199 protein-coding genes, 2 tRNA genes, 1 pseudogene and 1 riboswitch (1 of these 203 cut by a window edge) are annotated in these 230,686 nt (G+C 51.4%); of the genes and pseudogenes, 123 read left to right on the top strand and 79 right to left on the bottom strand.

The window, feature by feature from the left end:
* Nucleotides 1-580: the 5' portion of a TetR family transcriptional regulator gene (locus LHL18_RS16785; protein ID WP_134058254.1), read on the bottom strand. Its footprint begins 38 nt before the window's first position; the window shows 580 of its 618 coding nt (coding positions 1-580); it begins with the start codon at nucleotides 578-580; its stop codon lies beyond the left edge, outside the window.
* A 141-nt stretch (nucleotides 581-721) separates the two neighbouring features.
* Nucleotides 722-3,421: an Ig-like domain-containing protein gene (locus LHL18_RS16780; protein WP_226767932.1), complete on the bottom strand. Its 2,700-nt coding sequence runs from the start codon at nucleotides 3,419-3,421 to the stop codon at nucleotides 722-724.
* 429 nt (nucleotides 3,422-3,850) lie between these two features.
* Here LHL18_RS16780 and LHL18_RS16775 point away from each other — a divergent pair, with 429 nt between their 5' ends.
* Together LHL18_RS16775 and LHL18_RS16770 are read left to right on the top strand one after the other, a co-directional pair.
* Nucleotides 3,851-4,357: a hypothetical protein gene (locus LHL18_RS16775; protein ID WP_226767931.1), complete on the top strand. Its 507-nt coding sequence runs from the start codon at nucleotides 3,851-3,853 to the stop codon at nucleotides 4,355-4,357.
* 185 nt (nucleotides 4,358-4,542) lie between these two features.
* Nucleotides 4,543-5,058 (top strand): hypothetical protein, encoded by a 516-nt coding sequence (locus LHL18_RS16770; protein WP_226767930.1) that lies wholly within the window; start codon nucleotides 4,543-4,545, stop codon nucleotides 5,056-5,058.
* A gap of 198 nt (nucleotides 5,059-5,256) precedes the next feature.
* Here the strand turns inward: LHL18_RS16770 and LHL18_RS16765 are convergent, their stop codons facing one another.
* The 4 genes from LHL18_RS16765 to flgA form a co-directional block, all read right to left on the bottom strand.
* The gene (locus LHL18_RS16765) at nucleotides 5,257-6,537 is read right to left on the bottom strand and encodes a GGDEF domain-containing protein (protein ID WP_226767929.1); all 1,281 of its coding nucleotides are present in this window, start codon (nucleotides 6,535-6,537) and stop codon (nucleotides 5,257-5,259) included.
* 32 nt (nucleotides 6,538-6,569) lie between these two features.
* Nucleotides 6,570-7,001, bottom strand: a complete 432-nt coding sequence (gene flgN / locus LHL18_RS16760) for a flagellar export chaperone FlgN (protein ID WP_134058252.1) — start codon at nucleotides 6,999-7,001, stop codon at nucleotides 6,570-6,572.
* Nucleotides 6,998-7,291, bottom strand: a complete 294-nt coding sequence (gene flgM / locus LHL18_RS16755) for a flagellar biosynthesis anti-sigma factor FlgM (RefSeq protein WP_226767928.1) — start codon at nucleotides 7,289-7,291, stop codon at nucleotides 6,998-7,000. Before flgM ends, flgN begins: the two co-directional genes overlap by 4 nt.
* Nucleotides 7,292-7,354: 63 nt before the next feature.
* The gene (flgA, locus tag LHL18_RS16750) at nucleotides 7,355-8,125 is read right to left on the bottom strand and encodes a flagellar basal body P-ring formation chaperone FlgA (RefSeq protein WP_226767927.1); all 771 of its coding nucleotides are present in this window, start codon (nucleotides 8,123-8,125) and stop codon (nucleotides 7,355-7,357) included.
* 73 nt (nucleotides 8,126-8,198) lie between these two features.
* Here flgA and flgB point away from each other — a divergent pair, with 73 nt between their 5' ends.
* The 39 genes from flgB (at nucleotide 8,199) to LHL18_RS16555 (ending at nucleotide 42,008) form a co-directional block, all read left to right on the top strand.
* The gene (gene flgB / locus LHL18_RS16745) at nucleotides 8,199-8,582 is read left to right on the top strand and encodes a flagellar basal body rod protein FlgB (protein ID WP_273021456.1); all 384 of its coding nucleotides are present in this window, start codon (nucleotides 8,199-8,201) and stop codon (nucleotides 8,580-8,582) included.
* A gap of 2 nt (nucleotides 8,583-8,584) precedes the next feature.
* Nucleotides 8,585-9,004, top strand: a complete 420-nt coding sequence (flgC, locus tag LHL18_RS16740; RefSeq protein WP_226767926.1) for a flagellar basal body rod protein FlgC — start codon at nucleotides 8,585-8,587, stop codon at nucleotides 9,002-9,004.
* A 12-nt stretch (nucleotides 9,005-9,016) separates the two neighbouring features.
* Complete coding sequence (locus LHL18_RS19815; RefSeq protein ID WP_226767925.1) at nucleotides 9,017-9,685, top strand: flagellar hook assembly protein FlgD; 669 nt, start codon at nucleotides 9,017-9,019, stop codon at nucleotides 9,683-9,685.
* 10 nt (nucleotides 9,686-9,695) lie between these two features.
* A complete protein-coding gene (gene flgE, locus LHL18_RS16730; protein ID WP_134058244.1) occupies nucleotides 9,696-10,892 on the top strand; it encodes a flagellar hook protein FlgE in 1,197 nt (398 codons plus the stop codon).
* Between the two features lie 11 nt (nucleotides 10,893-10,903).
* The gene (locus tag LHL18_RS16725) at nucleotides 10,904-11,638 is read left to right on the top strand and encodes a flagellar basal body rod protein FlgF (protein ID WP_226767924.1); all 735 of its coding nucleotides are present in this window, start codon (nucleotides 10,904-10,906) and stop codon (nucleotides 11,636-11,638) included.
* Between the two features lie 13 nt (nucleotides 11,639-11,651).
* Nucleotides 11,652-12,437, top strand: coding sequence for a flagellar basal-body rod protein FlgG (gene flgG / locus LHL18_RS16720; RefSeq protein ID WP_134058240.1), 786 nt, complete (start codon nucleotides 11,652-11,654; stop codon nucleotides 12,435-12,437).
* 3 nt (nucleotides 12,438-12,440) lie between these two features.
* Nucleotides 12,441-13,103 (top strand): flagellar basal body L-ring protein FlgH, encoded by a 663-nt coding sequence (flgH, locus tag LHL18_RS16715; RefSeq protein ID WP_226767923.1) that lies wholly within the window; start codon nucleotides 12,441-12,443, stop codon nucleotides 13,101-13,103.
* Between the two features lie 10 nt (nucleotides 13,104-13,113).
* Nucleotides 13,114-14,208 carry a flagellar basal body P-ring protein FlgI gene (locus tag LHL18_RS16710; protein WP_226767922.1) on the top strand — a complete coding sequence of 365 codons (1,095 nt, stop codon included), beginning with the start codon at nucleotides 13,114-13,116 and terminating at the stop codon, nucleotides 14,206-14,208.
* Nucleotides 14,209-14,679 (top strand): rod-binding protein, encoded by a 471-nt coding sequence (locus LHL18_RS16705; RefSeq protein ID WP_226767921.1) that lies wholly within the window; start codon nucleotides 14,209-14,211, stop codon nucleotides 14,677-14,679. It abuts the gene before it with no gap.
* On the top strand, nucleotides 14,676-16,010 hold the full coding sequence (flgK, locus tag LHL18_RS16700; protein ID WP_226767920.1) for a flagellar hook-associated protein FlgK: 1,335 nt from the start codon (nucleotides 14,676-14,678) through the stop codon (nucleotides 16,008-16,010). Before LHL18_RS16705 ends, flgK begins: the two co-directional genes overlap by 4 nt.
* Nucleotides 16,011-16,020: 10 nt before the next feature.
* A complete protein-coding gene (flgL, locus tag LHL18_RS16695) occupies nucleotides 16,021-16,917 on the top strand; it encodes a flagellar hook-associated protein FlgL (protein ID WP_134058230.1) in 897 nt (298 codons plus the stop codon).
* 39 nt (nucleotides 16,918-16,956) lie between these two features.
* Entirely contained in the window at nucleotides 16,957-17,982 is a 1,026-nt protein-coding gene (locus tag LHL18_RS16690; protein ID WP_226767919.1) for a hypothetical protein, read from the top strand.
* A gap of 6 nt (nucleotides 17,983-17,988) precedes the next feature.
* On the top strand, nucleotides 17,989-19,323 hold the full coding sequence (locus LHL18_RS19810; RefSeq protein ID WP_226767918.1) for a motility associated factor glycosyltransferase family protein: 1,335 nt from the start codon (nucleotides 17,989-17,991) through the stop codon (nucleotides 19,321-19,323).
* Nucleotides 19,320-19,595 (top strand): hypothetical protein, encoded by a 276-nt coding sequence (locus LHL18_RS16680; protein WP_134058224.1) that lies wholly within the window; start codon nucleotides 19,320-19,322, stop codon nucleotides 19,593-19,595. The genes LHL18_RS19810 and LHL18_RS16680 overlap by 4 nt, the downstream gene beginning before the upstream one ends.
* 101 nt (nucleotides 19,596-19,696) lie before the next feature.
* The gene (locus tag LHL18_RS16675) at nucleotides 19,697-20,563 is read left to right on the top strand and encodes a flagellin N-terminal helical domain-containing protein (protein ID WP_226767917.1); all 867 of its coding nucleotides are present in this window, start codon (nucleotides 19,697-19,699) and stop codon (nucleotides 20,561-20,563) included.
* 89 nt (nucleotides 20,564-20,652) lie between these two features.
* On the top strand, nucleotides 20,653-21,948 hold the full coding sequence (gene fliD / locus LHL18_RS16670) for a flagellar filament capping protein FliD (RefSeq protein WP_226767916.1): 1,296 nt from the start codon (nucleotides 20,653-20,655) through the stop codon (nucleotides 21,946-21,948).
* A gap of 16 nt (nucleotides 21,949-21,964) precedes the next feature.
* Nucleotides 21,965-22,357, top strand: a complete 393-nt coding sequence (fliS, locus tag LHL18_RS16665; RefSeq protein ID WP_134058217.1) for a flagellar export chaperone FliS — start codon at nucleotides 21,965-21,967, stop codon at nucleotides 22,355-22,357.
* A 270-nt stretch (nucleotides 22,358-22,627) separates the two neighbouring features.
* Entirely contained in the window at nucleotides 22,628-22,954 is a 327-nt protein-coding gene (locus tag LHL18_RS16660) for a hypothetical protein (protein WP_226767915.1), read from the top strand.
* A complete protein-coding gene (locus LHL18_RS16655) occupies nucleotides 22,951-24,150 on the top strand; it encodes a flagellar hook-length control protein FliK (protein WP_226767914.1) in 1,200 nt (399 codons plus the stop codon). The genes LHL18_RS16660 and LHL18_RS16655 overlap by 4 nt, the downstream gene beginning before the upstream one ends.
* A gap of 14 nt (nucleotides 24,151-24,164) precedes the next feature.
* On the top strand, nucleotides 24,165-24,593 hold the full coding sequence (locus LHL18_RS16650) for a flagellar basal body-associated FliL family protein (RefSeq protein WP_134058210.1): 429 nt from the start codon (nucleotides 24,165-24,167) through the stop codon (nucleotides 24,591-24,593).
* A 9-nt stretch (nucleotides 24,594-24,602) separates the two neighbouring features.
* A complete protein-coding gene (locus tag LHL18_RS16645; RefSeq protein WP_134058208.1) occupies nucleotides 24,603-25,322 on the top strand; it encodes a FliA/WhiG family RNA polymerase sigma factor in 720 nt (239 codons plus the stop codon).
* Nucleotides 25,323-25,341: 19 nt separating this feature from the next.
* Nucleotides 25,342-26,199 carry a flagellar motor stator protein MotA gene (motA, locus tag LHL18_RS16640; RefSeq protein ID WP_134058206.1) on the top strand — a complete coding sequence of 286 codons (858 nt, stop codon included), beginning with the start codon at nucleotides 25,342-25,344 and terminating at the stop codon, nucleotides 26,197-26,199.
* Nucleotides 26,199-27,203 carry a flagellar motor protein MotB gene (locus LHL18_RS16635; RefSeq protein WP_226767913.1) on the top strand — a complete coding sequence of 335 codons (1,005 nt, stop codon included), beginning with the start codon at nucleotides 26,199-26,201 and terminating at the stop codon, nucleotides 27,201-27,203. Before motA ends, LHL18_RS16635 begins: the two co-directional genes overlap by 1 nt.
* Complete coding sequence (locus tag LHL18_RS16630) at nucleotides 27,190-27,609, top strand: PilZ domain-containing protein (protein ID WP_134058202.1); 420 nt, start codon at nucleotides 27,190-27,192, stop codon at nucleotides 27,607-27,609. Before LHL18_RS16635 ends, LHL18_RS16630 begins: the two co-directional genes overlap by 14 nt.
* The gene (locus LHL18_RS16625) at nucleotides 27,602-28,486 is read left to right on the top strand and encodes a FliM/FliN family flagellar motor switch protein (RefSeq protein ID WP_226767912.1); all 885 of its coding nucleotides are present in this window, start codon (nucleotides 27,602-27,604) and stop codon (nucleotides 28,484-28,486) included. The genes LHL18_RS16630 and LHL18_RS16625 overlap by 8 nt, the downstream gene beginning before the upstream one ends.
* Complete coding sequence (locus LHL18_RS16620) at nucleotides 28,483-28,842, top strand: FliM/FliN family flagellar motor switch protein (protein ID WP_226767911.1); 360 nt, start codon at nucleotides 28,483-28,485, stop codon at nucleotides 28,840-28,842. Before LHL18_RS16625 ends, LHL18_RS16620 begins: the two co-directional genes overlap by 4 nt.
* Nucleotides 28,835-29,596, top strand: coding sequence for a flagellar type III secretion system pore protein FliP (gene fliP, locus LHL18_RS16615; RefSeq protein ID WP_226767910.1), 762 nt, complete (start codon nucleotides 28,835-28,837; stop codon nucleotides 29,594-29,596). Before LHL18_RS16620 ends, fliP begins: the two co-directional genes overlap by 8 nt.
* Complete coding sequence (locus tag LHL18_RS16610) at nucleotides 29,593-29,862, top strand: flagellar biosynthetic protein FliQ (RefSeq protein WP_134058196.1); 270 nt, start codon at nucleotides 29,593-29,595, stop codon at nucleotides 29,860-29,862. The genes fliP and LHL18_RS16610 overlap by 4 nt, the downstream gene beginning before the upstream one ends.
* The gene (gene fliR, locus LHL18_RS16605; RefSeq protein ID WP_134058194.1) at nucleotides 29,859-30,638 is read left to right on the top strand and encodes a flagellar biosynthetic protein FliR; all 780 of its coding nucleotides are present in this window, start codon (nucleotides 29,859-29,861) and stop codon (nucleotides 30,636-30,638) included. Before LHL18_RS16610 ends, fliR begins: the two co-directional genes overlap by 4 nt.
* Before the next feature lie 3 nt (nucleotides 30,639-30,641).
* The gene (gene flhB, locus LHL18_RS16600) at nucleotides 30,642-31,793 is read left to right on the top strand and encodes a flagellar biosynthesis protein FlhB (protein ID WP_226767909.1); all 1,152 of its coding nucleotides are present in this window, start codon (nucleotides 30,642-30,644) and stop codon (nucleotides 31,791-31,793) included.
* A gap of 3 nt (nucleotides 31,794-31,796) precedes the next feature.
* On the top strand, nucleotides 31,797-33,869 hold the full coding sequence (flhA, locus tag LHL18_RS16595) for a flagellar biosynthesis protein FlhA (protein WP_226767908.1): 2,073 nt from the start codon (nucleotides 31,797-31,799) through the stop codon (nucleotides 33,867-33,869).
* A 301-nt stretch (nucleotides 33,870-34,170) separates the two neighbouring features.
* Nucleotides 34,171-34,260: riboswitch (cyclic di-GMP riboswitch) on the top strand.
* A gap of 145 nt (nucleotides 34,261-34,405) precedes the next feature.
* Nucleotides 34,406-35,251: an OmpA family protein gene (locus LHL18_RS16590; protein ID WP_226767907.1), complete on the top strand. Its 846-nt coding sequence runs from the start codon at nucleotides 34,406-34,408 to the stop codon at nucleotides 35,249-35,251.
* A 17-nt stretch (nucleotides 35,252-35,268) separates the two neighbouring features.
* Nucleotides 35,269-36,582 (top strand): sigma-54-dependent transcriptional regulator, encoded by a 1,314-nt coding sequence (locus LHL18_RS16585; protein ID WP_226767906.1) that lies wholly within the window; start codon nucleotides 35,269-35,271, stop codon nucleotides 36,580-36,582.
* A gap of 7 nt (nucleotides 36,583-36,589) precedes the next feature.
* Nucleotides 36,590-36,910, top strand: a complete 321-nt coding sequence (locus LHL18_RS16580) for a flagellar hook-basal body complex protein FliE (RefSeq protein WP_166670472.1) — start codon at nucleotides 36,590-36,592, stop codon at nucleotides 36,908-36,910.
* A 10-nt stretch (nucleotides 36,911-36,920) separates the two neighbouring features.
* On the top strand, nucleotides 36,921-38,642 hold the full coding sequence (gene fliF, locus LHL18_RS16575) for a flagellar basal-body MS-ring/collar protein FliF (RefSeq protein ID WP_226767905.1): 1,722 nt from the start codon (nucleotides 36,921-36,923) through the stop codon (nucleotides 38,640-38,642).
* A complete protein-coding gene (locus tag LHL18_RS16570) occupies nucleotides 38,623-39,642 on the top strand; it encodes a FliG C-terminal domain-containing protein (RefSeq protein ID WP_226767904.1) in 1,020 nt (339 codons plus the stop codon). Before fliF ends, LHL18_RS16570 begins: the two co-directional genes overlap by 20 nt.
* A 3-nt stretch (nucleotides 39,643-39,645) precedes the next feature.
* Nucleotides 39,646-40,284: a FliH/SctL family protein gene (locus LHL18_RS16565; RefSeq protein ID WP_226767903.1), complete on the top strand. Its 639-nt coding sequence runs from the start codon at nucleotides 39,646-39,648 to the stop codon at nucleotides 40,282-40,284.
* Entirely contained in the window at nucleotides 40,271-41,587 is a 1,317-nt protein-coding gene (locus LHL18_RS16560) for a FliI/YscN family ATPase (RefSeq protein ID WP_226767902.1), read from the top strand. Before LHL18_RS16565 ends, LHL18_RS16560 begins: the two co-directional genes overlap by 14 nt.
* A 1-nt stretch (nucleotide 41,588) precedes the next feature.
* Nucleotides 41,589-42,008, top strand: a complete 420-nt coding sequence (locus LHL18_RS16555; RefSeq protein WP_134058176.1) for a hypothetical protein — start codon at nucleotides 41,589-41,591, stop codon at nucleotides 42,006-42,008.
* A gap of 4 nt (nucleotides 42,009-42,012) precedes the next feature.
* On the opposite strand, the gene LHL18_RS16550 is transcribed toward LHL18_RS16555, so the two are convergent.
* Entirely contained in the window at nucleotides 42,013-42,690 is a 678-nt protein-coding gene (locus LHL18_RS16550) for a M15 family metallopeptidase (RefSeq protein WP_226767901.1), read from the bottom strand.
* Nucleotides 42,687-44,078 (bottom strand): Na+/H+ antiporter NhaC family protein, encoded by a 1,392-nt coding sequence (locus tag LHL18_RS16545; RefSeq protein WP_134058172.1) that lies wholly within the window; start codon nucleotides 44,076-44,078, stop codon nucleotides 42,687-42,689. Before LHL18_RS16545 ends, LHL18_RS16550 begins: the two co-directional genes overlap by 4 nt.
* Before the next feature lie 226 nt (nucleotides 44,079-44,304).
* Between LHL18_RS16545 and LHL18_RS16540 the strand changes: the two genes are divergently transcribed.
* Nucleotides 44,305-45,729, top strand: coding sequence for a M14 family zinc carboxypeptidase (locus LHL18_RS16540; protein WP_226767900.1), 1,425 nt, complete (start codon nucleotides 44,305-44,307; stop codon nucleotides 45,727-45,729).
* A 34-nt stretch (nucleotides 45,730-45,763) separates the two neighbouring features.
* Here LHL18_RS16540 and LHL18_RS16535 read toward each other — a convergent pair whose 3' ends face one another.
* Nucleotides 45,764-46,702, bottom strand: a complete 939-nt coding sequence (locus LHL18_RS16535; RefSeq protein WP_226767899.1) for an alpha/beta hydrolase — start codon at nucleotides 46,700-46,702, stop codon at nucleotides 45,764-45,766.
* A 124-nt stretch (nucleotides 46,703-46,826) separates the two neighbouring features.
* On the opposite strand from LHL18_RS16535, the gene LHL18_RS16530 reads away from it, so the two are divergent.
* The 6 genes from LHL18_RS16530 to LHL18_RS16505 all read left to right on the top strand — a co-directional run bounded on the left by LHL18_RS16530 (nucleotide 46,827) and on the right by LHL18_RS16505 (nucleotide 56,289).
* Entirely contained in the window at nucleotides 46,827-47,144 is a 318-nt protein-coding gene (locus tag LHL18_RS16530; RefSeq protein ID WP_226767898.1) for a hypothetical protein, read from the top strand.
* Between the two features lie 113 nt (nucleotides 47,145-47,257).
* Nucleotides 47,258-47,746 carry an RNA polymerase sigma factor gene (locus tag LHL18_RS16525; RefSeq protein ID WP_226767897.1) on the top strand — a complete coding sequence of 163 codons (489 nt, stop codon included), beginning with the start codon at nucleotides 47,258-47,260 and terminating at the stop codon, nucleotides 47,744-47,746.
* Between the two features lie 44 nt (nucleotides 47,747-47,790).
* Complete coding sequence (locus tag LHL18_RS16520) at nucleotides 47,791-48,783, top strand: FecR family protein (protein ID WP_166670471.1); 993 nt, start codon at nucleotides 47,791-47,793, stop codon at nucleotides 48,781-48,783.
* Between the two features lie 4 nt (nucleotides 48,784-48,787).
* Complete coding sequence (locus LHL18_RS16515; protein ID WP_226767896.1) at nucleotides 48,788-51,814, top strand: TonB-dependent receptor; 3,027 nt, start codon at nucleotides 48,788-48,790, stop codon at nucleotides 51,812-51,814.
* Nucleotides 51,815-51,999: 185 nt separating this feature from the next.
* Nucleotides 52,000-54,702, top strand: a complete 2,703-nt coding sequence (locus tag LHL18_RS16510) for a TonB-dependent receptor (protein ID WP_226767895.1) — start codon at nucleotides 52,000-52,002, stop codon at nucleotides 54,700-54,702.
* Nucleotides 54,703-54,804: 102 nt separating this feature from the next.
* On the top strand, nucleotides 54,805-56,289 hold the full coding sequence (locus tag LHL18_RS16505) for a phosphoesterase (protein WP_226767894.1): 1,485 nt from the start codon (nucleotides 54,805-54,807) through the stop codon (nucleotides 56,287-56,289).
* Between the two features lie 55 nt (nucleotides 56,290-56,344).
* Here the strand turns inward: LHL18_RS16505 and LHL18_RS16500 are convergent, their stop codons facing one another.
* On the bottom strand, nucleotides 56,345-56,890 hold the full coding sequence (locus LHL18_RS16500) for an NADPH-dependent FMN reductase (RefSeq protein WP_134058152.1): 546 nt from the start codon (nucleotides 56,888-56,890) through the stop codon (nucleotides 56,345-56,347).
* A 168-nt stretch (nucleotides 56,891-57,058) separates the two neighbouring features.
* On the opposite strand from LHL18_RS16500, the gene LHL18_RS16495 reads away from it, so the two are divergent.
* Both LHL18_RS16495 and LHL18_RS16490 read left to right on the top strand, forming a co-directional pair.
* The gene (locus tag LHL18_RS16495; RefSeq protein ID WP_226767893.1) at nucleotides 57,059-57,748 is read left to right on the top strand and encodes a pirin family protein; all 690 of its coding nucleotides are present in this window, start codon (nucleotides 57,059-57,061) and stop codon (nucleotides 57,746-57,748) included.
* An 88-nt stretch (nucleotides 57,749-57,836) separates the two neighbouring features.
* Nucleotides 57,837-58,637, top strand: a complete 801-nt coding sequence (locus LHL18_RS16490; protein WP_226767892.1) for a substrate-binding periplasmic protein — start codon at nucleotides 57,837-57,839, stop codon at nucleotides 58,635-58,637.
* 15 nt (nucleotides 58,638-58,652) lie between these two features.
* Here the strand turns inward: LHL18_RS16490 and LHL18_RS16485 are convergent, their stop codons facing one another.
* The 4 genes from LHL18_RS16485 to LHL18_RS16470 are packed head-to-tail and all read right to left on the bottom strand — an operon-like array spanning nucleotide 58,653 to nucleotide 63,228.
* Complete coding sequence (locus LHL18_RS16485; protein ID WP_226767891.1) at nucleotides 58,653-59,837, bottom strand: exo-beta-N-acetylmuramidase NamZ family protein; 1,185 nt, start codon at nucleotides 59,835-59,837, stop codon at nucleotides 58,653-58,655.
* On the bottom strand, nucleotides 59,834-60,769 hold the full coding sequence (murQ, locus tag LHL18_RS16480) for an N-acetylmuramic acid 6-phosphate etherase (protein WP_134058144.1): 936 nt from the start codon (nucleotides 60,767-60,769) through the stop codon (nucleotides 59,834-59,836). The genes LHL18_RS16485 and murQ overlap by 4 nt, the downstream gene beginning before the upstream one ends.
* Nucleotides 60,759-61,658 (bottom strand): BadF/BadG/BcrA/BcrD ATPase family protein, encoded by a 900-nt coding sequence (locus LHL18_RS16475; RefSeq protein ID WP_226767890.1) that lies wholly within the window; start codon nucleotides 61,656-61,658, stop codon nucleotides 60,759-60,761. The genes murQ and LHL18_RS16475 overlap by 11 nt, the downstream gene beginning before the upstream one ends.
* Before the next feature lie 4 nt (nucleotides 61,659-61,662).
* A complete protein-coding gene (locus LHL18_RS16470; RefSeq protein WP_226767889.1) occupies nucleotides 61,663-63,228 on the bottom strand; it encodes a sodium:solute symporter in 1,566 nt (521 codons plus the stop codon).
* A gap of 171 nt (nucleotides 63,229-63,399) precedes the next feature.
* On the opposite strand from LHL18_RS16470, the gene LHL18_RS16465 reads away from it, so the two are divergent.
* The 12 genes from LHL18_RS16465 to LHL18_RS16410 all read left to right on the top strand — a co-directional run bounded on the left by LHL18_RS16465 (nucleotide 63,400) and on the right by LHL18_RS16410 (nucleotide 80,552).
* Entirely contained in the window at nucleotides 63,400-65,280 is a 1,881-nt protein-coding gene (locus tag LHL18_RS16465; RefSeq protein WP_226767888.1) for a glycoside hydrolase family 3 N-terminal domain-containing protein, read from the top strand.
* Entirely contained in the window at nucleotides 65,280-66,473 is a 1,194-nt protein-coding gene (locus LHL18_RS16460) for an acyltransferase family protein (RefSeq protein ID WP_226767887.1), read from the top strand. The genes LHL18_RS16465 and LHL18_RS16460 overlap by 1 nt, the downstream gene beginning before the upstream one ends.
* A gap of 101 nt (nucleotides 66,474-66,574) precedes the next feature.
* Nucleotides 66,575-67,588: a LacI family DNA-binding transcriptional regulator gene (locus LHL18_RS16455; protein WP_226767886.1), complete on the top strand. Its 1,014-nt coding sequence runs from the start codon at nucleotides 66,575-66,577 to the stop codon at nucleotides 67,586-67,588.
* A 150-nt stretch (nucleotides 67,589-67,738) separates the two neighbouring features.
* On the top strand, nucleotides 67,739-68,485 hold the full coding sequence (locus tag LHL18_RS16450) for a 3-keto-disaccharide hydrolase (protein ID WP_226767885.1): 747 nt from the start codon (nucleotides 67,739-67,741) through the stop codon (nucleotides 68,483-68,485).
* A gap of 12 nt (nucleotides 68,486-68,497) precedes the next feature.
* A complete protein-coding gene (locus LHL18_RS16445; RefSeq protein WP_226767884.1) occupies nucleotides 68,498-69,400 on the top strand; it encodes a sugar phosphate isomerase/epimerase family protein in 903 nt (300 codons plus the stop codon).
* Nucleotides 69,401-69,540: 140 nt separating this feature from the next.
* A complete protein-coding gene (locus LHL18_RS16440) occupies nucleotides 69,541-71,337 on the top strand; it encodes a GMC oxidoreductase (RefSeq protein ID WP_226767883.1) in 1,797 nt (598 codons plus the stop codon).
* A 1-nt stretch (nucleotide 71,338) separates the two neighbouring features.
* Nucleotides 71,339-71,998 (top strand): gluconate 2-dehydrogenase subunit 3 family protein, encoded by a 660-nt coding sequence (locus tag LHL18_RS16435; RefSeq protein WP_134058126.1) that lies wholly within the window; start codon nucleotides 71,339-71,341, stop codon nucleotides 71,996-71,998.
* Nucleotides 71,999-72,132: 134 nt separating this feature from the next.
* On the top strand, nucleotides 72,133-75,099 hold the full coding sequence (locus LHL18_RS16430) for a TonB-dependent receptor (protein ID WP_226767882.1): 2,967 nt from the start codon (nucleotides 72,133-72,135) through the stop codon (nucleotides 75,097-75,099).
* Between the two features lie 29 nt (nucleotides 75,100-75,128).
* A complete protein-coding gene (locus LHL18_RS16425; RefSeq protein WP_226767881.1) occupies nucleotides 75,129-77,858 on the top strand; it encodes a discoidin domain-containing protein in 2,730 nt (909 codons plus the stop codon).
* 70 nt (nucleotides 77,859-77,928) lie between these two features.
* Nucleotides 77,929-78,834, top strand: a complete 906-nt coding sequence (locus LHL18_RS16420) for a BadF/BadG/BcrA/BcrD ATPase family protein (protein ID WP_226767880.1) — start codon at nucleotides 77,929-77,931, stop codon at nucleotides 78,832-78,834.
* Nucleotides 78,821-79,573 carry a copper homeostasis protein CutC gene (locus LHL18_RS16415; RefSeq protein ID WP_166670470.1) on the top strand — a complete coding sequence of 251 codons (753 nt, stop codon included), beginning with the start codon at nucleotides 78,821-78,823 and terminating at the stop codon, nucleotides 79,571-79,573. Before LHL18_RS16420 ends, LHL18_RS16415 begins: the two co-directional genes overlap by 14 nt.
* Nucleotides 79,566-80,552 (top strand): isoaspartyl peptidase/L-asparaginase family protein, encoded by a 987-nt coding sequence (locus LHL18_RS16410; protein ID WP_226767879.1) that lies wholly within the window; start codon nucleotides 79,566-79,568, stop codon nucleotides 80,550-80,552. Before LHL18_RS16415 ends, LHL18_RS16410 begins: the two co-directional genes overlap by 8 nt.
* A 29-nt stretch (nucleotides 80,553-80,581) precedes the next feature.
* Here LHL18_RS16410 and pdxR read toward each other — a convergent pair whose 3' ends face one another.
* Complete coding sequence (gene pdxR, locus LHL18_RS16405) at nucleotides 80,582-81,997, bottom strand: MocR-like pyridoxine biosynthesis transcription factor PdxR (RefSeq protein ID WP_226767878.1); 1,416 nt, start codon at nucleotides 81,995-81,997, stop codon at nucleotides 80,582-80,584.
* Nucleotides 81,998-82,085: 88 nt separating this feature from the next.
* Between pdxR and LHL18_RS16400 the strand changes: the two genes are divergently transcribed.
* Entirely contained in the window at nucleotides 82,086-82,484 is a 399-nt protein-coding gene (locus tag LHL18_RS16400; protein WP_226767877.1) for a GNAT family N-acetyltransferase, read from the top strand.
* An 11-nt stretch (nucleotides 82,485-82,495) separates the two neighbouring features.
* On the top strand, nucleotides 82,496-83,083 hold the full coding sequence (locus LHL18_RS16395) for an FMN-binding negative transcriptional regulator (RefSeq protein ID WP_226767876.1): 588 nt from the start codon (nucleotides 82,496-82,498) through the stop codon (nucleotides 83,081-83,083).
* Between the two features lie 19 nt (nucleotides 83,084-83,102).
* On the opposite strand, the gene LHL18_RS16390 is transcribed toward LHL18_RS16395, so the two are convergent.
* The 9 genes from LHL18_RS16390 to LHL18_RS16350 all read right to left on the bottom strand — a co-directional run bounded on the left by LHL18_RS16390 (nucleotide 83,103) and on the right by LHL18_RS16350 (nucleotide 90,265).
* Nucleotides 83,103-83,522, bottom strand: coding sequence for a hypothetical protein (locus tag LHL18_RS16390; RefSeq protein WP_226767875.1), 420 nt, complete (start codon nucleotides 83,520-83,522; stop codon nucleotides 83,103-83,105).
* Between the two features lie 48 nt (nucleotides 83,523-83,570).
* Nucleotides 83,571-84,005: a DUF1416 domain-containing protein gene (locus LHL18_RS16385; RefSeq protein WP_226767874.1), complete on the bottom strand. Its 435-nt coding sequence runs from the start codon at nucleotides 84,003-84,005 to the stop codon at nucleotides 83,571-83,573.
* A 171-nt stretch (nucleotides 84,006-84,176) separates the two neighbouring features.
* The gene (locus LHL18_RS16380; RefSeq protein ID WP_226767873.1) at nucleotides 84,177-85,358 is read right to left on the bottom strand and encodes a lipase family protein; all 1,182 of its coding nucleotides are present in this window, start codon (nucleotides 85,356-85,358) and stop codon (nucleotides 84,177-84,179) included.
* Nucleotides 85,355-85,918: a DUF4198 domain-containing protein gene (locus LHL18_RS16375; RefSeq protein WP_226767872.1), complete on the bottom strand. Its 564-nt coding sequence runs from the start codon at nucleotides 85,916-85,918 to the stop codon at nucleotides 85,355-85,357. Before LHL18_RS16375 ends, LHL18_RS16380 begins: the two co-directional genes overlap by 4 nt.
* A 130-nt stretch (nucleotides 85,919-86,048) precedes the next feature.
* Nucleotides 86,049-86,915 (bottom strand): D-amino acid aminotransferase, encoded by an 867-nt coding sequence (locus LHL18_RS16370; RefSeq protein ID WP_134058105.1) that lies wholly within the window; start codon nucleotides 86,913-86,915, stop codon nucleotides 86,049-86,051.
* Between the two features lie 148 nt (nucleotides 86,916-87,063).
* A complete protein-coding gene (locus LHL18_RS16365) occupies nucleotides 87,064-87,912 on the bottom strand; it encodes a DUF4392 domain-containing protein (protein ID WP_226767871.1) in 849 nt (282 codons plus the stop codon).
* A complete protein-coding gene (locus tag LHL18_RS16360; RefSeq protein ID WP_226767870.1) occupies nucleotides 87,913-88,854 on the bottom strand; it encodes a 5-oxoprolinase subunit C family protein in 942 nt (313 codons plus the stop codon).
* Complete coding sequence (gene pxpB / locus LHL18_RS16355) at nucleotides 88,851-89,543, bottom strand: 5-oxoprolinase subunit PxpB (RefSeq protein WP_226767869.1); 693 nt, start codon at nucleotides 89,541-89,543, stop codon at nucleotides 88,851-88,853. The genes LHL18_RS16360 and pxpB overlap by 4 nt, the downstream gene beginning before the upstream one ends.
* On the bottom strand, nucleotides 89,540-90,265 hold the full coding sequence (locus tag LHL18_RS16350; protein WP_226767868.1) for a 5-oxoprolinase subunit PxpA: 726 nt from the start codon (nucleotides 90,263-90,265) through the stop codon (nucleotides 89,540-89,542). The genes pxpB and LHL18_RS16350 overlap by 4 nt, the downstream gene beginning before the upstream one ends.
* A 220-nt stretch (nucleotides 90,266-90,485) precedes the next feature.
* Between LHL18_RS16350 and LHL18_RS16345 the strand changes: the two genes are divergently transcribed.
* Both LHL18_RS16345 and LHL18_RS16340 read left to right on the top strand, forming a co-directional pair.
* On the top strand, nucleotides 90,486-92,345 hold the full coding sequence (locus tag LHL18_RS16345; protein ID WP_226767867.1) for a beta-propeller domain-containing protein: 1,860 nt from the start codon (nucleotides 90,486-90,488) through the stop codon (nucleotides 92,343-92,345).
* A 117-nt stretch (nucleotides 92,346-92,462) separates the two neighbouring features.
* Nucleotides 92,463-92,882 carry a GFA family protein gene (locus tag LHL18_RS16340; protein WP_226767866.1) on the top strand — a complete coding sequence of 140 codons (420 nt, stop codon included), beginning with the start codon at nucleotides 92,463-92,465 and terminating at the stop codon, nucleotides 92,880-92,882.
* Between the two features lie 3 nt (nucleotides 92,883-92,885).
* Here LHL18_RS16340 and LHL18_RS16335 read toward each other — a convergent pair whose 3' ends face one another.
* Nucleotides 92,886-93,788, bottom strand: a complete 903-nt coding sequence (locus tag LHL18_RS16335; RefSeq protein ID WP_226767865.1) for a LysR family transcriptional regulator — start codon at nucleotides 93,786-93,788, stop codon at nucleotides 92,886-92,888.
* A gap of 168 nt (nucleotides 93,789-93,956) precedes the next feature.
* On the opposite strand from LHL18_RS16335, the gene bla reads away from it, so the two are divergent.
* A complete protein-coding gene (gene bla / locus LHL18_RS16330; RefSeq protein WP_226767864.1) occupies nucleotides 93,957-94,865 on the top strand; it encodes a subclass B3 metallo-beta-lactamase in 909 nt (302 codons plus the stop codon).
* A gap of 52 nt (nucleotides 94,866-94,917) precedes the next feature.
* Nucleotides 94,918-95,277 carry a hypothetical protein gene (locus tag LHL18_RS16325; RefSeq protein ID WP_134058087.1) on the top strand — a complete coding sequence of 120 codons (360 nt, stop codon included), beginning with the start codon at nucleotides 94,918-94,920 and terminating at the stop codon, nucleotides 95,275-95,277.
* A gap of 45 nt (nucleotides 95,278-95,322) precedes the next feature.
* On the opposite strand, the gene LHL18_RS16320 is transcribed toward LHL18_RS16325, so the two are convergent.
* The 5 genes from LHL18_RS16320 to LHL18_RS16300 all read right to left on the bottom strand — a co-directional run bounded on the left by LHL18_RS16320 (nucleotide 95,323) and on the right by LHL18_RS16300 (nucleotide 103,142).
* Nucleotides 95,323-96,108, bottom strand: coding sequence for a putative hydro-lyase (locus LHL18_RS16320; RefSeq protein WP_134058085.1), 786 nt, complete (start codon nucleotides 96,106-96,108; stop codon nucleotides 95,323-95,325).
* 125 nt (nucleotides 96,109-96,233) lie between these two features.
* A complete protein-coding gene (gene tal, locus LHL18_RS16315; protein WP_226767863.1) occupies nucleotides 96,234-97,163 on the bottom strand; it encodes a transaldolase in 930 nt (309 codons plus the stop codon).
* 3 nt (nucleotides 97,164-97,166) lie between these two features.
* A complete protein-coding gene (locus LHL18_RS16310) occupies nucleotides 97,167-100,049 on the bottom strand; it encodes a glycosyl hydrolase 115 family protein (RefSeq protein WP_226767862.1) in 2,883 nt (960 codons plus the stop codon).
* Entirely contained in the window at nucleotides 100,046-101,782 is a 1,737-nt protein-coding gene (locus LHL18_RS16305) for a glycoside hydrolase family 43 protein (RefSeq protein ID WP_226767861.1), read from the bottom strand. Before LHL18_RS16305 ends, LHL18_RS16310 begins: the two co-directional genes overlap by 4 nt.
* Before the next feature lie 163 nt (nucleotides 101,783-101,945).
* Complete coding sequence (locus LHL18_RS16300) at nucleotides 101,946-103,142, bottom strand: XylR family transcriptional regulator (protein ID WP_134058075.1); 1,197 nt, start codon at nucleotides 103,140-103,142, stop codon at nucleotides 101,946-101,948.
* Between the two features lie 229 nt (nucleotides 103,143-103,371).
* Here LHL18_RS16300 and xylB point away from each other — a divergent pair, with 229 nt between their 5' ends.
* Nucleotides 103,372-104,826: a xylulokinase gene (xylB, locus tag LHL18_RS16295; RefSeq protein ID WP_226767860.1), complete on the top strand. Its 1,455-nt coding sequence runs from the start codon at nucleotides 103,372-103,374 to the stop codon at nucleotides 104,824-104,826.
* Between the two features lie 108 nt (nucleotides 104,827-104,934).
* Entirely contained in the window at nucleotides 104,935-106,254 is a 1,320-nt protein-coding gene (xylA, locus tag LHL18_RS16290; protein WP_226767859.1) for a xylose isomerase, read from the top strand.
* Nucleotides 106,255-106,333: 79 nt separating this feature from the next.
* On the opposite strand, the gene LHL18_RS19875 is transcribed toward xylA, so the two are convergent.
* The 3 genes from LHL18_RS19875 to LHL18_RS16280 are packed head-to-tail and all read right to left on the bottom strand — an operon-like array spanning nucleotide 106,334 to nucleotide 107,438.
* Nucleotides 106,334-106,462 (bottom strand): SDR family oxidoreductase, encoded by a 129-nt coding sequence (locus tag LHL18_RS19875; RefSeq protein WP_404817947.1) that lies wholly within the window; start codon nucleotides 106,460-106,462, stop codon nucleotides 106,334-106,336.
* Nucleotides 106,417-107,115 (bottom strand): SDR family oxidoreductase, encoded by a 699-nt coding sequence (locus tag LHL18_RS16285; protein WP_264190252.1) that lies wholly within the window; start codon nucleotides 107,113-107,115, stop codon nucleotides 106,417-106,419. Before LHL18_RS16285 ends, LHL18_RS19875 begins: the two co-directional genes overlap by 46 nt.
* A complete protein-coding gene (locus tag LHL18_RS16280; RefSeq protein ID WP_226767858.1) occupies nucleotides 107,112-107,438 on the bottom strand; it encodes a nuclear transport factor 2 family protein in 327 nt (108 codons plus the stop codon). The genes LHL18_RS16285 and LHL18_RS16280 overlap by 4 nt, the downstream gene beginning before the upstream one ends.
* 98 nt (nucleotides 107,439-107,536) lie before the next feature.
* On the opposite strand from LHL18_RS16280, the gene LHL18_RS16275 reads away from it, so the two are divergent.
* Nucleotides 107,537-108,448 (top strand): LysR family transcriptional regulator, encoded by a 912-nt coding sequence (locus tag LHL18_RS16275; protein ID WP_226767857.1) that lies wholly within the window; start codon nucleotides 107,537-107,539, stop codon nucleotides 108,446-108,448.
* Nucleotides 108,449-108,605: 157 nt separating this feature from the next.
* Here LHL18_RS16275 and LHL18_RS16270 read toward each other — a convergent pair whose 3' ends face one another.
* The 3 genes and pseudogenes from LHL18_RS16270 to LHL18_RS16260 all read right to left on the bottom strand — a co-directional run bounded on the left by LHL18_RS16270 (nucleotide 108,606) and on the right by LHL18_RS16260 (nucleotide 111,758).
* Nucleotides 108,606-109,106 carry a Pycsar system effector family protein gene (locus LHL18_RS16270; RefSeq protein WP_226767856.1) on the bottom strand — a complete coding sequence of 167 codons (501 nt, stop codon included), beginning with the start codon at nucleotides 109,104-109,106 and terminating at the stop codon, nucleotides 108,606-108,608.
* Between the two features lie 176 nt (nucleotides 109,107-109,282).
* Nucleotides 109,283-110,218: pseudogene (locus tag LHL18_RS16265) on the bottom strand (aldose epimerase family protein); the annotation flags it as partial.
* 103 nt (nucleotides 110,219-110,321) lie between these two features.
* Nucleotides 110,322-111,758, bottom strand: coding sequence for a sugar porter family MFS transporter (locus LHL18_RS16260; protein WP_226767854.1), 1,437 nt, complete (start codon nucleotides 111,756-111,758; stop codon nucleotides 110,322-110,324).
* Nucleotides 111,759-111,928: 170 nt separating this feature from the next.
* On the opposite strand from LHL18_RS16260, the gene LHL18_RS16255 reads away from it, so the two are divergent.
* Genes LHL18_RS16255 through LHL18_RS16235 form a run of 5 tightly spaced genes read left to right on the top strand, consistent with a single transcriptional unit; the run spans nucleotide 111,929 to nucleotide 120,875 of the window.
* Entirely contained in the window at nucleotides 111,929-113,257 is a 1,329-nt protein-coding gene (locus LHL18_RS16255; RefSeq protein ID WP_226767853.1) for a glycosyl hydrolase family 8, read from the top strand.
* Nucleotides 113,258-113,286: 29 nt separating this feature from the next.
* Nucleotides 113,287-114,774: an MFS transporter gene (locus LHL18_RS16250; RefSeq protein ID WP_226767852.1), complete on the top strand. Its 1,488-nt coding sequence runs from the start codon at nucleotides 113,287-113,289 to the stop codon at nucleotides 114,772-114,774.
* 4 nt (nucleotides 114,775-114,778) lie between these two features.
* On the top strand, nucleotides 114,779-115,798 hold the full coding sequence (locus tag LHL18_RS16245; protein ID WP_226767851.1) for a glycoside hydrolase family 43 protein: 1,020 nt from the start codon (nucleotides 114,779-114,781) through the stop codon (nucleotides 115,796-115,798).
* 14 nt (nucleotides 115,799-115,812) lie between these two features.
* Complete coding sequence (locus LHL18_RS16240) at nucleotides 115,813-118,281, top strand: glycoside hydrolase family 3 N-terminal domain-containing protein (RefSeq protein WP_226767850.1); 2,469 nt, start codon at nucleotides 115,813-115,815, stop codon at nucleotides 118,279-118,281.
* Nucleotides 118,282-118,313: 32 nt separating this feature from the next.
* On the top strand, nucleotides 118,314-120,875 hold the full coding sequence (locus tag LHL18_RS16235) for a glycoside hydrolase family 3 protein (RefSeq protein ID WP_226767849.1): 2,562 nt from the start codon (nucleotides 118,314-118,316) through the stop codon (nucleotides 120,873-120,875).
* Between the two features lie 172 nt (nucleotides 120,876-121,047).
* Here the strand turns inward: LHL18_RS16235 and manD are convergent, their stop codons facing one another.
* On the bottom strand, nucleotides 121,048-122,256 hold the full coding sequence (gene manD / locus LHL18_RS16230; RefSeq protein ID WP_226767848.1) for a D-mannonate dehydratase ManD: 1,209 nt from the start codon (nucleotides 122,254-122,256) through the stop codon (nucleotides 121,048-121,050).
* Between the two features lie 174 nt (nucleotides 122,257-122,430).
* On the opposite strand from manD, the gene LHL18_RS16225 reads away from it, so the two are divergent.
* The 5 genes from LHL18_RS16225 to LHL18_RS16205 all read left to right on the top strand — a co-directional run bounded on the left by LHL18_RS16225 (nucleotide 122,431) and on the right by LHL18_RS16205 (nucleotide 128,080).
* A complete protein-coding gene (locus tag LHL18_RS16225) occupies nucleotides 122,431-124,320 on the top strand; it encodes a sialate O-acetylesterase (protein ID WP_226767847.1) in 1,890 nt (629 codons plus the stop codon).
* Nucleotides 124,321-124,977: 657 nt separating this feature from the next.
* Nucleotides 124,978-125,358, top strand: coding sequence for a hypothetical protein (locus tag LHL18_RS16220; RefSeq protein WP_226767846.1), 381 nt, complete (start codon nucleotides 124,978-124,980; stop codon nucleotides 125,356-125,358).
* A 941-nt stretch (nucleotides 125,359-126,299) separates the two neighbouring features.
* Nucleotides 126,300-126,821: a YcxB family protein gene (locus LHL18_RS16215; protein WP_226767845.1), complete on the top strand. Its 522-nt coding sequence runs from the start codon at nucleotides 126,300-126,302 to the stop codon at nucleotides 126,819-126,821.
* A 490-nt stretch (nucleotides 126,822-127,311) separates the two neighbouring features.
* The gene (locus tag LHL18_RS16210; protein ID WP_226767844.1) at nucleotides 127,312-127,617 is read left to right on the top strand and encodes a hypothetical protein; all 306 of its coding nucleotides are present in this window, start codon (nucleotides 127,312-127,314) and stop codon (nucleotides 127,615-127,617) included.
* A gap of 172 nt (nucleotides 127,618-127,789) precedes the next feature.
* Complete coding sequence (locus tag LHL18_RS16205; protein WP_226767843.1) at nucleotides 127,790-128,080, top strand: helix-hairpin-helix domain-containing protein; 291 nt, start codon at nucleotides 127,790-127,792, stop codon at nucleotides 128,078-128,080.
* Nucleotides 128,081-128,137: 57 nt separating this feature from the next.
* Here the strand turns inward: LHL18_RS16205 and LHL18_RS16200 are convergent, their stop codons facing one another.
* A complete protein-coding gene (locus LHL18_RS16200; RefSeq protein WP_226767842.1) occupies nucleotides 128,138-129,055 on the bottom strand; it encodes a peptidylprolyl isomerase in 918 nt (305 codons plus the stop codon).
* Nucleotides 129,056-129,195: 140 nt separating this feature from the next.
* Here LHL18_RS16200 and LHL18_RS16195 point away from each other — a divergent pair, with 140 nt between their 5' ends.
* The 4 genes from LHL18_RS16195 (at nucleotide 129,196) to LHL18_RS16180 (ending at nucleotide 131,599) form a co-directional block, all read left to right on the top strand.
* Entirely contained in the window at nucleotides 129,196-130,239 is a 1,044-nt protein-coding gene (locus LHL18_RS16195; RefSeq protein WP_226767841.1) for a hypothetical protein, read from the top strand.
* Between the two features lie 11 nt (nucleotides 130,240-130,250).
* The gene (locus LHL18_RS16190) at nucleotides 130,251-130,580 is read left to right on the top strand and encodes a hypothetical protein (RefSeq protein WP_226767840.1); all 330 of its coding nucleotides are present in this window, start codon (nucleotides 130,251-130,253) and stop codon (nucleotides 130,578-130,580) included.
* A 70-nt stretch (nucleotides 130,581-130,650) separates the two neighbouring features.
* The gene (locus tag LHL18_RS16185; protein WP_226767839.1) at nucleotides 130,651-131,082 is read left to right on the top strand and encodes a GNAT family N-acetyltransferase; all 432 of its coding nucleotides are present in this window, start codon (nucleotides 130,651-130,653) and stop codon (nucleotides 131,080-131,082) included.
* 13 nt (nucleotides 131,083-131,095) lie between these two features.
* Entirely contained in the window at nucleotides 131,096-131,599 is a 504-nt protein-coding gene (locus LHL18_RS16180) for a DUF6265 family protein (RefSeq protein ID WP_226767838.1), read from the top strand.
* Between the two features lie 14 nt (nucleotides 131,600-131,613).
* On the opposite strand, the gene LHL18_RS16175 is transcribed toward LHL18_RS16180, so the two are convergent.
* On the bottom strand, nucleotides 131,614-133,884 hold the full coding sequence (locus tag LHL18_RS16175) for a GGDEF domain-containing protein (RefSeq protein ID WP_226767837.1): 2,271 nt from the start codon (nucleotides 133,882-133,884) through the stop codon (nucleotides 131,614-131,616).
* A gap of 153 nt (nucleotides 133,885-134,037) precedes the next feature.
* Nucleotides 134,038-135,891 (bottom strand): acetyl-CoA hydrolase/transferase C-terminal domain-containing protein, encoded by a 1,854-nt coding sequence (locus LHL18_RS16170; protein ID WP_226767836.1) that lies wholly within the window; start codon nucleotides 135,889-135,891, stop codon nucleotides 134,038-134,040.
* A 226-nt stretch (nucleotides 135,892-136,117) separates the two neighbouring features.
* Between LHL18_RS16170 and mtgA the strand changes: the two genes are divergently transcribed.
* The 3 genes from mtgA to LHL18_RS16155 all read left to right on the top strand — a co-directional run bounded on the left by mtgA (nucleotide 136,118) and on the right by LHL18_RS16155 (nucleotide 138,181).
* Complete coding sequence (gene mtgA / locus LHL18_RS16165) at nucleotides 136,118-136,807, top strand: monofunctional biosynthetic peptidoglycan transglycosylase (protein ID WP_226767835.1); 690 nt, start codon at nucleotides 136,118-136,120, stop codon at nucleotides 136,805-136,807.
* Between the two features lie 92 nt (nucleotides 136,808-136,899).
* Entirely contained in the window at nucleotides 136,900-137,745 is an 846-nt protein-coding gene (locus LHL18_RS16160; protein WP_226767834.1) for a DNA ligase, read from the top strand.
* Nucleotides 137,746-137,866: 121 nt separating this feature from the next.
* Entirely contained in the window at nucleotides 137,867-138,181 is a 315-nt protein-coding gene (locus LHL18_RS16155; RefSeq protein WP_226767833.1) for a DMT family transporter, read from the top strand.
* 1 nt (nucleotide 138,182) lies between these two features.
* On the opposite strand, the gene LHL18_RS16150 is transcribed toward LHL18_RS16155, so the two are convergent.
* The 4 genes from LHL18_RS16150 to LHL18_RS16135 form a co-directional block, all read right to left on the bottom strand.
* Entirely contained in the window at nucleotides 138,183-140,297 is a 2,115-nt protein-coding gene (locus LHL18_RS16150; RefSeq protein WP_226767832.1) for a GGDEF domain-containing protein, read from the bottom strand.
* Nucleotides 140,298-141,026, bottom strand: a complete 729-nt coding sequence (locus tag LHL18_RS16145) for a substrate-binding periplasmic protein (protein WP_226767831.1) — start codon at nucleotides 141,024-141,026, stop codon at nucleotides 140,298-140,300.
* Nucleotides 141,027-141,152: 126 nt separating this feature from the next.
* Entirely contained in the window at nucleotides 141,153-142,079 is a 927-nt protein-coding gene (locus LHL18_RS16140; protein ID WP_226767830.1) for a DMT family transporter, read from the bottom strand.
* Between the two features lie 85 nt (nucleotides 142,080-142,164).
* Nucleotides 142,165-142,929 carry an SDR family NAD(P)-dependent oxidoreductase gene (locus tag LHL18_RS16135; RefSeq protein WP_226767829.1) on the bottom strand — a complete coding sequence of 255 codons (765 nt, stop codon included), beginning with the start codon at nucleotides 142,927-142,929 and terminating at the stop codon, nucleotides 142,165-142,167.
* Nucleotides 142,930-143,039: 110 nt separating this feature from the next.
* On the opposite strand from LHL18_RS16135, the gene LHL18_RS16130 reads away from it, so the two are divergent.
* Complete coding sequence (locus tag LHL18_RS16130) at nucleotides 143,040-143,951, top strand: LysR family transcriptional regulator (RefSeq protein ID WP_226767828.1); 912 nt, start codon at nucleotides 143,040-143,042, stop codon at nucleotides 143,949-143,951.
* 11 nt (nucleotides 143,952-143,962) lie between these two features.
* Here LHL18_RS16130 and LHL18_RS16125 read toward each other — a convergent pair whose 3' ends face one another.
* On the bottom strand, nucleotides 143,963-144,862 hold the full coding sequence (locus tag LHL18_RS16125) for an AraC family transcriptional regulator (protein ID WP_226767827.1): 900 nt from the start codon (nucleotides 144,860-144,862) through the stop codon (nucleotides 143,963-143,965).
* 122 nt (nucleotides 144,863-144,984) lie between these two features.
* Nucleotides 144,985-145,596 carry a TetR/AcrR family transcriptional regulator gene (locus LHL18_RS16120; protein WP_134058014.1) on the bottom strand — a complete coding sequence of 204 codons (612 nt, stop codon included), beginning with the start codon at nucleotides 145,594-145,596 and terminating at the stop codon, nucleotides 144,985-144,987.
* Between the two features lie 491 nt (nucleotides 145,597-146,087).
* Between LHL18_RS16120 and LHL18_RS16115 the strand changes: the two genes are divergently transcribed.
* From LHL18_RS16115 to LHL18_RS16105, 3 genes are read left to right on the top strand one after another with little or no spacing between them, the layout of a single operon-like run.
* Complete coding sequence (locus LHL18_RS16115) at nucleotides 146,088-147,302, top strand: efflux RND transporter periplasmic adaptor subunit (protein WP_226767826.1); 1,215 nt, start codon at nucleotides 146,088-146,090, stop codon at nucleotides 147,300-147,302.
* Between the two features lie 10 nt (nucleotides 147,303-147,312).
* Entirely contained in the window at nucleotides 147,313-150,504 is a 3,192-nt protein-coding gene (locus LHL18_RS16110; protein WP_226767825.1) for an efflux RND transporter permease subunit, read from the top strand.
* On the top strand, nucleotides 150,497-151,879 hold the full coding sequence (locus tag LHL18_RS16105; RefSeq protein WP_226767824.1) for an efflux transporter outer membrane subunit: 1,383 nt from the start codon (nucleotides 150,497-150,499) through the stop codon (nucleotides 151,877-151,879). The genes LHL18_RS16110 and LHL18_RS16105 overlap by 8 nt, the downstream gene beginning before the upstream one ends.
* Before the next feature lie 161 nt (nucleotides 151,880-152,040).
* On the opposite strand, the gene LHL18_RS16100 is transcribed toward LHL18_RS16105, so the two are convergent.
* The 4 genes from LHL18_RS16100 to LHL18_RS16085 all read right to left on the bottom strand — a co-directional run bounded on the left by LHL18_RS16100 (nucleotide 152,041) and on the right by LHL18_RS16085 (nucleotide 155,820).
* Nucleotides 152,041-153,534, bottom strand: a complete 1,494-nt coding sequence (locus LHL18_RS16100) for an ATP-dependent nuclease (RefSeq protein ID WP_226767823.1) — start codon at nucleotides 153,532-153,534, stop codon at nucleotides 152,041-152,043.
* A 443-nt stretch (nucleotides 153,535-153,977) separates the two neighbouring features.
* Nucleotides 153,978-154,433 carry an RDD family protein gene (locus LHL18_RS16095; RefSeq protein ID WP_226767822.1) on the bottom strand — a complete coding sequence of 152 codons (456 nt, stop codon included), beginning with the start codon at nucleotides 154,431-154,433 and terminating at the stop codon, nucleotides 153,978-153,980.
* 245 nt (nucleotides 154,434-154,678) lie between these two features.
* Nucleotides 154,679-155,524 carry an acyl-CoA thioester hydrolase/BAAT C-terminal domain-containing protein gene (locus tag LHL18_RS16090; protein WP_226767821.1) on the bottom strand — a complete coding sequence of 282 codons (846 nt, stop codon included), beginning with the start codon at nucleotides 155,522-155,524 and terminating at the stop codon, nucleotides 154,679-154,681.
* Between the two features lie 35 nt (nucleotides 155,525-155,559).
* Nucleotides 155,560-155,820, bottom strand: coding sequence for a hypothetical protein (locus LHL18_RS16085; protein ID WP_226767820.1), 261 nt, complete (start codon nucleotides 155,818-155,820; stop codon nucleotides 155,560-155,562).
* A 277-nt stretch (nucleotides 155,821-156,097) separates the two neighbouring features.
* On the opposite strand from LHL18_RS16085, the gene LHL18_RS16080 reads away from it, so the two are divergent.
* Entirely contained in the window at nucleotides 156,098-156,721 is a 624-nt protein-coding gene (locus LHL18_RS16080) for a LysE family translocator (RefSeq protein ID WP_226767985.1), read from the top strand.
* Nucleotides 156,722-156,725: 4 nt separating this feature from the next.
* On the opposite strand, the gene LHL18_RS16075 is transcribed toward LHL18_RS16080, so the two are convergent.
* The 3 genes from LHL18_RS16075 to LHL18_RS16065 form a co-directional block, all read right to left on the bottom strand.
* Nucleotides 156,726-158,270: an ATP-binding cassette domain-containing protein gene (locus LHL18_RS16075; RefSeq protein WP_226767819.1), complete on the bottom strand. Its 1,545-nt coding sequence runs from the start codon at nucleotides 158,268-158,270 to the stop codon at nucleotides 156,726-156,728.
* Nucleotides 158,271-158,496: 226 nt separating this feature from the next.
* Nucleotides 158,497-159,132 (bottom strand): NAD(P)H-dependent oxidoreductase, encoded by a 636-nt coding sequence (locus LHL18_RS16070; RefSeq protein WP_226767818.1) that lies wholly within the window; start codon nucleotides 159,130-159,132, stop codon nucleotides 158,497-158,499.
* Nucleotides 159,133-159,319: 187 nt separating this feature from the next.
* Entirely contained in the window at nucleotides 159,320-160,396 is a 1,077-nt protein-coding gene (locus tag LHL18_RS16065; protein WP_226767817.1) for a DUF2891 domain-containing protein, read from the bottom strand.
* A gap of 208 nt (nucleotides 160,397-160,604) precedes the next feature.
* Here LHL18_RS16065 and LHL18_RS16060 point away from each other — a divergent pair, with 208 nt between their 5' ends.
* The 3 genes from LHL18_RS16060 to LHL18_RS16050 all read left to right on the top strand — a co-directional run bounded on the left by LHL18_RS16060 (nucleotide 160,605) and on the right by LHL18_RS16050 (nucleotide 167,374).
* Nucleotides 160,605-162,836: a S46 family peptidase gene (locus tag LHL18_RS16060; protein WP_226767816.1), complete on the top strand. Its 2,232-nt coding sequence runs from the start codon at nucleotides 160,605-160,607 to the stop codon at nucleotides 162,834-162,836.
* A gap of 377 nt (nucleotides 162,837-163,213) precedes the next feature.
* A complete protein-coding gene (locus LHL18_RS16055) occupies nucleotides 163,214-163,435 on the top strand; it encodes a hypothetical protein (protein ID WP_226767815.1) in 222 nt (73 codons plus the stop codon).
* A gap of 36 nt (nucleotides 163,436-163,471) precedes the next feature.
* Complete coding sequence (locus LHL18_RS16050; protein ID WP_226767814.1) at nucleotides 163,472-167,374, top strand: di-heme oxidoredictase family protein; 3,903 nt, start codon at nucleotides 163,472-163,474, stop codon at nucleotides 167,372-167,374.
* A 35-nt stretch (nucleotides 167,375-167,409) separates the two neighbouring features.
* Here the strand turns inward: LHL18_RS16050 and LHL18_RS16045 are convergent, their stop codons facing one another.
* Complete coding sequence (locus LHL18_RS16045; protein WP_404817946.1) at nucleotides 167,410-167,865, bottom strand: SRPBCC family protein; 456 nt, start codon at nucleotides 167,863-167,865, stop codon at nucleotides 167,410-167,412.
* 105 nt (nucleotides 167,866-167,970) lie between these two features.
* Nucleotides 167,971-168,393: an Rrf2 family transcriptional regulator gene (locus tag LHL18_RS16040; protein WP_226767812.1), complete on the bottom strand. Its 423-nt coding sequence runs from the start codon at nucleotides 168,391-168,393 to the stop codon at nucleotides 167,971-167,973.
* Between the two features lie 145 nt (nucleotides 168,394-168,538).
* On the opposite strand from LHL18_RS16040, the gene LHL18_RS16035 reads away from it, so the two are divergent.
* Nucleotides 168,539-169,438, top strand: a complete 900-nt coding sequence (locus LHL18_RS16035) for an NAD(P)/FAD-dependent oxidoreductase (RefSeq protein ID WP_226767811.1) — start codon at nucleotides 168,539-168,541, stop codon at nucleotides 169,436-169,438.
* A 28-nt stretch (nucleotides 169,439-169,466) separates the two neighbouring features.
* A complete protein-coding gene (locus LHL18_RS16030; protein WP_226767810.1) occupies nucleotides 169,467-170,165 on the top strand; it encodes a class I SAM-dependent methyltransferase in 699 nt (232 codons plus the stop codon).
* 26 nt (nucleotides 170,166-170,191) lie between these two features.
* Here the strand turns inward: LHL18_RS16030 and LHL18_RS16025 are convergent, their stop codons facing one another.
* Nucleotides 170,192-170,788, bottom strand: coding sequence for a TetR/AcrR family transcriptional regulator (locus LHL18_RS16025; RefSeq protein ID WP_226767809.1), 597 nt, complete (start codon nucleotides 170,786-170,788; stop codon nucleotides 170,192-170,194).
* 206 nt (nucleotides 170,789-170,994) lie between these two features.
* Between LHL18_RS16025 and LHL18_RS16020 the strand changes: the two genes are divergently transcribed.
* The 3 genes from LHL18_RS16020 to LHL18_RS16010 all read left to right on the top strand — a co-directional run bounded on the left by LHL18_RS16020 (nucleotide 170,995) and on the right by LHL18_RS16010 (nucleotide 177,155).
* On the top strand, nucleotides 170,995-172,077 hold the full coding sequence (locus LHL18_RS16020) for an MBL fold metallo-hydrolase (RefSeq protein WP_226767808.1): 1,083 nt from the start codon (nucleotides 170,995-170,997) through the stop codon (nucleotides 172,075-172,077).
* 161 nt (nucleotides 172,078-172,238) lie between these two features.
* Nucleotides 172,239-175,037 carry a TonB-dependent receptor gene (locus tag LHL18_RS16015; RefSeq protein ID WP_226767807.1) on the top strand — a complete coding sequence of 933 codons (2,799 nt, stop codon included), beginning with the start codon at nucleotides 172,239-172,241 and terminating at the stop codon, nucleotides 175,035-175,037.
* Between the two features lie 39 nt (nucleotides 175,038-175,076).
* Nucleotides 175,077-177,155: a metallophosphoesterase gene (locus tag LHL18_RS16010; RefSeq protein ID WP_226767806.1), complete on the top strand. Its 2,079-nt coding sequence runs from the start codon at nucleotides 175,077-175,079 to the stop codon at nucleotides 177,153-177,155.
* A 22-nt stretch (nucleotides 177,156-177,177) separates the two neighbouring features.
* Here the strand turns inward: LHL18_RS16010 and LHL18_RS16005 are convergent, their stop codons facing one another.
* The 5 genes from LHL18_RS16005 to rpsU form a co-directional block, all read right to left on the bottom strand.
* Nucleotides 177,178-177,837 carry a peptidoglycan recognition protein family protein gene (locus LHL18_RS16005; RefSeq protein WP_226767805.1) on the bottom strand — a complete coding sequence of 220 codons (660 nt, stop codon included), beginning with the start codon at nucleotides 177,835-177,837 and terminating at the stop codon, nucleotides 177,178-177,180.
* Between the two features lie 132 nt (nucleotides 177,838-177,969).
* Nucleotides 177,970-178,046: transfer RNA gene (locus LHL18_RS16000), tRNA-Ile, on the bottom strand.
* Between the two features lie 151 nt (nucleotides 178,047-178,197).
* Nucleotides 178,198-180,042, bottom strand: a complete 1,845-nt coding sequence (gene rpoD / locus LHL18_RS15995; RefSeq protein ID WP_134059124.1) for an RNA polymerase sigma factor RpoD — start codon at nucleotides 180,040-180,042, stop codon at nucleotides 178,198-178,200.
* An 85-nt stretch (nucleotides 180,043-180,127) separates the two neighbouring features.
* Nucleotides 180,128-181,882 (bottom strand): DNA primase, encoded by a 1,755-nt coding sequence (gene dnaG, locus LHL18_RS15990; RefSeq protein WP_226767804.1) that lies wholly within the window; start codon nucleotides 181,880-181,882, stop codon nucleotides 180,128-180,130.
* 153 nt (nucleotides 181,883-182,035) lie between these two features.
* Nucleotides 182,036-182,251, bottom strand: a complete 216-nt coding sequence (gene rpsU, locus LHL18_RS15985) for a 30S ribosomal protein S21 (protein ID WP_027671378.1) — start codon at nucleotides 182,249-182,251, stop codon at nucleotides 182,036-182,038.
* A gap of 180 nt (nucleotides 182,252-182,431) precedes the next feature.
* On the opposite strand from rpsU, the gene tsaD reads away from it, so the two are divergent.
* Nucleotides 182,432-183,445, top strand: coding sequence for a tRNA (adenosine(37)-N6)-threonylcarbamoyltransferase complex transferase subunit TsaD (gene tsaD, locus LHL18_RS15980; protein ID WP_226767803.1), 1,014 nt, complete (start codon nucleotides 182,432-182,434; stop codon nucleotides 183,443-183,445).
* A 176-nt stretch (nucleotides 183,446-183,621) separates the two neighbouring features.
* Here the strand turns inward: tsaD and plsY are convergent, their stop codons facing one another.
* On the bottom strand, nucleotides 183,622-184,227 hold the full coding sequence (gene plsY / locus LHL18_RS15975) for a glycerol-3-phosphate 1-O-acyltransferase PlsY (protein WP_134059133.1): 606 nt from the start codon (nucleotides 184,225-184,227) through the stop codon (nucleotides 183,622-183,624).
* A 138-nt stretch (nucleotides 184,228-184,365) separates the two neighbouring features.
* On the opposite strand from plsY, the gene folB reads away from it, so the two are divergent.
* Genes folB through LHL18_RS15960 form a run of 3 tightly spaced genes read left to right on the top strand, consistent with a single transcriptional unit; the run spans nucleotide 184,366 to nucleotide 186,013 of the window.
* The gene (gene folB / locus LHL18_RS15970; protein WP_226767802.1) at nucleotides 184,366-184,719 is read left to right on the top strand and encodes a dihydroneopterin aldolase; all 354 of its coding nucleotides are present in this window, start codon (nucleotides 184,366-184,368) and stop codon (nucleotides 184,717-184,719) included.
* Nucleotides 184,719-185,213: a 2-amino-4-hydroxy-6-hydroxymethyldihydropteridine diphosphokinase gene (gene folK, locus LHL18_RS15965; protein WP_226767801.1), complete on the top strand. Its 495-nt coding sequence runs from the start codon at nucleotides 184,719-184,721 to the stop codon at nucleotides 185,211-185,213. The genes folB and folK overlap by 1 nt, the downstream gene beginning before the upstream one ends.
* Nucleotides 185,210-186,013: an undecaprenyl-diphosphate phosphatase gene (locus LHL18_RS15960; RefSeq protein ID WP_226767800.1), complete on the top strand. Its 804-nt coding sequence runs from the start codon at nucleotides 185,210-185,212 to the stop codon at nucleotides 186,011-186,013. The genes folK and LHL18_RS15960 overlap by 4 nt, the downstream gene beginning before the upstream one ends.
* Here the strand turns inward: LHL18_RS15960 and LHL18_RS15955 are convergent.
* Entirely contained in the window at nucleotides 186,010-187,245 is a 1,236-nt protein-coding gene (locus LHL18_RS15955) for a multifunctional CCA addition/repair protein (protein WP_226767799.1), read from the bottom strand. The two genes, LHL18_RS15960 and LHL18_RS15955, sit on opposite strands and share 4 nt — an antisense overlap.
* 97 nt (nucleotides 187,246-187,342) lie before the next feature.
* Between LHL18_RS15955 and LHL18_RS15950 the strand changes: the two genes are divergently transcribed.
* Complete coding sequence (locus LHL18_RS15950; RefSeq protein ID WP_319004179.1) at nucleotides 187,343-188,269, top strand: ExeA family protein; 927 nt, start codon at nucleotides 187,343-187,345, stop codon at nucleotides 188,267-188,269.
* Nucleotides 188,270-188,309: 40 nt separating this feature from the next.
* Nucleotides 188,310-189,110: a general secretion pathway protein GspB gene (locus LHL18_RS15945; RefSeq protein ID WP_226767798.1), complete on the top strand. Its 801-nt coding sequence runs from the start codon at nucleotides 188,310-188,312 to the stop codon at nucleotides 189,108-189,110.
* On the opposite strand, the gene LHL18_RS15940 is transcribed toward LHL18_RS15945, so the two are convergent.
* From LHL18_RS15940 to putA, 3 genes are all read right to left on the bottom strand, one after another.
* Nucleotides 189,107-190,324, bottom strand: coding sequence for an HD-GYP domain-containing protein (locus LHL18_RS15940; protein ID WP_226767797.1), 1,218 nt, complete (start codon nucleotides 190,322-190,324; stop codon nucleotides 189,107-189,109). The genes LHL18_RS15945 and LHL18_RS15940 overlap by 4 nt on opposite strands.
* 89 nt (nucleotides 190,325-190,413) lie before the next feature.
* On the bottom strand, nucleotides 190,414-191,541 hold the full coding sequence (locus tag LHL18_RS15935) for an HD-GYP domain-containing protein (RefSeq protein WP_226767796.1): 1,128 nt from the start codon (nucleotides 191,539-191,541) through the stop codon (nucleotides 190,414-190,416).
* Between the two features lie 165 nt (nucleotides 191,542-191,706).
* Entirely contained in the window at nucleotides 191,707-195,483 is a 3,777-nt protein-coding gene (gene putA / locus LHL18_RS15930) for a bifunctional proline dehydrogenase/L-glutamate gamma-semialdehyde dehydrogenase PutA (RefSeq protein ID WP_226767795.1), read from the bottom strand.
* 132 nt (nucleotides 195,484-195,615) lie between these two features.
* Between putA and LHL18_RS15925 the strand changes: the two genes are divergently transcribed.
* Nucleotides 195,616-196,122, top strand: coding sequence for an Lrp/AsnC ligand binding domain-containing protein (locus LHL18_RS15925; protein ID WP_134059162.1), 507 nt, complete (start codon nucleotides 195,616-195,618; stop codon nucleotides 196,120-196,122).
* 24 nt (nucleotides 196,123-196,146) lie between these two features.
* Here the strand turns inward: LHL18_RS15925 and LHL18_RS15920 are convergent, their stop codons facing one another.
* Nucleotides 196,147-196,752: a TIGR04211 family SH3 domain-containing protein gene (locus LHL18_RS15920; protein ID WP_226767794.1), complete on the bottom strand. Its 606-nt coding sequence runs from the start codon at nucleotides 196,750-196,752 to the stop codon at nucleotides 196,147-196,149.
* 133 nt (nucleotides 196,753-196,885) lie between these two features.
* Here LHL18_RS15920 and LHL18_RS15915 point away from each other — a divergent pair, with 133 nt between their 5' ends.
* Both LHL18_RS15915 and glnE read left to right on the top strand, forming a co-directional pair.
* Nucleotides 196,886-197,788: a CYTH domain-containing protein gene (locus LHL18_RS15915; RefSeq protein ID WP_226767793.1), complete on the top strand. Its 903-nt coding sequence runs from the start codon at nucleotides 196,886-196,888 to the stop codon at nucleotides 197,786-197,788.
* A 13-nt stretch (nucleotides 197,789-197,801) separates the two neighbouring features.
* Complete coding sequence (gene glnE, locus LHL18_RS15910) at nucleotides 197,802-200,621, top strand: bifunctional [glutamate--ammonia ligase]-adenylyl-L-tyrosine phosphorylase/[glutamate--ammonia-ligase] adenylyltransferase (protein ID WP_226767792.1); 2,820 nt, start codon at nucleotides 197,802-197,804, stop codon at nucleotides 200,619-200,621.
* Between the two features lie 6 nt (nucleotides 200,622-200,627).
* On the opposite strand, the gene LHL18_RS15905 is transcribed toward glnE, so the two are convergent.
* The 3 genes from LHL18_RS15905 to tolC form a co-directional block, all read right to left on the bottom strand.
* Nucleotides 200,628-201,215 (bottom strand): TcpQ domain-containing protein, encoded by a 588-nt coding sequence (locus LHL18_RS15905; protein ID WP_226767791.1) that lies wholly within the window; start codon nucleotides 201,213-201,215, stop codon nucleotides 200,628-200,630.
* A 13-nt stretch (nucleotides 201,216-201,228) separates the two neighbouring features.
* Nucleotides 201,229-202,152: an LpxL/LpxP family Kdo(2)-lipid IV(A) lauroyl/palmitoleoyl acyltransferase gene (lpxL, locus tag LHL18_RS15900; RefSeq protein ID WP_226767790.1), complete on the bottom strand. Its 924-nt coding sequence runs from the start codon at nucleotides 202,150-202,152 to the stop codon at nucleotides 201,229-201,231.
* A 108-nt stretch (nucleotides 202,153-202,260) separates the two neighbouring features.
* Entirely contained in the window at nucleotides 202,261-203,622 is a 1,362-nt protein-coding gene (gene tolC / locus LHL18_RS15895; protein WP_226767789.1) for an outer membrane channel protein TolC, read from the bottom strand.
* 119 nt (nucleotides 203,623-203,741) lie between these two features.
* On the opposite strand from tolC, the gene nudF reads away from it, so the two are divergent.
* From nudF to rraB, 9 genes are all read left to right on the top strand, one after another.
* On the top strand, nucleotides 203,742-204,377 hold the full coding sequence (gene nudF / locus LHL18_RS15890) for an ADP-ribose diphosphatase (RefSeq protein WP_226767788.1): 636 nt from the start codon (nucleotides 203,742-203,744) through the stop codon (nucleotides 204,375-204,377).
* A gap of 1 nt (nucleotide 204,378) precedes the next feature.
* Nucleotides 204,379-204,819 carry a DUF1249 domain-containing protein gene (locus LHL18_RS15885; RefSeq protein WP_206109693.1) on the top strand — a complete coding sequence of 147 codons (441 nt, stop codon included), beginning with the start codon at nucleotides 204,379-204,381 and terminating at the stop codon, nucleotides 204,817-204,819.
* Nucleotides 204,819-205,574: a metallophosphoesterase family protein gene (locus LHL18_RS15880; RefSeq protein WP_226767787.1), complete on the top strand. Its 756-nt coding sequence runs from the start codon at nucleotides 204,819-204,821 to the stop codon at nucleotides 205,572-205,574. The genes LHL18_RS15885 and LHL18_RS15880 overlap by 1 nt, the downstream gene beginning before the upstream one ends.
* 20 nt (nucleotides 205,575-205,594) lie before the next feature.
* Entirely contained in the window at nucleotides 205,595-206,167 is a 573-nt protein-coding gene (locus tag LHL18_RS15875) for a YqiA/YcfP family alpha/beta fold hydrolase (protein ID WP_226767786.1), read from the top strand.
* A 35-nt stretch (nucleotides 206,168-206,202) separates the two neighbouring features.
* Nucleotides 206,203-208,098 carry a DNA topoisomerase IV subunit B gene (gene parE / locus LHL18_RS15870; protein WP_226767785.1) on the top strand — a complete coding sequence of 632 codons (1,896 nt, stop codon included), beginning with the start codon at nucleotides 206,203-206,205 and terminating at the stop codon, nucleotides 208,096-208,098.
* A gap of 29 nt (nucleotides 208,099-208,127) precedes the next feature.
* Nucleotides 208,128-209,534: a tetratricopeptide repeat protein gene (locus LHL18_RS15865; RefSeq protein ID WP_226767784.1), complete on the top strand. Its 1,407-nt coding sequence runs from the start codon at nucleotides 208,128-208,130 to the stop codon at nucleotides 209,532-209,534.
* 3 nt (nucleotides 209,535-209,537) lie between these two features.
* Nucleotides 209,538-211,826, top strand: a complete 2,289-nt coding sequence (gene parC, locus LHL18_RS15860) for a DNA topoisomerase IV subunit A (RefSeq protein WP_226767783.1) — start codon at nucleotides 209,538-209,540, stop codon at nucleotides 211,824-211,826.
* Nucleotides 211,827-211,909: 83 nt separating this feature from the next.
* Complete coding sequence (locus LHL18_RS15855) at nucleotides 211,910-212,659, top strand: 1-acylglycerol-3-phosphate O-acyltransferase (protein WP_134059202.1); 750 nt, start codon at nucleotides 211,910-211,912, stop codon at nucleotides 212,657-212,659.
* A gap of 4 nt (nucleotides 212,660-212,663) precedes the next feature.
* Nucleotides 212,664-213,029, top strand: coding sequence for a ribonuclease E inhibitor RraB (rraB, locus tag LHL18_RS15850; protein WP_134059205.1), 366 nt, complete (start codon nucleotides 212,664-212,666; stop codon nucleotides 213,027-213,029).
* Between the two features lie 65 nt (nucleotides 213,030-213,094).
* On the opposite strand, the gene LHL18_RS15845 is transcribed toward rraB, so the two are convergent.
* From LHL18_RS15845 to pepA, 8 genes are all read right to left on the bottom strand, one after another.
* A complete protein-coding gene (locus LHL18_RS15845; protein WP_226767782.1) occupies nucleotides 213,095-214,126 on the bottom strand; it encodes an efflux RND transporter periplasmic adaptor subunit in 1,032 nt (343 codons plus the stop codon).
* Nucleotides 214,119-217,217, bottom strand: coding sequence for an efflux RND transporter permease subunit (locus LHL18_RS15840; protein WP_226767781.1), 3,099 nt, complete (start codon nucleotides 217,215-217,217; stop codon nucleotides 214,119-214,121). Before LHL18_RS15840 ends, LHL18_RS15845 begins: the two co-directional genes overlap by 8 nt.
* A 145-nt stretch (nucleotides 217,218-217,362) precedes the next feature.
* Complete coding sequence (locus LHL18_RS15835) at nucleotides 217,363-219,123, bottom strand: TIGR03545 family protein (protein ID WP_226767780.1); 1,761 nt, start codon at nucleotides 219,121-219,123, stop codon at nucleotides 217,363-217,365.
* Between the two features lie 10 nt (nucleotides 219,124-219,133).
* Nucleotides 219,134-219,625, bottom strand: a complete 492-nt coding sequence (locus LHL18_RS15830; RefSeq protein ID WP_134059214.1) for a TIGR03546 family protein — start codon at nucleotides 219,623-219,625, stop codon at nucleotides 219,134-219,136.
* Between the two features lie 157 nt (nucleotides 219,626-219,782).
* Nucleotides 219,783-221,255 (bottom strand): Na+/H+ antiporter NhaC family protein, encoded by a 1,473-nt coding sequence (locus LHL18_RS15825; RefSeq protein WP_226767779.1) that lies wholly within the window; start codon nucleotides 221,253-221,255, stop codon nucleotides 219,783-219,785.
* A gap of 325 nt (nucleotides 221,256-221,580) precedes the next feature.
* On the bottom strand, nucleotides 221,581-224,436 hold the full coding sequence (locus tag LHL18_RS15820; RefSeq protein WP_226767778.1) for a valine--tRNA ligase: 2,856 nt from the start codon (nucleotides 224,434-224,436) through the stop codon (nucleotides 221,581-221,583).
* A gap of 15 nt (nucleotides 224,437-224,451) precedes the next feature.
* On the bottom strand, nucleotides 224,452-224,895 hold the full coding sequence (locus tag LHL18_RS15815; protein ID WP_134059224.1) for a DNA polymerase III subunit chi: 444 nt from the start codon (nucleotides 224,893-224,895) through the stop codon (nucleotides 224,452-224,454).
* The gene (pepA, locus tag LHL18_RS15810; protein WP_134059227.1) at nucleotides 224,895-226,403 is read right to left on the bottom strand and encodes a leucyl aminopeptidase; all 1,509 of its coding nucleotides are present in this window, start codon (nucleotides 226,401-226,403) and stop codon (nucleotides 224,895-224,897) included. Before pepA ends, LHL18_RS15815 begins: the two co-directional genes overlap by 1 nt.
* Nucleotides 226,404-226,586: 183 nt before the next feature.
* Here pepA and lptF point away from each other — a divergent pair, with 183 nt between their 5' ends.
* Nucleotides 226,587-227,696, top strand: a complete 1,110-nt coding sequence (lptF, locus tag LHL18_RS15805) for an LPS export ABC transporter permease LptF (protein ID WP_226767777.1) — start codon at nucleotides 226,587-226,589, stop codon at nucleotides 227,694-227,696.
* 1 nt (nucleotide 227,697) lies between these two features.
* Nucleotides 227,698-228,765: an LPS export ABC transporter permease LptG gene (gene lptG, locus LHL18_RS15800; protein WP_226767776.1), complete on the top strand. Its 1,068-nt coding sequence runs from the start codon at nucleotides 227,698-227,700 to the stop codon at nucleotides 228,763-228,765.
* A 137-nt stretch (nucleotides 228,766-228,902) separates the two neighbouring features.
* Here lptG and LHL18_RS15795 read toward each other — a convergent pair whose 3' ends face one another.
* The gene (locus LHL18_RS15795; RefSeq protein ID WP_226767775.1) at nucleotides 228,903-229,400 is read right to left on the bottom strand and encodes an RDD family protein; all 498 of its coding nucleotides are present in this window, start codon (nucleotides 229,398-229,400) and stop codon (nucleotides 228,903-228,905) included.
* A gap of 280 nt (nucleotides 229,401-229,680) precedes the next feature.
* Here LHL18_RS15795 and LHL18_RS15790 point away from each other — a divergent pair, with 280 nt between their 5' ends.
* The gene (locus LHL18_RS15790) at nucleotides 229,681-230,076 is read left to right on the top strand and encodes a VOC family protein (protein WP_226767774.1); all 396 of its coding nucleotides are present in this window, start codon (nucleotides 229,681-229,683) and stop codon (nucleotides 230,074-230,076) included.
* A 353-nt stretch (nucleotides 230,077-230,429) separates the two neighbouring features.
* Nucleotides 230,430-230,516 (top strand) — tRNA-Leu (locus LHL18_RS15785).
* Nucleotides 230,517-230,686 lie beyond the last annotated feature (170 nt).

Here is a 230,686-nt window from a genome sequence, read left to right as displayed (position 1 = left end):
AAGCGCCAGCGTGTTTATGCAAATCACACTGTTGTGGTTTCAGTAAAAAGTTACTGATAATGCCGCCTATATACATATGCAGTGAAAAAGCGGCCAGCCGCGGCGATATACCCTCACGCAGCAATCCCATCTGTTCTGCCCGTTCCAGTGCCCGCTGCAGTACCGCGACTGTTTGCTCATCCAGCTCATCCTGTTTGGTAACAGCCGGGTTTAGCTCGTCGATATACTCGCAGCGGTGAAATACTATCGTCAGTACACGCAGGTGCTGTTCACTACTGGCAATCAGCTGCAAGCCATTGGTAAACAATTCAAGAATTTGGCCAAAAGGGTCGTCAGACGGGTTGTTGTCAACTTCGTTCAGCAGGTGGTGAAATGGCAGCCGCACCCGCTCCAGCATAGCGTTAAATAGATCGGCTTTATTCTGAAAGTGCCAGTAAATGGCACCCCGCGTGACATTGGCGGCCAGCGCAATTTTTTCCAGCGTAGTGCGGGAGACGCCATGCTGAAAAAACAATACTTCAGCGGCATCTAAAATAGCTGCTCTGGTACTTTCGGCTTCGGCTTTGGTGCGACGCGCCATCTTGCTGATTTACACCTGTTATCTGTTTAATATGGCGTCGATTTTAACATAAGCTGACAGTTTCAGCCTAACCATAATCAAATAAGCTGGCGCTGGCATAAGTTCGCGGCTTCAGGTTTGCTAAAGCCGCGGAATTTTGGTTTAACTACGTCTTTTGTTGCTACGGTTTAATGCGATTAACGCCAGTAAACTCAGCAGCAGCCAATGCATGCTACCGCCTGAGCTCTCCTCTGGTTTGGCAGCAACAGCCAGTGTAATGACATGATCAGCTGATGCACCAGCAGCATCACTTACCGTGACACTTACTCGCAGCTCGCCGTTTGTATTCAGTTTGCCGGTAAGTAAACCGTTATTTGATACCGTTAATCCAAGCAGCGCAGACGATAGCCTGAATTGCAGTGCCTGACCTTCCGGATCGGCGAAATACTGAGCCAGCTCTATATGCATAGCTTCGCCCTGAACCACATTGAGTGTTGGCACCTGAGCTTTAACAACGGGCGCCAGGTTCATTGTATATTCGAACGTGAACTTAGCTACCAGATCAGATGGGTCTGCAGCTGTAATGTCGATATAGCCCGAATCAGTTACGCCTTGTCCATTAAATTTCAGTTGATTGTCGCTTAAACTGAAATCAGCAGTAGCGGTCAAAAGGTTGAATGATAATGCAGAGTCTTCTTCATCTGCTATTACAGAGCTTAGCTCCAGTTGAAATGGAACGCCTTGATTTAGTTTAAGTTTTAGCTTGGCTGCACTAGTTGCATAAGGTGCACTATTGTGGGCCAGACGTACGAGTTTTTTGTTCTGCCCGTCATATACGCCAATAGTGCGACCCAACGCAAGTAATGCCGGGCTGGCCAGTTGGAACTGTTGTTGTAATTGTTGATTATTAAGCTCGAGCTGCTCTGACCATAAGCCTGTAACACTGTCCTGCTCCAAAACCCGGAGGTCTTGCCAGCCTTGCACGGCTGCAAATCGTTCACCGACCGGCGCCCAACGAGCAATGTTACCCGACAGATACTGGGTGGACAGCAGAGTTAATGAGCCATTATCTGCCATCCGGTAGTTTAGTAGATAATTGTCACTGCGCAGCGTGAGTAAATCATCGCGGATATAGTAGCCTGACAGCTGAGGAAAGTCATAACTGCGGTATTGTTCTTGTTGTTGTAGCCGATTTTGACTGACGATAAATTTACTCATTACACTATTGTATTGGTCAACAGCATAAATAAATTCGCCTGCGGCCACCAGCATTTGAATCTGTGCAATACCAGACACACCTGAGGCACCATTCACCGCAGCATCTGCAAAACTAAAATGGTAATCTGCGCCAAGTGTCAACAGATTGAGCGTGTCATTATTGGCAATTACCAAAGCTGAGCCAACGCTGACGATATTATTATCAGCGGTATACAAGCTATTGCCATTACGGTCATACAAAGTGCCTGAGCTAAATTGCAGCAATTTGTCATTCGCTTCATCCAGTTGTATGACTGAGTAACGATCGCCCTGGAATAACGCATAGAGGTTATTGCTGATATGCAGTAGCTTGCGGGGGTAATAGTAGTTTTGCTCGCCCAGTAGTTGTTCTGGTGTGCTGATTTGTGTCAGCTGCGGCATACCTTGCTGCTCCAGCTTATATAGCCTGTAGTGCGTGCTGCTGCGGTGTAATAGATATTTGTCATTTAAGATCATTACATTACTGGCGTCAGCAAAATCAAAATAAATCTCTTGCTCGCCCGGCGTTACGGTAATATTTACCGTCAGCGAATTTGCAAAGAGTTGCAGCAAACCGCTTTGGCCAAGCACAGTAAGCTTGGCACCATTTGCCAGGCTTAAAGCATAATCTTTAACACTACTGCTGAAGCTATCCAGATTCATACTGGCAAATTGGGTTTGCTGTTGGCTGTTAAACAGAGATACCTGATTGCTGGCCAGAACTAGCACATATTGGTTGTCGATGAAGTGCACTTGCGAGTAATAGCTGTTCAGGTAATTACCGTTCGCGACTTCCGTAAGTTGCCCGGCTACAGTATCCAATTGCAAAATGTAATCTTGCTCCCGGCTACCATACATAACCCTCTGACCATCGGGGCTAAGTGCTACATAACGGACGTATTGAGAACCAGAACCGTTCACAGCCATACTGTGGTCAGTGATAAACTGCCACTGGCCGTTATTGTCAAGCTTATACACCATCAGATTTTTTTTATCGTTTTGCCAGCTTGACTGCGCCGCCAGTAAAATGCCGTTTGCAAATGCAATGTAGTCTGGATAAGTAGAGAGCTGCATGGAGCTAAGTACTGCCATAGCCCCGGTGGTTTCATTGATTGTAAACGTTGTAACAATATTGCCATTACGTGATACGGCAGTTCCGTTATTGATTACCAGCTGCTGACCGTAGCCGACTGTCAGTTCACTGCGGGTTTCAAGAGACGGATTAAATTCTTGATCCAGCACAACAGTGAAAACTTTGTCATTCACCTGGTACAAAAACCAGTTATCTGTGCCAGAGACGTACATTTTAGCAACGGAATCGTATTGCTGCAGACCCAGCTCGCTATTTTTAATTTCCCGCACCAGCTGATAGAAATCACCAACCTGGCTATAAATCGCTATGCCGTGTTGACTGCTGACGACTGTAACTTTGTCGCCATGGGCGACGTGGTTGGCATAAGCCAAAGCACCCTCATCGACCTGACCATCTTTGTGCAATGTTATTGCAGAGGTTATATATTCTTGTGTCTGTTGAATATGGTTATCGTTATAGAGCGGGCTCAGCGTTTGCTCCGCATGCACAGATAACATCGTCAGCAATAAACTTGCTAAAAAAGCGTTACGCATTAGGAATGATTCCACGTAGAAAGATTTATATTTGGATAGTCAGAGTAGAAAGCCACTACCATCATTGGTAAGGGGGTAGACAGTCCGTTGTATTTTTAACTGTTTTGAATACAAAACGGCGAGAGTTTATCAATAGGATAATTTTAAGTAAACAGGCTGCTTGGCCGCCAGTCTTTATTCTGGCTGTACTGGAAGATTGTCTTGCTGCAATGTTAGCTACCGGAATATAGCCAAGGGAAACGACCAATAAGGCCAGGGCGGTGATAGAAAGTCGACTGCGTTTCGCTTGAATGACTCTATTGGTTATACGCTAAAAGCGCTGGGGGATTATTTTGATTTACATTATTCGCGGGTTAGCAGGATAGTGGAAAAAAGGAAGACCTGACCCTTAGCGCTTTTATATGAACAGGCAACAATGGGGAAGATAAGATGAGAATATTAATTTTTGCGTTGTTTTTTATTCAGACAAATCTCTTTGCAGATGATGCCAAGATTGCAGTTCCACCAATCTCGATACAGTTGCAATCTGACTGTGGCGCTAAGATATGTAATTTGACTTTATGCATTAATAATAATAAAGATGAATATATAACAATAACTTCTCCATTTTTAGATGAAGGTCACCTTGTTGTTAATGGTGTGTATCTTTACCCTCTCGATGACTATATTGAAATTGGAAGCGACATTTATTCTCCTCGCTTGAGAAGAGAAAAAGTTACGGAATCTTTTAAAGAGGATTACCTTAAGCGTATAGAAAGCTCGACAGAATTGTCATTTGGTTTTGGAGAGAAAAAATTCTTCACGTTAGAGATAGAAAAATATTATATATTGGACTCTAACCGATATTATATCGGGAACTATATTTTGAAAGACTCATATATAATAGGAAATGATGGTAATAGTTTTTTTCCGTTAGCTCTAATGTTATCGTCATAAAAAGGTAATTAGCTGGATATCGATCAGAGATCATCAATTAGGATCAGAGATATTAATTTTCAGCGTTTAGCGGGCTAGTTATTTTCAGGTGTTTCAAAGCAATTTAAGGGCCACTCAGGACCTGACCCTTAGCGCTTTCGCACAAATGCATACCTTTATGAACTCAGCGTTATGGGAGGTCTTTAATGAAAAGTTTAATTGCTATATTGACTTTAGTTCCATGTTTGACTTTTTCAAAAGATGTTCCACTTATACAGCCTCCAATATCGACATACCTAAGTTCAAATTGCACTGCTGAGGCTTGCAATGTGAAATTGTGCATGGCAAATCTTCAGAATAATAATCTGACAATAAGCTCTTCATTCCTTCATGAGGATCAGATGTTAGTTAATGGAATGAATTTTTATTTATTGGAAGACTACATTAAGGTTGGTAGTGACATTTATTCTTCTTGGCTAAAAAGAGGCGAAGTTACAGACTTTTTTAAAGAAATCTATTTAAATAAGACTGAAGGATTGGCTAAAATTTCATTTAAACCAAAAGAAGAAAAGTGCTTTAATTTTAATTTGGATAAATCTTACGAATTAAAGAGTGGGAAATATTATATTGGTCATTACTTCCTTTATGACGGCTATGTGTTGGAAGGTGAGGAAGTTAGTTTCTTTTCCGTTAGTTCCAATATTATTGTAATTCAAAAATAAAAGAAAGAAATCAATGGAAATCAGATCAACGGGTCAGAGACATTGATTTTCCGTGTTTAGCGGGCTAGTTTTTATCAGGTATTTGAAGGCTGAAACATGATAGCCCGCTTGCCCTGTTTTTACTTAGCTAGTGGCGCTTAGCATGTGATTCAGAGCTTGAAGTCTGATTAATCTGAAGATTAACTTTCGCTTTACTCCCTACTTTGCAAACGCCACCTGATTACGGCCGGCTTTTTTCGCGCTGTACAGCGCTTCGTCGGCGCGTTTTAGCAGTTGTTCGGTGCTTTCGCCGCTTCGGCGGATAGCACAGCCCAGGCTAATCGTCACGTGCACGGTTTTGCTGCCCGCATTACTGCCGCGTTGCTGTTTGCCGCTTTTACTGTCTTTCGGCCTGTCCTGCTGGCGGATCACCAGTGGGTAATCGGCTACCCGTGCGCGCACTTGTTCCAGCTTTTCTGCCAAGGTCTCGGTTTTATTGTGGCTGAACACCAGCGTAAACTCTTCACCGCCATAACGGTAGGCGGTTAAGCCGCGTTCGCTGGCCAGCACTGAGCCAAGCAGCTTTAGCACCTGATCACCAACATCATGGCCGTAGGTGTCGTTAAACTTTTTAAAGTGATCAACATCGAGCATGGTAATCGCACTACGCCGGCCCAGCCGGCTCAAATGGCTGAGTAGCGCACGGCGTTGGGGCAGTTGGGTCAGCTCATCAATGTAGGCCAGTTGCAGCATCTGGCTGCTCAGGCTTAGCAGCAGGATTAAACAGGCGGCGAGCGTCATCCAGCCCGACATATCGGGCTCTTGGATAAACAGGTAGAACGCCATTACGGCCAGCCAGGCACCAAACTGGCCCCAGCGCTGGCTATTGGCCGCGTAGAAGTTCAGCAGGCCCAGCCAGCAGCTGGCGACAACGGCTATCCACCATAACTGGCCCCAACCTAATAAAAAGCGCTCAGACACCGGCTGAAAAAACGCCGCCGGTAATGGCAGGGCGGCCTGCCAGCTAGCCAGCGGTAACCAGAGCATCGTCAGTGGCGCCAGTAGCACCACCGCCAGCAGCGCCAGGCCACGTTTGGTCAGCAATTGCGGTTTATGCTGCAACTGTAGCAGCAGGGCGATAATGGTAAAACACAGCGGCAAAAAAATACTCAGCGCTAAAGTGCGCTCGTCGCTTAACGGGCGTTGCAGTGCCTGCTGCACCACCAGATAATGGCTGCCAAGCAAGCACAAACTGTACAGCCAGTGCCATTGGCGCATCAGGCTGGCCAGTGCCGCCGTCAGCGCTATGGCCGCGTAAACTAATGCAGGAAATAACGCACTGACAGCCGTCAGCTGCGCCGGAAACTGCCAGTACAACAGTAAAATAAGCGGTAAGGGTAATAAAACGAACAGATGCACCTGAACCTCAACGTTGACTGCCTGGCTTACTGCGGTGGTGCGCAGCTGAATATTGGCTGGTAACCTGACTGAGCATGCCATTGCCAGGCTGCAGTGGCAAGCCCGTTATAGGGTTACAATGGCATAGCAGGGTAGCTGGTACGGCTTTGCAGGCCGGTCAGTTTCTGCATCAGCTGGCGCTGGCTGGCCAGTAATTTACCGCTTTTCTCATTTTTGGCCTGACATAAGCGCGATTTTAACGTCAGCTCCTGCAGCAGTTGGCGGGTACCGTGCTGCAGCGGTGCCGGTAAACGGCTGACTAACTGGCGTAAACCGGCAGCGGTGTTAGGCAGGCCAAACTGCTGCAGCAAGCTATCACGCGCACTATGGTTATGTTGCACCGCTGTCATCAGTTCTAACGCTTGTTGGTTCAGCTGTTGCAGTGGCTCACTGCTGCGCCGGCTCATCAGCTCATATTGCTGATCCAGTAACTGGCTAAGGGTATCCAGCCGTTGCACGTCCTGTTGCAAACTGCTGATAAAATGCTTCAGCAGCTCGGCACTCATTTTTTATGCATATCCACAATAGCGTTGACCAGGGCGTCTTCATCCAGTACCAGCTCACCACGGGCAATGGCCTGTTGCAGCTGACGCACTTTATTCATATCGACACCGTCGTGGCTGGCCATATTGGCAAAGCTCTGCTCCAGCGCGCGGCTGGCACCACTGACATTACTGGCCGGGGTGTCGGCTCCGGCTGGGCTGACTGTTGCTTTCGCCGTGCCCGGGTTTTGCTGCTCTTGTGTCAGCCGGTTTACCGGGTTCACCTGCAAGCTGTGTTTAGGCTCAATTTTCATACTGGGGTTCCTGCAATTCTGCTCTGTTAATAATAAGCGGCGTGCCGGCGGTAAAACTTAAATTTATTTCTGTGCAGATTCGACGTTATTTTCTGCAGTAACGATAGCATCCAGCACCTTGCCGGAGCTGATATTCTGCACGCTGATTCGCTCGCCCAGTACACCGTCGCTCAGGGCAATGGCACTGGTGCTGACAGCAAAGCCATCGCCACGGTAATGCAGCGTCACCTGAGCACCTTTTTGCACCAGATAGGCCGCTTGCAGTAAATGGCGGCTCACCACATCACCGGCGCTGATACGGCGCTTTACTGTCATGCCCAGTAAAGGCGCGGCAGAGAACTCCAGCCCGTGGCGCAGGGTACTGACTTCCTGCGGTTGTATGCTCAACATATCGGCGCTGAGTACTTCGCCGCGTTCCAGCGTTCGGGTTGCCACCACCAGCGGCAGCCACAGTTTAACCTGTGCCACAGCGCGGCTTTGCCAGCGCTTGGGGGCCGTGCAGGCCAGGCTGTAACTGAGCCGGCCCAGCGGCGGCTCGCTTTGCTGTGGCCTGCTAATGTCAAGTTTGCTGCAGTCTCGTTCAGCCAGTGAGCCGGGCAGGCTGAGCTGAATATCCTGTTGCTGCGCTTTTACCCCTAACTGTTGCAGATACTGCGCAAGTTCTGCCTCAACCTGTTGTTGCAACGCGGTTTCAACCGGCATTGCCTGCAGCGGGCTACTACGCAGGCACAGCACAGCCAGCAGCATAAACGCCAGGAAAGCGCCACGCTTCCGCTGCGGAAGTATTGCTTCCGCTTTTGGCGGTAATATGGCTAAGAAAGCAAAATAATTCATTGATAAATATCACTTTTAAAATGTGGCACAGAGCTTGTAAAACCCAATGACAGCAATGGCAACCTGTTTCTAAGTGAGTAATCTGCACATGTTTGATAAAGCGCTTGGCGTCCATCCATTTTCACTTCAGCTGCGCATGGACAGAGCCGAAATTATTGCAGGCAATCTGGCCAATGTCGATACACCGGGTTTTAAGGCACGGGATATCAACTATAAGCAAATCATGCAGGACGTGGCTTACAGCATAGAGCACGGTCAGAACCGGCCACTGACAGCAGCCGAAGACGGTCATCAGTTGCTGTACCGCACACCTTATCAGGCTTCGGCTGATGGCAACACGGCTGAACTGAACGTTGAGCAGGCAAATTTCGCTGCCAACACTATGGATTTTCAAACCAGCCTTACATTTTTAAATATGAAAATCAGCGGCTTGCAAAAAGCGATTAAAGGGGAATAAGGATGTCTTTTAACAGCATTTACGATGTCAGTGGCAGCGCGATGCGCGCCCAGGTGATGCGGCTTGACACTATCGCCTCTAACCTTGCCAACGCTGATACCGCGGCCAGCACAGAAGCCGGCGCTTATAGGGCGTTAAAGCCGGTGTTTGCTGCGTTGTACAAACAAACGACGGAGCAGCAAAGCCTGGCGGCTGAAGTGCAGATGATGGGCATCACCAGCTCCAGCCGGCCGGTAGAGCAGCGCTACGAGCCTAACAACCCACTGGCCAATGCTGACGGCTACGTATTTTATTCTAACGTCAACGTGCTGGAAGAAATGGCTGACATGATGTCTGCATCGCGCAGCTATCAAACGTCTGTTGAAGTGATGGGCCGGGTGTCCAGTATGCAGCAAAGTGTGCTGCGTCTTGGCCAGCAGTAAAGGAGTAGCAGCGTGAGTGCAATCAGTGGCTTAGGTGCCAGCAATAACAGCGCCTCCAACAACACTATCGCCGGTAATGGCAATAATGCTGAAGGCTTATCAACCATGTTTCTTGAGTTGCTGGTGGCGCAGATCAGCCATCAGAACCCGCTGGATCCGATGGATGGCACTCAGTATGTCAGCCAGCTGGCGGAGTTTGCCAATGTCGAAAGCCTGCAAAGCCTGAAAATCGATTCGGGCAAAAATCTGGAACTGCAGGCCAGCCAGCAAGCGTTGCAGGCCACCGGGCTAATCGGCCAGCAGGTGGATGTTGCCGCCGACAGCATAGTGCTGGAGCAGCGCGGCGAGATTAAAGGCGCTATTAACCTGGGTGTCGACGCCGATGCTGTTGAGCTACGGCTGTATAACGCCGAAGGCAAGCTGATGCAGCAACAAAGCCTGGGCTACAGCGGCGTGGGTACGCTGCGCTTTGCGTTTGATGAGCAGGTTGCCGGCGGTTACTACGTACAGGCTGATGCCATTATCGCTGGTAAGCCGCAGCCACTGACCACCCTGCTTAGCGGTGAAGTGGAACGGGTGTCGCTGGGTAGCAATAAAGACGACATTATTTTACAGATCAATGGTTTAGGTAATCATTCGCTGCTGGATACCAACCAGCTGGCGCTGGGTGGAAACAGCTAAGGATTTTACTATGTCTATGTTCAATATCGGCTTAAGCGGCCTGAAAACGACACAGAAAGCACTGGAAGTAACCAGTCACAATATTGCTAACTCTGGTACCGCTGGTTTTAAAAGTGGCAGCGCTGAGTTTGCCGCTGTCTATAACGGTGGTCAGCGTGGTGGCGTAGATGTCAGTGACATCAAAGAAAATTTCAGCCGCGAAGGCGGTGTTGTCAGCACCGGTTCGGCGCTGGATTTAGCCATTACCGGCAAAGGCTTTTTTGTCGTGTCAGAAAATGGCCGTATGGCCTACACCCAGGCTGGCCGCTTTGATCTGGACAAAGATCAGAACATTATTAACAGCAGCGGCAACCGCCTGCAGGGTTACGGCATTGATGCGCAGGGTAACCTGGTGCCTGGTGTGTTAACCGACCTGAAAATTGAAGCGGCCAATATACCGGCAGAGGCATCAACGGAGGTGGCTTTTTCGCTGAACTTAAGCTCGGCCAGTGATGTGTTGCCGGCCGCTGGTTTCGACCCGGCCGTGGGCAGCAGCTACAACTATTCACAGTCGAGTGAGATTTTTGACTCGCTGGGTAACAGCCATACGCTAACACAGTATTTTATTCATACCGGGCCCAATACCTGGGAAACCCGCTACTTTGTTGACGGTGCTGATTTAGCGACGCCGTCGACGCTGACATTTGACCCCAGTGGACAGCTGTTAACCCCGGCCACACCGTCAACGGTGGCGCTAAGCTACACCCCGACCACCGGCGCCGCCGTGATGAACTTTGGCGTTAACCTGACCAACAGCACGCAGTTTGGCAGTGGCTTTAATATTTATGAAAACGACGCTGACGGTTTCACCGCCGGTGAGTTTGCCGGTGTTGCTATTGCTGAAACCGGTGAAGTGTTTGCCACCTTTACCAATGGCGAAACCAAGCTGCAGGGCCAGGTGGTGCTGGCTAACTTTGCCAATGTAAATGGCCTGGAAACCGGTAATAAAACCGTATGGTACGCCACCAATGAATCGGGTGCTGCGCTGTACGGCACACCGGATGCCGGCAGCTTCGGCGCACTGCTGTCCGGTGCCTATGTCGGCTCTAACGTTGATATCAGCGAGCAGCTGGTTGATTTGATGGCGTTCCAGCAAAACTATCAGGCCAACGCCAAAACCATCAGCAGCGCTGATGAAATGATGCAAATTCTGTTTAGTGCCACCTAAGGGACTGCATTATGGAACGCTTAATTTATACCGCCGTTTCGGGCGCTGAGCTAAACCAGACGGCACTGCGTGTCAGTGCTAACAATCTGGCCAACGTCAATACGCCTGGCTTTAAAGCCGATATTGAACAGGCGCAGGCAATGATGGTGGCTGGCGATGGCTTTCGCAGCCGTTATCAGGCACAGCTACTGCCGGTATTCACCAGCCTGAGCAATGGCCCGGTACAACAGACTGGCCGTGATCTGGACGTAGTATTAAGCGATGGCGGCTTTTTGGCTGTAACCGACGCCGACGGCAATGAAGCCTACACCCGGGCTGGTAATCTGCAGGTTGAAGCCGATGGCCGCCTGACATTAAACGGTTACACCGTGCAGGGCGAGCAGGGCGATATCGTGCTGCCGGAATTTGGTGCCATCGACATTGGCGCCGACGGCACCATTAACCTGCTGCCGGTGGGCGGCGGCGTCATTGAACAGGAAGGGCGGCTGAAACTGGTCAGTGCCGGTGATAACACGCTGGTGAAAGGGCTGGACGGTTTATTGCGGCCACAGCAGCAAGATGAACTGGCAGCCGATCTGGCAATTACGCTGCGTACCGGCGCACTGGAAGGTTCTAACGTTAACGCGGTGGAAGAAATGGTCAGCACCATGAACATCAGCCGCCAGTTCGAAATGAATATCCGCATGATGAAAACCGCCGATGAGCTTGCCGTGTCGGGTAACAAATTAATTAGCGGCAACAGCTAATAGGAGCAGCGCAATGAATTCAGCTTTATGGGTAAGTAAAACCGGTTTAGCGGCGCAGGACATGCGCATGACCACTATTTCAAACAACCTGGCGAACGTCAGCACCGCCGGCTTTAAAAAAGACCGCGTGGTGTTTGAAGATTTGTTTTACCAGATCCAGCGCCAGCCAGGCGGTCAGGCTGATGAGCTGAATCAGGTGCCATCTGGTATTCAGGTCGGTACCGGTGTGCGGATAAATGGTACACAGAAAATCTTTACTGAAGGCAACTACGAAACCAGTAACAACCCGCTGGATGTCGCCATTACCGGCCAGGGCTTTTTTCAGATGGAAAGCCCGGACGGTGAAATTCTGTATAGCCGCAGTGGCCAGTTTCAGCCCAATGCTGAATCACTGATGGTAAACGCCAATGGTTTGCCACTGCTGCAAAATATCGCCATCCCGGAAAACGCCACCAAAGTCACCATCGGCAGTGACGGCACTGTCACTGCTGTGCTGGCGAATGAAATTGAGCCGGTAGAACTGGGCCAGATTTTAACAGTGAACTTTGTTAACCCGGCTGGCCTTGAAGCGCTGGGCGGTAACCTGTTCCGCGCCACGGCGGCTTCTGGCGAGCCGATTGAAGGCGTACCGGGTGAAGAGGCATTTGGTGCGCTGCAACAGGGCGTGATTGAAGGTTCTAACGTTAGCGTGGTCGACGAAATGGTTAGCATGATTGCGGTGCAGCGTGCTTATGAAATGAACGCCAAAGTGGTGTCGGCAGCTGATGAAATGCTGCGCTTTATTAACCAGAGCCTGTAACTGATGAAAAACTTATCTGTGCTGTTGTTACTAAGCCTGCTGGCAGGTTGTGCCAGCCCGTCTGAACCTGTGCATCAGGCTGACTGGGAGCAAGTGGTGGCAGCGCGCAGCAGTAACGAGGCCGAGCCTGGCCTAACAGAGGGTAGCCTGTACAGCGACCGTTATATGTTTACGCTGTACGAAGACAAACGCGCCTATCGCGTCGGTGACATTCTGACGGTCGAGCTGAACGAGCGCACCCAGTCGAGTAAAAGCGCCGATGCCAGTGTTGATAAAAATACCGGTATCAATGTCGGTGTGCCGCTGGTGGGTAACCTGAATACGTCTGAGCTGGCGATGGAGCTGAATTCGCGTTCACGCTTTGACGGTGAAAGCACCGCCAGTCAGCAGAATTTCCTGCGAGGCTCCATTACTGTGCGTGTTACCGATGTACTGCCAAACGGCGCACTGGCTATCCGCGGTGAAAAATGGATCAAGCTAAACCAGGGCGATGAGTATATCCGGCTGCAGGGCCTGGTGCGGCCGGAAGATATTGATGTCACCAACCGTGTGTCGTCACAGCGTATTGCCGATGCCCGTATCAGTTATTCCGGTAAAGGCGAAATGGCCCGCGCCAGCCAGGCTGGCTGGTTTACCCGCTTATTTAATTTACTGAACCCGTTTTAACCGAGGTGTTATGAAAGCGCTTATTGCCGGTTTGTTATCAAGCTTACTTGTTCTGCCCGTTGCAGCCAGGCCGCTGCTGGATCTGGTGGATATTCAGGGCGTACGCGATAACCAGCTGGTTGGTTATGGTCTGGTGGTGGGCTTGCCCGGCTCCGGCGATAAAACGCAGATTAAATTTGCCGCCCAGTCACTGAACAATATGCTGAAACAGTTTGGTGTGCAGCTGGATGAAAGCAGTTTACCTAAATCAAAAAACGTCGCCGCGGTTGCTGTAACGGCTACGTTGCCGGCCAACGCCAGCCCGGGTCAAACACTGGATGTGACCATTATGTCACTGGGTGATGCCAAAAGCCTGCACGGTGGCAGCCTGATGCTGACACCGCTGCGCGGGGTAGACGGTAAAGTGTATGCATTGGCGCAGGGTAACCTGGTGGTCGGCGGTTTAAATGCAACCGGTCAGAGCGGTTCATCGGTCACGGTAAACGTGCCGACAGCCGGTATTATTCCGTCGGGCGCCATTGTCGAGCGTTCTGTCGCTCAGCTGTATCAACCGGACAGTGAAATTACGCTGAATTTACGCCAGCCGGATTATCAGACCGCGCGCAATCTTGTCACCGCCATTAACGAGGTGTTTGGCCCGGATGTGGCGCGTGCAGAGCATAAAGGCAAGCTGAAAGTCAGTGCACCGGCCGATGCCAACAGCCGCATTACCTTTATGTCGATGTTGCAGGATATCGATGTGCAGGAGGGGCGGCAGCGGCCAAGAGTCGTGTTTAACAGCCGCACCGGCACCGTGGTAATGAACGATGTAGTACGGGTAAAACGTGCTGCCGTCAGTCACGGCAGTTTAACGATCACCATCAGCGAACAGCAGGGCGTCAGCCAGCCTGGCCCGTTTAGCAATGGTACCACCACGCCGGTGCAGAACAGTGCTGTTAACGTGGAAGAACGTGCTGCCAATATGATGCTGTGGCCTGAAGGCAGCTCGCTGGAAGAAATTGTTAAAGCCATAAACGCGCTGGGGGCAACGCCGGCGGAACTGATGTCTATTCTGATTGCGCTGGATAACGCCGGCGCACTGGATGCTGAACTGCTGGTGATTTAAATGAATATAACCCCTTTATCTGCATCTTCTCTATCTGGTCTGGCGATAGACCCCCGTGCAGTCGCTGGTATTGACGCCAGTCAGGACGCCGCCAGCCGGTTAAACCAGGCGGCTGAACAGTTTGAAGCCATCTTTTTGCAGTTGGTGTTAAAAAATATGCATGCCGGTACAGATGCCATTGCCGGTGAACATGGCATGTTTGCCAGCAATGAAGCGCAGACCTTCCGTGATATGCACGACGCGCAGCTGGCGCAGTCGCTGGCGTCGAACCAGCAGCTTGGCTTGTCAGAAGCCATAGTAAAGCAGCTTGGCGCAGGCCTTTCGCAAAGCGAAAATAAATTTAAGCAACTTGTCGATGCTGTCGCTATGCCTGATAAGGGGGCGTTGACTCTGGTGACGCCACAATACAGCAATAATGCGTTCAGCCAGCCATTATGGCAGGCAGATCCTAGTGGGAATTCCGGTTTATGAGCATGCTTTTAAACGGCGTATCAGGCCTTAATGCGGCTAACAGCGCACTGGGTGCCGTCAGCCAGAACGTCGCTAATGCGGCGGTAAAAGGCTACAGCCGGCAGACGGTGTATCTGGAAACTGCGGCCGGTGGCCTGAACGGCGTTAAAGTAACTAAAATCGACCGTATTGTTAACAGCTTTTTGAACGATGATATCTGGCGTACCAGCGCAGACACCGGTTATTACGAAGGTTTTCAGAACTATATTGGTTATCTGGAGCAAATTCTGGGTACCGAATCACTGAATCTGAATGATGCGGTCGCCGGTATCCGCGCGTCATTCAATGCCGCTATGTCTGCACCGGATTCTGCCGCTTACCGCCAGCAGGCATTATCGTCGGCGCAGTCGCTGGTACAGGATATTGCGCAGATCAACGGTGCCTTATCTGACCAGCAGGCCAAGCTGGGCAAAGAGCTAAGCGATCTGGCAGATAACAGCAGTTCTTTGCTACAGCAAATTGCTGAAATGAATAACAAAATCAGCAAAGCGATGGCGCTTGGTCAGCCGGTGGCCGAACTGTCTGATGCGCGTGAGAATCTGGTGACCGAGTTATCCGGCTATCTTGGCGTAGACATTACCGATGTCGGTGACGGTAATCTGAATATCAGCAGTAAAAATGGTGCACCCTTAGTGGTGGGCAGCAAAGCCGCTGCTGTCAGCGTGACCGGCACCAGTGTTGATGTCAGTTTTAACAGCCAGAATTTCGCGCTGAACGAATTTGTTGGCGGGCGCATCGGCGGTTTGCTGAATGTCGATGCCACTGTATTGCAGCCGAGTAAATTACAGCTGGAAACTATCGTTAGCAGCGTTGCTGACTCGGTCAACACGGCATTGTCGGAAGGCTTTGATTTAAATGGCTTACCCGGTGAGCCACTGTTTGTTTACAACCCGGCCGATGTATTGGGCACCTTTGGTGTTAACGCTGCGCTGGAACCTGATGATCTGGCCTTTACCGGCCGGGTGGATGATGGTTTTGGTAACTGGATCCCCTCGGGTGGCCGTGGCGACAACGGCAATATCGCCAATCTGGTGTCAGCACTAAATGGCTCTATGACCGGTTATGACACCCTGATCGGCGATCTGGCGATTCAGAGTAAACAGGTGCAAAGCAGCGTGAAAACGGCGCAGTTGTTAAAAGACAACGCGCTGGCGGCGCGCGACAGCGTCAGCGGCGTTAATCTGGATGAAGAGGCCGCCAACCTGATGTTTTACCAGCAGTTATATGATGCCAACGCCAGAGTGATCAGCACAGCCGATCAACTGTTTAAAACCCTGATTAATATTTTCTGAGGTCGCTGAAATGCGTGTAAGCAGCAATCAATATCATCTGACAACGATCCGCAATATTCAGCAGTCAACGGCTGAATACAGCAAGCTGTCTACCCAACTGGCGACCAATCAGCGCATTCAGAAACCCTCAGACGACCCGCTTGGCTCGGTAATGTTGCTGACGCTGAACAGTGAGCTGACCAAGCTGGACCAGTACAAAAGCAATATGAATGCGGTGCATTTTAATCTGGGGCAGCAGGAAACCCAGCTTAGCAGTATCATTAATACGCTGTACTCTATTCAGGAAATTGTCACCACGGCAGCAGACGGCTCTGCCGGGCAGGCAGAGCTCGAAGCATACAGCCAGGAACTGTCAGTACTGTTTCCGGCCATTGTCGATTTGCTCAATGCCAAAGATGGCAACGACAACTATTACTTCTCCGGCAGCTTAACCGATGTTAAACCCTTTGAGCGCGACGGTGCAGGAGTTTATCAATACTTAGGCGATGACAGGGTGCGCGATGTTGCCGTGTCAGATAATTCCAGCGTGCCAGCCAATATCACCGGCGATAAACTTGACCCCGGCGTCACTTTTTTAAATGAAATGCAAACCTACCTGGATCTGATAGCGACAGCACCTGCTGCCGGAGTAGGGAATGAATCACGTGATCTGTTGGGCCATATCAGTAACTTTTTTGCCAGCGTCAGCGGTGAGATTACCCGTATTGGTGGCACGTTAGCGTCGCTGGACGAAATGGCACTGGGCAATGACGACATAGCGCTGTTTACCGAAAATCTGCGTGACGATATTAAAGAAGTGGACTACCCGGAAGCCTATGTGCAGATGAATCAGGCAATGGCATCGTATGAATCATCACTGAAGGTGTATTCCAGCGTGTCACAGCTGACTTTGTTTTCCTATGTCTGATGCTGATATCTGAGCGTATTTGCCGGTAAGGGGACGATAATGCAGCTGTCAAATGCGGTAGAGAAGGTAAATAACAGTGCGCTGACCCCACTTAGTGCAACGGACAAAGCTGCTGTGGTAAAAGCTGTGCAGCAGGACGATGCCGGGCAAAAAGTCCCACAGTCACGCCAGTCGCGGCAAATTCAGGTATTAAGTAAATGGGCGCTGGCAGCTGATGTGTCTAAACAGCTGAGCCAGACTGATCAAACTGAGCGTAGCATCCGGCTGGCCTATCAGGAACTGGAAAACCTGCGCCGGCAACTGAATTCGCCTGCCGCCGCCAGATTATCCGCCGATCAGCAACAACAGGCGCAGCAAAAATTGCAGCAGCTGGAGCAAAAACTGGCGCGCAGTGATTCTGGCCTGAACGCGCAGCTGATGCCGGCAGGCACAGCCCCGGCGCCGGTAAGCGCCAGCTTAACGAACAACATTGATCTGTTGTCTGAACGACGCCAGAGCGAGCAGGTAAATATTCTGCTTGGCCGCAGTGGCGGCGCGGTCAGTATCAGCCTGCCTGCCGGGCAAAGTGTCAGTGAAAACCTGCAAAGTGTGCAGCAAGCCTTTGCACCGCAGCAAATCAGTGTCAGCGCTGATAATCAGCAGCAGCTATATTTCTCAACCGAAGCCCGTAATGCCCGTAAGTTGCAGGAGCCCTGGCTGTTAACCGGCCAGGGTGTGCGGGTGGCGGCCGGCAACCCGGTTAGTGTGGCATTGCAACCTGCCGACAGTGCGCTGACACAACTGAGCAAAGCGGCTGGCAAAGCGGACAACGTGCAGGCGTATCAGCAACAGATCCAGTTAGTACAGCAGCAGTTAAAAGATGCACTGGGCAAAGTGCAGGCGCAGCGTGCCGCGTTGCAGGCTCAGTTAGCGGCGATATCGCAGCAACAAAGCGATGCAACAGAGCTAAATGCGTTAAGCCAGCAACTGCGGCTTAACATGCAAAGTGGCAGTAAAAGCGCGGTATCGGTAGTGATGTCACAGGCCAATATCACCCGTAGTCTGGTTGAATTTGGTTTGGGATAAGTCTGCGTGTCTGATTCGTGTTTTTCCGATAACCTCACTGTCATCAGCCGGCGCTGGCCGGCGCTAACATCGGTAATACTGCAGGCGGCTGACGAGCAACACCGGCCGCAGGTGCAACTGGCACAAGGGCGCGACAGCACCTTGCTGATTAACGGTGTTCAGCTTACAAGCCGGCACGACCGGCAAAAAGAAGCCCGCGAACTTACCGCCAAACTTCCTGCTGATAGCCGCAAAATTACCCTGTACGGCACTGGCCTTGGCGATGTACAACAATTGCTTTTGGCATCAGCTCAGTTGCAGCAGCTTAACGTCTGCATTATGAACGAATATGTGTTTGCGCTGGTGCTGCAACTGCTTGACCAACGTCACTGGCTTAACGATGACAGAGTAGAGCTGCTGTTGGCCGCTGCACAGCAGGATATTGAATTACCTTTCGTGGTTTCGCCGTCAGAGCTGGTACTGGTCAGTGATACTCAGCGTGAAATCGCAAATCAACTGAGTGCAGAGCGCGATGCGGAATATGTCGCCGCCCAGGTAATGCGCGCGGCAGAGCCTTATATGCACCGGCTGGCAGAGAATAAACACTACTGGCAAAACGACAAAGCGGTGCAGCAGTTGTTTAACTCTGTTCAGCCACAGCAACAGGTATTTGTCATAGCGTCAGGCCCGTCACTGGAGCAGCAGTGCCACTATCTTTACCAGCGTCAGCAACAACGCAATGCACCACTGTTAATTGCGGTCGATACTGCGGTAAAAGCGCTGTTGGAACATAATGTTGTACCAGATATCGTTATTACGATGGACCATAAAATCGGCCCCTGGCATCTGCCTTGTGCCAAGCTGCCGCCAACGACGGCTCTGGTGTATTTTCCGTTAACGCACTCGCAGTTGCTGACAGACTGCACTGGCCCGCGTTATGTGGCGATGAGCCAGAGTAAGCTGTTTGACAGCGTCCGCGCGGAGCTGGGTGCGGCTTCGTTATTCATCCATGGCAGCGTGCTGCACCCCGCAGTGGATTTGGCAGTTAAAATGGGCGCGACGCAATTGGTGCTGTTCGGTGCTGATTTTGCTTTCAGCGCTAACAAAACCCATGCCGGCTGGCAAGACAAAATGCTGGGGCCGGGCTATGCCAGCGCCACAGACTGGGTAGAAAACGTGCAGGGTGAAAAAGTACCGACGCTACGTAATTTACTAACATACCGCTTGGGCCTGGAGCGCTTTATCCGTGCACATGCGTCAGTGCAGTTTTTTAATGCATCTAAGGCCGGGGCGGTGATCGCAGGCACTAAGCCATTTGATGAGGCTGGGCCCGGTAACGTTGTGGAGCAAGCTGAAAAATGAGCACAGAAATAACTACGCTGGCTGAGTATCAATGCCAGGCCACTGAACTTGCACTGCAGTTTCGTTGTGGCAGCCATACCCAGGCAGCTGTTGAACTCGCGGCTATGGTAGCGCAGCTGGTACAGGCATTTTCATCACAGCCCGCCCACTATGCCACTGAACTGCAAAATATTCTGCAGGCGGTGCTGAATTGTCAGGCACAACGTGACTGGCTTGGGCTGGCGGATTATCTGGAATACGAGCTGCAAGACTTGCTGCACCTGTGCAGTTAACGCTTTTTATTCAGTTGACGTAAATTTCCGAAAATTTTTTTTAGTTTTGAAACTGCAGCGCCGCTTTATATCTGTGAGCATCAATCACAGGAGATTCCACGATGGCTTTATCAATTCAATCAAATATGGCGTCAAAATCTATCCAGAACCAGCTGGGTCGTACTAACAACCATTTGTCAGTAGCGCTGGAGCGTTTAGGTTCAGGTTTACGTATTAACTCTGCTAAAGATGACGCTGCCGGTTTGCAAATTGCTAACCGCTTAAATGCGCAGGTACGTGGTCAGGATGCCGCAATTTATAATGCTAATAACGCTATGTCTATGCTGCAAACAGCAGAAGGCGCGTTTGAAGAGATGACCAACATTGCATACCGTATGAAAGAGCTGGCAACGCAGGCAGCTAACGGTACCAACAACTCTTCAGAATATACTGCAATGAACTCAGAGTTCACAGCACTGCGTGATGAAATGACTAACATCATCAGCAACACTTCATACGGTTCAGGCACTAAGTTACTTGACGGTACAGACGGTAAACTGAACGCGTCTGTAGATTTTCAGATTGGTTCTTCTGCGGCTGAAGTGCTGAGCGTAGATATCTCTACCGAGCTGGGTGACCTGGATACTGCTATGACTGCGACAGAGTTCGCAGCTGGTTTTGACAGCGGTGTGCCTGCAGATGACCAGGCAGATGCCAAAACTGTTATGGGCCAGGTTGACAGCGTGATCAATGCGATTGGTGCGGCCCGTGCGTCACTGGGTGCCAGCATGAACCGCCTGGATCACACCATCAATAACGTAACCAACATGAAAGAAAACACCGAAGCGGCCGCTGGCCAGCTGATGGATGCTGATTTCGCCAGAGAAACGTCAAACATGACTAAACAGCAGTTACTGATGAACTCTGGTATTTCTGTACTGAGCGCATCTAACAGCACCACTCAGATGATTGGTTCTTTACTGCGTTAAGTTAAACGGCAGAGTGTTGCTCTGTCTGACACTCTGTCAGCGTTGCGCTGGCAGGGTGTTTCTTCTTAGTTTCTATCAGGGTATAGGTTATGGCATCGTCATTTTTAAGCATAGATCCGCAATATCTGGCCAGTCAGTACACCCAAATTGAGCGCGCCAGCAAAGATCAGCTATTGGCAGGTAGATCCAAACAATTTACCGCCCAGTTAGATGCAATTAAAAAACTGCAAACGTCATTAAGCGGTTTCCTTACCCAGATTAAAGATTTTCGCAGCGCCGATAAAAGCATACTGGCCAATACCGCGACCAGTAGCAGCGAATCGACGCTGAGTATTAAAGCCGGCGGCAATGCCGTGGCCGGTAACTACGAAATTTTTGTTGAACAGCTGGCGCAAAACCATCAGCTGGCGCTGTCATTTGACCCGACAGCAACACTGGCGACAGATGGTGAATTGAGTATTGACCTGGCTGGCAGCAGCTTTTCTGTCGATTTAGCCGGTTTGCCGGCGAATGCCAAACTCAGCGATCTTGCCGCTGCAATTAACAACCATGCCGACAACGACGGCGTTAGCGCCACACTGGTACGTAGCGGTACAGAGACCTTTCTGGTCATTTCCAGCGATGAAAGCGGCGCCGCCAATCAGTTGAACCTGAGCTTCACGCCCGGAGCCGACCCAGCAGGTGCCGATATCACGGCAGCACTGGCCGGGCAAAAAGAGTTAAAAGCCGCGCAAGACGCCATAGTACGGCTGGGTAGCGACACCGCTATCAGTGTGACCAGCAGCAGTAATACGCTGACCGATGTGATTGAAGGTGTGACGCTGGACTTATTAAAAGCGCAAACTGCAGGTGACAGCCCGGTATCGGTCAAAGTAGGCCAGGATGATGAGGCGATAAAGAAAAACCTGCAAAGTTTTATTGATGGTTATAACAACATTGTCGGCAGCATCAGCAAAGACACTAACCTGAAAAACGACAGCATGGCGCGCAGTGTACAAAACCAGTTTCGTGCCATTTTTCAGGGCACCTTTGAAGGCAGCACCCTGTACAGTGTCGGCATTGAGTTCGACCGTAACGGTAAACTGAATATTGATACCGAACGGTTTGACGCTGCGCTGCAGAAAGATCCGGCCAAGCTTGAAACCATGTTAAGTGGCGACAATGGCATGCTGGCGAAACTTGAAACCACAATAGAGCCGTACAGTAAAAGCTTTGGTTTGCTCGGTGACAAACAAAAAACCATTCAGGCCAGCCTGGATTTAATCACCGAAAAGCAAAAGCGGCACGATTATTCCATGGAGTTAACCTATAAGCGTTACCTGAGTCAGTTTACGCAGATGCAAGTAACGATAGCGCAGCTGGAAAGCTCGATGGGACAATTTTAATTAGCAGGACACACCTATGTTAGATTTTGCCAATGGCTATCAGGCCTACCAGAACACCTCGGTTGAAGGTAAAGCCGCCGGAGCCGATATTCATAAGCTGGTGCTGATGTTATTCGATGGTTTTCTCGATGAGCTGGCCCGCGTAGAGGGCCATATTCAGGCCAAACGCTTTGATAAAAAGGCGGCCGGCACTGAGCGGATGCTAAAGATCCTCGGTGGGCTGGAAGCCTCGCTGGATCAGCAAAACGGCGGCGAAGTGGCTGCCAATATGCAGCGGCTTTACCAGCACTGCGGCCAGGCGGTGTTAGCGGCCAGCCTGAAAAACGATTTAAGCCAGCTTGATACAGTGCGCGTTATTATGACCAATCTGCAGGAAGGCTGGCAGGGGCTGGCGCAAAACGCCGCTTGAGTTTAGCAGTACCTTTTCTTCCACTGTTACATGTGTACCTGATGTAACCTTTCACCGCTGCTCTGGCAGCGGTTTTTTTCACTCTGCACCAGCTGTTGTTATTTTACCCCGGGTTGCGGCAATGCCGTTGTGTCCTTACTTCCGTCAGGCGGAAGTAACGCTTCCGCTTTGATGGCTTTCTTGCTTTTATTTCTATGTAAATCAGTAAGATAAAATATGGCCTGACAGTTGCTATCTCAGTTCGGATAAGCCGTTTTCCCGAGGTTGTGTGTGTCGCTGAGCCATTTAAACAGTACTGATATCGCCAGAGCGCTTACGCAGTTACAGCATGAGTTGTTGCTGGCTGCGCGTGCACATGACTGGCAACGTCTGCGGGCGATGGATCGTCAGCTGCTGGCGCTGGTACAGCGTATAACGCAGGCCGGTGCTAAAGCCCAATTCAGTGCTCAGCTGAGTGCGCTGCAGCAGAATTATCAGCATGTGTTGCAACTGGCAAAGCACGAACTGCAGCGTACCGAGCTGCAGATGGCACAGTTTAATAAAAACCGACCAGGCGTGGTGGCCTACCAGCAAACAACAGAAGGGAAGACACCATGATACCTGTACTGCGTCAGCTGGCAAATCAGACCGCCGATACGGCGGAAACCGTCGTCGGCACTAATCTGGCTGATGACGGTGTAACAGCACTACCTTATCAGCAGCTGCTGGCACAGCTGGCGCAACAAAGCGCGGAAAATCTGCAGCCGGGCGAGGCAGATATATCTGACGACGACACTGTGCCGCCAGAGCCGGCAACCGATAGCAGCGCGTTAGCCGAGCTGCCGCAACTGGTCATGCCGCTGCCGGCAGACAACAACCTGCCGTCACCGCTGACAGAGCCTGCGGTTACGCTGGCATCATGGTCGCTGATTAGCCAGCAATATACCCCTACTGCTACCGCGGCAGAGCATGCCGATACGCTGGAGAACAAGGCGACGCAAACTGGCAGTATTGTTCAGCTTGCAACAGCCGCCAGTATCTTACTGCCAACAGTTGCTGCAGCTAATACTGCGCCAACGCCTGGTTCAGTACTATCGCCTTCGGTAGCCATTAACACTGCGTCGCGCCTGGAGCCTGTGCCCGCCACTTCGGCCACCGTTCTGCCGGTATTACCTTTAGCAGATGGCGACAGCATTGAGCTGCCGCAACAGCCAGCGCAACAGAGCGTAAACGCTGCTGCCACATTGCAGCAATTTATTCGCCAGGCGCTGTCTTCACGCCAGGCCAGCGATACCACACCGGTCGGCGCTGTCACCACCAATGGCGTTACAAACAGCAGTGACACAATGTTTAGCTGGAAAGCTGAACTACCAGGCCAGAGCAGCAGTGCGCATAACAGTCAGTGGAGCCAGAAGCTGGTGCATCTGCTGGCTGACAAAATTAACTTGCAGCTGGGCCAACAAATTCAGCGTGCGCAAATCCGGCTTGACCCGCCTCAGCTTGGCGTCATTGAGCTCAGCGTCAGTCTGGATGGTGAGCGTACCAGTGTGCAGCTGTATGCCGCCAATACACAGTTACGTGAAGCGATGCAGCAAAACCTGGACCAGCTGCGCCAGCAACTGGCACAACGGCTGGGTAATGAGCAAATGCTGAATATCGACGTGCGCCAGCAATCACAGCAGCAATCTGGTCAGCATAACAGCGCGCAGCAACAGATTGTTGCAGCACATTTTAATGAGGTACCAGATGATGCGGCAGAGTCTGCAGCAGCGCCTGGCGAAAACGCGACAAACTGGCTGAACCGGCTGGTATAGGAGAGCAGTAACAGATGAAAGCATTAGTGTTAGTGATTGCAGCCGTGTTGCTGCTGGCTGCCGGCGGCGGTGCCGCTTACTTCTGGCTGGATGCACAGCAAAGTAAAAGCAGCGTAGTGCAGAATAAACCGCTGTTTTATCCGCTGGAACGCTTTGTGATCAGTGTCGATTCGGCGCAGCATTCACGGTATCTGGTACTGGAGCTGACACTTACCAGCCACAGTGCTGATGTGATGGCAGCACTGCCGGATGCGTCACCGCTGCTGCGCAATGCACTGGTAGAGCACTTTAGCAATATCAGCCACGCCGATGTGAAAACCGGCTTTAAAGACATTCCGGCAATTCAGACACAGCTGCTGGATAAATTTAACCAAACCCTGAACCAGAATGCGTTTAGTTACCAGATTGAACAGGTGCTGGTAACCAACGTGTTTATTCAGTAAGGCCAATTTATGCTGGCAACCACTCAATGGCCTGAGCCGGAGCAAACGGGCAACTTCAGTTTCAGCCCGGCACAGGAAAGCGTGTTGTTAAACCGTTACAGCTACATCGTTAAACGTGCCGCCGGCCATTTACGCAGCCTGGTTGGCAGCATGGTTGATAAAGACGATTTACAGCAGATAGGTCTGATGGGGCTGCTAAGCGCCTTACGCCGCTATGGCCGCGATGTGGATGAGCAATTTGAATCTTATGCGTTTAAACGGGTACGCGGTGCCATGCTGGATGAGTTTCGCCGCATCGACTGGCGGCCACGGCAGTTGCGCCAGCAATCACACCAGCTACGAGATAAAAGCCGCGAGCTGACGCGTCAGCTCGGGCGCATACCAACCGATGATGAGTTGTGCGAAGCCATGGGTATAGATGGCGCCACCTTGCTGGAGTTGCAGTACGTTGGTCAGGCTGAAGCGATGGAAAGCCTGGACTTATTGCTGGAGCAACAGGCTGATGCCCAGCTTGGCAGCACCAATTTAAACCAGCTGGAGCTTAAGTTATCGCTGAAAAAAGCCATGTCGTCATTACCGGAGCGCAACAAGTTATTGCTGCAGCTGTATTACGCCCATGAGCTGAATATGAAGGAAATTGCACTGGTGCTGCAGTTAACAGAATCGCGGGTATGTCAGCTGCATAAACAATCAGTGGAGATGCTCAGCAAAAAGCTGGCGCAGTGGTAAAGGTACAGGAAGCAAAGCAATGCAGAAAATAGTAGGTTTTATCATCGTTCTGGGTACTGTGGTTGGCGGCTTTATGTTTGCCGGCGGCAACGTGGCCACTTTATGGCAGCCGGCAGAATTTCTGATCATCTTCGGCGCCGGCTTTGGCGCGCTGATTGTTGGTAACTCCAATTACGTGCTGAAAGAAATGTGGTTTCAGGTGAAGTCACAGTTTGGTAAGCACAAAGACAGCGGCGCTTTGTACCGCGAATTGTTGCTGTTGATGTACACGTTGTTGGATCTGGCAAAAACCAAAGGCCTGCGTGAACTGGATGAGCATGTGGAAAACCCGCAAACCAGCTCGGTATTTCTGGCTTATCCGCTGGTGCTGGAAAACGAGGCACTGGTGGTATTTGTTTGCGATAACCTGCGCCTGATGAGTATGGGCAAACTCAGTGCCCACGATTTCGATACGCTGCTGGAGCAGGAAATTTATACCATAGAGCAGCAAAAACTAAAGCCATCCTCAGCGATGTACTCGGTGGCAGAAGCCATGCCTGGCTTCGGTATTCTGGCCGCTGTTGGCGGCATTATCATTACCATGCAGCATCTGGATGGCCCGCTGAGCAATATCGGTTACCACGTTGCAGCGGCACTGGTAGGGACTTTTATCGGTATTTTTGGCTGTTATTGCCTGATGGCGCCGCTGAGCTCTGCGATGGAGCAATATGTGAAAAAGCAACTGGCGCTGCTCGATTGTGTGCGGGCTATTTTGGTGGCGCATGCCAAAGGCCATGTCGCGATTGTGGCGACCGATTCCGGCCGGCGCATGATCAATGAAGAGCAGAAACCATCGTTTACCACGATGGAGCAGTGGATCAACGATAAGGCCGCCTGATGAACAGCTCGCTCGTAATCATTAAACGCAGCGCGCGCCACAGCGCTGCCAAAGCCAAGGCCGGTGGCGCCTGGAAAGTCGCCTTTGCCGACTTTACGCTGGCGATGATGGCATTTTTTATGGTGCTGTGGATTTTAGAAGTATCTAACGTCAAAGAGCGTGCTGAAATTGCTAACTATATGCGCACACATTCTATTTTTGATGGTAGCCCGGACCCGTTTAAACCCGGTAACAGCCCGTTTCCGGTCGATTTGGGCGGTACACCGTCAATTGTAGATAAAAACTCTGCTAATGCCTTGCCACCGGACAACCCGCTGCCGGGGATGTCGGAATACCTGCAGGTGCCATCCGGTGACGAAAAACCGCTGGCGGGCATGGGCGACAAGCTTAACTCGCTGATCGACGGCCAGTTTGATACCCCGGCCCAGCTCAGCCTGCTGTTACAGGCGTTTGAACAACTGGCCGCGCAGCAGCTGGCACAGGAACACATTCAGGTCGATATAGTGCCGTCCGGGCTGCGAGTTATTATCCGTGACAGTAAACAGCAACAGATGTTTGTTCGCGGGCAAATCCGTATGACGCCATTTTTTGAAGACTTGCTGTTAAGCCTGGGGCAGGTATTTAAAAAGGTGCAGAACAAACTGATTATCTCGGGCCACACCGACAACACGGCTTTCAGTGGCAGCCAGTACAGTAACTGGGAGTTATCGGGTGACAGAGCACTGCAGGCGCGTCAGGTGCTGGCCGCCGGTGGCATGCCGGTCGAGCGGGTCGCGCAGGTCGCGGCGTTTTCAGCAAACCGGCCTTTGAATGAAGAAGATAAAGGCAGCAGCGAAAACCGCCGTATTGAGCTGTTGATCCTGACCTCGGCAGCCGAAGCTGAGCTCGACCAGCTATTTTCTCCTGGCAGCAAAGACAATGCTGTGCAACAGGCAGCCGCCGCGGCAAGTTATAACCAGCCGGTTGGCCGAAGCGGAGTGAAGGTTACCGATGCCAGCAACTAAGCCCGATATTGCAAGACGTTATCTGCGCTGGTACTTCAGCACCGCCAATCAGCCGCACGAAACTCAGACCAAAGGTATTGCCGTCAAACTGAAGCAACCGGGCCTGTTTGGCTCGCAGTTGTGCCAGGCGGTGGTGAAAGATATCAGCCTCGGTGGTGCGGGTTTGCTGGCGCCGCTTAGCAAAGCTGTACCGGATATGCTGGTGGTGGAGTATGACAGTGAAACCCGCATTAAAGCCGAAGTGATTTACCGCCGTGCCGTCAGCGACAAGCTCGAGTTTTTGGGCATCAGCTGGCTGGATACCAAACGTGAACAGCGGCTGCGTTTACTGCGGCGTTTAAGCAAAAAAGCGTACCGTGTATCGCGTGATGCCGGGGCAAACCAAGAAGTAACAGCAGATGAATAAGCACAAAAAAACCGGCGTTATTATCGCCGCCGATGCCGCTGGCCGTTATCAGCCGTTCGCGCTGACGCTGGATCAGCGCCGTTTTAGCCAGGCCAGCATGGCCGCTAAACAGCATTTGCCTGAACTGGCTCAGGCCGTAGAGACTGAACTGAGCCGGCTGTTGACTGATGTGGAATTCAGTATAGAGCTGAGTTTATGTCAGGGCACAGGCCTGGATAGCTGGCTGGCAGAGCCTGGCCGTCTGTTACTGCAATGTCCGGTGCTGGTACCAACCGACAGTTACTGTTACATGGCGCTGGATTATACCGGTGTGCACCATCTGGCCGACCTGTCGCTTGGCGGCCAGCTCAGCAAAGTGGTGGCGCTGGAGGAGAAACCTGAGCTTAGTGCCTCTGAGCTGCGCATCTGCAGCCGTATCGCGCAGCGGCAGTTGCAGGCAATACAGCACTTTTTATTTAAAGAGCAATCGGCGCTGCCAGCTACTGCGGTCAAGCAGCAACTGGAACCCGCCCGCTTTCAGTATCTGCCGCTGAAGGTTCGTCTGTTGCTGGATGCTGAGGCCATCAGCTGGTTTGTCTGGCTACCGCTGGCGTTTTTCAGTGCCGCTTCAGAAGAAAGCCCGGTCAGCGTCAGCGCTGTTGATATGTCGCCGTGGCCACAGGTGCCGGTGCAGTGCAGGGTAGAAATGGCACGAAAGAAAGTTAGCTTACAGCAACTGCAGCAGGGCCTGAAAGGCGAGATCTTACCGATAGAGCTGCACAGCGACATGAGTTTTATGCTGAATAACCGCACCCTATTTTCAGGCAAGGTAGCAGAAGATGCGAACGGCCTGGTATTTCAGATCACCGATATAGCAACCAAAGAGACACTAGCATGAGCGAAAACCCGAACAATGGTAATGGCCTGGATGCGGCATTAGCCGGATTAGACATGATGGATATGGACGACATCTTTGAGCAGGGTACTGACAACGCAGTAAAAACGGATGGCTTGTCGATGTTTCGCGATGTACCGCTGACGGTAACCCTTGAGGTTGCCAGTGCTGAGGTGACGCTGGGCGAACTGAGCCGTGCCAGTGTTGGCGACGTGTTGCCGCTGGACAAAGCCGTTGGCGAAGCGCTGGACGTTAAAGTAAATGGAGTTTTGTTTGCCAAGGCTGAAGTGGTGATGGTAGATGGCAAGTATGGCTTGAAGTTTGTCAACCGTAACATGGCTGCGGAGCATCATGCATAAGCCCATACTGCGGCAGCTGATGCTGGCCGTACTGCCTTTGCTGCTGATGCTGCTGCCAGCTCTGGTGCAGGCACAGGATATGACAGTGTTGTCGGTGCGCGACGCTGACGGCGGTCAGGATTACAGCGTTAAGCTGCAAATTCTGCTGCTGATGACTGCGCTTAGCCTGATCCCGGGCATGCTGATGGTGCTGACGTCTTTTACCCGTATCGTCATCGTACTGGCGATACTGCGACAGGCGCTGGGTTTGCAGCAAAGCCCGCCAAACCGCGTGCTGATTGGTATAGCGCTGATGCTGACATTGCTGATTATGCGCCCGGTGTGGCAGGACATTTATCAGAATGCGTTTAAGCCTTATCAGGCTGAAGAAATGACACTGGAGCAGGCGTTAGTGCGGGCTGAGCAGCCGCTGCGGCAGTTTATGCTGGCGCAAACCCGCGAAAATGAGCTGCATCAGGTATTACTGATTGCCAAAGAACCCACCACGATGGCTGCTGCAGATGTGCCGCTGGATGTGCTTATTCCGGCGTTTGTGCTCAGTGAACTGACGACAGCGTTTCAGATTGGCTTTATGTTGTTTTTACCCTTTTTGATTATCGATATGGTTGTCGCCAGCGTGCTGATGTCGATGGGTATGATGATGCTATCGCCGCTGATCATCAGTTTGCCGTTTAAACTGATGATTTTTGTGCTGGCCGATGGCTGGTCTATGGTCGCCGGTACTCTGGCCGCAACGTTTGGAGCCTCGCCATGAGCCCGGATCAAAGCACAGAACTGGTTGCCCAGGCTATTTATACCATTATCAAAATTCTGCTGGTGATGGTGGTACCCAGTTTGATCCTGGGGCTGATTATCGCAGTGTTTCAGGCTGCGACGTCGATTCAGGAACAGACGCTGACATTTTTACCGCGCATGGTTCTGACCCTGCTGATGCTGGTGTTTGCCGGTAACTGGATACTGCAAACACTGATCGACTGGTTTCGTAACCTGATGCTGATCATTCCCGGAGTGTTTGGGTGAATTCGCTGATTTCACTCAGCAGTGCTGAACTGATGAGCTGGATAGGCGCTGTCTGGTGGCCGTTTGTGCGCCTGTCAGCACTGCTGTGGGCGATGCCGGCGTTTGATAACCCTGGTGTGACGCCGCGTGCCAGAATATTGCTGGCGGTATTTATTAGCTTTTTACTCAGCCCGATCCTGCCTGCTATGCCAGCAGTCGATCCGTTTTCGCTGGATGCAGCGGTAATGACGTTTGAGCAGATTGGCTTTGGCATCATGATGGGGCTGGCTGTACGTATGCTGTTCGAAGTGCTGATGATGGCGGGCATGATGCTATCGATGCAAATGGGCTTGTCGATGGCGACGATGATGGACCCGGCCACCGGTGACTCTGCACCGCTGCTTGGCCATTTATTCTGGATCATGGGCGCTTTGTTGTTTTTTGCGCTGGGCGGCCATTTGCTGGTAATGGCAGCGCTGGTCGACAGCTTTACGCTGTGGCCGGTAGGCAGTGGCCTGTATCAGTTAAACATCACAGTGCTGTTGCAAATGTTTGGCTGGATGTTTGGTGCTGCCTTGCTGGTTGCCCTGCCGGGTATTATTTCCATGTTACTGGTTAACCTGACATTTGGCATCGCCACCCGCTCGGCACCCTCGCTGAACATTTTCGTATTGGGCTTTCCGATGAATATGGTGCTCGGCTTTGTTTGTGTCTACCTGACTGTCGTGCAAACCGGCCAGCGTTTCTCCGGCATGATAAACGACATGCTGAATAACCTTTACCTGTTGATGAGATAAGCGATGGCAGAGCAAAGCAGTTCACAGGAAAAAACCGAACAACCCACGGCGAAACGATTAGAAAAAGGCCACAAAGAAGGCCAGATCGCCCGCTCAAAAGAGCTGAATACCGCTGTACTGCTGATTTTAGGCATTGCCGGTTTGTTGTGGTTTGCCCAGTTGTTTCTGACGTTATTTATGCAGTTGATGCAGCGCAGCCTGCAACTGAATAAAGCCATGCTGGCAGACGAGAAGCTGATGCCGGTTGCTGTAGGGCAGGCGTTCGGCGATATGCTCGGTACGCTGTTGCCTTTTCTGTTTTTACTGTTTATCGCTATGGTGATTACCGGCGTGTTACCGGGCGGTTTTATCTACTCAGCCAAATTATTCAGCCCAAGGTTTCAGCAGCTTAATCCGTTAAAAGGCCTGGCGCGGATGTTCAGTCTGAATGCACTGGTAGAGCTGGGTAAATCCATCCTGAAAATTACGCTACTGGCCGGCTGTCTTTACTTGTTCTTAAGCCAGCTGTGGCAGCGTTTGCTGATGTTGCAGCGGCTGGACCTGAATGTTGCCTTACAGGAAGGCATGGGGCTGTTGGCATTGTGCCTTATGCTCACCGCCTGCGCCTTGTTATTGATTGCGGCCATTGATGTGCCTTATCAGGCGCACAAAATTGCCAAAGAACTGAAAATGACCAAACAGGAAGTGAAAGAAGAACGTAAATCCGCTGATGGCAGCCCAGAGATAAAAAGCCGGATCCGCCAAATCCAGTTTCAGATGGCAAACCGCCGTATTGAAGAGCGGGTGCCAAAAGCCGACGTGATCGTGATGAACCCAACGCATTATGCGGTCGCGATTCGCTACAGCGAAAAAGATGCCCGCGCGCCCTATGTGGTGGCCAAAGGTATTGACGAAATAGCGCTGCGTATTAAGGGCGTGGCGCAGCGCCATCAGATAGAAGTGCTGGAAGTGCCTGTGCTGGCCAGGGCAATTTATTACTCGACCCGAGTCGATCAGGAAGTACCAAAAGGCTTATACACTGCGGTGGCCTATGTGCTGACCTATGTTATGCAGCTAAAAGCCTACAAGCATGGCCGCGGCCAGCAACCGGCGCCTTTGCCGGCGCTTGAGATCCCGAAATCTTTGTTAGATAAAGCTAAAGTCCGAGGTAGTTAAACAGTGAACTGGCGCATACTGACCCAACCTTACACCGCTATTCCGGTATTGCTGCTGGCCATTCTGGCCATGGTAGTGTTACCGCTGCCAGCCTGGATGCTGGATGCCCTGTTCACCTTTAATATCGTGCTGTCGGTTATCGTGCTGCTGGTCGCGGTATCTAGTAAGAAACCGCTCGATTTCTCGGTATTCCCGACCGTACTGCTGGTGGCCACACTGATGCGGCTGACACTGAATATTGCTTCAACCCGGGTGGTGTTACTACACGGCCATGAGGGCTCTGACGTTGCCGGCCGTGTAATACAGGCCTTCGGTGAAGTGGTGATCGGCGGCAATTACGTCGTCGGTATGGTGGTGTTTGTTATTCTGATGGTGATTAACTTTGTGGTTATCACTAAAGGTGGTGAACGGATTTCAGAAGTAGCAGCCCGCTTTACGCTTGACGCCTTGCCCGGCAAACAAATGGCAATAGATGCCGACTTAAACGCCGGTTTAATCGGGCCGGAGCAGGCAAAAGATCGCCGGTCAGAAGTAGCAAGAGAGGCCGATTTTTACGGCTCCATGGACGGTGCGTCCAAGTTTGTGCGTGGTGATGCCATTGCTGGCCTGATCATTCTGGTGATTAACCTGCTGGGTGGTATCAGCATCGGGGTATTCCAGCATGGCCTGAGCATGGCGGAAGCCTTTCAGCGCTTTGCTCTGCTGACGATAGGTGATGGCTTAGTCGCGCAAATCCCGTCATTACTGCTGGCGGTTGCGGCGGCCATTATCGTTACCCGGATGAACGATGAAGGCGAAATGTCTGATGAGGTTGGTAAGCAGCTGCTGGCCTCACCACGGGTGTTGCTGACTACCGGCGGCATCATGCTGATCCTCGGTGCCGTGCCTGGCATGCCGGCCATGGCCTTTATTGGTTTTGGCCTGCCACTGATTTATGTCGCCTGGCGCTTACAACAACGAGTGGATAAAGGCGAACTTATTCAGGCCGAGCGGCTGACTGAAACGATCGCGAAAACGCCAAAAACACTGGGCTGGGATGATATTCCACATGTGGATCGGCTGTCGATTGAATTGGGGTTCAGGCTGGTTTACCTGGCAGACAAAGAAAAAGGCGAAGAACTGGTGCAAACGCTACGCGGTATTCGTAAAACCCTGTCAGAGCAAAGCGGCTTTTTACTGCCAGAGGTAAGGGTGCGCGATAATCTGCAGCTGAACCCGCAGGAATACCGCATCAAACTTGCCGGCGTGCCGGTAGCGTCGGGGCGGCTTAATCCACAACAATTGCTGGCGCTGAATACCGGTGAAATTTACGGCCAGCTGGACGGTGAAATTACCCGCGACCCGGCTTATGGCCTGGAAGCGGTGTGGATAGATACCAATAGTCGTGCCAAAGCACTGAACCTGGGCTATTCGGTTGTTGATCTCGCCACAGTGATTGCGACCCATGCCGGTAAACTGATTAAAGAGCATTTGTCTGAGCTGTTTGTCTATGAAGATGTAAAACAGCTGAATAAACGGCTGGCGAATGTGGCGCCGGTGCTGGCCGAAGCGCTGGATAAAGCGCTTAGCGCCACGGTGCAGCTGAAAGTGTATCGCTTGCTACTGCGTGAGCAGGTTAGCCTTGGCGACATTTTAACCATTGCCAGCACACTGCTCGATAGCAGCGAAGTGACCAAGGATCCGCTGTTGTTAACCTCGGACGTACGCTGTGCCTTGCAGCGGGCGCTGGTACGGCAAATCAGTGGCGACAAAGATGAACTGGCGGCCTTTACGCTGGATGAAAAGCTGGAGCAAACGCTGCAAAGCGCGCTGAATCAGGCGATGCAGACCGGAAAAGTGACACTGGATAGCTTCCCGGTGGCACCCAACCTGCTGAGCCAATTCCAGCGCAATATGCCACTGATTTGCAGCCAGATGCAGCAGCAGGGGCATACACCGGCGCTGGTGGTGATCCCACAGTTGAGGCCATTGCTGGCACGTTACGCCCGCACTTTTACCCAGAACTCACTGGCCGTGTTGTCGTATAACGAAATTCCGGAAAATCTGCGGGTAAATGTTATCGGCGCGCTGGGCTAAAACACCGGCTGTCATCATAGCGCCATAATATGCACAGATAATGCAAGCTGGCTTGCTGTGTCCGTTTAGATAGTTTTGCAGTTTTTCTTACTGTTTAGTCAGTTTATAAACGCAGCAGGTCAGAGCAGTGTTGGAATTATGTTAGCGGCTGGCGAAAAAATATGCAGGTGCAAATGTATGATCTTAAACATCATATTAGATATTGTTAAAAAATACTCTTGCTAAGCTACCGTAATTTCGATATCGTTTGCGTTATTCAGTTTCAGTTCATAAATCTGGTCGGATTTGTGAGCTTGTTAAGACAATTAAAAGGCAAACTGCACCGAAAGGGCAGGACGCAAAGCTTCCGGTCTACGGCGTGTAAAAACGCTACGACAGCGGGGTCGCATTAGCTTAGCGCCATTCACTGGCGTTAGCCGTTTCACTATGGCTAAACCGTCAGTGTCCTGTGCTGTTCTATGCCGTTTGCTTTTTATTTTGCTGCGCCAGGCTGTTTGCCCGGCGTGAGGGTAATGACAAAATAAAAGGTGTATAGGGTGTCTGTATTGTCTTTCAGTTTGTGGTTAAGCGCCAGCCTGCCAGGGGCACTGGTGACGGCAGCACTGCTGACGCAACCGGCAGAGCAGGCCAAATGGCAGCTTAACAGCGATCCTTTTTATTGCCAGTTACAGCAGCAGGTCAGAGGTTTGGGGCAGGTTAGTTTCGCGTTGGAGCCTGGTCAGCCGCTGCGGCTTAACCTGGCGCTGGCACAGCCTCATTCAGCATTGCAGCAGGTCAGCGTAATGGCCCGTCCGGCCGACTGGCAAAGCTCACAACCTGTAGCGGCACAGCAGTACGTTGCCGAGTTATATCAGGACAGTGAAGTCAGTTTTCTGCAAGCGGCTTTACCGTTGTTGCATCAGCTGCAGCAAGGCGCCTGGTTACAGTTTGATTTGGGTGATGCGCAGCAGCAGTTAGTGCTGACCAGTGTGCGCGCCGCCGATGCTGTAGACAAATTTCAGGGCTGCGTTGCGCAAATGTCACCACTGTCCTGGCAGCAGGCCCGCGACACCGAAATCTATTTTGCCTCCGGTAAACGTCAGGTTGACCGCCAGCAATTACCCGGCTTACAGAAGCTGGCGCGCTATCTGCAGCTGGATAACAGCATCAAAAAAATCCTGATCGACGGCCATACCGATGACGTGGGAACACCTTTAGCAAACCGTGTGTTGTCGCAGGAGCGCGCCGATGAGGTGGCATCCAGGCTGATAGAGCTGGGGGTAAAAGCCAGCATGCTGGAAATCAGAGCCCACGGTAACCGCTATCCGCTGTTACCGGCGCAGGGCAAAGCTGAACAATCTAACCGCCGGGTGTCTATCCGGTTAATCCGAACCACTTCCTGAGCAGGATCTGACGCCCGATGAAATCACCTTATGTGTTATGGATAGAGCAGCAAGCACCCTGTAATGAGGTGCATCAGTGCATCTGCGCTGAAGGATACCAGTTGCTGCATGCTGCTGATGTGACGCAGGTTGTCAGCCTGTGTCAGGATTACAAGCCAGCACTGGTCTTTATTGACAGTGCCATGGTGCAAATGGCGTTACCAGACCTGGTCGCTCTGGTACACCGTAAGCTGCCGGCTGCACAGATTATCAGCATGGTTGATTCAAACCAAAGTGCGCTGGCCTCTGAAACCTTACAAAGCGGCGCAATTGATTATTTACTTAAACCTTTTTTCGCCTCTCAGGTAAAAACCTCAGTACGTAACGCTACCGCCATGAGCGCGGGGTTAAAAGATCTGGTGGCGGTGTCACACGCCAGCCGGCAGATTTTGCAATTGGCCAACCGCGCTGCGCAAACTGAAGCCAGCGTGCTGATCCTGGGTGAATCAGGTACCGGTAAAGAGCGGCTGGCGCGTTTTATTCATCAGGCATCAGACCGTGCTGACCAGCCTTTCGTAGCGGTAAATTGCGCCGCTATTCCCGAGCATATGCTGGAGGCGATGCTGTTTGGTCACAACAAAGGCGCCTTTACCGGCGCAGTGAATCAGCAAATCGGTAAATTCGAAGCCGCCAATGGCGGCAGCATCTTACTGGATGAGATTTCTGAGTTACCGCTGCCCTTGCAAGCGAAGTTGCTGCGTGTGTTGCAGGAGCGTGAGGTAGAGCGTCTGGGCAGCAATAGCCGCATTAAGCTGGATATCCGTGTCATTGCCGCCAGCAATAAGAACCTGCGCAGTCAGGTCGAGCAAGGCTTGTTCCGCGAGGATTTATTTTACCGCCTGGACGTGTTACCACTGAGCTGGCCGGCGCTGCGCGAGAGACGGGATGATATTTTGCCACTGGCAGAATTCTTTATTACCAAATACGGCAACGGTAAGTACCGCTTAAGCCGGGACGCTGCCGACGTAATGCTGCAGTACAACTGGCCAGGCAATGTGCGCGAGCTGGAAAACGTGATGCAGCGGGCGCTGGTGATGGCCCGGGGTATCGAGCTGCAGGTGGCGGATCTGAATTTACCCCGTTGTCATCCGCAGGCAGCGGCCATTTGTGCCAGCCTGCTCAAGCAAAGCAAACAGAATGCTGAATTTGATTACATTCTGGATTTGCTGCAGAAATTTAACGGCCACCGCACCCGTACTGCAGAAGCTCTGGGTGTCAGTACCCGTGCACTACGTTACAAACTGGCGGCCATGCGTGAGCATGGTGTCGACATTGACGCATTAGCTTCTTAAGGATTTTATGATGATTTCACCAATAGACAGCCAGAGCCAGATGCTGGAAATGATGACCAGGCTACAACAAACTGCCAGCAGTGAGCGCATCGCGCCCGCCAGCAATAGTGTCGGTATCAGCGAAGACTTTTCTGCCGTGATCCGCAACATCAACCAGCAGCAGAACATTGCCGCGGACATGATGACGGCAGTTGATACCGGCCGCAGTGACGATGTGATTGGCGCCATGGTGGCCAGCCAGAAAGCGGGTTTGAGTTTTTCGATGCTGCTGCAGGTGCGTAACAAGGTAATGAGCGGTATTGACGATGTAATGCGGATGTCACTGTAAGGACAAGGCAATGAAAGGCGAAGTGGTAAAGAAAATGCCTGCGGCAGCGATTGAAGGTAACTTTCGCGAGAAAGTGATTAATCTGTCCAGCCGGTTCAGCTGGTTGCCCGGCGGTGATCGCAGTATGGCGTCTATTGCCTTGTTGGCAACACTGGTGGCAGCAACCATAGTGCTGATTTTATGGACCTCGGCGAAAAACTATGTGCCGCTGTATGGTAACCAGGAACACTATGATAAAGCCGGTATTCTGGAGATCCTTGATAAAGAGCAGGTCGCGTTCCGTATCGATACCGACACCGGCAATATCATGGTACCGCAAGACCGTCTGGCCGACGCCCGTATTACCTTAGCGGCCCGTGGTATAAAGGCAGCAATGCCGGAAGGCTTGTCGACAATAGGTGACAAGGTAACCATGGGTACCAGCCAGTTTATGGAGTCGATGCAGTATCAGCATGCATTGGAAGGGGAACTGGCCCGCACCATTATTACCATGGACGGTGTGCGTAACAGCCGTGTGCATCTGGCCGTGCCAAAGCGCAGCGTATTTATTGGCCGGCAGGAAGAGAAATCAGCAGCGTCGGTGATGGTTGATCTGACCCCGGGTTATGAGCTTAAAGCCACCCAGGTTGAAGCCATTGTCAGCCTTATTGCCGGCAGTGTACCGGGGCTGGACCCGCGTAAAGTATCAGTGGTCGACCAAAGCGGTAAGCTGCTGACCGGCGATTTGTACGATGAAGCGCCAATCGGCAAAGAAACAGATAAGAAACTCGCCTTTATTCAAAAGCTTGAGCGCAACATTGAGCAGCGTGCCGCCATTATGCTGCTGCCAATTCTTGGCGAAGGTAACTACCGGATTCAGGTGTCATCTGATGTTGACTTCAGTGTGGTAGAAGAAACCCGTGAAGCGATAGATCCGGCTTCGGTAGTACGTTCTGAATCCGTCAAAACAGACACTATGCAGGACCAGCTGGCGATGGGCATCCCGGGCTCGCTGGCTAACCAGCCACCATTACCGGCAGATCAACAAGGGGCGGATGACAACCAGCGTACGTCCGAGCGCAATGAAAGCAGCCGTCAGTTTGATAATGGCCGCGCCGTGACACACACCAAATTTGAAGTTGGCCGGTTAAAGTCGATGAGCGTATCGGTGTTGGTGAACGAGGCAGCAGCGGGCGATACCGGCTGGAGCCAGGCACAGTTGCAACAGCTGGGTGAAATGGTCAAAACCGCTACCGGTTTTCAGGCCGAGCGTGGTGACCAGTTTAATATCACCAGCTTTGGTTTTGTTGCCCCGGCAGAAAGGGCGGGCGTACAAAGTGGCTTGCCGTGGTGGCAACTGCCGGAAGTAAAAGAATATGCCCGTTATGTGTTTGGCAGCTTAATTGCGCTGGCGCTGATTTTATTTGGTGTGCGGCCGCTGGTTAATCACCTGATTAGCGGTAAAAAGCAGCGTGAACCTGACACCGGCAATGCCTTTACCGGCAGTGCGGATGACAGCCCTTCTTTACTCAGTGCCAAGGCTGATGCCAGAACAGTGGAAGAGGCGGCGGCTGCGGCCGACGACATGCCGCAACCAGGCTTTAACGCGATTAACCTGCCGCAGGTCGGGTCAGAGTTTGCTGAGCAGATTTCACATATGCAACTCCTGGCCAGCAAAGAGTCTGACCGGGTAACCGCGGTGATTAAATATTGGGTAGAGCGAGGAGTCAGCATTGAATCAACTAAAGCCTGAACATAGCCGCACTATTACCGATTTAGATCGGGCAGCCATTTTATTGCTGAGCATGGGGGAAGAAAATGCGGCCGGCATCATCAAAAAACTGAGCCGGCATGAAGTGAAAGCTTTGTCCGAGCGGATGGCAAAAATTACCAACGTTACGCAGGATGATGTTGCGCTGATCCTGACTGATTTTTTCGACTGCTACCGTAATGAGAGCGGCGTTAGCGGTGCCTCTCGCTTATATCTGGAGCGGGCGCTGGATAAAGCGGTCGGCCGCAAACTGGCGCGTGGCATGCTGGACGATATCTACGGCGGCGCACTGGCAGATGACTTGCGCCGGCTGGAGTGGGTGCCCGCAGAGTTGCTGGCCCGCTTTTTAGAACAGGAGCATATGCAAATGCAGGCGCTGATGCTGGCGTTTTTACCGCCGGAGCAGGCATCGGCGGTTATTGCCTTGTTCCCGAAACAAAAGCACGACGATATTCTGTTTCGCATTGCCAGCCTGCGCGAAGTCAGCGAACATGTGATGGATGATTTACGCCATACGCTGGAAGCCTGTATCGAGTTTGTCGGCGAACAGGTCGGCGCGCGGGTAAACGGCGTGGAGAAAGTGGCCGAAATCATGAACCGTTACAACGGTAATAAGGCCGAGGTAATGGAACTGCTGAAACAGCACAATGCCCAAACCGCAGAAGCCGTGCAGGACAAAATGTATGATTTCGCCTCACTGGCCCGGCAAAGCGAAGATGTCCTGGCTTACTTGCTGAACGAAATTCCGGACGAGCTGTGGGTCGTCGCATTAAAAGGCTGCGAACCGGCCATGCTGGACAGCATTATGTCGGCACTGCCCAAGCGGCTGGCGCAGGTGTACCGTCAGCAAATTGAAAACACCAAAGCACAGGCGGTTAGTAAGGTAGAAGCGGCGCGGGCCGAAATTATGCGGATGATCCGCCAGATGATGGCGAAAAACGAAGTCGATTACCGCTTATACGAAGAAGCGACACTGGGGTAAGTTATGGCCGATCTGTATCGCTTTCCCGGCGTGCAGCGCGATGTATCGTCGCCCGCTATCGAACTGCAGTTACAGCAGGCGTTTGAACGCGGCCTGACAGAAGGTAAACGGCTGGGCGCTGAAGACGCAGAGCGGCAGCTTAAGCAGCAAGCCGAGCAGGCTGCCCGTGCCGAGGCTGACAACCAGCTGCAAAACGCTGTGATGGAGCTGCGCCAGCAGTTTGCGCAGCAATTACAACAGCTTGAACAGCAGTTGCAACAACATCACCAGCAGCAGGAGCAACAACTGGCACAGGCGGTGTTTGAACTGGTCAGTAAACTAAGCGAACTGACGCTGGAGGCCGAGTTGAGCTTACAGCCGGCGCATTTGCAGCAGGCGATAAACACGCTGTTGCCGGTATTGCAGGTCAATGAGCACATTAGTGCGATACGGCTGTCGCCGCAGGATCTGGTCTGGTGGCAGCAGCTGCAGCAAACCGCACTGGGTACTGTGACACTGCAGGCAGACGCTAAGCTGGCCGCAGGCAGCGCGGTGTTTGTTGGCGCGACGCAGTTGCATCTGGCTGATTTTCGCCAGCGTCTGCAAAACCTGCTGCCGCAGGTGCAGCAACAGCTACTGGGCAGCCATAATGACGCTACTTAACCGGCTACAGCAGGCCACCAACGAGCTACAGGCCGGGCCTTTATATCAGAGCTTCGGCACCCTGGTGCGGGTAAACGGTATGCTACTGACGGTAGCGGGCGGCCAGTACACACTGGGGCAGCGTTATCAGGTAGAGGGGCAAGCCGGACACTGGATAGAAGCCGAAGTAGTCGGCTTTGACCGTGAGCAGGCATTTTTGATGCCGCTGACCGATGCCAGCGAACTGAGCACCGGTGCCCGGGTGCGGCCACAGGCCAAACAGGCGCTAACGGTTAGCCATGCCCTGCTTGGCCGCGTGGTAGACGGCTTATTGCAACCGCTTGATGATGGCCCGCCGCTGCAACGCGGTGAGCAAATCAGCAGCCAGAATATGGCCGTTAACCCGATGCAGAAAAAAGGTGTCACTACGCCTTTGGATGTGGGCATTAAAGCGATCAACGGGCTGTTTACTGTGGGACAGGGCCAGCGTCTGGGCCTGTTTGCCGGCTCCGGCGTCGGTAAAAGTAAACTGCTTGGCATGATGACCCGTTTTACCAGTGCTGATGTGGTGATCGTAGGCCTGGTGGGCGAGCGTGGCTGGGAAGTAAAAGATTTTATCGAGCATAGCCTGGGGCCGGATGGCATGAAAAAAGCCATAGTAGTAGCGGCACCGGCCGATCAGTCGCCACTGCTACGGATGCGTACCGCAGAGCTGGCGCACCGGCTGGCGGCCTGGTTCCGCGATCAGGGCCTGCACGTATTGCTGCTGGTTGACTCTCTTACCCGTTATGCCCAGGCGCAGCGCGAAATAGCCTTATCGGTAGGCGAGCCACCGGCCACGCGCGGTTACCCGCCTTCGGTATTCAGTAAGCTGACGCAACTGGTAGAGCGCGCCGGTAACAGCAGTGACAGCAGTGGTAGTATGACCGCCATTTATACCGTGCTGGCAGAAGGTGATGATCAGCAGGACCCGATAGCCGATGCCGCCCGCGCCATTCTGGATGGCCATATTGTATTAAGCCGGCAACTGGCAGAGCGCGGTCATTATCCGGCCATTGATATCGGTGCGTCGATAAGCCGCGTTATGCCGAATATCGTGTCAGCGACCCAGCTGAAAAGTTGTTACAGCTTAAAACGGCTGTACAGCCGCTATCAGCAAATACAGGAGCTGATCCCGCTGGGCGCTTATCAGCCGGGTAAAGACACTGAGCTGGATAATGCTGTGGCAATCTACCCGAAAATAGAAGCATTTTTGTGTCAGGGCCTGAACGAGCAGGTCGATTTTGCCGAGACTGAACAACAACTGACGAAGCTGGCGGTGTAGCATGCTGAAAAAATATTTGCAGACGCAACAGGATAACTTCGACATTATGCGCAGCCGCCACGGCCAGCTGCAGCAGAAGGCAGATTTTGAACAGCAGCGTGCGCAGTTACTGGCACAGCATATCGATGCGATGGAAAGTAATCAGCAGATGCGCTGCAGCCTGAGCTTACAAAACCTGTCTGGTTTAAAACATATTTTGCAGGATATGGCGCAGCAGCAACAGCAACGCAGTGCCCAGGCCGAGCAGGAGGCCAGCCGCCAGCAGCAAGCCTGCAGCAAACAGGCCGCCTATAATCTGGCGCTACAGCAAATTCTGGATAACCGCCAGCAACAGCAGCTGATACAGCTGCAGCGGCGTGAACAAAAGCAGCAGGATGAACTGGCGATGCAGATGTTTCAGCGCCAGCGTGCGGCGCTGTAGCTGGCTACTTTACAATAAAGTCAAAGTAGCGGTCGGTGTAGGCCGGTGGCTGATGGGTAAAGTGCCACCATTCCATGTTGTATACCTTAAAGCCAGCGCCCAGCATCAGGCTTTCCAGCCGTTGCCGGTTTGCCTGCTGTTGCTTGGTAATACCCTCGGCGCCAACATTGGATACCGGGTCAAACATATCAAACTTTGAGCCCATATCCAGTGGCTGCCAGTTACCGGCCGCGTCTTTTTGTGCCAGTGTTAAATCCACCGTGCTGCCACGGCTGTGGCCGGATTTTTCCGCGATATACTCGCCGACCAGCTTGTCTTTAGGCAGATTGGGGTAGTACTGCGCTTTGGTGCTGGTATCGCTTAAATCGCTGGCCCAGCGCATAAAATGGTTTACCGCCCGCTGTGGCCGGTAGCAGTCATACACCCAAAGCGTAAGCCCCTGCGCCGCCGCAGCCTGCTGCACTTTGACCAGTGCTTGGGCAGCATCACGCTGCAGGAAGCATTTATTGGCCTGATAGCCATCAACACGGCTGCCAACAAAGTTATTAGTACCCAGATACGCCATATGCACCTGAATATCGGCGCTTAATGTGCTGATATCGGTAAAATCGTCCGGTACCGGTGGTTCAGTTGCCGCCACTGATGCTGCCAGCAACATGCTGCTTAGTATCAGGCTTTTCATATCATTAATACCCCGGCAGTTAAAAAGGCCAGCAATGCCAGTACACCACAAAATAATGCATAAGGTAGCTGGGTTTTTACGTGTTCGAGTAAATCACAGCCGGATGCAACTGAGCTGACCGCGGTACTGTCGGAAATCGGCGAGCAGTGATCGCCAAACACACCGCCACTTAAAATGGCTGCCAGCACCAGTGACGGCGGCAGTCCCAGCAGTTCGACCATAGGCATACCAATCGGGATCAGTATGGCAAAAGTGCCCCAACTGGTACCGGTGGTAAACGAGATCAATGCACCGGCTAAAAACAACAGCGCCGGTATCAGTACCAGCGGCAAGCTGTCGTTAACGATGGACGCAATAAAAGTACCGGTGCCCAGCAGTTTAAGGCTGCTGCCGAGCGCCAGTGATAACAGTACTATGGTGACCAGCGGCAGTAATTCGCTCATGCCTTTAAAGCCAATATCAACCAGCTGCTGATGCTTAAAGCGCTTACTGAACAACATCATAGAGTAGGCGACTAAACAGGCCAGCGTCGTGGCATAGAGCACTGATTGTGAACCCGAGCCACCCACCAGTCGGCCATTGCCGGTCATCAGCATAAAGCCGATCATGGATGCCACTAAGGTAAACAGCGGCACCAGCATAAAGCTGGCTTTACTCGGCGGTACGTCTATTTCCGTGTGCGCCGCCAGTGTGTGTAACTCTTGCTCGGCTTTGCGCATCGGGCCATATACTTTGCCGCTGATAATGGTGTACAGCACCACGGTTAGGGTAAACAACGCATAAAAGTTAAGCGGAATAGTGCCGATCAGTACTGATACCGGGCTTTCCCCAAGGGAATAAGTGCTGAGCAGGCCGAGAATATAGGCGCCCCAGCCGTTTAGCAGAATAATGATGCAGATAGGGGCGCTGGTGCTGTCGATAATATATGCCAGCCGTGCCCGGCTCATTTTGAACTTGTCGAATAAACCCCGTGAGCTGATACCGGCTGTCAGCGAACTGAGGTTAGACTCGATAAAGGTTACAGAGCTGATAAAAAACGTCAGTAAACCAGCCTGACGGCCTGATTTGGCAATGCCTTTATCGACCAGCAATTTCACCGTAGCCGATACACCACCCGAGTCGCGCATATAGGCCAGCAAGCCGCCTACCAGTAACGAGAACATCAGAATGCGGGCATTGTCGCCATCTTTGGTTACCGCAACAATACGTTCCAGCGTTTGAATACCGCCGTCCAGCAGCAAGCCAGCCCCGGCGCCCTGGCCGGCCTGCAAAAAAATCAGCAGTTCGGCGCTGCACAACGACAACAGCAACGCCAGGATCACTTCTTTGCGCCACAATACTACAACAATGGCGACCAGCGCCGGAATGAGGGTTAACCAATCAGCCAAAATGGCCTCCTGCTATTATTATTCTGTTTCGCGTAAATGCTGAATAATTTATACCGGTTGTGCTTTACTGTCGCAAGCACTGCGCAGGCTTTTGCGATGAAGCGGGCATTGCAGCCGATTGCGATAGATGGCGCTGTGCAGCAGTTTGCTGACAGTCGCGTTACTTGCAATTGTTAACAGAATTGCGCGATGCTACCAGGCTAAAGCAGTTAAGCAGGGGGGCATTATGCAGCATGCGTTACGATGGCTTCTGGCCGGATTATTCAGTTTAACCACGGCGGTACAGGCAATGACAGCAGGCAGTTTGTCGGCAGACTATTATCAACAGATAAAACAAACGGGGTTGGATAAACCGCAACTCACCCATAGCGACATAGCGCCGCTGCTGCAATTGCATCAGCATAACCCGCTATTCCGCTTTAAGCAGCTCGGGCAGTCGGCACTGGGCACACCGATCTGGCAGATTGATATCGGCACCGGCCCGGTAAAAGTGCTGGCGTGGTCGCAAATGCATGGCGATGAAGCCACAGCGACAGCCGCTTTGATGGACTTACTAAACTTTATCAGTGCTGATCAGCAACAACCGTGGCGCGATAACTGGCTAAATAAAGTAACACTGCGGCTTATTCCTATGGTAAACCCGGATGGGGCAGCAGCGAACACCCGCTTTAACAGCATGGGTATTGATATCAACCGCGATGCCAAAGCGCTGCAAAGCCCGGAAGGTCGCTTGTTGATGCAGGCGGCGAAAGACTTTAAACCGGACTTTGGTTTAAACCTGCACGACCAGAACCGGTTTTATGCCGCCGGCGACAGCAATAAACAAACCACGATTTCGTTGTTAGCACCGGCGTTTAATGACGCTAAAGACATCGACGCCGCGCGCAAAAAAGCCATGCAGCTGATTGGCGATATGGCCGACCTGATGGCGGAGCAGCTGCCAGGTTATTTGGGTAAGTACGATGATACTTTTTCGTGGCGCTCTTTTGGTGACACTTTTGCCGGTATGGGCATCAGTACCGTGCTGATTGAATCCGGCGGCCACCCGAAGGATGACAACCGTCAGGTCGCACGGCGGTTGAATACCCAGTTGCTGGTGATGAGTATTGAAAGTATCGGCAGTGGCGCTTATCAGCAGCAGTCGCTGAGTGCTTATCAGGCCATTCCGTTTAACCGCGATGGCGGCATTAAAGACGTGCTGCTAAGCCATCTGAACATCAATGTTAACGGCCACAACGCCAAAGTGGACCTGGCGCTGGATTTAGACCTTGAAGCAGACAAAATCGCCCGCATCCGCGATATCGGCGATTTATCTATTTACGGCGCTTATCATCAGCTGGATGTTGCCGGTTTGAGTTATCAGGCGCCGAAGGCGTACCGCCTGACCAAAGCACTGACTCTGGATAAAGCTGCTTATCTGACGTTACTGCGTGACGGCTACAGCCATTTCAGTGGCGATGCGGCTTTGCTGACCAATAACAGCGGCCTGCCGGTGGTGATAAACCCGAAAGGGCTAACAGGAAAAACGCCGCAGCGTTACCGGCTGGCAACCTTTTTACTGCGCAACGAACAGGGTGTGCAGCGTGCGCTGCTAAATGGTCAGCTGCTTGATGTCAGTAGCGGTAAGCTGTTAAACCCGCTGGGCACCTAGTATTTTGCAGTCGGGGCTAAGTTGCCGGATGCATTTAGTTGCTGCGCTCTGTGGTTGTAGTGCCGAGTAAAAACGTCAGCGGCAGATGCAAACGCTCTGCCCAGGCGTGTTCGCTATGCTCTGCGCCGTCAAAGCGCAGTGTTTGCCAGTCTGCTGCGGTGTAACCCTTACTTTCAATAATGGCATCCGCCTGCGCCTGCAGTGGCGGGTACCAGGCGTCCAGCGTAGCGGTGCCAAAATCAAAATACAGTTTATGCTTGCCTGCGACTGGCAGCGCCTGGCGCATGTAAGCAAAGAATGCGGCTGGCACCGGGTTATTATCGTTCTGGAATACGCCGGGCCAGTGGGTTGATAAACAGGCCGCGCCGCCAAAAACGCCGGGGTATTCACTGATGGCGTACATCGATATCAGGCCGCCCATACTCGACCCCATAACGAAGGTATTGGCCGCATCAGACAACACATTAAAATGACTGTCGATGTATGGCTTTAGCTCTTGCACCAGAAATTTCAGGTAGTTATCGGAGTACACAGCATCAGTAAACAGCGGTTGCTGCTCGCCCTGTGTTAACTGATACAGCGCCTGTTGCTGCTGTGCCGATAAACTCTGAAACGGTTTTTGCGGGAAATACTCACTATGGCGGTGGGCGCCGGCATTAAAAATACCCACGACGATGAAGGGCCGGGTTTTACCTTCTGCCATAAGCGCTGAGGCTACTTCATCCACCTGCCATTCCTGCTGGTTCCAGCTGCTGTTGCCATCAAACAGCATCTGACCGTCATGCATATACACAACTGCATAACGCTGTGCTGCACTGTAGCCGTCGGGTAACCAGATATCGATATTACGCGGCGGAATAAACACCGAACTGAAGCCTTGCAGACGTTCAATACGGCCGCTTTTGACCTTTGGCAGGCTGGCAAATAACTGGCTGCTAAACAGCAGCAATAACAGCAAGGCGAGTAGCTTCATCTGAGATCCCAAAACAGGTAAAAGGCAGCTGCAGTGCAGCATATGGCTAGTATGGCCGTATCTGAATATTAATGCAGGGTGTTTGCTATACTTTGGCGGTTTCAATTTTAAACCGGAGAACATTATGCGTCTAATACTACTGACAGCCTTAATGCCATTTATGTTGGCAGCAGCAGAAAATCAGGCCACCCACTGTCAGCTGGGTGATGCGGTGCGGGTTATTGAAGTGGTGTACCCCGAGGGCACAGAACTGCCGTGTGAAGTGCATTACGGTAAAGATGGCCAGAGCAGTGTACTGTGGCGCGCCAGCAGCGAAGCGGGCTATTGCGAACAAAAAGCCGCAGAGTTTGCCGAAAAACAACGTGGCTGGGGTTGGCAGTGTGTGGCTGTCGCGCCTTCAAATTCTGACACGGCAGATAACAGTGACCAACCTGAGTTGTAACGAACTACGTTGCTGATAAGCCAGCAGCTTGCCAGCTTACGCAGCTTGCTTTGTCAACTAACTGTCATATCAATGCCTTATGCTTCTGTTACGAGCATAAGCACTGAGTTGGCATGTCAATACGTGAGAAGCCGGTACCACAGGCAACCGTCTTAGAAAATACGGAGCCACTGTTACGTTATCTGCAGAAAAACGCCAATAGTGCCGATGCTGCGGATATTTTCCAGGAAGCGGTGACCCGGGTGCTGGAGCAAACCAGGCAAAAGCCGATCCTTAACCCACTGGCCTATGCTTTTACTGTCGCCAGGCATTTACTTATGCGAATAAGAAATCATCCCGCTGAACAACCAGATGAGCTTGTCTGTCAGAGTGCCAACCCGGAAGAGATGGCCAGTATGCAGCAAACTGTTGAGCTGTTCGGGCAGACGCTGGCGGCTATGCCTGCGTTGCGGCGCCAGGTGTTTGTGTTGTACCGAGTAGAAGGCAAAAGCCGCAGCCATATTGCTACTTTACTGCAGATCAGTGAAGAAGCGGTGTCTAAACATGTCAGCCGTGCTCTGGCTGATATTCAACGTCAAATTGACCAGCAGCGCGTTGTATGACATCCGCGCTGCTGTAATAAAACCGGTTGAGTGAAAACAGTATATTGAATACAGCAGAACAAACAGAACAGGATTTGTATTTACAGGCAGCGGCCTGGCTGGAAAAGCTCGCTGCCGGTGAGTTGGACAGCCTGAGTAAAAGGCGGTTCAGCCATTGGCTGGATGCAGACCCAAGACATCAGGCAATATTGTTGTCGATGGTACAAACCTGGCAAAGTCCTGAACTGGCGAAAGCGTTAACCGCATACAAGCCGCATCTGTTAAAGCGCTGGCAGCTTTCGCTATCGCGCTGGTGTTTCGCCGGCCCTGTCAGGTCATTAACTGTCCTTGCATGCACTGCTGCGCTGGGAGTGATGTTATATCTGGGACAAAGCAGTTTCTTAGGTACCGAAGCCCCCTACGAGCTAAAAACAGCACGGTCCAGTACTATGCATCAGACGCTGGGTGACGGCTCAGTCGTTGATATGGCAGCGGCCAGTCAGCTAACGGTGTTTTTTACCGACGATAAACGTCAGGTTGTGCAGGGGGTGGGCGCAGCCTACTTTGCCGTAGCTAAAGATAAAAACAGGCCATTTGAAGTGCGTCTTGATCAGGCGACTGTAGTTGCCGTGGGGACGGAGTTCAACATCGACCGGGACCCGGACAACATTGATGTCACTGTGTACGAGGGAGCGGTGCAGGTGCAGGCAACGGCAACCAGTCCGCGGCAGCTGCTTAAAGCCGGAGAGCGTGTGCGCATCAGGCAACATAAAATGTCAGCGGTAGAGAAAGTCGATTTGCAGCAATTGGTTGACTGGCGGTCGGGCTGGATTGAAATTGAAAATGAGTCCTTAGCCTATTTATTGCACCGGTTAAACCGCTCTGCACCGGTGCCATTGAGCGCCAGTGCAGAAGTCGCAGATTTAAGAGTAGCTGGCCGTTTTGAGCTGGCTAATACGGATCAGACGTTGCAGGCACTCACTGAGGCCTATGGCCTGACGTTGCAGCAACACAGTACCGGTATCCGGCTAAGCCGGATATCACCCTCGTCACAGTAATATTATGGCCTGGGTTCTGCCGGTGCAGCCGCTGTTTTATTTTGTGCTGTTACTGTTGTTTAGCCCAGCGCTATGGTCCGCGCAGCATCACCCGGCTGAACGTCAGAGATATGAGCTACCCGCACAGCCGTTAGCAGGGGCTTTATTGCAATTCGCCCGTCAGGTAAATAAACCCTTACTGTTTGCCCCGGCAAATCTGCAGGGGCTCAATGTCCCCGCGGTGGTGGGTGATTTTACCGCCGATGAAGTGCTACAAAAACTACTGGCAGAGCAGCCGTTAGAAGCTATACCCCGCGTCTCAGGCTGGCTAATTAAAGCTAAGCCGGTAGTTGAGCAGTCTGTAACGGCAGCCGCAACACCGGTAGCGCCGTCTTTGGCCAGTGCGCCAGCAATGGAGGTTATAGCAGTACGGGCAAATGGCGGCCTGTACCGGCATAGCAGCGCCACTGCGCAGTTGCCAGGCGCTACCGCATTGAAGCGGCAGGCGCTGATTGCGCAAGATTCGTTGGTGGCAGAAGATATTACCGACTTTCCGGCGCTGAATGTCGCCAATGCGATATCACGGGTGCCCGGTATCAGTATTACCCGCGAGTGGGGCGAAGGGCGGCAGATCTCGCTGCGGGGGTTAGCTGCCGATTTTACCCGGGTACAGATAAACGGTATGGAAACGCTCGGTACCACATCATCACCGATGGATGCACGCGGCGCGTTATCGCGCAGTCGTGCTTTTGATTTCAACATTTTTGCTGCTGAGCTTTTTAACCAGATTGATGTAAAAAAGTCTTACTCTGCCGAACAGGAAGAGGGTGGCATAGCCGGCACAGTAAATTTACGTACCGCCAAGCCCTTTGATTATCTAACCGACAAAGCCAGTATTTCTGCCGAGCTTAGCGGCAATAGTAACGCTAACCGCCATTTTAACAGCGCCGATCCACGCTTTTCCGCACTGTTGTCAAAGCGTTGGTCTGAACTTGGTGCTTTGATTTCGTTTACCTACAGTCGCCGCGGCACTAACGAATATGGCAGTAACACCACACGCTGGCGGCGAGAAAGCGCTAAACAGGCTGCTGACCCTGCCAATAGCCATTTGCAAAGCCTGCTCGATTCGGGCGAGTTATGGTTTCCACGTGGCCAGCGCTTGTCGGTTTGGGAAAATCAGCAAAAGCGCTTAGGTGTATCCGCAGCCTTGCAATACCAGCCAGAGCCTACGTTAAATATGGTGTTGGAACTGATGCACGGCAAGCTGCAAAATCAGCTGTCTGAACATCATCATGCAGTAAAAGATAATAATCTGGTGCAGGAGCTGATTTGGCGTGACAGCAATGGCGATAAAGAAGTGCTTTATGCCAGCTATAAAAATGCCAGCTGGCGCAATGAAAACCGCCAGGACTATAACGAATCATTATTTAATCAAATCAGCCTCAGTGCAGATTGGACAGTTAGCGACTATTTGCAGCTGCACGCTATGTTGGGCCATAGTTCATCCGACTACCTCCAGCCACTGCTGAGCAAATTGAATATTGAGGCAAAGCAACAAGCCGATATTGTGACCGACTTCACTCAGGATGCCTTTTACGGCCAGAGTTATTCCAGCAATTTTGATGTAACGGCCTTACCTGGTTATACCGTAAGGGATCTGTTTTTTCAGTCTAATTTTGCCTATTCCGACTTTAACAACGCCAGGCTGGATGCCACCTGGCAGCTTAGCGACAGCAGCAGTCTCAGCTTTGGTTTACATGCTAAAACGTTTAGTAACTCTGGCTATCAGCAAGAGGCCAGCGGTTTTCCTCATGATAGTACTACGCCACTAAACCAGGGCGTGGTAAGCCTGAACGCGGAACAGGTTCAGCTGTATAGCGGCCACCCCGACCAAAGTTGGTTGCAGGGCGATATTGCTGCGTTGCAAGCATTTTATGGCCTGACCGGTTTTACGTTAACTGATGCCGATACTATTGCCAGTTCGGCATACCGATTGACAGAGCAGACACAAGCCGGTTATCTGCAGTATGAGCAAAAACTAACGTTAGCCGGTGCACCACTGCGTGCCAGTCTTGGTTTGCGTTATTTTAATACCGGCCTTAGCAGTACTGCGCCGTCACAGAGCGGAGCCGGTATCCTGGCTGGGGGGGGAAATCGCCGTTACGACGGCTACCTGCCCGCGCTGGGTTTATCTTACGACATTGCCGATGATGTGCTGTGGCGTTTAGGTATGAGCAAAAATATTACCCGACCTTCGCTCAGTGATATAGCGCTGTTTACCAATGTTACCCAAACCTCGCTTGGGGAAACCGATATCGGCCAAATCAATAGCGGTAACCCACAGTTGAGGCCATTTAAAGCTAACAATCTGGATACCGCATTGGAATGGTATTTTGCTGATGGAGGGGTGTTTTCTACTGCGTTGTTTTATAAAGATATTAGCCACTTTATTGCCACAACCACCAGGCCAGTGGTGTTTAGTGAACTGGGTTTGCCTGCTGCGCTGTTGCCAGAGGGCAAAACGGTGGATGATGTGTTTAATTTATCCTCGCCACAAAACGGCGGTCCTTCATCAATTAAAGGTATTGAGCTGGCGCTGCAGCGTAAGCTGGATTTTCTGCCAGTGCCGTTTAATCAGTTTGGTATAAACGCAAATTACACCTGGGCCGAGGGTAAGACGCTGTATCACAATGTGCAAAACTCGGGTGAAAACCAGGTTAAAGCCTTTACCGGCTTGTCCAGACACAGCTACAACCTGGCACTTTACTACGACACCCCACGCTGGGGCGCACGGTTAAGCACTGCTTATCGTAGCCGTTATATCAGTGCGGTAGAAAGTGGCTCTATCGATGATGACGAGCGCGGTTATCACGGTAGTACTAACATCGATTTCTCAGCGTTTTACCGGATAAACGACTATATAAAGCTCAATATCGAAGCGCTTAATCTGACCAATCTGCGTGAAGAGTTGTACAGCGATTCCAGCGACAGAGCCTATAACAGCACCTATAGCGGCCGCACTTACATCCTCGGTTTTACGGCGGAGTTCTGATAAGACACTTCATATTTAGTCATGAAAACCAAAAGCCTTGGCTGTCACAGTACTGTCAATAAATCTTAATAATTTCTTTTGTCCGAAAATCACGGGTTGTTGCTCTTTAGGGGGACTGCTGTGCAATTGCGCCGGCAGATTTACTTCACCAATTAGCTTAACTAATCAGGATTAACGGACACATTATGAAGACGAATCTTTGCAAGAGCCATCTGGCGTTGGCTGTACTGGCTGCAATTCCGGCTTTATGCAGCGCCCCCCTGCAGGCCCAATCTGCCCCGGCGGAAGTAGCAACAGAAACGGAAGTGATTGAAGTAAAAGGCTTTCGCAGCGCCATTATCAAAGCAAAAGACTTAAAACGCGAAGCGATGATAGCGCAGGATTCGATAGTGGCTGAAGACATTGCCGACTTTCCGGATTTAAACCTGGCCGACTCACTGCAACGCGTGCCTGGCGTAACCATTACCCGTGAAGGTGGCGAAGGCCGGCAGATTTCTTTGCGAGGCTTAGGCCCGGATTTTACCCGGGTGCAGGTAAATGGTATGGAAGCACTGGGAACATCGTCTTCACCGATGGATGCGCGTGGCGGGGTGTCACGTAGCCGGGCTTTTGATTTTAATATTTTTGCCTCTGAGCTGTTTAACCAGATTGATGTGAAAAAGTCTTACTCGGCCGATCAGGAAGAAGGCGGTATTGCCGGTACCGTAAACTTACGTACAGCCAAACCGTTTGACTATGACGGCGCTCAGGCTGCTGTATCTGCCCAGCTGGGTACCAACAGTAACACCGACAGCACTGATCCGCGGATTGCGGCGTTGTTGTCAAACACCTGGTCTGACTTTGGTGCGCTGGTATCGGTTGCCTACAGCGACAGAGAAACCATGGAATATGGCACCAACACTACCCGCTGGCGGCGTGAAGGCGGCAAAAAGGCCGCCGATGCCAGTAATACAGAGTTACAGGCTGAGCTGGATTCCGGCGAATTATGGTTCCCGCGCGGCCATCGCTATTCAATGTGGGAAAATCAGCAAAAGCGGCTTGGTGTTACTGCGGCGCTGCAATATAAACCGAGTCAGGATTTTAGTCTGGTGCTGGACCTGATGCATGGCAAGCTGGAAAACACCCTGTCTGAGCACCATCACGCGGTAAAAGATAACTCTGTGGTGAATGAATTGGTTTGGCGTGAAAATAACGGCGATAAAGAAGTGATTTATGCCGATTATAAAAATGCCACCTGGCGTAATGAAAACCGTCAGGACTATAACGAATCGGTGTTTAACCAAATTAGTCTGACAGCCGACTGGACGCTGAGCGATGCGCTGAAAATGCGCGCTATGGTCGGACATAGCTCATCAGATTATGAGCAACCACGGGTAAATAAGCTGAATATTGAAGCGAAGAAAAAGGTCAATATTATTACTGACTTTACTCAGGATGCGTTTTACGGCCACAGCTATTCACCGGATTTTGATGTTACCGCGGTGGAAGGCTATACAGTGAAAGATCTGTATTTTCAGTCGAATTTTATCTACTCCGACTTTGATAACGCCAGGCTGGATTTTGATTACTACCTGACAGACAGTTCCAGTTTGAAATTTGGTGCCAACTATAAGAAGTTCAGCAACACCGGTTTTGAACGCGTCGCGCAAAACTTTCCGACTAACCCCGACACGCCCCAGAATCAGGGTGTGTTAATACTGACAGCCGAGCAAGCACAGCTGTTTAGTGGCCACCCGGACAGAAGCTGGTTGCAGGGTGATATGGCGGCGTTGCAGGCTTTTTATGGCCTGACGGATTTTGCTTTAACTGACGAGTACACGGTAGAGAGCTCGGCGTATGATTTAACCGAAGAAACCAACGCTGCCTACGTAGTGTACGACACTGAGTACGATATGGCCGGTGCACCGCTTCGGTTAAATTTAGGCGTGCGTTATTTTAACACCGAGATCACCTCTGCAGGTTTATCCAAAGGTGTGCCAACACAATTGGTACGCGATTACTCAGATTATTTGCCCAGCCTGAACATTGCCTATGAGTTTATCGATGATGTGATCTGGCGCACTGGTATCAGCAAAAATATGACGCGGCCGTCGCTGGGCGCCATGGCATTTTCAGCCAATGTCAGTCAGACCTCGCTGGGTGAAAATGATATCGGCCAGATTTCTGTTGGTAACCCGAACCTGCAGCCTTTTGAATCAACCAACTTTGATACTGCACTGGAGTGGTACTTTGAAGATGTTGGCCTGGCGTCAGTAGCGTTATTTTATAAAGATATCGACAACTTTATCGTTACTGAAACCCAGCAAATCGTATACAGCGAGTTGGGCTTACCGGCTGCGTTGTTGCCTGTGGGTAAAACGGTAGACGATATTTTTAATGTGTCTTCACCGCAAAACTCAGATTCCTCAACGATCAAAGGTTTTGAACTGGCCGTGCAGCGAGATCTGGACTTTTTGCCGGCGCCATTTAATAACCTGGGTGTTATAGCAAACTACACCTGGGCTGATGCCAAAACGTTGTATCGTAATGTAGAGAATTCAGGAGAAGATCAGTTCAAAGCTTTCCCGGGGCTGTCAAAACAAAGCTACAACCTGACGGTATACTACGAAACTGAACAATGGGGCGCCCGTATTGCTGCGGCTTATCGCAGTGATTATATCACCGGGGTAGAAAGTGGCTCTATTGATGATGATGAGCGTGGCTACCATGCCACGACCAATGTCGATTTCTCCGCCTTTTATCGCTTAACTGACAACATAAAACTCAACCTTGAAGCAATAAACCTGACCAACGTGCGTGATGAGTTGTACAGCGACTCCAGCAACAGAGCGTACAACACCACTTACAGTGGCCGTACTTATATGGCTGGTGTAACAGTGCAGTTCTAAAACAGTTCAGTTTTAAAGCTACGCAGTGCTAAGCGCACAGCCCCGGTCAGTTGCGCCGGGGCTGTTTTTGCAGCAGGTAATATCAACAGAAAGGCGGTTTGAGTGAAGTGTTATAGTTTTTTTAATAAGTACAACGGTTTATTTTGCCTGTTGCTATTGGCGTTGGCGTCTTGTCAGCAGGTGCCACAGGCAAAAACGCCGGATCACGCTAAGCGTTGGTTGGCAGGAGACCACCATCTGCACAGCCATTACAGTGTAAAATGGGATACTTCGGTATTTCCCCCTGCGCCGGTGATTGGTGGAGATGCCAAATATTCTATCCCGTTGAATGCCCAAATGGCGGCGCACTATGGCTTGAGCTGGATGGTAATAACAGACCACGGTGGACCAAACCGCGCCAAATTGGCGCTGGAGCAGGCGTATCCGGAGCTGCTGGCATCGCGTAAAGCGCTGCCGGATATTTTGCAATTTTACGGCATGGAATTTGATGTGCCGGGCGACAGTCCCGGTGGCCGGCATGCCAGTTTTATTATGCCGTACAGTGCCACCGAAGCGCAGCAGCTGTACCAGATAGAAAGCCGTTATAACGGCCGTCAGGGCGTACCGCCGGGACCGGAAAAGGCTGAAGATGCATTTATGCTGTTGGCGCTTAAAGCCATGGATGCGCTACCGGATAAACCCTTGCTACTGGCAAATCACCCTTCGCGTTTAGCTACCGGTTTTCGTCAGTATCATAAAATTACCCCACAACAATTACGCGACTGGCAGGATACTGCGCCGGATGTGGTAATTGGCATGACCGGCGCTGAAGGCCATCAGGCTGCCACATTAAACCCGGATGGCAGTACCGATGCCAGTGCTATTCGCGCCGAATACCCGCACTATCCGACTATGGGGGGCTACGACCAAATGACGGCACGCTTAGGCGGTGTCTGGGATAGCCTGCTTAGTGAAGGTCGCCACTGGTGGGTCACCGGTGTGTCTGACAGCCATGGGCATTACACCGACGGCTGGGCCGATTTCTGGCCGGGACAGTACGCCAAAACCTATGTGTATGCTGAAAAAGACTATCAGAGTATTTTTGCTGCACTAAAAGCGGGCAATGTATTTGTCAGCACCGGCGATTTAATTGATGCTCTCTATGTTGACGTGCTGGTAAAAAATACCGGTAGAAAGGCCACCTTAGGTGAAACTTTGCTTGTGTCGGCTGAAGATGAGTTAGTGCTGCGGGTACGTTTTCGCGCCCCGGACGGTAAAAACGGTGGTGGTTTTCAGCCGCAGGTACAGCGGGTAGATGTCATACAAGGTGTAGTGAGTGGCCCGGTGCAAAATCGTAATAGCGATGAAGCGCCAAATACCAAAGTAACAAAACGTTTTTACGCCAGCGATTGGCAAACTAAACACGGCTATAGCGAGTTTACGCTGGCGCTGGGTAAAGTTAACCACAGTGGTTATTTGCGCTTGCGCGGCACCAATAACAAAGATGAACATGAACCGGAAGCTGATGCCAAAGGTGAGAATCCCTGGCATGACTTATGGTTCTATAGCAATCCGGTTTTTATCAAGTTAACGGACACAAAGCATTAAACCTTTAAGCAGCCCTTACATCAGTTTTACGAAGGCAGGGCTGCAGCATGCTGACTTAACGGCTGAGTTGCTGCTGCCAGCTTAGCAGTGCATCCAGCTGTTTACGCACCAGGCCTTGTATTTTCTCGTCTATCAGGTTGCCATCAGTATCAAAACTGCCGGCAAAGGCATTTGAGAACACTTCCGGCTGGTTTAACGGGTGCAGGTTTAAGAATACGCATACCTGACGCAGATGATACTGTGACCGGCTGGTACCCATGCCGCCGCCGGCGCCCATAATGGCCACGGGTTTACCGCTCAGCAGGTGGTTATCCGGTTCGCGCGATGCCCAGTCCAGCGCATTTTTCAGCGCCGGTGCCAGCGAATAGTTGTATTCCGGACAGGCCAGTATCAGCGCATCAGCTTCGCCCATCTGTTGCAGCAATTGTTTAACGGCAGCTGGCTTTTCTGCCAGATCAGAGTTGTAAAAGGGGACTTCCATTAAATCTGCGATATGAATTTTCATACCTTCTGGCGCATGCGCCTGAGCGTAGCGCACTAAACCGCGGTTGGTGGATTTGGCTCTTAAGCTGCCACAAATAGCCAGCACATTAATACTCATTGTTTACTCCCTGGTTTGCTGTAACGACTGTTCAGTGTAGCTTAGGTTCAGCGCTTTGGCCTGGGTTCAAATTATTTGAACATGAAGCGCAAATTATTCCGCTTTTTCTGCTACAGCTCAGCGACTACTCTGCTTAGGTAATGTGAACTTATTTGAGGAGATAACAAAATGTTTGAGATGAGATATGCAGCTGATCGCGGCAAGGCAGATTTCGGTTGGTTACAGAGTCAGCATACGTTTTCGTTTGCCAGTTATTATGATCCGGCGCAAATGGGCTTTTCAGCACTCAGAGTGATCAACGACGATAAAGTGGCGCCAGGTGCGGGCTTTGACACCCATGGTCACAAAGACATGGAAATTTTAAGCCTGGTACTGACAGGTAAAATTGCCCATAAAGACTCGGCAGGTAATACCGAAGTACTGCCGGCAGGTGAGTTCCAGCTGATGAGTGCTGGCCGGGGCATCTACCACAGCGAGTTTAATGCCAGTAACGCAGAAGATCTGAAGTTTTTGCAAATCTGGATCCAGCCGAATCAATTCGGTGGCGAGCCGGGGTATCAGCAAAAAGACTTTGGTCAGGACGAAGGCTTAACGCTGATCCTGTCGCCGGATGGCCGGGATGGCAGCCTGACGGTGCGGCAGAATGCATTTTTATATCAGTTGATACTGGCACAAGCAGGTCAGCAGCAGTTGGCGCTGGCTGCCGGGCGCAAAGTATATATTCATCTTATAACGGGTGAGCTTGACGTATCAGGCCATACGCTGCAGCCAGGCGATGGTATTAAAATCAGCGAACAGGCGGCATTGCAGTTAAAAGCAACGGCTGACAGCAAAGCGCTGATATTTGACCTGCCGTAACGGCGCTTGAGCAAAAAGATGGATGGTCAGACTGGTATTTTGTTAACATTCTGCCAGACTGAGACCAGATAACAACAGGATGTTGTAGATGAAACGCTATCTGGTCGCTGTACTTTTATTGGCCGCGTCAGCACTGGCTGGCTCGGCCATGTCTGACGCCGGCATAGCAGAGATTGACCCCAGGCCTGCTGAGCCAACAGCAGCAACTTCAGTGTCGGTGCTGCGTTTTGTTGTGTATTACCCGCATTTCCCACCCTATATTTATACTGAGCCGCCACAGAACCAGGTTATAGGTATTATTCCTGATTTGCTGGCACCACTATTTGAGCAATTGCAAATAAAAACGGAATATGTGCTGGATAACCGCTCCGGCGCTGAGCAGAGGCTGTACAAAGGCGATGTAGATGCCATGATGCTAAATCCGGCCTGGGCTAAGCACCCGGACAAGCTACTGTTTTCTGATGGCATTATCCCGTACAACGACTATCTGTTTGCCAGCTCAAAGCAGCAGTTGCCACTGCAGACAGATAAATTGCAGGGTACAAAGATATGTACCCGTGAATACTATGTTTACCCGCAGCTTGAGCCCTTGTTTAACAGCGATACCCTGCTGCGGATAGACTCATCCAGCCAGGAAGCTCAGCTGCGGATGGTGTTCAATAACCGCTGCGATCTGGTGTACATGAACGACTTAATCGCCCGTTGGCTGGTACAGCATAACTTTTCAGATCGCAGTTTGTACCGGTCGGGTATGTATGTGGGGAAAGCCGCGTTAACCATAGCGCTTCATCCACGCTGGCAGGCGCTGTTGCCACAGTTAAATAACTTTATTAAACAGCAACAGCAAAGCGGCGAAACTGAGCGCATTATCAGCCGTTATGTCAGATAACGGCTGATATCAGCTTTAGGGATAGAGCAGATAAGGTTGGCGCTGACGTTTAAATTGTTGCAACTCAGTTTGCCAGCCGGCACGGATACTCGCCTCACTCAGGCCTTGTTCAATTTGCAAACGCAGTTTGTCGGTGCCGGCCAGCTTATCCATAAAAGAGGGCGAGCTGAAAAATACCGCGTTATGTGCTGTAAACAAAGCATGCCAACGTAACAGGTAACTCAGATCTAAACCGGCGGCTTTTACCCGGCGCAGGTCTTCACCAAGCAGTGCTTTGTCCATCAGCGGTGGCGTCAGTGCGGCCCCTGGCGTTGATACCGGCATAAACTGAAAATTACCCAGGCCAAACTTATCGTAGCCAATTACCTGAAATGGAAAGGGCGTGCCACGGCCAACACTGAGCGGCGTTGCTTCAAAAAAGCCCAGTGATGGATAAAGGGCAATTGCTTGCGCGTTGGGTAAGTTGGGGCTGGGTTTTACCGGCAATGCGTAGGGCATCGCATGCTGGTAAGCCTGCATCGGTATTACGGTGAGTTTTAACTGCTCTGCAGCGGCTATCCAGTGTTCACCTTTAATCATCAGCGCCAGTTCGCCCACTGTCATACCATGCAACAGCGGGATAGGGTGCATACCAACAAAAGATCGGAAGTTCAAATCCAGCACCGGGCCATCGATATAGGCACCGTTCGGGTTTGGCCTGTCGAGTATCAGCATAGCGACACCGTGCTCGGCCGCGGCTTCCATTACATAGTGCATCGAGCTGATATAGGTGTAGTAGCGTACGCCGACATCCTGAATATCAAAGATGATGATATCCAGTTGCTGCATCTGCTCAGCACTGGGTTTTTTGCTGGCGCCATATAAAGACAACAGAGGCAGGCCGGTTTTACTGTCAGTGCCGCTGCTGACTTTAGCGCCGGCATCATGATCGCCGCGAAAGCCATGTTCTGGCGCAAAGATACTGACGACATCAACGCCGTGCCTGAGTAATTCATCTACCAGATGCTGCTGACCAATCAACGAGGTTTGATTAACCAGCACGCCGACTCTTTTGCCCTTTAGCAAGGGTAAGTACAGCTCTGGTTGCTCAGCGCCGGTTTTAAACGCTGCTGCGGCTGCAGGGGCGTCTGTCTGGCTTTTACTGTCAACCTGACATGCCAGCAGGCAGCAGCTTAACAACAGCAGCAGTAACGGCTTCATGCCGGTTTATCCTGCTCTAACACTTTACGGATAAAGCCATGTTGCTGCTCAAGCTGTGTTTTACAGTGTTCAATGCTTTGTCCGCTTAAAATATGCAGTATTGCCAGTTTGGCACTCATATCGGCCGCTTTTAGTGCATCGCGTGCAATTTGTGGCTCGCAATCGGTAGCCTGGATCACAATGCGCACGGCGCGGGCCACCAGTTTTTCGTTGCTGGCGTGCAGGTCCACCATCAGGTTCTGGTATACCTTGCCGCTGCGGATCATGGCTGTGGTGGTCAGCATGTTCAGAATAAGTTTTTGTGCCGTGCCGGCTTTCATCCGGGTAGAACCGGTAACCACTTCGGGCCCGACAACAGCACAGATGCCGGCGTCAGCGGCTGTCAACACCGGCGCATTGGCGTTGCAGCTGATAGCGGCAGTAAAACAGCCCAGGCTGCGGGCATACGCCAGCCCGCCCAGCACATAAGGGGTGCGGCCACTGGCTGCGATACCAATCAGAATGTCATTTTTGCACAGATCAATTCGTTTTAAATCGTCTACCGCCAGGTCCGGATTGTCTTCTGCACCTTCTACGGCTTTGTACACTGCACCGTTGCCACCGGCAATCAGGGCTACCACTTGTGAAGAGGGCACGCTGTAGGTTGGCGGGCATTCTACCGCATCCAGAATACCCAGGCGGCCACTGGTACCGGCACCGAGATACACCAGACGGCCGCCGGCAGCAAAGGCCGTAACGATGCGGTCGGCAACGGCTGCAACATCGCTCAGACAGCTTTGCAGGCTGTGGGCAACGGTTTGATCTTCGGCATTAATACGCTGCACGATTTCCAGACTCGATAACAGGTCAATATCCCAGCTGTCGGGGTTACGCGCTTCAGAGCTCATGGCGTCAAGCTGTTGTAATAAAGCGTCCTGTGGGTTATTCATCATGATGTTGTCCTGAAATGGTGTTGTTCTGTAATGGTGTCGTCAGAGTTGAAGCCAGAATTAATGCGCCATCCAGCGCACTGCCGCGTGCATTTTGCAGCAAAGCGCGGCTCTGGCTGTTTAGCAGTGGTGCAGTAACCTCTGCCAGGCCGCCGAGTAAAACAACCGGCAGCTCAAACTGTTCGCGGGCCCGCCACAGCAGTTGCTGTACCGCTTCTGTATGGCGTTTAAGCAGCATATCGGCTATGTCACAACGCCCGGCATGGCTGAAAACCAAAGGTGCCAGCGCAGCATAATCATTCGGGCTGGCAGTTTTTAGCCAGGGCAGTAAAGTGGCGTCATCTTCACCGATTTGCAACGCCACGGCGTTCAGTAACGGGCTGGTAATGCCTGCTATGCTATCCACCTGCCACAGCAACTCGCGTACGGCTTGTTTACCAAGCCAGGCTCCGCCGCCTTCATCGCCGATATTAAAGCCCCAGCCACCGACCTGGCGCTCGGTGCCGTCGGCCAGTAAACGCATGGCAACTGAACCTGTACCTAGTGCCACAACCAGTACCGGCTGGCCCAGATTAGCGCCGTAAAGTGAGGTTTTGGCGTCGGTGGTTAATAAAAAGCCGGCATAGTGTTTTGCCAGCTGCTGGCTGGCCTGTAAATGCTGTTGTGGATTACCGGCACCGGCCAGGCCCATTACTGCAATGGCCTGTTTGCTGCTGATACCGGCTTGCTGGCACAGGCTGTTACTGAGCAGGTTGATATTACTCAATGCCAGTGAAAAATCATTCGTCAGCGAGGCCGGGCCGGCCTGTTGCTGCCAGCTTTGGCTTGTTGCCTGGTTGGTCAGCCGGGCCAGAGTTTTGCTGCCACCACCATCGACAGTCAGGATCCACATATTGTTATTCCTCTTTCACAGCCGCTGTGCTGCTTGCTTTACCTGCTAAGCACACCAGTGTTGCGATAACAGTGCCAATACACAGCTGCCAGGTAAAACCCAGGTCAAGTGCGGCCAGCGTCGGGCTGAGGTGCTGTAAAATATAAGGTTGTAATACTAAAGTGACTGCAAAGCCACTCAGCAGCGCTGCGGTGACCGAGTAACGGTTACCGCGCTTACTGAACAGGGCGGTGAAAAACACGCCCAGTAAACCGCTATATGAAAACACCATCACACTCAGCGCAAATGCCAGCAATGGCATATCAGAATATTGCTGCCAGTAAAAACACAATACGGCCATCAGTGACAACGTAATAGCTGTACCGAGCATGCCAAACTGGCCGGCACGGACAAAATGTTGCTCGCTGGTACTGGCATCGCGCTTTAATTTCCACGGCTTGTACATATCGGCAACCAGAACCGACGACATAGAATTCAGGCCTGAGGTAATAGTCGATAAGGCTGCAGCTATAACGCCAACCACCACCAGCCCGCGCAGGCCTGACGGCATTTCATTAAGCACGTAATACATAAATACGGTTACTTTTTCACCGGCAAAGCTGTCGGCAAAACTTTGCGCCGGCTGATAAAGATCTGGCCGCTGGTAAAAAATGTACAGTAAAAACCCTATCAGAATAAATACCAGCATAGTGGGTATTACCATCAGCGCTGAACTTAACAGCGCCCGCGCACCGGCTTTGCTGTCTTTACAGGTCAGTACGCGTTGTGTCATGTCCTGATCCAGGCCAAAAGCGGCAATATTCAGTAAGATAAACCCGGTTAGCGCCGACCACATATTAAATACACCGCCGGAGCTGACATCAAAACGCCAGTCGAACAGCAGAAGCTTTGACGTACCACCCTCTACCGGCTGCTGCAACGCCTGTACCAAGGTAGCAAAGTCAACGTTGATACTGTAATACAGGTAGCCTAGTACCAGCAGTGCCGCCAGCACATAGACAGCGCACTGCAGCGCATCGGTATAGATAACAGAACGGATACCACCTGCTACAGTACAAGCCAGACCAATAACGGCCAGCAGAGCAATCGCTGCCAGCACACTGCTGGCCTGAATGTTGTTAAACAGCAACATCGCAACGGCAATGGCAGCCATATACAGCCTTGCACCGCTGGCAAAAATACGGCCGAACAGGTACATCTTGCCGGCATGATCTTTGGCACTGGCACCAAAGCGTTGCTCCAACAGTTCATACACTGTGGTCACTTTTAATTGATAATAACGCGGCAGTAAAAATTTAATGACGATAAACGTTGCAATGAGGGCGCCGATATTGGTAGCCAGGTAGCTGAGGTTACCGCGAAAGCCCATATCCGGTCCGCCCAGAAAGGTGGCGGCAGATTGCGAGGTGGCCAGCACCGACACGGCAACTACCCATACCGGCATACTGTTTGCTGCGAGGAAATAATCATTGCTGCTGCCGGCTTTGCGCCGGTTTACCGACCAGCCCACCAGCGCCAATAGCGCGAAGTAGCCAAAAAATACCGTCCAGTCCAGTACCGTCAGTTGCATGTCATACCCGTTAGCGTGAAAAAGTACTTAACCATACCATAATGTATAGTGCATGAGTAAAGTATTCATTTAGATTTTACTTGAATGAATAAATTATTTTTGTTGTACTGCATCCTGCTTTCGACACAATAACAGGATACCGCCGTGATGGTTCTCACTTTCAGGAATGCTATGTCATGCTTAAACCGCGCTTCACTGCTGTTACTCAGTCTCTGCAGTTTCACCTTACCGGCGTTAGCTATGGCTGCTGATAGCAACGTGCCTAAAGCCAGCGTTAAACAGATGCTGGGGCAGAAATTGATGCTTGACCTGCGCTATTACTGTGAAGAAGCGCCGGTTAATGGCCAGTGCCGCACAGCGATGACTAAACTGCCGGTTGAACTGGCGAACCTTATCCGCGACTACGATATCGGCGGCGTTATTCTGTTTGCGGAGAATTTGCAGGATGTCGCACAAATTGTGCAGTTAAACCGTGACATGCAAACCGCAGCGGCGGCGTCGGCTTTGAAACTACCACTGTTTATCAGCATTGATCAGGAAGGTGGCCGGGTCGCCCGCTTGCCACGCAGTCTGGCAACCTCTTTTGCCGGCAATATGGCGATTGGTGCAACTTATAGTGCTTTCGGCACAGCCTTCGCCACTGAAGTGGGCCGGGTACTGGCCGATGAACTGCTGCCGCTGGGTATAAACCTGAATTTTGCCCCGACCATTGATGTTAACGTTAACCCGCAAAACCCGGTAATTAATGTGCGTGCTTTTGGTGAAGATCCCGCCATGGTGGCTGACCTGGGAGGGGCCATGACTGCGGCGATGCAGCAGCGTGGCATGATAGCCGCACTGAAACACTTTCCGGGCCATGGTGATACCGAGGTAGACAGCCATCTGGGCCTGCCGCGGGTAGAGCATAGCATTGAGCAAATCCGTAAAGTCGATTTACTGCCATTTGCCAACATAATAAAGCAGCATAATCCCGGTATGATCATGACAGCGCATATTCAATACCCGGCACTGGATAACAGCACCTTTGTCTCCAAAGACGGTGAGAGCATGCTAAAACCGGCTACGCTGTCACGCAAAATTCTGCACGGCGTATTGCGCGAAGATATGGGCTATAACGGCGTTATCGTAACAGATGCGTTGGACATGGCGGGTATCAGCAAGTTTTTTAGTCACACTGAAGCCGTAGTACAAACCTTTGCTGCCGGTGCCGACATTGCACTGATGCCAGTTAAGCTGCAGCATCCGGGCGAGTTGCAGGCTCTGTCAGAGCTGCTGACTGCGCTGGAGAGCGCAGTGCAATCCGGTGCGCTTGATCAAACTGAACTGGAACAGTCTTACCAGCGCATTGTTGCGCTTAAACAGCAGTATCCATTGCTGCCAACTGAAAAAACACCTGCACAGCAAATTAAAAAAGCACAGCAGGCACTTGGCAATGCAAAGCACCGCCAAGCCGAGTTGGCACTGGCCAAAGCGGCTCTGACACAGGTAAAACCCGCCGCAGGTTACTTACCGTTTAAACTTACCGAAACAAAGAAACTGTTACTGGTGATGCCGGATCAGACTAAAGCGAAAGCATTGTCGGCGGCCTTGCAGCATTACAGCAAACAGCATTTTTCGATAGACACGATAAGCCTGCAGCAAACCGATTTAACCGACGCTGGCGCTAAAATTGCTGCAGCGGATGTGGTGATTAGTGGCTTTATCGCACCAATGCAAAGCCTGGCCGATATTGGCGGTATGGATGACTTAACCGGTGTTGCTAACATAGCGGCGGCATATGAGAGGCAGACGCTGCAGTATGAAACCTTACTGCCGCAAATTAAAGCGCGGAAAAAGCCGCATGTCTTTTTAAGCCTGCGTGCGCCTTACGATATTAGCCGCTATGGCAACTATGCAGATATCGTGCTGGCCAGCTACGCCTATAACACCGCAGAAGATGCCACAGCAATAAATGCCGGCAATGCGACCTATGAAGCGATTGCGCAGGCGCTACTTGGCCAATACAGTTTAACCGGTACTTTGCCGGTAACCGTATCGCAGGCCGCGAACTGATGCTGGCAGCTATCCGGCAGCATTGCCAGGCTATTTTATCCGCGGTACCGGCTAACCGCATGCTTGCGCTTGATGTGCTGCGCGGCCTGACCATTACCGCGATGATCCTGGTTAATAACCCCGGTAGCTGGAGCTACGTTTACAGCCCGCTGTTGCATGCCAAATGGCACGGCTGGACCTTTACCGACCTGATTTTTCCGTTTTTTATTGTCATTGTTGGTATGTCACTGCAACTTAGTCTGCAGCGACAGCAGACAGCCACAAAAGCTGCATTGTTAAAACACGCTTTACTGCGTTCGGTTAAGCTGTACCTGCTGGGGCTGTTTTTGGTGCTGTTTTACTATAATTTCCGCGACCCTTCCTACAATTACATCGAGCAGAAACTGATGGCAGTGCGGGCGTTGGGAGTATTGCAACGCATTGCGCTGGTGTACTTTTTTACCATGTTAATAGCGCTGTACTGTGCTACGCGCGGCCGCATTATTGCTATGTTAATGTTGTGTGCGCTGTATCTGGCCGGAATGTGGTATTTACCGTACCAGGACGCATACGGCCAGCAGTTTGTTGGTTTACTGGAGTTTGGCAACAGCTTTGCTGCTTGGCTTGATCATACTGTACTGGGTGCGCAGCATGTGTATTACCGCACCGCCACGCCCTTTGCGTTTGATCCGGAAGGCCTGTGGTCAACACTGCCGGCCATCGCCAGCTGTGTCAGTGGTTTACTGATAGCGCAGTGGTTGCAAGCGCAGCGCACACTGGTGCAAAAAGCCCGTGGTTTGTTGCTGTGTGGCGTGGTCGCAGTATGGCTGGCAGAACTGTGGCATTTTTCATTGCCGATTAATAAAAGTTTATGGACGCCGAGCTTTGTACTGCTAAGCAGCGGATATTGTGCTATTGCGCTGGCCGCCTGCCTGTGGCTGTGCGATATCAAAAAATACCGCTTATGGAGCGCACCTTTTGTGGTATTCGGTGCCAATGCCATTTTATTTTTTATGTTTGCCGGTATTGCCGCCCGTTTGCTCGGCATGATCCCGGTAGGCGATATCTCGCTGCAAAGCTGGTTGTTCAGTAACCTGTATCAGCCGGCTTTTGGCAACTATAACGGTTCACTGGCCTTTGCCATCAGCTTTTTACTGCTGTCGTATCTGCTGATGCATTGGTGTTACAAGCGTGGCATTTTCTTAAAGGTATGATGTGTTAAATACGGCATATTTTTAGTTCGGGCACCTGAGCTCTGGCAATTTTTATTTGTGCAGATTAAGGTACGATGAAGTAAAGATAAAACGATACCAGCATGAGCACCATCAGGATTGTTTCCAAACTCGCCGGCGTATCTACCGCAACGGTATCGCGCACACTGAAAAACCCGGAGCTGGTATCGCCTGACACCCGGCAACGCGTGATGCAGGCAGTGCAAAGTGCCGGTTACCGGCCAAATCAGCTGGCACGTAATTTCAGCTCAGGCAAGGCTTATGCTGTGGTGGTGCTGGTGCCTAATGTCGCTAACCCCTTTTTTTCCCGTGTGATCCGCGGCATTGAGCAGGAAGCCCAGGCCTGTGGCTATGCAGTATTGCTGGGGGATACTCAGGGCAGCGTCAGTCGTGAGCAGGAATATGCCCGCATGGGCCTGACCAGCCAGGCGGATGGCTTAATTCAACTTGATAGCCGTTATCCGTTTTCCGAGGAAGATCGCAAGCTGGCGGCGACAGTGCCTTTTGTTAATGCCTGTGAGCGCATCGATGAACCCGCCGGTTATCCGGTGGTCGAGTTGGATAACCGCGGCGCGGCCCGCGCCCTGACACAGCATTTGCTTGATCTAAACCTGAAAAGGCTGGCAGTGATTACCGGGCCGGCGCATAGCCCCATAGTGCGTGACCGTTTGGCAGGCATGAAAGATGCGCTGCTCGGTGCGGGCTTAACATTAGCGGCTAATGCTGTGGTGGAAGGGGATTTCAGCATGCAATCGGGCCACGATGCCGCACAGCGTTTACTGCAGCAGCCAGAACGGGCGCAGGCTATTTTTTGCATGAATGATGAAATGGCCATTGGCGCTATGCGTTGTCTGCGACAGCATGGGCTGCGTGTGCCGCAGGATATTGCGATAGCAGGTTTTGACAATATTGAGTTTGCTGCCTTCACCGAGCCCAGCCTGACGACTATCGATCAACCCGCAGAACAGTTAGGCCGGCAGGCGATGCGCGCACTGTATCAACTGATGAGAGGCGAGCCTTTGGCCCAGCAGCATATGATGCTGTCATACCGGCTGGTGGTGCGTGACAGCACGGCAATAATCACGGATAAAAAATAACCAATCCCGCTTGACAAAATTCCGCCAGAGATTTAGGTTAAATGATGTAACCGGTTTCATTAAGGCGATCACAGAATTGCTCCGGTGCAGAAGATAAAATTATCCGTGCCGGCGTAAAATAATGCCGGTGCCAGCAAGGGGAGACTAAGGGTGAACAGAGTTAACTCAGGCGCCGCTTCACGTGTCGCTGCGCAGAGCTTATTGCTGCTTGCTGTGATGGCAGGCTGTAAACCCGTCGCAACCAATACTGTAGCTATACCGACTGTGACCACTAGTGCTGAAGTTCAGGCAGAACCTGCAGATGACTGGCAGTGGCTGTTTAATGGCGAGTCTACCAACAGCTGGACTGACAGCAATGGCAATGAAATTGGTCAGCAATGGCAAATAATTGATAATGCTCTTGTGCTAACCGCAGCTGGCGGTGGTGCCATTGTCAGTAAACAGAGTTTTACCGATTTTGAGCTGGAGTTGGACTGGCAAATCGCTGCTTCGGGCAACAGCGGTATCTTTTATAAAGTTGCCGGACCTGACAGCAGGGTACGTTCAGGCGGTTTAGAGTACCAGTTGCTGGATAATGATAACTACCCAGGTCACGATAATCCTATTCATTTTACTGCCGCATTATTTGATATTTACCCGCCTGAGCTTGACGCCCATTTACCTGCCGGCAGCTGGAACAATACACGCATTGTCGTGCGCTACCCGCATGTCGAGCATTGGCTTAATGGCAAGCTGGTACTGCAGTTTGAATTAGGCTCTGCTGACTGGCAAAAGCGGGCGGCACAAAGCAAGTTTGCTCCCGAACATGTATTGGGAGCCGATGAACCCGGACATATCATGTTGCAGGATCATGGCGACAGAATTGCGTTTCGCCAGATCCGTATCCGAGCGCTATAACAGGGACCCGCTATGTATTCTACTGACATTAAACGCCGCCAATTTTTACGCCTTGCCGCCGCAGCCGGCCTGACTTGCCAGCTGCCGCTTAGCTGGCAACTGCTGGCATCTGAGTCATCTGAGCCGAAGATCTCACTGGCGCAGTGGTCTTTGCACCGGCAACTGCGCGCCGGGCAGCTTAAGGTGCTGGATTTTGCAGTAAAAACCCGGCGCGATTTTCAACTTGGCGCGGTTGAATATGTAAATCAGTTTTTTGCCGACAAAGCAAAGGATCAGCCGTTTCTGCGCCAGTTAAAGCAGCGCGCCGATGACAGCGGTGTCCGCAGTCTGCTGATTATGGTCGATGCTGAAGGTGATCTGGCTGCGATAGACCAAAAGCAGCGGCAACAGGCGGTAGAAAATCATTATAAGTGGGTCGAAGCAGCCGCCTTTTTAGGCTGTCACGCTATCCGCGTCAGCATCGCCGATCACGCCACAACGGATGCTGAAAAAATGCAGCAGGCTGCTGTGCAAGGTTTGCAGCAACTGGCCGCTTTTGCCAAGCCTTTTGGCATCAGCATCATCGTCGAGAACCATATGGGGCACTCGATGCACGCTAGCTGGCTGGCGACAGTGCTGCAGCAGGCTGGGAATGCGGGCAGTTTGCCGGATTTTGGTAATTTTAGTGGTGACAAATATCAGGGCATGCAGTTGCTGCTGCCTTATGCCAAAGGGGTCAGCGCAAAGAGTTATGCGTTTGATGCCTCAGGTGCTGAAACCAGCATTGATTATCGACGCATGTGGCAGCTGATCCAGGTATCAGGCTATCAGGGCTATATCGGTATCGAGTACGAAGGTCAGAATGCTGACGAAGATGCCGGTATCCGGGCTACCAGAGATTTATTGCTGGCTGTCGCCAGCCATGCCGGACGTTAAGGCGACCCTGAACGTCCGGTATTTTTGGGTTTTGCGTGTAACCGGTTACATGTGTAACCGGAGCAGGCAAAATACCGCACCGATAAAAATATTATAACAAGGCACATTACTGCAAAGTGTGCAGATGAGGAGAGCGCAAGATGTCAGGACCGTCCGGACAACAGGAATATGATGTAATAGTGGTCGGCTCAGGGGCCGGTGGTGGTATGTCGGCATTGATACTCAGTATTGCCGGTTTAAAGGTGTTGATGTTAGAGGCCGGCCGTCATTACGACCCGGTAACAGAAACGCCGATGTTTAATCTGCCAAAAGAAGCGCCGCTGCGTGGCGCCAGCACGCCGGATAAACCCTTCGGTTTTTATGACGCTACCATTGACGGCGGCTGGCAAGTCCCGGGTGAGCCTTATACTCAGGCCAGCCGTGATCCACAGCAGCGTTTTGACTGGTGGCGCGCCCGCATGCTCGGCGGGCGTACCAACCACTGGGGCCGTATTTCACTGCGCAACGGCGAGTATGATTTTAAACCCTACAGCCGCGATGGGTTGGGGCTTGACTGGCCGATAAGCTATGCCGACTTAGCGCCTTATTACGATAAAACTGAAATGTTAATTGGTGTATACGGTGAAACCGGTCATGGCCTGGAAAACACACCGGATTCGCCAGAGGGCATTTTACAACCGGCGCCCAAACCGCGCGCTTATGAGCTGCTGGCAAAGAAATCCTGTGACGAGCTGAATATTCCGGTGATCCCGGCGCACCTTGCCATTTTAAGTCAGCGCCAGGATCACACCCGCTTGCCTGCAAAATTGTTTCCAAACAGCGCATTGGGGCAAAAAGTAGTTGCTGATTCGATGCAATCCCGCGCCGCCTGTTTTTGGGCGACGCCTTGTGGCCGGGGCTGTTCGATTAAAGCCAATTTTCAGTCGACCACGGTGTTAATTCCACCGGCACTGGCCACTGGTAATCTGACCATTATCACTGATGCCATGGTTCGCGAAGTGACGCTGAACAAAGCCGGTAAGGCTGACGGCGTCATTTATATCGATAAAAACAGCCGTCAGGAAGTGAAAGTAAAAGGTCGTGCCGTCGTTGTCGCGGCCAGTGCAGCTGAAACGGCGCGGATTTTTCTTAATTCACGCAGCCCGCTATTCCCCGACGGTATCGCCAACAGTTCCGGTCTGGTTGGCAAATACCTGATGGATACGGTTGGCGCAGGCGTCAGTGGGCAGATCCCGGCGCTGGAAAACCTGCCTCCGATGAACGAGGACGGTGCGTCTGGTATGCATTTGTATCAGCCGTGGTGGCTATACAAACAACAAAAGGCAGGCAAGCTGAATTTTGCCCGGGGCTATCATATTGAAATGAGCGGTGGCCGGGGCATGCCGGGCGCAGGTGCTTTTGGTGGGCTGCAGAGCTTTACTGAGGGCGCCTACGGCGCCGACTTTAAACAGGCGTGTCGGCGTTATTACGGCACCTTTGTTCACTTTGCTGGCCGCGGTGAAATGATACCGAATGAAAACAGCTATGCGGAACTGGATCCGACGGTCGTCGACCAGTGGGGGATACCGGTACTGAAATTTCACTGGCAGTGGTCAGAGCATGAGATCAATCAGGCCGCGCATATGCAAAAAACCTTTGCCGACATTATTACCGGTATGGGTGGCAAGGTAACCAGCAATATCGAAACCGATGGTCGTAAAGCTATTGCCAGCGGCGGCTCCATTATTCATGAAGTCGGCGGCACTATTATGGGCGCTGACCGCAGAAAATCGGTGCTGAACCAGCACTGCCAGACCTGGGATGTGCCCAACCTGTTTGTGGCGGACGGTGCGCCTTTCGCGTCAAACGCCGATAAAAACCCCACCCTGACTATTCTGGCGCTGGCCTGGCGCACCAGTGATTACATTGTTGAGCAGTTCAAGCAAAGGAATATTTAACATGGCACACGACAAGCAAACCCAGATCACTAATGTTAAACGCCGTGATGCATTAAAGTTGCTGGCAACGGCGGCTGTCGCTATGCCGGTAATGAGCATGGCAAGCCATGCTGCTGCGGTAACAGCGAAAACCAAAGGCGCCGAACTGATTTACCGGCCGACCGATCCTGACATGTTAAAGCCAATTGTGCCCTGGTCGATGACGCTGACCCAGGCCGAGCTGGATGATTTAGCGGTGCTGGCTGACATTATTATTCCGGCTGATGCGCAGTCGCCTTCAGCTGCCAGTCTTGGTGCCCAGCACTTTATCAATGAATGGGTCAGTGCACCTTACCCGCAGCAGAAAGCAGATTTGGTGTTGGTGCGTGGCGGCTTGGTCTGGCTAAACGCCGAAGCAAAAAAGCGGTTTGACAAAGCCTTTGCAAAGCTAAGTACCGACCAACAGAAACAAATTTGTGACGACATCTGTTTTGAACCTAAAGCAGCCGCCCACTTAAAACACGGCGCGCGCTTTTTTGCCAAAGTGCGCGACTTAACGGCTACCGCGTTCTACACCACAGAACCCGGTATGGCCGACATCGGCTATATCGGCAATAAACCCATGCCCAGTTTTGACGGCCCATCTGATGAGGTGCTGCGCAAGCTGAAACTAAAAAGTTAAACCAGGCCCTCATCAGAGGGCTACTCAATCTGACACAAGTGATAGAAGACAGGGTTCTGATTGCGTTTAGGCAGTAAGAGAAACTCATTGCTCAGAACAATAGTTAAAACTAGAAAAAATGAGAGCAACACACTATGTACAGTAAAAAAGGGTACAACAAAACGGGGAATACCATGCAGCCGGTCAGGCTGCGCAAACACAGGTTAGCGCAGGCGGTAAGCCTTAGCCTGCTGTTAACCGCCGGCAGCAACCTGGCATTAGCGCAGGAAGCTGAGCCCGCGGCAGAAACCAAAGCCGAAGCTGAAATTGAGGTAGTACAGGTCCGGGGGATCCGGGCCAGTATGGCCGAGAATATGGCGATAAAACGGTTATCCAGTGCGGTGGTTGATGCGATTACCGCTGAGGATATCGGTAAGTTTCCGGATAAAAACGTGGCTGATTCACTGCAGCGGGTACCAGGGGTTGTGATCCAGCGCGATGGTGGTGAGGGCTCAACAGTCAGTATCCGCGGCTTATCGTCCGATCTGACCTTTACCCAGTTAAACGGTAACTTTATTGCATCGTCACCCGGCGAGCCGTCACGTTCCTTTGATTACACCTTGCTGCCGTCGGCGATGATCCAGACCGTTGAAGTGTTTAAATCGCCCGAAGCCAGGCTGGACGCTGGTGGGGTCGGCGGTACGGTATTGCTGCATACCCGTAAACCGTTCGATATGGACGCCAATTCCGGTGTACTGAATATTGAATCAACTTATGCTGATGTTACCGACAAACATGAGCCACAGTTTACCGGCGTATATTCCTGGAAAAACGACGCTGAGAGCCTGGGGTTATTGGTGGGGTATACCCGGCAAAACCGCACCAGCCGCGTGTTGGCAGGTGGCACAGATTCAAATGTCTGGCGCTGGAGCGGCGTGGCTGACGCTGCTGTTGATGTGAATGGCAACCCGGTAGACAACAACAATAACTGGGCTGCACTGACCGATGCTCAGGGTAATGTTTACAATGGTGTTTGGTTTCCACAGGTAGCGCGCGTTGGTGTTACCAAGGAAGAGCGCGAGCGTGAAGGTTTGCAGCTTACCGGCCAGTGGCGCCCCACCGACCGCATAGAGCTGGGGTTTAACTACTTTGGTTTTACCTTGGGCCAGGACAGAACCCGTTCAGTGGTGTCGATGCCTGAGTGGTCATTAAACCCTAATTTTCTGACCGGCGTTACGCTGGATGCTTCAGGTACCATTATCACCGGCATGGATTATACCGTCGGCGCCGGCGGTGCCGAAAATGACCTGCAGTTTCCCTGGATGAACGGCAGTTATGTGCGCGAGGAATCAACCTCTGATACCTTCGATTTTAACTTCAGCTATGAAGGTGACAGCTACCGGCTGAAACTGGTTGCCGGCAACACGGAAGCAAAAGGTGGGCCGACCGAAAGCTGGGATGTCGCGTATAAAAGCTCCAACTGGGGCGAAAACCAGCCCTTCATTGAGAATGCGGCGCAATATGCAGGCTGGTCGCTTGGGGATCGTATGTCAATGTATATGGACCCTAACACCCTGACCAATTTGCTAAACGGTGTTGGCGGTGGGCGTGATCCGGGCTCATCAAACTCCAGCTTTGTGCGCAGCACGCTGGAAGAGCGCTACTATCAGCTGGATGTCGATTTTGATGTCGAATGGGGCATTTTCACGCTGATCCGCAGCGGTTTAAAATTCCGTGATGCCAAGTTACACCGCGAAACCGGTAATAACTTCTTTCTGGCACCGGATTTTGATATCGAAGGTGCGTTGGCCAGCGGCCGTGGCATCGATCAGTTTGACAGTTATCAATGGAACGGCGGTATGCCGCTGGCAAGAGATGTATTAAAGCCAGAGGGCGAAGGCAATATTGCCGGAGGCTTTGACATTAACCTGATGCCGGTTGTCGACTGGGATAAGTACCGCGACATTATATTAAGCAACTACAAACCTTATACCCGGATTGAAGACAATTTTGTCTACAATATCCGCGAAAAAGGCCAGGCCTTTTACCTGCAGGGTGATTTCAGCTTCGGCGACTTTCGCGGTAATACCGGTGTGCGGATAGTCAAAACCAAAACCACCGGCGAATCGACCGATTTATACACCTATTTCCTTGATCACACCGACGATGTAACCGGTTTACCTGTTACCGGCGATGCCCGTTTTGTTGAAAACTGGCAGCTGATATCGCAAACCAGTGAAGAAACCTATGTGTTACCCAGCCTGAATCTGGTGTGGGACGCCAGCGAAAATCTGGTGGTGCGCGGTGCATTGGCAAAAGTGATGTCGCCGCCGGGTTACAGCGATTTGGGGAGCCAGGAGCGTATTAGTTTTGTTTCAGACGAGTGGGCAGATGACCGTGCCGCTTTTAACACCCAACCCGGTTTTAGCGGCAGCGGCGGTAATAAAAACCTGAAACCGTTTGAATCGATGCAGGCTGACTTGTCGATAGAATATTACTACGGCACCGGCTCGGCAGTGGGCATGGCACTGTTTTACAAAGATGTAGATAACTTCGTGGTGCCACTGGTGATTGACTCGGTACGCGATTTTGCCGGTGAGCCAGGCGTAGTGGAGCCGGGGCAGATCACTATCAGCCCTTACAGCACTGTTGGTAATGGCTCTAATGCCAAGTCGCAGGGGGTTGAGTTGTTTATCCAGCATGCGTTTGATAATGGCTTTGGCATAAATGCCAACTACACCTACAACAAAACGAATCAGGCAGATGTGAACGTCGATGGCGAGAAATTCGGCGAGTCGCCGCTGGTAGGCAGTGCTAAGTACCAGTACAACCTGTCTGCATTTTACGAGACAGATGATTACAGCATCCGTGCGTCTTACAACAAACGTGGCGAAACAGTGCTGGGCATTAACAGCGGTTTAAACGTGTATCAGGACCCTTACGACCAGATAGATGTCAATGCTTCCTTTGCCCTGACAGAGCGGTGGTTGCTCACGGCATCGGTTATCAACCTGACCAAATCTGAATCAACATCGAGGTTAGGTAACGATACCGATGCACGTTTTTTAAACAACAGCTACTCTGGCCGGCGCTACTACGCAGGTATCACGTTTAACTTCTGAACCAGGCAGATAAAGAGGCGGAATAAATAATGAAAACAATACAAAAACGTCAGCTGCTGTGTGCGATGACTGCGGCTTTGGCACTGTTAACCGGCTGCGATAGTGGCGACACGCCAGATGCAAATGATGCACCGGCACCGGTATCAACCTCTGCAGAGATTGATACCAGTGCAGTAAAAGGCATTTTAACCGGCGCGGCTGTCAGTGTCAGTGCGTTAAACGGCACCGAGGTAAACAGTACTGCAATTCAAACCGACAGCAGTGGCAAAGCGTCGTTAACGCTGACTTCTGCACCGGGTTATGCTTTTAGCGCAGTGCATAAACTCGCTGTTACTTCTAACGCTGACAGCCTTATGTTGTGTGATCTCAGTCTGTGCGGAGACACAGCTTTGGGCGGGGAAGTAAACGCAGACGCGCTGGGCGCGGTGACATTAACTAACCTGTTCTGGTTAAAAGCACCGCTTGGCGCTGCTGCCGATGGCACAGCAGAAGCTACTGTGCAGGTAAATGCCCTGACCACCTTTGCCAGCCAGTTACTGGAAGCAGCAATTGCCGGTGGGCGCAACGTATCTGCTTTGGCGACGCTGGAACCGGCACAGCTGGAATACTCTGCTCAGCTGCTGCGTATTCTCGGTGTTGACATGCCGGCCATTAATTTGATGCAACAACCGCTGCAAAGTGCTGATAACGCGGAAAACTTTGCTCAAAGCAGTAACCAGCTGATAAGGCTGTCTTTTGTTAATGCGGCCTTCGCTCACATTGATGCTGATGCAACGCTGGCTGACAGTTTTGCTGCTGCAGCGGCGCAGGTGGCGCTGGCGGCAGAGGGCGATGAAACAGCCGCCACTGTTTTGCGCCAGCAGTTGCTTGATGCATTGCAGGGCCACCCGGTACTGGCACAGTTGGGATTAACCCCGGATAGCATTATTGATATTGAACTGCCACTGGTGGTGGCAGATAACAGTAGCGGGCCTATTCGTGAATACACCGCGGCGGCCTATCTGGCTGGTGCGCAAATAAGCTATCGCGGCGCTATCAGCGACAGCGAAAGCGGTGAGCAGGCCTTTGACGGCAACGCCGAGACGAAATGGCTGGATAACACCGCTGTGCCAAGTGCCGAAGCACCCGCCTGGTTAACACTGCAGTTTGCCGAGGCGCAAGCTGTCAGCGTGCTATCGATCACCAGTGCTAATGATGCGCCAGACCGCGACCCGGAAAACTTCAACCTGCAGGCTTCTAATGATGGGGAAAGTTGGTTGACGCTGGGGCAATGGGCCGGTGTCAGCTTTGAAGGTCGCTTTACGGCGCAGGATTTTGCCTTTAATAACAGCCTGCCGTATCGCTATTACCGGCTAAATATCACCAAAAACAAAGGTGATACCAACTTAATGCAACTGGCCGAAATACAGCTGTTTGGCCCGGTTTATCCGGACCAGATCCAGCAAGGCGGCAGCATTAGCGCCCGTGGTGCAATCGGTGATGCAGAGCGTGCTGAAATGGCCTTTGATGGCTTGCTCAGCACAAAGTGGCTGGACAACACCGCAGTGCCAACGGCAGAACAGCCTTCCTGGGTGCAAATTCAGTTTAGCGACGCCAAAGCCGTTAGCAGCCTGGCGATCAGTAGCGCCAATGACGCACCGGAACGCGATCCGGAAAACTTTAACCTGCAGGCATCGAATGACGGTGTGAGCTGGCTGACGTTGGGCGAATGGGCCGGCGAGAGCTTTGACAGCCGCGGCCAGCGCCGGTTATTCAGCACTAATAATAGTCTGGCGTACCTGTATTACCGGCTGAATATCACAAAGAACAAAGGTGATAACAGCTTAATGCAAATTGCTGAAATTGAGCTTATCGGCCCGGCAGTACCGGCGTTGAATCACGCGTTAACAGCAACAGAGGTAACGTCAAGCGGCGCTATCAGTGATGCTGAAGCAGCTGACTATGCGTTTGACGGCAATAGCCAAACCAAATGGCTGGACAATACCGCCGTGCCAACAGCTGATGCACCAGCCTGGGCTGCCGTTGTACTGGCAGAGCCGCAGGCCGTAAATATGCTGGGGCTGGTTAGCGCTAACGATGCACCAGAGCGGGATCCGGAAAACTTCAGCCTGTTGGCATCGAATGACGGCGAATACTGGGTTAGCCTGGGGCAGTGGGCCGGTATCAGTTTTAGCGAGCGTGCCGAGCGGCAAACGTTTGCGGTTGCCAATGCACTGGGCTATCACCATTACCGGCTGAATATCAGCAAAAACAAAGGTGATAACAGCTTAATGCAGGTGGCTGAAATTGAGCTGATAGGCCCGCAGGTTCAAGCGCAGGATCACAGTGATAATGCTGCAGCCGGGGTAACAGAGCGCGCCGCAATAAGTGATGGCGAAGCCGGTACTATGGCATTTGACAATAACCCGGCAACCAAATGGCTGGATAACAGCGGCGTGCCCTCGGTTGAGGCGCCCTCCTGGCTGGAAATCAGTTTACCGCAGCCGGTAATTGTGAATACCTTTGCCATCACCAGTGCTAACGACGCGCCGGAACGCGATCCGGAGAACTTCCGGTTGCTTGGTTCAAACGATGGTGAAAGCTGGCAACAGCTGGGCGACTGGGCTGGTGAAAGCTTTGCTGCGCGGGCTGAGCGGCGCAGCTTCAGCCTACTTAATGGCCGCAGTTTCAGCCATTACCGCATTGAAATCACCAAAAACAAAGGTGATAACAGTTTAATGCAGGTAGCAGAGTTTGAGCTGATTGGGCCCGTGCTTTAAGCTGAAAGCAATGTTGGCACACAAAGGCGCAGCTTATGCTGCGCCTTTTCTGATAAAGGTAGTCTGACGGATGTTAAGTGAAAGTGCTGCGCTGTTTGCCGGTATTGATGCCGGCGGCAGTCATTGCCGGGTAAGGCTGGAAGATGAAAGTGGTAAATTGCTTGGAGAAGGCCACTCCGGCGCGGCAAACCTGGGGTTGGGGTGGCCACGGGTTGAAGCAAATGTTTGGCAGGCGCTGAATGCCGCTTTGCAGCAGACCGGGCTGGACAGCAATGCTTACGGGCGTTTGCATGTCGGCGCAGGTTTCGCCGGGGCGCATCTGGCAGTGTTAAAAGCCACTGCGTTACAGTGGCAGCACCCCTTTGCCAGCTGGCATGTTACCACCGACTTACATGCTGCCTGTTACGGCGCCCATGGTGGTGGGGCAGGTAGTGTCATTATTCTTGGCACCGGTTTTAGTGCTATCGGGCTGACTGGGCAGGATGAAACCCTGCTGGGTGGCTATGGCTTTCCAATCAATGCGGTTTGTAGCGGTGCCGGCTTGGGCTTGCAAGCGGTGCAGGCCGTGTTGCTGGCGCTTGACGGCCTGGCGCCTGCAACCCGTTTAAGCGGCTTACTACAACAACACTTTGACGGTGGTGCGGCGCTGATGGCTGAGCAACTACTGCAGGCTACGCCACAGCAATATGCTGAGCTGGCACCCTTGGTGTTTCAGGCTGCCGACAGCGGTGATGCGGTAGCGCTGGATATGTTGCAACAGGCGTTAGATTTTATCGCCACGCTGAAGCGGCAGTTGCCAGTAGGGCGTTGTTGCCTGCTTGGTGGAGTGGGCCAGCGTTTACTGACGTACCTGCCAGCGGCACAGCGCAGCAGCTTTACGTCGCCGCTGGCACCGGCAACGGTAGGCGCGGTTTATTATGCCCGCCAACAACTGGCACGGGCAGAGCAGGAGACAAGGCTGCATGGCGCAAATTGAAATTTGTCTGGATAGTGACAGCTGGTATCTGACAACGAATATCCAGACAGTGTGTGCCGCTGGTATCGACAGCATTGAGTTGTGCAGCCAGATGGCGCAACAGGGGCTGTCGGTTGGCGCCGAGGCGTTAGCACAGGCCCGGCAGGCCTGTAATTCACATACACAGTTATGGGTAATGCTCAGACCAAGAGCCGGCAATTTCATCTACTCGGTGACAGAGCAGCAGCAGATACAGGCGCAGCTACAGCAAGCAGCACAGCTAGGCGCTGACGGCATAGTGGTTGGTGCACTTACAGCTGATGCGCAGCCGGATATGCCGTTTTTAACGCTGCTGCTGCAGCAATGCCGGCAACTGGGCCTGGCGTGCACTTTTCACCGTGCTTTTGATGCCTGCAGCAGCCCCGCTAACGCAGTTGAGCAGCTGCTGGCCTTGGGTGTGCAGCGCATACTCAGCAACGGCACGCCGTGGCAGCAACAGCAAAGCATAACGCTGGGCACACGGCAGTTGGCAGCTTTGCAGCAGTATATTGACCGCCGGCTGACGCTGGTAGCAGGTGGTGGTGTTACGCTGGCTAATTTGCCACAGCTGCAACAAACCCTTCAAGGCAATGCGCAGCTATGCTGGCACTTGCACTCCGCGGTGCTAACCGACGGCAAAGTAGATGCGGCGAAGCTTGAACAACTGCAGCAGTGCGTAGCTAAGCCGGTAAACAAACAACATGGAGAAGCCGATGCTTAAACGGCGTTATTTTTTAAAACTCAGCGCGATGTTTGGTGCCGGTGTTTCGGCTTCAGCATTATTACCGGGATGTACAGCTGTGGCCGCACCGGCGCGAAAGCCCGTGGTGATAAGTACCTGGGACTTTGGCATGCAGGCGAACGAGGTCGCATTTAGGTTATTGCAGCAAGGCGCCCGTGCAGTGGATGCAGTGCAGCATGGCGTAATGCTGACAGAGGCTGACCCGACTGAGCGCAGTGTGGGTTATGGAGGCCGGCCGGATCGCGACGGCAAAGTCACTTTGGATGCCTGCATTATGGATGAATTCGCCAATATAGGTGCTGTCGCTGCCTTGCAGCAGATTAAATATCCGGTAGCCGTAGCTCGGGCCGTAATGGAACACTCCCCGCATGTGATGCTGGTCGGCCAGGGCGCACTTGATTTTGCGCTGGCACAGGGCTTTGCCGCCGAGAATTTACTGACAGCTGAGTCGGAGCAGGAATGGCGGCAGTGGCTCAAAGATGCCAACTACCGGCCAATTGTTAATATCGAAAACCATGACACCATAGGTATGCTGGCGCTGGACAGCCAGGGCAATTTAGGCGGTGCCTGCACCACCAGTGGCATGGCGTTTAAAATGCACGGCCGGGTAGGTGACTCGCCCATTATCGGCGCCGGGCTCTATGTTGATAACGAAGTCGGCGCGGCCACCGCCACCGGCCATGGCGAAGAAGTGATCCGGGTAACGGGATCTTTTCTGGTGGTAGAGCTGATGCGCCAGGGCTACAGCCCGCAACAGGCATGCGAGCAGGCCGTGCAGCGGATCTACCACAAGCTAAAACTGCGTAACGGCAATATTGCCGAAACCCAGATTGGTTTTATTGCGCTGAATAAACAGGGTGAATATGGCAGCTACTGCCTGCAGCCGGGGTTTAACTACGCTGTGCAGCAGCCTGGCGGCAGTAAACTGTACCCAGCAGCGGCTTTGCTCAGTGGCTAATAAGCTGCTCAAGTCTGTTCCAGCAAAGCCTACCGGCTTAAAGTGACCAACTGTTGCAATGCAGCGGCTAGTTCCGCCTGGCTGCTGTTGGCAATACCGATCACCAGACCATAACGCGGCGCAGCACTGAATATATAGCGGCCCAATGGCTGGGCTTTTATACCATGCTGTGTAAGCTCTGCCAGCAGCCGGCCTTCATCAATTGGCTGTGGAAACTCCAGTACAATATGCAAACCTGCTTCAGTTGCGTGTAAGCGGCACTGTGGTAATGCCTGCTGTAATATGCTGATAGCTAACTGTTTATTCTGCTGATAATGGCGGCGCATTTTGCGCAGGTGGCGGCCAAAGTGACCTTCGCTGATAAAATCAGCCAGTACCGCCTGCGGTAGCAATGCCACATCACCATGTAATGCCTGCACTATCGCCGCAGCCTGCGCGATAACAGCACGCGGCGCCACCAAATACCCGAGCCGGAGTGCCGGAAACAATGTTTTACTGAATGAACCGGCAAACAGCACGCCTTCGCCACCTGCCAGGCCTTGCAGGCTGGCGACAGGGCGGTGCCGGTATTGAAACTCGCTGTCGTAGTCATCTTCTACCAGCCAGATAGCGTGTTGCTTTGCCCAGTCCAGCACAGCCAGTCGACCGCTTAGCGGCATAATACCGCCCAGCGGATATTGGTGCCCCGGTGTCAGGAACAATGCTTTAGCCTGGCACGGCGATGGCAGCGCGTTGATGCTCAGCCCTTCAGTTGAAGCCGCGTCCAGATGTGTTATGTGTAACTGACACAGTTGCAGCGCTTGTTTTAGCCTGGGATAACCCGGTGTTTCCATCAGCACGCTATCACCGGCACGGGCCACCAGTTTAGCGGCGACAAACAGCGCCTGCTGCGCCCCGGCAGTGATCAGAATGTTGTGTTCATCACAGACAACCTGGCGTGACTGACGTAAATACGGCACCAAAGCTTGTCGCAGTGGCAAATAACCCAGAGGGTCGGCAAAGCCGTGCAGAGCGGCGCGGTTGCCATGCCGCTGCTGCAGGCGCTGCCAGATAGCGTAGGGGAATAATTGCAGTGCCGGTACGCCAGGTTGCAGTAAGCCGTTTACCGGCCCCTGTTTTAGTGGCAGGTTGTAATGGTTTAAAGGCAGGCTGTGATCCGCATAAAGCTGCGTGTCTACAGGCTGAAAATATTGTTCGGGTAACTCGCACACCTGGTAACCGCGCCCCGCCAGGCCTTCGATATAGCCCTCCGCGACCAGCTGCTGCAACACCTGATTTACCGTGTTACGACTTAACTGCAAATCTGCTGCCAGCTGCCGGCTTGATGGCAGCAGCGCGCTGCCCGGCCATTGGCCGGATAACATTTGTTGTTTTAATGTGCGGTATAACTGCTGCTGCAGGTTGCCTTCGCCATTCAGCAGCAGGCTGTCTGTCAGTAAGCGCAACTGGATCTCCTGTTTTGTAAAAACTGGTGCTTTTTAAAGTACCAGTTTACTCAGTAAGCTGTAAAAAACGCAATCAGGAGGCTAAGACGTGACATTACAGATACAGCAGGAAACACACTTTAATCTGGATGAGATGCTGGCGCTTTATAAGGCATCGGGCATCAACCGCCCGATAGACGATCGCGAGCGGATGGCCATTATGTTGGCCAGCAGTAATTTATTACTCACCGCCAGGCTGGAAGGAAAACTGGTTGGTGTGGCGCGTTGTTTAACTGATCGGGTTTATGTGGTGTATATCTGCGATTTACTGGTCGATAAAGCGTCCCAACAGCAAGGTATTGGCAAAGCGCTACTGGTGGCAGTACAGCAGGCTACCGGGCCTCAGGTGCAACAGCTGTTGCGTAGTGCGCCTTCCGCCATGCAGTATTATCCTAAAGTCGGCTTCAGTGCTATTGATAATGCTTTTCATATCCAGCGTCAGTACTAAAGGAGCTGACAGTGTATCCACCGCCATATTACCAAACAGACGACAGCGCACAATTGCAGGCATTTTTGCAGCAGCATTACTTTGGCCTGCTGTTGAGCCACAGTGGCGGTATTGCATATACGCCGCTGCCGTTTTTATTTGACTGGCAGGGTGAAGCAGCTAAAGCTTACTGCCATCTGGCCCGCAATAACCCGCAACTTAAACATCTGGACGGAGCAGAGGTCAGCATAATTATTCAGGGGCCGCATGCCTTTGTGCCAGCCAGTTGCTACCAGCAGCAACCCGCAGTCTCTACCTGGAATTACGCACTGGCAGAACTTACAGGCACCGCACGGCTGCTTGATCATCAGCAGACACTGGCGTTGGTACGAAAACAGGAAACACACAGCGCACCTGGTATGCTGCAGGCGGCTGATTATCAACAAAAACTGGTGCAGGCGATAGTCGGGGTAGAGATCGATATAAGTCAGATGCATGGGCGCTTTAAGTTGTCGCAGAATAAATCAGCATCAGAGCAGCAAAGGGTTATTGCTCATCTACAGCAAGCGGAGCAGCCCGGCTCGGTATGGCAGCTAATGCAGCAAGCTGGCCAGAGCTAATCTGGCGCTGTTACCCCGCCTAATGGGTTTGGGGTAACTTATCCAGGCCAAGAAGTTGCTCCACAAAAATCAGATTTAGTAAGGTGCCAGCTGCAACGCCCAAAATTATGCCAGTTGCTACAGCAGTAACAGGTGCAGGTAACGACAACTCTATAACGAAATGAAGGTGCAGAATGGCGAAGCTCAGTATTATGAAACCCGCTGTAATGATATTGAACAACAAGCTGGTTGGTACATCGAACACCCACAGACTGGTCGCTGATTTAAAGCGGAAGTAGATTTGTAGCGTTGGTACTATTAAGCAAATGACAATACTGGCCAGCAATAGCCAGACGTCCAGCCCAAAGCTCTGCGACTTGATAAGCTCATAGCTTCTGATCCCACCAAAGATTGCGGCGGCGACATAAAAAGCAAAAGCGGGGAGTAGAATAATGCCCATTTAACATCCTTATTATAGGGTTGGTTTTGTGGAGTATTGAAATCGTTTTTAATCAGGCCATCGGCAAATGCTAAAGGTGCTATGCGGAAAGTCAGGTTTTTCAATATTTGGGAATATATGCTCCAACTCTTCATTGCTAAGGTCGCAATTGAGCGTAGCCAGGCGCTGCACTATAGCTTGTTGTGGCTTGATGCTGGAAGTGTTCAGATACCACAGCACGAAAGTTTTACCATGATGATCCAATGATATAACCTGCCGGATTTTAGATTGATCAAATTTATTACCAGGTAGGCGCGACTTGATATGCTTCTCGGGGAATTGGAATTCTCCCTGTGCATTAGTGACAGCTTCGTCAGTGTAAGACTTGTCATAATCCAACTCCCGAAACACTTTTATGCTATGCAAAGGTTTACCATCCAAGGTGATTTTACCGATCACGGCAGGTGATAAATACACATCGTACTTTTTTAACCAGCTAAACATATCGGCATTAACCTGCGATGGGAAAGCAATAAGTATCAGACAGCTATATAGTGCGAGGGAGAAGTTTACTCTTAGATGCCTGATAAAAAATATTAGCATTTCTCTAATAAATCAAGTGAGTAGGGTGTTGATAGAAAGCGCCAGACAAGGAACACTGTCTGGCGCTTTATTCTATTCAGTGTGTTCCAACGCTTGTCGGACTGAGCGATACAAAGCACCCAAGGTAATATCAAAAACCCAACGGATAAAGCGGGCGGTTAGCTCTGTCACTACCGTTGTAACCTTGCCTGCAAATACGAGCATATGACCGAGTAAGCCTTTAATGTCATCGGCGAACTCCACTGATAGCTTCGCAATGTGCTCCATACTTCTTGCCAGCAAATCATAAAAGGTTAACGCAGTACCCACTCCAGCAGCAGCAACAATGACAGGTAATTGCCCTGCTTTTTTCAAGATGGTAATCATTGCGTCAGTAATCCGTAAAGCCCAATATGTACTGAAAGAAGCTCTATGACGTTCAGCATATTTTAGAATTACAGATTGGGCATTTGTTCGTGTACTTTGAGCAATCTCCTGCCAACTGTGTCCACTTGCTGTATTCACGTAGCCGGGTGCTTTAGCCATAGAATGGGCTGATGGGCTGATAAACATGCCGGGCGAAAGCACAAATTCGTGCTTGTTGTATGGAGCATGGATAAACGGCCACACGGGTATCATTGGGATAGGATCGGATGCGTGTACACAGCGAAAGTGCTTATCTATGCTAGATGTTGTTTTTTTCGCGAATTCAGTCAAGCCTACTCTCGGTGCACCGAACGTATAAAGGCATACTCTGTTGCCATAGTACCGCTTAACCCAGTCTGCGGTTAAATGAGCTAAAGCTCCACCGAGACTATGGCCAACACAGTGCACTGTGCCTTTTGCATTCGCCCTCAATAACGGATCCAGATTTTCTGCTAATGCCGGCTTTATACTCTGAAAAACCTTGTTAAATCCTGCGTGAATGCGAGTTTGATTATCACCTGTGGCAAGACCAAAATGTAAGTCGGTGACTACATCTCGCAGTTCTGCCGTTTTCCAGTTCATATAAGTGCCGCGTACAGCGACAACCACATCGCCATCATACTGACTTTTGCCTTGGCCTATCACTGCGAAACCCGTCTTACGATTTAACATCCGGGATAAGATACCTCCAGAGACACCTTGGATTGGGCCGTTACTAAGGTCAAAGCTGAAATTCTGTGTAATTTGCGGCGGTAACCTACCAAGACTATAGCCACTTCGTTCAGCGGTTCGGATAAGGTATGCAGCATTAGCCAGTTGAGAGGCCATTTGGGGCGTTAAGGTATTCATTCCATTTTTTCCTTGTTTGTAACAACACTTTCATCAGCGAAACTGCATTTACTGATAGCGCCTAAGTAGACTCCTGGTTGCGAAGGGTCTGGTTTTAAATCCAAACCATAATCAGGGTGCGTAAGCTCGCAGGTCATATGTTTCAACAAAACGTTAAAGCTATTGAAATCAAGCGTGTTTAAACTGGAGATACCAAAAAACTTAATTACTTCTGATTGTCTTTCTACATAAAGACTGTGTTTAACATCGGTATCAAACATTGAATCTTTGATTTTGATTGTTTTAGGTGGGAAGGAGAAATGTCCCTCTTGGTCTGTTATCTCTTTGTCAGTGTACAGTTCATCGCCATAGTTCAGATCCCTAAGCACGGTGATCCCCTGTACCGGTTGGCCATTTAACAATATCTGGCCAGTGACTTTAGGGGAGAGTTGTAGCTCTTTCTTTTTAAACCAAGCAAACATATCTGCTGTAACCTGTTGTGAAAAAACAATAAATATTAGAAAACTCAGCGCTGCCATTAGCAGCGCAAAAGGCTTTTGCCTGAACATACCAGTCGTCATCCGATGGTTGGCTGAAATGGACGTTGCGAAAAGATAACCAAATAATAATTTTTTGTAAATTAATTATTTGTTAAAAGGGCGAAAAAAGCGGCTGAAATGCGCTGTAACGGGTGCTACAGCGCGAAAATGCTTAGTAGTCGAATTTGTAGCGGCTGAATAGCTGTTGCACCTGCAGCCAAACATCGCCAACTAAACCATCGCCTACCGGTTTATCGTTAACAAATAACACCGGTGCAATTTCTTTGCTGGAGCTGGTCAGCCAGATTTCGTCAGCTGCCAGCACTTCAGCTTCACTGATATCGCGCTCTTCTACTTTCAGTGAGCTGTGCGCTGCCAATATTGCCAGCAAAATGTGGCGGGTAATGCCAGGCAGTAATTTATGGCTCAGCGGCGGGGTGGCGATAACGCCGTCTTTGACCACGAACACATTCACTGCCGCGCCTTCGGTTAAGTTACCGTCTTTATCAAACAGCAGAATTTCCTGCGCGCCCTGGCTGTAGCCTTGCTGATAGTGCAACACGTTACCCAGCAGCGATGTCGATTTAATGTGGCAACGCTGCCAGCGTAAATCCTGCCCGGTCACAACAGCATAGGTTGTAGCTTTGGCTTTATCGGCTACCGGTTCAGGCGGAATAGCGAAGGCAAAGCCAAATACAGTTGGGCTGATATTAGCCGGGAAGGCATGACCACGTTTGGTGTCGGTTCCGCGGCTTACCTGGAAATACACGCCAATGTTGTCTCCCAGCTCTGCGCGGTTGTCTGCCAGCAGTTGGTCGGCGATCTGTTGCCAGTCTGCCTGGCTGAGCTTGGGGTCAATTGACAGTTGTGCCAGGCCGCTGTGCATGCGGTCAATATGCGGGCCAAAACCGACAAAGCGTCCGGCATAGCTTGGGATCACTTCATAAATGCCATCGCCGAATAAGAAGCCGCGGTCCATCGGCGATATCTTGGCTTCACTGGCCGGTACAAAGGCACCGTTTAAATATACTGTTGTCATTGCGGTTCTCTTTAAAATGCTATTCAGATATTCATTCAGCAGAATCGATGTACCCTAAGCCAACCGTTGACGGCATGGATGCCGGAATCGAGCCTACAGGGATGTATTCACGGCGTGTTGGTGTGGGTATATCGGTTCGGCGGTTACATCATATTTTCAACACTTCAGTCAGATCTGTTATCAATTGCATACCTTCAGTATGGGGCAGGCCATCTTCGGTCAGTGTATTTAGCCGGGTAACACCATCCACGCTGCCTTTGGCCGATAAATACTGCAAAATGGCCAGTGGGTCAGCACTTGCTAACAGGTCTTCACCACGCAGTGCCGATACCATGGCGGTAAGACCCCAGGCTGCCCAATTTGATACATCAGCCACTATCAGTTCATCGCATTGTGTTACTGATGGCGTAATGTTTAATTGGCTGACCTGTTGGTACAGGTTGCCCATACCAATTTCATTGCCGCCATCGCCTATACCAATGCTGGGACAGGCCGCCAGTGTCAGAAAATAATCAAAGCTGGCGCAGCGCAGTGATATATCTTCACCACGCATATTGGCGTAGCGGTGTTGGTCATTAAACCCTGGGCGTTCAATAGAGATCACCAGTTGCGGTTGCAATTCGGCCAGCGCTTTACTGGCCACCACCGGCAGCGCATCATACTGATTTACCGTAATTTGGTAGCACTGGTAATCTGCCTTTAATGCGCTGTATAACGGGTCGCCACAGACGATAATTGGTCTGGCGCCAAGCTGTTTCAGCAGCTGGTAAAGGCCGATAGCGCCGACAGGGCCATCGGTTTCAAAAGTGTCTAATACCGGGAAGCCGGTGCCAATCAGCACAGTGCCACGGCACTGGTTAAGCAGTCGTGCCGCACGCAGAATGTAACCGGGCCGTAAATGTGGCTTAAGCGTCGCCATGCCGCGCAGGTTTTGCCGCACTAACAACTGTTCTATCTGCTGGCTGATGGCCAGAAAATCGGTGTTTAAAGTACTCATCTATAGGGTTACCAACTGACTGGTGATGGCATCGGTTCGCACTTTGGCCAGACACAGGGCATTGTGCGCCTGCTCGGCGCTGATGGGCGTAAAGTATACCTCTACTCCTGCACCGGCTTGTGACAGCAGCGCACAGTCAAGCGACAGCACAGAACCGATTTTCGGGTAACCGCCCAACGTTTGCCGGTCGTTCAGCAGTACTATTGGCTGGCCATCCGGCGGTATTTGCACAGCGCCATAACAAATGCCCTCTGACAACAGCTGGCTTTGCTGGCAACGGATGGCGCTGCCTTTTAGCTTGTAGCCCATGCGGTCGGCCTGCGGCGTAACCTGATAGCTGTTGAGGTAAAAACGCTGGCGCTCGGTGCTGGCAAAGCTTGCTGCCTGGTAACCCTCAATCAATCGTAAGGTCAGAATACGGTTAAACTGGGGCCGGTATTGTACAGGCAATTGTAATCTCGGCAGGCTCGTCACCTGTGCGACCGGCAGGCTATCGCCGGCTTGCAGTTTGTTACCATTCAGGCCGCCAACGCCCTCGCGTAGCACTGTCGAGGTGCTGCCAAATTGCGGCTTAACGTCAAAGCCGCCGGCTACCGCCAGATAGCAGCGCAGGCCCTGACTAGCCATGGCTAATTCGATAACGTCGCCATTGCTAACTTTATGCGTTGTCCACGCCTGTGCAGCTTTGCCATTGATTGTTAAAGCGGCATTGGCCCCGGTGACGGCAATGTAACTACTGCCGTTGGCTTTTAACTGTAAACCGCCAATGCTGCACTCAATCAGGGTAGAGCCTTGTGGGTTAGACAGCAGCCGGTTTGCCCAGTACGCGGATTGGGGGTCCATTGGCCCGCCGGTTGTCAAACCCAGCGCAGCCTGGCCAAAACGGCCCAAATCCTGTAGCAGGCTAAGTACGCCGGGAGCCAGCACGGTATAACTGCTCATACTTCGCCTCCCAAACGTATAAATTCAGCTTTATCAACAGCCACAAAGCGCACCTCGTCACCGACAGCAACGGGCATAACCGGTGTAGCGCCGGGGGTAAACATAGCTGTAGGGCACAAGCCAATCAGGTTCCAGCCACCGGGTGAGGGGGCCGGATACACCGCTGTTTGCCGGTCGGCTATTGCAACAGCACCGCGTGGTACTTTTGCCCGTGGTGTACTAAGACGCGGCATTTGCAGTAACGGGTCAACTTCGCCCAGGTAAGCAAAACCCGGCGCAAAGCCAATGGCATAAACGCGGTAGCTGACGGCCTGATGACGCCTGATCACCTCTGCAATACTGATGTTTTTTGTACTGGCAATCCGTGCCAAATCCGGGCCGCTTTCTTCGCTGTAGTAAACTGGCAGCTCAATTTGTTTGCCGGTGGAGTCGTTAGCACTTTGCAATTGTTGCAGGCAATCTTGCAACTGACGGCGCACCCGGTACAAGTCTGTACTGAAGGGATTAAATACCACCAGTATGGACGCGTAAGATGGCAGTATATCGAGCAAATGTTCCGATAATTCTGCACGGATAAGTTCACAAGCCTGCTGTACCAGCACGGATATTGCCGGATCAATGCGCTGCTCGAAATACAGCATCAAGGCGTTTTCCCCGGCACTACTCAGTTGATATTGCACCTGACTCATGCCAGCAGGGCCTTAATTTTTTCTACCTGAGCGATAGCAGCCTGATTATCGCCGTGTACGCATAGCGTATCTGCGTTAAGTGGCAAGGTTTTACCCGACACTGTTGTGACCGTGCCCTGTGTCACCAGTTGCGATACCTGTGCCAGCATCTCGGCTTCATGCAACACAGCACCGGGCTGAGCCCGTGGCGTTAGTTTGCCGTCGTCGGTATAACGCCGGTCAGCAAAAGCTTCAAATAACAGCTCGACGCCTTTGGCGTTGGCTAAGTCACGATAATGCTGTTGCTCTGCCGTGGCCAGAATCATTAATTTAAGTGGCCGGTAGTAGCCCGCCACTGCGTCCAGTACGGCGTCGAAAACACTGGCGCTGGCCATCATGTCGTTGTACAACGCGCCATGTGGTTTAACGTAGCTTATGGAGACATCAGCACTTTGTGCCATACCGTCCAGCGCGGCTATCTGATAGCGCATAGTGTTAATAATTTCACTGGCAGACAGCGCCATGCTGCGCCGGCCAAAGCCTTGCAGATCCGGGTAAGAAGGGTGGGCGCCAACGGTCACGCCATGTTGTTTGGCCAGTTGCAGGGTTTTGGCCATCACGTCGGCATCGCCGGCATGAAAACCGCAGGCAATATTTGCCATATCAATGTACGGCATCACAGCGGCATCCAGCCCCATTTGCCAGCTGCCGAAGCTTTCGCCTAAATCACAATTCAGTTTCATCCTGCCCCCGTCGTCGCAGTTGAAAAATAATTTATTCATGTTGCGTTTAAATTTAGTAATAGTCTAGTCGGATGCGACCAAATACGGCAGCAGACCGATATGGGCAAGGACAAACGTTTATTGGTATTTTGTTTACATTTTTACACAACTGTCCACCAGTAAAGTGTCTACATTATTCGCTAATTATTTACATTTTAAGTGGCAACTAATAGGGAGGTGAATGATGCGTACTCTATATTCATTGGCAGTTTTAGTCAGTACGACAATACTGAGCGCCTGTGGTGGTAGTTCAGATAACGATAACACCACGACTGATTTATGGCAGGTTTCAACCGATAAAAGCAGTACTGCATCATTAACGCAGACCAATGCGCCAACACTGACACAGTATATGAAGTTTGGCCTCTATGCCCAAACTACCAGCGTGGGTGAGGAAAATCCTACACCCACTCAACCAGCCGATTCAGGTACCAACCTGATTACACCGGGTGTTGATGAAGCTGACAGGGTGAAGTTCAGTGACCGCATTTTATACGTAAGCGGCAAAGATGCGGACACTGGTAACCCCTACCTTAAACGTTGGTTCCGCGAAGCTGACAGTGGTTTGACTGCTATGGCAGCACTGCCGTTAGCGGATCCGCTAAAGCGGATAAAAGGGCTTTATGTAGATGAAGGTCAGTTAACGGTACTGGGAGATGACCAGCAAGATTATATCGGCCTGCTGACCACGCCGGCAGAGAGTGTTAATAGCCGTACAGTTGTACAGTTGTTTGAGCAAGGTAATGCGGTATATCAGCTTGAGCTTGATGGTGCATTACTGGATAGCCGTCGGACGGATGATGCATTATGGCTGGTTTCGCGCTACCGGCCGCATGCCGCAGGTTTATTGGGATATGCAGCAACTGAGGCCGATAAGCGCCACAATATGGCAGTGTTACAAGCTGCCAGTCTGGCTGAGCTGCTACCAAAGCGCAGAGTCAATAATGCAGAAGCTGAACCCATGTTCAGTGCTGACCAGTGCTATCTGCCTGCAGATATTCAAAATAATGAAGGCAGCAGCAATATGGTGGTGATTACCCGGCTAAGTACCAGTGCGCCTTATCAAACGCAAAGTGCCTGTGTTGTCGGCGAAATCACAGACTTCTATATGTCAGCCCAGCATTTATACCTGCATGGTTTGGTACTGGAGCAGACCGGCGCGCAAACAGTAGTGCATAAGTTCAGCCTTGAAGATAGTGCTGCGAGCTATCAGGCAACTGGTGCGGTAGACGGACAGATAGCCGCCAGCCAGACCGATTTTATGCTGTATGAAAAAGACCAGACACTGCTGCTGTTTAACTCAGTTAGTGGTGAGGAAGGGCCTATGCACCGGCTTTGGGTACTGCAGCAAGAGGGCGATACACTCAATACCGTGGCGCAGCTGCCAAATCAGCAATACCCGAATGAAGTCATCGGCAAGCCAGGCGAGGCCATTTATGGTGTCAGGTTTACCGGTGACCGGGCCTATGTGGTGACTTTTGAGCGCACCGATCCATTATATACCTTTGATATCAGTAACACGTTACAGCCGCGGGTTATTGGTGCTCTGGAGATCCCTGGCTATTCAGCTTATTTGCATAGCGTCACTGATGATCTGCTGTGGGGTTTAGGCCAAAACATTACGTTTGAGGAGCAGGGCGAACCTGTCTGGAACAGCGCCAGTGCAAAAATTGCGTTATTTGACGTCAGTGCTGACGATGCCGTGTTACAGGATGATTTGCTGTTTAGCGGTCAGTATTCGCCGTTGGAATACCAGCATCATAGCCTGGCTGCGCTGCATCAATCCGGCACGACACGCATGGCCGTGCCGCTTAGCCGTTTTGATGATGAGTTAGGGGAAATGGTCAGTTTGTTGCTGCTGGAAGTGGCCGATAACGGTGTTATGCAAAAAGTCGGCGAATTAATACCTGAATACAATCAGCGGGCAAACAGCTGGGAAGCACGTACTGTGCTGATCGAAGATGACATTTACTTTGTGCTGGGCGATACGGTGTATCACAGTGTATGGCAACAACCTGATCAGATTGCCGCACAATATTAAAGGCTGCGGCGGGCTCGGGTTGCGGTATGCCCACATTGCAAGTGGACGCCGCGCCCACCTTGCACTAGGTTTATGCCAACGGGCTTAGCGGTTTAACGTCATTGTAAGGAGGGAAGCATGTCGGTTCAGCGTCACGGCCAGTGTTTATGCGGTAAGGTTAAAATCAGTGCCAGCTCGGCAGACAGCAAGGTGGGAGCCTGCCACTGTGGTATGTGCCGGCGTTGGGGCGGCGGCCCTCTGCTGGCTGTCGACTGTGGTACCGGTGTCAGTTTCGACGGCGAACAGTATATCCGGGCTTTTCGCTCGTCAGACTGGGCCTCACGTGGTTTTTGTAGCGAATGTGGTACCCATCTGTTTTACCGCTTAAGCCAGAATGGTCAGTACATCATGCCGGCCGGGCTGTTCGAACAGGCGGATGATCTGGTGTTTGATCATCAGGTGTGTATCGATAGCAAACCTGGCTACTATAGTTTTGCCGAGCAAACACATAATATGACCTGCGATGAGCTGTTTGCCGCCTTTGCACCACCACAATAATATTTACCCTGCTGTTATCAGGCTGGCCTGCTGCTTTGCCAGCCTGATAAAGGTTTGCAGATGGGTATTGTGTTGCTCATGCTTACGATAACCAACATAGATATGTTTATTAATGCCGCTATTACCCAGCCGCAGCGCCTTGACCGGCAGCTTTTGAGCATATTCCAATGCTAACCATTTTGGCATCGCAGTCACACCACGGTTTGCTGCCACCATCTGCAGAATAATATCGGTAGCCTCCAACGTTTTGTGCAACCGTGGCATGCATTGGGCAGGTAGCAAAAATTGCTGAAAAATATCCAGCCTGGCGGTTTCAACCGGGTAGGTCAGTAAGGTTTGGTCAGTTAAATCTGCCGGCTCAAGTTGTGTCAGTGCACTGAGTTTATTGCTCTGGCCAACAACCAGCACTAATTCGTATGGAAATACCGGCTCGAACATAATCTGTTCTTTCAGGATAGGATCCGGCGTTATCAGCAAATCAATATCGTAGTTAAACAGCGCCGCCATACCGCCAAACTGAAAGCGCTGCTTAACATCAATATCTACTCCCGGCGATTGCGCCAGAAAAGGCTGAACCACCTTAAGCAGCCACTGATAACAGGGATGGCATTCCATGCCTACTCGCAAACTGCCTCTTTCGTTGCCGGCAAACTGGCGCAGCGTTTCATCAATACGCTCAAACTGAGGTAATACGCGGTTGGCTTGCTCCAGCAAATAATTACCCGCTTCGGTCAGACGGATCTGCCGGCCGTCTTTTAACCACAGTGCTATACCTGACTGAAGTTCCAGCTTTTTGATACTGTGGCTTAGTGCTGACTGTGTCAGATTAAGGCTACTGGCTGCCGCAGTTAATGAGCCCTGGCGGTTAATCTCGCGCATAATGCTCAGGTGTATTTTTTCAATCACGCTGCTACCTATGACTAAATTTCATTGAATTTTGAAAATACAGTAATTTATATCATGCGTACAGTTATCAATATGCATTGCCTACTACTTGCAACCAGCATAGGCATGGTTAATGATGCAGTTGACCTTATTAACCAATGTTTACCTTTTAGCTAACGGAGCCCTGTTGTGACTTACCGGACATTCACCCGCTGTTTTTTCTGTCTGTTAATAATGTTGTTGGCTGCCTGTAGCAGTGCGCCAAAGACAGTAGCCAGCCCGCCGGTATCGGACTGGGTAGCGCGTTGCGCCGATTGGGATGACTGGGACAAAGCCGGCCCGCCATATCGCATTTATGGCAACAGTTACTATGTTGGTACCTGTGGGATCAGCGCTATTTTGATCACCGGTGATAAGGGCCATATTTTGATTGATGGCGCCACTGAAGCCGGCGCAGATGTTATTGCGAACAATATCCGCTCGCTCGGCTTTTCGCTGAGTGATATTAAATTGCTGCTGCAAAGCCACGAGCATTTTGATCATGTTGCCGGCTTAGCCAGATTACAGCAATTAAGCGGAGCAAAATTGCTGGCGTCGGCCGCCGCCGCGCCGGTGCTGGCAAGTGGAGTGGTCAGTAGCGCCGACCCCCAGGCAGGTATGCACAAGCCGTTTCCACCGGCAAGAGTGGATGGCCAGGTGACGGCGGGAACGGCGGTTAATCTGGGCGACTTGAGCTTGATGCCAATCGCTACTCCTGGCCATACGCCAGGTGCACTCAGCTGGCAGTGGACCAGCTGTGAGGCTGGCCAATGCCAGGTACTGGTGTATGCCGACAGTTTATCGCCGGTCAGCAGTGACAGTTACCGCTTTAGTGAACACCTGAGTTACCTCAATGCCTATAGAGCCGGTTTGAATACGCTTGCCAAACTGGACTGTCAGGTTCTGCTGACGCCTCATCCGTCAGCCAGCAACATGCGTACGCGGCTGCAAAGCAGTGACGGTTTATCTGATCCACAAGGCTGTGTGAGCTACGCTGATGCTGTAACAGGGCGTTTAGAGCAGCGTTTAACAAAAGAAAAAACGTCAGCCGATAAGTAACGGCAACAAGGTGATAGATACAGAGTTAAATCATCTGAAAAAGGAATCTAGCATGCCGGTGTTCAAGTTTGCTGTGTTATTGGTCGTTGTCGCGTACTCACAGGTAAATCTAATGTCACTGTTGGATACAGTGACTTTAGCCTTCTGGCTGATTCTCAATATTCTCTTTCTGACAGGGAGCGCATCGGTCAAGGACACCTTAAGTAACTTTTTTTCAGGCGGGTACTTTTCTGCTTCGGCGATATCTCAAAAACAGCTCGTACTAGCATTATCTGTCTCGGCAGCTATGTTGACATCATTGATGCTGATAACCAATCTGACAATTATGCAGCAGGCCACAACACCAGCCGGCTTGGCGTTATGTTTGCTGCCGGTGTTTTATTCAGCTGTTTACTTATTTATCAGAAAATAGCTGGCGTCTGCATCAACGTTCAAAAGTAACGTACTACACAGTACGCTACAGCACCGACAGTTTGCTGTTTGGGATATCGGTAACCAACATATGGCCAGGGCTGTGGGTTATGCAAAAATCCACTTTGGCGTTAGCTATGGCCACCTGCGGCGTTACGCCGCAAGCCCAGAATACCGGTACTTCGCCCGGCTTTATTGTTACTGCATCACCAAAGTCAGGTTTATCTATGTTGTTAATGCCAATAGCTGCCGGATCGCCAAAGTGTACCGGCGCACCATGTACCTGCGGAAAACGCGAACAAATCTGAATCGCCCGTATCGCATCGGCAGGCTTCATTGGGCGCATACTGACCACCATACCACCATGAAATACGCCGGCAGGGGAACAGGCAATATTGGTGCGGTACATAGGCACATTCACTTTCTCGGTAATGTTGCGAATTTCCAGGCCGTCGGCCAACAGTGATTCTTCAAATGAAAACGAGCAGCCAATTAAAAAGGTCACTAAATCATCGCGCCAGATGCTTTTTACATCGGTAACTTCATCGGTAAGCTCGCCGTTTTTAAACACCCGGTATCTGGGCAGATCACTGCGGATATCAAGCTCTGTCGCCAAAGACGGCATATCAATAGCACCGGGTGCGGCCGCCATACCCAGCAGCGGACAGGGCTTGGGGTTGAAATGGCAAAACTGCAGAAAATCGGCCGCATACTGTTTTGGCAGTATCGCCATATTGGCCTGGACAAAACCCGGCGCAAAACCGGAGGTATTGCCGCTGAACTGGCCGCTGCGGCACTGTTGACGTAACTGATAGGGAGTAAGCACTGACATAACGGGTTCTCTGCACTGTTGCACGCCAGCTTATAGTGCGTATTTGTGCTGATAAGGTAAAGCGGCTTGCGGCAGAATGAAGCGCAAGCCCTGTGAAACTCGTTATTAAAGCGTTTGCCTGATGGTCACAGTGTACTAAGCAGCTGTTCCAGTTTACGCTGATCGGCAGCAAACTTGCGAATACCTTCAGCCAGCTTGTCACTGGCCATCACATCTTCATTCAGTTGCCATAAAAAGTCAGCTTCGGCCAACGCCTCAGGTTTAGTGCTGCTGGCAGCTTGTTGCGGTTGCAACATTCTGGTCAGTGGCTCAGATGATGTCTGTAACTGCGACAGCAAATCCGGCGCTATGGTGAGCAGATCACAACCGGCCAGCTGACGTATTTGTTCAATATTGCGAAAGCTAGCACCCATAACGACCGTATCGATGCCATGCTGCTTGTAATACTGATAAATACGTTTAACAGATTGTACGCCCGGGTCGTTTTGGCCGGTAAAATCCTGCTCTGGCTGATGCTGTTTATACCAGTCCAGAATGCGGCCGACAAAAGGTGAAATCAACGTCACACCGGCATCAGCACAGGCCTTAGCCTGTGTCAGGCTGAACAGTAATGTCAGGTTGCAGTGAATGCCGCGCTTTTCCAGCTCTGCTGCAGCCTGAATGCCCTGCCAGGTTGCCGCAAGTTTAATCAGCACCCTCGCCTTATCGATACCCGCTTGCTGATAGCGCTCTATGATCCGCAGGGCGCTGTCGATGCTGGCACTGCAGTTAAACGACAGATGGGCATCAATTTCAGTCGATACCCGGCCTGGTACATGGTGCAGAATCTCGACACCAAAATTTACTGTAACCTGCTCGCAAGCAGCTTGCAGGTTAGACGGGTAAGCAGATTGTGCTTTACTAAGCAGATGGCGGTACTGTGGTTGTGCGCCAGCCTGCAGGATAAGTGACGGGTTGGTGGTGGCATCCCTTGGTTGCAGATGGCGAATGGCGTCTATATCACCGCTGTCTGCGACCACTGTGGTCATCTGTTTTAGTTGCTCTAAAGGGTTCATCGCTTACTGTGCTCCGTTAATGGCCGCTGTGCCGTCTGTCAGGTACAGGCTTTGCGGCGGGCCGAGATAACTTGGTTTTACGCCGCCGCTGTCAAGCAGCAGCCTGTGCAGTACCACTGCCGGGTCGAGTAGGTAAATACGCAGCCGGTGAACGCCGCTTTGTTTAATGTGCAGTGGTGTTTTTAGCGTGCGGCTGCTATCCAGTACTGCGTGTTGCCAGGCGTGTTCGCTGCTATCGGGCAAGGTATCAACGATGACCGGTTGCGCGTCATCCAGCGCCACGGCAAAGCGCAACTTCCGGCCGGGCAGTAGCTGCAGCGTTGGTGCCACTGTGCTGTGCAGCATTACCTGACCGGTACTGTGAAAATACAGCGGGTACTCCAGGTAAGGTGCCTGGCGGATATTTGCTTCGTCGGGCTGATAATCCCGTTCAGTCAATGCCACCATGGCGGCAGCGCTATGGCCAAAGCCTTCAAGCTTTTGCCAGCGGGCATGTGCAGAGCTACCTCCCACCTTAGCGCTGGCGGCATCCAGCGCTATATAGCCGTCGGCTTCAACAAAACCTGTGGTGGCTGCTACAGCGGGCTTAAAGGCTGACACCTGTACTTTAGCGCCGCCCCAGCCGGTACCCTTAATATACACCTCTGCCTGGTTTAAGCCGGTTTGCGCTTTACGCCAGTCAATTGAGACTGCAATGCGCTGTTCTGTTTTTACTGCTCCCTGACTCTGGCTCAGCGTTACCCAGTCGGCCGACGCCTTAGCGCTGAATTCAAACGCCGCGCTGCCTTTATTAAATACTTCAATCTGGCGCTGCTGTTGGCCATGCGGGTGAAAGGTATCGAGCTTCAGTTGTTCACCACGGTATTCACTTATCGGCCACGACAGCTTTGAACCTTCTGCTGCCACACCCATATCGGCCACCGGCATCGGGCTGGCTACTGATACCACCGGCATTAAATTGGCCGGAGGGTTACGCCAGTAGGTAAAGCCGATATGCGGTTGCGACATCATATGGTTCCAGCGGCCATTGCCCAGGCTATGGTACTGCGCTGTCAGGTTGGCGTCGGTGTCAAACCAATACTTTACCCGCTCTGCCCAGTAGTTAGTGCTGGCGCGGCCCTGCTGAGCATGTAGCTGGTTCATCGCTACGGCACGGTTTAGCTCAAATACCGCCCGGCTGGCTTTTAGCGGGTGGGCCACCAGCTGCACATAGGCATCCTGCAACTGCGCTGTTAACTGTTGCTGTACCTTGTCGGCAAGTGCTTCTGCCTGCGCCAGTTCAGTGCTGATACGCTCAGCTTCAGCATAGTGTAAAATGCTGTAGCTGCCCGGCTCTATGGCTTCCGGTTTACGCCGGCCATTATGCGCGGTGTAAGTTTGTAGTAACGAGGCAATAGCGGGCGCTTGCGCCGCACCAAACTGCTGGGCAGCCCAGTCGGTGGTAAATTGTTGCAGATTGTCTGCGTTAAAGGCGTCCGGGTTCCAGGCCATGCGCAAAAAGAAATCTGTCGGTAACTCCATTGGCTTTAAGTCGCCAACGTTCACTATCCAGATCCTGTCGGCCTGATACTGCCAGGCCAGGCTCATCTGCTGCCAGATTTTCGCCAGCGGCACGGTGTTAATCCAACGGTAGGATCGGGGCGCACCCACATAGTCAAAGTGATAATACACACCGGCACCGCCACTGCGGTTACGCTCTGCCTTGGTCGGCAGGCGGCGGATATTACCAAAGTTATCGTCGGCCCACAGCAGGGTAACATCGTCCGGCACCCGCATGCCTCGCTCGTAAAAGCCCTGTACTTCTTTGTACAGCGCCCACACTTGTGGCACGCTTGCTATGGGCCTGTCGTTGAAGGTTTCCTGCAGAATCTGCCGCTGATCGGCGACAATCTGCTGTAGCAGCTCAATATTGTCGCCTTCGCTCATCGGCTCATCTTCCTGGCCGCGCATACCCAGTGTAAACAGGCTTTCCAGATTTTTATGTCGTTTTGCACCTTGTTGCCAGAACTTATAGATATTGTCGCGGTTGGTAGAATACTCCCACGGGCCTTCACCGTAGCGGTTCCACTCTTTGTCGGCGCGCATCATAGGCTCATGATGGCTGGTGCTCATCACTATGCCCATTTCGTCGGCCAGTACAGCGTTTTGCCAGTCATCGTCGGCAAAAGCATTGTTCCACATCGCTGGCCAGAGAAAATTGGCTTTTAACCGCTGCAGCAGTTCAAACACATGCAGGTAAAACCGGCTGTTGTAGCCGCCAAATTTTTCTTCGCTCCAGTTCGTCAGTGCCGGGTGCTCGTCGTTGAGAAAAATACCGCGGTACTTCACTTTAGGGGCATCGCTAAATGCGGTGCCAGCTTTGATATAAAGCTCAGCGCGCTGAACCGGTGTCACATCGGCCCACCAGTGCCACGGCGATACGCCTAAGGTTTCAGCCAGATCATAAATGCCATAGATGGCACCGCGCTTATCACTGCCAGCGATGACCAGTGCCTGGTCAACACCGGGCAGCGGTTGCGCGATCAGCTGAATGTGATACGCATCCCATTTGCCGGCAATAGCGCTGACATCCAGTTTACCGCTGCTTACCAGCTGATCCAGCAGGGCATTGTTACCCAAGCTGCCAATAATCAGCAGCTGTTTCGCCCGGCCCTGTGTCGCGATAGCAAGCTGCCTGCCGCTGATGCTGTTAATATCGCGCTGCAGGCTGTCTACCGCCCGCAGCACGCCTTTATGCTCGTGCTGATCAACCAGGATCAGCGCCTGGCTGCCGGTTGCGACCAGTGCAAAATCACCGTCAGCGCGCTGCTGCGCCAGATAGTTGCCGGGTAACGCCTGAACCGCATGGCTAAGCAGCAAGGTGGCCAGTAACAGCAGTTGTCTCATGGCTGAGACTCCGCCTCCAGATGGCTATGCAGCCCCAGCATAGTGCCGACAAAGCCACCTGCTACCTGGGTGCTTAGCAGTAAGGCGTCCTGCTCAGTGGCAACCGGCTGCCAGTCGCTGTCTGCTACAGCGTAATAAAAGCTGATGCTGCCGGCGTTGCCGCTGATTTTTAACTGCACGCTGTTTGTTTCCTCTGGCAGAGGCATACTGGCAATATTTTCCGGCGTTGCGCCATTGGCCTGCTGCAGAAAAACCTCGCTGCCGCTGCTGGTTTGCCGAACACCCAGATAGTAATGGTATTGCTCGTTTTGAAAGGCGACGATACCGGCAGATACGGGTGCCGCTGGCACGCTAAGCGCGGTGCTGGCGGTAAAGTTTGTATGCTGCTGGCGGCGGCTGATAAAGGCCGGCTGTTGCATGCTGGCAAGGCTGTCAGGCTTGGCGGTTAACTGCAGATGGCCATTATTGAACTCAAGCCAGCTGTGGTCAAAGCGCCTGAGTGCATTCCAGTGTAAATTCAGCTCGTTACTATCAAACTCATCACGCCAGGTAAAATTGCCTGTCAGTGGCTCTGCAACCGACGCAACGTTAAGCTCTGGCACCGAAGGGCGATAGGGAATCGGTTGCCCGGCCGGCAAAATATGCGGCCAGCCATCCTGCCAGCTTACCGGTAATAAGAAGGTTTCACGGCCGGTATTAAAATAGCGCTCTTGATAAGCGCGGCTGGCCAGAAATACGGCCCACCAGTCGCCGTTTGGCAGTTGCACAAAATCGGCATGACCGGCGGTGGTGATAGGGGCTGGCCGCTCTGGCGCTAAATCGCGCTGGGTCAGAATAGGGTTATTGCTGTAGGGCAAAAAAGGTTCGGTCAGGCTGCGGCTGCGAAAAATAACCGCCGAGTGCTGGTCGGCTGTGCCACCTTCAGCGCACAGCAAGTAATACCAGCCGTCGTGCTTATACAGATGCGGTGCTTCAATCCAGATCGGCTTAGTGCTCAGGTCAACACCGCCATTTACCAGCAGGCGTTTTGAGTCGGGCAGCACTTTCTGGCTTTTCGGATCATACTGCCATAGCCAGATGGCTTTGTGGCCCTCGTACAGTGATTCGACCGGGTCACCATTGTGGGCGATATACACTTTGCCATCGTCATCGAAGAAGATATCCGGGTCTATACCGTCTATTTCCGGTAGCCAGATCGGCTCCGACCACGGGCCGGCCGGGTCGGCGGCGGTCAGAATAAAGTTACCACCTCTGTCGACTACTGTGGTGATCAGGTAGTAAGTGCCATCGTGATAGCGCAGCGTCGGCGCAAAAATACCGCGTGACACCTGTAAGCCATCCATCTGCAGTTGCGACTGTTGTGTCAACGCATAACCTATGATCTGCCAGTTCACCAGATCGCGGCTGTGCAGTATCGGTAAACCGGGCATATACGTAAAAGACGATACCGTCATGTAGTAATCATCGCCATTACGGGTAATGCTGGGGTCAGGGAAAAAGCCCGCCAGCACCGGGTTCTGGTATTGCCCGGGTTCTAACGGCGCCGCAAAAACCGCATCCTGGCCCTGATATTCAAACCAGTCAAACTGTGCCACAGTGGCCGCGCTGTTGTTTGTTGGTTCGCTGCTATCCTGTGCTGGCTTGCTGGTGTCGGGTGTAGTTTGCGGCTGGCAGGCGCAAAGTGCACTTAGTAAAGCCAGACCTGGCAGAGTTAACGAAAAGCGGTTTTGCATGGAATGTCACTCCTGTCGTCTTTGCCGTTATCGCTACGGCGTGCGAAAAAGTCAGTGACATTAAAAGTAAAAAGGCCATTGTCATCAATGGCCTTACTGTTATGAAAATGCGTCAGTGCTGTGCGTTTTTTTCATGGCTCAGCCTCAGCGCCTGGCTGGAAGTTTAATCATTCACTGCCATATCACTTGGCACACCGGTATGTTCGGTGCGGTAATCTTTTGGTGTTTGGCCAAAATGGCGCTGAAACACAGCATACATATACTGCAATGACGGATAACCGCACAGCTTGGCAATTTCGCTGGGGTTAACCTGGGTGTCTTTCAGCATTTTGCAGGCTTTGGTCAGCTTTTGATTGTGTAGCTCGGTATGGATAGAATGGCCGCGTTCAGCGCGAAAGCGTTGTTCCAGGTTAGAGCGGGAAATGCCAACAAAGTCTGTCACTTGTTCCACCTTGGCGCCGCGGGTGGCATTACGGCGGATGTAATGCATGGCCTGAATCACATAAGGGTCGCGCAACGCTTTAAAGTCGGTCGACTGGCGCGACGCTACCCCGGCCGGTGCCACCAAAATACGTTTGTGACCAACATCTATGTTGTTCAGCTGGGTATGCAGCAGTTTGGCAGCTTTATAGCCCATTTCAAAACAGCCCTGAGTGACTGAGCTTAAGCTGATACGGCTTAAGTAACGGGCGATATCGTCATCATCAATGCCGATAATGGCAATATTGTCCGGCACGATAATGCTGACATGCTCGCATGCCTGCAGCAGATGGCGGGCGCGTGAGTCGGTTACGGCAATAATGCCGATAGGTTTGGGCAGGCTTTGTATCCAGTCGGTCAGCCGGTTCATTGCGTACTGCCAGGTTTCTGGCCGGGTGCAGTGGCCCTGATAAATCTGACAATCATAACCGTCCTGGGCCGTCAGCTGGCGAATGGCGTTTTCGCGCTCTCTTGCCCAGCGGTGATGTTCATCGGTAGGCACGCTGTAAAAGGCAAACCGGTCGAGCCCTTTGCGCTTTAAATGCTCGTAAGCGCTTTGCACCAGCGCATAGTTATCTGTTGCGACATAAGGTACAGCCGGGTAATCGGCCGGGTCGCTGTACGAGCCACCGACGCCAACAATCGGCTTGTTAGTGCCGGCCAGCGCGCGCTGGATATTCATATCATCAAAGTCGGCGATAATGCCATCGCCACCCCATTCATGAATGTGCTCCAGGCGGCAGGAAAAGTCTTCCTCCAGATACAGGTCCCAGTCTACTTTGGAAGATTGCAGATAATGGCCTATGCCCTCTATTACTTGTCTGTCATACACTTTATTAGCATTAAACAACAACGTAATGCTGTGTTTAGCTTTAAACATATCCCCGTCCTGTTGCTAAGTTTGTTGCTCATTATTGTTATATCAAGCTTTATTATTATTTTTCGCCTGTACCAAAATAGGGCAGGCGTGTTCAATATTAGACCAGTAGTTAACTCTGGCAAACGAAAAATGATAATTTTGCAACCCATTACGAATTTTCGTAATTGCTGCTGCCAGGTTGCTCAACAAAGATTGCCTGATAGCCGTCAATGTCAGAAAAGGGTGATGCATGTACATCGGTATAGACTTGGGAACATCAGGCATTAAAGCCATTTTGCTGGGCGATAACGCTGCAGTAATCGACAGCGCCAGCGCTGAGCTTGAAGTCAGCCGGCCGCAGCCTTTGTGGTCGGAACAGGCACCGGATCACTGGTGGCAGGCATTGCAAAGCTGCATGCAGCAACTGGCCGCACGGCAAAGTTTAGCCGGGGTAAAGGCCATAGGGCTGGCCGGGCAAATGCATGGTGCTACCTTGCTCAATGCTGATAATCAGCTTATCCGGCCTGCAATTCTGTGGAACGATGGCCGCTCGTTCGCGCAGTGCCAGCAATTACAGCAACAGGTGCCGGCATTAACACAACTGACCGGTAACCTGGCGATGCCCGGTTTTACTGCACCAAAATTGCTCTGGCTGCGCCAGCATGAACCAGAACAGTTCAACCGCGTGGCCAAAGTGCTGCTGCCAAAAGACTATCTGCGTTTTTGCCTGACAGGCGATTTTGCCTCCGACATGTCAGATTCTGCCGGTACGCTGTGGCTTGATATGGCAAAGCGCGACTGGAGCGATGAACTCCTGGCCGCCTGTGGTTTAAACCGCAGCCATATGCCGACGTTATATGAAGGCAATCAGATCACCGGCAGCCTGCTGCCGGAACTTGCGCAGCGCTGGGGTATGCAGCAGGTGCCACTGGTTGCCGGAGGGGGTGACAATGCGGCGGGTGCAGTCGGTGCCGGTATTGTGAAACCGGGGCAGGCCATGTTGTCGTTGGGCACCTCCGGCGTGTACTTTGCCGTCAGCGATGGCTTTAAAGCTAACCCGCAATCGGCGGTACACAGTTTTTGCCATGCCCTGCCTGGCAGCTGGCATCTGATGTCGGTGATGCTAAGCGCCGCCAGCTCGTTGCAATGGTATGCCGGCAATGTCGCCAACACGCCGGTCGCGGCGCTGCTTGATGAGTTGCAGCAAGCCAATGTGGATGCTACGCAGGCTCCGCTATTTCTGCCGTATTTATCCGGCGAACGCACCCCACACAACAACCCCGATGCCAAAGGCGTCTGGTTTGGTTTAAGCCACAGTACAACAAGGGCGGCGCTGACGTATTCCGTGCTCGAAGGTGTCAGCTTTGCCTTAGCGCAAGGCGCGGCAGCGCTGCATGACAGCGGCTTACAGCCAACAGAGATTAACCTGATCGGTGGTGGTGCCCGCAGCCCTTACTGGCGGCAGCTACTGGCCGATGTACTGCAGCGGCCGCTGAGCTTTCGTGAAAGTGGTGAAGTCGGGCCAGCGCTGGGTGCTGCCAGGCTGGCTGTGCTGGCAATTAATCCGCAGGCAACGCTGGATGATATCTGCCCGCAACCGCCACTGGTCAGTCAGCATCAGCCTTCGGCTGAGCGTTATGCGGCGCTGGCGCCACGTTACCAGCGCTTTATCGCACTTTATCAGCGCTTGGCCGACCTATTCTGATAACTGGTGAAAAGCACAACTTGGCTCTGAAAAAACATAATTGTGTCATGCCGCCGCTATGCCCAACATTAGAACCATAGCATTTAGTGCAAAACCAAGGAGAGCAGCGTGGCTCAGTATTTCGACAAGATAGACAAAATCGCCTATGAAGGTGCCGACAGCACTAACCCACTGGCGTTCAAACATTACAACGCCAGTGAAAAAATCCTCGGTAAAACCATGGCCGAGCATTTACGCATGGCGGCCTGTTACTGGCATAACTTCTGCTGGAACGGCCAGGACGTATTTGGCATGCCAACGTTTAACCGCCCCTGGCTGGCAGCTGGCGATGCGATGCAGCAAGCCAAACACAAAGCCGATGTTGCGTTCGAGTTTTTCCAGAAACTGGGTATTCCGTATTACTGTTTTCACGATACCGACGTTGCCCCCGAAGGCAGCAACATTAAAGAGTACGTTAATAACTTCTCGGCGATGGTTGATGTGTTGGAACAAAAACAGGCTGACAGTGGCGTAAAACTGCTGTGGGGTACCGCTAACCTGTTCAGTAACCCGCGTTATGCTGCAGGTGCTGCGTCTAACCCGGATCCACAGGTATTCAGCTATGGCGCAACTCAGGTATTTCACGCGATGAATGCCACCAAGCGTCTGGGCGGCGACAACTATGTACTCTGGGGTGGCCGTGAAGGCTACGAAACCCTGCTCAATACCGACTTACGCCAGGAGCGCGCTCAGCTGGGCCGCTTTATGCAAATGGTGGTCGAGCATAAACATAAGATCGGTTTTAAAGGCACCTTACTTATCGAGCCTAAACCACAAGAGCCAACCAAGCATCAGTACGATTACGACTCTGCTACGGTGTATGGTTTCTTAAAACAATTTGGTCTGGAAAAAGAATTCCGCGTAAACATTGAAGCCAACCACGCCACGCTGGCCGGGCATTCGTTCCACCATGAAATTGCTACGGCCATTTCGCTCGGCATTTTTGGCAGTATCGACGCTAACCGTGGCGATGCGCAAAACGGCTGGGATACCGATCAGTTCCCGAACAATGTCGAAGAGTTAAGCCTGGTGATGTACGAAATTCTCAAATCCGGCGGTTTCTCAACCGGTGGCTTTAACTTTGATACCAAGCTGCGCCGTCAAAGCCTCGACCGCTACGACCTGTTCTATGGCCATATTGGCGGAATGGACCATCTGGCGATGGCGTTAAAACGCGCCGCCGCACTGATTGAGAAAGACTTCCTCAGCAGCGCAGTGGCTAAGCGCTACGCCGGCTGGAGTGACAGCCTGGGTAAAGCCATTCAGAGTGGTGAACACAGCCTGCAGTCGCTGGCTGACCTGACTGTACGCGAACAACTTGATCCACAACCCGTCAGCGGCCGGCAAGAGCTGCTGGAAAACCAGCTGAATCTGGTGCTGTACCGCTAACTTTTAGCTCCCGTAGTCCTGTGTGTGATTGCCCGGCTTGCCGGGCTTTTTTGTACTTGAGAAGTGAGATTTCAGCAGACTACAGGGTAGGAACTGTGCCGCCGTCTATCCTGTATTCCGCCCCTGATATCGAAGCGGAGCGTGGGGATGCCAGAAAGGCGATTAGATCGGCAACCTCGTTTGGCTTGGCTGGCCGGCCAAGCGGGATCCCCCCAGCCAGTCCATCACCAGTTTCTTGCCGCCCTCGTAGTCCGTTCCGGCTCCGGTAGCCATCCGCTCAACGAATGCTACGGAAGCCTCGGTCTCAATCCACCCTGGCGCCACGCTCAGCACACGAACGCCCTTTGGCGTCACTTCTCTTGCCAACGATTTGCTGTAGGTGGTGAGGGCAGCCTTGGCTGCGGCATAGGCGGTAGTGGAATCAGGCAAAGGCAGCACACGCTGGATAGAGCTGACATGAATGATGACACCCGAGCCCTGAACCAGCATCTTCGGCAGCAGTGCACGGTCGAGGCGTACGGCGGGCATCAGGTTCAGATCCAGCTCGGCGAACCAGTGCTCATCGCTTATCGCAGCAAAACCGCCAGTGGGAGTTTTTGAGCCACCAAGGACGTTGATCAGTATGTCCGCACCGCCCCAATCCTGCAGGACGGTCTGAGCAAGATGGTTTACACCTTCCGCCGTCGACAGGTCAGCAGCTATGTAGGTTACCCCCTGTAGCGGCTGCGCAGGCACCGTGCGGGCAGATGTCGCCACCCGGGCTCCAGCCTCCGTAAGCGTTTTAACGACTGCAGCGCCAAGGCCCTGTGTACCGCCGGTAACAACGGCCCGCAGGCCATCCAGATGAAGGTCGAAGTTCATGCTGTTATCTCCAGTGATGCGATCAGGCCGCGTTCCAGGCGAAAGCGGTAGGACAGAACGATCGGGCTGCCGGGGAAGTTGCCGCTGACGTTAGTGCGAACGATTTGGTAGCCGTCCTCCCGTTCAATGGCAAACGGCACGCTCGTCGCGCTGTATTTAGCAGATGCCTCGGCCATAAAGGCCTTGATAGCGTTGATACCCGTGTAGGTGTGCCCCTCGTCTTTCATGACAGCTTGCGCCGTGAAGCAATGCGCCAGGGCCTCAGGGTTATGTTCGGCCGCAAAATACGCGGCAATGGGCTCGGGGAGAGCTAAAGCAGACATAATGACCTCCTTAGTTGGGAAAGAACACACTATGCGCCCTTGTGTTAATTTAGTGAATACAGCACAATAAGAATGGGTTGTGTAGGAAATCATGTGTAATGCGTGGATCAGATTTTGCTGAGCTTAAGGCCTTTGTCGCAGTCGTCGAGCGTAAGAGCTTTGCCCGGGCTGCAGAGCATTTGGGGTTATCGCCGTCCGCTCTGAGCCAGACCATCCGACAGCTGGAAGGGCGCATGGGAGCACGTCTTTTGAATCGTACAACCCGAAGCGTTGCGCCATCGGCAAGTGGCGAACAACTATATAGGCGCATAGCGCCGTTGTTTCGTGAGATAACAGATGCTGTCGCTGAAGTCAGTGAGGCATCAGGACAGGTTAGTGGCACACTTCGCATCAACACGCTGGGGATCGCTGCAAGAACTATCATTGCACCAAGGCTTGCACGGTTTCATCAGGTACACCCTGACGTAATTCTCGACATCGTGGTCGACGACGCGCTGACTGATATTGTCTCCGGCCGTTTTGACGCGGGCATCCGCGTCGGTGGCAAGCTGGAGAAAGACATGGTTGCGGTGCGCCTGACACCAGACCTGAACATGGTCGCTGTAGCGTCCCCGGACTACCTCGCGCGTTGGGGTACACCAAAGTCACCCGCCGAATTGCATCAGCATAAATGCATCAACTGGCGGCTACAAATGGACGGTAGGTACTACCGCTGGGAGTTTAATAAACAAGGACAACGACTCGAAGTGGCGGTGCAAGGCTCTATCGTGACCAATCATGCTGACATCGGCATTGCCGCTGCGCTGAACGGGCTAGGTATTGCCTATCACTTTGAGCGAGACGGCGTGGCAGAGCTTTTAGCGCAGGGACGGCTGGTACAGGTCCTCGCGGACTGGTCGATTTCGCGGCCGGGGCTGTTCCTCTACTATCCTAGCAGACGACATCGACCGGCCCTCCTCGGTGCCTTTATCGACTGTCTGCTCGACCGGGAACCATTCAATCAGCTTTAGATCCAGGCTATTTGGCGACTGCACTGACGCCTGATGCGGCGCTCACAACAGCCTATGCCAAATTGACGCTTAATCTTGTTCTGACCCTATTTATCTGGATGTAAGAAGAAGCGTCAGCACTAACGTTGGGGGTCTTAGATTTCGTTTGAATGAGTTCTTAGACGAAAAGCTTAACCCAGCCGAAAAATGCAATTGAACATACCCAAGCTAGGAATGATATATAAATAGAAATACGAAGAAACTTATATTTTTGCTGGTCAATGGTTGCTCTGTCGTAAACAAAAATTCTCAATTCTTCAATAAATTCAGCAGTTTTAATAGTGGATAGTCGTTGCAAGTAATCTGTCAGATCTGATTGTGCAATTCTAGAGGAGTCTATAACACCAGCACCTCTTTTTCTGCCTATAATACCTCGTGGTTTTATAACTAATAGCGCCGCACCGATTCCACCAATAAACAACGCACATAGGACAAACGCAATCCAATTTCCTTGCATCTCTTCAATTTTAAACTGCTGAAATAAAAAACCGAGAAGGACACCATTAATTGCAATTATTTGTACTGCTTTTTGATCAGCGAATTTAATGTTTTCATGTATTTGTTGTTCGTTGAGGAATTGGAACTCAATTAGATCTCTTTGCTGAATATCTTTGTTCATAAGATTTTCCCCCATTTGACTAATGTTTAAACCGGCTATGTGTTGTGTGCTTTATTCGGGCAGATTTTTGTTTGAATTTTATTGATACGGTTTAAGTAGTATTTCAACAATGCAATTAATGCAATGAGAAAATTTCAAATATAGAATTCCATCGACACTTAGGAGTAAGTTGTTATTTACCCATGCTCCAGCTGATAAAGGATATGTGCGCTAAAGGGCTGCTCCGGGCTGGTTAACCGCAGTGGAAACTGACTGTGGTTTGGCGCATCGGGGTAAAACTGCGGTTCCAGGCAAATGCCCTGGCGCGGGGAAAACGGTGCGGCCAGATAATCGCCGGTATATACCTGCAGGCCGGGGTAGTCTGAGCGCACCAGCAACCTGAGCTGCTGGTCCGGGCTGGTCAGGATCGCGGCGTTCTGCTGCATATCGGCTGTCACTGCCAGATTGTGATCAAGCTGTACCGTGCCGATGGTTTTGCAGTGGCGAAAATCCAGCGCCGTTTCAGCTACCGCCAGCAGCTGACCGGTGGGGATTTTATCGCTATCGGTTGGGGTATATTGCTCAGCGTTAAGCCATAGCTGATGCTGGTTTATCGGCTCTGCTTTGCCAGATAAATTAAAATACGGGTGCAGGGTTGGCCCTGCCAGTGTGAGTTGTGTTGCACTGGCGCTGAGCGTGACATCCAGTGAGCTGTCAGCATTAAGCTGATAAAGCACGCTGAATGCTGTCGGGCCGGGGTAGCCGCTATGGCCATCTGGTAAAATACAGCGCAACTGCACGCTGGATGATGTTTGCTGCTGCAGTTGCCACTGCTGACGGTGCAGGCCGTTGGCTCCGCCATGTAAATGATGCTTACCTTCATTTAACTGCAACTGATAATGTTGCCCAGCTAACTGCAAATTGCCATTACCGATGCGGTTCGCATAGGGGCCGACTACAGCGCCCAGATAGCTGTTGTCCTGCTGATACTGCTGCGGGTTGGCGTAGCCGAGGATCAGTTCGCGCCGCTCTGGGCCTACGGCTACCGACCAGCTTTGCATACTGGCACCGTGTTCCAGTATCGTCAGGCGATCGCCTTTATGATTAGTTAACGAAAATTGGCGCATAGGGTTACCTGCAGTGGCAAATAACCCAGCCTAACCTTGTCAGTGCGGCGGCTGTATTGCGTTAGCTGCCGCCGCTATTACGGAATTTAATGCCACAGTGGAAGCGGCATTACCCCGGCATATCTTCCAGTTCTTTGCCTTTGGTTTCATGCACCATGCGGGCGACAAACCACACTGACAAAACTGCGCCCAGCGTATAGAGGCCATAGGCACCGGCCAGGCCAATACCACTTAGTAACAGCGGAAAGGTCATTGTGATCAAAAAATTACTGCCCCATTGTGCCAGGCCGCTTACCGCCAGGCCTGAACCGCGAATTTGGTTCGGAAACATTTCACCCAGCATGACCCACATCACTGGGCCCCACGACATATTAAAAAAGAACACATAGGCATTGGCACTGATAAGCGCAACTATGCCCCAGTCACCCAGCAGCAGGCGGCCACTGGCATCCTGTTCGGCATTGGCAAACGCCAGTACCATCAGGGCTAAGGTCAGGCTCATACCAACCGAGCCCCATTTCAGCAGAGGTTTACGGCCAATTTTATCAATCACCAATAGTGTAATGACACAGGCCGCTATGCTAAGCGCACCGCTGATCACATTAATCAGCAAGGCATCCGATTCGGAAAAGCCCACCGCCTGCCACAGCACAGCACCGTAGTAAAATACCACGTTAATGCCCACCAACTGCTGAAAGGTGGCCAGGCCAATACCGACCCAAACAATGCGGCGCAGTTTGCCGCTTGGCTTATCGATAAGATCACTCAGCCGTGGCTGATGATTACTGCTCAGCGACTGCTCGATATCAACCTGCTTGCGCGCGGCTGCCGCATCGCCATACAGCTTACGCAGCACCTGCGCCGCCAGCGCGGTTTTACCTTTTAGCACCAGAAAACGCGGACTTTCGGGAATAAACAGCAGCATCAGCAAGAACAGCACGGCTGGCAGCAGCTCCATCCAGAACATCCAGCGCCAGGCGCTGTAATCAAGCCACAGCACAGAAGTAGACGCGCCGGCGAATTTGGCCAGCAGGTAATTGCTGATAAAGGCCATAAACAGGCCAAAAATAATGGCAATCTGCTGTACTGTGGTTAACATGCCGCGATAGCGCGCCGGCGCTACTTCGGAAATGTAAGCTGGCGCCATCACAGATGCCGCGCCAACGGCCAGGCCACCTAAAATACGGTACAGCACAAACTCCAAAGAGCTTTCTGCAATACCCGAGCCCCAGGCGCTGATCACAAAGCACACTGCGGCGATTTGTAACAGCGTACGCCGGCCCAGAATATCGGCTAAGCGGCCGGCGAAAAATGCCCCTACCGCGCAGCCGAGTAACATGCTGGCAACATTAAAGCCGGTACCGGCGCTTTCAGAATTAAACGCCAGCTGTAAGCCATCAACGGTGCCGTTGATAACACCGCTGTCATAACCAAATAAAAAACCGCCCAGCGTGGCAACAACGGTAATAAATAAAATAAAACCGCGGTTATCGGCCTCTGCTGCGGCGGTTGCCGGGGTGGTCAGTGTCGCTGAATCTGGCTGCAAAATGGTAACTCCTGTTGTTGTAGTTATCTCTAAGCAGCATAAAGTTTAATCGCCCGCTGTACAGTCTGCTTGTTAAAAAACATAAATCTTTCAGTACATTTCATTAATCCCCTTAGCCAATGGCCGTTGTATGGTAAGGTCATTCAGCCATTTTAGCCGTGACGATCAGCATGACAGCAGCACTTAGCGTTAGCGCCTTACTCAAGCCCGGCATGTTGGCCGGCATACTGTTATTTGCGCTTTGCGCCGGTGCAGCTGAAACGGCAGAACAGGCACAGCAGGGCAGTGCCGTAAGCGGGCAATACCCTGATTTGTTTGCGGCTCAGGGATATAGTAAACAAGCGGTAAACGCCAAAACTCAGCAGGCTTTTAACCAGCTGTTTTATGGCGATGCGGCAAATGAGGCGGTGTATTTCCCGGCGGGTAACAACGCCGATGGCGACAAAGCCTATATCCTTGATATCAACAACAACGATGTGCGCTCAGAGGGCATGTCGTACGGCATGATGATCGCCGTGCAACTGAATAAACAAGCCGAATTCAATGCACTGTGGAACTGGGCAAAAAGCCATATGTACCATAGTGACCCGGCGCATCCGGCCTATGGTTATTTTGCCTGGTCGGTGCGCAGTGATGGCGTAGCACTGGATGAAATGCCGGCACCGGACGGCGAAATTTACTTTGCGACCGCCTTGTATTTTGCGGCTGTGCGTTGGGGCGAAGGCAATGGCATTTATCAGTACAAGGCGCAGGCAGATACGCTGCTGACACATATGCGCCACCGCCAGCCGATAACCGGCAATACGCAGCGTGGCCGCCAAACCGGCACTAACATGTTCCACCCGCAATATGCGATGGTGCGCTTTACGCCGGATTTACCCAACGCCGACCATACCGATGCCTCTTATCATTTACCGGCGTTTTACGAGGTCTGGGCCAGAGTAGGGCCAGAAGCTGATCGCAGTTTCTGGCACAAGGCGGCGCAGGTTAGCCGCGACTATTTTAGCAAAGCTGCCCATCCGCAAACCGGCCTGACACCCGATTATGGCAATTTTGATGGCAGCCCCTGGGCCGCGCCCTGGCGGCCTGAAGCCGCCGACTTTCGCTTTGATGCCTGGCGCAGCGCAATGAACTGGTCGTTTGACTGGAGCTGGTGGCGTAAAGATCAACGTGCGGTAGAGCGCAGCAATCGCTTACAGACGTTTTTTGCCAGTCAGGGGTTAAATAACTATGGCGGCCAGTACAGTTTGGATGGTAAAAAACTCGATACAGATCAAAATGCTGGGCCAACAGCGGGTCTGGTTGCGATGAATGCGGTAGCCAGCCTGGCGGCAAGCAACCCGCACTCGGCAGACTTTGTCCGGGCCTTGTGGCAGCAGCCGATACCCAGCGGCCAGTACCGCTACTACGACGGCATGCTGTATTTACTCGGGTTGCTGCATGTCAGTGGTCAGTTTCAGGCATGGTTGCCAGCTGCACAAGCAGCAAAAACAGAATAAAAACAACGATAACCAACAGGCAAATTTAAATGCAGACAGTAACGCATAAACTAAGTGTGACGGAGAAAATCGGCTACAGCCTGGGTGATCTGGCTGCCAATCTGATTTTTCAGACGCTGATGACTTTTCTGGCATTCTTTTACACCGATGTGTATCAGATCCCCCCGGCCGCCGCGGCCAGTATTATTTTTGCCGGCGGTGTTATCGGCGCCTGTTTTAACCCGGTAATGGGCCTGATTGCTGACCGCACCCAAACCCGCTGGGGTAAATTCCGGCCATGGATCTTATGGACTGCCGTTCCCTTTGGCGTCATAGCGTTACTGGCGTTCAGCACGCCGGATTTCAGCCCACAAGGCAAAATTATTTATGCCTTTACCACTTATGTGTTGCTGGTGCTGGTGTACTCTGCCAATAACCTGCCGTACTCGGCGTTAAGCGGTGTGCTCACCGGCAATATGGCCGAACGTAACAGCTTGTCGGCTTACCGTTTTGTCGCTGTGATGGTGGCGCAGTTTATTATTCAGGCCTTGTTGCTGCCACTGGTGCTGATCTTCGGCGAGGGCGACAAAGCCGCCGGTTTTGAAAGTGTGATGTTGCTGTTTGCCGGCACCGGTATAGTGTTTTTTCTGATCACCTTCTTCACTACCCGTGAGCGGGTATTTGCACCACAGGCCGAAAAATCCAGTATCCGCCAGGACTTAACTGATCTGGCCGGCAACAAGCCCTGGGCCATTATGCTGCTGCTGACCGTGCTGGTGTTTATTACACTGGCACTAAAAGGCGGCATGTATATTTTTTACTTCGAGCATTACTTAAGGGCGCCGGATATCGCGCAGTTTTTGCAGGATATTGGCTTTAACCGCTTTATCAACGGTTTAAATGCACTGCTAAACAGTATTGGTTTAAACAGCTTTTTATGGCCGGAAGATGCGGCAACGTCCGGTTTCAGCCTGTTTAATGCCGGCGGCATTATCTGCATGATTATTGGCATCGGCTTCTCCAAGCCGCTGGCCGACCGCTTTGGCAAACGCGATGTGTTTGCGCTGGCGCTGTTTGTCTCAACGCTGTTTATTCTGCTGTTTTATTGGCTGCCGGCCGACGCCATTGGCCTGGTGTTTTTAGCGCAGATACTGCACGGCTTGTTTTACGGCATTACCATTCCGCTGTTGTGGGCAATGATTGCCGATGTTGCCGATTATTCCGAGTGGAAACACCACCGCCGCGCTACCGCCATTATTTTTTCGGCGATGATTTTTGGCCTGAAACTGGGCCTGAGCATAGGTGGTGCACTGGTAGCCGGCATATTGGCGCACTACGGCTATGATGCCCAGCTGCCGTTGCAAGCGGCTGAAACAGTGCAGGGCATTAAGCTCTCGGTCAGTATTTATGCCGCCTTGCCGTTCCTACTTGGCGTAGCCTGCATGCTGGTATACGAAATTAATAAACGTAAAGAATCTGAAATTGAGCGGGAGTTGCAGCAGCGCCGTGCCGTTTCCGCCGCAGTACAGGGAGACTAACACCATGGCCGACACTCTTCTGACAGACAGCGAATGTGAGGCTTTGCGCGAGCGCGCCTTATCACAGCCACTGGTCACGCATATTTATACTGCTGACCCTTCTGCCCATGTGTTTGAAGGCCGCATCTATATTTACCCGTCGCATGATATCGAGGCGGGTGTGGCCTTTAATGACAATGGCGACCACTTTGCGATGCAGGACTACCACGTGCTGTCGCTGGACCACCCGCAGGCACAGGCCGTTGACCACGGTGTGGCGCTGCATATCGATGATGTACCCTGGGCCGAGCGGCAGATGTGGGCGCCGGATGCTGCCTGCAAAGATGGGCGCTATTATTTTTATTTTCCTGCGAAAAACGCTGCCGGCCGCTTTCAGATAGGTGTCGCGACCAGTGACAGCCCTACCGGCCCCTTTAAACCCCAACCAGCACCGATACAGGGCAGTTACTCGATAGATCCTGCAGTTTTCGCCGACGATGACGGCAGTTTTTATCTGTACTTTGGCGGCATCTGGGGTGGGCAATTACAGCAGTACCGTAATAATCAGTACAGCGCACAATACGCTGAGCCTGACGCCTCTGAGCCGGCACTGGGGCCAAAAGTGGCCCGCCTGCGCGATGATATGCTGGAATTTGCCGAGGCGCCGCGCGAGATTATTATCCTGGATGAGCATGGCAAACCCTTGCTGGCCGGCGATAACGAGCGGCGTTTCTTTGAGGCGTCCTGGCTGCATAAATACCAGGGTAAGTACTATTTTTCCTATTCTACCGGCGATACGCATTTTATCTGCTTTGCCACCGGCGACAGCCCGTACGGCCCCTTTACCTATCAGGGCCGTATTCTTGAACCGGTCATTGGCTGGACCAGCCATCATTCAATCTGCGAATTAAACGGCAACTGGTATCTGTTTTACCACGACTCGGTGTTGTCAAAAGGCGTCACCCATCTGCGCTCGGTAAAAATGGCGCCGCTGCAACACGACGCCAACGGCCGTATTGTTACCCTAACGCCATACCGTGATTAACCGGGAGCCCCGTTATGCATAAAGCTTTGTTGTTTGCTGCGCTTGTATCTGCCGGTGCACTGGCCGCAGCGGAGCCTGCGGCTTTGCCGTATCAGGACAGCAGCCTGGCGGTAGATCAGCGGGTAGATGACCTGCTGGGCCGCATGACACTGGAAGAAAAAGTTGCCCAGCTGCAAACGGTATGGCAGCAAAGACGCACGCTGGAAGATAAACAGCTGCGGTTTGTTGCAGACGCAGCCGCTAAGCTGATACCGCACGGTATTGGCCATATTGGCCGGCCCAGCGAGTTCAAAACACCTCAGCAGACCGCCGAATTTAATAATGCTTTGCAGCGCTGGCTAAAACAACACACCAGGCTGGGCATACCGGCACTGATGCACGAAGAAGCCTTACATGGTTACGCGGCGTTTGATGCCAGCAGCCTGCCGCAGGCGATTGCCCTGGCCAGCAGTTGGTCACCACAAATTATGCATGATGTGTATGCGCTGGCGGCAAAAGAAATGCGCGCTACCGGTGCACACTGGGCGCTGACGCCGATTCTGGATATTGCCCGTGACCCGCGTTGGGGCCGGATTGAAGAAACCATGGGCGAAGACCCTTATCTGATGTCAGCACTGGGCGTAGCAGCAGTGCAAGGTTTTCAGGGTAATGCCGGTAAAGACGGTGTCTTTGCTGAAGATAAAGTGGTGGCGACATTAAAGCATCTTACCGGCCACGGCCAGCCGCAAGCCGGTGTGAATATTGCACCGGCGCAAATCGGCCCGCGGGAGCTGCATGAAGTATTTTTACCACCGTTTGAGGCAGCGGTAAAACTGGCGCATGCCGGCAGTATTATGGCGTCTTATAACGAAATTGATGGCATTCCATCGCATGTCAATCAGCCGCTGCTGCAGGGGGTAGTACGCGAGCAGTGGGGCTTTAACGGTGTGATTGTCAGTGATTACTTCGCGATTGAAGAGCTGAACAGCCGCCATCAGTTATACAACAGTGATGCACAGGCCGCTAAAGCCGCGCTGCTGGCCGGGGTAGATATGGAAACGCCCGATCCGGACGCGTTTTTGCACCTGCAGGCGTTGGTTGAGGGCGGCGAGTTAGCCGAAACGGCCATTGATCAGGCGGTGCAGCGCGTGCTGCGGCTGAAGTTCCGGCTCGGCTTATTTGAAAACCCTTATGTTGATGCCGCTGTGGCGGATGCAAAAGTTGGGGCTGATGCCAGCCAGCGTTTTGCCCGCGACGTGGCGGAAAAATCGCTGGTATTGCTGAAAAATGACGGCACTTTGCCGTTAAATGCCGGCAAGATTAACAAACTGGCGGTAATTGGGCCGCATGCGGATGAAACCTTACTCGGCGGTTACAGCAGTATTCCGCGCCAGACGGTCAGTATTTATCAGGGGCTGAAACAAAAACTGCAGGGTAAAGCCGAGGTGGTGTTCGCGCGCGGTACACTGCTGACCAAGCCGCTGCCCGCAGCACCGGCAAGCTCAGCCGAACAGGTCTTTGCATTGGCCGATGTACGCCAGCGCAGCAAGCAGGCCGGTACCTTTTCCATGCAGCGCTGGAACCATGATGATATTGCACTGGCTATTGATCAGGACCGCCAGGGGTTACTCGATGAAGCCGTGACACTGGCAAAAAGCGCTGATGCGGTGGTGCTGGTACTGGGCGAAAACGAAGGCTTATCGCGTGAGGCCTGGGCCGATAAACACCTGGGCGATCGTACCAGCCTGCAGCTGGTGGGTAATCAGCTGCAGTTGGCCAACGCGCTGCTGGCAACCGGTAAGCCTGTGGTACTGGTGCTGCAAAATGGCCGGCCACTGGCGCTGGGCGAGCTGGCGCAAACCATGCCGGCCATTATTGAAAGCTGGTATCTGGGCCAGGAAACCGGCAGTGCGGTGGCGAATGTGCTGTTTGGTGATGTTAACCCATCGGGTAAGTTGCCACTGACATTCCCGCGCAGTGCCGGCCATATTCCCAGTTATTACAACCATAAAGCATCGGCAAAACGCGGCTATCTGTTTGACGATATCAGCCCGCTGTATCCGTTTGGCCATGGCCTTAGCTACACCAGTTTCAGCTACAGTGACCTGAAGATTGATGCCAGCCAGGCAAAGGCTAATGGTGAAGTCCGTATCAGTCTGACGGTGCGTAACAGCGGCCAGCGCGACGGTACCGAAGTGGTGCAGCTGTATATCAATGATCCGGTCGCCAGCGTCACGCGGCCGGTGCAACAGTTAAAAGGCTTTGCCCGGCTGGCGCTAAAACGCGGTGAGCAGGCCAGAGTCAGTTTTACTTTGCCGGTTAATTTACTGGCATTTTTTGATCAGGCTATGCGCTGGGTAGTGGAACCGGGCGAAATCAGCGTGCAGCTTGGCAGTTCGTCAGCAGATATCCGCTTACAGGGCAGTTTCAGTATCGGCGGGGCGCTGACCGAGGTCAGTGACAACAAAGCCTACTTAAGTCAGGTTAGCGTCACCGCGCGCTGAGCGCAGATACAGGGTTCACAGGAGGCATAAGGATGTCTGATAACACTAAATACCGCACGCCGTTACGCAGCTGCTTGTTGCTTGGCAGCGTTTTACTGGCTGCCTGCAGCCAGTCACCGCAGCAGGGCAGTAGCGACGCACCGCTGCAGCCGCGCATTGAGCCAGAGAACTGGCCAATGCAGGCGTCGCCGATCGCGCGCTCTGCAGCAATAGAGCGCAAAGTCAGTGCTTTGCTAAGCCAAATGAGCACCGAGCAGAAAGTCGGTCAGATTATTCAGGCCGATATCGCTTCGGTCACGCCACAACAGGTACGGCAGTATTATCTGGGGTCAGTGCTAAACGGCGGTAACTCGGCGCCGGGGCGCGATAACAGAGTGGGCGCTGCGGCCTGGCTTGAACTGGCCGATGCCTTCTGGCAGGCCAGCACCGACACCAGCGATGGCCGGCCTTACATTCCGGTGTTCTGGGGCACTGATGCCGTGCACGGCCACAGCAACGTAAAAGGTGCGACGATATTTCCGCACAATATTGGCCTTGGCGCTATGCACGAACCGCAGTTACTGCAGGCTATTGGCCGGGCAACCGCGGTTGAAATGCAGGTAACCGGGCTGGACTGGACTTTTGCACCGACCATAGCGGTAGCGCGTGATGACCGCTGGGGCCGCACTTATGAGTCGTACAGCGAAGATCCGGCGCTGGTTGCCAGCTATGCACCTTATATTCTGCAGGGCATTCAGGGCATGGTTGGTGCAGAGGATTTTTTACGCGGCGAACATATGCTGGCGACGGTAAAGCATTTTCTTGGTGATGGCGGCACGGTGGCAGGTAAAGATCAGGGCGATAATATCAGCACTGAAGCCCAGCTGCGCGATATTCATGCCTTGCCGTATTACGCTGCCATTAAAGCCGGTGCCCGGGTGGTCATGGCGTCGTATAACAGCTGGCATGGCAGTAAAATGCATGGTTTTGCGCCTATGCTGACCGATGTGCTGGTAAAGCGCATGGGCTTTGATGGCTTTGTGGTCGGAGACTGGAACGGCCACGGCCAGGTTGCCGGCTGCACGCCAACCAATTGCGCCAATGCGCTGCTGGCTGGGCTGGATATGTATATGGCACCGGACAGTTGGCAAACGCTGTATGCCAATACGCTGGCGCAGGTAAGAGATGGCCGTATCAGTATGGCGCGGCTGGACGAGGCAGTAAGCCGCGTGCTGCGCATCAAAGCCGAGATGGGGCTGTTTGAGCAGGTCAGGCCATCACAGCGGCCGCTGGCCGGGCGTTATGAGCTGCTGGGTAATGCCAGCCACCGCGCCCTAGCGCGTGAAGCAGCACGAAAATCGTTAGTGTTGCTGAAAAACAATCAGCAACTGTTACCGCTGCGTGCCGGCGGCAGAGTGCTGGTAGCCGGTGACGGTGCCGATAATATCGGTAAGCAAAGTGGCGGCTGGACGTTAAGCTGGCAGGGCTCTGGCAACAGTAATCATGACTTCCCCAATGGCGAATCTATTTATGCCGGTATTCAGCATGCCGTGCAGGCCGGTGGCGGCAGCACGGAGCTAAGTGAAAACGGCCGTTTCAGCGTCAAACCCGATGTCGCCATAGTGGTGTTTGGTGAAGAACCTTATGCTGAGTTTATCGGCGATCGCAGCCATCTGGCGTTTGACGATAACCGGGCGCTGCAAATCCTTAAACAGCTAAAAGCGCAGGGTATTCCAACCGTTAGTGTGTTTTTATCTGGCCGGCCGCTGTGGGTCAACCCGGAACTGAACCAGTCGGATGCCTTTGTCGCCGCCTTTTTACCGGGCACCGAGGGTGGGGCAGTAGCCGATGTGTTGTTTCGTGCCGCAGACGGCAGCGTACGTTACGATTTTCATGGCCGGTTGTCGTTCTCCTGGCCTGACAACGCTAAAGGCGAGCCGCTTAATGTCGGCGACGCTAACTACAACCCGCTATTTGCTTACGGCTATGGCCTGAGTTACCGCGACAATACTGTGCTGGCAACTTTGCATGAAAATGCCGGCATCAGCGCTGCGGCGATGTTAAACAGCAGCCGTTATTTGTATGCCGGTAAAGCGGTAACACCTTGGCAGTTACAGCTGTCAGATGCTGGCACCATCACGGTGGTAGCGGATGCGCAGCAGCGCTCTGCAGCAGGTGCAGTAACGGCAATAGCAACTGACCGGCTGCAACAGGAAGATTCGGTCACACTGCGGTTTGACAAAGCTGCCACAGTGCGGTTGGGCCATGCTGATGGCATAGCGCTGGACTTAGCCCGCCAGTCAAACGGTGATATGGCGCTGGAGCTGGAGTACCAGGTGGTGTCGGTTGCTGCTGGCACTAAGGTTGAGCTGGGTATGCAGTGCGGCGATAACTGCGCCAGTATGCTGGATATCAGCAGTAACCTGCAGGCAATGCAGGGTAAAGGCTGGCACAGTACGAGAATAGCGCTGCGCTGCTTTAGCCAGGCCAACAGCAACTTTGATATCAGCCGGGTAACGCAACCTATGGTGCTGCGCAGTGATGGCGGCCTGGTACTGCAACTGGCCAATGTGCGGCTGGCACAAAATGAAGGGAATGCCACCTGCGGCAACTGATGTGTTTATTGTGAAGTGCTTGGTGTAGGGTGTGGCTGAAACAGCTTCACCCACACCAACACGCCGTAAACCCATCCCTGGGGGCTCGTTTCCGCCCGTCCAGGGCTCCAACGGTTGGCTTAGGGTAAAGCTGTTCCTGCTATCTGCAGTTCAGTGTCATTGTTCGAGCCTGTTACCAGTTAAACAGGGTGCCATCCTCCAACCGGTTTACCGGCAGATAAGCCCGCTTATACGGGTATTTGGCTGCCAGTTTCTCGTCAATATCGACACCATGGCCCGGGTTTTCACCGCAGTGTAAAAAGCCCTGCTCAAAATGGTAGTCGTGTGGAAATACTGCATCGGTTTCATCGGTGTGGCGCATATATTCCTGAATACCAAAGTTAGGCACCCAGGTATCAAAATGCAGTGCTGCACCCATGGTAACCGGCGATAAATCGGTGGCGCCATGAAAGCCGGTTTTAACATGGTACAGCTCAGCCAGTGCAGCAATGCGGCGCAGGTGCGTAATGCCGCCGGCATGTACCAACGTAGTGCGGATATAATCAATCAGTTGCTCGCTGATAAGCTGCTGACAATCATGAATTGACGAGAACACCTCACCCACCGCCAGAGGCGTGGTGGTGTGCTGGCGAATCAGCCGGAAACCCTCCTGTAGCTCCGCCGGTACGGTGTCTTCCAGCCAGAACAGCTTGTAAGGCTCCAGCTCTTTGCCAAGCCGCGCTGCTTCTATCGGCGTTAAACGGTGATGCACATCATGCAGCAGGTGCAGCTCATCACCAAATTGCTGGCGCAGCTCGGCAAACAACTTAGGCGTATGGTTAAGGTACTTGCTGGTTGACCACAGGTTTTCTGTTGGCAGGCTGGCATCGGCCGGTTCGTAAAATAATGTATCTTTAGACACGCCATAAGTTGACGCCAGCCCCGGTACGCCGGACTGGGCGCGGATGGCTTGATAGCCCAGCTCGCGGTATTTCGCCACGGCTTCTACCGTATGATCGATGTCGTTACCGTTGGCATGGCCATACACCAGCACTTTATCGCGGCTGCGCCCGCCCAGTAACTGATACAGCGGCATGCCGGCGGCTTTGGCTTTAATGTCCCACAGCGCCATGTCTACTGCGGCCAGCGCCGTCATATTCACCGGGCCGCGGCGCCAGTACACTCCACGGTAAAAATACTGCCAGATATCTTCAATCTGACTGGCATCCCGGCCAATCAGGCAAGGCAGCATGTGGTCGTTCAGCATGCTCACCACCGCCAGCTCACGGCCATTTAGTGTGGCATCGCCAATACCGTATAAGCCCTGATCGGTTTCGATTTTCAGCGTGACAAAATTACGGCCGGGGCTGCAAACAATCACCCGCGCAGCAATGATTTTCATAGTGGTTACCCTGTTAGATAAAAACTCAGGCTAACATGGCGTTATGGCAGGGCAATTGAGAAAGCCATTGCCAGTTTTACGTTTTTTTATTCGCTATTAGCCATTCTTAGGCAAAGGCTTGGCGCACTGATACAGCATGGTAGGCTGAAGCCATCGTATTGCCGGAGATACCCGATGACGAAAACACTATTACTGCTGGCGTTAAGTTGTAGCTTCTGTGCACAGGCCGCGATTACACTGCCGAAACTTATCAGTGACAACATGGTATTGCAGCGCGGCAGCGCCATTACGCTGTGGGGTTACGCAGATGATAGCGAAACAGTGACCGTACAGTTAAACGACACCGTGCTCGGCCAGGCGCGCGCTGAAAACGGCCGCTGGCAGCTTACGCTGCCATCACAAGCGCCGGGTTGTGGCCATAGCCTTACATTTGCTGCCTCAAATAGTATTACGCTGACCGACATTTGTTTTGGTGATGTCTGGCTGGCGTCGGGCCAGTCGAATATGGAGCTGCCAATGGCAAGGGTAGCTGAGGCTTATGCCGCTGATTTAGCCAGCGCCAACTATCCGCAGATCCGCCAGTTTACCGTGCCGCAGCGTTATAACTTTGATGCGCCGCAGCAAGATCTAAGCGGCGGGCAGTGGCTACCGGCTACTACCGAGCATATCGCCGGCTTTTCGGCGCTGGCATTTTATTTTGCTCGCGAGCTGTATCAGCACAATGGCGTGCCAATCGGCATTTTAAATAATGCCCTGGGCGGCTCGCCAGTTGAAGCCTGGCTTAGTGAAGAAGCGCTGCAGGCATTCCCCGATGCACTGGCGCAAGGGCTGAAGTTTCGCGATAAAGCGCTGATAGCGCAGAGTGAAGCGGCAGATAAAGCCAAAAACGCACAGTGGTATGGTGCTTTGGCCAAAGCCGATGCCGGCTTAACCGGTGCTACACCCTGGTATGCACCCGAGCTGGACGACAGCGACTGGCAAAGCTTCAGCGTACCGGGCTTTCGCGCAGAGCCTTTTACCGGCGTGTGGTGGCTGCGTAAAACTGTGCAGCTAACGGCGGCGCAAGCCGCAGCAGCCGATACCTTGCGGCTCGGTTCTATCATCGATGCCGATGAGGTGTATATCAACGGCGTTAAAGTCGGCCATACCACTTACCAGTACCCGCCGCGGCGTTATCAGCTGCCGCCAGCTGTGCTAAAAGCGGGCGCTAACCTGATTGCCGTGCGTATTACCGCAACCAGCGGTAAAACCGGCCTGATGCCGGATAAACCTTACTGGCTGGGCAACGATACGCAGCAAATAGCGCTTAGCGGCGACTGGAAAATGCGCATCGGTGGTAAAGCCGAAGTGTTACCGGGTGATACCTTTATCCGCTGGCAACCGCTGGGGCTATATAACGGCCTAACCGCGCCACTGACCACATTGCCGCTAAAAGGCGTGATCTGGTATCAGGGCGAGTCGAACGTTGGTCGTGAACAGCAGTATCTGCGCCGCTTTCGTGCCTTAATCCGCGACTGGCGCGCGAAGTGGCAACAGCCACAGCTGCCGTTTTTATATGTACAACTGGCCAATTATCTGCAGAAAAGCCCAGAGCCCACCGAAAGTGGTTGGGCTGCGCTGCGTGAAGCGCAGCGCCGGGTGCAGGATGAACCTAACACCGCTATGGTGGTGGCGATTGATGTAGGCGAGTGGAACGATATCCACCCGGTGGATAAAAAAACACTCGGTCAGCGCCTGGCATTAGCGGCGCGTGCAGTAGCACTGGGCGAAGATGTGCAATACCAGGGGCCGCAGTTGCAAAAGGTAAAAGCGCAGGGCGATAAGTTGCTGCTCAGCTTTGACCAGCAGCTGGTGCTTAAACCCGGCCAAAGCTTTGCCATTGCCGGCAGCGACGGCCAGTACCGCTGGGCACAGGTAAAGTTGCAGGGTAAACAATTGGTGCTGTCGCATGCTGATATCAAAGCGCCAGTGCAAGTGCGCTATGCCTGGGCCGATAACCCGGATGCCGTGCTGTATAACCAGGCAGGCCTACCGGCATCGCCTTTTGTTTATCCGGCAGAGTAATTAAGTTGTAGTGCGGCGAAGTATTCGCCGCGAAACCGCGTTTTGGTATCCCTTGTCAGGAACAGCCGCTAGCATAATTTCCACTTTGAGTTTTCTAATAGCAACTTGTGGGTGCAAAACCTGTATTTTGCAATGTCGTAATTTGCTACATGAAAAATATGTTTGATTTACATTTGGTTGACGCCATAGACTGAATTTAATTTTGTAACTTGCGGGATATTTTAAACGCAACTTGCGGGGATAGATCCTTTGAATAAGCTGTTAGCGGGTGCACATGTTTGATTCAGAAAGTCACGTTAAATCAGCAGTATTAGATCAAGAACATCTCGCTGATGTTCTTAGGAACAATGATGATTTCGATCAAAAAATAAGAGCACGAATAGTTGAGCTAGCCGAACAAGGACTGATTGAAATTTATACTTACCGAGGTGAGGATATTCATACTTTAACGAGGTTGGAAGCAATAGCTGTTCTACAGTGTCAAGATAACTGGTGTTGGGAGACTAAGGCTGGCACTAAATGCTTGTATTTTCTTGCACCGGTAATAAACCATTTAGGCCACGCAAAATATGGTACAAATTAAAACGCTAACAAGCAAAAGCAGGCGGACGTTTACAGCGCCGCTGTTTTGAGCGTTAGTAATCAAGGCGAAGACCGATGAACAACTCTATGCAATTAGGTTTTATGTCAGTTCTACTAGCGCTGGTTATGTACTTTGCGTTTCTCAGCTTCCAGAAAGATGATTTAGGCTTGGAGATATCTACAAGTACAGAATGCCCGGGCATGTGTTGTCTAACTCGTTGCGAGACTCATAAAATTGAAGTGGTTGACGCACAAAATGTGCGTTTTCAAAGTAGCCTGTTATCTACTGATGAGTTTGCCAAACACTTATTACAAGCTCACAACGATTGTGAAATCCAACGTATTAATGTTTTGGCGGCATCAGATATAAACCATGACATAGTACTAGATATTAGTAATAGAGTGCGGGAAGTTGTTCCAAACATTGTTATCGCATGGGATAAACTTGAGTACTAACAAGGCGCTATTGTCGCCACTATCGTGGCTGGGACGGTTTACGCTGAGCTTCAGGCTTCCCAAAGCTTTGCGTTATATGCACACGGAGAAATTGGATTGGTAGGCTACAACTGGATATGTTTAGTCTGTAATTCTGGAGTAGATAAGAAACTTGAGCATTGTCCTAAATGTGGTTATTTAGCTGGAGAAAATGGTCATGAAATAGATGCACGCAGGATGCTATTGAAACACGCTGAATGCGAACATCCTTTGGATTGCCCAGAATGCTCTAAACGAAAAATAGACATTAAGTTTAGTAAGCATCCGCAAAAATATTACTATGTTGGGATTAAGGGGCGTCTGGTCCTTTTCGAGATTTTGTATCTCTATATTTTCTGTAAAAGTTGCCAGTATCAACAAGAGATCGAGTTTGACGTGCCCATACTCCGGAGGATCTTTCGGTGGGTTACGAAACGAGATATAAAAAACGAGTCTTTAAAACGTATATAACGAAAAAGGCAGGCTACGCGTACCGTACGCTTGCTTTGAGCGTTATGCACCTACAGGGAGGTAGCATATGAAGTGCCCACATTGTTTCGAATCAGTTGGCGTATTCTCAAAAGAACTGAACAAATTTGGAAAATCTAAATTTTGCCCAAAATGCACCAAGCCCATCCAGTTATATGTAAGCCTCAAATGGGTGGCAATATTATTCGGTCCGGCTGTAGTCAGTGCTCTTTTGATCAAGCCGCTTTTTATAAATGCAGGCCTAAACGGTTCTTTAGCTACTGGTTTAATCTGCGGTTTAATGGTTCTGTTGTGTATGCGGCTTAAGGTACCAAAGGTTAAAGAAAATGTATAACAAGTTGCTTAGTTTCGTTTTGGTCACAAAAAACGTTGCCTATGCTGCGCTGCGGCAGCCAATTAGCAAAGCGTTATAATTACACGGAAAAGTTTGAATTATGATTAAAACAATAACAGTCACTAAGACTGATTATCTTAACTTCACTAATTACGCGTTTAAGCGCTTGTGTACACCACAACCTAAGGGTGGTGTCGGCTTTATCAAAAACATGATTATTTGGTGCGTTTTAACGATCGCGTTTATGTTCGTATTTCAGATTGATTCAATATCATTGTCTAGCTTTCATTGGCCGTCAGCGGCAATAGCTGCACTCCCTTTTGTTGTGTTTATTGTCGCTTACTCTATCAATATGCGTAAACTCCGTCAGTCGAGTATTCCCCATGAAAATGGCTTAATGCTTGGAGAAAAAACCATAGAGTTTGCTACTGCCGGAATCACAGAAATAAATCCACTTGGAAGGTGTTTTTATAAATGGGAAAGTGTTGAATCAGTGGAAGATAATAGCGGTGATCTTTATATTTTTTTAGATAAGCTTCTTGCGTTAATCATCCCTGCTTCTTCTTTCTCCTCTGATATAGAAAAAGCAGAGCTCCAATCAATACTTAAAAAGTATGTATAACAAGGCAATGTTGCTGCCGCTGTCTTGGCTGGGGCGGTGTATGCTGAGCTCCAGTCGCTCAAAGCTTCGCGTTACATGATCAGAAAAATACGGAGTAGCTTCACGGATGGAAAAAAAGCGAAATATACATTGGCCGAGCGTTTTTTGGTTTAGTGTAGCAACTATCACAATTGTTGCTTTTGCGTATGAGCAGAAGGCGTCGTTGTTACTTCAGGCGTTGGGGTTTATTTGTTTGGGATATTCAAGTATTCGACTTATGCCCGGCGACTTCTTTACCCGAAAACTATCACTCTCAAAAATCATACAGCCTAAAACAGAGTATCGCCAATCTGATGTTTTAATTCAGAATTTGGGTTTTATATTTGTGTTAATAAGCTTGGTTTTTAGTTATGCCATCAATATTTAACCATCGCGGCCACAATTGTGCCCTTTTGCCGCTGATTTTGAAAAGCGTTGCTCGCCTTTGCGCGTAACAGGGTGACTTTGCAGAATGAAATTACCAACTAAGAATGACCTCATCACTGGCTGCGTGTTTCTGATAACGGGTGTGTCGATATTGGCTTTTTTACCTAAGCTGTCAAATGTTGGCTGGTATGCGATATTTCTTGGCATAACCGTGTACGGTTTTCCGGGGCCCCAGCTTAGAGAGCGTTATAAACAAACGGAACAAACAAAAGAGCGCTGGCGGTTAAGTGCTAAAACTGCTGCGTCAAAACGCTTAAGCTGGTGGGCATCGCCGTTTCCCTGGATTTTGTTTATCTGCTTAGTGATGCTGGCTATTGCCATCTTCACCTGAGATGCAGAGTGTTTTTAGTAATAAGTTGCCATCGCCATCAGCACGGTTTTGCAGGCATGCAATAAATGCTGCTTATTACTCATAACCACAATACAGTGATGCAGAGGAGTACTGGCTATGTTGGCAAGTAAACGACAGTAGTTGGTATTGAAAATAGAGGGGTACGATAATAATGCACCCAGACAAAGTAATACGTGAAAAGGTGACTAAGCTAACCGACTTGCCAAATATTGGTAAGGCGAGTGCGGCAGATTTGGTATTACTGGGTATTGAAAAGCCTGCCGACTTGCTGGGGCAAGACCCGTACGACATGTATTACCGGTTATGCGATATTACTGGCCAGCGGCATGACCCTTGTGTCAATGATGTATTTATTTCGATAACCCGCTTTATCAATGGTGACGACCCCAAACCGTGGTGGCACTACACGGCACAGCGTAAACGTGCGCATAGTGCACAGTGATAATCAAAAGACAGGGATAGTTTTCTGCTAGCCCTGCATGGTTATTAAGGCATTAAATCATTTTACCTGCGTTTCTCTTACCGGCACTCTGACATTACACACTTCAATATACCCTGCCGGGTGTAAGTACCAGTCTCCGCCGCGGTTGCGCTGTGCTTCTACAACACCTTTAAAGGTTGCTGTATCGGTGCGTAGTACTTGCAGTGCTGTGCGCTTTTCTGGCGGCAGATCTGTAGCCAGGGTGATGTCTTTAATATAAGTGTATTGATCGGCGGAGGTGTAAAACCCCATATCGCCCTGGCCTCTGGGTAGGGTGGATAATAACGCCATGCCCTGGCGCACTGTGCCAACCAGCGTGATATTGCGATCCAGGTGCCGTGGTGCATGGCCTGTCACCACATACATAGAGGTGCCGGAGCCGCTGTCTGCTTCGTTGTCGCGGCCGATGCCGACGGCGCCGTAGCAATGGGTTAACCAGCCGCTATTGTTACTGGGGTCCATTGCCATGGCAAAACCATTAACATGGCCGGTTTTTGGCGCATAGCCATCAAAGTCGGCTAAAGCGGTGAAGGCAAAGTTAGCTGGCAGCTTAACAGTAAATTCTGCCGCTATACTGCGTTTGGCCTGCTTTAACGGTTTTGGCGTCGCACCGTCGGGTTCATTCCATTGTACGACGTAGTTATCCTGCACGCGCACTATAGGTATGTTCTGATAAAAGCCTTCGCGCACCAGCGCCTTAATATTGCTGATATGTTTAGGTGCAAAGTCGCTGGCTAATTCGATAATCACCCTGCCTGCAGGCAGCTCCAGATATAAGGTGTTTTCGGCATCAAGCTCGCGCCAATCGCTGGAGCTGCTTTGTGCCAGCCAGTCGGATACCGTTACTTTTGGGGTTGCTGTGTCGCTGGCGACTGCACTGCTACTGGCCAGTATAGCGGCGGTCAGTAAAGAAAAGAGCGGCTGTTTTTTCCGCATCGGCTTGTTCCTGTTAGTGTTTTTTAAATAAGCTAACAGACAACTTTCTCTGTCGCTACTACAGCATCCCGCCGCTCTTGCTATTATCGTTACAGATAACTAAAATTCACCTTAAATTAACACTTTATCAAGGATGAATAATGGCACTTGAAATCTGTATTACCACCGATCCGATATCAAAAAAATGGATCCCATGCCCAACTGGCAGCACATTGGATAATCAATCTTTTGGCGAGCAGGCAATGTTACCGGCCGGTACACCCTACTTAACAAAATCGGACAAGGTCTCTGGAAATGATTCAGAGACGTTACGGTTATTTGAAATGCTAAAACAGGTTCCGCCAGCTGAGCGTAAAGATATCGCGCGTTTGAACAAAGACTTTGGTGCCGAGGTCGTTGACGCTTTGGCAGAGTTTTATCAGCTGCAATTATCGCCCGCTATACAGTCAGTGAACAACTTTACTCAAAATACCGCTATACCTTACCTGAAAAGAGAAATGACTGGCTACGCTGGGGCCGCTGCAACCGCAGTGGAGTCAAGGCTAAAAGGTTTTTCAGGCTATGTCGCAAAATACCAGTTGGCTTTAGAGCAATACCGTGCGGCCTACGCCAGTAAAGCCAATGCGGTAGAACGTCGTGCCCTGGCAGAAAAAGTCAGTACTGCTCAGGCAGATGTTAACAAACACTTTCAGGGTGAAATTAAACGAATTATGGCGACTAATGCCGCTAAAACAGGAAGTCGTGGTACCGTCTGGACAAATCCAGAACGGGCAATGGGGTTGGCGCGTGGTAGTAAAACCGATACAGCAATCAAACTGCAAAGTAGTCACAATTTCAAAAGAGTGCAGCAGTTTCAACGCAGTAGCAATTTACTTGGTAAAGGTGTTATTGCATTGGATGCAGGGTTGCGTATTAGTAATGTTCACAATACCTACCAGACAGGGGGAGACTGGCAGAGAGAGTTATCCAGGGAGATGGCTGGTTTTGGTTTTGGGGTGGCTGTTGGCGCTTATTTAGGCGCAGCCGCAACGACCGCTTTAACGCTGGCGCTTGTTGCCACGCCTGCAGGCTGGGTTGTGGCAATTATAGGTGGGTTGGCGGTGGGTTTACTAAGCGGAAAAATGGCGGATAAGATAGGTAAAGACCTTGCGGATACGTTGTACAATCTTAATATTCGCTTTTAGAGATTATTGAATTGGAAATCAAGGATACACTGGGCATTCTCACTGCAGTTCTAATTCTCAACTGGGGTGTTGCAACCCTATTGTTTGGCAGAATTTCACTTAGATATTTAGATAGGAATCTAGAAAAGCGAGGGATCACCCTTCCCGTTTGGGACGGTATTGGAATACGTTTAAATCTGTATTCATTTGCGTTGATTTCAAGCTGGTTTGCAAAGTCTACCTTAGTACCAGGCGATGTTATCAGGCAAGTTGCCAGGCCCAAAGATGGGTATTTGGCGCTGTTTTATAATATTTCTGCCTGGCTTTGCTTTATTTCAGCTATTACCTTCTATTTTGTTTAGAACCATTTAAATTGGTTCATAACTTGGCTACTGCTGGGATGTAAAACAAGCAGGATCAATGAGGTTAGGGATGACTGATATTATTATCAATGACGATAAATCACTGCTTGATGTGATTAAGATCCATGATTTTCTGACCCAGCATAGTACCTGGGCTAAAGGCATTAACCTGGCTACCGTCGCAACGTCGATTGAACACTCGATATGCTTTGGCGCGTACTTAAACGACGAGCAGGTAGGTTTTTGCCGGGTCATTACCGATCAGGCGACCTTTGCCAATTTAGTTGATGTGATTGTCTGGCCAGAGCATCGCGGCAAGGGTATTTCCGGGTTACTAATGGCGGCTGTGTTGCAGCACCCCAGTGTGCAGCAGGTCAGGCGTTTTACGCTGGCCACGTCGAATGCGCATGGCTTGTATCAGAAGTTTGGCTTTACCGCATTAAGCAGGCCCGATAGCTTTATGGAGATTTATAAGCCCGACATCTATAGTCAGACAGGTTAAAGGGAGAACTACCATGCATACTGTGCTACGAATTTGCTGTGTATTGCTGCTTTGTATATCTGAAGTGTACGCCGCTGAAACACTGACGCTGGCACCGGGGCAGGCATCGCCAAAAGCTAACATCGAACAGTTAAGCTGGCTGGCAGGGCATTGGCGTGGTGAAGCACTGGGTGGTGTGGTTGAAGAGCATTGGGCACCGCCGTTTGCCGGCACTATGGTCGGTACTTTTAAACTCAGCAGCAATGGCAAAGTAAAGTTTTATGAAATTGAGATTATCCGCGAAGTGGCCGACAGCTTAGTGTTGCAGCTAAAGCACTTTAACCATGACTTAAAAGGCTGGGAAGAGAAAGATAAAACCGTGGATTTTCCGCTGGTAAAGATAGAAGACAATACTGCCTATTTTGACGGTTTTACCATTCGCAAAATCTCTGAGGATGAGATGCATATGTTTGTGGTGTTTGAGCGTGAGCCGCAGCTAAAAGAAGCGGTGTTTAAATATAACAGAGTAAAACCATAACAACGGCAGCGGTATCAATCCCAGACAATCTCATCTGCGGCTATAGATGACACTATCTTCACCTGATTTGCCGCGACAGACAGGGACATATCGCTGATTAAATCCTGAAAACCAGTGTGTGCTGCCAGCTTCTCGACACCAATCCAGGCATTTCGCTGCGACTTTTTCGCCGCATACAAACAAATATCAGCTACATCAATCACCTGGTTCCAGCTGAGTATCGGGCTTTCGCCCTGGGTATCCGGGAAACAGGCAAAGCCGATTGAACAGGTCATGTTGATGCTGCTGCCGTCGGCAATATCAAAGTTATGTTGCTCCACAGTGCGGCGCAAGCGCTCGGCATAGGCCGGTGCGTTGGCGCGGTTCATATGGCGCATCACCACCAGAAATTCTTCTCCGCCCCAGCGAATGGTGTAGTCACTGCTGCGAAACACTTGTTTCATCAGGTCACTAAACTGGATAAGGATAAGATCACCGGCAGTATGGCCGTAAGTGTCATTGACCTGTTTAAAGTTATCCAGATCCAGCAGCAGAAAGACAAAGTCCTGTTCGTTGGCATCGGCTGGTGTATTGGCTAAATCTTCAGGCAGTTTTTGCATTAAAAACCGCCGGTTATGCAGCTTGGTCAGCTGGTCGGTTAAACTTTGTGTTTCCATGACCGTATAGGCGCGTTCCAGCTCGATATGTTTGGCGGCCAGCTCGCGGGTGCGATCTTTGACTAACTGGCTGAGTTGCTTATTCAGCCTGGTTTGCAGGCGTCGGCGGTAGATCATAAACAACACACACAGCAGCAGTGTGATTAGGGCAGCGAAGATATAACGCTGGAACTCGGCCTGGGCGGAAACCTGATCACGTAATGTCAGCTCGTTTTGGTACTGAATAGCCTGAACTTTTTGCTCGTTTGCCATAGCTTCAATTTTGCGATCTTTTTGCAGCGATTCATTTCTGGCACGTAAGGCGGCCATTTTCTTGTCGCTTTCGTTGTTAAATACCTCGTTATTCAGTTCGCTGTAGCGCTTATGCGCAGACAGCGCTTCGGCATACCGGCCGTCTTGCTGATAAATATCCGCCAGCTGTTTATACAGCTTGCTAAGGTTAGATTTATTCTCAAGTTCAGCAGCAATGGTAATTGCCTGTTCGATATACAACAAGGCGTTAGCAATGTCGCCCTGCGCCAGATAGGCTTTGGCCAGGTTTTGCCGCGGTTTCACCGCTGTGGTTTTATCACCGCTGCTGTCGGCAAGGGTTAACGCCTGGATTGATAACTGAATAGCTTTGGCAAAATCGGCTTTAACCAAGTAATACTCGGCGGAGCTGTTCAGGCCCTGGGCAATTAAGTTTTTGTCATTCAGTTGCCGCGCTATCGCCATACCACGCGATAAATTAGCCTGAGCCGGTTCGTAGTCGCCAAGGTCTTGCTGTATAGCCGCAATATTGATCAGTGCCAGCGCTTCGCTCTGCACGTCTTTTAATTCAACAGCCAGGTCTAGTGATTCAATATAAATATCCAGCGCTTGCCTGATTTTACCCAGCCGGTTATAGGTTACACCGATATTGTTCAGTAATGCCTGCTGTGCGCCTTTGTTTTTCAGCGACTTTTGTATTTCCAGCGCCGTCAGCATAACGTCAAGTGATTCCTCAAATCTGGATTGATTGGCGTAAACAATGCCAAGAATATTCAGCACCTTACCGGCAAGAAGCTGATTATTGGCCTGTTCGACTTTTGGCTGAATGCTTTTGAGTAGCTCAATGGCGTCTGCGTGCTTGCCCATAAAATAATAAATAATGGCAATTTCGTATTCTACTTGTACCGCGGCATCTGGCAGGTCGTGTTGCCGAGCAAGTGCGGCGGCACGCTGAAAGTAGTCCAGGGCGCCGTCATAATCTGACTGGATCCTGGCTATCACACCTTGGGTCTTCAGCGATTGAATGTGCCGGTTGCGCTCTGCCAGTAGCTGCGCACCAGCAGCAAGCTTTTCGGCGTTCGCTTTGGCTTCATCTAACAAACCCTGCCCAACCTGTAAGGTTGCCATTTGCTGCAGTGCTTCAAGGTAATCCTGGCCTGTGGCCCCGGTGGATTCAAATAAGCTAATCAGCGTGTCGGCATGCTGTAGCGCATACGGCGGGTCTGACTTAAAGTTTTCTGTTACCAGCTGCTGCAGAATGCTGATTTGCCGCTGTGGCGTCGCACCGTTCAACTCTGTTTCAAGGCTTTGCCGCGTATCTGCCGTGTTGCCGTAGGCCGCTAATGACCAACATAAAATAAGCAAAGTGATAAGGCGCATAAACTACTCCATTATTACGGCGCGACCAAACACGGCTGTCGGCAAACCGACTATGCTATTCGTTTGTGCAGCAATTTAGAAGCACAAAACATCACACTGCAGTATTCATGTTCGCTTAGGATTAAGTAGGCGAAGGGTATACTGCCAAGGGTGTCAGTGCTCAGTGGCTATAGCCAAAGCGCCTTTTACCGTCTGCGCCGTCAGCCACTCTGTAACAGAGCGTGGCTGCTGTAGCGACAAGCGCTGCAGACAGGCCAGTTGCGCAGGGGACTTGCTGCTTACCAGGCCCCGCCACAGTAACGCCGCCATTGCCGGGTATGAACCTGCTTTGGCTTTGAGAAGACTAAGCGCGCCCAGCAATTGCTGTTCGACGTCAGTGAAGTCGGTACCAAACGGAAATTGTACCAGGGTACCGTCAGCGACAACGGGTGCCAGCCAGTTTCGCAGATTTTGCGGCGTATTGTTGCGATGCGGCGCCGGTACGCTGGCCGCTTTGGGCAGCTTACCTGCTGCTTTGGCCTTTGCCAGTAAATCGGCCTGAAACCGGCTGTCGGCAATAGAAATCATTGCCATGATACACTCCGCATCAGAGCGACCGCGTAGATCGGCAATACCGTATTCGGTGACGATAATGTCGCGGTAATGCCGTGGAATGGTTTCATGCGGATGCTGCCACACAATGTTGGACACCACTTTGCCTTTACTTTCCCGTGTTGCTTGCAATGTAATTAGCGCCCGCGCCCCTTGCAGCGCAAATGCCTGCTCAATAAAGTTAAACTGGCCGCCGACACCACTGACAATCTGGCCTTGGTCGGTAATATCTGAAATAACACCACCCAGCACAGTGGCTTTCATTGCTGCATTCACAAAGCGTGCGTTTTGGCGCGCTGCGCGTTTGGGCAGTTCGTCACCGTACAGCTGATTGGTAAAGGACACCGGCATCATTTGGATTAGCCTGCGCTCGTGCTCGGGCATGTCGCGTAGCTCACGGTAGAAATCGTGACAGTCTACAAAGAAACCGGCATGAACCAGTGCACCCTCTACTTCACGCCGGATCACGCCCGCTTTTATCAATCGTAAAAAGCCCTGCACCAGAATTTCGGTTACGCCATACAGTCCGCGGGTGAAACTGCTGTGTTGCGCAGCGGCATGGCCGGGGAAGGGGGCTTTTGCCATAACGGCCCTGAGGGTATCTGGTTGTTGGTGTCGCAGGATCAGCGACGACGCAACGGCATCACCAAGTGAACCTATACCGATTTGCAAGGTGCCGCCATCCGGCACCAGCCCTGCGACATGCAGGCCTATAGCGTGATCGGCCAGTTCAACCGGGCGCTTGGGTACAGAAAATAGCTCAAACTGGCTGGCAGGATCATCCAGCACGCAGTCGAGCTCATCAGGGTTAAGCTCAGCTGCTCCGGGCATAAAGGGCAGCTGCGCGTTAATTTCACTGGCGAGAATAAAGCTCTGTTCGCCACGGGCACGTGCCCGCAGCAGGTCGACAGTGATGTCGGTATTACCGGACAAACTGAACCTGTCTTTGTCACGCGCCAGCAACTGCAGAATGACGTTGGGTTTTAGTGCCAGCAAGGTATCTAAGGCATGGGTGTAGTTAACCGGTATATAGCCTTGTTGGGCGCTTTGGTTACCCAGCCAGCTGCCTGCCTGAAAAAAGAATTCCTGCACACGGATATTCGCTGGCAGGTTGCCGTCGGCTAAACGCGTGGCGTAATCCAGTGCGGTATAAGCACCGAACAGGCGCGTTATGGCCGGGCCGAGAAAACGGGCCTGCAAGTCGCTTGCCGGGCGCGGGTGTTGTAAGGTTAGCGCGGTAAACAGATGCAGTCTGATAGACGGGTCGGCAACAGCCAGGTCGGTTAACGCATTAACGATGGTATTGGCTTTGCCCAGCCCTAGCGGCAGTGCCAGCCGGATATCCCCGCCGGTCTTGTCGACAATGCGCTGGGCAATAGTTTTAGCGTTAGACAGAATAAGCAGCTCAGCCAGCATATAAAGGCATTCTCCAGTTAACACAGTACAGATAAACCATAGCTAATGTAGTAACAAAACAAGCTTAACTTAGCCTGAGTAAAGTAAGGTGATGGCTATAAAACGGCCAGAGGCGGCTTTTCATTCTATATTTAGTGTCAGTTCAGTAAGATGCCGCATAATGGCTGGCGAAGATAGTGGCGATTTACAGCGCAGCGAATAACAGGCATCGGTGAAGCGAGGATTAATGGCTCAGGGTACACGCGGTTTTATCGGCTGGATCTGGTTTGTATGTTGGCGCGGTATGCTGGCATTACTGCTGCTTGTACTGTTGCTGTTATTGCTGCTGCGGTTCGTTGCGCCGCCTACGTCAGCCTTTATGCTGCAAAGCCCGTATCCGGTCAGTCAGCGTTGGGTGGATATCAATACGCTGCCATCGCATGTACCGCTGGCGTTGGTCGCTTCTGAGGATCAGCGCTTTCCGCAGCATTTTGGCGTTGATATGACAGAAATAAAAAAAGCGTTGGAGCAGTTTGACGACGGTGACGGCTTGCGCGGTGCCAGTACTATCAGCCAGCAAACGGCGAAAAACCTGTTGCTGTGGCCCCGCCGCAGTATGTTGCGCAAGGGGCTGGAGGCCACCCTGGCGCTGGGGCTGGAGTTGGTATGGGGTAAAAAACGTATTCTGGAAGTGTATTTAAATATCGCCGAATTTGGCAAAGGATTGTACGGCGTAGAAGCGGCCAGCCAGTATTACTATGGCAAGCCCGCCAGTAAACTCAGCCGCAATGAAGCTGCGCGGCTGGCGGTATTATTACCCAGCCCGCGTAAACGCGATCCACGCCGGTTAACACCTTACCTGCAACAACGTGTGAGCTGGGTTGAACAGCAAATGCGCCAGCTGGGCAATGGCTACCTGACACCGGTTCTGCAATAGCGCATAGCGAAAAGTATCAACGTTAATCTGCCGGGCTTGCTGAAACAGACTTAATCACTACACTTTTTATTTAAATAAAAGGATGCTAAATAGTGATTAAAAAGTTAACTTTAGCTTTGCTTGTCGGCTGTACTTTATGTTGTTGTCCTGGCTATGCGGCGCCTGCTAAGCCTGATCTTTTGCTGGCAGAGGTGTACCGCGATAATATCGATGTGCAGCAATACTGGGTTAGCGAAAAGCTAGATGGCGTACGTGCGTTCTGGGATGGCAAGCAGCTTATTTCGCGTGGCGGCCAGCTTATTGCTGCACCGGCATGGTTTGTTACTGCATTGCCAGCGCAAAAACTCGATGGTGAGTTGTGGCTGGGCCGCAATAAGTTTGCAGAAACCTTGAGTATTGTCAGTAAGGCCACGCCGGTTGACAGTGAATGGCGGCAGATAAGCTATTACATTTTCGAACTGCCGGATGCACCGGGCAGTTTTAGCGAGCGTATAACACTGATGCAGCAGTTGGTGCTGCAGCAAAACAGCCCTTATTTAAAGCTGGTGCCGCAGTTCAGGCTCGCTAGTAAGAAACAGCTGCAGGCAAAACTGCATGAACTGGAACAAGTTGGTGCCGAAGGCTTGATGTTGCATCATCAGGACGCCGCTTATACTACCGGCAGAAGCAATGCATTGCTGAAACTGAAAACCTATCAGGATACCGAAGCTGAAGTCATTGGCTACCGGCCCGGCAAAGGTAAGTATCAGGGCATGGTGGGGGCTTTAGTGGTAAAAATGCCGGATGGCAAAACGTTCGCCATCGGCAGCGGCTTAACCGATGCACTACGGCAAACTCCGCCGGAAATTGGCAGCATCATTACCTATCGCTATAACGGTTATACCCGCTCAGGCCTATCACGTTTTGCCCGGTTTTTAAGGGTGCATCAGACGTTTTAGCGGCTTGCAAATACCGGTCTGTTTTGCCAGAATGCGCGCGTTTTAACCCTTCTGGAAGTGAGGACGACCTCACCGCTCCATTTCATCCGGGGACGGCCCCATCACTGAAATGGGGTGTGTTATGTCTTGGTTTATCTTGTTTGTTGCCGGTGTACTTGAAGCTGGCTGGTTAATTGGCATCGAAAAATCAGCTTCTTTTAGCAAAATTCCTTATGTCATTTTCGCCGTGGCCTGTATGACCGCCAGCCTGGTGTTGTTTGGTTTATCGTTAAAAGATATACCGGCACCTACCGCTTATCTGGTGTGGCTGGCGGTGGGGGTAGTGTCTATTACGCTGATTAACCATGTGTTTTTCGACCAACTTATCACAATAAAACAACTGGGCTGTTTTGCGCTGATTATTGCCGGCGTGGTTGGCCTTAAACTAAGCCATTAACTCAGGCTTGCCATTTAACTGAGCCGCCAAAACTGTGCTGCAGCTGCAACAGGCCTTGCAGCTGCCAGGCCTGCATCTGCGCGGCATTAATACCGGCTTGGCTTAGTGGCAATTCGGCTGCGCAGTTGTCCAGGCCCACCCAGCCATTACGGCCGCTGTACTTGGCAGCATATAAACACAGATCGGCCAGTTTTAGCAGGCGCTGCCAGTGCATCGCAGACTCGCCAAGTGGTAACGGGTAACAGGCATAGCCGACAGAGCAGCTGATATGCAGTGGTTGACAGCCTGTCACCAATATTGGTGTTTGCTGCACGGCGTCGACAAAGCGCTGCGCCAGATGACTGACTTCGTCGCGGTTGATATTACGCGCTATCGCGACAAATTCTTCTCCGCCCCAGCGCACCAGATAATCCGACTGGCGGAATACCTGCTGCATAATGTGGCGTAGCTGTTTTAATACCTCATCACCGACACTATGGCCATAGCTGTCATTTAGCGACTTAAAATGGTCGAGGTCGATCATAAACAGCGCCAGCTCGCTATGTGTTGCTGGCAAACTATCATCGCTACGGTGCTGCATTCTGCGGCATTGCTCCAGCTCTGTCATGATATGGCTTTCCAGAAAATGCCGGTTATGCAGGCCGGTCAATTTATCGGTCAGGCTGACAATTTCCAGTTGCTGGTAGGCGTGCGCCAGTTCAGTATTTTTTTGTTGTAGTTGCTGAGTTCGGGTGGCAACTTCCTGCTCCAGCCGGCGGTTTTGTTGACGCTGTACATAACGCCGGTACAGCGAAATCATCAGGATAAAAGCGGCAACCAGGCCTGAGATCCAGAAGTTACGGATAAGGTGCTGCTGTTCTAACTGGGCTTGTTGCAGCTGCTGTTCATTTTGCAGCAGGTCAATCTGATATTGCTGACGGGTAAAATCGGTTTGTGCCTGAATAGCCGCAATAGTCGCGGCGCGTTTACTGTTGAAAATCTCATCGTCCAGCTGCTTTTGTCTTAACATGGCAGCTAAGGCTTCGCGCACCGCATCCAGCTTTACCAATGCTTGCACTTGCATATGCTGCAGCAGCGCTTCGTCGGCACGCTCATTGTTTTGCTGTGCCTGTTCTATCCCGGCAGTGGTATAACGCAGTGCTGTTTCAGCATTGTTTTGGCGCAGCGCCAGTTCAGCGGCCATTTTATAGGCGTCTACCAGCAGGCTTTTATAACTGTGGGCTTTAGCACGCTCTATCACGCCATCCAGTAATTGCTGTGCTTTAAGAAAATCACCCTGTTCCATTGCCAGTTTGGCAACAACAGTGCGACCCCAGTCGGTATCACGCGGGGCACCAATTTGTTCAAATAGCATCATCGCTTGCTGTGTATGCTCAGTGGCTTTAGTAAATTCGCCAAGCTCGCTGTACAGGTATCCCAGCTTGTTATGGCTGTAGGCAATATTTAATTTGTCACCGCTGGCCAGATCCAGCTGCAGGGTCTGCAGAAAATACGCCAGCGCTTTGTCTTTATCGCCTAGTACGCGGTGCAAGTCGCCCAGATTATAAATCGCGCTGGCCAAGCTACTCTGATTACCTAATTTAAAATGCAGTGCAAAACTTTGCTGATGAGCCTGTAATGCCTCTTCATACTGACCCATTTTTTCCAGTATGGTACCAATACTGCTGTAGGTGTTGGCTATCTCTGATTCGTCCTCCAATGCCTGATAGATTTGCATCGCCTGATAGACATATCGCAGCGCGCTGGCATAATCCGTCTGATAACGGTACACCATACCTAACCGGCGTATCGCGTTGGCCAACGCTATTGACTGACCATTTGGCTGTAACAGGCTGATGGCTTGCTCAAGCTGCTGCCTGGCAAGTGGGTAATTATTACGCTCCATCGCGTTATTACCCATTTGATGGTAAGCCAGTGCCTGTTGCTGAGTGTCAGCCTGCTTTGTCGCCATCGCAAGATAATCTGCAGTCAGCTTCTCCGCCTGATCCAGGTTGCCTTGCTGTCGGCTGGTTTCTATCTGACTGCGTAAAGCCGTAAAGTCGGTGTCTGCTGCCAGTGCAGTCGGGCCGGCACTGCCGACAACCAATAGTAAAATGAATAATAACTGCCACTGCATTTACTGATTAACCTGTTGAAAATACTTAAGCTGAAGCTGCTGGTACTCTTTGCTCAGCTGAAACAGTTGCAGCGCCTGATCAAAGCGCTGCACCAGCCAGGGATCGCGCCCGAGCAGATGGTAACTGTTTTTTCCAAACAGTGGCAGTTGCTGCAGGTTTTGATCACCGGGGGCGATTTGGCGGTAGTAGTATTCAAAGATATTTTTATCCATCACCAGCGCATCTATCCGGCCTTTTAACAGCATGGCTGGCAGCTGATGTTGTTCGACCACCTCAAGATAGCTGCTAAAGCGGGGTACTAATTCGGCATAAGCCGGTGGCAGAAACTGACGGGCATTTTGAAAAGCCATCACCCTGCGGCCGGTTAAATCGTCCAGTGTTTGTAGCGGCGGCTGCAGATCGCTGCGGGTAATGACCACATTTTCGTAACTGATATAGGGCAGAGTGGCATAGGTGCCATCGGGAGTGCTGCGTTGCAGCGAGGCAAAATCAGCGACACCTTGCTTAAATAATTCCAGCAGGCGGCCATTGGGGCTATGAATAAACACGGCACAGCGGTGCATTTTCAGGCTGACCTGCTGTAACAGTTCCAGCTCGTAGCCACTTTGGGTTGCCACTTCGATATAGGGAGGTTTTTCCACGCCAACAAGAAAGCTAAGCTCTGGCCACTGGCATGGTTGTGCCGGCCAGCAACAAAATAACAGCAGTGTTGTTACTGCATACTTCATTTACACTCCACTTCTGCCAGTCCAAAGCAGCCGGTTTACACGGCATGCTTTGTACTATAGCAGCTGGAGTGAAATTGGCAGCGGCGTTTCGGTACCGACGCCGCTTTTAGCTGTTGCTGTTTCTGCTCAGGGTAATTCTGGCTGTGCAGTTACCGCAGGCTTAAACAGCAGCGCCTTAATTTTGGCAAAAGGGGTCAGCACCAGCGCATTACCCAGCAGCACCAGTGCAAAGCCGCTAAAGGTGTAGCTGGTCCAGACAAAGTCTTCAAATAAAGTGCTTAATACTACTGCCACCAGCGGGAACAGCACTATGGTGTAGCTGGCTTTTTCCGGCCCCATACCTTTTAGCAGTGCAAAGTAAGTTGCAAAAGCTATCACTGAGCCAAATACCGCCAGATACAGTAAAGAAATGATATAAGCCGGCGCCGTGCTGAAGGTAAAACTGGTGCCACTGATGCCTACCATCAGCGCCAGCATAATAGTGCCATACAGCATGCCCCAGGCGTTTACCTGCGTTATGGGCAGGCCGGCACGCGAGTTGCGTACGCTGGCCATGTTACCAAGCGATGCACTGAGCGCGCTGCCCAGTACCAGTATCAGCCCGAGCAGACTGGCGTTGGTCAGGTCCAGCCCGTCTAAATCGGGCCAGAACAGCACGACAATACCGGCAATACCCATTAACGCACCAAAGTAGATGCGTTTCGCCACCGGCTTGCCGAAGAACAACCGGGTGTTAACGATGTTCATCAGCAGCATAGTGGTAAAAGCAATAGCCGTCATGGCAGAGGTCAGGTACTGCTGTGCCTGGTAAATCAGAATGTAGTTCAGGGCAAAGTTAAACAGCGCCAATAGCGCTATAAAGCCATGATCTTTCATACTAAAGCGCATCGGCAGACGCCGCCACAGGCAATAGGCCCACATCAGCAGCGCCGACAAGGCAAAACGGTAGGTCAGTGAGGCTTCTACCGCAACATCGCCAAGCTGAAACTCAATAGCGAACCAGGTAGAACCCCAGATTAAAACCGTGATTAGGTACAACAGAATGTTTTGCATAAAGGCGCCACTGCAGCAGCAAGAAAGGCGCCTATGATACGGCCTTTTTTGCTTTCTGGCAGTGGCTGGCACAACAATATTTTCGTTATAAAAACATGCCGCCTGAGGCTTCAATGCGCTGGGCGTTGATCCAGCCTGCCTGTTCGGACAATAGTAAGCTGACGACACCACCGATATCATCGGCCTGGCCAACCCGGCCCAGGGCTGTCTGGCTGGCCAGATACTGATTTACGCTATCATTGTCGCGTACCGTGCCGCCGCCAAAGTCGGTAGCAATGGCTCCGGGTGCCAACACGTTAACGCGGATGCCGCGGGGCCCAAGCTCCTTTGCCCAGTAGCGGGTCAGGGTTTCCATCGCGCTTTTCATCGCGGCATAAGCGCCATAACCTGGCACGGCAAAACGTGTTAAGCCGGTTGAAACGTTTAAAATACGGCCCTGATCGGCCAGCAATGGCAACAACTGCTGAGTCAGAAAATATGGGCCTTTTACATGTATTCTCATCAGCTGGTCAAATTGCTGCTCTGTGGTATCGGCAAAGGGCACATTGATGCCAATGCCGGCATTATTGAGCAAATAATTAAAGCTATCGCGGCCCCAATGCTGTTGTAATTGCTGTTGCACCTGGCTGGCAAAGGCAGCAAAACTGCTGCTGTCGGCTACGTCCAGCGGCAGTGCCACGGCTTTTCGGCCCAGCCATTCTATTTCGCTGACCACCGCCTGCGCTGCTGCGGCGTTTTGCTGGTAGGTCAGAATAATATCCGTGCCTTGCTGCGCCAGTGCCAGAGCGGCATTTTTGCCAAGGCCGCGGCTGCCGCCGGTGATCAGGGCGATAGGGTTAGTTGCTGTCATAGTGTGCTCCGTATTGGGTTACTCAGTTACGACGTTCAGTTTATTGGTTGTTTTTGAAGTGATAAACATGCTAGAAATGGTAAAACTGTTAAGCATTAATGGACAATGATATGCAAGACAAACTGCAGGCGTTGCAGATGTTTATCCGGGTAGTACAGCTTGGCAGCTTTACCAAAGCCGGTGCCAGCCTGGGCTTATCAAAAACCCATGTGTCTAATGTGGTGCAGCAGCTGGAGCAACATTTAGGCTGTCGTTTATTGCACCGCACTACGCGCCGTGTCAGCCTGACGCAGGATGGCCAGCTGTGCTATGACCGCAGTTTACTATTGCTCGATGAGTATCAGGAACTTGAAAACCTGTTTCAGCAGCAAAGTAGCCAGGTAAGCGGGGTGCTGCGACTAGATATGTCGACCGGTATGGCGCGGCATATATTGATGCCGCAGTTGCCTGACTTTATGCAGCAGTACCCGAATATCCGGCTGGAGGTAAGTAGCACCGACCGTAAAGTCGATTTGGTGGCAGAGGGCTTTGACTGCGTGATCCGGGTGGGCAGTGTGGGCGACGAAGGTCTGGTTGCGCGTAAACTGGCGCAGTTACCGATGCGCAATCTGGCCAGCCCGGCCTATATTGCCCGCTTTGGTATGCCACAAACATTGACCGATTTACCGCAGCACCAGTTGGTGCATTACGTCACTGTGCTGGGCCAGCAAAACAGTTACTTTGAATACAGCGTGCAGGGGCAGGAGCACAGGTTGTCGATGCCGGGCATGGTGACAGTCAATAATGCTGATGCGTACAGTGCCGCCTGTCTGGCGGGGCTGGGGATTATTCAGGCACCGGTGATTGGCGCCGCGGCTTATCTGCAAAGCGGCGCACTGCTGGATATTTTGCCGCAGTACCGCTGTGCACCTATGCCGGTGTGGTTGCTGTATCCGCACCGGCGTCATGTCAGCCGCCGGCTGCAGGTGTTTATGCAGTGGTTTGAACAGCAGCTGCAGCAGTATCTGCAAGCGTACCCGTGAGGTTGCCGGACTCAGACCGACTGACGAAACCTGGCCACATCAGCCTTGGGTGGTGCGCCAAATAGCCGGCTGTATTCACGGCTGAACTGCGACGGGCTTTCGTAACCCACTTTATAACTGGCAGTGGCGGCTTCCAAGCCTTCATACAACATGATCCTGCGCGCTTCGTTAAGGCGCAGCTGCTTTTGAAATTGCAGCGGCGACATCGACGTGACCGCTTTAAACGCCTGAAACAGTGCCGATTCACTTAAATGCGCCACATCGGCCAGCTCTTTTATGCGCAGCGGCTGGTTAAAACGCTGGCGCAGCGTATCAATAACCTTACCGATGCGGCTGGCCTGACTGTCGAGCAGCGTAAACTCGCGCAGATGGCTGCCGGCCGGCCCTAACAGTAAGCGGTAAAGCAGCTCGCGTTTTAACAGTGGGTACAGTACGGCAATATCCTGCGGCCGCTGCAACAGCGCAAAAATACGCTGAAACACCGACAGTAAGTCCAGGTCAGCATCGCCGATACTGATGCCACGGGCAGGCTGTGGCTGACGCGGCACCTTGTCGCCCAGGTCGATCACCAGCTCGGTCAGTTCGCGCAAATCCAGGCTGATACTGACACCGAGGTAAGGTTCATTGCTGCTGGCACGGATAATTTTACCACTGACCGGCAACATCACCGGTACCAGCAAATATTGCAGCGGGTTGTACTGCAGCATTTCTTCACCCAGCAGGATCTGCTTACTGCCCTGCAATAACAGGCAAAGTGTCGGCTCATATAATGTAGGGGTAGCTGATGTTGGTGCATTACTGCGGTACAGCTTTAAGCCGGGTACGCAGCTTTCATTAATACCGCTGTCCTTAAGCAGCTGCTGCACAGGCTGCAGCATTTGCTGACGTAGTACTTCGCGTTGCTCTGTCACAGGCTGCCCTCCACAGTGTTAACTGCAGCAGTATAGGCATGGCAGGCTGCTTTGCCTATGGCTGGCAGCAGCCTGTGTAGGATTAGGCAATAAGTATGGAGTTTAAGGCAGATTCCATTGCTTTAAGCGCGTGGGAACGCTTGCAAAGTCATCTGTGCTACCAGCCGCAATTGCTCACAGCTTGCGCCATTATTGGCCTGAATAGCCATACCCTGCAGCACAGTACCCAGATAACGGGCCAGGGTTTCGGCGTCGGCATCGGCAGGCAAATCGCCTTCGGTTTTTGCCCGCTCAAAGCGGTCACGTAATTTCTGTTCGCCTTCCAGCCGGCGGTTAATCAAGGCTTCTTTCACGGTGGCGGCGGCTTCACTGCACGACAATGCGCCCTGCACCACAACGCAGCCTTGTGGATGGCTCTGATCTGCCATATTCATTGCTGCGCCATATAGCATATGCTCGGCTACCTGATAGGCAGTAGGTTTTTCCAGCGCCGGTAAAAAGAAAGAACAGGGGCGGCTTTCGTACAGCTCAATCGCTTTTAAAAATAACTGTTCTTTATTACCAAAGGCAGCATACAGGCTAGGTTTGTTGATACCCATAGCTTCAGTCAGATCTGATAAAGACGTGCCGTCATAACCTTTACGCCAAAACACTTCCAGCGCTTTTTCCAGTGCGGTGTCCATATCAAAGGCACGTGGCCGTCCAACATTAGGGGTACAACTTATTGCTGACATGGTTCAGCTCCTGCATTAAAACTTGCTTATATACTAAACAGCAAAAGACCCCGTGTCTAGTAAGGGTTATATACCTTACAGTACAGAAATCTTTCCGCTAACATCTGCTAAGACCACTTATACCCCTGAGGGTTCACTGTGTTTGCCAACAATGGCCTGTGGAGTTTCAGGCAAGAATGCCCGAGCATCCGGCATTAACCCACGGCGGCACAGCGCGTAAACTAACGTCATAAGCTGGCAGTAGCCTCTGTCAGTTTGCTTGTTTTACTGCACTGCAACGGTGCTGATTCAACGTTAGAACAAATTCGTCTGTAGTATAAATAAATTTATTTACCAACCGGTACAAAAATAGGTTGACTGTTTTGTTGCGTCCTATATATTTACCGAACGGTACATAACTGGCAAGTTTTATTTGTTGCTTTTTTAGCAGCGAGAAACAAAAAAGCGTGGAGATTAACGTCATGAGTACGAAAAACACTGTAAGAACTTTTATGTTAGGAAGCGTAGCTGCCCTGGTGTTGGCTGCTTGTGGCAATCCGGAAGCGGCTGATCAGGCGCAGGCACAGGCCGCGCCTTTGGTTAGTGTGGCGCAGGTGGTATATGAGCGCGTGACTGAGTGGGATGAATTCACTGGCAGGCTGCAGGCACCGCAAACGGTAAATCTGGTACCCCGGGTATCAGGCTATATCGAGCAGATCCATTTTAGCGAAGGTGCTCTGGTACAAAAAGGTGATCTGCTGGTGCAAATAGACCCGCGGCCTTTTGCTGCCGAAGTTGCACGGTTAAAAGCCGAGCTGCAAAGCGCGAAAAGTGCCTCTGTGCTGGCTGATGCCGAATACAGCCGGGCAGAGAAACTGAGCAGCCAGCGCGCTATTTCCGCTGAAGTGCTTGATAGCCGTTTAGCGCGTAAACAGCAAACTGCAGCCACAGTGGCCTCAGTCAGTGCAGCACTGCAACGGGCTGAGCTGGATTTAAGCTACACCAGCATTCGCGCGCCGATCAGTGGCCGGGTGTCTTATGCCCAGGTCACCGCGGGTAACTACGTCAATGCCGGCCAAAGCCAGCTGACCAGCCTGGTGTCTACCGACAAAATGTATGCCTATTTCGACGTAGACGAGCAAACCTATCTGAAATATGCCCGCCTGGCACAGGACGGTAAACGTGCTGATACCCGTGATGAAGCGGCAAACCCGGTGTATATGGCACTGGCCAGCGAAACCGGCTTTAACCACATCGGCCATGTCGACTTTGTTGATAACCGCATTGATGCTCAAACCGGCACTATCCGCATCCGTGCCAGTTTTGCCAATGCTGAAAACGACCTGCTACCCGGGCTATTTGCCCGTATCCGCCTGGTCGGCAGTGACAGCTACGACGGTGTGCTGATTGATGAGAAAGCGGTTGGTACTGACTTAAACAACAAGTTTGTGCTGGTAGTAAATGCCAGTAACCAACTGGAATACCGTGCCATTACGCTGGGCGAGAAAGTAAACGGCCTGCGTATTGTGACTGACGGCCTGGCGGCGACAGACAAAATTGTCGTTAACGGCTTACAGCGCGTGCGGCCAAATATGCAGATCGAACCGAAACTGGTTGAGATGGCCAGTAGCGAGCAACTGGTAAAGCTGCGCAGTGAGCAGCAGCAGTTGGATCAAACCAGCAATGCACTGACTGCACAGACAGACAGCACGAAAGACCGCGGTTAAGGAGACACCCATGTTATCGCAATTTTTTATCCGGCGGCCGATTTTCGCCGCTGTTATCTCACTGCTGTTCTTTATCACCGGTGCGATAGCAGTGTGGCAGCTGCCGATCACTGAGTATCCGGAAGTGGTGCCACCGACTGTGGTGGTTACAGCGAACTATCCGGGCGCTAACCCGAAAGTTATTGCTGAAACGGTGGCCTCGCCACTGGAGCAGGAAATTAACGGCGTCGAAAGCATGCTGTATATGTCATCGCAAGCCACCTCTGATGGCCGTATGACATTAACAGTAACCTTTGCTATCGGTACTGATGTCGACCTGGCGCAAACGCAGGTGCAGGCGCGGGTAGACCGCGCTATGCCAAGGCTGCCACAGGAAGTACAGCGCTTAGGTGTCGTCACTGAAAAATCATCACCGGATTTAACCATGGTGGTGCATTTAACCTCGCCTGACGAGCGTTACGACATGCTGTATCTGTCGAACTATGCAGCGCTGAATGTGAAAGACGAACTGGCACGTATCGAAGGTGTCGGTGCAGTGCGGCTGTTTGGTGCCGGTGAATACAGTATGCGCGTCTGGCTCGACCCGAACAAAGTGTCAGCACTGGGGTTGTCGCCATCACAAATTACTGCTGCTATTCGCGAGCAAAACCAGCAAGCGGCAGCCGGTAGTTTGGGTGCACAGCCAAGTGGCGAAGCAGAGTTTCAACTGCTGATTAACGTTAAAGGCCGCTTAGCCGCGGTGGAAGAGTTTGAAAATATTATTATCAAAGTTGGCGCTAACGGTGAAGTCAGCCGGTTAAAAGATGTGGCCCGGGTTGAGCTGGGTGCGTCTACCTATGCACTGCGTTCACTGCTGAACAACAAAGATGCGGTGGCTATTCCGGTGTTTCAGGCGTCAGGTTCTAATGCTATTCAAATTTCGGATGATGTACGCGCCAAAATGGCCGAGCTGGCAAAAAGCTTCCCTGATGGCCTGGCTTACGACATCGTGTACGACCCAACGGTATTCGTGCGTGGTTCGATTGAAGCGGTAGTAAAAACCCTGCTGGAAGCGGTATTGCTGGTGGTATTAGTGGTGGTGCTGTTCCTGCAAACCTGGCGCGCGTCTATTATTCCGCTGGTGGCAGTACCTGTGTCGCTGGTCGGTACCTTTGCCTTTATGCAAATGCTGGGCTTTTCGCTTAACGCGCTGTCGTTGTTTGGTTTAGTACTGGCCATCGGTATCGTGGTTGACGACGCCATCGTGGTGGTGGAGAACGTCGAGCGTAATATCAGTGAAGGCTTATCGCCGATTGCGGCAACGCAAAAAGCGATGAAAGAAGTAACAGGCCCGATTGTCGCTACTACGCTGGTGCTGGCTGCGGTGTTTATTCCTACCGCCTTTATGTCGGGCTTAACCGGGCAGTTTTATAAGCAGTTTGCTTTAACCATTACGATTTCAACCTTTATCTCGGCCATTAACTCGTTAACGCTAAGCCCGGCGCTGTCGGCCCTGCTGTTAAAAGGCCATGGCGAGAAAAAAGATGCCCTGACACGCGGTATGGACAAGCTGTTTGGCGGCTGGTTATTTGGCCCCTTTAACCGCTTCTTTGCCCGTTTATCAGAAGGTTATGGCTATCTGGTGAAAAAAGTCATCCGCTACGGTGCCATCGTCGGCGTGATGTATGTTGCGCTGGTGGGCTTAACCGGCCTGCAGTTTGCGACTACACCAACCGGTTATGTACCGGGGCAGGATAAGCAGTACTTAGTAGCATTTGCCCAGTTACCGGATGCGTCATCACTGGAGCGTACTGATGCGGTAATCAAAGAAATGTCGGCCATTGCGCTGGCGCACCCTGGCGTGGCGAACTCTATTGCCTTCCCTGGCCTGAGCATCAACGGTTTTACCAACAGCCCGAACAGCGGCATTGTGTTTGTCGGCCTAGACGGCTTTGATGAACGTGGCTCGGCCGAGTTATCCGGTAATGCCATTGCTGCGGCGCTGAACCAGAAGTTCGCCGGTATTGAAGATGCCTTTATCGCTATCTTCCCGCCGCCACCGGTACAGGGGCTGGGCACCATTGGTGGTTTCAGGCTGCAAATTCAGGACCGCGGTAATCACGGTTATGAAGAGCTGTACAAAGTGACGATGGAAGTAATGATGAAAGCCTGGCAAACGCCTGAGCTGGCCGGCATTTTCTCCAGCTATCAGGTGAATGTACCGCAGCTGGATCTGGACTTTGACCGCACCAAAGCCAAGCAGCAGGGCGTGGCGATGGATGAAGTATTCCAGACACTGCAGGCGTATATGGGCTCGGTGTATGTTAATGACTTCAACCAGTTTGGCCGTACCTATCAGGTGAATATGCAGGCCGATGAGCAGTTCCGCCAAACGCCAGAGCAAATTGGCCAGTTAAAAGTGCGCAATAACCAAGGTGAGATGACCCCACTGGGTTCGTTTATTAACGTAACCAATACCGCAGGGCCGGACCGGGTAATGCACTACAACGGCTTTACCACCGCTGAGATTAACGGTGGCCCAGCGCCAGGTTACAGCACCGGTGAAGCTCAGGCAGCGATTGAGAAGATCCTGGCTGAAACCCTGCCAAACGGCATGACTTATGAGTGGACAGAACTGACCTATCAGCAAATTCTGGCTGGTAACGCCGGCATGTTTATCTACCCGCTGGTGATCCTGCTGGTGTTTATGGTGCTGGCCGCACAGTACGAAAGCTTAAGCTTACCGCTGGCGATCATTCTGATCATCCCGATGACGCTGTTATCGGCGCTCAGTGGCGTGCTGATTTACGGTGGTGACAATAACATTTTCACCCAGATTGGTCTGATAGTGCTGGTGGGCCTGGCAACGAAGAACGCCATTCTGATTGTCGAGTTTGCCAAAGAGTTGCAAGACCATGGCATGACCGCGATGGAAGCGATACTGGAAGCCGGCCGCTTACGGTTACGGCCAATCCTGATGACGTCTATCGCCTTTATCATGGGGGTGGTGCCAATGGTGTTCTCCAGCGGTGCCGGTGCCGAAATGCGTCAGGCCATGGGTGTGGCAGTGTTCGCTGGCATGATAGGCGTAACGGTATTTGGTTTAATTTTAACACCGCTGTTTTACTACATGCTGGCCAAACGTGGTGAAAATAAAGCCCGTCAGCCTGCAACAGAGCAAGCAACAGCGGTGACAAGTTCAGTGGAGGGCTCTCATGCGTAAGCCAATGAAAATATCGGCCATCGCCATACTGGTAGCGTCATTAACCGCCTGTGCCGTTGGCCCGGATTATCAGACACCGCTACAGGTAGCAGATATCAGTATCGAGGCGCCGTATCAGCAGGCCGAGCTGGCGCAAAGCTGGTGGCAGGCGTTTGACGACGTGGCGTTAAACAAGCTGATTGAACGCGCATTACAGGAAAACCGTACACTGGCACAGGCCCGTGCTAACGTTGACCGGGCTTATGCGGTGTTCCGCGATGCGAACAACGACTTTCTGCCCAAAGGCACACTGGACGCTGGCTACCAGGCCAGCGAGAACGGCACAGTGTCACCGGCAGATGACGGCGTGATCACCCGCGGTTACAGTACCGGCGCTACACTAAGCTGGGACCTGGATCTGTTTGGTAAAATCCGCCGTGCGACAGAAGCCGCCCAGGCCCAGGCCGAGCAGGCCGATATTCTGTGGCACGACGCTCAGGTACAGCTAATCAGCCAGGTTGCCACCAATTATGGTGAATACCGTGGTGCCCAGCTTCGGCTGGTGGTAGCAGAGCAAAACCTGCAAAACCTGCAGCAAAGCCGCGCCATCGTACTGGCAAGGTTAGAAGCAGGCATGGCCTCTGAGCTGGAGCTGGCGCAAATTGATGCCCAGTTACACCAGGTACATGCTGCGGTGCCGGCATACCGGGTGGCGCTGTTAACCGCCGATGCTACCTTGTCAGCATTACTGGCGCAAAAACCCGGCCAGTTAAAGCTGGGCGCAGTACCGCACTTGCCCGAGCTGAAACAACCGGTGGCGATAGCCGAAGGTGAAAACTACCTGCGTTACCGCGCCGATGTTGCTGCCAGCGAACGCCAGTTGGCCGCCCGCACCGCTGAAATTGGCGTAGCAACGGCAGATCTGTACCCGAACCTGTCAGTACGTGGTTTCCTGGGCTTTATGTCAGGCCCAGGTTTAACGCTGGGTAGCGATACGCAAAGCTGGTCAGTGGCGCCGGCCCTTAGCTGGCAGGCTGCCGATTTAGGCTCTGTTAAAGCCCGCATCCGTCAGGCTGAAGCCAGCAGCCAAATGGCACTGGCCAATTTCGAGCAGCAGGTGTTTAACGCGCTGAACGAAATGCAGTTATCGCTTAGCAGCTATAACCTCAGCCGCGAGCAGCAACTGAGTACAGAATTGCAGTGGCAGGCCAGTAACAAAGCGGTGCAAATTGCCCGCGAGCGTTACAACGCAGGCAGCGGTGAGTTTTTAGACTTACTCGACGCCGAGCGCGAACTGCTGCGCGCGCGCGACCAGCTGGCACAACTGCAACAGCAAAGCTTTACCCGGCTAGTCAGCATCTACCGCAGTTTTGGTGGCGGGATACAGTTGATTTAGTTTTGGTTAGAAATGAAAAAGCCGGGCTTGCCCGGCTTTTTATCGTTTGCTGTGAGCGAATACCGGATGTCAACGCCGCCAGCACGCGCGGCTTTGTCGCGAAGGCAAAGCTGTAACGAAAAAGACGTCGCTTTGACTGGCTTTGTTATGAGCATTTTCCGCTAGGCTGCTGCAGGCTTATCAAGTAGTGCTTTCAAGCTTGCAACTAGTCCTGTAAAGTCAATATTCTCCAATAGATCGTCTACCAAGTTATTTATAAATGATTCCTCTGATATCCCCCTCGATTCGAAATCCTTTTTCAGCCCAAAATAAAATTTCTTGTCTGCTTGTTTTGGCTTAGTGGTATATCTTTTGTGGTGCTCCATAACTAGTGTATCCAGAGAATTGATAGTAAAGTATTTATCGTTTAGAACCTTTTTCAGATTGGGGTTGCTTCGTTCGACAGCCACTTCGTATAGGTACTTTTCTATGCTTTTTATGGGCAAGAATAATTTCTTTATATCTTTGAAGTCAGCAGAAACATTATTTTTAATATCGCCATCAAGAACGCTAATTATTTGTTTGCCCAACCCCAAGACATTCCATCGTAACAGTTCCCTATGAAGAATTAATACATTCTCCCAACCGCCTACAGGCACTACGTGTATTAATCGGCTACTTGTTAATCTATTTGTTAGTAATATTTTGTCGATAATTGCCTTTGCCAAAACATCTTCTGTTAGAAGAAGGAAATCAAATCCATCGTGACTGTATACATCTCTTATTAGATAGCTAGGATAGCAGTGAGATTGAAGCGATATTACCCCTGAATTGTTTTCTATTTTTAATAAGTTGCTCGGTTTTAATTTTCTAATAACTTCTGGCGAGTGGGTTGTAAGTATAACCACCAAGTTATTATTTTCATTCGCAAGATCGTTTAAAAGATCTAACAACCGGCTTACCGCTATAGGGTGTAGGGCCAATTCTATTTCATCGATAAGAACAAGTATTTTCTGATCTTTGCTTAAAGATTTCCTTACTATTGAGTTATACACAAAGTGTAACAGCGAAAGAAGAAGACACTCACCAGAACTCATTCGATACTGACTGATTAGGGAACCATTTACTTCGTTGAAATATGGTGCATTCTTCAATCCTAGATCTTTTGTTATATGTCTATTTTTTATTCTTTTCAAGTTTCTGTAGTGGTCATGGTTGCCATGAAGAATAAAACTCATTTTCTCCATTATATAATCATCAGAGTCAACTATATCTGTTAATTTCAAATCGCCACGTTCAAGTAGTGAATCAATTTTTCTTGAGTCATTAAATCTTGTCCCGTAAAAAAGACTACCTTCATACAATCCATTAAATTTAGTAGCGTTTCTATGGTCATCACATTGCCAAAATAAACCTGAATTTCTAGAAACGCATGTCCACTTGTCCACTTTACCTCTGTACTCATACTCAATAGACGAGCTATCAAATCTATAATCTTCTTTTTGTAGGATGCTAAGGTGATGCCTGGAAATTAGCTGGGCAAGTGAAAGAAGGACTGTACTTTTTCCACAACCGTTATTTCCAACGATGCCGTAAACACCTTTTTCAAGAGGAATTTCAAGTTCAGCAGAAACTATATGTTTAATGTTGTTTATTTTTAAATTAATACTATCCATCGCAACAGCATTCCTCTATTAATTTATTACTTTTTAGTGATTTGTGTAGTAAGACAAAAGCGCATAACGCTTGTTCGGCGGAAAGTTCCGTATTTAAACAAGGAACTTTTCGCCTTTGCAAATTGAACGTGTAGAGCACTACATCGCTTTTTTATAACTCACAACAAGTTATAGGTACAACTGATATTTGCGTTTGCTACAAATACGGATTAATCCGTCTAATATGAGTTGATAATGCCTTAATGAGAATAGGGTATTTATACAGTGCCTAAGAGTCCGCTTTGGCACAAAGTGGACTCTTAGGTTAAATGTCTTTTTCTGGAAAATGGTCGGAGCGCTTTTCGAGAAAATAAACTCTGACGCGGTTTCATGCCGTCTGACACCGCCATAGCTGGCAGCCGGAACCTTACCCAAGCTGCCAGGTACTGATAAGCGCGGCGTTGTCAGGCTTCTTTGTTAAAGCTAACCGGTTCTTTATCCAGTTGGCGAATAACTACAGTACCTGCCAACTTGTCGTGAAACCCTTGCTTGCGCTTGTCTATGCCTATCCAGATATAGCCCAACAATAGCGGAATGGCCGCCACAATATAGGCGAAGTATCTGCCAACAGCCTGACCTAAAGACAGCTTGTTTCCGGTGTTTGCATCGACTATTTTCAGCCGTAATGCCATTTTCCCTGGAGTGCCGAAAAACCGCAGCCAGAACCAAATCGTGGCAGCAAAAGGCAGAATATAGCTAAAAAACAAGTCCCAGAAGCCATGATACATCTGATCTGCAGTCCAGTATGTCTCGCCATAAATAAGCGTTAGCGGAAGCCCGAACACAATTAACATTACAACCATATCAATCAGAACTGCGCCAACACGGATCCAAAAACCTGCGTACTCTTGATTTTCCATTAACCTGATACTCCATTGCTGATTTGTCAGGGGGCTTAACGGCCAAATTTAGCGCGCTATGTCGCTTATTGCTTGAGGTTTAGGTCGCAAAAGGCCGTCTTTGTAAATTTGATGTGTATGACATTACATCGGTTTTATCATACGTACAATGGGTTATGGGTACAGAGTGGTTTTATCGTCGCGGAAGACACCAAAAAATCCGTTTAAACAGATTTTTTGGTGTGTTTTTCTGCTGTGCAGGCTGTTTAGTCAGCTTTAAGTTTATTGATGAAGGTTTGATGCAGTGCATCGTTTTTATCTAAAAACTTTTCATCCAGTAAATGACCCAAGCCTTCATAATACAAATGCTCGCACTGGTTTTCGTGCCGGGCGTTCATCTTTTCGCACACCTCTGTGGCCATCTGCGGTGCTGGCCATATTTCATCGTTTTCGCCTGACAGTAACACCACTTTGCCTTTGATATTGGTCACGGCGATATCGGCGTGACCGCCATCTACCCGGTTAGCGAGTGACTGGCTGTATAAATCGCGTAAACCCTCTACCGGGCCGGATGGGTTAAACGGCACATGGGTTAGCTCTTGGCCTTGCTCGGTCCAGCTTGAGGCTGGCACTTTGGTCCAGTCTTTTAAAATGCCGGCCCACACTACTGAACTGGGTGCTATGGCGACGACTTTGGAAACCTGCTGATCCTTTGATGCTAACAGCAGTGCCAGTTCCGCCCCTTTAGACCAGCCGACAATCATTAACTGTTCTTGCTTAACATTCGGTTGGCTTTGTAGCCAGGTTTTGGCCTTAGCAAAGTACTCCAGCGGAATTTTCTCCAGCTCTGGCGGTAAGCCATCGGCGTTAAAGTACGCCAGCGCCAGTGTTGGGTAGCCTGCGTCAACAACAGGTTGTGCCAACTGCTCGGGTAGACCGCCTTCAGCGCCACCGAGTACCAGCACCGCCACCTGCGGCTCAGTTGATGTGGTAGGGTAGTAATGGCCGACAAAACCGTGTTGTTCGGCGTTTAACAGGGTAGTGGCGGCATTTACGCCACCAGCTAGTAACAGGCAGCCAGCTAAGCTGGCTTTGACGATAGTTTTTAGCATGTTATTTCCTGTCTCGTAAAATGGTGAATGGCTGCTCAGGCATCGTGGCGGCTGATGATCTTGTAGCCTTTAGCTTCATAGTCATTAATGCACTGCTGGAATTTGTTTTGTAGTTTAATTTCGTCAAAAAAGCCCAGTGAATACGCATCACATTTCACTTTCAGCTTTTCGCTGTTTTCCAGCACTGCCACCATCTTTAACTCGGCAAAACCAAGCTTATAAGCTAGATCAGTAAACTGAGTGTACAGCACGGCAACCACAGCGATAACGAAAGCGGCAGAGAGTAGTTTTTTCATTTTTTATTCCTTTAAGTGAATTAGTTGATATGAATCAAGCAATTACCAGGCCAATTATTCAAACCCAGAAAACACAGGGGCTGCGACGCTGTGGCAAAAAAGCTGAATTTTGGTTTTGACCAATAGATAGCAAAAGTACCAAAACATCGGTTAAAACAACATGCTTACAGCACAGCGCAATTACGGCTACGTTTACAGGTAAAATAATACTGCTTTACGCTATTGCTGCTGGCGTAACAACTAAGCAGAATATCGCCTTCAGGCAGTAGAGGTGGTTATGGTTAATCTGGCGTTGATGGGCGCGTTTATTCCCACGTTTTTGTTTGTTTCAGTCACGCCGGGTATGTGCATGACGCTGGCGATGACACTGGGTATGAGCCAGGGTGTGCGCCGTACGTTGTGGATGATGTGGGGCGAAATGCTCGGCGTGGCGCTGGTGGCCATATTGGCTGTGTGCGGTGTTGCCGCAATTATGCTGCAGTTTCCGGCTGTTTTTCAGTGGTTTAAAATCGCCGGTGCCGCCTATGTCGCTTATATAGGCCTGCAAATGTGGCGTGCTAAAGGCAAGCTGGCGCTGCCGCAGCCGGGTGAATTACCTGCGCTGATGCCAAGGCGCACGCTATTTAGCCAGGGCTTTATTACCGCAGTGTCCAATCCCAAGGGCTGGGCCTTTCATATGGCGCTGTTGCCACCGTTTTTAGACCCAACACTGGCGTTCTGGCCGCAGTTGCTGGTGCTGGTGGCAATTATTATTCTGCTGGAATTTGGCTCGATGCTGCTGTACGCCAGCGGTGGTAAAGCCTTAGCGCTGTTTTTCGGCAAAGCCAACCGCGTACAGTACTTAAACCGCATCGGCGCCAGCCTGATGTTTGGCGTGGCGCTCTGGATGCTGTTGGGCTGACGGCTTACAACTGCAACACTGTATCTACTCCCGATTGAGAAACAAAGTCAACGTCATGGCTTACCAATACAAAGCCTGATTGATATTGTGCCAAGGCTTCCGCCAACAGTTGCTTGGCCTGAAGGTCCAAATGGTTATCTGGTTCGTCGAGTAAAAGTAACCTGCCGGTATGCTGGCTAACCATCAGCATTGCCAGTTTCATTAGCTCACCCCCACTAAGTGCCTTTGCGGGCTTTAGTGCCTGATTATTACGAAAGCCAACACCAGCCAGCAGGGTACGGGCAAGCGTTTCTGTAAGAGCGGGGCAATAGCGGCGCAGGTTATTCAATGCTGTTGCGCCGCGGTCAACCACACTGAAATGCTGATCCAGATATTGCACGTCGCAATTTAGCCGTAACGTACCTGAGTAAAAGTCGACTTTTCCGGCAAGAACCTGCAGCAAGGTAGATTTACCACTGCCGTTAAGGCCTTGCAGATGTACCCGCTGTTTGTTGCTCCAGCTGAAACTTAACGGTGTGCGATTGCCGAACGGTAGTTGTATAGCTTCTGCAGTTATCAGCGTTTTCGTGCCTGCTGATGTTTCTGCAGACAGATAAAACTGTTGCGGCTTCAGCGTTTGCTGTTGTGCTTTTATCTGTCGTAACTGCTGCTCGGCCTGTTGAAGTTGCTGTTGTTCCTGCACACGCCGGCCTGATACAGCACTTTGCGCGCGGTTTTTGTTGTAATCCAGCAAAATGGTCGCCTGGCTGCCACGACGCTGTTCACCCTGTCGTTGTCGTTTGGCAGCCTTTTCAGCTGCGGCCTGGGCATTGCGTTGGCGCTGCTGTAGCTGTTTTTCTGCGTGTTTTTGCTTCTGTTGTAGTGCAGCGTGCTGCAACTGACGTTGTTGCTGATAAAAATCATAGTTACCGCCAAAGCGCTGCAGGCCGTTGCTGGTTAGCTCATATAACACCTCTACCTGTTGCAACAGGGCCCTGTCATGGCTGATAAGCAGAATGGCTGCGCCGGGCCTGGCTGCAAATTGGCGCAATTGCTCGCTTAGCCAATTGCGGCCTGCTGTATCAAGATGATTTGACGGTTCATCAAGAATGAGCAATGGCTGTGGTTGATAAAATGCCCACCAAAGCCGCAGGCGTGTCATCTGGCCACCGCTTAATACCGATGCGTTTTGCCAGTAATCGGTTGGGGCGTTGATTTGCCGCAGCTCAGCCTGTAAGTCATCGGCGAGTTGCCAATGGTTATCTATCAGGCTTAGCGTATTGCCATCAAACTGGCCGCTCGCCAGTTGCTGCAAGGCGCGTAATATCGGCTCAAGGCCTAACAGCGCAGCGATACTGCGTTGCTGCCAGCCAGGTTGGGGCAGTTGCGCCAATAAATAACACTGCTTTGGATGCTGTGCTGCCAGTTGACTGGCCAGCACTGATTTACCGGCGCCGTTGCGGCCAATAAGGCCGTTTATGCCGCTATCGAGTGTTAGTTTTATGTCGTGGTAAAGCGTCTCGCCGCTGGCAAGGTTAAAGCTACAAGGTGAAAAGCTGAAAAAGGTCATAATGCCTCCTGATAATTCAGGGGCGGGCAACAGATACAGCGAAGGCAGTGCTATAGCCTACTGACAACAAACCCACTAACCCTGATAAGTCCTAAATAAAAAGTGACGGTTAATCAGGATTTAGTTGTTCATTTCAGTACGATACTCCAGAGTGAGCAGGACGGCGGAATTATAACCTGTTCCGCCGTAATAACAATGCGCTAAGTAGGTTAGGTTTAACAGCCGTTTAGCGCTCGATAATAAAATCGGCTTTGCTGCGGCGAACCTTTTTCAGGTTTACCAGCCAGTCGCCTTCCACTTCGCGGTAACCCAGCGGCAATAGCAAGACTGACTTCAGGCCAAGTTCTGCCAGGTTCAGGATCTGGTCGACTTTCTCCGGTTCAAAACCTTCCATCGGTGTCGCATCAACGCCTTGCTCAGCCGCGGCCAGTAAAGCTGAACCTAAGCCGATATATGCCTGACGGGCGGCATGTTCAAAATTCTCTTGCGCCGGCCGCTGGGGATACCAATTTAATAATTTCTGCCGGTAGGCTTCCCAGCCTTCGTTTTTAAAACCGCGCTGCTCGTTAACCAGATCGAACATGCTGTTAATCCGCTCTGGCGTGTAATTGTCCCAGGCGGCAAACACCAGTAAATGTGAGCTGTCGGTTATTTGCGATTGATTCCAGGCCACTGGACGAATTTTCGCTTTCAGTTCCGCATCGGTTACCACCAGCACCTGATAAGGCTGTAGGCCGCTTGAGCTGGCACTTAAGCGAATCGCCTCCAGAATATGTTCCAGCTTTTCTTGCGGAACCACCTTGTCGGCCTGAAGTTTTTTCGCGGCATAGCGCCAGTTTAGTAAATCGGTAATCTTCGACATCTGTACTTCCTACCTTATATCAGACATAACTAATTTGTACCTGTCGGTATATATGTTGCAGTTATGCTATTTCAAGCAGGGATGAGGATTATTTTTGCCTGATTTGGATAAAGCGGATAGGTGCCATCCGGGACACGGCGGAAGCGTAACCTGTTCCGCCGTCATCATAACAATGTTGCTAACGCCATTACTTGCTGTCGTTCAGCGCATGAATAGCAAAGCTACCCAGCCAGTGGCCGCCTTCGTAGCTGTCGCCAATCAGGTTGGGGTAAGAATAAGCCAGATGCTGGTCGGCAACAGCACGTAAATGCGCATACTGCGGGTACTGCTTAGCCAACCGGTACAGGTTCCAGGCACGGCTGAAGTTTAACCCATCCAGGTGCACTAACTTGCCATCGGTTCTGTCGCCCACTTCACCGGTAGCCAGCGCAAAATCAGGCTTACTCAGCTGTGGCAGGTAAGCTTGCAGCCAGGGGGTAAATTCATCTGCCGGTAAAATGCGCTGCATTAAGCCCATTTCTTCCAGGCAGGGCGATAAAAAGTCGTAGCCGCTTGGCTCCCAGTTTAACGGGCACTGCTTATCCTGCAGGTAAAATGCTTTGGCGCGCTCGGTGATTAAGGTTTTAAGTGCGCTGTGGCCGGTTTGCTCGGCGTAGTCGTAGGCAAAGCTTAAACCAAAGGCGGTGTTACTGTGCTCGCCAACGCGCACCGGATAACGTAACCGTGGCAGAAAATCCAGATAACGCTGCACTATCACATCGGTTAACGGCTGCAGGTTAGCTGCCAGTTGTTTTGCCATCGGGTCCTGCCATTGCTGCAGTTCCAACTGCAGCTTCAGTAGCCAGGCCCAGCCATAAGTACGCTCGAATGACGCATTAATGTCTTTTTTAAAAAATGCCGCTTCTTGTGCCACGTTTTCGGCGCTGAGGTTGCGTGCCAGCACCGATTTTACCGCATCTGCCTGCTCCAGCTGCTGGAACTGACGCAGCAAAGTCACCAAAGACCAGTAACCATGCACGGCACTGTGCCAGTCGAAGCAACCAAAAAATACCGGATGCACCAGCGACGGTGGCTGCAGATCAGTTGCGCTGCCAAGCACCCAACCGGTTTTGTACGGGTAAGGGGTTTCCACACAGTGCAGCGGCAGGCTAACCAGCTTATTAGCTTCGGCCAGGTTAAGCTGATGGCTCTGTGCGTTGGCTGACAGGCTGAACAGGCCCAGAGCAGCAAGCAAAGTACTGCGACGTAACGTTTTTATTATCATATAGTTACCTTGAAGGGGAGTGCTTAACGGCAATGACAGTTTTATAACCTGGCCAAGAGTAGCACTAATGTGGCGGTATTGTCTGCGCTGTTTTGGCGCAGCTTAACGTAAATACAACGCACTGGGCTGATCCGGCTTGCTCCGCTGCTGTGAACATGGATAATTTAGCCCGACGTAAAACGATAATAACCTCTTCCACGGAATAATTATGAACACCAAATACCTGTTAACTGCTGCAGCACTGGGTGTAAGCCTTGCTGCTGTGGCCGATGAAGGTCAGTGGCAGCCACATCAGCTGGCAGAGCTGCAGGCCGAACTTAGCGCCAAAGGCATTGAGATCCCTGGCAAGCAGCTGGCTGATTTAAGCCAGTACCCAATGAGTGCTATTGTCAGCCTGGGCTACTGCTCAGCCTCTTTTGTCTCACCGAATGGTCTGGTGGTAACTAACCACCACTGTGGCTATAACGCGATTCAGAATAACTCGACTAAAGATAATAACCTGATTGAAAAAGGTTTTTTGGCTAAAAGCCAGAGCGAAGAGTTACCGGCCGGGGCGCAGGAGCGGTTATATATTACTGAATCAGTGACTGATGTTACCGCGCAGGTATCCGGTAATTTACCGGCTGAGCTAACCGGCAGCGAGCGTTATGAAGCGATTGAGACCAACCGTAAAGCGCTGATTAAAAGCTGTGAGTCAGATGCAAACTACCGCTGCTCGGTGGTCAGTTTTCACCATGGACTGGAGTATTTCCAGATCAAGCAGCTGATGCTGCAGGATGTGCGCCTGGTGTATGCGCCAAGTGAAGCCATTGGTAACTTTGGCGGCGATATCGATAACTTTGAATACCCGCGCCATACCGGCGATTACACCTTTTTACGTGGTTATGTAGGTAAAGATGGTAAACCGGCGCCGTATTCCGTAGATAACGTGCCGTACCAGAGCAAACATTACCTGAAAGTAAACGCCAACGGCGTGCGTGCCGGTGATGGTATTTTGCTGGCCGGTTACCCTGGCCGCACCAGCCGCTACCGGCTGGCTGATGAAATTGCCTTTGCCGCAGACTGGCAGTACCCGGCGCAGGTGAAAACCTATCAGCAGATCATCAGCACCATTGACCGCTTAGGCGCGACCGATGCCGATCTGAAGGTAAAATACGCCTCAACAGTGAAAAGCCTGAACAACCGGATGAAAAAACTGCAAGGCTTGCTGGATGGCTTTAAAGTGACCGATATTCATGCCATCAAACAGCAGCAGGAACAAGAACTGCTGAACTGGATAAACAGCGATAGCGCCTATCAGCAGTACCAGCAAAGTATTGGCGCCCTGAAAACCGTTATCGATGCCGAGCAGGCTTATACCCAGCAAACCTACTATTTTGACAACGCCAAGCGCAGCGATATGTTGCAGGCGGCCATGCTGTTGTACCGCTTAGCGGTAGAAAGCGAAAAGCCGGATGCACAGCGCGAAATGGGTTTTCAGCAGCGCGATCTGGCGATGATTGAAAACCGTTTAACGCGGATGGAAAAAAGCTTTCACCCGACAATGGACTTAGCCATTTGGTCAGAACAACTGGCGGAATACCTGGCCCAGCCTGATGCGGTGCGGATAAGCGAACTGGATGCTGCGCTGGGGTTAACGCCGGGCATGAGCCAGGCGCAAATCAGCGCCAAACTGGCTGCGCTATACCCACAAAGTGAGCTAACCAGCACGGCAGGGCGCAAAGCCTGGCTGGGTAAAACCCCGGCTGATTTTGCCAACAGCAGCGACCCATTTATCAAACTGGCCGTTGCGCTTTATGCTAAAAACAAAGCGCTGGAGCTGGAAGAAAAAACCTTAGGCGGTCAATTGCTGCAGGTACGCCCGGCCTATATGCAGGCGGTTATTGCTTACAACAAAACGCTGGGTAAACCGGTATACCCCGATGCCAACAGTACATTGCGTATCACTTACGGCACCGTTGATGGTTACCCGGCCAAAGATGGTGTGTATAAAACACCCTTTACGTCGGTAAAAGGCCTTATTGCCAAGCGTCAGGACGAATATCCGTTTAGCTTGCCGCAAAAACTGGTAGATGCCTACAACGCCGGTAAAACAGACGGTTATTACTACGCCGATTTAGCGCCAGAGTATAAACCTGGCCTGCTGTGCCGTATTGGCGGTTGCGCCAAACCAGAGGTAAAGGCCTTTAATTCGGTACCGGTTAACTTTTTATCCAGCGCCGACACCACTGGTGGTAACTCAGGTTCCGCGGTAATGAACGGTAAAGGCGAGCTGGTCGGGTTAAACTTTGACTCAACTTATGAGTCGATCACCAAAGACTGGTATTTTAACCCGGAAATTACCCGTGCTATTCATGTTGATATCCGCTACGTGCTGTGGCTGATGGAACATGTTGATGGCGCTCAGAACCTGCTCGAAGAGATGGATATCGTCCGCTAATGTTACACTGCGACAGGCAGTTTACTGCCTGTCGCAGCTGCCGTTTTTATCACTTACCCAGCCAGAGTTTTATCTTCCCGCTTGACCGTTACAGGTGAATCATCTAGCCTTAAGAAAGCGCTTACATTTTTACATCAATACAACAATATTGCCTGCGCAAACCGCGACAAGGCAGAGAAAATAAGCGCCTCAGGACAGGATAAGATAATACCACCGGCTAATACCGGTAATAACGCCACGACAGCAACGCAACCGGCAGCTAACCCTGATGGCGGCGCGTGGCAACGTTAGCACACTTCATTTGAAAGACAGCCAGGTCGCTGAGCGCGAAATTAAGCCTGACCGGTTTGCTCTTAATCAACCGTTGCAGGCCATGGATGGCCGATAAATTTGTTTGGAACGAATTTGAACAGCGTAGCTGGCCCGTAAGGGCAAACTTCAAGGATGAAGTTTGTAAATCGAGCCTCAGGGACGATTTATGGCGTGTTGATGTGAGCAAACCGGTCAGGCAGACAAATGAGCTGCTCGGAGCTTACTCTCTTTCTATCAGCATTGCCCGATACGGCGCGCCCTGGCAAGCAGTTAACGCTATGGCGTGACAGTTAACTTAACCTGCAACCGATGGGTTTGTGCAAATGAAAACAATGATCAGAACGTCGCTGGCGTTATGCGGCCTGCTGCTGACGCAGCCAGCCAGTGCCGATGTCAGCAATCCGCAAATTGGTAACTTACTGTTTGAAGACAACTTTAACAGTCTGAACAGCAACAACTGGACCCCAAACGAAGGGGATGGTTGTGCTATTGGTTTATGTGGCTGGGGTAATCAGGAACTGCAATGGTACAGCAGCAATAACCTCAGCATTGAAGATGTGCCCGGCGAGCCTGGCAACAAAGCCCTGGTATTTCAGGCCCGTAACGACAATATCGGCGGCCGCGCTTTCAGCTCTGGCAAAATAGACAGTCAGCATAAACTGGCCGTGCAGTACGGCATGATAGAAGTACGGATGCGGGTGCCTGATTTGGCAACTGGCTTGTGGCCAGCGGCGTGGATGTTGGGTACCAGTACCGCCAGCTGGCCGGCCAAAGGCGAAATTGACATGATGGAAATGGGCCACCGGGCGCAGGCGCGGGCAGACTCCGGCCATGCCGGTGCCAATATCAACAGCTATGTGGGGGCCAATGCCATTTTTTATGCTGACGCCGCCTGTGTGCCGGAAAATCCAACCTGTGCCGCAATGACCGCCTGGCAAACCGACAATGCCTATGTCGCTGCGCAGCCGCTGAGCAACCGTTTTGTGACTTACCGCACTTATTGGACCGACAGCCAGCTACGTTTTACCGTGGTTGACAATGGTGTCGAGTACGATATGTATGATGCGCCTATCAGCATTACAGCCGAGTCCAGTGAACTGCAGCAACCGTTTTATCTGCTGGCAAACCTGGCTGTCGGGGGTAACTTTACCGATGCCGCAAACAACAGCCAGGTGACTGCACCGCTGCCCGGCAAAATGTATCTCGATTATATCCGCGTATATCAGCTTAACGGCCAGGGCCAGGTATTCAGCGGCAATATTAACCCGCCGGAAACCGGTAGCTTTGGTGTTTTTACCGACAGCACTGCCGTCAGCAACAGCCTGCAGCCGGGCGTCAGCTCGGATATCTATATCTGGAACCAGAGTTCAGTAGTGGCAGGCAATACGGCACCGGCAGAGGGCAACAACGTTATTGCCTGGCAGTATGTGGCACCGAACCAGTGGTTTGGTGGCGGTGTGCACGTCAGACAGCTGCGCGATATGAGTAACTTTGCCGATGGCACGGTCAGCTTTCGTATCAAGATACCGGCAGATGTCAGTTTTCGTATTGGCATAGCTGACGATTACACCAACCAGAACTGGATCACTTTTCCGGCCAATGAAAGCAAATACGGCTTAGTGCGCAACGGACAGTGGGGGCAGGTAACGATACCGGTTGCCGACTTGCGTGGCAGTTTAATTGCGCTGCAGGCGTTAAGCGGCATGTTTTACATTGCCAGTGTTGATGGCCAGTTACCGGGTTACAGCTTCCAGTTCGCTATTGATGATATTGTCTGGCATGGTGGTGGCAACAGTAACCAGCAGGCAGATACTGACGGCGATGGTGTGCCGGACAGTGCCGATCAATGCAGTAATACTGCACCGGGCGCAGCCGTTGATGCCAATGGTTGCCCGACCGCCAGCGGTGCCTTTGGTGTAGCACAAACCAGTGCAGACAGCGTACGCTTTTTCGTTAACAGTAGTAGCTGGGCCGATGTGCATTATACGGTGAACAGCGGCGGCCAAATCAATGTAGCTATGCAACAAGCCAGCGGTGTAAACCAATATACGGTATCAAACTTGTCGGCCGGGGCTGAGCTGAATTACTTTTTCACTTACTGGGACACCGCTAACGGTTATGCGGTAGATACGCCGTGGCAAAGTTATACTCTTGGCAGTGGCGTGAACCCGCAGCCGGATCCTGATCCGGACCCACAGCCTGAACCAGGCCAGGACAGCGATGGCGACGGTGTGGAAGATGCACTGGATAATTGTAGTGGTACGCCGTCAGGCGTGCCCGTCAACGCCAATGGCTGCCCGTTAACCTCGGTTGATGTGGTGCCGCTGTATAGCGCGTCGACCGTGCTGGAACCCGCCATTCAGTTTGACCGCGGCGATGCGCTGGTGACCCGTTTTTCTGATCGGGCGCGCGACAGGCATGCCAAAGAAAACCATTTTCAGGCCTACGATCATTACCTGACGTTTTACTGGGAAGACAGAACCGCCGCTATTGAGATTGTTGACTACGTCGCTAAAGGCGGCAGCGGCATTCGCATGAATGTGGTGACGCAAAATAAACTGGATGATTTACAGGCAGAAAACCGCTGGTGGTATATCGGGGTGAATACGCTGGCCGAGTTTTGCGGTAACGGTGTGATGAATATGGTCGACTACACCCATTACTGGAAAGAAGAAAGCTATAACTGCCGTGAAGGCCGGCCGATCCAGGTGGGCGATAAGCTGGAGTTTGAAATCAGTCAGTTTCTTGATGCGGCCATCCTGCCACGCGGTCGCTCAAACTATTACGGCACCACCTTTTTATACATTGTTGGCCAGGGCATAGTGCCGTGGGATGTCACCGATAAACAGGTGTTTCAGCCGGGTAATTACCTGCAACGTGACTCAATACCGGTACCTGCGGCTGCCCGTCTCGGTGGTGATACCACCTTACACGTGCAGATGACGGCTGAGCCGGATGGTCATTTTCAACAGATGGCGACTAATCTGGGCTACGACAACGGCCAGCCGTTTGTGCTGGGCCGTCGTGTGCACCATAGCTCAGCAGTAGATGGCAGCCATGATGAACATGCTGAAAACGGTGTTTTCACTGATATGGCCGGTTTAAGCGGGTCGCATTACATCAATGACCGCTGCGCCGGTTGCCATGTACGTAATGGCCGGGCAGCCGTTGCGGCTATTGGCGAGTCACTGGATAAATGGGTGTTTAAAGTCGCCGATGCCGGCGGTAACCCGCACCCGCAACTGGGCCGTGTGCTGCAAAGCAAAACCAACGGCAGTGCCAGCAGTGAAGGCAATGTTTCCATTGCTTCTTTTACCGAAAGCAACGGCCTGCGTAAACCAAACTATCAGTTCAGCGGTGTCGTACCGCAGCTGTTTTCAGCGCGTATTGCGCCGCAATTAAACGGTATGGGCCTGCTTGAAGCGATACCGGAGGCTGCCATACTGGCGCTGGAAGATGAAAACGACAGCAATGGTGATGGCATTTCCGGCCGCGCGCAGCGTGTGGTTGACCCGCAAAGCGGTGACACCCGGCTGGGCCGCTTTGGTTACAAAGCGGCTACTGCCAGTGTGCGGCATCAGGTTGCTGCAGCGCTGAATACCGATATGGGCGTAATGACAGCAATGTTCTCCAGCCCGGATTGTGGCAGCAGCCAGAGCGGTTGTGCCAGCAGTGGCCGGCAGTTGCCTGAACAGCATCTGGATAATCTGGTGAAATACGTATCGCTACTGGGCGTACGGCCACAGCGGGATTATAACGATGCTCAGGTGATCCAGGGTAAAAACGTTTTCCGCAATATTGGCTGTAATGGCTGCCACACCGAAAGCCACCAAACCAGCAGTTTTCACCCGCTGGCCGAACTGCGCGATCAGACCATTTACCCTTACACCGACCTGTTGCTGCACGATATGGGCCCTGGGCTGGCAGACAATTTAGGCGAGGGGAATGCCAGTGGTGCCGAATGGCGCACTGCACCGCTTTGGGGCTTAGGTTTGTCGGCCTGTGTTACCGGAGGGGTCGCCGGCGGCCGAGGCTGGGATGCCTTTGGTCTGGATGGTTATGAGTACTGCACACCGCAACACAGCTACCTGCATGATGGCCGTGCCCGCAGCATTGATGAAGCCATCCGCTGGCACGGCGGAGAAGGGCAGGCCAGCAACGATAATTATCAGGCATTGCCGGATAATGAGCGCAATGCCCTGCTGGCCTTTCTAAACAGCCTGTAACATAAACACTGATAAAGGGTTAAGCCGGTTATCGCTTAACCCTGATCCGGAATTTCCGGCTCGGTAAGTTGCGCCAGTAATTGCAACGACTCCTGCCAGCCGGCATAGCAAAACTCTACCGGTATAGCCTCCGGTATCCCGCTTTGCTCAATGCGCAGCTCAGTGCCGCATAACACTGGCGTTAACCTGACAACTACCTGCATTTGCCCGGGCAGGTTCGGGTCGTCAAACTGATCGTTATAGCGGATCAGCTCATTAGGTTTCAGCTCTAGATAAGTGCCGCCAAAGCTGTGGCTGCTGCCGGTATTAAAATTGGTAAATGACATTTTATAGCCACCGCCTACGCGGGCATCCATACTGTGTACCTTGCCGGTAAAACCGTGTGGCGGACACCACTTAACCAGTGCATCGGGGTCTAAAAAGGCCCGGTAGACGCGCTCAGGTTTTGCTTTAATCACCCGGTGCAGGGTAACAGTATTGCCGCTCATAATATGCTCCTGTTGGCTGTGAGAACGTTAGTAGTTTGTGTCACAGCTTAGTCGACTGAGCTGCGGGCAAATCGACAACAGCAAAATAATTTTCTGCAGCGCGCTGTTTCAGCTAAGTTTGGCGGTGTACTCCACTGCCAGTTTATCCAGTGTCACTTCAGCAAAACGGCGCAGCACCAGTTGCCCGGCTTCGTGCAGTACATCGTCTATGGCCAGGTTGACCGCTTTTTCAATCGGGCAATTGGTGTGCTCGTCGGTTAAACCTATGGTGAACAGTGAGGCTTCACTGAGCGAGCGATGAATATCCAGCAGAGTAATACAGTGCAGCGGCTTGGCCAGCGTCCAGCCGCCACCGTGGCCTTTGACTGCATTCACATAGCCTTGCTCCCGTAACAACGACATAGTGCGGCGCACTACTACAGGGTTAGTGCCCAGCATAATGGCAATGTTATCTGAGGTTACCGCCTGCTCTAAATGATGCATATGCACCAGCACATGTAGCATGCGCGATAAGCGACTGTCTTTACGCATAACACACTCATCTGAAAAAGATTGTCAGCCATTCTAGCGTAGTTTTAAGAAACTTTTTATGTTACATGAGTTGTTTTTGCTTTTTACGTAACTTATGATGTTTCTTAAGTTGCGATGTCGCGATAACAGCTATCAACAGGAGACGATGATGATGTGGGATGCAATAGTGATTGGCGGCAGCTTTGCCGGACTGTCTGCTGCGATGCAGCTGGCCCGCGGCCAGCGTTCGGTGCTGCTGATAGATGCCGGCGAGCCGCGTAACCGTTTTGCCACTGCATCACACGGCTTTTTTGCCGCCGATGGCATGGCGCCGGCAGAGCTACAGGGGCGTGCCTGGCAGCAACTGTTGGCCTACCCCAATGTAACCTTCCGTCAGAGCAGGGTGCAGTCTGCACAACAGCAAGCTAACGGCTTTAGTGTGACAGACGAAGTAGGGCAGCAGTATCAGACTAAAGTGCTTATCCTGGCCACCGGGCTGGTGGATACGTTGCCAGATATCGACGGCCTGAAGCCGCGCTGGGGTAAATCGGTGATCCATTGTCCGTATTGCCACGGCTATGAATACCGTCAGCAGCCGATAGCGGTTATTGCAAATGGCGCGGCGTCGGTGCATCAGGCCGGTATTCTGCCGGATTGGGGCCCGGTGACCTATTTCAGCCAGAGCCGGTTTTTACCGGACCCGGAGCAGCAGGTTGTGCTGCAAAAGCGTGGCGTTAAGGTAGAACATACGCCGGTGGTGGCGATACTGGGTGATGCCGACAACGTAAGCGCAGTAAAACTGGCGGATGGCCGCGAGATAGCAACCGGTGTGGTGTACGTTGCGTCAGAAACCAGCTTTGGCCACAGCCTGCTGCAGCAACTGGGCTGTGAGCTGGAGCAGGGGCCAACCGGCGTTTATGTTAAAACCGATGCTATGCAGCAAAGCTCTGTCAGTGGGGTTTTTGTTGCCGGTGATATGGCTGCCCCCATGCATAACGCCATGCTGGCAGCCGCTGCCGGGGTAAAAGCCGGAGCAGCAGCGCACCGTTTTCTGATGTTTGGTTAAGCATGATTTATTAGGTGTAGGAGGCATAGTGAATACTGAAGATTTAGTCTCGGTGTTTGAGCGGCAAGCTGAGCATTATGATAGCCGTTGGCAAAAAGTCGCTCCGGTTTATCTTGGGTTGTATTTTTTACTTGAATCTGTGTTTTCATCACTCAGTGTCAAAGCCAGGGTGCTGTGTGTTGGAGTGGGCACAGGTAAAGAACTACTCTACCTTGCTGCGAAGTTTCCGGGGTGGCGTTTTACCGCTGTAGAGCCGTCATTAGCGATGTTGGATGTTTGTCGGCGGAATGCAGAAGCTGCTGGTATAGCAGAGCGTTGCCAGTTCCATCATGGTTTTTTGGACTCGTTACCTGAAGCTGACAACAGTTATGATGCTGCTACGTGTTTTCTGGTGTCTCAATTCATACTTAATCAACAGGATCGTGTCGCATTTTTCGAGCAGATAGCCCGAAAGCTTAAACTTGGCGCTATTTTAGCTACTGCTGATCTCTGTGCTGATACGGAGTCTGTACAGTATGACGAATTACTGCCTATGTGGTGTTCTTTTATGTCTGGCGCACGGGCCACAACTGAACAGATAGACAGGACAAAAGACGCATATACCAGAGATGTAGCGGTGCTGTCAGCTGATAAGGTTACGGCAATTATTGCTGCTGGCGGTTTTGAGTTGCCAGTACCGTTCTTTCAGTCAGGCTTGCTACAAGGCTGGTTCACCAGACGCATATGAGCAAGCATCTGGTTAGTTTCCGGCAGTTAGCAATTACCGTAGCGGGCTAAAAACATCGCTACGGTTTCATCAATAATATGTTGTAACTCTGGCGCGCTGGCCTGATGTAAACCAAATAATGCCGGATAAAACACGAAGGATTTTAACTGATAAACAAACTGCTGGCTGGCGAATACTGTATCGGCAATGGTCAGCACGTTAGCCTGACAAGCTTGCTGCAGAAAATCAGCCAGGTAGCGTTTACAGCCCAGCGCGTTGTCATTCATTGTCTGGGCCAGTTCAGGCTGTTTCATCATCTGTACTATGGCAATTTTGGCTACCCGCAACAGCGCCTCTGAGCTAAGCAGGGCAACCTCGTCAGCGGCGATACGACGCAACTGCTCAGCAATGGGTAACGCCGGGTTAAATTGCACTTCGCCGCCCTGACGCAGTTTGTCAGACATGCGCTGCAAAATAGCCTGAAACAGCTGCTCTTTAGTCGCGAAGTGATTATATACAGTGCGCTTGGACACCTGCGCCTGTAACGCCAGTTGATCCATGCTGGTGTGCTCTACGCCAAAGCTGTGGAATAACTCTTCCGCCGCATCAAGGATTTGCAGCCTTTTCTGATCGGATAATTTCATGTTTTCGCCTCTGATTACGCAGGCATTGTAGCGCAGACAGAAAAAGTGTGCACTACTCAGTTTACTTTTTGCTTGCTTGATGTAAACTGCACCGTGTAGTTTATTTCGTTAACAGTTTAACGATGGTAACAGGTATGCGATTAATCACCCGATTTATAACTGTGCTGCTGTGCAGCCTGACAGCCCTCGCGGCAGGAGCGTGGATAGTGAATAGCCAGATAACAGCATCAACTGACAGCCAGAGCGTGCAACAAAGCGCGCGCTATCAGGACGGTAAATTCTACAATGTGGCGCAGTTTGAACAGCCCGGTTTTATGAAAACACTGGCGATTGCCAAGCGTTATTACACTGAACCGGCGATTGATAAAGTGCCGGCATTGCCGTTGCCACTGAAACAAATCAGCCGTGCAGAGCTTGATGCGTTGCCAGACGACGGCCTGCATTTTGTTAAGCTCGGACATTCGTCAGTGCTGCTGAAAGTATATGGTGAATACTGGCTGCTTGACCCGGTATTTTCAGAGCGGGCATCGCCGTTTTCGTTTTTAGGCCCTAAACGGTTTCACCAGGCGCCTATCAGCCTGGCCGAACTGCCACCAATTAGTAAAGTATTGATTTCACACAATCATTACGATCATCTGGATAAAGCCAGCATAAAGCAGCTCGCTGCTAAAACACAGCGTTTTCTGGTGCCGCTTGGGGTTGAGGCTGATTTACAAAAATGGGGTGTGCCAGCGGCAAAGATCAGTCAGTTTGACTGGTGGCAGGAGTTGACAACGGCTAATGCGCTGATCGCGTTTACCCCGACCCAGCATTTTTCCGGCCGGGGTATTGGTGATGGCAACACTACGCTGTGGGGCTCCTGGGTGATTAAAACGGCTGCCGGCTCAGTGTATTTCAGTGGTGACTCTGGCTATTTCGATGGTTTTAAACAAATAGGCACGAAATATGGCCCCTTTGATGTGGCGTTTATCGAAACAGGCGCTTACGACAAAGACTGGCCACACATTCATATGACGCCAGAGCAAAGCGTGCAGGCACACCTGGATGTTGATGCCAAAGTGATGGTGCCGGTGCATAACGGTACTTTCGATTTAGCTTTCCATGCCTGGTATGAACCGCTGGAGCGGGTAAGTAACGCTGCGGCGGCAAATGCAGTAGCATTATATACCCCTTACTTTGGTCAGGTAGCCAGCTTAACGGCGGCGAACTGGTATAGCGCTGGCCAGCATGCCTGGTGGCGGGAACTAATGCCCACTGCACAACGGCAAGATGAGCTATTGGCCGAGTAATACTTTGATTTGGCTATTGTTAGCTTTAGGATAAATATTACATATTTATGTCCAAAATAGGTATAAATATTCAGTTTTTGCAATAAAAGTATCATCTCCGTTTTGTAGTATTGGGTACAGCTATTTGTCGCTAACCCCTAATATTACAAAACGGAAATACTATGAAGTACCTCAATCAGCATCATCAGTCGTTGCCAGTTCAACCCAAAGCCCTAAGCCGAGTTATTCATCAGCTGTTGTTAGGCAGTCTGGTGTGTTTGCCGCTGCACAGCGTGGCGCAAACAGCTGAAGAGCAGAATGTGGAAGTCATTTCGGTAACCGGCTCTTACAGTAAAAGCCTGGAAAAAGCCGTCGATTTAAAGCAAAGCAATATAGGTTTTTCTGATTCAATTGTCGCAACCGATATCGCCGATTTTCCCGAGCAAAACCTGGCGGAAGCCTTGCAGCGTATGCCGGGTGTAACGATAGAACGTAATAAAGGCCTTGGCGACAAAGTCAATGTGCGCAGCTTGCCTACTGAATTTACCCATGTATCGATTAACGACCTGGCAACGGCGTCAGGCAGTGGCGGCCGTGATGTTGAATTTGATATTTTTGCCTCAGAAATTATCCAGAGCGTAACGGTACAAAAATCACCTACCGCCGCTGATGAAGAGGGCGGCATCGCCGGTTCGGTACAGATAAGTACCGCCAGGCCGTTTGATTTCCCGGGCCGCAAACTGATCGTGTCGGCAGAAGGTGCGCATAACTCTATTTCAGAGGAAGTTGATCCTAAGTTCTCATTTTTAGCTAGCGATACCTTTGGCGATTGGGGCGCTTTGGTATCTTTTGCTAAAGCCCAGCGTACTAACCGAACTGACTCTAACTCAGGTATCAATTTCCGCCCGTCAGGCCGCTTTTTAGAGCAACGAGGCTCAGACAGCAAGCTGGCTCGTGCAGATCAGGCTGTCGCCGTACTGGAACGGGATACCGGCATTGTGATTAACGACCGTTTTGATACAGATGTCACTAACCGCATTGTGTTTCTGGATAAAGCCGGTGACCGCGTGTACTTAAATGATCAGGACAAATGGGGCGCGACTTTATCCTTGCAGTATAAGCCGGATAACAACTTCAGCCTGACGTTCGACGGCATGCTGGGTGGCTATGACAACACTGAAGATGAATATGATGCCGCGGCGTATTCGGCTTCGAGTATCAGTACTTTTGAACAAATTCACAGCTACGATAATACCACCCTGGCTGCAGACGGCATTACCGTGCTAACCGATGTGTCGTACGCGGCGACACAACATGAGTTTTTAAGCAAAGAACGCATTAACAACACCGACTACAGTCAGTTCAGCCTGACGATGGACTGGATGATCAATGGTTTTGATATCCGCGCGCTGGCGGGTTACTCCGGTGCCGAGAAAACCACAGATTACGCCAACCTGAAGCACGTTGCCTATGCGCCGTCACGTACCCGTTATACCGCTAATGGCGGCGAAACCATTAAGAGTGATAATCCGGCCAGTATCGACATGTACGATGCGGCTGATAGCTACCTGTTTGAAGCTTATGAGACCGAACTGGAAGAGGTAAGCGATGACAAATATGCACTGCAGCTGGATGTAAAAAAAGCGCTGCAGCTTGAGTTTATGCCAGCGTTGACCAGTGTACAGTTTGGGGCCCGTTATACCGATAAATCAAAAGAGCGTAATTTTGGCTCGGCAAAAATTCAGGGGCCAGCGGCGGGAGACTCATCCTGGGTAAACAGCCGTAAGCTTAGCGACAGCGAGCTGCAATGGGTAACCGATATTGTGCCGGGCGGTGCTTACAAAGCCAAAGATTTAAACTGGATGCAGGTATCTAACGCCTATGCCCGCGATACCTTCCGTTATGACGGTTTTGCTGTGCCATTTAACGTAGCCGATTATTACCGGGTAGATGAAGAAGTGCTGGCGCTTTATGCAATGGCAAACTTCGATTTCACCCTGGCTGGCAAGCCTGTTGTGCTAAACGCCGGTGTGCGGGCGGTAGATACATCAGTACTTTCATTTGGTTATCACCAGATCCAGAACGAAGACGGCTCCAACGGCTATACGCCAGCGCCGATTTCAAAAGAAGGTAGCTACAACGACATTCTGCCCAGCCTGAATATGACGGTTGAATTGCTCGATGGCGTGTTGTGGCGCACGGCGGCATCAGAAACCTTAATGCGCCCGGCTCTGACTGACATTGCCTACAAACGCTCAGTCAGCTGGAACGAGTTCCGCTTTAAAGATGGTAACCCGGATCTGAAACCGACCATGGCGAAGCAGTGGGAAACCGGTTTGGAATGGTATCTTGAAAATGGTGGTATTCTGGCCGCGTCATATTTCTGGAAAGACATTGAAGGTGTGGTACGTGAAGCACTGACAGGTGTGGTAAAAGATGTAGAAAAACGTAACGCTAACGGCACCCTGGATGGTTACTACGATTTTGATGTTTATCAGCCGGTGAATGCTGACGGCTCTTATAAAGTAACCGGGCTTGAGCTGATTGCACAGTTCCCGCTGACTATTCTGCATGATGCCCTGGATGGATTTGGCGTTAACGCTAACTACACCAAACTGGATAACACCCTGACAGGCGCATCATCACTGGGTATTGATACGCCGCCGGAAGGCCTGGCCGACAGCACCTATAACCTGACATTCTATTACGAGAATGACAGCTTCGACGCGCGCCTGTCGTACAACTACAAAGACAAGTATGTAGAACGTATTGAGCGCAGCATGTACCCGGTGTACCGCGATGCTTATGGTCAGCTGGATATCGCCATTGGTTATCAGCTGACAGACAATGTTAAGCTGAGCTTAAAAGGCATCAATATGACCGACGAGGAAACCACCGGCTACACTATGGACCCGGCATTCCCGACGATGAACGAGTACTCGGGCCGTCGTATCAGCCTGGGGCTGCGCGCCGATTTCTGAGTGTAAAAACGATAATGGTAAAGGCCACAGAATACTGCTGTGGCCTTTATATTTTCTGATGCAACAAAACGGAATAAAGCGATGGTGTTATCACAGCTTAGGTTACTGACAAAGCGGCTGGTCGCAGCAGCCCTTGCTGCTGTTTTTTGGGCTACCGGTGTAACGGTGCAAGCGGCTGATATACAGCCGGTGCAGATCGCATTTTTGCCTGATGTACACTTTCACGATATTTATGCCGATTTCCGCACCGACGGCTTTAGCGGCCTGGCTAACCGTAAAAGCGGCCAGCAAGCCGCTATCCGCACTATGGCCGCGCAACTTAAATCTACCCGTTTGTTTAACGAAAACTACTTTGCTTTTCTCGCGGCGCTGGACGACATTGCCGCCAAAGGGGTCAAGCTGGTGGTGTTGCCGGGCGATTTCAGTGACGACAGTCAGCCGGTACATGTGCGGGGGTTAAAGCAAGTACTGCAGCGTTATAGCCAGCAATATGGCATGCAGTTTTTGCTGACATTGGGCAATCATGATCCGGTGCGCCCGCTCAGCCATGCTGCTGGCAAAGCGGATTATTTGGGCGTTGATGGCAAGCCGCAACCGATATACAGCGCTGGCGCCGGTGGCTGCCCGGATAAAGCCACAGCATCGCCTGAAGATCGCCGTCTGGTGTGCTCAGAGCAGGTAAAAGAAGCCGGTTACGTAGAGCTGATGACAGAGTTGTCAGGCTTTGGTTTTTACCCCACAGTGGACTATCTGTATTGGGAGACGCCATTCAGTGACTACTCCGCCAACGGTTATGAGCTGGCAACAGCGCAGGCTCAGGCAGATCTGCAGCAGCGGCAGTATCAAATCTGCCGTCAGGGCGGGGGCGGCGCTTATCGTCAGGCGGGCTATACCGAGTGCCGTCAGGTGGTTGATGCCAGCTATCTGGTCGAGCCGATCCCGGGTTTGTGGCTACTGGCGATAGATGCCAATGTTTATATACCGGATGAGGCAGAGCCTACAGGGTTTAAAGGTTCAGGTAATGCCGGTTACAACGCTGTGCTAAAGTACAAGCCGCATGTTATTGCCTGGGTGGAGCAGGTTGCCAGACGGGCACAACAACAGGGCAAAACCCTGCTTACTTTTAGTCACTTTCCGATGCTGGAATTTTATCAGGGCCAATCTGATCATATTGCCGGTTTGCTTGGTAAAAACAGCGCCCAGCTGGGGCGCAAGCCAGATGATGACGTAGGGCACACCTTAGCTAAAGCCGGCATCCGGCTGCATGTCGGCGGCCATATGCACCTGAACAATACTAATCTGGCCCATTACAGCGATGGCCGCTACCTGCTGAATATTCAGTCGCCATCGATAGCTGCTTATGTACCGGCTTACAAACTGCTGACGGTATTGCCTGACTATGATGTCGAGGTTGATACCATAGTGCTAAACGAGGTGCCACGTTTTGACGAGTTGTTCGAGCATTACCGGCTTGAGCATCAGCAATTACGGCAAACAGATGCCGACGCAGCCTGGAACAGCGGAATTCTGCAGTCAGCGAACTATCGCGAGTTTGCCAACTGGCATTTGCGCGAACTGACACGGCAACGCTTTCTACCATCAGAGTGGCCGGAGGAACTGCGTACGCTGTTATTAGCGTTGAACGGAGAACAGATGGCAATCCTGACACAGCTGCAAACCGATATGACGTTGGCACAGCTGCAGCAATCACCTGAGCAGCTTGAACAGCTGATGCAAAGCCCACAGTGGCAAACCGCCGGGCAAAAGCTGCAGCAGGATGCAGCAAAGGCAGGTGTAGTGCTGAATACCTTTGCCGGTTGGCATGGCTTTGATGTAGCGCTGGATTTTTATCGTTTACGAAATGCCGGCAGCCTGGCGCTGACCGATATCAGCGCAGAGCGGTTAGCACAGTATCGTTTTTTGGCCGCTCAGCTGGCCAGGCAAGCCACTGACAGACAAAACAGCGGTAGCCTGACAGCCTATGTAAGCAAACAGTTTGGCTTGCTGTTTGATATGCTGGCAGTGTTTAGCAAAGGCGTGTCCTATGATCATTTTCGCATTAATCTGCACACCGGCGAGCTAACCCCATTACCGCCAGACAGCGCAGAAAAACCCTGACTGCGCTGTTTGCTCGCTGCTATCAGGGCAGTGGTTTCAATGCCAAATCGGTTAGCTGGCTGCGTAACCGCTGCATAAATTCCGGGTCCGGGTCGTTTTTCTCGGTAATGTAGTTGGCATCACGTTCTTTCCACCAGCGGGTACCTTTAAACGCTTGGTACTCGCTGTGACCCAGCACAAATTCAATCGGGTATTTACCGGCCAGATAGCGGATTAGCCTGCTATTGGCTTCAAGCTGAGCGTCGGTCATTGGCAAATCTTTACCATCGGCGATGTTTTCAATCCCTATAGCGGTGTAATTCAGGCCGATAGTGTGCCTTGCCATATAGGTTTCCGGCAGTAACTGATAAATAGTGCCGTCGCGGTCGATGACAAACTGGCTGGACACATTCAGTTGGCCGCCGCTGCGAATGCCATCACGGGCGGCAGGCAATTCAGCCGGATCAAAAGCAGCAAAAGTCTGCTCTAACGTCGGGATCACCGTCCAATGCACCACGACCATCGTCGGTGTAATCGTCGGTTCGTCCTGTTCGATATCATAACGCTGTTTCAGATACTCCAGCGTAAGCGCCGTTCTGGTGTCATTCATTTGTACTGGCTTTTGTACTATGGTCAGTTCTGGCTCACTACAGTGGGCTGTCGCCATAAATAACCCCATTACGCATAATAATAATTTTTTCACCTTCTCTCCGTGTTGTATATTTTATACACAGAGTATTTTTATAGCACGCAGCAAAACAATACCGTTGCAGCAAACGACAGGTGGTGAGAGAAAAGCGTTGGAGTGAACTGATTTGGTACGATGTGGGAAGAATGGTGGCCCCAGCTGGACTCGAACCAGCGACCGATCGATTATGAGTCGAGCGCTCTAACCAACTGAGCTATGGGGCCATTCGCTATTAAAGCGGCAGGCAGTATAAAAACTTTTGCGCTCTTTGTCATCCGGCTTGTTAGGCTAAGTGTGCCTAATTGCTGATTTTTTAAGCTTATTCGGCCGAAAATAATAAAGGCGCCTGTTGGCGCCTTTATCCGGATAGCTGCTTTACTCGTCGAGGAAGCTTTTTAATACTTCAGAACGTGACGGGTGGCGCAGTTTACGCAGCGCTTTGGCTTCAATCTGACGGATACGCTCACGTGTTACGTCAAACTGTTTACCGACTTCTTCCAACGTGTGGTCGGTGTTCATGTCGATACCAAAACGCATCCGCAGGACCTTGGCTTCACGTGCTGTTAAGCCTGCCAGTACTTCGTTGGTGGCGTTTTTCAGGCTTTCCATGGTGGCCGAGTCCAGCGGCGATTCGCCGGTGGCATCTTCGATAAAATCGCCCAGATGTGAATCTTCATCATCACCAATCGGCGTCTCCATCGAAATAGGTTCTTTGGCGATCTTCAGTACTTTACGGATCTTATCTTCCGGCATTTGCATGCGCTCAGACAGTTCTTCCGGTGAAGGCTCACGACCCATTTCCTGCAGCATCTGGCGTGAAATACGGTTCAGCTTATTGATCGTTTCAATCATGTGCACCGGGATACGGATGGTACGGGCCTGGTCCGCGATAGAACGCGTAATAGCCTGCCGGATCCACCAGGTGGCGTAGGTTGAGAACTTATAACCACGACGGTATTCGAACTTATCTACAGCCTTCATCAGACCGATGTTACCTTCCTGAATTAAATCCAGGAACTGCAAACCACGGTTGGTGTACTTCTTCGCGATAGAAATAACCAGACGTAAGTTAGCTTCAACCATCTCTTTTTTCGCGCGGCGTGCTTTGGCCTCACCGATTGACATACGACGGTTAATATCTTTGATTTTAAAGATGCTTAAGCCGGTTTCTTCTTCAATCTTTTTCAGTTTTTCAATGCTGCGTACCAGCTCTTCGTGCAGCTCTTTCAGCTTCAGCGAGTATGGTTTATTGGCGGCGATTTCAGCATCCAGCCACGCAGTTGATGTTTCAAAACCGGTAAAGGCTTTGACGAAGTTTTTCTTCGGCATTTTGGCGTATTCAACGCAGTGTTTCATCACAATGCGTTCTTGCACCCGTACGCGATCCATCATTTCGCGCATGTTTTTCACCAGGCGATCGAATTGCTTCGGTACCAGGCGGAAACAACGGAATACTTCACTCAGCTTCTCAATTTCAGCTTTAGTGGTAGCGTGCTCACGGCCATTTTTGACGATAGAGTTGCGGGTTACTTCGTACTGGGTACGCAGTTCGCCAAACTTTTCGCGCGCCATTTCCGGATCCGGGCCGCTGTCGCCGTCATCTGAATCGCCGTCAGAATCATCATCGTCGTCTGAATCGTCGTCATCGTCCATTTGATCTTCTGGTACGTCAGAACCGATGTGGCTGCCAGAAATTGGCGCTTCATCAATATCATTCGGGTCGATAAAAGCAGTAACGATGTCGCTTAAGCGAATTTCTTCCGCTTCGTATTTGTCCCACTGCTCCAGCAGGTAGGTAATAGCTTCAGGATATTCAGCAACAGAGCTTTGTACCGTGTTGATACCATCTTCAATCCGCTTGGCGATATCAATCTCACCTTCACGGGTTAATAGCTCAACTGTACCCATTTCACGCATATACATACGCACCGGATCGGTGGTACGGCCCAATTCTTTATCAACGCTTACCAGCGCCTGGGCAGCTTCTTCTACTGCGTCTTCGTCTGTGGTGGCATCAGCCATGATCAGATCGTCGGCATCCGGAGCGCTTTCAAACACCTGGATCCCCATGTCGTTGATCATGCGGATAATGTCTTCTATCTGATCAGAATCGATAATGTCTTGTGGCAGGTGGTCATTCACCTCAGCAAAGGTCAGATAACCTTGCTCTTTACCTTTGATGATCAGGAGTTTTAACTGCGACTGAGGATTTTGCTCCATAGAGACTTATCTTCCACCAATGTTGATTAATGTAAAATTGCGAACTAGCGATTATAACAAAGCGCAGCTTTTCTAGCCAGCTGCATTAGGTCGCAAGCTTTGGTTTTTTGCTTTTCAGTGCCTGCAGCAACAGGTTGTATTTGTGCCACTCGGCTTTGCTTAACTGGTTAAGCTTGGCCCGTAGTGCCAGTTCATCCAGTTGCTTTTGCAGATACTGATCTTCAATAAAATAAAATGTGTCGATAAACTCCTGCGACAGCTGTTCGGGCTCGATCTGGTGTTCCCAGGCGGCCAGCGTCATCAGGATGCTGTGTTCAGGTAAATCCCGCCATTGCTCAAGTAACTGGGCTGTGGTTAACCCGGGCTCTTGCTGCAACCGTTGTTGTATGGCCAGCAGTAAGTTAATACCGGGGATATCTGCGTCTGCCAGCTCCGGCGCATCAGGCATTACCTTCACTAAATGGGGATACTGCAACAATAAACCAATAGCCCGGCGCATTGGCGTAATTTTCATTGTGGCGGGTGTTATCCGGTTAGGTGCCCGTTTTACTGCTGCTTTCGTCCGTTCCCGTGGTTTACCCAGCAGGTTAGCCAGTTTGTCGCTTAAGCTGTCGCGATAAAATTCACTGGGAATTTGTTTAATCAGTTCGGCGGCTTTAACTGACAATGCCGATTTTCCTGCATCTGTTGCCGGATCAAATTCCTGGATCAGATGCTCGAAGAAATACTGGTTCAGCGGTGTTGCTGCCGCAATACGCTGCAAAAAAGCGTCTTTGCCTTCCTTTTGCACCAGTGTGTCCGGGTCTTCACCATCGGGTAAAAACACAAAGTTAAGTTCCACGCCGTCTTTTAACTGTGGCAGTGCATTTTGTAATGCGCGCCAGGCGGCATCACGTCCGGCCCGGTCTCCGTCATAGCAGCACACTACTTTGGGCGTGTAGCGAAACAGTGTATGCATATGATCTGACGTCGTGGCAGTGCCTAAGCACGCGACGGCAAAACGAATATCATGCTCAGCCAGTGCGACAACGTCCATGTAGCCTTCTACTACCAGTACCTGTTCTAAGTGTCCCGGCTGCTGGCGGGCCTCAAATAAACCATACAATTCGCGGCCTTTATGAAATAAGCGGCTTTCCGGCGAATTCAGGTATTTTGGGGTACCGTCTCCCAGTACGCGACCACCAAAGGCAATAACACGGCCGCGTTTATCGCGGATAGGAAACATTAAGCGGTCGCGAAAAAAATCGTACTCGCGGCCATTGTCATTACGGTTAATCAGCCTCAGTTCAACCAGCTGATCGCGTAGCGTTCTGTTATTAACCGGGCTGAGCTGCTTTAGCAGATTATCCCAGCCATCCGGCGCATAACCAATCGCAAAGTCGGCAACTGTTTTCTCGCTTAAGCCGCGTTTGGCAATATATTGCCGTACCTTCTGCGCATCTGGGTGCTGTATTAGCTGCTGCTGATAAAATGCAGCGGCTTGCTGCATTAAGGTGTAATCATCGGCATGTGCTGCAGGCCGTGCTTTAGCCGCCCCTTGCTCACGTGGTACGTCCAGATGGTGTAGCTGCGCCAGCTCTTCAATCGCCTCTACGAATTCCAACTGTTCAAATTCCATCATAAAGCTGATGGCGTTACCGTGCGCACCGCAACCGAAACAATGATAAAACTGTTTATCGGGGCTGACAGTAAAAGAAGGCGACTTTTCGCTATGAAACGGGCAACAGGCGGCGTAATTTCTACCGGCTTTTTTAAGCGGTACGCGCTGGTCAATCAGTTCGACGATATCGGTGCGGGCCAGTAATTCGTCGATAAACTGTCTTGGGATTTGTCCTGCCACCTTTTTCCTTCGGCGTTATTCAGAAAAAGACAAACCGTGCCTTGCGGGCACGGTATGCAGATATCAACTTTGCAATATCACGACGGGCTCTTCAATGCTGATATTTATCAGCAGACAGCACCGTGGTCGTACAGCGGGTAAGCTAAGCGGAGCTTAGTACAGCTTGATACGACGTGCGTTTTCGCGAGACAGCTTCTTAGCGTGACGCTTAACAGCTGCTGCTTTTTTACGCTTACGGATCCAGGTTGGCTTCTCGTAGAATTCTTTTGCGCGAACGTCAGCTAATACACCAGCTTTTTCACATGAGCGCTTGAAACGACGTAATGCTACGTCAAACGGTTCGTTCTCTTTTACTTTAACAACAGGCATTAAATTCTCACCTCAGGGCCAAATTGGTTATCTCTGAACCAATACGATTAAAAATGGTGCGGCATTTTACGCAAAAAGACAGGGTGATGTAAAGCAGTTCTGCGATCTAAATCCGATCCTCTGGCTCTGCGTGGGCTGAGCCGGTACAATGCGCGCTATTTTAGCGGATTTGAGACACAGATGCGAGTTTTAGGTATAGAAACGTCCTGCGACGAAACCGGTATAGCGATCTATGATGACCAGCAAGGGTTACTCAGTCATGTACTGTATAGTCAGATCCCATTGCATGCCGATTACGGTGGTGTGGTGCCTGAGCTGGCGTCGCGTGACCATATCCGTAAAACCATTCCGTTAATTAAACAGGCTTTAAAAGAAGCCGGTTGCCATGCTGCCGATATCGATGGCGTGGCTTATACCGCCGGCCCTGGTCTTGCCGGTGCGCTGCTCGTTGGCGCGGCTATTGGCAGGTCGCTGGCGATGGCGTGGAATAAACCGGCACTGGCCGTGCACCATATGGAAGGCCACTTACTGGCACCGATGCTGGAAGAGCGCTCGCCAGAGTTCCCTTTTCTTGCGCTTTTAGTGTCGGGTGGTCACACCCAGTTAGTGGCCGTTGAAGGTATTGGCCGTTACGAGCTGCTGGGGGAGTCTATTGACGATGCCGCCGGTGAAGCCTTTGATAAAACGGCCAAGCTGATGGGGTTAGACTACCCGGGCGGCCCGTTGCTGGCCAAACTGGCGACTCAGGGCGATGCGAAAAAATACAAATTTCCCCGACCGATGACCGACAGGCCGGGCTTGGATTTTAGCTTTAGCGGCCTGAAAACCTCTGCTGCCAACGTGATTGCTAAAGAAGGTAACAGTACTCAGGTGCAAGCGGATATCGCAGCATCGTTTCAGCAAGCGGTGGTGGATACGCTGGTAATTAAATGTGAACGCGCATTGCAGCAAACCGGCTATAAGCGCCTGGTGATTGCAGGTGGCGTTAGTGCGAATACATCATTACGTGAGCAACTGGCAGTGTTGTTAACGCGCTATGGTGGTGAGGTGTTTTATCCACGCAAAGAGTTTTGTACGGATAACGGCGCTATGATTGCGCTGGCTGGGTATTTTCGTTTAGCTGCAGGGCAGCAGCAGGATTTAACGATTGGCGTTACGCCACGCTGGCCGATGCAGGACTTACCTGTGGTGTAAACGTTATAATCAATGCGTTATGTGGGGGCTTTGAGTAATGACCCTGCGAGGCTGAAGGTTGGAATCACGATTTGGGCACCACAGAGTGTCTGAGCGAACGCGCAAGCGGTAGCGAGTTGCTGTGGTGAGCCAAAGCGGGAGTTGCAACCGGAAGCTATAGCGAATACTGGGTTAAGCTACTCGCGAATGCGTTTGGTCTTATCCCACACTTTGCTCTCTTTACCCTGCCACAAGCGTACTATGTTTTCGCGGTGGCGCAGAATAATCAGCACGCTGAGCATAGACACCGGTATTGTATACAAAGGCTTGATAAACCATGTAAACACCGGTGCCAGGCTCACCGTCAAAATGGCCGCCAGTGACGAGTAGCCACTTAGCGCGACAATCACCAGCCAACTACCTATCAATAAGCCCGCCAGATCCAGACCAATGGGCATCATAGCACCAAAAGCTGTTGCCACTGCTTTACCGCCTTTAAAGCCAAAAAATAGCGGAAAGATATGCCCAACACAGGCGCAGATTGCGATTAAGCCTAAATATAGCGGTTCTATTTTCAGAAAATAGGAGCCCCAGACCGGGATAGTGCCTTTTAAAATATCAAACACTAATACCAGCACGGCAGGAACTTTGCCGCCTAAGCGCAGCACGTTGGTTGCACCGGGGTTGCCGGAGCCATGTAAACGGGGATCGGGTAAGCGGAACAGTTTGCTGACCAGCACTGCCGACGAAATGGAGCCACAAAGATAGGCTGCCAGCATCATAATTCCAATCAGCGGGGTCATTAAGGCGGTTCCTCAGCACCAGTTTTTACGTTAAGATTGCAGCCTGATTCAAGGCCTGCAGAATATAGGTTTTCAGCGGTTTCACCTATCCGACCAGCCTACCTGAAACGAGAAATAACGCAATGCGGATGTAACTGAATGGACATAGTTTTTATAAAACAGCTACAAGTAGACACCGTTATTGGCGTTTACGACTGGGAAAAGAGCATTCAGCAACGGCTTTTTCTTGATTTGGCCCTGACAACCGACACCAAAGCGGCGGCTACAGGTGATGACATCAAGCTGACACTGGATTATGCCATTATTGCCGACAAGGTAACGGCACTTATCACCGCCCAGCCTATAGAGTTGATTGAAACCGTCGCAGAGCGCGTAGCCGCTATGTTGTTGCAGCAGTTTGCTACCAGCAAAGTTGAAGTAACCGTCAGTAAGCCAGGTGCAGTAGCGCAAGCACAGACGGTCGGTGTACACATAGTGCGGAGCCGTAATTGATGGCCCGCATCTATATCAGCATTGGCAGCAATATTGATCGTCAGTTTCATATTCAGGCTGCAGTCAGCGCGTTGCAGCAACACTTTGGCGCTGTGCAGTTATCGTCAGTCTATGAGAGCGAAGCCGTTGGCTTTAGCGGCGACGCCTTTTATAACCTGGTGGCCTGTGCCGATACCCGTTTGCCAATATCGGACTGTGTTGCCTTGTTTAAGCAAATCGAAGACAGCTATGGCAGAGACCGCAGTGCTCAGAAGTTCAGCGGCCGGACGCTGGATTTAGACTTGCTGACTTATGACGATGTGGTATGCCAGCAACCGGTAGAGTTGCCTCGGGCCGAAATTACTGAAAATGCGTTTGTGCTTTGGCCGCTGGCAGAGCTAGCGCCTGACGGGTTGCACCCGAAGACCGGTGTGTCTTACGCCGAGTTATGGCAGCAATACGAGAAAAAACAAAAATTATGGCCGGTGCCATTTGAGTGGAGTGCGCAGCAGTGAGTACAGTGGAAGTTATTATTCTGGCTATTATCCAGGGCCTGACCGAGTTTTTACCTATTTCATCTTCTGCTCATCTGATTTTACCTTCGGCCATTCTGGGCTGGCAGGATCAGGGGCTGGTGTTTGATGTCGCGGTACACGTTGGTACTTTACTGGCGGTAATGCTGTATTTTCGCCGTGACATCGCTCAGTTAACCATTGGCTGGTTTCAGAGTCTGGGTGGGAAACACAGTACCGACAGTAAACTGGCGTGGTGGGTGATACTGGCGACGATACCGGCAGGCTTGGCCGGTTTATTGGCTGCTGATTTGATAGAAACTTTTCTGCGCTCGCCTTATGTGATTGCAGTGACGACTATCGTGTTTGGCCTGGCGTTGTGGCTGGCAGACGTTACGGCAAAACAGCAGCAAACAATGGAGCAGTTGAGCTGGAAACAGGCGCTGCTGATTGGCATTGCCCAGGCGATAGCGCTTATCCCGGGCACCTCGCGTTCAGGCATTACCATGACTGCTGCGTTAATGCTGGGGCTGGATAGGGTAAGTGCAGCGCGTTTTTCGTTCTTATTATCTATTCCGATCATTGTGCTAAGCGGCGGCTATCAGGCGTCCAAGCTACTGTCTGAACCTACGCACTATGATATCAATGCGATAGCGCTCGGTACGGGCTTGTCATTTATCAGTGCTTTTATCTGTATACACCTGTTTTTAAAAGTGATTGAGCGCATGGGTATGCTGCCGTTTGTGATTTACCGGCTGATTTTAGGTATAACCTTACTGCTGGTGTTAAGCAGCACCGTTTAAGGTGCTGTATCCGTTTTATCGCGGGCTTTGGCCGTACTGATCGCATCCAGCCTGGCGCGTTCCAGCCCTTGCTTGATTTGCTCACCCTGTAACCCCTGTGCCAGTAACGTCTTCGCATTGACCTGCAAAGCCGCACTGGCTAACTGGCGTAAATACTCTGCTTGCGGATACGGCGCTTTTTCAAAGCCGGTGCGACCGCGCAAATCGGCTTCGCAGCACAATAGTATTGCTTCCAGCCGTTGTGGCTTGCGCCACAAATCTATTGCATTGAATAGCTTTAGCACAGTGCTGCTTTTCAGTTCGCGGGCGCGGTGGATGATCTGATGGTACTCACATACCAATAGCGCCAGATCGCGGCAATCGTTCGGCACCCTTAAACGCTGGCACAGCTGCTTAATTAACGGTAAGCCGGTATGTTCATGGCCGTGATGCGCTGGCCACAGCTCAGGTTTGGTGGCCCCTTTGCCTAAGTCGTGTACTAATGCTGCAAAACGGACGTCGAGCCGGTCAGATAACAGTGCGGCTTGTTGCACTACCATCAGCGTATGCACGCCGGTATCAATTTCCGGGTGCCATTGCGGCGGCTGGGGCACCCCCCACAGTGCGGCCAGTTCGGGCATCAGTACCTGTAAAGCGCCGGTTTGTTGCAGCAAATCAAAATAGGCTTGAGGCGTTTTTTCGCTAAGCGCTTTGGCGGTTTCCTGCCAGACGCGCTCTGCTGCCAGCGTATCAAGCTCTGAGCTTAGCTGACGCATCAACTGTTTGGTTTGCGGCGCAACGGTAAACCCCAGGTGGGCATAGCGGGCGTAAAATCGTGCAACACGCAGCACGCGCAGTGGATCTTCGGCAAATGCATCAGAAACATGGCGCAGTACTTTATTTTTTATGTCGTCTGCACCGTGAAAAGGATCAACCAGACTGCCGTCATCTGCCTGGGCAATGGCGTTTATTGTGAGGTCACGGCGCAGCAAGTCCTGCTCCAGCGTGACATCCGGTGCAGCATAAACGCTGAAACCGGTGTAGCCCTTGCCACTTTTGCGCTCGGTTCGGGCCAACGCATGCTCTTCTTTTGTATCGGGATGTAAAAACACCGGAAAGTCTTTGCCGACCTGCTGATAGCCCAAAGCCAGCATTTGTTCGGGGGTGGCACCCACCACGACCCAGTCCCGTTCATGAAACGGATACCCTAAAAGACTGTCACGTACTGCACCACCGACCAGATATCGTTGCACCGGCTTTCCTGTTGCTGGATTTTTTGCCATTATACCCGTCGTCTTTCAAAATGCACGGTCGCAACACGTTGCAGCGCCCTTAGTAGCAGGATGCAGTATGTATACCGGATTTTTTGGCCTGAACAGTGCCCCGTTTTCGATAGCCCCCAACCCGGAGTTTATGTATCTGAGCCCGCGCCATGCTGAGGCGCTGGCGCACTTGCGGTTTGGCTTAGGTGAGGCGGGCGGCTTTGTGTTACTGACCGGCGAGGTAGGAACGGGTAAAACCACCGTATCGCGCTGTTTACTGCAGGAGCTGGACGATCGGGCCGAGGTGGCGTTTATTCTGAATCCAACCTTATCGGAGCTGGAGTTGCTGGCGGCTATCTGCGATGAGTTGAAAATCCGCTATAAAAAAAGTGATGCCAGCCTGAAGTTACTCGGCGATAAAATCAAAAACCGTTTACTGAAAAACCATGACGCCGGTAAGCATACCTTATTGATTATTGACGAGGCCCAGCACCTGCAGCCCGCTGTGCTGGAGCAATTGCGCCTGCTGACTAACCTGGAAACCAATACCCGTAAGCTGTTGCAGGTGATTCTGATTGGCCAACCTGAACTGCAGCAATTGCTAAAACGCAACGACTTACGGCAGTTGGCGCAGCGTATCACTGCCCGTTACCACTTGTTGCCACTCAATCTGGATGAGGTAAAGCAATACCTTAAATTCCGCTTACAGGTAGCAGGTTGCAGCCGGCCGGTATTCAGCGACGCTGCAGTCAAACGTTTATTCCAGCTCAGTGGCGGTATTCCAAGGCTGCTTAACCTGATGGCCGACCGTGCTTTGCTTGGTGCTTATGGTCAGCAGCAGGCGATTGTCAGCGAGAAAATGGTCAAACAAGCTGCCAGTGAAATACTGCCACTGTCAGAACAGGTAAACCAAAGGGCTTTACCTGCCTGGTTCTGGCCTGTATTGGGGGTTTGCGCTATAGTGCTGGGCTTTAGTCTGGCACTGGTGCTGATGCTGCTGCTTCAACACGGCTGACAGGCGAGCACTTTTCGCACAAAAGGTAGTGAACACGGTTATGTCTATTTTAATGGCTGCATTAAAACAGCAGCATCATTCAGCTCCTGTACCTGACAAAACCAGCACTTACTGGCGCAAGTTAGCGTTGGTATTAGCGTTGTTACTGGCACTGTTAACCGGTGCTGTTGCTGCCTACTTACTGACTCCCTTGCTGCGGCAGGCGCCGCCAGCTGCTGCACAACCTGCAGCTGAGCCTGCTAAAGCTGATGCTATTTTACAGGCACTACAGGCAAAAGATGCTGCCCAAAATGCTGGTACGCAGACGACTAATATTGCTGCCAGCACCAGTCCGGCACAGATAGGCACAGCCTTGGGTCAGGTGGTATCGCCACCGCCACAACCCGTCAGTGAAGAATTTAGCTCACCGCCGCCGGTCAAAACCATGACTGCCGGTAGTGCCGCAGCTGAACCACAACCGGTAACAGTGACAAAAGAAGTAGCAGTTGAACCTGAACCGGTTGAAGTGTCATCTGAACTGCGTGACAAATTTGCTTCGGCATTAAAAGCAACAGAGCAAAGTAGCCGCAGCCCGGCCAGGCGCACTAATGATGCCCCTGCGGTTGATGTCAGTGAGTTGGATATAAGCTTACGCCAACAAATACCAGCCTTACGGTTTGATGCCCATGTTTATGCCACTACGCCAAGCCAGCGCTGGGTAAAAGTAAATGGCAAAACACTGCAGGAAGGGCAGTGGGTGACGGCCGATATCCGCATTAAAGAAATTACGCCGCAGTTTGTACTGCTGCAATACGGTAATCAGCTGTTTAGTATGACGGCACTGTCAGGCTGGCCTGACTAAACCTGCATGATAAATTCATTAAAAAACTTTTTCAGATCAATACCATAGTCTGCGGCATCGACCGCAGACTTTATTGCATCATCGCATTTCGGGTTAGCCAAATCGACCGTCAGCGGCGGCAGATAACAGCGCCGTTTGGTATGGTAAAACACCTTCACCACAGGGCAGGTCAGGCTGTTAGGGTTGTTCTCCAGCACCAACGCCAACTTTTCGCTGTCCATCAGCACTAACGTGCCCGGTGGATACATGCCAATGGCGGCAATAAATTGCTTTACCAGCTCCAGGTCAAAATGCGCCGGGCTGTCGGCACGCAGTATTTTCAGGGCCCTGACACAGCTTTGGCCACTTTTGTACACGCGCTGGGCGGTAATGGCATCATAAGTATCGACTATTGCGATCATGCGGGCATGTAACGATATCTGCTCTTGTTGCAGGCCTGCCGGATAGCCTCTGCCATCCATGCGCTCGTGATGATTCGCCGCCACATCCAGGCTGATTGGCGAGATACCTTCAGTTTGCTGCAGAATATCGCGGCTAAACTCAACATGCTGGCGCATAACGACAAACTCGTCATCCGTTAAGCGGCCCGGCTTATTTAGAATCGCATCCGGTACTTTGATTTTGCCGATATCATGCAGTAACGCACCTGTGGCCAGCTCTTCAATCGTCGGCTCGTCCAATTTCAGGTACTTGGCAAAAATAGTCATCAGAATGGATACATTGACCGAGTGTTCAAGCAGGTAAGCATCTTTCTCGCGCATCCGGCTGATGCATAACAGTGCATCCTGATTACGGAATACCGAATCAATAAAGCCTTCGGCGCAGCGGCGAAAATCGGCGACGTTAATCGCTTTACCATTGGTTATATCAGCAAAAGCGCGTTTTTGCAGTGATTTTGCTTCTGAATACAGGGCTTTGGCTTTCTTGATTTCCTGCGCCATGCTGAGCTTCTTCATACTCTGACGGGCGGACAGCGATGGCGAATCTACTGCGGTGGCTGCCATATTAAACTGGCCGCTGTCATCGGCTTCCAGTTCGGTGGGCTGCTGCTTGGCAGGGTCGATGCTAAGCTGTGTTACACCTTTACTGCGTAACAATTCAATCTGGGCTGGGTTGGATATTAATCCCTGTATTTTTAGTGCCTTACCAGAAGATGTTTGCGCATTTACCACATACATACCGCTAGCTAACTGCGCTATATTAATTGTTTTCAACTACTGTTCGTTTCCACTCAGGCAAGTGTTAACATCTTAGAGCGGCCTTTATGCTTATTCAAGCAGCTTATATTAGCTAACGGTAAAATTTAGATGTAGTTGCGCACATCCAGGCCGTATTTCTTCAAATCGACGCAGCTGTCGATTTGCTCTTCCTGTTGGCGGGACAGGTCCAGTATGCGGGCAGGCAGGTGATGCTGGTGCACACTGTGGTAAAACACCTTCACTTTGGGCAGCAGGGGTTTTTTCGCACTGTTCTCCAGTACCAAAGCCAGTTTTCCGCTGGTTAGTTTGACGACAGACCCGGGCGGATAGATACCAATACACTTTATAAACAGCTGTAATAACTCGACATCCAGTTTGTGCGGGGTGCGTTCAAGCAGCAAGCGGGAAGCCGCCAACGGGCCCAGCTTGCTATGTTGTGGTGAGGTCAGTTTTTCGTAATTGTTGACAATAGCCAGCATCCGGCTGCCTTTTTCTATCTGACCGGCACTGATCTTTGGTGAACCACTGCCATCAAGATGCGCACAATGCTGGCTAATCCATAACGAGATTTCACCCGCCAGGTTAGCTGTTTTTTGCAGCGCATTCAGGCTGGCCGGAATAGCCATATAGTCTTCTGCCTGCAAATAGTCGGGATTCAGCGCTTTGCCGATATCATGCAGCAATGCAGCGGTGATCAGTGACTGCACTTTGTGTGTCGGCATATTCAGATGGCGGGCAAAGGCCGCCATATAGACAGCACAACTGATGCTGTGCTGTAAAAGGCTGTCACTTTGCTCAGCAATGCGGTTTAGACACAGTAATACATCCTGATTACGTGCTATAGAATCGGCAAGGCCGGCACTGACTTCATGCACCAGTGTCAGGTCAATCATATTGTTGTGACGCACTGCATCGAGCATCTGGCGCTGAACTTTTTGCGTTTGCACCAACGCCTTCTCTGCTTTTGGCCACTCGTCGTTGAACAACGCTCTGGTGCTGTGTTCGTCATCAGTATTGGCTGGTTCTGCAGCCGGGGTGGCTTTAGCCTCTTCGAGTCTTTTTTCCGGGTCGGTCAGAACAACCTGTACGCCCTTGCGGCGCAGTTGCTCTATAGCTGCGGGTGTGCGCACCCAGCCGGCATGTTTGACGATGACATCGCCGGTTTGCTGTAACACCTGAACCACATAGCTGCCTGGCTGTAAATCGGCTATGTGTACTTCCTGATATGCCATCTTCCGCCCAACCCTGCCCACTTCACAATCAGCCGCGTAGTATATCTGAACCGGCTTAACTATAAATTAACAACGAGATAATTTGTCATAATACTGCGATAGCACGGTATATACCATAGCATAAAGCCCGCAACAGCGGGCTTTATCATGACATAAGCGGCGTTATCAGCCGATATTGTCAGCCATTGTCATCAGTGACGCATTACCGCCAGCTGCTGTGGTGTTAATGGTGATGGTTTTTTCTGTCACCAGACGGTGCAGCAGTTGCGGCCCTGCCGGTGCGGTGATCAGTGGCAGTATCGCGCCTTCACGCGCTGCCAACAGCTCGGCGCATAAAGGTTTTACTGCACTGCTCACATCAATCATCGCCCCTGCCAGATCCTGATGCGCCAGCAGAGTTGTCAGGCAGTCCAGCCGCACCACAGACACCAAATGTTGTGGCATGCCAGCTTGTTGCAGTGCCTTAATGCAGGCTTCCGCTTCGGCCATGTCGGCATCTTCTACCGCTGTAACGACAGCGTTACCTGCTGCCAGCGCGGTAATAATGGCCAGTAACCAGTGGCTGAATGCCGCGGATTCATCGCGTACCAGCGCCAGCACACCACGCGGATCCAGCACCAGCACATTGCTCTCACCGGTAGGGCCGGGCAAAGCGATAGGCTTTTGCAGTTCGCGCTCTACCCGTGCCAGTTTTTGCTGGGCCAGGGTTAAGATTTGATCTAAATCCGGCTCCTGTTTGTTCACCACGGTATTGGCTGCCAGTGAAGCCATAAACTGACGCAGCACAGAGGTGCGTTGGTTTATCGACTGTAATGCCCATTGCTGCTGCGCACTGATAGCTGCTGGCATAGCATAGGCCACTGCGCTGCTGGTTGTCTCGCTCAGCAGGCGATGGCGCTTGGCGTCATCCAATGCTGCACAGCTAACATCCGGATTGTCTTTAACTAACCGTGTCAGATACAGTGGGCCACCTGCTTTAGGACCGGTGCCTGATAAACCGCGGCCACCAAATGGCTGCACGCCAACGACAGCACCGATCATATTACGGTTAACGTAGATATTGCCGGCTTTAATATCGCGGGCTATACGGCGGGTAAACTGTTCGATCCGGCTGTGTACGCCCATTGTCAGGCCATAGCCTGTGGCATTGATCTGATTGATAATATTATCCAGATCATCTGCTTTAAAGCGGATGATATGTACCACAGGGCCGAACACTTCCCGTTCCAGCACGGTTAAATCAGCAATCTCGTACAGGCGTGGTGCAAAGAAATAATGCCGGTCACCTGCTGGGATCTTGCATTCATAATGTAAGGTCGCTTTATCACTCAGATACTGCACATGGCTGCTTAAGCGCTCGTGGGCTTTGGCGTCAATCACCGGGCCCAAGTCTGTACTGAGCCACTGAGGATCGCCGACATGCAACTGAGCCATGGCGCCTTTTAACATGGTAATAATTTTATCTGCCACGTCTTCCTGCAGGAACAATACGCGCAGTGCAGAGCAGCGCTGGCCGGCACTTTGGAAGCCTGATGAAATCACATCGTCTACCACCTGCTCAGGCAGGGCAGTAGAGTCGACAATCATACAGTTCTGGCCGCCGGTTTCAGCAATTAGCGGCACCGGCTCACCGCCGCGTTCTGCCAGTTTACGTGCAATCCAGCAGCCGGTTTCGGTTGAGCCGGTAAACATCACACCCTGAATACGGCTGTCTGGCACGATATGCTCGCCGACCTGACGGCCCGGTGCGATAACTAATTGCACGACATGCTCTGGCATGCCGCACTGACGCATAATTTCAACAGTACGGATGGCAATTAAACTGGTTTGCTCTGCCGGTTTGGCTACCACGGTGTTACCGGCGAGAATTGCAGCGGCTACCTGGCCTAAGAAAATGGCCAGCGGGAAGTTCCACGGGCTGATACATAAAAACACGCCACGGGCCTGTTGTGGCTGTGCAAGCAATTCTTCAGCACGGGCAGCATAGTAGCGGCAGAAATCTATCGCTTCGCGCACTTCAGCTACGCTGTCGCCCAACGTTTTACCGGCTTCTTTTACACACAGTGCCAGTAGCTCGTTACGGTGCGTTTCCAGTGCATCACCAATGCGGCGCAGTAATGCAGCACGCTCGGCGACATCCGTTGCTGACCAACTGGCAAAAGCGGCATCGGCATTGGCCAGGATCTGCTGCATCTTGTCTTTATCGGCATATTGCAGATAACCAATCATTTCATCCAGATTAGCTGGGTTGGTTACCGGTACGGCATCCGGCTGCACAGCAATGTCTTTAACGCTGTCAAACCATTGTGTCATTGCTGCTTTTACTGGCTCCAACTGGTCTATATCGGTTAAATCCAGGCCGTTAGAATTTTTACGCTCGCTGCCATAAAGATCTGCCGGCAGCGGGATCTGGCGGTTGCGCTTCTTCGTCCAGCCGCGTACCGTTTCAACCGGGTCACTCAGTAGTGATTCAACCGGAATAGTTTCATCGACAATGTTATTTACGAATGAACTGTTGGCGCCATTTTCCAGTAACCGGCGTACCAGATACGCTAACAGATCAGAATGCTCTCCCACCGGCGCATAAATGCGGCATGGGATCTTGTCTTTTATTACAATTTCATCGTACAGCGCATCGCCCATACCGTGCAGGCGCTGGAACTCAAAGCCGGTGTAGTCTTTGGTCATTTCCATAATGGTGGCAACGGTGTAAGCATTGTGCGTAGCAAATTGCGGGTAAATACTGTCGCGGTAGCTAAGCATTTTCTTCGCACAGGCCTGATACGACACATCGGTTGACGGCTTACGGCTGAATACCGGGAAGTCACTGAAACCCTCAAGCTGGCTCAGCTTGATTTCGGTATCCCAGTAAGCACCTTTTACCAGACGCACCATCATTTTACGGCCTACTTTAACCGTTAAATCGCGCAGCCATTCAATAACATGAATGCCGCGTTTCTGATAAGCCTGCACGGCCAGGCCAAAGCCTTCCCAGCCATCCAGTGCCGGATCGCTGAACACAGCTTCAATAATATCCAGTGAAATATCCAGCCGGTCGGCTTCTTCGGCATCAATGGTAAAACCGATATCGTAGGCTTTGGCTGCTAACGCCAGCTGTTTGACTTTCGGAATAAGCTCGTCGATAACACGGTCACGGTGGCTAAATTCATAGCGTGGATGAATGGCAGATAGTTTCACCGAGATGCCCGGGCTGTTAAACGGGCCGCGGCCATTCGCGGCTTTACCTATGGTATCGATAGCGCGCATATAACTGTCAAAGTAACGCTCTGCATCGGCCATCGTGCGGGCGCCTTCGCCCAACATGTCATAAGAGTAACGAAAGCCTTTGGCTTCCATGTCAGCGGCGCGCTCCAGTGCGGCGCCGATAGTGGTGCCCATAACAAACTGCGCGCCCATAATTTGCATCGCATAGCGCACTGCCTGGCGGATCACGGGTTCGCCCAAGCGGCCACAGGTACGTTTTAACAGACCAAACTGTTGTTTCTTTTGTTCATCAGAGTAGTTCACCAGCTTACCGGTTAACAATAAACCCCAGGCCGAAGCATTAACGAAAATCGAGCTACTGTTACCCAGGTGAGAGCTCCAGTCGCCCTGTGATAACTTGTCGCGGATCAGGCGGTCGGCAGTGGTTTTATCAGGTACCCTAAGCAGGGCCTCGGCCAGACACATCAGCACCAGGCCTTCTTCGGTTGACAGCGAGAATTCATTTAGCAGCGCATCTACACCACCTTTACCTACCTGCGCCTGACGGATCGTCAGTACTAGCTGGCGCGCACGCTCCCAGGCCCGGCTGCGGGCATTAACACCAATATCGGCCAGCGGTAGCAGGTAATCCAATACCTTATCTTCATCGGCACGATAGAAATCACGAATAGTTTGACGCAGCGGTTGAGTGGCAACCAGGGAACCGTTATACAGCATGGCAGATAGCTTCCTGACAAGATTTGAGAATGCGGCATTTTAGTGAAAAGTCTGCAGCATAGGGTGGTTATTTTTGCCGTTTAACCCTATATAATTCTGGCAGAATTAACATAAACCAGAAAAATTACTGATATGAATACACCTGTAAAAAGTAAAGCGCTGGACCGGATTGATATCAGTATTCTGGACACGCTGCAGCGCGACGGCCGCATTGCCAATGTTGATCTGGCAAAAAAGGTTAATTTAAGCGCCAGCCCTTGTATCGACAGGGTTAAGCGGCTGGAAAAAGAAGGCTATATCGACGGCTTTGGCGCGCGGCTAAACGCGGCTAAGCTTGGCTTTGGTACTGCTGCCTTTATTCAGGTTACGCTGGACAGAACCACCAGCGAGGTATTTGATAAGTTTCGCGATGCGGTAGTGCAGATCCCTCAGGTGGCTGAATGTCACATGGTGGCGGGCGGTTTTGATTACCTGTTGAAACTGCGGCTGCCTAATATGGATGCTTACCGCGACATACTGGCGCTGATAGTCGATTTGCCGGGCGTGGCGCAAACACATACTTATGTAGTGATAGAGCAGGTGAAGAATGACCGCGGCTTGCCACTGAAACCGGCAGACAGCCCGCCGGCAGCGGGCTGATCATTAAAACCGGCGTTGCAGTTGTTACATCCAGCGTTCGTTATTACGTTTTTTCGGCAGGATCAGCGGTAAAATAAGGCCAAACAGCAGGCCAGCCAGTAAAATCAGAGAACCCAGTACCATGGGTTTTTCCCAGATCGAGCTTTGGGTGTTTTCTAGCTGTACTGTTAGCTGCTCATAGGCCCGGTTTGCTTGCTCCAGTTGTTCCTGCGCCGTCTGACGTTCCGCCACAGCCTGATTCAACTGGCTGTTTAACTCATCACGCTGCTGCTCCAGTGCCATAATTTTCTCATTGTGATCGGCATACTCGGCTTTTAACTGCTCCAGTTGTGAAACCAAACCCGGGCTAAAGGTGACATGCTCTTTTGGCAACCAACCGGTTTTGTTATCTTCATACTGAATTTGCGCATAGCCGGTCTCGGCATCTTCCCCAAGATAAGTGACACTTTGGCCGGCGTTAATAGTACCGACAATCCGGTACTGATTACTTGGGCCTGAATGCAGGTAAACAAATAAGGCGTCGCTGATAAAGGCTGGCTTGCTTTCTGTCTGGGCGGCGGCTGAACCGCAATAGGCTAACCAACATGCTGAAAATAATACCAGCAGGGAGCTTTTAATTAATCTGAACATAGGTATCCTGAGCTTATTTTTATAAAACAGCTTTGCAGCCAACACCTTGGATGATAGGGAGTTGCGCGGCAATTGACAAGGTTTAAAACGGTGGCGGCCTGTGCCGGACACACCATAGCAGACAGAGTAGCAGATGAGTACTGAACTTGAGCTGAAGTTTTTACTGGCTCCGGCATATTTACCGCAATTACAGGCCAGCCTGACGCAACTGGGCCAAATTAGCCACTATGAGCAGGCAGATCTGCTGAACGCTTATTTTGATACCAGCACAAACTGGTTTCGCCAGCATGACATGGGGCTGCGTAGCCGTCTAAAGAAAGGGCACTATGAGCAAACCATTAAACTGGCAGGCACCCAGCATGGTGCTATGCAGATGCGGCCGGAGTATAACGAGCCTTGCGCGTCGGTAATACCACAGTTGGTGTCGTTTCCAAGCCATATCTGGCCGGAAAATGCCGATGTTGGCAAGCTGCAGGCAGAACTTACTGAGCTGTTCCGTACTGACTTTAACAGGAGCAGCTGGCAGTTGCGGTGTGCTGATGGCACAGAAGTCGATCTGGTTTACGATCAGGGGCAGGTGGTTGCGAAAGGTAAAACGCAGCCGATTGCTGAGCTGGAGCTTGAATTACTGACGGGCGATCCGCAGCAGCTTTTTGTTCTGGCAAGCCAGCTTATTCAGCTACTACCGCTGCAAACCGGTTGGTTAAGTAAGGCTGCACGGGGTTATCAGCTGGCGTTTGATACTAGGCTAAAATTACCCACAGACATTGGCGATTCTTTACTGGCGCAGGTCAAAGCGCTGCAGCAAGCCGAGGCCTGCTATTTGCAACAACGGGATCCGCTGGCGCTCGGCATTGCGGCAAAGACCCTGGGTGCTATCGCATCTGCGACCAGGAAGCTTGGGCAACTGCAACAGCTTAGTGTTACCGCATCAGCTTTGGCGCAACAACTTGCAGCCAACCAACCGGTATTTGCGTTGCAGGAGTACAACTTATTACTGCTGAGCCTGTCGCAGTATCTGTATCAACATGCCTGAGCGGGAGTCCCTAATGAGCGAGCAAAGTGCTGCACTTTCCAGTTATCTAAAGCAGGTACTCAGCCGGTTTGACTTAACTGCTGTCAGTGAAGCCGCGCAGCGGCAACTGGCAGTATTATTCAGCGGCAGCAACTTTATTGCCCGCACTTTGTTACAACAACCTCAACTGCTGGCAGAGTTTAGCGACAGCCCGGCGCTTATTGCGGCGTTGCAGCTTAACAACAATATACCGCCACAGCTGGATGCCCTTGACGAGCCGGCTGCTTTTACAAAGCTACGTCAGTACCGCAATGCTCAATTGTGTCGCATCCTGGCGGCAGATATTTTGCAGCTGCAGGATATTACGGAGAGCCTGCTGCAGGTGTCACAAGTAGCAGATCTGACCATCAATGCGGCCTATCAATGGACCTATCAGCAGATGTCAGCACAGTGGGGCATGCCGCTGGACAACCAGGGAAAGCCAATGCCACTGCTTATTCTGGGTATGGGGAAGCTCGGTGGTGGTGAGCTGAATTTCTCTTCGGACATCGACTTGATTTTTACCTATCCGGGCAACGGCGAAACCCAGGGCGGACGCCGAAGCTGTGAGCATCAGCAGTTTTTTACCAAACTCGGCCAGAAGCTGATCGCGGCATTGCATCAGGTTACCGCCGATGGCTTTGTGTACCGCGTCGATATGCGGCTGCGCCCTTTTGGTGATAGTGGCCCCCTGGTGCTGAGTTTTGCCGCAATGGAAGACTATTATCAGGAACAAGGCCGGGAGTGGGAGCGTTACGCCATGCTAAAAGCGCGGGTACTAAACCCCGACGGCGTTCACAGCGCAGAGCTGACTAAACTGCTACGGCCCTTTATTTACCGGCGCTATATTGATTTCTCTGCCATTGAATCATTGCGGCGGATGAAACAGCAGATTGAGCAGGAGAATCGCCGTCTGAACCGGCGCGACAATATTAAACTTGGCATCGGCGGCATCCGCGAAGTTGAATTTATTGTGCAGACATTGCAACTGATCCGCGGTGGGCGCATTCCCGCCATGCAGCAGCCATCACTGCTCAAAGCACTGCAGGTAATGGCGGACGAAAACATTCTGACGGCAGAGCAGGTCAGTGAACTGCGGCAGGACTATTTACTACTGCGCCGCATTGAGCAGGCTTTACAAGGCATAGACGACAAGCAGACTCAGACATTGCCGCAGGATGATTTGTCAAAGGCGCAGCTGTTGGCATCGGTAGGCTTTGACAACTGGCAGCAGTTACAACAACAGGTGGATGCCGCTATGGCCCGGGTGCACCAGCAATTCAAATTGGTGATTGATAACGGTGAAGAGCCGGACCAACAGGAAATCACGCTGGGTAAACTGATTTGGGACAGTGAGCAGGCATCATCTGAGCTTGCTGCGCAGCTTGACTGGCTTAGCCTGGAGCAGGCTACCGAGCTAATTGACCAGCTGCAGCAATTCAAACAAGATTGCCAAAAACGCAGTGTTGGCCCGCGTGGCCGCGATTTTCTGGCCAAGCTTATTCCGCTGTTGTTACATATGTTGCAACAACAGCAGGCGTTGCCCAGTGTGCTGAGTCGGGTATTGGGGGTGTTTCGCCAAATCGTCACCCGTACCGCTTATCTGGAGCTGCTGTTTGAAAACGCTGCGGCCTTGCAACAGCTGGTATTGCTGTGTAATCAAAGCGGCTGGCTGGCCGAGCATCTGGCGCGTTATCCGATGCTACTGGATGAGCTAATCGACCCGGCGCAGTTGTATCAGGTGTCAACGGCTGCTGATTATCGCGACCGTCTGCGCCAGCAAATGCTGCGGGTACCGTCAGATGATTTGGAACTGTTAATGGAGACACTGCGCCAGTACAAACAGGCGCAGCAACTACGTATAGCGGCGGCGGATATCAGCGGTGTGTTGCCGTTGATGAAAGTTAGCGACCATTTAACCTGGTTGGCTGAAGCCATAGTAGCGCAGGTAGTAGAGCTGGCCTGGCAGCAAATGACCGAGCGTTATGGCTTACCAGCCGGCGCCAGTAATGATAACAAAGGTGTTGCGGTAATTGCTTATGGCAAGCTTGGTGGGTTGGAACTGGGTTATGGCTCTGATCTGGACCTGGTGTTTGTGCATAACTGTGACAGCCAGGAGGCAACCTCCGGCGATAAGGCCATAGATTCTAAGCAGTTCTATCTGAAACTGGTGCAGCGGGTACTGCATCTTTGTACCACCCGCACCAACAGTGGCGTATTGTACGATATCGATACCAGACTAAGGCCATCCGGTAACTCGGGGTTATTGGCAATCCATATTGAAACTTATGGCCAGTACCTGCAACAGGAAGCCTGGACCTGGGAACATCAGGCGTTAGTGCGGGCGAGGGCGATATATGGCAGCATGGACCTGCAGCAGCATTTTCTCCGTATCCGTCAGCAGATTTTAAGTCAGCCCCGTGTACTTGGCAGCTTACGCCAGGATGTCACGACGATGCGTGATAAACTGCGCCAGCATCATAGCGGTATGGCTGACGATCCCAAACACAGCGTTGGTGGTATTGTTGATCTGGAATTTATCAGCCAGTATCTGGTGCTGGCCTATAGCGCCGAACATGCCAGCCTGTACCAGTACAGCGACAATATCCGTATTCTTGAAGCTGCCGCCGCAGCAGGCTTACTCAGCTCTGAGCAAAGTATTCAGTTGCAGCAGACCTATCAGCTGTTACGTGGCGCCGGGCACCGCCAGACGCTGGCGCCGGCGACCTTGCCACCCGATGATCGGCTGCAACAGGCTAAATGGCAGGTAGAACAAGTGTGGCGACAACTGTTTGACGTAACAGCAGCAATGTAACAGTCACTATTGCTGTTTCGGCTGAGTATCAGCCGTCATACAGTTCTTTTGCAGATGGTCATTGGCTTTGTCAGTGATTACTGCCGCCCGTTCACGCGGACAGTAATACGCCACTACCGGTGATTCAAAATCCGGTGCTATCGCCACTGCAACTTCATAGATCGTCTCAATCAGCGTTGTGTCGGTTTGAAAATACTGCTTTACCACATAGTCGCGCGGTAAGGTCCAGAACAGGGCTATGCCTTCTGCCTGAGAATACTCGGTCAGTTTGGTTTTTATCGTATCGCCTTCACGAAACCGGCGGTCAGTTACCTGGCCGCGCCAGTTTGCTTCACCCGGCACCACGACATTAGCGCGTTGCTGCAGCTGCTGGGTTAAACGATCACTGGTGTCAGGCAGCGAGATCTTGAACTTTGACAACTCTTTTGCACCGTCGGCAATAGAGCCGCGGATTTTTGAGTAAAAATCACTGAAACCCTCAGCTGCGATGTTGGCAGAATCTTTACGGATCAGAAAATCCGGCTTGGTGAAAATGGCATAGGCAAAGGCCCCCAAAATGACCAATAAACTCAGGTTACGGACCCAGAACCACATTTATCAGACTCCTTTAATACAAAGACGGCGCATTTTCATCGGGCCTGGTTTTAAAACGGCGGTGAAGCCACATATATTGCTCCGGCGCCCGCAACACAACTTGCTCTACCCATTGATTCACCCGGGTGACGTCGGCTTTCACATCGCCGGTCGGAAAAGGTGCAAGTTTGGGTTGAACTTCAATTTCGTAGCCTTGGCTGCCTGGCAAGCGCCTAGTGATAACCGGTATCACATCACAATTGGCAGCGTTTGCAAATAATAAGGTACCGGTAGTAGTTGCGGTATCTTTTACGGCAAAAAATGGTACAAATTCAGCTTTATTGCGGCCGTAATCCTGATCGGGCAGGTAAAAGCACACTTCCTGCTGGTTCAGTGCGCGGATAAGCCCTTTCACGTCACGCTTACCAATCATATATTTATTGCTTTTACTACGGCCATGGTAGGTCAGATAGTCCAGTAGTGGGTTGTTGTGCGGCCGGTAAAAGCCGACGCTGGGGTGAGTCAGACCAAAAGCACGGCACACGCCCTCCAGGTGCAGAACATGCGGTGCCAGCAGTAATACACCTTTGCCTGCAGCCAGTGCCTGTTCAATATGCTGATAGCCTTTAAAATGAGCCAGTTTCCTGATCCGCCAGGTGGGCCACCACCAGCCAATTACCGTATCAAACAGCGCCCGGCCGGTTTCTTCAAAGTTGCGTTTTACCAGAGCGGTTTGCTCGGCAGCAGGCATATCAGGAAAACACAGCTCAATATTACGCTGCGCTACTTTGCGGCGTGATTTCAGTACTTTGTATAGCAAGCGGCCAAAGCCCGCTCCTAAAGTCATCAGCACGCTATAAGGCAGCCAACTGATGAGATAAAGCAACGCTGCGCCAAGCCATAACAACCAATAATTCGGCAACAAAAAGCGCCAGCTAAACTGCGGAGCCTGAACCACGCGATATCCTCAGCAAAAAATGAAAGCGCTATTGTAGCGAAAAATGGCGGGGGAGATAGCAGAAACTGGTAAGAGGTTCACCGCAGATGCGGTGAACCTTAACGCAGATTAGTTAGTCAGGGCCTGGTTAATGCCCGTCAGATCCTGTTCCGACAGGTTACCGGCTGCCTGTTTCAGCGCCAGAATAGCAATAACGTAGTTGTAGCGGGCACCGGATAAGTTGCGGCGTGCTTCAAACAGGTTACGGGTACTCAGCAGCACATCAACAATGGTACGGGTGCCGACTTCAAAACCGGCTTCAGTGGCATTTAACGCACTTTCAGCAGAAATAACAGCCTGTTCAAGTGCCCGGATCGTTGCAATATTGGCATTAATATCGTTAAAAGAGCTGCGAACCTGGCGTACTGCGGTGCGGTAGCTTAATTCCAGATCCTGCGCTGCGGCAACATAATTTGCACGGGCTACAGCGGTGCGAGCAGTGGTAGCACCACCACTGTATAGCGGCACACGCAGGTTAAGACCTATTGATTTGCTATCCAAGCGCGGTAAGTCTGTGGTTGTGGTTTCGCCACCTACTGTGACATCAGATTTTGTATCTGATGTACCATAGGAAGCATCCAGCGATACCGTTGGGTAATGCCCGGCTCTGGCGATATCAATATCATTCTGCGCAATTTCCAGCGCCAGTTTGTTTGCCTTCAGGCTCAGGTTTTTCTCTTCCGCCAGTTTAACCCACTCGTCAGCACTGGCCGGTGAAGGTGTTTGGGTAGAAAACTTATCTGTATTTAGCGTTGCCAGTTCAGCATGATACTGGCCGGTAATTTCACGTAGTGCTTCACGGGCAGTTTCCAGCGCGTTTTGCGCGGTGATTTCACGGGCAACGGCACTGTCAAACTGCGCCTGGGCTTCATGCACATCGGTAATCGCCGTTAAACCTACGGCAAAGCGCTGTTTGGTTTGCTCTAATTGGCGCTCGATAGAGCGTTTTTCTGCTTCGGCAAAACCTAAATCATCTACTGCTTTTAACACATTAAAATAGGCTTGCGACACACGGACAATCAGCTCTTGCGAGGCAGCGTCCAGATTGGTCTGGCTTTGTAAGGCGCGTTTTTCAGCTGTATTCAGGTTTTCCCAGTTAGTCCAGTCGAAAAGTGATTGCGATAAGCTAACCTGGGCATCCCAACCTGACCCTTCGGTATCGATAATAATCAGGTCGCCTGACTCGAGCGGTTGCGAGCGTTCAGCCATAGTTTTGCTGTAGCCCGCGGTTAAATTTACCTGCGGTAATAAACTGGCTTTACTAACATCAATCGCTTCGCGCGCTGAGTCGCGCGTGGCTATCGCTTTTAACAGCTGCGGATCTTTTTGTGTGGCTAACTGATATATTTCCTGCAGGTCCGCTGCAGCAATCTGCAGGCTGAACAAACCGAAAGAAGATGCTAACAAGGTACTGATTAAGGTCTTTTTCATTTCTACCAATCCTGGTCAGATAAAAGGAAACTGCACGAATAATACTCTGTTACGGTAAACTTCGTAATCATTAAACGGTAAAGTTGCACGCAAGAGTGTAACAGAATGTGAGTGCAGTTATGTCTAAATACAATATCAGTCAGTATCCTTCATTTGGGCCGCAGGATCTGGAGATTCTCGACAAAAGCACGGTTTTTCAGGGTTTTTTCCGCTTAGAACAATATACATTGCGGCATAAGCTGTTCAATGGTGGCTGGAGTGGCACGGTAAAGCGCGAAGTATTTGAACGTGGCCACGCTGTTGTCGTGTTACCTTATAACGCTAATACCGATGAGCTGGTGCTGATTGAACAGTTCAGAGTCGGCGCCAGTAGCGGCGGACAAAGCCCATGGTTGCTGGAGGCGATAGCCGGCATGATAGAGTCAGGCGAAAGTGCTGAGCAGGTCGCACGGCGTGAAGCGCAGGAAGAAGCCGGGTTAACAATGGGCGAACTTTGGCCTATGCTTAGCTACTTATCTAGCCCGGGCGGTACAACTGAACGGATCCAACTGTTTTTAGGCCAGCTTACCGCGCCGGTGCAGCAGGGGATCTTCGGTTTGGCTGATGAACAGGAAGATATTAAAGTGCATCTGGTGCCCCGTACTGTGGCGATGCAACTGCTGGAACAGCAAAAAATCGATAACGCCGCCAGTGTCATTGCACTGCAATGGCTGGCTCTTAATCTGGATAAAGTCAAACACGCCTGGGGAGCCTGAAGTGTGGTTTAAACGCCGTAAATATGTACCACAATTACCGGATTTTCTCGCACTGTGTGAACGTAATTACGCGCAGTTGAACCGCTATTTGTCTGACGATACCCGTCAGGGGCAATCAACGGTCATTCAGGTTTCTGCGCAGCATCGCTATTGTATCAGTGTCAGTGAGGTGGCCCGTTTTACCACTACGCTGCAGATCGAACTGCTGGATGAGCAGCAACATTTTTTCCGGCCGCATTTTGTCGTGCGGTTGTATCATGATGCACAGGTGGCCGAAGTGCTGGCTTGCCAGCATATCAGCCGTTTTAAGGCTCGCTACGATTATCCCAATCTGGATATGTTGTTACCGGATGAAAAAAGGCAAATCAACATGTTACTGCGTGACTGGCTGAAACTCTGTGCTGGTCAGGGTTACATTAACCGGGAGCTGGTGTTCGGTTAATGCAGTACGTGTTCAGCCCGAAAAACGCTTACCGTCTGGTGCAGATCACCGATTGCCACTTATTACAAAGTGCAGACGGTTACTATCAGCAGGTGCAACCTGCAAAGCATCTGGCTGCGATAATCCGGCAGTTGCAAACAGAGCTGCCTGATGCGGTAATTTTAACCGGCGATTTAACACAGGATCACAGCGAAGCGTCATACAGCCTGCTGGCTGAGCTTATGCAGGGATTAAATTGCCCGGTATTTATAACGCCGGGTAATCATGATGATGAAACCATGCTAAAGCAGCTGTGTGTTGCTCCTCCTTTTCGTATAGATCAGAGCCTGCAATTACAGGGCTGGCAGCTGGTATTGTTAAATACTAAAGGTGCAACGCCGGCCGGTGTATTTCCCAAGGCACAGCAGCAATGGTTAGCGCAGCAATGCCGTGATAGCACGCAAGCTAATATCTGGCTGTTTTGCCATCATCACCCTGTGCCGCTTAATTGTTTTATCGATAAACACGGTCAGCAGGATCAGGCTGCGCTTTGGTATAGCATAAAAGCACACCCTCAGATCAGGGGAATTGCACACGGCCATGCTCATTATGCCTACCAGCGGTTGGAGCAGGGCATTAATATAGTCGGCTGTCCGGCAAGCTCAGTACAGTTTTTACCCTCAGCACAGTGGCAAACGGTAAATGCGGGGCCACAGTGGTGTGATTGGCATTTTAGTGCCGACGGTGAAGTAAGCTGGCAGTTTCGCCGCTTGTAATAATGGTAGTAATACAAAATATGAACAGTAAAATACTTTATTTACATGGTTTTGCCAGCTCGTCGCTGTCAGATAAAGCGCAGCAGACTACGGCTTATTTTCAACAGCATTATCCACATATTGACTATGTCGCGCTGGATCTGCCGTATGAGCCAGCAGCAGCGCTTACTCTTATCAAACAACACATCGGGCAGCAGCGTAATGTTGCGCTGATAGGCAGTTCATTGGGCGGCTTTCTGGCTACCTGTATTGCTGAGCAAATTGAATGCCGGGCTTGTTTGATTAACCCGGCCGTGGCACCGCATACGGTATTAGATAAACACCTTGGCCGCTATTATCACCCGGTATTGCAGCAACATTATGATGTCACCAGTGCGCAAATGAGCCAGTTGCAGCAGATGATGCCAATAACGTTGCAAAAACCTGAGAATTACTTGCTGTTGTTGCAAAGCGGCGATGAAGTGTTAGATTACCGTCTTGCGCTTGAATACTATAAAGGTGCAACCATAAAACTGAGCGAAGGTGGTGATCACAGTTACGTTGGCTATGCCAATGAACTGGACGCTATTGCCAACTTTTGCCAACTTGCGTAAAACGCGCTTAATCCTATCAGCCAGTGACCGAGACTATGACATCACAACAATACAATGCCGATTCGATTGAAGTGCTGACCGGGCTTGAGCCCGTGCAGCGTCGCCCCGGAATGTATACCGATACCAGCCGGCCAAACCATTTGGGGCAAGAAGTTATCGACAACAGCGTCGATGAAGCGCTGGCAGGGCATGCCGATGCAGTACAGGTTATTTTGCATGATGATCAGTCACTTGAAGTAATCGATAACGGCCGTGGTATGCCGGTAGATATTCATCCGGAAGAGGGCGTTACCGGCGTAGAGCTGATTTTCTGTCGTTTGCACGCCGGCGGTAAGTTCTCCAATAAAAACTACCAGTTCTCCGGTGGTTTACACGGCGTCGGTATTTCGGTGGTTAACGCCTTGTCGAGCCGCGTTGATGTCACCGTGCGCCGCGACGGTAATGTGTATGAAATGGCGTTTGAGCATGGCAATAAAGTGTCAGAGCTGAGCATCACCGGCACTGTGGGTAAACGCAATACCGGTACCCGGGTACGGTTCTGGCCAACAGCATCTTACTTCGATTCAGCCAAATTCTCGGTCAGCCGCCTGCTGCATGTATTAAAAGCCAAAGCTGTATTGTGCCCGGGGCTGACCGTCAGTTTCGATGACAAAGTAAACCAGCAGCAGTACCAGTGGTGCTATCAGGCTGGTATTAAAGATTATCTGGCCGAGTCAGTTAAAGATTATGTTTGCCTGCCGGAGAAGCCATTTGTCGGCAGTTTCAGTGCCAGCACTGAAGCTGTGGAATGGGCATTGTTATGGCTGCCAGAGGGCGGCGAGTTGGTGACCGAAAGCTATGTCAACCTGATCCCAACGGCTCAGGGCGGTACTCATGTCAATGGATTGCGCCAGGGCTTACTGGAGGCGCTGCGTGAATTTTGTGAATTCCGTAACCTGTTGCCACGTGGCATCAAGCTGTCAGCAGAAGATATCTGGGACCGCTGTGCTTATATCCTGTCGCTAAAAATGCAGGATCCACAATTTGCCGGCCAGACCAAAGAGCGCTTGTCATCGCGTCAGTCAGCCGCGTTTGTGTCCGGTATCGTTAAAGATGCGTTTAGTTTATGGCTGAACGAGCACACCGATATTGCAGAAAGCCTGGCAGACTTTTGTATTAACAACGCGCAAAAGCGCCTAAAAGCGGCCAAAAAAGTCGTACGTAAAAAGGTGACCTCAGGCCCGGCCTTGCCTGGCAAGCTGGCGGACTGTTCATCACAGGATTTAAACCAGACTGAACTGTTTCTGGTAGAAGGTGACTCGGCAGGTGGTAGTGCCAAGCAGGCGCGCGACCGCGAGTTTCAAGCTGTTATGCCACTACGCGGTAAGATTTTGAATACCTGGGAAGTGGAGTCTGGCCAAATTCTGGCGTCACAGGAGGTGCATGATATTTCTGTCGCCATCGGTATGGACCCGGACAGTGACGATTTGACCGCACTGCGCTACGGTAAAATCTGTATTCTGGCGGATGCTGACTCAGATGGTCTGCACATTGCCACCTTGTTATGCGCCTTGTTTATGCGCCATTTCCGTAATCTGGTTGAGGCGGGGCATGTTTATGTCGCCATGCCGCCTTTATACCGCATTGATATCGGCAAAGAGGTGTATTACGCGCTGGATGAGGATGAAAAAAATGGCATTTTGGACCGGATAGAAGCAGAGAAAAAACGCGGCAAAGTAAATGTGCAGCGTTTTAAAGGTTTGGGCGAGATGAACCCGTTGCAACTGCGTGAAACCACTATGGATCCTAACACCCGGCGTTTAGTGCAACTGACGATAGATGACGTAACACAAACCATGGAAATCATGGATATGTTGCTGGCGAAAAAGCGCTCGACAGACCGTCGCGAATGGCTGGAGCAAAAAGGCGACAAAGCGGCCCTTACGGTTTAACAACAGCACTCAGCACAAGGCGTCAGACTGTGAACAAACATTTATCAGCAATTATGTTTTGTACCGGCATGCTGTTGAGTCAGGCTGCTGTTGCAACTACGCTGCCAGATTGGCTGGCGCAGGTTGATGAGCAAAAACACCAACAACCTGAGCAAATGTTGCAGTTGCTGCAGCAGCATCGCTCTGAGCTGGCAAACCTGACGCCAGAGGTACAGGCAAACTGGTACTATCAGCAGGCCGCGCTGATGAAGGCTCTGGGACGGCATCAGGAACAGCTGGAAGCCGCAGAGCGGGGGCTGGCTCTGCTCGGGAAAGAGCCCTCGCTGTTAAAAGTTGATCTGCTGTATCAGCTGGGTTTTGCGCTGGAAATGCAAACACAATATCAACAGGCAATGCAGCACTATCAGCAAGGGATGGAACTGGCCACTTTGCTTGATGATGAAAAGCATGTTTTGTTGGGGCAGATTAATCATGCTGCATTACTCAGTGCGCAAAATAAAGAACAGCAGGCATTACTGTTACTCAAAGATACATATCAACGTGCTCAGCCGCTGAAAGATGCTGAACTGCTGGCAGAAATAAATGCTGAACTCGGGTTGTTGTACGCCTCACTTGCGTTTGAACAGGATGCGATTGGCCTGCTAAATGAAGCGCTAAAGCAGTACGAACAACTGGGCTGGCAAAAAAATCAGATCACGGTGTTGTTTAATCTGGCACGCACTTATAGCTATCTGGAGCAGTATCAGCTGTCGTTGCAAACCTATAATCAAATGCTGCAAAAAAGCCTGCAGGCTGATGATAAGGTGAACCTGTACCATGCCTATCTGGGGCTGGCTATTACCAGCAGCGACAGTGGCAACGGCGACGCAGCCTTGTCTTACATCGATAAAGCCGAGCAGTATTTACCTCAGTTACAATCCACCTCGCATATTTCGACGCATCACTATGAAAAGGCACTTATTTATCAGAAGCTGAATCAAAGCTCGCTGGCAATGCAGCAAGTGGTGCTGGCTGAGCAGGCGCTGACGGATGAAAGTGTCGCTGAAGATAGCCCAACCCGCCTTAATGTCTGGTACTTAAAAGCCCAGTTATTGGCTGAGCAAGGTGAGTATCAGCGGGCTTATCAGCAGTTAACCGATTTTGTTTTCCTGTTTCAGGATGTGCGCGATAAAGAGAATGAGCTGGCACTGGAACAACTGCGGCTTGGCTTTGATCATGAACGGCAGCTGCAGCAGAACCGCCTGCTGGAGCAGGATAATGAACTTAAAGCTTTGCGACTGAAAGAAGCAGAGCGTGACCGGCAGGTACAGTTTTTGTGGCTGGCGGTGCTGGGGTGTAGCACATTGGTGTTGCTGATCCTGCTGTTATGGCAGCTGACCCGCAAAAAATCTAAATCTATAGCGACCGGGGCAGAAGTGTCCGGCCAGACAGGATAAGTTATGACAGAAACAGTAATTTCGTATGACGGTGTAGAGCAGCTTCCGCTGCGGCGTTTTACTGAAGAGGCGTACCTTAATTACTCTATGTACGTCATTATGGACAGGGCTTTACCGCATATTGGTGACGGATTAAAGCCGGTGCAGCGGCGTATCGTGTATGCGATGTCTGAGCTTGGTTTGTCACATCTGGCAAAGTACAAAAAGTCGGCGCGTACAGTCGGTGATGTGTTAGGTAAATTCCACCCGCATGGCGATTCGGCATGTTACGAAGCTATGGTGCTGATGGCTCAGCCATTTTCTTACCGGTACCCGCTGGTCGACGGTCAGGGCAACTGGGGTGCACCGGACGACCCGAAATCGTTTGCGGCAATGCGTTATACCGAAGCCAAGCTGTCGCGTTTTTCTGAAGTACTGCTGTCTGAACTGGGCTCCGGTACCACCGACTGGCTGCCGAATTTCGATGGTACGCTGGAAGAGCCCAAAGTGCTGCCAGCACGCTTACCGCATATTCTGCTCAACGGCATTACCGGTATTGCGGTGGGGATGGCAACCGATATTCCGCCACATAACGCGCGTGAAGTGGCACATGCCTGCGCCGCCCTGCTGGACAATCCGCACAGTACAGTGACGGATTTAATGCAGTACGTAAAAGGACCTGACTACCCGACTGATGCCGAAATCATCAGCCCGGCAGCCGACTTAGCCGCTATCTACGAAACCGGCCGTGGCAGCGTAAAAATGCGCGCTATTTACCAGCAGGAAGATGGCGATATTGTCATTACCGCTTTGCCGCATCAAACATCGGGTGCCAAAGTGCTGGAACAGATTGCTGCCCAGATGCAGGCGAAAAAGCTGCCTATGGTCAGTGATTTACGTGATGAGTCGGATCATGAAAACCCGACCCGGATTGTTATCGTACCGCGTTCAAACCGCATTGACGTTGAACAGCTGATGCAGCATCTGTTTGCGACCACGGATCTGGAGAAAAGCTACCGGGTTAATATCAATATACTTGGGTTGGATAACCGGCCGCGGGTAAAAAACCTGCTGGAAATCCTGAGCGAATGGCTGACCTTCCGCCGCGATACAGTGCGCCGCCGCTTGCAATACCGATTAGACAAGGTACTGGACCGGTTGCATGTATTGGAAGGTTTATTAATAGCTTTTCTGAACATTGATGATGTGATCCGTATTATCCGCACTTTTGATGAGCCCAAACCTGAGTTAGTGTCATTCTTTGGCATTACCGAACGCCAGGCCGAAGCCATTCTGGAGCTGAAATTACGCCATTTAGCCAAGCTGGAAGAGATGAAAATCCGCGGCGAGCAGGACGAGCTGGCAAAAGAGCGTGATAAGTTACAGGCGATCCTTGGCTCAGAGAAAAAGCTGACCAAACTTATCCGTGATGAGCTGCTCTCTGACGCGGAGAAATATGGTGATGACAGACGTAGCCCGATAGTGGTGCGCGGCGAAGCCAAAGCGCTGAGTGAAAAAGAGCTGTTGCCAAGCGAGGCGGTTACTGTGGTGCTGTCCGAAAAAGGCTGGGTGCGCTGTGCCAAAGGCCACGATGTTGATGGTAATGCGTTAAGTTACAAAGCCGGTGATGCCTTTAAAGCCATGGCCAGTGGCCGTTCAAACCAACAAGCAGTATTTATTGATTCATCAGGCCGTAGTTTTGCCACCGAAGCGCATGAGCTGCCGTCTGCCCGCGGCCAGGGCGAGCCCTTAAGCGGCCGTTTTGCTATGGTTGCCGGTGAGAGCTTTGAGCATGTGCTGCTGGGTGATGACAAACAAGCCCTGCTGCTGGCCAGTGACGCCGGCTATGGCTTTGTTGCCGAATACAGTGATTTACTCAGCCGCAACAAGGCCGGTAAAGCCGTGCTGAGTTTGCCGGTAGGCGCAAAAGTATTACCGCCTGTGGTAGTGAAACAACCGGATACCGATTTGGTACTGTGTATTTCTAATGAAGGCCGCATGCTGGTGTTTCCGGTGGCGGATTTACCTAAGCTCAGCAAAGGTAAAGGCAATAAACTGATGTCGATTCCTTCTGCCCGCGCTGCCAGTCGGGAAGAATATGTTTGTCAGCTGGCGATAGTACCGGCTGACGGCAGCGTAACGTTGGTGGCTGGCAAGCGCAAGCTGGGGCTGAAAGCGGACGATCTGGCGCATTATCATGGCGAGCGCGGCCGGCGCGGCAATAAGCTGCCACGCGGTCTGCAGCGAATTGATGAAGTGCAGGTTAGTCTGGGTAATGATACTAGCAGTGATCAAACCAGCAGCAGCGAATAAAGCCGCTATACTAGGCGCCTTTTTCAGGCGCCTTTTTTGTGCCAGCGACAACAGCCACCTAGGGTGGAAGAGCGGAGATAGCAGTGATAGCGGTAGTAAGGTTAATTTTATTGGTGCTGTTTTTCATTATCAGTACGGTTGCAGGTTTGCTGATTTGTTTGGTTCGGCCATTTCACCCGAATAATGTCTATATTTTTTCCCATTGGTACGGCTGGATGTCACGTATTTTCGGCATTAGTGTAGAAGTTCGCTGCGATAGCGCTATCGACCCTGCCAAGCCTTATGTTTATATTGCTAACCACCAGAATAACTTGGATTTATTTACCATCAGTAATGGTGTGCAGCCACGCACAGTTACCATTGGCAAAAAAAGCCTGAAGTTTATTCCGTTTTTTGGTCAGCTGTACTGGCTTAGCGGTAATATTCTGATCGACCGCAACAACAAATCCAAAGCACTGAACACTATGCTGGCCGCGGCTGAACGGATTAACCGTGACCGGTTATCGGTGTGGATGTTTCCTGAAGGCACACGCAGTTATGGCCGCGGTTTACTGCCGTTTAAAATGGGTGCTTTCCATATCGCGCTGGAAGCTGCTGTGCCGTTAGTGCCGGTCTGTATGAGTAGCACCCACGGCCAGTTTAAACTGAACCGCTGGAATAATGGCAAAGTAATAATTCAGCTGATGGCGCCGGTAGCCTTACCTGAGCGCGAGCAGATGAATATCCGTGAATTTGCGCAAAGTATGCACCAGCAGATGCAGCAGCAGATTGCTTTACTTGATAGCGAACTGGGCAACGACTACACTGCCAGCACTATTGCAGCGAAAGAGTAATTTTATGGAAAACTGGCAGGAATTTACTGAAGACACCATAGGTGCATTACTGGAAGACGGTAGCGATCCGGATGCGCTTTACACCATCGAACACCATTTCTACGACAAAGACTTTGCCAAGCTGGAAAAACTGGCTGTCGAGCTGTTTAAGCTTGGCTATGAAGTGACCGATGCCGAAGAAGTTGAGTTTGAAGATGGCGGCAACGCCTGGGTATTCGATGCGATACGTGAGCAATCACTGGATGCTGACAGTATTGTTGCCGATGCGATTAAGCTTGAAGAGCTGGCACATAAACATAAAGTAGAATACGACGGCTGGGGCACCTACTTCGAAGGTGACGATGACGTTGAATATGATGACGAAGAGTAAGTTCTGCTGAAAAGCCGCTGCAAAGCGGCTTTTTTCTTTGTTGATTGGGTGGCGTGTTTCAGCACTTAGCTTTGCGATACGGTCTGGCCATCCCGTAACCGCTCGGCGCCGCGGGTGACCACTTTCTCACCGGCTTGTAAGCCTTCATCTACCGTGACCCAATCGCCGTTGCCGTCACTGACTTTTACCGCTTTACGGTGCGCGACATTGTCATCATCCACTGTCACCACATAGGTGCCATCGCTGCGCAGCAGCAGGGCATCACGGTGTACAGTTACTGCAGCCTTAGCGTCACGGGTGGCAACTTTAACACTGACCAGCTCGCCGGCCAGCCAGGCAGAAGAGGCTTTACCCAGTTTTAATCTAAGCTCTGCGCGCTGGCTTTGCGCATCTGCTGCCGGGATAAGGGCTGTTACTGCGGCGCTGCCCTGATGTTGCTGATTGCTGATATTTAAGCTGTCGCCAAGACGGACAAAACGCAGGTACTGCAGCGGTATATAGGCGCGCACCTCCAGCTGATAAATATCCTGCAAGCGGATCAGCGCCGTGTTACGCAGCACATCACCACCGGCCTCGCGTAACCGTTCTGCCACCACACCGGCAAAAGGTGCCCGCACTTCGGTGCGGTTTAACTGATCGTCCAACTGTGCAACACGGGCGGCAATAATGTCGGCATCGGCTTGTGCCAGCTGATAATCAGAGCGGGCTTTATCCAGCTGCAACAGTGAGACACTCTGGCTTTGCTGCAAATCCTGCAGCCTTTTGTATTCACGACTGAAATAGTCTGCTTGCAACATGGCGCGGTGGTGCTGGGCGGTCAGTTCAGCTTTTTGCAATTGCAGCGGGAGTGGATCCAGCTGCGCCAGCAGGTCGCCGCGTTGTACTGTGGTGCCCGCTTCGGCTACCCAACTCAGGCGGCCGTCTATGCCGGCGGTCAGCTCAGTGTTGTTCAGGCTGTAGATGGTACCGGCAATATCCATCGTCGGTACTTCGTATGATAAGCGGCTTTCAGTCAGCTGTACGGATGTCGCCGGTGCTGTTTGCGCCAACGCCAGTGAGCTGCATAAACAACTGATGAGCAATATCGATTTATACATGGGAATTTCCTTGAGCAGTGACAGTTGTACTGCGTATACGCATTGAAACCGGGCGCTGCATTTGCAACACGGCAGGTAACAGGATCAGAGTAAACAGGGCGCTGACAGCCATGCCGCCAACAATCACTGTCGCCAGGCCGCGGTAAATTTCAGCGCCGACACCGGGGATCAGCATCAACGGCAGCATGCCAAACAAGCTGGTCAGTGTACTCATGTAAACAGGGCGGGCGCGCAGCAGTATTGCCTGTTGCACCGCTTGCTGTCGTGGCAGGCCTTCACGCTCACCGCTGCGGGTTTGATCCACCAGCAGAATGGCATTATTAACCACCAATCCCAGCAAAATAATAAAGCCTATCATCGTCAGCAAATCGAGCGATTGTGGTGTAAACAGATTCACCAGTGCCAGGGCGGCAACGCCGCCGGCGATGGCCAGCGGCATTACCAGCAACACCAGCAAAGCATCACGTAATGAGCGGAACAAGGCTGTCATCAGCAGCAACAAAATAAGTAAGGCCAAGGTGAAATTCAGCAGCATTTCGTCTATTGCTGAGTTCATCTGGCTGGCGTTACCGCTGAGCAGCAGGCTGGCGCCTTCTGGTAGTGCCTGTTGCATCGGAGGCAACACATGCTGTTGCAGGATATCCATACTTTCATCCAGCGACATCCCCTCCGGCGGGCGCACGATTAAACTTATTGTCCGTTTGCCACCAATCCGGCGCAGCTGCGATGGCCCGACGGTCTGCCGAACATACGCCATATCGCCCAGTGTCTGATTACCGGCGCGGGGTGTGACCAATGGCATAGCTGCCAGCTGCTCTGGTGTTTGCCAGGGTTCGGCACGCAGGATAACGTTCATTCTGTCGTTGCCATCAAAATACTCAGACACGAAAAGCCCGCTGGTAAAAGCCCGGACATAATTGGCCACGTCTGCCCGGTTCAGTCCGGCCTGACTGATAGCTCTGTCGTTAGGCAGCAGTTGCAGTTCGGGCTCAGCCATATCCAGTGCCGGCACCGGCTGCGCACTGCCGCCAGCCAAATGTTCCTGCACTTTGCTGACGCCAATACGGGCCACTTGCATCAGTTCACTAAGCTCAGGGCCTTGCAGGTTCAGCTCGATACTGCGGCCATCGCCGCCACCGGATACATTGATCATTGAACCACGAAACAGAAATACCTGAGTGTCCGGTATGCCGGCAAACACTTCATTACGCACCAGATCCATCAGCGCTTCTACCTGTGTTGGGTCTGCTGCATAAATAAAGCCGCCACTGGCGTTAGGGCCATAAGAGTAAAAATTATAACTTTTAATAGCCGGTGTTTTGCCGCCGCTGTAATAAGGTTCCAGCCGCTCAACCACGCGGTTAGCCAGCTCTTGTTCGAGAAATTCAATGTTGCCACCCGGCGGCAGGCTGAAGTTAAAAAAGAAACCATCGATAGGGGCGCGCGGCATAAAATCTGTACGTGGCAGCAGCACGAGCGTTATTAGTACCGACCCTGCCAGCAGACCGGCGACCCAGCTCAGGCGTTTGCTGGCACTGTCGGTCAGACGCATAATCAGCTGGCTTAAGCGTTGCCAGTAGGCGGCAAAAGGGTCGGTTTGTTGCGTGGCCGGCAACCAGTAGCGGCTGGCAAGCGGGATCACGGTAATGGCGGCGATAAAACTGCTGCACACCGCGACCGACAATGTCAGTGCCAGATCAGAAAACAGCTGGCCTTCGATGCCGGCCATAAACAGTATTGGTAAGAATATCGCTACTGTTGTTGCCGTGGAAGCCAGCAAAGCACCGCTTACCTGTGCTGCACCGCGCAGCGCGGCTTTTTTGTCATCCAGGCCTTCGCTTTTTAAGCGTAAGATGTTTTCCTGCACGATAATAGCCGCGTCCAGTACCAGCCCAACCGCAAACGCCAACCCTGCCAGTGAAATAACGTTCAGGCTGCGCCCCAGCAGCTGCAATGCCAGCAAAGCAATCGCCAGTGACAGGGGAATGCTAAGCGCAATAATAGCCGTAGCGCGCCAACCGCGCATAAACAGCCACAACAGCGCCAGCGCTAACACTACACCAAGCCCCAGATTGCTTTTCACCAGTGCCAGTGCGTTGCGGATATGCACTGAGGCATCAAAGCTAAGATCCATCATCAAGCCGGCTTCAAGTAGAGGCCCGGCATTCAGTTCGCGGATAGCAATATTGATGTCGTCGAGCAGCGCTACGGTATTGGCATCATTATTACGTGCAACAGTAATGTAATACGCCTGAGCACCGTTACGTAGCGTAAAACCGGTACGGTCACTAAAGCCCAGCTCAGCTGTTGCAACATCGCGCAAGTAAATTGGCCGCTCTCCGCTGTAGGCCAGAATCATGTCCAGCAAAGATTGTGGGTTAAACTGGCCGGCAAAGCGCACTGTGTACTGGCGGCGGCCAACATCGGCAAAACCGCCCGACGCATCGGTGGCGGCACGAAGCTGTGAGGCAATGTTGTTAATACTTAAACCCAGCGCTGCAGCGCGCTGTGCATCAAAAGTAATACGCAGCTCTCGCGGACGCTGGCTGTTCAGGTTAACCTGGCCGACACCCTGGATCCGGCTTAACCTTGGATACACCACATCTTCAATCAGCTGCTGATAGCTGGCAACGTCTTTGACGTTGTTGCCCGGTAGCGGGCGGATCAGAATAGAGGCAGCGTTAGGCGTATTTTGTCCGCCACCGGCAACAACGGTTGGTTCAATTGCATCCAGTGGCAAAGGCGGCGCCTGATTCAGGTTGTTGATCACATCCAGCGTGGCCTGTTGCATGTCTGCACCAATGTCGAACGTCAGGGTGATAGAGCCAAAGCCACGTTGAATATTGGTTTCAACTTTCGTTACACCGCGGGTATTTTTTATCGCGTTTTCAATAGGCTCAATAATGACCGCTTCCACCTCCTGCGGCGCGGCTGAACGCCAGCCGGTAAAAACAGAAATTTGCGGTTGTTCTATATCCGGCGTGATCTGGATAGGAAGTTTAAGCAGGCTGATTACGCCAAACAACAAAATCAGAATAGCAGTAACAATAACGCTGGCCGGATTTTTAAGCGCCGCACGGCTGAGGTTCATGCTGAGTAATTCCGTATACTTATGTGGCTTGAAATCTATCCGCTGGCGGCATAAAAGCGAGAGTGATGGGGCAGACGGGGGAAATTATGCGCCCGGCGGGGGCGCATTAATAAAGGCTTACAGGCTGTAACACCCTGTTACAGCCTTAGGGTTGGTTGTCTTTCTTACCCAGCTTATCCAGTAATTTGTCTTTCAGTTTATCTTTAGCCTGATCCTTCACATCAGCCAGTTTGGCATTGAGCATATTTTCAATACTGTCACTGATATTGCTGATATCGCTATCCTGCTCTGTCAGCAGTGATGCCCAGTCCTGTTGCCCGGCTAAGCCTTGCTGCAACTGTGCATCCAGTTTCGCTTTAAGTTCGTTCTGGTACTGCGCCACCTTTTGCTTGGCTTCGCCAAGCAATGCATCGCCAATGACTTTGTCCAGTGACGATCGGATGCTGACTTCAGGCGCGCTGACCAGGCCAGTGGCAGCAATATTCAGGGGGATCTGCGCTTGGTTATCCAATAAAGTTGCCAGCTGCTGCAGGTACTTATTACCGCTGCTGCTAAAGTTAGCTGCCTTCAACAAGACACTGGCTTGCTGTGATATCTGGTTATCTGTCAGGTTAAGCTTGCCGCTTGAGCTTATCAGGCCGTCGGTTATGCTTAGCGCCGTGTCGTCTTTACCCAGCGTCAGTGGCTGCAAGTTCAGTCCTTCAAGTTGCCAGCTCAGGTTTGTCACCATTTGCTGCAAAATAGCAAAGTCGCCCTGCAGGTTAAAGGCGGCTAATTGCGGCAGTTGTTTTACATCCAGCGAGAATTTTGTCGCGCTGTTTATCAGCGCGTGCTGGGCGGTGATATCCTGCATCGCAATGGTGGCTTCACCGCCACCGATTAACCAGTTTACTCTGGCCTGCTTTATCCAAAAATCAGGGTACGGCTGGCTGGGTAACGGCAGGATGCGGTTGGGCAGCACGACGTCCGGTTCGCCTGGTTCGGTGCTTTGCTGTGGTAGCTCGTCAGGCAAATAAGGCTTTGCCAGCAGGTACAGGCTTTGTAACTGTGCAATACGTTGCCCCCAGACATCACCGAGCAGAATCTGACTGATGCCGGCCAGGCCGCCGTCACTGAGATTAGCTAGCTGCTGCACTTTGGCATAATCGGCTTCGCTGGCCGCTTTTAGTTCTGCTACTGCTTGTTGCAGGCTGTCTTTGCTTTGCGTTAGCTGCTGTTTTGCTTCAAGTACGCGCTGTTTTTCGGCGTTTAGTTTATCTTTTAACTGTTGCAGTTGCTGCGCTTTGGCGGCCAAATCGGCGGCATTAGTTATTTTGCTGTCTGTCAGCGCTTTAATATCTGCTTGATATTGCTCCAGGGTATCTTTGCCGGGCAGCTTATCTTTCAATCCTTTCAGCTGTTGTTGTTCTGACAGCGCGAGTTGTTTAAGTGCTTCGGCTTTCTCAGGCGTTTGCAGGTTAGCACGGGCTATCAGTTCGTCCGCGTTGGGTAAATCGACCTGCAGTACGTCAGCGATATCGATTTTTTCGCCATCTGCACCCGGGGTACGGTACACCTCGCCGGGCTGGCGGCGCTGCGCGCCGTATTGTAGCCCATCGACGGTCAGTTCATTAACAACATAATAGCCAAGCAGTGCCGGCCACAGTTCCAGGGCAGCTGTGGCCTGGTTAAAGCTGAAGCTATTGTGGCTTGGATTCGCCGCGTCGGTAATTTGCAGACCTTCAACCTGTAATGCCAGCGGCGCCAGCTTAAGTGAAACACTGTTGATATTGACCTCGGCACCGACGGCTTTCTCCAGGCTGTAAACCATACCCAGTCTTATGGCAGGGCCAGCCAGTAAATATACCAGCGCCAGCAGCGCCGTGAAGAAGGTAATAAAAACTAACCAACCAGATTTACGTATCATGCCCGGCTCCTTAATTCAGCTTTTCATACAATGCAAACAGCTTGCTGGCTTTGAGCATCTGCGTCAGTTTCCATTTCTCAACATTGGTCATTATCCGGTAACGGTATTGCTGAACCAGCACTTTACTGAGCCAGGCTACAGGCACCAGCAGCAGGGCACCCAGCACAAAGGCACCCAGTGTCAGAGTATGGTGCAAATGCAGCAGTTGCAGCGTCTCAGTTTCGGCAAGCCATGTCAGCAGGGTATCGTTTTGCGCGTATTGCCAGGTCAGCTGTTCCAGTGGATAAGCAAATAACAGCATCAGACCCTCTGTCAGGCCCCATACCAGGATAAAGGTGGTCAGGTTGATGGTGAGTAAACACACCAGCAACACAATTAGCAGGGTTAATAGTCCAAATGGCAGAATACCGACAAATAACCCCAGTGCAATGGCCCAGCCTATTTGCCAGGGCGAGGCCTCGGAATTCAGCACTTTAAGAACTTTAGCCAGCAGAGGTAGCATAAGCACTCCGGTAAACAGAAGATAGATTGTTGTTATATAAGGTAACAGTGTCTGCTGGCTTTGTCAGGGACAAAAAACGGGTTCAGTACCGAAAATAGCCTGATAAAAAATAAAGGCGCTGTTGTCAGCGCCTTTATCAGTAACGGTTGGGGGCGTGTTATGCCAGCGCCAGGAAGCCGAAGAACGCCAGTACAGCCGCTAAAAACGCATACGGAAACTGCGTTAACGCATGGCTCATCAGGTTACAGCCCGAGCCCTGCGCAGCCAAAACTGTAGAGTCGCTATAGAAACAGGCCTGGCTACCAAAAGAGCTGGCTGACAATAGTGCGCCTATTACCAGTGGAATATCGGCTTCAACCGCAAACGCCAGTGGCATCACGATAGGAATAGATACAGCGAAAATGCCCCAGGATGAGCCGGTAGCAAACGCCAGTATTGCCATCGATAAAAACACCAGTGCCGGTAACAGCTGGGCGCTCATATAAGGCGCCAGATTCTCTATGATGTATTGCGGTAAGCCAAGCTGGTCACAGACATCTTTAAACACAAAGGCAGCAATAACGGTACAAATCGCCGGCAGCATGGTTTTAAAGCCGTGGATCATCTGATCCATCATTTCCGACACTGTCATTAAGCGCTGCAGTAAATACAGTGGCAGCGTCAGCAGGAAAGTCACCAGCAGGCCTTTCCATACGTCAATTTCAAACCAGACGGTAAAACCGACCAGCATAATCATGGGCAGCAAAAAGTTGTGCAGTTTACCGGTTTGCTTGTCGGCTTGATCAAACTCTTCTTCAAAAGACTGTACGGCAAAATCATCTGCAGAATGCGTATCCTGTGCGGTAGTGGCAGAGTTTGGTGCATCGGTTGCAGCCACAGTGGCTTGTTGTGCAGCCAGCTCGGCTTTTTTCATTGGGCCAAACAGTGGCACTACACCTAAAATCACCAGAATTACCATTACCATCGCCAACCACGCATAGAGCATATAAGGGATGGCAGAGATGTAAGTAGCAATACCGCTGGCATCACCGGCTGGTGCTACATCGTTCGCGACCAGTAAGCCGCCAAAAAATACCGCCCAGGTTGAAATAGGAATAAGCACGCAAATGGGCGCGGCAGTAGAGTCGACGACATAGGCCAGCATCTCACGCGACACTTTGTATTTGTCGGTAATACGCTTCATGGTTTCGCCAACAGTCAGCGCATTTAAGTAGTCATCGACGAAAATGACGATGCCAAGAAAGCAGGTCATTAACAGTGATGATTTTCGCCCCTTAGCAATATTTTGTGCCGCCCGGCCAAACGCAAAAGCACCACCGGTATGCACCAGCAAGGCGATCAGCGAACCAAAACCACCGCAGACCAGAATTAACCAGCCAATCGTTTCATCCTGCATCACGCGCAGTGAGGTTTCGGCGAAATTATCTAACGCCCCTACCGGTGATAACAGCAATAAACCAACGATGGCGCCCATGACCAGCGCCAGAATGGGCCGCTTCAACCAGATAGCAATGACAAGTACAACAATAGGCGGGATTAAACTTAGCGCACTTGGCGCAGCTGCGGCCGCTTCGGCCGCGGTCGCAACAGGTTCGGCGAGACTCTCGACCAGGGTATCTGCTGACATCATTTATTATTCTCAAAGTTATTCCGGCAGGCCGGATAAAAGTTAAGTGAACCGTTGCAGCAGATAACCCGAGTCAACGGAGCGGTTCCTTGCGGTATCAGCCGTGCTGCGCTTAAAAATGAGGCGCTAAACACCAGACTTTACTGCATAAATACGCAGTGCAAGCGTATTATCAGCCAGTTGCCGAAATACCGCGCAATCATAGCAAAAATATTATTTTCTACAAATGGAATCTTTGCGCCAGCCCTTGCAGGCTAAAGCGTTGCGGCATAACTAAAGTTATAAAAAGCCGGGTACTCAGACCCGGCTTTTTAGCTGTTCAAAACGCTTACAGTGCGGCTATTTCAGCTTGCTGTGCTTGCAGTTTGGCTACAGCTTGCTCCAGCTCAGCTTGCTTGGCGCGCTCTTTCTCCAGCACCGCTTCCGGGGCTTTGGCAACAAAGCCTTCGTTAGCTAGTTTACCGGCTACGCGTGACAGTTCCTGCTGGGTTTTCTCAAGCTGCTTGGCTATACGGCTAAGCTCGGCATCTTTGTCGATTAACCCTGCCATCGGGATCAGCAAGTCCATGCTACCGATTAACTGGGCTGCACAGGCTGGCGCTTGCTCACCTGCCGCCAGTACTGTGATGTTTTCCAGCTTAGCCAGGTTCATCAGGAAGTTCTGGTTTTCGCTTAAGCGGCGCTGCTCTTCACTGCTAACGTTACGCAGTAAAATGATCAGCGGCTTACTTGGTGCAATGTTCATTTCACCACGCACGTTGCGGATAGCGGTGATCACTGCCTTTAACCATTCCAGATCGGCGGTGGCGGTCTCATCGATAAGACTGCCGTCCACTTCCGGGTATGGCTGCAGCATAATGCTGTCTGCAGTAATGTTTGCCAGTGGCTTAACCGATTGCCAGATGGTTTCGGTAATAAATGGCATTATCGGGTGCATCAGGCGCAGTAAGCTTTCCAGTACCGTTACCAGCGTATGTCGTGTAGCACGTTGCTGCGCGTCATTGCCCTTGAACAGTACCGGCTTAGTCAGCTCCAGATACCAGTCACAGAACTGGTTCCAGGTAAATTCGTACAGCGCATTAGCTGCCATATCAAAACGGTAGGTATCGATATACTGCCGCACTTGCTTCACCGTGCCCTGGTACTGCGCCAAAATCCACTTATCGGCCAGCGATAACTGCATATCACCGCCATTAAAGCCACAATCCTGCGCTTCAGTATTCATCAATACATAGCGGCTGGCATTCCACAGCTTGTTGCAGAAGTTACGGTAGCCTTCTAAGCGCTTCATGTCCCAGTTGATATCGCGACCGGTTGACGCTAGTGCCGCCAGCGTAAAGCGCAGGGCATCGGTGCCGCTAGCAGTAATACCTTCCGGGAACTGCTTTTCAGTGGCTTTGCCGATTTTCTCTGCCAGTTGTGGCTGCATCAGGTTACTGGTGCGTTTAGCCAGCAGATCCGGCAGGCTGATACCGTCAATCATATCCAGCGGGTCGATAACATTACCCTTGGATTTTGACATTTTATCGCCGTTTTCATCGCGGATAAGGCCGGTAACATACACGGTTTTAAACGGAACCTGCGGTTTGCCGTCTTTATCTTTAATAAAGTGCATTGTCATCATGATCATCCGGGCAACCCAGAAGAAAATAATGTCAAAGCCGGTTACCAGCACATCAGTCGGGTGGAAGGTGCGCAGTGCATCGGTATCTTCCGGCCAGCCCAGCGTAGAGAAAGTCCACAGCGCAGAGCTGAACCAGGTGTCCAGCACGTCGTTATCTTGTGAAAGCTTCACGCTGTCTGCCAGCTGATGCTTGCTGCGCACTTCGGCTTCGGTGCGGCCAACGTAAACTTTACCGTTTTCATCGTACCAAGCCGGAATACGGTGTCCCCACCAGAGCTGACGCGATATACACCAGTCCTGAATGTCGCGCATCCAGCTGTAATACATGTTCTCGTATTGCTTAGGCACAAATTCGATCTGGCCGTTTTCTACCGCTTCGGTAGCGGTCTTCGCCAGTGGCGCAACACGCACATACCACTGATCGGTCAGCAGCGGCTCTATCACCACGCCACTGCGGTCGCCGTATGGCAGGGTATTGTTGTGATCTTCTACTTTTTCCAGCAGACCGGCGGCGTCGAACGCGGCGACGATAGCTTTACGCGCAGCGTAACGGTCCAGCCCCTGATATTCCGCCGGGATAGGCGCGCTGACCGCCGGGTTGGCTTCACCGTTCGGGTGGAAACATTCACCTTCAGCGCGGATGGTGGCATCAGGTGTCATGATGTTGATCATTGGCAACTGGCTACGTTTACCTACTTCGTAGTCGTTAAAATCGTGCGCCGGGGTAATTTTGACGCAGCCGGTGCCTTTTTCCATATCGGCGTGCTCGTCCGCCACTACCGGAATACGACGGTTAACCAATGGCAGAATGATCTCTTTACCAATCAGCGCTTTGTAGCGGTCATCTTCCGGGTTAACAGCAACGCCGGTATCACCCAGCATGGTTTCCGGCCGGGTAGTAGCGACTACCAGATAGGTTTTGCCATCTGCCGTGGTTGCGCCATCGGCCAGTGGATAACGCAGGTGCCACATGTGGCCCTTTTGTTCTTTATTCTCAACTTCTAGGTCTGAAATCGCGGTATGCAGCTTCGGATCCCAGTTCACCAGGCGTTTACCACGGTAAATCAAGTCATCTTCATACAGTCGTACGAAGACTTCCTGCACCGCATTAGACAAACCTTCGTCCATGGTAAAGCGCTCGCGCTCCCAATCGACCGAGTTACCTAAACGACGCATTTGCGAGGTGATAGTGCCGCCTGATTCGCTTTTCCACTGCCAGACTTTTTCAATGAAGGCATCTCGGCCCAGTTGATGCCGGCCAGGTAAGCCTTCGGCTGCCAGTTTACGTTCAACCACCATTTGGGTGGCGATACCGGCGTGGTCGGTACCCACTTGCCACAGCGTGTTTTTACCCTGCATGCGCTGATAGCGTGTTAGGGCGTCCATAATAGTTTGCTGGAACGCGTGGCCCATATGCAGGCTGCCGGTCACGTTCGGCGGCGGGATCATAATGCAGTAGTTGCCAAGGCTTTCGTCGCCACTTGGTTTAAAGTAGCCTTTAGCTTCCCATGCGTTATACATGGCCTGTTCTATTTCACTGGGATTAAACGTCTTTTCCATGATTTTACCTGTAACTCAGTTGGCGTTTACTGTTTGCGGCGTAACACCTAACTGGCGATAGTGCTTAAAACGTTCCCGAGCCTGCGCTTTTAGCTGCGCATCTGCAGGAACAAATTCAATGATTTGGTTAAAACGGTTGGCAAACGCCGGCACGGTGTCGGCAAGGTTCACCAGTACCGGCCTGTTTTGCCGCGGGGCTTGCCAGCTTATTTCAACCGGCGCGCCGTATCTTGGGCCTTCACCGCTTAAGTTGTGTGGCACAAAGCGTTCTGCGTCAAATTGCCACAATAACTCGTCAAAGGCTTCTGCCTGTTGCTGGTCGGCAGTATAAACGAAAACCCGTTGTTTGGCGCGGTACAAGTCGGCACATAGCTGACATGCTAAAGCAAAATGAGCTGGCACAGTGCTCAGCTCATTTTGTGGGGCTGTTTCGTCTAACAGATAAAAGTTAACCTGCATCAGTTGTCCTGTTGCTGCCCAACCCGGTTAATTAAAAACTGTGTCAGCATTGGCACCGGCCGGCCGGTAGCGCCTTTGTCCTTGCCACCACTGCGCCAGGCTGTACCGGCGATATCAAGGTGTGCCCAGTTATACTTGCGGGTAAAACGCGACAGAAAACAGGCGGCGGTAATAGTGCCGGCAGCACGGCCACCCAGGTTACTGAAATCAGCAAACGGGCTTTCCAGCTGCTCCTGATAATCATCCCACAGCGGTAAGCGCCATGCTCGGTCACCACTTTGCTCTGACGCATTTAAAATCTCATGCGCCAGTGGGTTATGGTTGCTCATTAACCCGGTTGCATGTTTACCCAGTGCAATAACGCAGGCACCGGTTAAGGTTGCAACGTCTATGACCAGCTCAGGGTCGAAGCGCTCCACATAGGTTAACGCATCGCACAGTACCAGGCGGCCTTCGGCGTCGGTATTTAACACTTCAACCGTCTGGCCAGACATAGTGGTTAATATATCACCTGGCCGGTAGGCATTGGCATCCGGCATGTTCTCTGCTGCGGCCAGTACGGCTACCACGTTGATAGGCAGGCTTAAATGCACCACGGCATGCATGGTACCCAGCACAGAGGCGGCGCCACACATGTCGTATTTCATTTCATCCATGCCTTCGCCCGGTTTTAGGCTTATACCGCCTGAGTCGAAGGTTAAGCCTTTACCTACCAGTACCACAGGGGCACTGTCATTATCTGCACCGTTATATTTAATCACTGCCATACGCGGGCCATTGACAGAACCACGGCCAACCGCCAGATAAGAGTTCATGCCATGAGAGGCGAGTTCTTCCGGGCCTAATACATCGACACTGATTTTGGCTGAGCTTTCAGCCAGCAACTGCGCCTGGTCGGCCAGATACTGTGGCGTGCAGATATTCGGCGGCATGTTGCCTACGTCTTTGCACTGCTTGATTCCTGCGGCAATAGCCAGGCCGTGCTCTACTGCTTTTTCGCCAATCGTCAGGTCGCGCCGTGTCGGCACATTGAATACGATTTTACGCAGTGGGCGGCGGGTTTCATCTTTTTTGCTTTTTAAGCGGTCAAACACGTACAGGCAGTCCTGCGTGGTTTCTACCGCGTGGCGCACTTTCCAGTAGGTATCGCGGCCTTTTACGTGTAATTCAGATAAAAAGCATACGGCTTCCATCGAGCCGGTTTCGTTCAGTGTGCTTATGGTTTTGGCGATGATCTGCCGGTACTGACGCTCATCCAGCTCACGCTCTTTACCACAGCCAACTAATAATACACGTTCGCTCAGTACGTTAGGTACATGGTGCAACAACAACATCTGGCCCGGCTTACCCTCCAGATCACCACGGCGTAGCAGATTACTGATATAACCTTCACTGATTTTATCCAGTTGCTCTGCTACGGCAGAAAGACGACGTGGCTCGTATACACCGACAACGATGCAAGCGCTACGTTGTTTTTCCGGACTTCCGCTTTTTACGCTGAACTCCATACTAACTCCTGATTCTAATAGACTGTGCTAACATGACCGGCACATTTATGGCCAAATTCTACCGTGAATTTATAAAAAAGCTCGGTTTTCTGTGCTGTTTGGTCGATAATAATTGCTATAAATATCAAGTTTACTGAAAAATCGCCAGGGTTCCAGCAAAAAGGCAGGTTTTTAGGGGGCGTTTTGATTATTTTTCGTTACCTGTTAGGTGAGGTTTTTAAATCTCAGCTGGCGGTATTTATCATTCTGATGACCATTATTATAAGCCAGCGCTTTGTCAAAATTCTGGCTGACGCTTCAGAAGGTGAAGTGCCCGGGCAACTGGTTATCAGCATAGTTGCGCTTAAATTGCCGCAACTGGCTGTAATTATCCTGCCGCTCAGTGCCTTTGTCGGTATTTTGATTGCGTATGGCCGTGTTTATGCTGACAGTGAGATGACGGTGCTGCATGCCACCGGCGTCAGTGAATGGTATGTCACGCGGCTGACGTTAATATTGTCAATCCTGATGGCCTTTGTTGCCGGTAGCATTACCTTGTATCTGAGCCCGTGGGCGACTGAGCAAGAGTATCGCATTCTGGAGAAAGCCGATGCCAATGCCGGCTTACTGTCAGTAGTTCCCGGGCGGTTTCAGCATACATCAAACGAAAAAGCAGTCATCTTTGTACATGACGTTGGTCGTGGCAGTGACAGCGGCGAATTGTCACGGGTATTTGTGGCGCAAAATAGCGCCCGTGATGATCAAGGCGGCCAGGCTATTGTTTATGCTTTGAAAGGTACGGTAAAAGAAGACGCCCGCGGTGGACAGACGTTGCAACTGGCGCAGGGAAGACGCTACGCTGGCGACGTTGACTCTGCTGCTTTTGAAATCACTGAATTTGAAAGTTATCAGCTACAGATCCGCGAGCAGGAAGTAGAGCAGCGCCGGCGCAAGTTAGGCAGTGTTGCAACAACTGAGCTGTTAGAGATGGATTCCAATGAAGCATTGGCAGAATGGCACTGGCGTATTGCTATTCCACTGTCTATTCCGCTGCTGACACTTATTGCTGTGCCGCTCAGCAGGGTTAATCCGCGTCAGGGCAAGTTTGGCCGTTTGTTACCAGCATTGTTGCTGTATTTGGGTTATTACTCACTGCTTATTATTGCCCGCTCTGCACTGGAGGATGGCAAAATACCCGCACCGCTTGGGATGTGGTGGCTGCATGCCTGTGCGCTGGCTCTTGGCGCAGTATTGATTTTGCGCAATCGTTCAGCGGCGCAGCGGTTCCAGGCCTGGCTGGCAGGAAGAAGTTAATATGCTGAAAATTCTTGATGTTTATATCGGCCGCACCATTCTAACTACCTCAATGCTGACGCTAAGCGTGTTGCTGGCTATCTCGGCTATGTTCAAGTTTATTGATCAGATGCGCTCGGTTGGCCGTGGTTACTACGATATGGTGCATGCCGCGCTATTCACTTTATACAGTGTACCTGGCGATCTGGTGACCTTTTTCCCGATGGCAGCATTAATAGGCGCACTGATTGGCCTTGGCATGCTGGCCAGCAGCAGTGAGCTGGTGGTAATGCAGGCTGCTGGTTTATCACGTGTGAACATTATCAGCTCGGTAATGAAAACCTCAGTGCTGATGATGTTGCTGGTAATGGCTGTTGCCGAGTGGGGCGCTCCGGTAACCGATAGGGCAGCGAGGGAGCTTAGGACCAAGGCGATATCTGATGGTAGCCTGTTCGCAGCACAGCAAGGTGTTTGGGCAAAAGATGGCGATAACTTTGTCAACATCCGTAAGGTCGATGATTTTGGTAACCTGGAACAGGTGGTGGTGTATCAGTTTGACGAGCAATTGCAGTTGCTGTCGATCGTCAGTGCCGGGAAGGCAGTATATAACCGTGATGCCTGGCAGTTAAAAGATGTCACCCAACTCGACTTCAGTGCCGAGCGTATTGTCAGGCAAACTCTGCCCGAGCAGCGTTGGCGTTCGTCACTCACACCAGACAAACTCGGCGTAGTAACCATCAAACCGGAAATGCTGTCGCTAAGTGGCCTGAATGACTATGTCGACTACCTGAGGCAGAACTCGCAGGACTCACGCCGTTACGAGCTGGCCTTGTGGCGCAAAACACTGCAACCGCTGACGATAATTGCCATGTTGCTGATGGCGTTATCATTTATCTTTGGCCCGCTACGCAGCGTAACAATGGCTGCCCGGGTGCTAATGGGTATCTTAACCGGTTTTGCTTTTCACATGAGTAATGAGGTATTTGGCCCGGTCGCGCTGGTGTATCAGCTGCCACCTTTATTGGGCGCAGTACTGCCGAGTGTACTGTTTATTGCCTTGTCGCTGTATTTTATGCGGAAAAAAGCCTGAGGCAGCCTAATGCTGATCATTCAAGCAGAATCGGTATGCCCTAAGCCAACCGTCTCAGCCCTGGATGGGCTGAGAGGAGCCGCCAGGGATTGGGTTCTCGGCGTGTTGGTGTGGGTAAACCGACGTCAGCAGGAAGCTTAGCGGGCTGTTTTATGCAGGTTGATCAATTTGCTTTGTTCTTTGGTCAGTACAACTACCTGAGTGTTACTTAGCTGATCCTGCAGCGCCAGGCCTTTACCGAAGCGTAACCATAGCCACAAATTACCAATACCAAACAGTGCTGTAATGGCGCGTAATATGGCCTGGCGTAAGGTTACAGCCTGACCATTTTGTTGCACCAACAGTAAACGCCAGGCCCGCATACCCAGTGTCTGGCCGCCACGGCACCAGAAATAAAGATAGAACCAGCAAAACCAGACAACAGAGTACAGCTGAAACCATATTTTATGCCGGGTAATAAAATCTGCATGGTCGGTATAGCTGGCCAGCGAAATCAGGCCCACCGCATTTAGCAATGCAACCAGTGCCAATGCCAGTGCCATCGCCGCCATCCAAAGTGCAGCCAGAATCAGCCAGTCATACATCATTGCCGCTAAACGGCGAATTAACCCTGCGCGGGGTGCATCGGCAAACATAGTCATATCCGCTAGTAAAATCGGCGCAAGTGTAGCATGTGGCTGTTTTATTTCGAAGCAGCTGTGTGTGCACTTCATTCAGCTCAACATTTAGTTGCGTGGTCTCATCCGCAATGGTACGCCGGGGTTTGAGTAAAAATTATTGCTGCAGCTTGTCGAATTATGTCTTTCTCATCCGATTAACCAATGCGAATCAGTCACTGTTGTTTTCAGCGCCATGTTGGTTAGCTAGCTAACACGGCAAAACGCACGGCACAACGCCAGACGCAGGAGAGATAGGATGAAATTTAACCCGGTAGTGCATTTTGAAATTTACGTAGATGATATGGAGCGAGCCAGAGCATTTTATCAGATGCTGTTTAATATCACGCTGGAAGCTATGCCAGCGCCTGCGCCAGGGTTGGAAATGGAGATGTGGTTTTTCCCGATGGATAAAGAAAATGGCATGAGCTACTACGGTGCGGGTGGCAGCCTGATTAAGACCAGCGGTTATACCGCGGGCCGTGGCGGCACACTTGTATATTTTGGCTGTGATGATTGCGCAGTGCTGGCCGAGCGTGCTGCAGCTAATGGTGGCAGTATACACCAGCCCAAAATGTCGATTGGCCAATATGGTTTTTGCGCTGTTGTACACGACTCTGAAGGCAATTTAATCGGCTTACATTCGATGAATTAGGCCTCAGCAACTCAGAGCTCGTCTGATACTTGCCGAGACAACTTTGGCATATAGTCGGCGTAGTGTGTTACTGCTGCTGTATTTTTGCGCAACTAAAATGCAGAGGGATAAATTCGCTTGCGCAACGCAGTTCGCGTCGTATAATGCAGGCGTTTACCTCAAAATATCCCTCAGTGCCTGGGTGGCGAAATCGGTAGACGCAGCGGATTCAAAATGCAACGCGTCTTCGCAAAAGGTAGACTTAACTCTTTGAATAGTTTAGAGTTAAAGAAATAAGAGCTCGTAAAAAAGCTTGTAAAGTTTTGTAAAGGTCTGTAGCTACACTAGAGACAGATAAAAAAAGTCCTCTCAATGCCTGGGTGGCGAAATTGGTAGACGCAGTGGATTCAAAATCCACCGTTGGCGACAACGTGCCGGTTCGAGTCCGGCCCTAGGCACCAAAATACTGACTAATTCGAATTTTTATTCTCATAATATTTGCAGATGTATTTTATTCGAATTGACTGTCGGCTTTAAGTAAAAAGCGTAAGCAGCAGACTTGGGTTTATAGCCTAAATCTGCTACTAAACGTTGATGAAATTAGGCCACTTTGCTCTATTCATTTAGACTC

It is taken from the genome of Rheinheimera aquimaris, assembly GCF_020531985.1.
In the GTDB taxonomy this organism is placed as follows: Bacteria; Pseudomonadota; Gammaproteobacteria; order Enterobacterales; family Alteromonadaceae; genus Alishewanella; species Alishewanella aquimaris.
The sequence above is the reverse complement of the archived record's forward strand: the minus strand, read 5'-3'. Positions and strand labels throughout refer to the sequence as shown.

What these genes read in the sequence shown, in the direction of transcription:
- LHL18_RS16780 (WP_226767932.1), bottom strand. Translation starts at nt 3,421, where the DNA reads ATGCGTAACGCTTTTTTAGCAAGTTTATTGCTGACGATGTTATCTGTG.
- LHL18_RS16775 (WP_226767931.1), top strand. Translation starts at nt 3,851, where the DNA reads ATGAGAATATTAATTTTTGCGTTGTTTTTTATTCAGACAAATCTCTTT.
- LHL18_RS16770 (WP_226767930.1), top strand. Translation starts at nt 4,543, where the DNA reads ATGAAAAGTTTAATTGCTATATTGACTTTAGTTCCATGTTTGACTTTT.
- LHL18_RS16765 (WP_226767929.1), bottom strand. Translation starts at nt 6,537, where the DNA reads ATGGCATGCTCAGTCAGGTTACCAGCCAATATTCAGCTGCGCACCACC.
- flgN (WP_134058252.1), bottom strand. Translation starts at nt 7,001, where the DNA reads ATGAGTGCCGAGCTGCTGAAGCATTTTATCAGCAGTTTGCAACAGGAC.
- flgM (WP_226767928.1), bottom strand. Translation starts at nt 7,291, where the DNA reads ATGAAAATTGAGCCTAAACACAGCTTGCAGGTGAACCCGGTAAACCGG.
- flgA (WP_226767927.1), bottom strand. Translation starts at nt 8,125, where the DNA reads ATGAATTATTTTGCTTTCTTAGCCATATTACCGCCAAAAGCGGAAGCA.
- flgC (WP_226767926.1), top strand. Translation starts at nt 8,585, where the DNA reads ATGTCTTTTAACAGCATTTACGATGTCAGTGGCAGCGCGATGCGCGCC.
- flgE (WP_134058244.1), top strand. Translation starts at nt 9,696, where the DNA reads ATGTCTATGTTCAATATCGGCTTAAGCGGCCTGAAAACGACACAGAAA.
- LHL18_RS16725 (WP_226767924.1), top strand. Translation starts at nt 10,904, where the DNA reads ATGGAACGCTTAATTTATACCGCCGTTTCGGGCGCTGAGCTAAACCAG.
- flgG (WP_134058240.1), top strand. Translation starts at nt 11,652, where the DNA reads ATGAATTCAGCTTTATGGGTAAGTAAAACCGGTTTAGCGGCGCAGGAC.
- flgH (WP_226767923.1), top strand. Translation starts at nt 12,441, where the DNA reads ATGAAAAACTTATCTGTGCTGTTGTTACTAAGCCTGCTGGCAGGTTGT.
- LHL18_RS16710 (WP_226767922.1), top strand. Translation starts at nt 13,114, where the DNA reads ATGAAAGCGCTTATTGCCGGTTTGTTATCAAGCTTACTTGTTCTGCCC.
- LHL18_RS16705 (WP_226767921.1), top strand. Translation starts at nt 14,209, where the DNA reads ATGAATATAACCCCTTTATCTGCATCTTCTCTATCTGGTCTGGCGATA.
- flgK (WP_226767920.1), top strand. Translation starts at nt 14,676, where the DNA reads ATGAGCATGCTTTTAAACGGCGTATCAGGCCTTAATGCGGCTAACAGC.
- flgL (WP_134058230.1), top strand. Translation starts at nt 16,021, where the DNA reads ATGCGTGTAAGCAGCAATCAATATCATCTGACAACGATCCGCAATATT.
- LHL18_RS16690 (WP_226767919.1), top strand. Translation starts at nt 16,957, where the DNA reads ATGCAGCTGTCAAATGCGGTAGAGAAGGTAAATAACAGTGCGCTGACC.
- LHL18_RS16680 (WP_134058224.1), top strand. Translation starts at nt 19,320, where the DNA reads ATGAGCACAGAAATAACTACGCTGGCTGAGTATCAATGCCAGGCCACT.
- LHL18_RS16675 (WP_226767917.1), top strand. Translation starts at nt 19,697, where the DNA reads ATGGCTTTATCAATTCAATCAAATATGGCGTCAAAATCTATCCAGAAC.
- fliD (WP_226767916.1), top strand. Translation starts at nt 20,653, where the DNA reads ATGGCATCGTCATTTTTAAGCATAGATCCGCAATATCTGGCCAGTCAG.
- fliS (WP_134058217.1), top strand. Translation starts at nt 21,965, where the DNA reads ATGTTAGATTTTGCCAATGGCTATCAGGCCTACCAGAACACCTCGGTT.
- LHL18_RS16655 (WP_226767914.1), top strand. Translation starts at nt 22,951, where the DNA reads ATGATACCTGTACTGCGTCAGCTGGCAAATCAGACCGCCGATACGGCG.
- LHL18_RS16650 (WP_134058210.1), top strand. Translation starts at nt 24,165, where the DNA reads ATGAAAGCATTAGTGTTAGTGATTGCAGCCGTGTTGCTGCTGGCTGCC.
- LHL18_RS16645 (WP_134058208.1), top strand. Translation starts at nt 24,603, where the DNA reads ATGCTGGCAACCACTCAATGGCCTGAGCCGGAGCAAACGGGCAACTTC.
- motA (WP_134058206.1), top strand. Translation starts at nt 25,342, where the DNA reads ATGCAGAAAATAGTAGGTTTTATCATCGTTCTGGGTACTGTGGTTGGC.
- LHL18_RS16635 (WP_226767913.1), top strand. Translation starts at nt 26,199, where the DNA reads ATGAACAGCTCGCTCGTAATCATTAAACGCAGCGCGCGCCACAGCGCT.
- LHL18_RS16630 (WP_134058202.1), top strand. Translation starts at nt 27,190, where the DNA reads ATGCCAGCAACTAAGCCCGATATTGCAAGACGTTATCTGCGCTGGTAC.
- LHL18_RS16625 (WP_226767912.1), top strand. Translation starts at nt 27,602, where the DNA reads ATGAATAAGCACAAAAAAACCGGCGTTATTATCGCCGCCGATGCCGCT.
- LHL18_RS16620 (WP_226767911.1), top strand. Translation starts at nt 28,483, where the DNA reads ATGAGCGAAAACCCGAACAATGGTAATGGCCTGGATGCGGCATTAGCC.
- fliP (WP_226767910.1), top strand. Translation starts at nt 28,835, where the DNA reads ATGCATAAGCCCATACTGCGGCAGCTGATGCTGGCCGTACTGCCTTTG.
- LHL18_RS16610 (WP_134058196.1), top strand. Translation starts at nt 29,593, where the DNA reads ATGAGCCCGGATCAAAGCACAGAACTGGTTGCCCAGGCTATTTATACC.
- flhB (WP_226767909.1), top strand. Translation starts at nt 30,642, where the DNA reads ATGGCAGAGCAAAGCAGTTCACAGGAAAAAACCGAACAACCCACGGCG.
- LHL18_RS16585 (WP_226767906.1), top strand. Translation starts at nt 35,269, where the DNA reads ATGAAATCACCTTATGTGTTATGGATAGAGCAGCAAGCACCCTGTAAT.
- LHL18_RS16580 (WP_166670472.1), top strand. Translation starts at nt 36,590, where the DNA reads ATGATGATTTCACCAATAGACAGCCAGAGCCAGATGCTGGAAATGATG.
- fliF (WP_226767905.1), top strand. Translation starts at nt 36,921, where the DNA reads ATGAAAGGCGAAGTGGTAAAGAAAATGCCTGCGGCAGCGATTGAAGGT.
- LHL18_RS16565 (WP_226767903.1), top strand. Translation starts at nt 39,646, where the DNA reads ATGGCCGATCTGTATCGCTTTCCCGGCGTGCAGCGCGATGTATCGTCG.
- LHL18_RS16560 (WP_226767902.1), top strand. Translation starts at nt 40,271, where the DNA reads ATGACGCTACTTAACCGGCTACAGCAGGCCACCAACGAGCTACAGGCC.
- LHL18_RS16555 (WP_134058176.1), top strand. Translation starts at nt 41,589, where the DNA reads ATGCTGAAAAAATATTTGCAGACGCAACAGGATAACTTCGACATTATG.
- LHL18_RS16550 (WP_226767901.1), bottom strand. Translation starts at nt 42,690, where the DNA reads ATGAAAAGCCTGATACTAAGCAGCATGTTGCTGGCAGCATCAGTGGCG.
- LHL18_RS16540 (WP_226767900.1), top strand. Translation starts at nt 44,305, where the DNA reads ATGCAGCATGCGTTACGATGGCTTCTGGCCGGATTATTCAGTTTAACC.
- LHL18_RS16535 (WP_226767899.1), bottom strand. Translation starts at nt 46,702, where the DNA reads ATGAAGCTACTCGCCTTGCTGTTATTGCTGCTGTTTAGCAGCCAGTTA.
- LHL18_RS16530 (WP_226767898.1), top strand. Translation starts at nt 46,827, where the DNA reads ATGCGTCTAATACTACTGACAGCCTTAATGCCATTTATGTTGGCAGCA.
- LHL18_RS16525 (WP_226767897.1), top strand. Translation starts at nt 47,258, where the DNA reads ATGTCAATACGTGAGAAGCCGGTACCACAGGCAACCGTCTTAGAAAAT.
- LHL18_RS16515 (WP_226767896.1), top strand. Translation starts at nt 48,788, where the DNA reads ATGGCCTGGGTTCTGCCGGTGCAGCCGCTGTTTTATTTTGTGCTGTTA.
- LHL18_RS16510 (WP_226767895.1), top strand. Translation starts at nt 52,000, where the DNA reads ATGAAGACGAATCTTTGCAAGAGCCATCTGGCGTTGGCTGTACTGGCT.
- LHL18_RS16500 (WP_134058152.1), bottom strand. Translation starts at nt 56,890, where the DNA reads ATGAGTATTAATGTGCTGGCTATTTGTGGCAGCTTAAGAGCCAAATCC.
- LHL18_RS16495 (WP_226767893.1), top strand. Translation starts at nt 57,059, where the DNA reads ATGTTTGAGATGAGATATGCAGCTGATCGCGGCAAGGCAGATTTCGGT.
- LHL18_RS16490 (WP_226767892.1), top strand. Translation starts at nt 57,837, where the DNA reads ATGAAACGCTATCTGGTCGCTGTACTTTTATTGGCCGCGTCAGCACTG.
- LHL18_RS16485 (WP_226767891.1), bottom strand. Translation starts at nt 59,837, where the DNA reads ATGAAGCCGTTACTGCTGCTGTTGTTAAGCTGCTGCCTGCTGGCATGT.
- murQ (WP_134058144.1), bottom strand. Translation starts at nt 60,769, where the DNA reads ATGATGAATAACCCACAGGACGCTTTATTACAACAGCTTGACGCCATG.
- LHL18_RS16475 (WP_226767890.1), bottom strand. Translation starts at nt 61,658, where the DNA reads ATGTGGATCCTGACTGTCGATGGTGGTGGCAGCAAAACTCTGGCCCGG.
- LHL18_RS16470 (WP_226767889.1), bottom strand. Translation starts at nt 63,228, where the DNA reads ATGCAACTGACGGTACTGGACTGGACGGTATTTTTTGGCTACTTCGCG.
- LHL18_RS16465 (WP_226767888.1), top strand. Translation starts at nt 63,400, where the DNA reads ATGTCATGCTTAAACCGCGCTTCACTGCTGTTACTCAGTCTCTGCAGT.
- LHL18_RS16460 (WP_226767887.1), top strand. Translation starts at nt 65,280, where the DNA reads ATGCTGGCAGCTATCCGGCAGCATTGCCAGGCTATTTTATCCGCGGTA.
- LHL18_RS16455 (WP_226767886.1), top strand. Translation starts at nt 66,575, where the DNA reads ATGAGCACCATCAGGATTGTTTCCAAACTCGCCGGCGTATCTACCGCA.
- LHL18_RS16445 (WP_226767884.1), top strand. Translation starts at nt 68,498, where the DNA reads ATGTATTCTACTGACATTAAACGCCGCCAATTTTTACGCCTTGCCGCC.
- LHL18_RS16440 (WP_226767883.1), top strand. Translation starts at nt 69,541, where the DNA reads ATGTCAGGACCGTCCGGACAACAGGAATATGATGTAATAGTGGTCGGC.
- LHL18_RS16435 (WP_134058126.1), top strand. Translation starts at nt 71,339, where the DNA reads ATGGCACACGACAAGCAAACCCAGATCACTAATGTTAAACGCCGTGAT.
- LHL18_RS16430 (WP_226767882.1), top strand. Translation starts at nt 72,133, where the DNA reads ATGTACAGTAAAAAAGGGTACAACAAAACGGGGAATACCATGCAGCCG.
- LHL18_RS16425 (WP_226767881.1), top strand. Translation starts at nt 75,129, where the DNA reads ATGAAAACAATACAAAAACGTCAGCTGCTGTGTGCGATGACTGCGGCT.
- LHL18_RS16420 (WP_226767880.1), top strand. Translation starts at nt 77,929, where the DNA reads ATGTTAAGTGAAAGTGCTGCGCTGTTTGCCGGTATTGATGCCGGCGGC.
- LHL18_RS16415 (WP_166670470.1), top strand. Translation starts at nt 78,821, where the DNA reads ATGGCGCAAATTGAAATTTGTCTGGATAGTGACAGCTGGTATCTGACA.
- LHL18_RS16410 (WP_226767879.1), top strand. Translation starts at nt 79,566, where the DNA reads ATGCTTAAACGGCGTTATTTTTTAAAACTCAGCGCGATGTTTGGTGCC.
- LHL18_RS16390 (WP_226767875.1), bottom strand. Translation starts at nt 83,522, where the DNA reads ATGGGCATTATTCTACTCCCCGCTTTTGCTTTTTATGTCGCCGCCGCA.
- LHL18_RS16385 (WP_226767874.1), bottom strand. Translation starts at nt 84,005, where the DNA reads ATGTTTAGCTGGTTAAAAAAGTACGATGTGTATTTATCACCTGCCGTG.
- LHL18_RS16380 (WP_226767873.1), bottom strand. Translation starts at nt 85,358, where the DNA reads ATGAATACCTTAACGCCCCAAATGGCCTCTCAACTGGCTAATGCTGCA.
- LHL18_RS16375 (WP_226767872.1), bottom strand. Translation starts at nt 85,918, where the DNA reads ATGACGACTGGTATGTTCAGGCAAAAGCCTTTTGCGCTGCTAATGGCA.
- LHL18_RS16370 (WP_134058105.1), bottom strand. Translation starts at nt 86,915, where the DNA reads ATGACAACAGTATATTTAAACGGTGCCTTTGTACCGGCCAGTGAAGCC.
- LHL18_RS16365 (WP_226767871.1), bottom strand. Translation starts at nt 87,912, where the DNA reads ATGAGTACTTTAAACACCGATTTTCTGGCCATCAGCCAGCAGATAGAA.
- LHL18_RS16360 (WP_226767870.1), bottom strand. Translation starts at nt 88,854, where the DNA reads ATGAGCAGTTATACCGTGCTGGCTCCCGGCGTACTTAGCCTGCTACAG.
- pxpB (WP_226767869.1), bottom strand. Translation starts at nt 89,543, where the DNA reads ATGAGTCAGGTGCAATATCAACTGAGTAGTGCCGGGGAAAACGCCTTG.
- LHL18_RS16350 (WP_226767868.1), bottom strand. Translation starts at nt 90,265, where the DNA reads ATGAAACTGAATTGTGATTTAGGCGAAAGCTTCGGCAGCTGGCAAATG.
- LHL18_RS16345 (WP_226767867.1), top strand. Translation starts at nt 90,486, where the DNA reads ATGATGCGTACTCTATATTCATTGGCAGTTTTAGTCAGTACGACAATA.
- LHL18_RS16340 (WP_226767866.1), top strand. Translation starts at nt 92,463, where the DNA reads ATGTCGGTTCAGCGTCACGGCCAGTGTTTATGCGGTAAGGTTAAAATC.
- LHL18_RS16325 (WP_134058087.1), top strand. Translation starts at nt 94,918, where the DNA reads ATGCCGGTGTTCAAGTTTGCTGTGTTATTGGTCGTTGTCGCGTACTCA.
- LHL18_RS16320 (WP_134058085.1), bottom strand. Translation starts at nt 96,108, where the DNA reads ATGTCAGTGCTTACTCCCTATCAGTTACGTCAACAGTGCCGCAGCGGC.
- tal (WP_226767863.1), bottom strand. Translation starts at nt 97,163, where the DNA reads ATGAACCCTTTAGAGCAACTAAAACAGATGACCACAGTGGTCGCAGAC.
- LHL18_RS16310 (WP_226767862.1), bottom strand. Translation starts at nt 100,049, where the DNA reads ATGAGACAACTGCTGTTACTGGCCACCTTGCTGCTTAGCCATGCGGTT.
- LHL18_RS16305 (WP_226767861.1), bottom strand. Translation starts at nt 101,782, where the DNA reads ATGCAAAACCGCTTTTCGTTAACTCTGCCAGGTCTGGCTTTACTAAGT.
- LHL18_RS16300 (WP_134058075.1), bottom strand. Translation starts at nt 103,142, where the DNA reads ATGTTTAAAGCTAAACACAGCATTACGTTGTTGTTTAATGCTAATAAA.
- xylB (WP_226767860.1), top strand. Translation starts at nt 103,372, where the DNA reads ATGTACATCGGTATAGACTTGGGAACATCAGGCATTAAAGCCATTTTG.
- LHL18_RS16285 (WP_264190252.1), bottom strand. Translation starts at nt 107,115, where the DNA reads ATGAACTTCGACCTTCATCTGGATGGCCTGCGGGCCGTTGTTACCGGC.
- LHL18_RS16280 (WP_226767858.1), bottom strand. Translation starts at nt 107,438, where the DNA reads ATGTCTGCTTTAGCTCTCCCCGAGCCCATTGCCGCGTATTTTGCGGCC.
- LHL18_RS16275 (WP_226767857.1), top strand. Translation starts at nt 107,537, where the DNA reads ATGCGTGGATCAGATTTTGCTGAGCTTAAGGCCTTTGTCGCAGTCGTC.
- LHL18_RS16270 (WP_226767856.1), bottom strand. Translation starts at nt 109,106, where the DNA reads ATGAACAAAGATATTCAGCAAAGAGATCTAATTGAGTTCCAATTCCTC.
- LHL18_RS16255 (WP_226767853.1), top strand. Translation starts at nt 111,929, where the DNA reads ATGACAGCAGCACTTAGCGTTAGCGCCTTACTCAAGCCCGGCATGTTG.
- LHL18_RS16250 (WP_226767852.1), top strand. Translation starts at nt 113,287, where the DNA reads ATGCAGACAGTAACGCATAAACTAAGTGTGACGGAGAAAATCGGCTAC.
- LHL18_RS16245 (WP_226767851.1), top strand. Translation starts at nt 114,779, where the DNA reads ATGGCCGACACTCTTCTGACAGACAGCGAATGTGAGGCTTTGCGCGAG.
- LHL18_RS16240 (WP_226767850.1), top strand. Translation starts at nt 115,813, where the DNA reads ATGCATAAAGCTTTGTTGTTTGCTGCGCTTGTATCTGCCGGTGCACTG.
- LHL18_RS16235 (WP_226767849.1), top strand. Translation starts at nt 118,314, where the DNA reads ATGTCTGATAACACTAAATACCGCACGCCGTTACGCAGCTGCTTGTTG.
- manD (WP_226767848.1), bottom strand. Translation starts at nt 122,256, where the DNA reads ATGAAAATCATTGCTGCGCGGGTGATTGTTTGCAGCCCCGGCCGTAAT.
- LHL18_RS16225 (WP_226767847.1), top strand. Translation starts at nt 122,431, where the DNA reads ATGACGAAAACACTATTACTGCTGGCGTTAAGTTGTAGCTTCTGTGCA.
- LHL18_RS16220 (WP_226767846.1), top strand. Translation starts at nt 124,978, where the DNA reads ATGAACAACTCTATGCAATTAGGTTTTATGTCAGTTCTACTAGCGCTG.
- LHL18_RS16215 (WP_226767845.1), top strand. Translation starts at nt 126,300, where the DNA reads ATGATTAAAACAATAACAGTCACTAAGACTGATTATCTTAACTTCACT.
- LHL18_RS16210 (WP_226767844.1), top strand. Translation starts at nt 127,312, where the DNA reads ATGAAATTACCAACTAAGAATGACCTCATCACTGGCTGCGTGTTTCTG.
- LHL18_RS16205 (WP_226767843.1), top strand. Translation starts at nt 127,790, where the DNA reads ATGCACCCAGACAAAGTAATACGTGAAAAGGTGACTAAGCTAACCGAC.
- LHL18_RS16200 (WP_226767842.1), bottom strand. Translation starts at nt 129,055, where the DNA reads ATGCGGAAAAAACAGCCGCTCTTTTCTTTACTGACCGCCGCTATACTG.
- LHL18_RS16195 (WP_226767841.1), top strand. Translation starts at nt 129,196, where the DNA reads ATGGCACTTGAAATCTGTATTACCACCGATCCGATATCAAAAAAATGG.
- LHL18_RS16185 (WP_226767839.1), top strand. Translation starts at nt 130,651, where the DNA reads ATGACTGATATTATTATCAATGACGATAAATCACTGCTTGATGTGATT.
- LHL18_RS16180 (WP_226767838.1), top strand. Translation starts at nt 131,096, where the DNA reads ATGCATACTGTGCTACGAATTTGCTGTGTATTGCTGCTTTGTATATCT.
- LHL18_RS16175 (WP_226767837.1), bottom strand. Translation starts at nt 133,884, where the DNA reads ATGCGCCTTATCACTTTGCTTATTTTATGTTGGTCATTAGCGGCCTAC.
- LHL18_RS16170 (WP_226767836.1), bottom strand. Translation starts at nt 135,891, where the DNA reads ATGCTGGCTGAGCTGCTTATTCTGTCTAACGCTAAAACTATTGCCCAG.
- mtgA (WP_226767835.1), top strand. Translation starts at nt 136,118, where the DNA reads ATGGCTCAGGGTACACGCGGTTTTATCGGCTGGATCTGGTTTGTATGT.
- LHL18_RS16155 (WP_226767833.1), top strand. Translation starts at nt 137,867, where the DNA reads ATGTCTTGGTTTATCTTGTTTGTTGCCGGTGTACTTGAAGCTGGCTGG.
- LHL18_RS16150 (WP_226767832.1), bottom strand. Translation starts at nt 140,297, where the DNA reads ATGCAGTGGCAGTTATTATTCATTTTACTATTGGTTGTCGGCAGTGCC.
- LHL18_RS16145 (WP_226767831.1), bottom strand. Translation starts at nt 141,026, where the DNA reads ATGAAGTATGCAGTAACAACACTGCTGTTATTTTGTTGCTGGCCGGCA.
- LHL18_RS16140 (WP_226767830.1), bottom strand. Translation starts at nt 142,079, where the DNA reads ATGCAAAACATTCTGTTGTACCTAATCACGGTTTTAATCTGGGGTTCT.
- LHL18_RS16135 (WP_226767829.1), bottom strand. Translation starts at nt 142,929, where the DNA reads ATGACAGCAACTAACCCTATCGCCCTGATCACCGGCGGCAGCCGCGGC.
- LHL18_RS16130 (WP_226767828.1), top strand. Translation starts at nt 143,040, where the DNA reads ATGCAAGACAAACTGCAGGCGTTGCAGATGTTTATCCGGGTAGTACAG.
- LHL18_RS16120 (WP_134058014.1), bottom strand. Translation starts at nt 145,596, where the DNA reads ATGTCAGCAATAAGTTGTACCCCTAATGTTGGACGGCCACGTGCCTTT.
- LHL18_RS16115 (WP_226767826.1), top strand. Translation starts at nt 146,088, where the DNA reads ATGTTAGGAAGCGTAGCTGCCCTGGTGTTGGCTGCTTGTGGCAATCCG.
- LHL18_RS16110 (WP_226767825.1), top strand. Translation starts at nt 147,313, where the DNA reads ATGTTATCGCAATTTTTTATCCGGCGGCCGATTTTCGCCGCTGTTATC.
- LHL18_RS16105 (WP_226767824.1), top strand. Translation starts at nt 150,497, where the DNA reads ATGCGTAAGCCAATGAAAATATCGGCCATCGCCATACTGGTAGCGTCA.
- LHL18_RS16100 (WP_226767823.1), bottom strand. Translation starts at nt 153,534, where the DNA reads ATGGATAGTATTAATTTAAAAATAAACAACATTAAACATATAGTTTCT.
- LHL18_RS16095 (WP_226767822.1), bottom strand. Translation starts at nt 154,433, where the DNA reads ATGGAAAATCAAGAGTACGCAGGTTTTTGGATCCGTGTTGGCGCAGTT.
- LHL18_RS16090 (WP_226767821.1), bottom strand. Translation starts at nt 155,524, where the DNA reads ATGCTAAAAACTATCGTCAAAGCCAGCTTAGCTGGCTGCCTGTTACTA.
- LHL18_RS16085 (WP_226767820.1), bottom strand. Translation starts at nt 155,820, where the DNA reads ATGAAAAAACTACTCTCTGCCGCTTTCGTTATCGCTGTGGTTGCCGTG.
- LHL18_RS16080 (WP_226767985.1), top strand. Translation starts at nt 156,098, where the DNA reads ATGGTTAATCTGGCGTTGATGGGCGCGTTTATTCCCACGTTTTTGTTT.
- LHL18_RS16075 (WP_226767819.1), bottom strand. Translation starts at nt 158,270, where the DNA reads ATGACCTTTTTCAGCTTTTCACCTTGTAGCTTTAACCTTGCCAGCGGC.
- LHL18_RS16070 (WP_226767818.1), bottom strand. Translation starts at nt 159,132, where the DNA reads ATGTCGAAGATTACCGATTTACTAAACTGGCGCTATGCCGCGAAAAAA.
- LHL18_RS16065 (WP_226767817.1), bottom strand. Translation starts at nt 160,396, where the DNA reads ATGATAATAAAAACGTTACGTCGCAGTACTTTGCTTGCTGCTCTGGGC.
- LHL18_RS16060 (WP_226767816.1), top strand. Translation starts at nt 160,605, where the DNA reads ATGAACACCAAATACCTGTTAACTGCTGCAGCACTGGGTGTAAGCCTT.
- LHL18_RS16055 (WP_226767815.1), top strand. Translation starts at nt 163,214, where the DNA reads ATGGCCGATAAATTTGTTTGGAACGAATTTGAACAGCGTAGCTGGCCC.
- LHL18_RS16050 (WP_226767814.1), top strand. Translation starts at nt 163,472, where the DNA reads ATGAAAACAATGATCAGAACGTCGCTGGCGTTATGCGGCCTGCTGCTG.
- LHL18_RS16040 (WP_226767812.1), bottom strand. Translation starts at nt 168,393, where the DNA reads ATGCGTAAAGACAGTCGCTTATCGCGCATGCTACATGTGCTGGTGCAT.
- LHL18_RS16035 (WP_226767811.1), top strand. Translation starts at nt 168,539, where the DNA reads ATGATGATGTGGGATGCAATAGTGATTGGCGGCAGCTTTGCCGGACTG.
- LHL18_RS16025 (WP_226767809.1), bottom strand. Translation starts at nt 170,788, where the DNA reads ATGAAATTATCCGATCAGAAAAGGCTGCAAATCCTTGATGCGGCGGAA.
- LHL18_RS16015 (WP_226767807.1), top strand. Translation starts at nt 172,239, where the DNA reads ATGAAGTACCTCAATCAGCATCATCAGTCGTTGCCAGTTCAACCCAAA.
- rpoD (WP_134059124.1), bottom strand. Translation starts at nt 180,042, where the DNA reads ATGGAGCAAAATCCTCAGTCGCAGTTAAAACTCCTGATCATCAAAGGT.
- rpsU (WP_027671378.1), bottom strand. Translation starts at nt 182,251, where the DNA reads ATGCCTGTTGTTAAAGTAAAAGAGAACGAACCGTTTGACGTAGCATTA.
- tsaD (WP_226767803.1), top strand. Translation starts at nt 182,432, where the DNA reads ATGCGAGTTTTAGGTATAGAAACGTCCTGCGACGAAACCGGTATAGCG.
- plsY (WP_134059133.1), bottom strand. Translation starts at nt 184,227, where the DNA reads ATGACCCCGCTGATTGGAATTATGATGCTGGCAGCCTATCTTTGTGGC.
- folB (WP_226767802.1), top strand. Translation starts at nt 184,366, where the DNA reads ATGGACATAGTTTTTATAAAACAGCTACAAGTAGACACCGTTATTGGC.
- folK (WP_226767801.1), top strand. Translation starts at nt 184,719, where the DNA reads ATGGCCCGCATCTATATCAGCATTGGCAGCAATATTGATCGTCAGTTT.
- LHL18_RS15950 (WP_319004179.1), top strand. Translation starts at nt 187,343, where the DNA reads ATGTATACCGGATTTTTTGGCCTGAACAGTGCCCCGTTTTCGATAGCC.
- LHL18_RS15945 (WP_226767798.1), top strand. Translation starts at nt 188,310, where the DNA reads ATGTCTATTTTAATGGCTGCATTAAAACAGCAGCATCATTCAGCTCCT.
- LHL18_RS15935 (WP_226767796.1), bottom strand. Translation starts at nt 191,541, where the DNA reads ATGGCATATCAGGAAGTACACATAGCCGATTTACAGCCAGGCAGCTAT.
- putA (WP_226767795.1), bottom strand. Translation starts at nt 195,483, where the DNA reads ATGCTGTATAACGGTTCCCTGGTTGCCACTCAACCGCTGCGTCAAACT.
- LHL18_RS15925 (WP_134059162.1), top strand. Translation starts at nt 195,616, where the DNA reads ATGAATACACCTGTAAAAAGTAAAGCGCTGGACCGGATTGATATCAGT.
- LHL18_RS15920 (WP_226767794.1), bottom strand. Translation starts at nt 196,752, where the DNA reads ATGTTCAGATTAATTAAAAGCTCCCTGCTGGTATTATTTTCAGCATGT.
- LHL18_RS15915 (WP_226767793.1), top strand. Translation starts at nt 196,886, where the DNA reads ATGAGTACTGAACTTGAGCTGAAGTTTTTACTGGCTCCGGCATATTTA.
- glnE (WP_226767792.1), top strand. Translation starts at nt 197,802, where the DNA reads ATGAGCGAGCAAAGTGCTGCACTTTCCAGTTATCTAAAGCAGGTACTC.
- LHL18_RS15905 (WP_226767791.1), bottom strand. Translation starts at nt 201,215, where the DNA reads ATGTGGTTCTGGGTCCGTAACCTGAGTTTATTGGTCATTTTGGGGGCC.
- tolC (WP_226767789.1), bottom strand. Translation starts at nt 203,622, where the DNA reads ATGAAAAAGACCTTAATCAGTACCTTGTTAGCATCTTCTTTCGGTTTG.
- nudF (WP_226767788.1), top strand. Translation starts at nt 203,742, where the DNA reads ATGTCTAAATACAATATCAGTCAGTATCCTTCATTTGGGCCGCAGGAT.
- LHL18_RS15880 (WP_226767787.1), top strand. Translation starts at nt 204,819, where the DNA reads ATGCAGTACGTGTTCAGCCCGAAAAACGCTTACCGTCTGGTGCAGATC.
- LHL18_RS15875 (WP_226767786.1), top strand. Translation starts at nt 205,595, where the DNA reads ATGAACAGTAAAATACTTTATTTACATGGTTTTGCCAGCTCGTCGCTG.
- parE (WP_226767785.1), top strand. Translation starts at nt 206,203, where the DNA reads ATGACATCACAACAATACAATGCCGATTCGATTGAAGTGCTGACCGGG.
- parC (WP_226767783.1), top strand. Translation starts at nt 209,538, where the DNA reads ATGACAGAAACAGTAATTTCGTATGACGGTGTAGAGCAGCTTCCGCTG.
- rraB (WP_134059205.1), top strand. Translation starts at nt 212,664, where the DNA reads ATGGAAAACTGGCAGGAATTTACTGAAGACACCATAGGTGCATTACTG.
- LHL18_RS15845 (WP_226767782.1), bottom strand. Translation starts at nt 214,126, where the DNA reads ATGTATAAATCGATATTGCTCATCAGTTGTTTATGCAGCTCACTGGCG.
- LHL18_RS15840 (WP_226767781.1), bottom strand. Translation starts at nt 217,217, where the DNA reads ATGAACCTCAGCCGTGCGGCGCTTAAAAATCCGGCCAGCGTTATTGTT.
- LHL18_RS15835 (WP_226767780.1), bottom strand. Translation starts at nt 219,123, where the DNA reads ATGATACGTAAATCTGGTTGGTTAGTTTTTATTACCTTCTTCACGGCG.
- LHL18_RS15830 (WP_134059214.1), bottom strand. Translation starts at nt 219,625, where the DNA reads ATGCTACCTCTGCTGGCTAAAGTTCTTAAAGTGCTGAATTCCGAGGCC.
- LHL18_RS15825 (WP_226767779.1), bottom strand. Translation starts at nt 221,255, where the DNA reads ATGATGTCAGCAGATACCCTGGTCGAGAGTCTCGCCGAACCTGTTGCG.
- LHL18_RS15820 (WP_226767778.1), bottom strand. Translation starts at nt 224,436, where the DNA reads ATGGAAAAGACGTTTAATCCCAGTGAAATAGAACAGGCCATGTATAAC.
- LHL18_RS15815 (WP_134059224.1), bottom strand. Translation starts at nt 224,895, where the DNA reads ATGCAGGTTAACTTTTATCTGTTAGACGAAACAGCCCCACAAAATGAG.
- pepA (WP_134059227.1), bottom strand. Translation starts at nt 226,403, where the DNA reads ATGGAGTTCAGCGTAAAAAGCGGAAGTCCGGAAAAACAACGTAGCGCT.
- lptG (WP_226767776.1), top strand. Translation starts at nt 227,698, where the DNA reads ATGCTGAAAATTCTTGATGTTTATATCGGCCGCACCATTCTAACTACC.
- LHL18_RS15795 (WP_226767775.1), bottom strand. Translation starts at nt 229,400, where the DNA reads ATGTTTGCCGATGCACCCCGCGCAGGGTTAATTCGCCGTTTAGCGGCA.
- LHL18_RS15790 (WP_226767774.1), top strand. Translation starts at nt 229,681, where the DNA reads ATGAAATTTAACCCGGTAGTGCATTTTGAAATTTACGTAGATGATATG.